This is a genomic window from Pseudomonas sp. NPDC087029, from assembly GCF_044745345.1.
Lineage (GTDB): Bacteria > Pseudomonadota > Gammaproteobacteria > Pseudomonadales > Pseudomonadaceae > Aquipseudomonas > Aquipseudomonas faucium.
In genome coordinates, this window is sequence record NZ_JBIVAB010000005.1 from 109,609 (window position 1) to 336,854 (window position 227,246).

198 protein-coding genes, 2 tRNA genes, 2 pseudogenes and 1 riboswitch (2 of these 203 only partly in view) are annotated in these 227,246 nt (G+C 64.7%); of the genes and pseudogenes, 117 read left to right on the top strand and 85 right to left on the bottom strand.

Features of this window, described 5'->3' with window-relative positions; genetic code table 11:
• The 6 genes in view from ppk2 to ACIPG5_RS11150 are tightly spaced (at most 40 nt apart) and all read left to right on the top strand, a layout consistent with a single transcriptional unit that may run on beyond the window.
• Positions 1-436, top strand: the 3' portion of a protein-coding gene (gene ppk2, locus ACIPG5_RS11125; RefSeq protein WP_176512182.1) for a polyphosphate kinase 2. 383 nt of this gene lie to the left of the window's left edge; the window shows 436 of its 819 coding nt (coding positions 384-819); its start codon lies off the left edge, out of view; its stop codon occupies positions 434-436.
• Positions 437-467: 31 nt separating this feature from the next.
• Complete coding sequence (locus tag ACIPG5_RS11130) at positions 468-1,664, top strand: monovalent cation:proton antiporter-2 (CPA2) family protein (protein WP_236236464.1); 1,197 nt, start codon at positions 468-470, stop codon at positions 1,662-1,664.
• A 40-nt stretch (positions 1,665-1,704) separates the two neighbouring features.
• Positions 1,705-2,802: an AI-2E family transporter gene (locus ACIPG5_RS11135; protein WP_176512180.1), complete on the top strand. Its 1,098-nt coding sequence runs from the start codon at positions 1,705-1,707 to the stop codon at positions 2,800-2,802.
• Positions 2,799-4,316, top strand: a complete 1,518-nt coding sequence (locus ACIPG5_RS11140) for an efflux transporter outer membrane subunit (protein ID WP_401374960.1) — start codon at positions 2,799-2,801, stop codon at positions 4,314-4,316. Before ACIPG5_RS11135 ends, ACIPG5_RS11140 begins: the two co-directional genes overlap by 4 nt.
• Positions 4,313-5,416: an HlyD family secretion protein gene (locus tag ACIPG5_RS11145; RefSeq protein ID WP_401374963.1), complete on the top strand. Its 1,104-nt coding sequence runs from the start codon at positions 4,313-4,315 to the stop codon at positions 5,414-5,416. The genes ACIPG5_RS11140 and ACIPG5_RS11145 overlap by 4 nt, the downstream gene beginning before the upstream one ends.
• Positions 5,406-6,416 carry a DUF2955 domain-containing protein gene (locus tag ACIPG5_RS11150; protein WP_401374966.1) on the top strand — a complete coding sequence of 337 codons (1,011 nt, stop codon included), beginning with the start codon at positions 5,406-5,408 and terminating at the stop codon, positions 6,414-6,416. Before ACIPG5_RS11145 ends, ACIPG5_RS11150 begins: the two co-directional genes overlap by 11 nt.
• A gap of 103 nt (positions 6,417-6,519) precedes the next feature.
• On the opposite strand, the gene ACIPG5_RS11155 is transcribed toward ACIPG5_RS11150, so the two are convergent.
• From ACIPG5_RS11155 to ACIPG5_RS11210, 12 genes are all read right to left on the bottom strand, one after another.
• Complete coding sequence (locus ACIPG5_RS11155; protein WP_176512176.1) at positions 6,520-8,241, bottom strand: SulP family inorganic anion transporter; 1,722 nt, start codon at positions 8,239-8,241, stop codon at positions 6,520-6,522.
• 193 nt (positions 8,242-8,434) lie between these two features.
• Complete coding sequence (gene ychF, locus ACIPG5_RS11160; protein ID WP_203648000.1) at positions 8,435-9,535, bottom strand: redox-regulated ATPase YchF; 1,101 nt, start codon at positions 9,533-9,535, stop codon at positions 8,435-8,437.
• A gap of 22 nt (positions 9,536-9,557) precedes the next feature.
• Complete coding sequence (gene pth, locus ACIPG5_RS11165; RefSeq protein WP_176512175.1) at positions 9,558-10,142, bottom strand: aminoacyl-tRNA hydrolase; 585 nt, start codon at positions 10,140-10,142, stop codon at positions 9,558-9,560.
• Positions 10,143-10,221: 79 nt separating this feature from the next.
• A complete protein-coding gene (locus tag ACIPG5_RS11170) occupies positions 10,222-10,818 on the bottom strand; it encodes a 50S ribosomal protein L25/general stress protein Ctc (RefSeq protein ID WP_176512174.1) in 597 nt (198 codons plus the stop codon).
• 118 nt (positions 10,819-10,936) lie between these two features.
• Positions 10,937-11,878 carry a ribose-phosphate pyrophosphokinase gene (locus ACIPG5_RS11175; RefSeq protein ID WP_003247410.1) on the bottom strand — a complete coding sequence of 314 codons (942 nt, stop codon included), beginning with the start codon at positions 11,876-11,878 and terminating at the stop codon, positions 10,937-10,939.
• 48 nt (positions 11,879-11,926) lie between these two features.
• Positions 11,927-12,001, bottom strand: a tRNA-Gln gene (locus ACIPG5_RS11180).
• 19 nt (positions 12,002-12,020) lie between these two features.
• Positions 12,021-12,881 (bottom strand): 4-(cytidine 5'-diphospho)-2-C-methyl-D-erythritol kinase, encoded by an 861-nt coding sequence (gene ispE, locus ACIPG5_RS11185; RefSeq protein WP_176512173.1) that lies wholly within the window; start codon positions 12,879-12,881, stop codon positions 12,021-12,023.
• 3 nt (positions 12,882-12,884) lie between these two features.
• Entirely contained in the window at positions 12,885-13,502 is a 618-nt protein-coding gene (gene lolB, locus ACIPG5_RS11190) for a lipoprotein insertase outer membrane protein LolB (RefSeq protein WP_176512172.1), read from the bottom strand.
• Positions 13,503-13,506: 4 nt separating this feature from the next.
• Positions 13,507-15,228, bottom strand: a complete 1,722-nt coding sequence (locus ACIPG5_RS11195) for a tetratricopeptide repeat protein (protein WP_401374971.1) — start codon at positions 15,226-15,228, stop codon at positions 13,507-13,509.
• Between the two features lie 1,387 nt (positions 15,229-16,615).
• The gene (locus ACIPG5_RS11200) at positions 16,616-16,894 is read right to left on the bottom strand and encodes a hypothetical protein (RefSeq protein ID WP_401374973.1); all 279 of its coding nucleotides are present in this window, start codon (positions 16,892-16,894) and stop codon (positions 16,616-16,618) included.
• A 552-nt stretch (positions 16,895-17,446) separates the two neighbouring features.
• Positions 17,447-18,424 carry a hypothetical protein gene (locus ACIPG5_RS11205; protein WP_401374976.1) on the bottom strand — a complete coding sequence of 326 codons (978 nt, stop codon included), beginning with the start codon at positions 18,422-18,424 and terminating at the stop codon, positions 17,447-17,449.
• Positions 18,425-18,434: 10 nt separating this feature from the next.
• Positions 18,435-18,923: an Hcp family type VI secretion system effector gene (locus ACIPG5_RS11210; protein ID WP_401374979.1), complete on the bottom strand. Its 489-nt coding sequence runs from the start codon at positions 18,921-18,923 to the stop codon at positions 18,435-18,437.
• Between the two features lie 446 nt (positions 18,924-19,369).
• Between ACIPG5_RS11210 and hemA the strand changes: the two genes are divergently transcribed.
• Genes hemA through murI form a run of 5 tightly spaced genes read left to right on the top strand, consistent with a single transcriptional unit; the run spans position 19,370 to position 24,095 of the window.
• Positions 19,370-20,647, top strand: coding sequence for a glutamyl-tRNA reductase (gene hemA, locus ACIPG5_RS11215; RefSeq protein WP_176512170.1), 1,278 nt, complete (start codon positions 19,370-19,372; stop codon positions 20,645-20,647).
• On the top strand, positions 20,644-21,726 hold the full coding sequence (gene prfA / locus ACIPG5_RS11220) for a peptide chain release factor 1 (protein WP_176512169.1): 1,083 nt from the start codon (positions 20,644-20,646) through the stop codon (positions 21,724-21,726). Before hemA ends, prfA begins: the two co-directional genes overlap by 4 nt.
• Complete coding sequence (prmC, locus tag ACIPG5_RS11225; RefSeq protein WP_286914220.1) at positions 21,726-22,556, top strand: peptide chain release factor N(5)-glutamine methyltransferase; 831 nt, start codon at positions 21,726-21,728, stop codon at positions 22,554-22,556. The genes prfA and prmC overlap by 1 nt, the downstream gene beginning before the upstream one ends.
• Entirely contained in the window at positions 22,550-23,305 is a 756-nt protein-coding gene (locus tag ACIPG5_RS11230) for a molybdopterin-synthase adenylyltransferase MoeB (protein WP_176512167.1), read from the top strand. The genes prmC and ACIPG5_RS11230 overlap by 7 nt, the downstream gene beginning before the upstream one ends.
• The gene (gene murI, locus ACIPG5_RS11235) at positions 23,298-24,095 is read left to right on the top strand and encodes a glutamate racemase (RefSeq protein ID WP_176512166.1); all 798 of its coding nucleotides are present in this window, start codon (positions 23,298-23,300) and stop codon (positions 24,093-24,095) included. The genes ACIPG5_RS11230 and murI overlap by 8 nt, the downstream gene beginning before the upstream one ends.
• 2 nt (positions 24,096-24,097) lie before the next feature.
• Here murI and ACIPG5_RS11240 read toward each other — a convergent pair whose 3' ends face one another.
• From ACIPG5_RS11240 to ACIPG5_RS11260, 5 genes are all read right to left on the bottom strand, one after another.
• Positions 24,098-24,796 carry an SDR family oxidoreductase gene (locus ACIPG5_RS11240; protein WP_236237880.1) on the bottom strand — a complete coding sequence of 233 codons (699 nt, stop codon included), beginning with the start codon at positions 24,794-24,796 and terminating at the stop codon, positions 24,098-24,100.
• The gene (gene phrB / locus ACIPG5_RS11245; RefSeq protein WP_401374985.1) at positions 24,793-26,235 is read right to left on the bottom strand and encodes a deoxyribodipyrimidine photo-lyase; all 1,443 of its coding nucleotides are present in this window, start codon (positions 26,233-26,235) and stop codon (positions 24,793-24,795) included. Before phrB ends, ACIPG5_RS11240 begins: the two co-directional genes overlap by 4 nt.
• A 2-nt stretch (positions 26,236-26,237) precedes the next feature.
• Positions 26,238-27,125 carry a MerR family transcriptional regulator gene (locus ACIPG5_RS11250; RefSeq protein WP_176512163.1) on the bottom strand — a complete coding sequence of 296 codons (888 nt, stop codon included), beginning with the start codon at positions 27,123-27,125 and terminating at the stop codon, positions 26,238-26,240.
• Positions 27,115-28,083 carry a YbgA family protein gene (locus ACIPG5_RS11255; protein WP_401374988.1) on the bottom strand — a complete coding sequence of 323 codons (969 nt, stop codon included), beginning with the start codon at positions 28,081-28,083 and terminating at the stop codon, positions 27,115-27,117. The genes ACIPG5_RS11250 and ACIPG5_RS11255 overlap by 11 nt, the downstream gene beginning before the upstream one ends.
• Before the next feature lie 109 nt (positions 28,084-28,192).
• Positions 28,193-29,179: an NAD(P)/FAD-dependent oxidoreductase gene (locus ACIPG5_RS11260; RefSeq protein WP_176512161.1), complete on the bottom strand. Its 987-nt coding sequence runs from the start codon at positions 29,177-29,179 to the stop codon at positions 28,193-28,195.
• A gap of 186 nt (positions 29,180-29,365) precedes the next feature.
• On the opposite strand from ACIPG5_RS11260, the gene ACIPG5_RS11265 reads away from it, so the two are divergent.
• Both ACIPG5_RS11265 and hemH read left to right on the top strand, forming a co-directional pair.
• Positions 29,366-30,271: a TIGR01777 family oxidoreductase gene (locus ACIPG5_RS11265; RefSeq protein ID WP_401374990.1), complete on the top strand. Its 906-nt coding sequence runs from the start codon at positions 29,366-29,368 to the stop codon at positions 30,269-30,271.
• Positions 30,272-30,284: 13 nt separating this feature from the next.
• Entirely contained in the window at positions 30,285-31,298 is a 1,014-nt protein-coding gene (hemH, locus tag ACIPG5_RS11270) for a ferrochelatase (protein ID WP_401374993.1), read from the top strand.
• Between the two features lie 130 nt (positions 31,299-31,428).
• Here hemH and ACIPG5_RS11275 read toward each other — a convergent pair whose 3' ends face one another.
• On the bottom strand, positions 31,429-32,703 hold the full coding sequence (locus tag ACIPG5_RS11275; RefSeq protein WP_236237875.1) for a uracil-xanthine permease family protein: 1,275 nt from the start codon (positions 32,701-32,703) through the stop codon (positions 31,429-31,431).
• 2 nt (positions 32,704-32,705) lie between these two features.
• Entirely contained in the window at positions 32,706-33,344 is a 639-nt protein-coding gene (gene upp / locus ACIPG5_RS11280; RefSeq protein WP_176516791.1) for a uracil phosphoribosyltransferase, read from the bottom strand.
• 161 nt (positions 33,345-33,505) lie between these two features.
• Between upp and ACIPG5_RS11285 the strand changes: the two genes are divergently transcribed.
• From ACIPG5_RS11285 to ACIPG5_RS11300, 4 genes are all read left to right on the top strand, one after another.
• Entirely contained in the window at positions 33,506-34,063 is a 558-nt protein-coding gene (locus ACIPG5_RS11285) for a hypoxanthine-guanine phosphoribosyltransferase (RefSeq protein ID WP_176516792.1), read from the top strand.
• A gap of 2 nt (positions 34,064-34,065) precedes the next feature.
• On the top strand, positions 34,066-34,539 hold the full coding sequence (locus ACIPG5_RS11290; protein WP_176516793.1) for a WbuC family cupin fold metalloprotein: 474 nt from the start codon (positions 34,066-34,068) through the stop codon (positions 34,537-34,539).
• Positions 34,540-34,591: 52 nt separating this feature from the next.
• Positions 34,592-35,062: a hypothetical protein gene (locus ACIPG5_RS11295; RefSeq protein WP_176516794.1), complete on the top strand. Its 471-nt coding sequence runs from the start codon at positions 34,592-34,594 to the stop codon at positions 35,060-35,062.
• Positions 35,063-35,130: 68 nt separating this feature from the next.
• Positions 35,131-35,421 carry a PA4642 family protein gene (locus ACIPG5_RS11300; protein ID WP_176516795.1) on the top strand — a complete coding sequence of 97 codons (291 nt, stop codon included), beginning with the start codon at positions 35,131-35,133 and terminating at the stop codon, positions 35,419-35,421.
• A gap of 63 nt (positions 35,422-35,484) precedes the next feature.
• On the opposite strand, the gene mqo is transcribed toward ACIPG5_RS11300, so the two are convergent.
• Both mqo and ACIPG5_RS11310 read right to left on the bottom strand, forming a co-directional pair.
• On the bottom strand, positions 35,485-36,990 hold the full coding sequence (mqo, locus tag ACIPG5_RS11305) for a malate dehydrogenase (quinone) (RefSeq protein WP_176516797.1): 1,506 nt from the start codon (positions 36,988-36,990) through the stop codon (positions 35,485-35,487).
• Between the two features lie 603 nt (positions 36,991-37,593).
• The gene (locus ACIPG5_RS11310) at positions 37,594-37,827 is read right to left on the bottom strand and encodes a hypothetical protein (protein ID WP_176516799.1); all 234 of its coding nucleotides are present in this window, start codon (positions 37,825-37,827) and stop codon (positions 37,594-37,596) included.
• A gap of 145 nt (positions 37,828-37,972) precedes the next feature.
• Here ACIPG5_RS11310 and ACIPG5_RS11315 point away from each other — a divergent pair, with 145 nt between their 5' ends.
• Positions 37,973-38,557, top strand: coding sequence for a YajG family lipoprotein (locus tag ACIPG5_RS11315; protein WP_176516801.1), 585 nt, complete (start codon positions 37,973-37,975; stop codon positions 38,555-38,557).
• Between the two features lie 71 nt (positions 38,558-38,628).
• Here the strand turns inward: ACIPG5_RS11315 and ACIPG5_RS11320 are convergent, their stop codons facing one another.
• A complete protein-coding gene (locus tag ACIPG5_RS11320) occupies positions 38,629-38,835 on the bottom strand; it encodes a hypothetical protein (protein ID WP_176516802.1) in 207 nt (68 codons plus the stop codon).
• A gap of 160 nt (positions 38,836-38,995) precedes the next feature.
• Between ACIPG5_RS11320 and ACIPG5_RS11325 the strand changes: the two genes are divergently transcribed.
• On the top strand, positions 38,996-39,256 hold the full coding sequence (locus ACIPG5_RS11325) for a hypothetical protein (RefSeq protein WP_401375001.1): 261 nt from the start codon (positions 38,996-38,998) through the stop codon (positions 39,254-39,256).
• A gap of 116 nt (positions 39,257-39,372) precedes the next feature.
• On the opposite strand, the gene ACIPG5_RS11330 is transcribed toward ACIPG5_RS11325, so the two are convergent.
• Positions 39,373-40,542 carry a 1-acyl-sn-glycerol-3-phosphate acyltransferase gene (locus ACIPG5_RS11330; RefSeq protein ID WP_236237871.1) on the bottom strand — a complete coding sequence of 390 codons (1,170 nt, stop codon included), beginning with the start codon at positions 40,540-40,542 and terminating at the stop codon, positions 39,373-39,375.
• A 122-nt stretch (positions 40,543-40,664) separates the two neighbouring features.
• On the opposite strand from ACIPG5_RS11330, the gene ACIPG5_RS11335 reads away from it, so the two are divergent.
• The 4 genes from ACIPG5_RS11335 (at position 40,665) to ACIPG5_RS11350 (ending at position 42,660) form a co-directional block, all read left to right on the top strand.
• Positions 40,665-40,850, top strand: a complete 186-nt coding sequence (locus ACIPG5_RS11335; protein WP_401375004.1) for a CPXCG motif-containing cysteine-rich protein — start codon at positions 40,665-40,667, stop codon at positions 40,848-40,850.
• Positions 40,850-41,110, top strand: a complete 261-nt coding sequence (locus ACIPG5_RS11340) for a putative signal transducing protein (protein WP_176516809.1) — start codon at positions 40,850-40,852, stop codon at positions 41,108-41,110. Before ACIPG5_RS11335 ends, ACIPG5_RS11340 begins: the two co-directional genes overlap by 1 nt.
• A 15-nt stretch (positions 41,111-41,125) precedes the next feature.
• Positions 41,126-41,746, top strand: coding sequence for an SOS response-associated peptidase (locus ACIPG5_RS11345; RefSeq protein ID WP_401375007.1), 621 nt, complete (start codon positions 41,126-41,128; stop codon positions 41,744-41,746).
• A 98-nt stretch (positions 41,747-41,844) separates the two neighbouring features.
• Positions 41,845-42,660, top strand: a complete 816-nt coding sequence (locus tag ACIPG5_RS11350; protein ID WP_176516811.1) for a M48 family metallopeptidase — start codon at positions 41,845-41,847, stop codon at positions 42,658-42,660.
• Between the two features lie 112 nt (positions 42,661-42,772).
• On the opposite strand, the gene ACIPG5_RS11355 is transcribed toward ACIPG5_RS11350, so the two are convergent.
• From ACIPG5_RS11355 to ACIPG5_RS11365, 3 genes are all read right to left on the bottom strand, one after another.
• A complete protein-coding gene (locus tag ACIPG5_RS11355) occupies positions 42,773-43,354 on the bottom strand; it encodes a TMEM165/GDT1 family protein (RefSeq protein ID WP_176516900.1) in 582 nt (193 codons plus the stop codon).
• Positions 43,355-43,445: 91 nt separating this feature from the next.
• Positions 43,446-43,565, bottom strand: a riboswitch (yybP-ykoY riboswitch).
• 39 nt (positions 43,566-43,604) lie between these two features.
• On the bottom strand, positions 43,605-44,603 hold the full coding sequence (locus ACIPG5_RS11360) for a class I SAM-dependent methyltransferase (RefSeq protein WP_176516812.1): 999 nt from the start codon (positions 44,601-44,603) through the stop codon (positions 43,605-43,607).
• Positions 44,604-44,656: 53 nt separating this feature from the next.
• The gene (locus ACIPG5_RS11365; RefSeq protein WP_314614581.1) at positions 44,657-45,622 is read right to left on the bottom strand and encodes a 2-hydroxyacid dehydrogenase; all 966 of its coding nucleotides are present in this window, start codon (positions 45,620-45,622) and stop codon (positions 44,657-44,659) included.
• Between the two features lie 159 nt (positions 45,623-45,781).
• On the opposite strand from ACIPG5_RS11365, the gene ACIPG5_RS11370 reads away from it, so the two are divergent.
• The 10 genes from ACIPG5_RS11370 to ACIPG5_RS11415 all read left to right on the top strand — a co-directional run bounded on the left by ACIPG5_RS11370 (position 45,782) and on the right by ACIPG5_RS11415 (position 58,707).
• A complete protein-coding gene (locus tag ACIPG5_RS11370; protein WP_236237866.1) occupies positions 45,782-47,464 on the top strand; it encodes a fatty acid--CoA ligase in 1,683 nt (560 codons plus the stop codon).
• 331 nt (positions 47,465-47,795) lie between these two features.
• Positions 47,796-49,682: a DUF1302 domain-containing protein gene (locus tag ACIPG5_RS11375; RefSeq protein ID WP_401375012.1), complete on the top strand. Its 1,887-nt coding sequence runs from the start codon at positions 47,796-47,798 to the stop codon at positions 49,680-49,682.
• A 25-nt stretch (positions 49,683-49,707) separates the two neighbouring features.
• On the top strand, positions 49,708-51,072 hold the full coding sequence (locus ACIPG5_RS11380; protein WP_176516817.1) for a DUF1329 domain-containing protein: 1,365 nt from the start codon (positions 49,708-49,710) through the stop codon (positions 51,070-51,072).
• Positions 51,073-51,321: 249 nt separating this feature from the next.
• Positions 51,322-54,039, top strand: a complete 2,718-nt coding sequence (locus ACIPG5_RS11385; RefSeq protein WP_401375015.1) for a LuxR C-terminal-related transcriptional regulator — start codon at positions 51,322-51,324, stop codon at positions 54,037-54,039.
• A 113-nt stretch (positions 54,040-54,152) separates the two neighbouring features.
• Positions 54,153-55,760: a tetratricopeptide repeat-containing response regulator gene (locus ACIPG5_RS11390; protein WP_286914196.1), complete on the top strand. Its 1,608-nt coding sequence runs from the start codon at positions 54,153-54,155 to the stop codon at positions 55,758-55,760.
• Positions 55,757-56,449 carry a sensor histidine kinase KdpD gene (locus ACIPG5_RS11395; RefSeq protein WP_236237861.1) on the top strand — a complete coding sequence of 231 codons (693 nt, stop codon included), beginning with the start codon at positions 55,757-55,759 and terminating at the stop codon, positions 56,447-56,449. The genes ACIPG5_RS11390 and ACIPG5_RS11395 overlap by 4 nt, the downstream gene beginning before the upstream one ends.
• 149 nt (positions 56,450-56,598) lie before the next feature.
• On the top strand, positions 56,599-56,877 hold the full coding sequence (locus tag ACIPG5_RS11400; RefSeq protein ID WP_176516825.1) for an AbrB/MazE/SpoVT family DNA-binding domain-containing protein: 279 nt from the start codon (positions 56,599-56,601) through the stop codon (positions 56,875-56,877).
• Positions 56,874-57,221 (top strand): type II toxin-antitoxin system ChpB family toxin, encoded by a 348-nt coding sequence (locus ACIPG5_RS11405; RefSeq protein ID WP_401375020.1) that lies wholly within the window; start codon positions 56,874-56,876, stop codon positions 57,219-57,221. The genes ACIPG5_RS11400 and ACIPG5_RS11405 overlap by 4 nt, the downstream gene beginning before the upstream one ends.
• 9 nt (positions 57,222-57,230) lie before the next feature.
• Positions 57,231-57,875, top strand: a complete 645-nt coding sequence (locus tag ACIPG5_RS11410; RefSeq protein WP_176516829.1) for an MBL fold metallo-hydrolase — start codon at positions 57,231-57,233, stop codon at positions 57,873-57,875.
• Positions 57,876-57,984: 109 nt separating this feature from the next.
• Complete coding sequence (locus ACIPG5_RS11415) at positions 57,985-58,707, top strand: OmpA family protein (protein ID WP_176516831.1); 723 nt, start codon at positions 57,985-57,987, stop codon at positions 58,705-58,707.
• 37 nt (positions 58,708-58,744) lie between these two features.
• On the opposite strand, the gene pta is transcribed toward ACIPG5_RS11415, so the two are convergent.
• A complete protein-coding gene (gene pta / locus ACIPG5_RS11420; protein ID WP_176516833.1) occupies positions 58,745-60,832 on the bottom strand; it encodes a phosphate acetyltransferase in 2,088 nt (695 codons plus the stop codon).
• Between the two features lie 29 nt (positions 60,833-60,861).
• On the bottom strand, positions 60,862-61,149 hold the full coding sequence (locus ACIPG5_RS11425; RefSeq protein WP_236193512.1) for a DUF3565 domain-containing protein: 288 nt from the start codon (positions 61,147-61,149) through the stop codon (positions 60,862-60,864).
• A 13-nt stretch (positions 61,150-61,162) separates the two neighbouring features.
• Here ACIPG5_RS11425 and ACIPG5_RS11430 point away from each other — a divergent pair, with 13 nt between their 5' ends.
• The 3 genes from ACIPG5_RS11430 (at position 61,163) to ACIPG5_RS11440 (ending at position 63,539) form a co-directional block, all read left to right on the top strand.
• Complete coding sequence (locus ACIPG5_RS11430) at positions 61,163-61,648, top strand: peptidylprolyl isomerase (protein WP_400639050.1); 486 nt, start codon at positions 61,163-61,165, stop codon at positions 61,646-61,648.
• Between the two features lie 145 nt (positions 61,649-61,793).
• The gene (locus tag ACIPG5_RS11435; protein WP_176516837.1) at positions 61,794-62,276 is read left to right on the top strand and encodes a glutathione peroxidase; all 483 of its coding nucleotides are present in this window, start codon (positions 61,794-61,796) and stop codon (positions 62,274-62,276) included.
• A 159-nt stretch (positions 62,277-62,435) separates the two neighbouring features.
• A complete protein-coding gene (locus ACIPG5_RS11440) occupies positions 62,436-63,539 on the top strand; it encodes an NADH:flavin oxidoreductase (RefSeq protein WP_401375026.1) in 1,104 nt (367 codons plus the stop codon).
• On the opposite strand, the gene ACIPG5_RS11445 is transcribed toward ACIPG5_RS11440, so the two are convergent.
• Positions 63,508-64,722, bottom strand: a complete 1,215-nt coding sequence (locus ACIPG5_RS11445; RefSeq protein ID WP_401375029.1) for a glycosyltransferase family 4 protein — start codon at positions 64,720-64,722, stop codon at positions 63,508-63,510. The genes ACIPG5_RS11440 and ACIPG5_RS11445 overlap by 32 nt on opposite strands.
• Positions 64,723-64,900: 178 nt before the next feature.
• Between ACIPG5_RS11445 and ACIPG5_RS11450 the strand changes: the two genes are divergently transcribed.
• Complete coding sequence (locus ACIPG5_RS11450; RefSeq protein WP_176516843.1) at positions 64,901-66,217, top strand: PAS domain-containing methyl-accepting chemotaxis protein; 1,317 nt, start codon at positions 64,901-64,903, stop codon at positions 66,215-66,217.
• Between the two features lie 51 nt (positions 66,218-66,268).
• Here the strand turns inward: ACIPG5_RS11450 and ACIPG5_RS11455 are convergent, their stop codons facing one another.
• Positions 66,269-66,733, bottom strand: a complete 465-nt coding sequence (locus tag ACIPG5_RS11455) for a hypothetical protein (protein WP_401375031.1) — start codon at positions 66,731-66,733, stop codon at positions 66,269-66,271.
• Positions 66,734-66,837: 104 nt separating this feature from the next.
• Positions 66,838-67,566, bottom strand: coding sequence for a sulfate transporter CysZ (gene cysZ, locus ACIPG5_RS11460; RefSeq protein ID WP_176516847.1), 729 nt, complete (start codon positions 67,564-67,566; stop codon positions 66,838-66,840).
• A 333-nt stretch (positions 67,567-67,899) separates the two neighbouring features.
• Here cysZ and trxB point away from each other — a divergent pair, with 333 nt between their 5' ends.
• Entirely contained in the window at positions 67,900-68,862 is a 963-nt protein-coding gene (trxB, locus tag ACIPG5_RS11465) for a thioredoxin-disulfide reductase (protein WP_401375035.1), read from the top strand.
• 66 nt (positions 68,863-68,928) lie between these two features.
• Here trxB and nadC read toward each other — a convergent pair whose 3' ends face one another.
• Positions 68,929-69,777 carry a carboxylating nicotinate-nucleotide diphosphorylase gene (gene nadC, locus ACIPG5_RS11470; protein WP_236237763.1) on the bottom strand — a complete coding sequence of 283 codons (849 nt, stop codon included), beginning with the start codon at positions 69,775-69,777 and terminating at the stop codon, positions 68,929-68,931.
• Positions 69,778-70,018: 241 nt separating this feature from the next.
• Between nadC and ACIPG5_RS11475 the strand changes: the two genes are divergently transcribed.
• The 5 genes and pseudogenes from ACIPG5_RS11475 to ACIPG5_RS11495 all read left to right on the top strand — a co-directional run bounded on the left by ACIPG5_RS11475 (position 70,019) and on the right by ACIPG5_RS11495 (position 75,801).
• The gene (locus ACIPG5_RS11475) at positions 70,019-72,175 is read left to right on the top strand and encodes a DUF1631 domain-containing protein (protein WP_401375038.1); all 2,157 of its coding nucleotides are present in this window, start codon (positions 70,019-70,021) and stop codon (positions 72,173-72,175) included.
• 99 nt (positions 72,176-72,274) lie between these two features.
• On the top strand, positions 72,275-72,847 hold the full coding sequence (gene ampD / locus ACIPG5_RS11480; RefSeq protein ID WP_176516855.1) for a 1,6-anhydro-N-acetylmuramyl-L-alanine amidase AmpD: 573 nt from the start codon (positions 72,275-72,277) through the stop codon (positions 72,845-72,847).
• On the top strand, positions 72,844-73,674 hold the full coding sequence (ampE, locus tag ACIPG5_RS11485; protein WP_401375040.1) for a regulatory signaling modulator protein AmpE: 831 nt from the start codon (positions 72,844-72,846) through the stop codon (positions 73,672-73,674). The genes ampD and ampE overlap by 4 nt, the downstream gene beginning before the upstream one ends.
• 1,065 nt (positions 73,675-74,739) lie before the next feature.
• Positions 74,740-74,943, top strand: a pseudogene (locus tag ACIPG5_RS11490) (HAMP domain-containing protein); the annotation flags it as partial.
• Between the two features lie 153 nt (positions 74,944-75,096).
• Positions 75,097-75,801: a methyl-accepting chemotaxis protein gene (locus ACIPG5_RS11495; RefSeq protein WP_401375208.1), complete on the top strand. Its 705-nt coding sequence runs from the start codon at positions 75,097-75,099 to the stop codon at positions 75,799-75,801.
• 61 nt (positions 75,802-75,862) lie between these two features.
• Here ACIPG5_RS11495 and ACIPG5_RS11500 read toward each other — a convergent pair whose 3' ends face one another.
• Together ACIPG5_RS11500 and cra are read right to left on the bottom strand one after the other, a co-directional pair.
• Complete coding sequence (locus ACIPG5_RS11500; protein ID WP_314614611.1) at positions 75,863-76,639, bottom strand: TatD family hydrolase; 777 nt, start codon at positions 76,637-76,639, stop codon at positions 75,863-75,865.
• Between the two features lie 2 nt (positions 76,640-76,641).
• On the bottom strand, positions 76,642-77,637 hold the full coding sequence (gene cra, locus ACIPG5_RS11505) for a catabolite repressor/activator (RefSeq protein WP_401375043.1): 996 nt from the start codon (positions 77,635-77,637) through the stop codon (positions 76,642-76,644).
• 293 nt (positions 77,638-77,930) lie between these two features.
• Here cra and ptsP point away from each other — a divergent pair, with 293 nt between their 5' ends.
• The 3 genes from ptsP to ACIPG5_RS11520 are packed head-to-tail and all read left to right on the top strand — an operon-like array spanning position 77,931 to position 83,455.
• Positions 77,931-80,783: a phosphoenolpyruvate--protein phosphotransferase gene (ptsP, locus tag ACIPG5_RS11510; protein WP_401375045.1), complete on the top strand. Its 2,853-nt coding sequence runs from the start codon at positions 77,931-77,933 to the stop codon at positions 80,781-80,783.
• On the top strand, positions 80,784-81,731 hold the full coding sequence (gene pfkB / locus ACIPG5_RS11515) for a 1-phosphofructokinase (protein WP_401375048.1): 948 nt from the start codon (positions 80,784-80,786) through the stop codon (positions 81,729-81,731).
• Positions 81,728-83,455, top strand: coding sequence for a PTS fructose-like transporter subunit IIB (locus ACIPG5_RS11520; RefSeq protein ID WP_401375050.1), 1,728 nt, complete (start codon positions 81,728-81,730; stop codon positions 83,453-83,455). Before pfkB ends, ACIPG5_RS11520 begins: the two co-directional genes overlap by 4 nt.
• Before the next feature lie 108 nt (positions 83,456-83,563).
• Here the strand turns inward: ACIPG5_RS11520 and ACIPG5_RS11525 are convergent, their stop codons facing one another.
• Positions 83,564-83,785: a DUF3820 family protein gene (locus ACIPG5_RS11525; RefSeq protein ID WP_176516870.1), complete on the bottom strand. Its 222-nt coding sequence runs from the start codon at positions 83,783-83,785 to the stop codon at positions 83,564-83,566.
• 199 nt (positions 83,786-83,984) lie between these two features.
• Here ACIPG5_RS11525 and ACIPG5_RS11530 point away from each other — a divergent pair, with 199 nt between their 5' ends.
• Positions 83,985-84,461, top strand: a complete 477-nt coding sequence (locus ACIPG5_RS11530) for a PA2169 family four-helix-bundle protein (protein ID WP_176516871.1) — start codon at positions 83,985-83,987, stop codon at positions 84,459-84,461.
• Here the strand turns inward: ACIPG5_RS11530 and ACIPG5_RS11535 are convergent.
• The 15 genes from ACIPG5_RS11535 to norR all read right to left on the bottom strand — a co-directional run bounded on the left by ACIPG5_RS11535 (position 84,458) and on the right by norR (position 117,652).
• Complete coding sequence (locus ACIPG5_RS11535) at positions 84,458-85,954, bottom strand: sensor domain-containing diguanylate cyclase (protein ID WP_401375053.1); 1,497 nt, start codon at positions 85,952-85,954, stop codon at positions 84,458-84,460. The genes ACIPG5_RS11530 and ACIPG5_RS11535 overlap by 4 nt on opposite strands.
• A 121-nt stretch (positions 85,955-86,075) precedes the next feature.
• Positions 86,076-87,410 (bottom strand): OprD family porin, encoded by a 1,335-nt coding sequence (locus ACIPG5_RS11540; protein WP_286913718.1) that lies wholly within the window; start codon positions 87,408-87,410, stop codon positions 86,076-86,078.
• A gap of 205 nt (positions 87,411-87,615) precedes the next feature.
• Positions 87,616-87,837, bottom strand: a complete 222-nt coding sequence (locus ACIPG5_RS11545) for a hypothetical protein (RefSeq protein ID WP_176516902.1) — start codon at positions 87,835-87,837, stop codon at positions 87,616-87,618.
• A 132-nt stretch (positions 87,838-87,969) separates the two neighbouring features.
• Positions 87,970-89,382 carry a heavy metal sensor histidine kinase gene (locus tag ACIPG5_RS11550; RefSeq protein ID WP_401375057.1) on the bottom strand — a complete coding sequence of 471 codons (1,413 nt, stop codon included), beginning with the start codon at positions 89,380-89,382 and terminating at the stop codon, positions 87,970-87,972.
• Positions 89,357-90,031 (bottom strand): heavy metal response regulator transcription factor, encoded by a 675-nt coding sequence (locus tag ACIPG5_RS11555; RefSeq protein ID WP_176516880.1) that lies wholly within the window; start codon positions 90,029-90,031, stop codon positions 89,357-89,359. Before ACIPG5_RS11555 ends, ACIPG5_RS11550 begins: the two co-directional genes overlap by 26 nt.
• 9 nt (positions 90,032-90,040) lie before the next feature.
• A complete protein-coding gene (locus tag ACIPG5_RS11560; protein ID WP_401375059.1) occupies positions 90,041-93,133 on the bottom strand; it encodes a multidrug efflux RND transporter permease subunit in 3,093 nt (1,030 codons plus the stop codon).
• Positions 93,130-94,293: an efflux RND transporter periplasmic adaptor subunit gene (locus ACIPG5_RS11565; RefSeq protein WP_401375061.1), complete on the bottom strand. Its 1,164-nt coding sequence runs from the start codon at positions 94,291-94,293 to the stop codon at positions 93,130-93,132. Before ACIPG5_RS11565 ends, ACIPG5_RS11560 begins: the two co-directional genes overlap by 4 nt.
• Positions 94,294-94,532: 239 nt before the next feature.
• A complete protein-coding gene (locus tag ACIPG5_RS11570) occupies positions 94,533-95,267 on the bottom strand; it encodes a YkgJ family cysteine cluster protein (RefSeq protein WP_401375063.1) in 735 nt (244 codons plus the stop codon).
• The gene (locus ACIPG5_RS11575; RefSeq protein ID WP_176516888.1) at positions 95,264-95,575 is read right to left on the bottom strand and encodes a hypothetical protein; all 312 of its coding nucleotides are present in this window, start codon (positions 95,573-95,575) and stop codon (positions 95,264-95,266) included. The genes ACIPG5_RS11570 and ACIPG5_RS11575 overlap by 4 nt, the downstream gene beginning before the upstream one ends.
• 100 nt (positions 95,576-95,675) lie before the next feature.
• On the bottom strand, positions 95,676-96,575 hold the full coding sequence (locus ACIPG5_RS11580; RefSeq protein ID WP_176516890.1) for a chemotaxis protein: 900 nt from the start codon (positions 96,573-96,575) through the stop codon (positions 95,676-95,678).
• Positions 96,576-96,749: 174 nt separating this feature from the next.
• The gene (locus tag ACIPG5_RS11585; protein ID WP_176516892.1) at positions 96,750-97,934 is read right to left on the bottom strand and encodes an HlyD family type I secretion periplasmic adaptor subunit; all 1,185 of its coding nucleotides are present in this window, start codon (positions 97,932-97,934) and stop codon (positions 96,750-96,752) included.
• Positions 97,931-100,099 carry a type I secretion system permease/ATPase gene (locus tag ACIPG5_RS11590; RefSeq protein ID WP_176516894.1) on the bottom strand — a complete coding sequence of 723 codons (2,169 nt, stop codon included), beginning with the start codon at positions 100,097-100,099 and terminating at the stop codon, positions 97,931-97,933. The genes ACIPG5_RS11585 and ACIPG5_RS11590 overlap by 4 nt, the downstream gene beginning before the upstream one ends.
• Positions 100,096-101,529 carry a TolC family outer membrane protein gene (locus ACIPG5_RS11595; RefSeq protein WP_401375068.1) on the bottom strand — a complete coding sequence of 478 codons (1,434 nt, stop codon included), beginning with the start codon at positions 101,527-101,529 and terminating at the stop codon, positions 100,096-100,098. Before ACIPG5_RS11595 ends, ACIPG5_RS11590 begins: the two co-directional genes overlap by 4 nt.
• A gap of 64 nt (positions 101,530-101,593) precedes the next feature.
• Positions 101,594-115,909 carry a BapA/Bap/LapF family large adhesin gene (locus ACIPG5_RS11600; RefSeq protein ID WP_401375070.1) on the bottom strand — a complete coding sequence of 4,772 codons (14,316 nt, stop codon included), beginning with the start codon at positions 115,907-115,909 and terminating at the stop codon, positions 101,594-101,596.
• 189 nt (positions 115,910-116,098) lie between these two features.
• Positions 116,099-117,652 carry a nitric oxide reductase transcriptional regulator NorR gene (gene norR, locus ACIPG5_RS11605; RefSeq protein WP_401375073.1) on the bottom strand — a complete coding sequence of 518 codons (1,554 nt, stop codon included), beginning with the start codon at positions 117,650-117,652 and terminating at the stop codon, positions 116,099-116,101.
• Positions 117,653-117,805: 153 nt separating this feature from the next.
• Here norR and hmpA point away from each other — a divergent pair, with 153 nt between their 5' ends.
• The 13 genes from hmpA to ACIPG5_RS11670 all read left to right on the top strand — a co-directional run bounded on the left by hmpA (position 117,806) and on the right by ACIPG5_RS11670 (position 130,016).
• The gene (hmpA, locus tag ACIPG5_RS11610; protein WP_401375076.1) at positions 117,806-118,984 is read left to right on the top strand and encodes an NO-inducible flavohemoprotein; all 1,179 of its coding nucleotides are present in this window, start codon (positions 117,806-117,808) and stop codon (positions 118,982-118,984) included.
• Positions 118,985-119,381: 397 nt separating this feature from the next.
• The gene (locus ACIPG5_RS11615) at positions 119,382-119,888 is read left to right on the top strand and encodes a disulfide bond formation protein B (RefSeq protein WP_176515285.1); all 507 of its coding nucleotides are present in this window, start codon (positions 119,382-119,384) and stop codon (positions 119,886-119,888) included.
• 558 nt (positions 119,889-120,446) lie between these two features.
• Positions 120,447-121,391 carry a ubiquinol oxidase subunit II gene (cyoA, locus tag ACIPG5_RS11620; protein ID WP_176515286.1) on the top strand — a complete coding sequence of 315 codons (945 nt, stop codon included), beginning with the start codon at positions 120,447-120,449 and terminating at the stop codon, positions 121,389-121,391.
• Between the two features lie 3 nt (positions 121,392-121,394).
• A complete protein-coding gene (cyoB, locus tag ACIPG5_RS11625; protein ID WP_176515288.1) occupies positions 121,395-123,413 on the top strand; it encodes a cytochrome o ubiquinol oxidase subunit I in 2,019 nt (672 codons plus the stop codon).
• A 3-nt stretch (positions 123,414-123,416) separates the two neighbouring features.
• Positions 123,417-124,040 (top strand): cytochrome o ubiquinol oxidase subunit III, encoded by a 624-nt coding sequence (gene cyoC / locus ACIPG5_RS11630; RefSeq protein WP_176515290.1) that lies wholly within the window; start codon positions 123,417-123,419, stop codon positions 124,038-124,040.
• Entirely contained in the window at positions 124,040-124,372 is a 333-nt protein-coding gene (cyoD, locus tag ACIPG5_RS11635; RefSeq protein ID WP_176515292.1) for a cytochrome o ubiquinol oxidase subunit IV, read from the top strand. The genes cyoC and cyoD overlap by 1 nt, the downstream gene beginning before the upstream one ends.
• 11 nt (positions 124,373-124,383) lie before the next feature.
• Positions 124,384-125,271: a heme o synthase gene (cyoE, locus tag ACIPG5_RS11640; RefSeq protein WP_176515294.1), complete on the top strand. Its 888-nt coding sequence runs from the start codon at positions 124,384-124,386 to the stop codon at positions 125,269-125,271.
• A gap of 135 nt (positions 125,272-125,406) precedes the next feature.
• A complete protein-coding gene (locus tag ACIPG5_RS11645; RefSeq protein WP_401375080.1) occupies positions 125,407-126,534 on the top strand; it encodes a hypothetical protein in 1,128 nt (375 codons plus the stop codon).
• A 170-nt stretch (positions 126,535-126,704) separates the two neighbouring features.
• Positions 126,705-127,913: an alanine transaminase gene (gene alaC, locus ACIPG5_RS11650; RefSeq protein ID WP_176515297.1), complete on the top strand. Its 1,209-nt coding sequence runs from the start codon at positions 126,705-126,707 to the stop codon at positions 127,911-127,913.
• Positions 127,914-128,066: 153 nt separating this feature from the next.
• Positions 128,067-128,450 carry a YkgJ family cysteine cluster protein gene (locus ACIPG5_RS11655; RefSeq protein WP_016393961.1) on the top strand — a complete coding sequence of 128 codons (384 nt, stop codon included), beginning with the start codon at positions 128,067-128,069 and terminating at the stop codon, positions 128,448-128,450.
• A gap of 68 nt (positions 128,451-128,518) precedes the next feature.
• Positions 128,519-129,082 (top strand): GNAT family N-acetyltransferase, encoded by a 564-nt coding sequence (locus ACIPG5_RS11660; RefSeq protein ID WP_176515299.1) that lies wholly within the window; start codon positions 128,519-128,521, stop codon positions 129,080-129,082.
• Positions 129,079-129,618, top strand: a complete 540-nt coding sequence (locus ACIPG5_RS11665; protein ID WP_176515301.1) for a hypothetical protein — start codon at positions 129,079-129,081, stop codon at positions 129,616-129,618. The genes ACIPG5_RS11660 and ACIPG5_RS11665 overlap by 4 nt, the downstream gene beginning before the upstream one ends.
• An 11-nt stretch (positions 129,619-129,629) precedes the next feature.
• On the top strand, positions 129,630-130,016 hold the full coding sequence (locus ACIPG5_RS11670) for a lysozyme inhibitor LprI family protein (protein ID WP_176515303.1): 387 nt from the start codon (positions 129,630-129,632) through the stop codon (positions 130,014-130,016).
• Between the two features lie 120 nt (positions 130,017-130,136).
• On the opposite strand, the gene mnmH is transcribed toward ACIPG5_RS11670, so the two are convergent.
• Positions 130,137-131,234, bottom strand: coding sequence for a tRNA 2-selenouridine(34) synthase MnmH (mnmH, locus tag ACIPG5_RS11675; RefSeq protein WP_286913776.1), 1,098 nt, complete (start codon positions 131,232-131,234; stop codon positions 130,137-130,139).
• The gene (selD, locus tag ACIPG5_RS11680) at positions 131,234-132,268 is read right to left on the bottom strand and encodes a selenide, water dikinase SelD (protein WP_176515305.1); all 1,035 of its coding nucleotides are present in this window, start codon (positions 132,266-132,268) and stop codon (positions 131,234-131,236) included. The genes mnmH and selD overlap by 1 nt, the downstream gene beginning before the upstream one ends.
• Positions 132,269-132,391: 123 nt before the next feature.
• On the opposite strand from selD, the gene ACIPG5_RS11685 reads away from it, so the two are divergent.
• The 4 genes from ACIPG5_RS11685 to phnE are packed head-to-tail and all read left to right on the top strand — an operon-like array spanning position 132,392 to position 135,622.
• Entirely contained in the window at positions 132,392-133,246 is an 855-nt protein-coding gene (locus ACIPG5_RS11685; RefSeq protein WP_176515306.1) for a putative selenate ABC transporter substrate-binding protein, read from the top strand.
• Positions 133,243-134,037 (top strand): phosphonate ABC transporter ATP-binding protein, encoded by a 795-nt coding sequence (locus ACIPG5_RS11690; protein WP_401375087.1) that lies wholly within the window; start codon positions 133,243-133,245, stop codon positions 134,035-134,037. Before ACIPG5_RS11685 ends, ACIPG5_RS11690 begins: the two co-directional genes overlap by 4 nt.
• Positions 134,031-134,858 carry a PhnE/PtxC family ABC transporter permease gene (locus tag ACIPG5_RS11695; RefSeq protein WP_401375089.1) on the top strand — a complete coding sequence of 276 codons (828 nt, stop codon included), beginning with the start codon at positions 134,031-134,033 and terminating at the stop codon, positions 134,856-134,858. The genes ACIPG5_RS11690 and ACIPG5_RS11695 overlap by 7 nt, the downstream gene beginning before the upstream one ends.
• The gene (gene phnE, locus ACIPG5_RS11700) at positions 134,855-135,622 is read left to right on the top strand and encodes a phosphonate ABC transporter, permease protein PhnE (RefSeq protein WP_176515309.1); all 768 of its coding nucleotides are present in this window, start codon (positions 134,855-134,857) and stop codon (positions 135,620-135,622) included. Before ACIPG5_RS11695 ends, phnE begins: the two co-directional genes overlap by 4 nt.
• Here phnE and ACIPG5_RS11705 read toward each other — a convergent pair.
• On the bottom strand, positions 135,607-136,518 hold the full coding sequence (locus ACIPG5_RS11705; protein ID WP_401375091.1) for a bestrophin family protein: 912 nt from the start codon (positions 136,516-136,518) through the stop codon (positions 135,607-135,609). The genes phnE and ACIPG5_RS11705 overlap by 16 nt on opposite strands.
• 225 nt (positions 136,519-136,743) lie before the next feature.
• Between ACIPG5_RS11705 and ACIPG5_RS11710 the strand changes: the two genes are divergently transcribed.
• Entirely contained in the window at positions 136,744-137,037 is a 294-nt protein-coding gene (locus tag ACIPG5_RS11710; RefSeq protein WP_176515419.1) for a type II toxin-antitoxin system RelE/ParE family toxin, read from the top strand.
• Positions 137,034-137,330: an addiction module antidote protein gene (locus ACIPG5_RS11715; protein ID WP_176515313.1), complete on the top strand. Its 297-nt coding sequence runs from the start codon at positions 137,034-137,036 to the stop codon at positions 137,328-137,330. Before ACIPG5_RS11710 ends, ACIPG5_RS11715 begins: the two co-directional genes overlap by 4 nt.
• A 19-nt stretch (positions 137,331-137,349) precedes the next feature.
• On the opposite strand, the gene ACIPG5_RS11720 is transcribed toward ACIPG5_RS11715, so the two are convergent.
• From ACIPG5_RS11720 to ACIPG5_RS11745, 6 genes and pseudogenes are all read right to left on the bottom strand, one after another.
• Positions 137,350-137,997, bottom strand: a complete 648-nt coding sequence (locus tag ACIPG5_RS11720) for a trypsin-like peptidase domain-containing protein (RefSeq protein ID WP_401375212.1) — start codon at positions 137,995-137,997, stop codon at positions 137,350-137,352.
• 527 nt (positions 137,998-138,524) lie between these two features.
• The gene (locus ACIPG5_RS11725) at positions 138,525-140,699 is read right to left on the bottom strand and encodes a hypothetical protein (protein ID WP_401375094.1); all 2,175 of its coding nucleotides are present in this window, start codon (positions 140,697-140,699) and stop codon (positions 138,525-138,527) included.
• Between the two features lie 137 nt (positions 140,700-140,836).
• Positions 140,837-141,154, bottom strand: a pseudogene (locus tag ACIPG5_RS11730) (tail assembly protein); the annotation flags it as partial.
• Entirely contained in the window at positions 141,091-141,588 is a 498-nt protein-coding gene (locus ACIPG5_RS11735) for a DUF6387 family protein (RefSeq protein WP_401375097.1), read from the bottom strand. The pseudogene ACIPG5_RS11730 and the gene ACIPG5_RS11735, both read right to left, overlap by 64 nt.
• A gap of 21 nt (positions 141,589-141,609) precedes the next feature.
• Positions 141,610-142,818 (bottom strand): tyrosine-type recombinase/integrase, encoded by a 1,209-nt coding sequence (locus ACIPG5_RS11740; protein WP_401375099.1) that lies wholly within the window; start codon positions 142,816-142,818, stop codon positions 141,610-141,612.
• A 207-nt stretch (positions 142,819-143,025) separates the two neighbouring features.
• Positions 143,026-143,110: transfer RNA gene (locus ACIPG5_RS11745), tRNA-Leu, on the bottom strand.
• A 108-nt stretch (positions 143,111-143,218) separates the two neighbouring features.
• Here ACIPG5_RS11745 and queA point away from each other — a divergent pair.
• From queA to ACIPG5_RS11775, 6 genes are all read left to right on the top strand, one after another.
• Entirely contained in the window at positions 143,219-144,268 is a 1,050-nt protein-coding gene (gene queA / locus ACIPG5_RS11750) for a tRNA preQ1(34) S-adenosylmethionine ribosyltransferase-isomerase QueA (RefSeq protein WP_176515316.1), read from the top strand.
• Between the two features lie 14 nt (positions 144,269-144,282).
• Entirely contained in the window at positions 144,283-145,398 is a 1,116-nt protein-coding gene (gene tgt, locus ACIPG5_RS11755) for a tRNA guanosine(34) transglycosylase Tgt (RefSeq protein ID WP_176515421.1), read from the top strand.
• Between the two features lie 43 nt (positions 145,399-145,441).
• Positions 145,442-145,777: a preprotein translocase subunit YajC gene (yajC, locus tag ACIPG5_RS11760; RefSeq protein ID WP_008092587.1), complete on the top strand. Its 336-nt coding sequence runs from the start codon at positions 145,442-145,444 to the stop codon at positions 145,775-145,777.
• Positions 145,778-145,840: 63 nt separating this feature from the next.
• Positions 145,841-147,703: a protein translocase subunit SecD gene (secD, locus tag ACIPG5_RS11765; protein ID WP_176515318.1), complete on the top strand. Its 1,863-nt coding sequence runs from the start codon at positions 145,841-145,843 to the stop codon at positions 147,701-147,703.
• A gap of 10 nt (positions 147,704-147,713) precedes the next feature.
• Positions 147,714-148,622: a protein translocase subunit SecF gene (secF, locus tag ACIPG5_RS11770; protein ID WP_176515320.1), complete on the top strand. Its 909-nt coding sequence runs from the start codon at positions 147,714-147,716 to the stop codon at positions 148,620-148,622.
• Between the two features lie 120 nt (positions 148,623-148,742).
• Positions 148,743-149,285 (top strand): glycine zipper 2TM domain-containing protein, encoded by a 543-nt coding sequence (locus ACIPG5_RS11775; RefSeq protein WP_401375102.1) that lies wholly within the window; start codon positions 148,743-148,745, stop codon positions 149,283-149,285.
• Between the two features lie 109 nt (positions 149,286-149,394).
• Here the strand turns inward: ACIPG5_RS11775 and suhB are convergent, their stop codons facing one another.
• The gene (gene suhB, locus ACIPG5_RS11780; protein WP_152956689.1) at positions 149,395-150,213 is read right to left on the bottom strand and encodes an inositol-phosphate phosphatase; all 819 of its coding nucleotides are present in this window, start codon (positions 150,211-150,213) and stop codon (positions 149,395-149,397) included.
• Between the two features lie 151 nt (positions 150,214-150,364).
• On the opposite strand from suhB, the gene trmJ reads away from it, so the two are divergent.
• From trmJ to ACIPG5_RS11885, 21 genes are all read left to right on the top strand, one after another.
• On the top strand, positions 150,365-151,120 hold the full coding sequence (trmJ, locus tag ACIPG5_RS11785) for a tRNA (cytosine(32)/uridine(32)-2'-O)-methyltransferase TrmJ (protein WP_401375105.1): 756 nt from the start codon (positions 150,365-150,367) through the stop codon (positions 151,118-151,120).
• A 3-nt stretch (positions 151,121-151,123) separates the two neighbouring features.
• Positions 151,124-151,909: a serine O-acetyltransferase gene (gene cysE, locus ACIPG5_RS11790; RefSeq protein WP_286912804.1), complete on the top strand. Its 786-nt coding sequence runs from the start codon at positions 151,124-151,126 to the stop codon at positions 151,907-151,909.
• Positions 151,910-152,089: 180 nt separating this feature from the next.
• Complete coding sequence (gene iscR / locus ACIPG5_RS11795) at positions 152,090-152,581, top strand: Fe-S cluster assembly transcriptional regulator IscR (RefSeq protein WP_043196984.1); 492 nt, start codon at positions 152,090-152,092, stop codon at positions 152,579-152,581.
• A gap of 53 nt (positions 152,582-152,634) precedes the next feature.
• Positions 152,635-153,849, top strand: a complete 1,215-nt coding sequence (locus ACIPG5_RS11800) for an IscS subfamily cysteine desulfurase (protein WP_176515330.1) — start codon at positions 152,635-152,637, stop codon at positions 153,847-153,849.
• 46 nt (positions 153,850-153,895) lie between these two features.
• Positions 153,896-154,282, top strand: coding sequence for a Fe-S cluster assembly scaffold IscU (iscU, locus tag ACIPG5_RS11805; RefSeq protein WP_007929523.1), 387 nt, complete (start codon positions 153,896-153,898; stop codon positions 154,280-154,282).
• Positions 154,283-154,317: 35 nt separating this feature from the next.
• Positions 154,318-154,641: an iron-sulfur cluster assembly protein IscA gene (gene iscA, locus ACIPG5_RS11810; protein ID WP_023630636.1), complete on the top strand. Its 324-nt coding sequence runs from the start codon at positions 154,318-154,320 to the stop codon at positions 154,639-154,641.
• An 8-nt stretch (positions 154,642-154,649) separates the two neighbouring features.
• Positions 154,650-155,171 carry a co-chaperone HscB gene (gene hscB, locus ACIPG5_RS11815; RefSeq protein WP_401375110.1) on the top strand — a complete coding sequence of 174 codons (522 nt, stop codon included), beginning with the start codon at positions 154,650-154,652 and terminating at the stop codon, positions 155,169-155,171.
• Positions 155,172-155,213: 42 nt separating this feature from the next.
• Positions 155,214-157,076, top strand: a complete 1,863-nt coding sequence (gene hscA / locus ACIPG5_RS11820; RefSeq protein ID WP_176515335.1) for a Fe-S protein assembly chaperone HscA — start codon at positions 155,214-155,216, stop codon at positions 157,074-157,076.
• A 3-nt stretch (positions 157,077-157,079) separates the two neighbouring features.
• A complete protein-coding gene (gene fdx, locus ACIPG5_RS11825; RefSeq protein WP_021781772.1) occupies positions 157,080-157,421 on the top strand; it encodes an ISC system 2Fe-2S type ferredoxin in 342 nt (113 codons plus the stop codon).
• A 10-nt stretch (positions 157,422-157,431) separates the two neighbouring features.
• Positions 157,432-157,632, top strand: coding sequence for a Fe-S cluster assembly protein IscX (gene iscX / locus ACIPG5_RS11830; RefSeq protein WP_176515337.1), 201 nt, complete (start codon positions 157,432-157,434; stop codon positions 157,630-157,632).
• Positions 157,633-157,721: 89 nt separating this feature from the next.
• On the top strand, positions 157,722-158,147 hold the full coding sequence (gene ndk, locus ACIPG5_RS11835; protein WP_008092560.1) for a nucleoside-diphosphate kinase: 426 nt from the start codon (positions 157,722-157,724) through the stop codon (positions 158,145-158,147).
• A 28-nt stretch (positions 158,148-158,175) separates the two neighbouring features.
• Positions 158,176-159,321, top strand: a complete 1,146-nt coding sequence (gene rlmN / locus ACIPG5_RS11840; protein WP_401375114.1) for a 23S rRNA (adenine(2503)-C(2))-methyltransferase RlmN — start codon at positions 158,176-158,178, stop codon at positions 159,319-159,321.
• A gap of 12 nt (positions 159,322-159,333) precedes the next feature.
• A complete protein-coding gene (pilW, locus tag ACIPG5_RS11845; protein ID WP_236237363.1) occupies positions 159,334-160,095 on the top strand; it encodes a type IV pilus biogenesis/stability protein PilW in 762 nt (253 codons plus the stop codon).
• On the top strand, positions 160,092-161,102 hold the full coding sequence (locus tag ACIPG5_RS11850) for a RodZ domain-containing protein (protein WP_401375117.1): 1,011 nt from the start codon (positions 160,092-160,094) through the stop codon (positions 161,100-161,102). Before pilW ends, ACIPG5_RS11850 begins: the two co-directional genes overlap by 4 nt.
• A 3-nt stretch (positions 161,103-161,105) precedes the next feature.
• Positions 161,106-162,215 (top strand): flavodoxin-dependent (E)-4-hydroxy-3-methylbut-2-enyl-diphosphate synthase, encoded by a 1,110-nt coding sequence (gene ispG, locus ACIPG5_RS11855; protein WP_008092556.1) that lies wholly within the window; start codon positions 161,106-161,108, stop codon positions 162,213-162,215.
• Positions 162,216-162,239: 24 nt separating this feature from the next.
• Positions 162,240-163,529, top strand: coding sequence for a histidine--tRNA ligase (gene hisS, locus ACIPG5_RS11860; protein ID WP_176515344.1), 1,290 nt, complete (start codon positions 162,240-162,242; stop codon positions 163,527-163,529).
• A gap of 39 nt (positions 163,530-163,568) precedes the next feature.
• Positions 163,569-164,210 carry a tetratricopeptide repeat protein gene (locus tag ACIPG5_RS11865; protein ID WP_176515346.1) on the top strand — a complete coding sequence of 214 codons (642 nt, stop codon included), beginning with the start codon at positions 163,569-163,571 and terminating at the stop codon, positions 164,208-164,210.
• 1 nt (position 164,211) lies between these two features.
• Entirely contained in the window at positions 164,212-165,354 is a 1,143-nt protein-coding gene (gene bamB, locus ACIPG5_RS11870; RefSeq protein ID WP_176515348.1) for an outer membrane protein assembly factor BamB, read from the top strand.
• Positions 165,355-165,471: 117 nt separating this feature from the next.
• The gene (der, locus tag ACIPG5_RS11875) at positions 165,472-166,935 is read left to right on the top strand and encodes a ribosome biogenesis GTPase Der (RefSeq protein ID WP_176515350.1); all 1,464 of its coding nucleotides are present in this window, start codon (positions 165,472-165,474) and stop codon (positions 166,933-166,935) included.
• A 141-nt stretch (positions 166,936-167,076) separates the two neighbouring features.
• A complete protein-coding gene (locus ACIPG5_RS11880) occupies positions 167,077-168,225 on the top strand; it encodes a pyridoxal phosphate-dependent aminotransferase (protein ID WP_401375123.1) in 1,149 nt (382 codons plus the stop codon).
• Positions 168,213-169,004 (top strand): amidohydrolase, encoded by a 792-nt coding sequence (locus ACIPG5_RS11885; RefSeq protein WP_176515354.1) that lies wholly within the window; start codon positions 168,213-168,215, stop codon positions 169,002-169,004. Before ACIPG5_RS11880 ends, ACIPG5_RS11885 begins: the two co-directional genes overlap by 13 nt.
• A gap of 132 nt (positions 169,005-169,136) precedes the next feature.
• Here ACIPG5_RS11885 and ACIPG5_RS11890 read toward each other — a convergent pair whose 3' ends face one another.
• Together ACIPG5_RS11890 and ACIPG5_RS11895 are read right to left on the bottom strand one after the other, a co-directional pair.
• Entirely contained in the window at positions 169,137-171,692 is a 2,556-nt protein-coding gene (locus ACIPG5_RS11890) for a PepSY domain-containing protein (protein WP_401375126.1), read from the bottom strand.
• 102 nt (positions 171,693-171,794) lie between these two features.
• On the bottom strand, positions 171,795-174,098 hold the full coding sequence (locus tag ACIPG5_RS11895) for a TonB-dependent siderophore receptor (protein ID WP_176515358.1): 2,304 nt from the start codon (positions 174,096-174,098) through the stop codon (positions 171,795-171,797).
• A gap of 221 nt (positions 174,099-174,319) precedes the next feature.
• On the opposite strand from ACIPG5_RS11895, the gene ACIPG5_RS11900 reads away from it, so the two are divergent.
• Positions 174,320-175,000: a Fe2+-dependent dioxygenase gene (locus tag ACIPG5_RS11900; protein WP_401375129.1), complete on the top strand. Its 681-nt coding sequence runs from the start codon at positions 174,320-174,322 to the stop codon at positions 174,998-175,000.
• A 3-nt stretch (positions 175,001-175,003) separates the two neighbouring features.
• Positions 175,004-175,753, top strand: a complete 750-nt coding sequence (locus ACIPG5_RS11905; RefSeq protein WP_401375132.1) for a tetratricopeptide repeat protein — start codon at positions 175,004-175,006, stop codon at positions 175,751-175,753.
• A gap of 145 nt (positions 175,754-175,898) precedes the next feature.
• Here the strand turns inward: ACIPG5_RS11905 and ACIPG5_RS11910 are convergent, their stop codons facing one another.
• Positions 175,899-177,062, bottom strand: coding sequence for a type III PLP-dependent enzyme (locus tag ACIPG5_RS11910; RefSeq protein WP_025337787.1), 1,164 nt, complete (start codon positions 177,060-177,062; stop codon positions 175,899-175,901).
• Between the two features lie 505 nt (positions 177,063-177,567).
• Here ACIPG5_RS11910 and ACIPG5_RS11915 point away from each other — a divergent pair.
• The 6 genes from ACIPG5_RS11915 to ACIPG5_RS11940 all read left to right on the top strand — a co-directional run bounded on the left by ACIPG5_RS11915 (position 177,568) and on the right by ACIPG5_RS11940 (position 184,968).
• A complete protein-coding gene (locus ACIPG5_RS11915) occupies positions 177,568-178,050 on the top strand; it encodes a sigma-70 family RNA polymerase sigma factor (RefSeq protein WP_401375135.1) in 483 nt (160 codons plus the stop codon).
• 20 nt (positions 178,051-178,070) lie between these two features.
• A complete protein-coding gene (locus tag ACIPG5_RS11920; RefSeq protein WP_401375138.1) occupies positions 178,071-179,033 on the top strand; it encodes a FecR family protein in 963 nt (320 codons plus the stop codon).
• A 107-nt stretch (positions 179,034-179,140) separates the two neighbouring features.
• Entirely contained in the window at positions 179,141-181,570 is a 2,430-nt protein-coding gene (locus ACIPG5_RS11925) for a TonB-dependent siderophore receptor (RefSeq protein WP_314617488.1), read from the top strand.
• A 180-nt stretch (positions 181,571-181,750) separates the two neighbouring features.
• Entirely contained in the window at positions 181,751-183,658 is a 1,908-nt protein-coding gene (locus ACIPG5_RS11930; protein WP_401375141.1) for a PAAR domain-containing protein, read from the top strand.
• Entirely contained in the window at positions 183,651-184,304 is a 654-nt protein-coding gene (locus ACIPG5_RS11935; RefSeq protein ID WP_401375144.1) for a DUF2931 family protein, read from the top strand. Before ACIPG5_RS11930 ends, ACIPG5_RS11935 begins: the two co-directional genes overlap by 8 nt.
• Positions 184,291-184,968, top strand: coding sequence for a DUF2931 family protein (locus ACIPG5_RS11940; protein WP_401375146.1), 678 nt, complete (start codon positions 184,291-184,293; stop codon positions 184,966-184,968). Before ACIPG5_RS11935 ends, ACIPG5_RS11940 begins: the two co-directional genes overlap by 14 nt.
• 146 nt (positions 184,969-185,114) lie before the next feature.
• Here ACIPG5_RS11940 and ACIPG5_RS11945 read toward each other — a convergent pair whose 3' ends face one another.
• The 4 genes from ACIPG5_RS11945 to ACIPG5_RS11960 are packed head-to-tail and all read right to left on the bottom strand — an operon-like array spanning position 185,115 to position 188,557.
• Positions 185,115-186,272 (bottom strand): betaine/proline/choline family ABC transporter ATP-binding protein, encoded by a 1,158-nt coding sequence (locus ACIPG5_RS11945; protein WP_236237371.1) that lies wholly within the window; start codon positions 186,270-186,272, stop codon positions 185,115-185,117.
• Positions 186,269-186,922 carry an ABC transporter permease gene (locus ACIPG5_RS11950; RefSeq protein WP_176515377.1) on the bottom strand — a complete coding sequence of 218 codons (654 nt, stop codon included), beginning with the start codon at positions 186,920-186,922 and terminating at the stop codon, positions 186,269-186,271. Before ACIPG5_RS11950 ends, ACIPG5_RS11945 begins: the two co-directional genes overlap by 4 nt.
• On the bottom strand, positions 186,919-187,830 hold the full coding sequence (locus ACIPG5_RS11955; RefSeq protein WP_176515379.1) for a glycine betaine ABC transporter substrate-binding protein: 912 nt from the start codon (positions 187,828-187,830) through the stop codon (positions 186,919-186,921). The genes ACIPG5_RS11950 and ACIPG5_RS11955 overlap by 4 nt, the downstream gene beginning before the upstream one ends.
• Before the next feature lie 13 nt (positions 187,831-187,843).
• On the bottom strand, positions 187,844-188,557 hold the full coding sequence (locus ACIPG5_RS11960; protein ID WP_176515381.1) for an ABC transporter permease: 714 nt from the start codon (positions 188,555-188,557) through the stop codon (positions 187,844-187,846).
• A gap of 433 nt (positions 188,558-188,990) precedes the next feature.
• Between ACIPG5_RS11960 and ACIPG5_RS11965 the strand changes: the two genes are divergently transcribed.
• From ACIPG5_RS11965 to ACIPG5_RS11975, 3 genes are all read left to right on the top strand, one after another.
• Positions 188,991-189,326 (top strand): type II toxin-antitoxin system RelE/ParE family toxin, encoded by a 336-nt coding sequence (locus tag ACIPG5_RS11965; protein WP_236193538.1) that lies wholly within the window; start codon positions 188,991-188,993, stop codon positions 189,324-189,326.
• The gene (locus ACIPG5_RS11970) at positions 189,271-189,639 is read left to right on the top strand and encodes a helix-turn-helix domain-containing protein (protein ID WP_371871966.1); all 369 of its coding nucleotides are present in this window, start codon (positions 189,271-189,273) and stop codon (positions 189,637-189,639) included. Before ACIPG5_RS11965 ends, ACIPG5_RS11970 begins: the two co-directional genes overlap by 56 nt.
• A gap of 111 nt (positions 189,640-189,750) precedes the next feature.
• Positions 189,751-191,334 carry a peptide chain release factor 3 gene (locus ACIPG5_RS11975; RefSeq protein ID WP_176515385.1) on the top strand — a complete coding sequence of 528 codons (1,584 nt, stop codon included), beginning with the start codon at positions 189,751-189,753 and terminating at the stop codon, positions 191,332-191,334.
• 113 nt (positions 191,335-191,447) lie between these two features.
• Here ACIPG5_RS11975 and ACIPG5_RS11980 read toward each other — a convergent pair whose 3' ends face one another.
• From ACIPG5_RS11980 to ACIPG5_RS11995, 4 genes are all read right to left on the bottom strand, one after another.
• The gene (locus ACIPG5_RS11980; protein ID WP_401375155.1) at positions 191,448-192,527 is read right to left on the bottom strand and encodes a polyamine ABC transporter substrate-binding protein; all 1,080 of its coding nucleotides are present in this window, start codon (positions 192,525-192,527) and stop codon (positions 191,448-191,450) included.
• Between the two features lie 52 nt (positions 192,528-192,579).
• Positions 192,580-192,921 carry a cupin domain-containing protein gene (locus ACIPG5_RS11985; RefSeq protein WP_176515389.1) on the bottom strand — a complete coding sequence of 114 codons (342 nt, stop codon included), beginning with the start codon at positions 192,919-192,921 and terminating at the stop codon, positions 192,580-192,582.
• A gap of 32 nt (positions 192,922-192,953) precedes the next feature.
• Positions 192,954-194,360: an FAD-binding oxidoreductase gene (locus ACIPG5_RS11990; RefSeq protein ID WP_176515391.1), complete on the bottom strand. Its 1,407-nt coding sequence runs from the start codon at positions 194,358-194,360 to the stop codon at positions 192,954-192,956.
• Positions 194,361-194,424: 64 nt separating this feature from the next.
• Positions 194,425-195,234 (bottom strand): helix-turn-helix domain-containing protein, encoded by an 810-nt coding sequence (locus tag ACIPG5_RS11995; protein WP_401375158.1) that lies wholly within the window; start codon positions 195,232-195,234, stop codon positions 194,425-194,427.
• 230 nt (positions 195,235-195,464) lie between these two features.
• On the opposite strand from ACIPG5_RS11995, the gene ACIPG5_RS12000 reads away from it, so the two are divergent.
• Positions 195,465-196,352, top strand: a complete 888-nt coding sequence (locus ACIPG5_RS12000) for a hypothetical protein (RefSeq protein WP_401375161.1) — start codon at positions 195,465-195,467, stop codon at positions 196,350-196,352.
• A 213-nt stretch (positions 196,353-196,565) separates the two neighbouring features.
• Here the strand turns inward: ACIPG5_RS12000 and ACIPG5_RS12005 are convergent, their stop codons facing one another.
• The 8 genes from ACIPG5_RS12005 to ACIPG5_RS12040 form a co-directional block, all read right to left on the bottom strand.
• The gene (locus tag ACIPG5_RS12005) at positions 196,566-197,534 is read right to left on the bottom strand and encodes a peptide ABC transporter ATP-binding protein (RefSeq protein ID WP_176515397.1); all 969 of its coding nucleotides are present in this window, start codon (positions 197,532-197,534) and stop codon (positions 196,566-196,568) included.
• Positions 197,534-198,502, bottom strand: a complete 969-nt coding sequence (locus tag ACIPG5_RS12010) for an ABC transporter ATP-binding protein (RefSeq protein ID WP_176515400.1) — start codon at positions 198,500-198,502, stop codon at positions 197,534-197,536. Before ACIPG5_RS12010 ends, ACIPG5_RS12005 begins: the two co-directional genes overlap by 1 nt.
• Before the next feature lie 10 nt (positions 198,503-198,512).
• On the bottom strand, positions 198,513-199,439 hold the full coding sequence (locus ACIPG5_RS12015) for an ABC transporter permease subunit (RefSeq protein WP_286914491.1): 927 nt from the start codon (positions 199,437-199,439) through the stop codon (positions 198,513-198,515).
• A 10-nt stretch (positions 199,440-199,449) separates the two neighbouring features.
• Positions 199,450-200,460: an ABC transporter permease subunit gene (locus ACIPG5_RS12020; protein WP_016391137.1), complete on the bottom strand. Its 1,011-nt coding sequence runs from the start codon at positions 200,458-200,460 to the stop codon at positions 199,450-199,452.
• A 76-nt stretch (positions 200,461-200,536) separates the two neighbouring features.
• Positions 200,537-202,132, bottom strand: coding sequence for an ABC transporter substrate-binding protein (locus ACIPG5_RS12025; protein ID WP_401375166.1), 1,596 nt, complete (start codon positions 202,130-202,132; stop codon positions 200,537-200,539).
• A gap of 73 nt (positions 202,133-202,205) precedes the next feature.
• Entirely contained in the window at positions 202,206-203,585 is a 1,380-nt protein-coding gene (locus ACIPG5_RS12030; protein WP_401375169.1) for an OprD family porin, read from the bottom strand.
• A 274-nt stretch (positions 203,586-203,859) separates the two neighbouring features.
• On the bottom strand, positions 203,860-205,485 hold the full coding sequence (locus ACIPG5_RS12035; RefSeq protein ID WP_401375172.1) for an ABC transporter substrate-binding protein: 1,626 nt from the start codon (positions 205,483-205,485) through the stop codon (positions 203,860-203,862).
• Between the two features lie 366 nt (positions 205,486-205,851).
• The gene (locus tag ACIPG5_RS12040) at positions 205,852-206,568 is read right to left on the bottom strand and encodes an SIMPL domain-containing protein (protein WP_401375175.1); all 717 of its coding nucleotides are present in this window, start codon (positions 206,566-206,568) and stop codon (positions 205,852-205,854) included.
• Positions 206,569-206,770: 202 nt separating this feature from the next.
• Here ACIPG5_RS12040 and ACIPG5_RS12045 point away from each other — a divergent pair, with 202 nt between their 5' ends.
• From ACIPG5_RS12045 to ACIPG5_RS12060, 4 genes are all read left to right on the top strand, one after another.
• Positions 206,771-208,027, top strand: a complete 1,257-nt coding sequence (locus ACIPG5_RS12045; protein ID WP_286914497.1) for an ATP-binding protein — start codon at positions 206,771-206,773, stop codon at positions 208,025-208,027.
• Positions 208,027-208,587, top strand: coding sequence for a response regulator transcription factor (locus ACIPG5_RS12050; RefSeq protein ID WP_016391130.1), 561 nt, complete (start codon positions 208,027-208,029; stop codon positions 208,585-208,587). Before ACIPG5_RS12045 ends, ACIPG5_RS12050 begins: the two co-directional genes overlap by 1 nt.
• Positions 208,588-208,778: 191 nt before the next feature.
• Complete coding sequence (locus tag ACIPG5_RS12055) at positions 208,779-209,720, top strand: AEC family transporter (protein ID WP_401375179.1); 942 nt, start codon at positions 208,779-208,781, stop codon at positions 209,718-209,720.
• A 54-nt stretch (positions 209,721-209,774) separates the two neighbouring features.
• Positions 209,775-211,136, top strand: a complete 1,362-nt coding sequence (locus ACIPG5_RS12060; protein WP_401375182.1) for an amino acid permease — start codon at positions 209,775-209,777, stop codon at positions 211,134-211,136.
• A gap of 111 nt (positions 211,137-211,247) precedes the next feature.
• On the opposite strand, the gene ACIPG5_RS12065 is transcribed toward ACIPG5_RS12060, so the two are convergent.
• The 6 genes from ACIPG5_RS12065 to gatC form a co-directional block, all read right to left on the bottom strand.
• Positions 211,248-211,619 carry a carboxymuconolactone decarboxylase family protein gene (locus ACIPG5_RS12065; RefSeq protein WP_236193540.1) on the bottom strand — a complete coding sequence of 124 codons (372 nt, stop codon included), beginning with the start codon at positions 211,617-211,619 and terminating at the stop codon, positions 211,248-211,250.
• Between the two features lie 10 nt (positions 211,620-211,629).
• Positions 211,630-212,673 carry a calcium/sodium antiporter gene (locus ACIPG5_RS12070; protein WP_286914501.1) on the bottom strand — a complete coding sequence of 348 codons (1,044 nt, stop codon included), beginning with the start codon at positions 212,671-212,673 and terminating at the stop codon, positions 211,630-211,632.
• Between the two features lie 61 nt (positions 212,674-212,734).
• Positions 212,735-213,109: a septal ring lytic transglycosylase RlpA family protein gene (locus ACIPG5_RS12075; protein ID WP_176517454.1), complete on the bottom strand. Its 375-nt coding sequence runs from the start codon at positions 213,107-213,109 to the stop codon at positions 212,735-212,737.
• A gap of 130 nt (positions 213,110-213,239) precedes the next feature.
• Positions 213,240-214,685, bottom strand: coding sequence for an Asp-tRNA(Asn)/Glu-tRNA(Gln) amidotransferase subunit GatB (gene gatB / locus ACIPG5_RS12080; protein ID WP_176517453.1), 1,446 nt, complete (start codon positions 214,683-214,685; stop codon positions 213,240-213,242).
• A gap of 11 nt (positions 214,686-214,696) precedes the next feature.
• Positions 214,697-216,148 carry an Asp-tRNA(Asn)/Glu-tRNA(Gln) amidotransferase subunit GatA gene (gene gatA / locus ACIPG5_RS12085; RefSeq protein ID WP_176517452.1) on the bottom strand — a complete coding sequence of 484 codons (1,452 nt, stop codon included), beginning with the start codon at positions 216,146-216,148 and terminating at the stop codon, positions 214,697-214,699.
• Positions 216,149-216,163: 15 nt separating this feature from the next.
• Positions 216,164-216,451 carry an Asp-tRNA(Asn)/Glu-tRNA(Gln) amidotransferase subunit GatC gene (gene gatC, locus ACIPG5_RS12090; protein WP_176517451.1) on the bottom strand — a complete coding sequence of 96 codons (288 nt, stop codon included), beginning with the start codon at positions 216,449-216,451 and terminating at the stop codon, positions 216,164-216,166.
• 204 nt (positions 216,452-216,655) lie between these two features.
• On the opposite strand from gatC, the gene mreB reads away from it, so the two are divergent.
• The 8 genes from mreB to tldD all read left to right on the top strand — a co-directional run.
• A complete protein-coding gene (gene mreB, locus ACIPG5_RS12095; protein ID WP_003255163.1) occupies positions 216,656-217,693 on the top strand; it encodes a rod shape-determining protein MreB in 1,038 nt (345 codons plus the stop codon).
• Between the two features lie 162 nt (positions 217,694-217,855).
• Positions 217,856-218,887 (top strand): rod shape-determining protein MreC, encoded by a 1,032-nt coding sequence (gene mreC, locus ACIPG5_RS12100; protein ID WP_401375216.1) that lies wholly within the window; start codon positions 217,856-217,858, stop codon positions 218,885-218,887.
• The gene (gene mreD, locus ACIPG5_RS12105) at positions 218,887-219,375 is read left to right on the top strand and encodes a rod shape-determining protein MreD (protein ID WP_176517450.1); all 489 of its coding nucleotides are present in this window, start codon (positions 218,887-218,889) and stop codon (positions 219,373-219,375) included. Before mreC ends, mreD begins: the two co-directional genes overlap by 1 nt.
• Positions 219,376-219,408: 33 nt before the next feature.
• Positions 219,409-220,005 (top strand): Maf family protein, encoded by a 597-nt coding sequence (locus tag ACIPG5_RS12110; protein ID WP_401375189.1) that lies wholly within the window; start codon positions 219,409-219,411, stop codon positions 220,003-220,005.
• A gap of 70 nt (positions 220,006-220,075) precedes the next feature.
• Positions 220,076-221,533, top strand: coding sequence for a ribonuclease G (gene rng, locus ACIPG5_RS12115; protein WP_176517448.1), 1,458 nt, complete (start codon positions 220,076-220,078; stop codon positions 221,531-221,533).
• Between the two features lie 82 nt (positions 221,534-221,615).
• Complete coding sequence (locus ACIPG5_RS12120) at positions 221,616-225,431, top strand: YhdP family protein (protein WP_401375193.1); 3,816 nt, start codon at positions 221,616-221,618, stop codon at positions 225,429-225,431.
• Between the two features lie 14 nt (positions 225,432-225,445).
• Positions 225,446-226,297, top strand: a complete 852-nt coding sequence (locus tag ACIPG5_RS12125; RefSeq protein ID WP_401375196.1) for a carbon-nitrogen hydrolase family protein — start codon at positions 225,446-225,448, stop codon at positions 226,295-226,297.
• 2 nt (positions 226,298-226,299) lie between these two features.
• On the top strand, positions 226,300-227,246 hold the 5' portion of the coding sequence (gene tldD / locus ACIPG5_RS12130) for a metalloprotease TldD (protein ID WP_401375199.1). The gene runs 493 nt beyond the window's last position; only the first 947 of its 1,440 coding nucleotides appear in the window; it begins with the start codon at positions 226,300-226,302; its stop codon lies beyond the right edge, outside the window.

The window sequence follows — 227,246 nt, forward strand, 5'->3', positions numbered from 1 at the left end:
AGAGCAGGCCGACAAGTTTCTGGCCGTGGTGCCGCTGCTGGAAAAACTGATGGTCGAGTCGGGGATCATCCTCATCAAGTACTGGCTGGAAGTCAGCCCCGAGGAGCAGACCCGCCGCCTGCAGGACCGTATCAATGACGGGCGCAAGCTGTGGAAGCTGTCGCCCATGGACCTCAAGTCGTACAGCCGCTGGGACGATTACACCCGCGCCCGTGACGCGATGTTCGCCGCCTCCGATTCCTCCTGGGCGCCCTGGTTCATGGCCCATTCCGATGACAAGCGGCGCGCCCGGCTGAACATCATCAGCCACCTGCTGACACGCGTGCCCTACAAGGACATCACCCGCGAGCAGGTGGTCAAGCTGCCCAAGCGCGGCAAGATCGGCAAGTACAAGTCGGTGCCCTATCCCTTCAAAGTGATCGAAGAGCGCTTCTGATTCCCACCTGATGCTCCAGGGGGGCTGATCGATGCCGCACGATGGCAGCCTGCTACAGGCGACAGTCGTTTTCCTGTTGGCCGTGGTGCTTCTGGTACCGCTGGCGCAACGCTTGAAAATGGGCGCAGTGCCCGGCTACCTGCTGGCCGGCATTCTGATTGGGCCTTCGGTCCTTGGCTTGCTGGGCAACCCGGACAACGTCGCCCGCCTCTCGGAAATGGGCGTGGTCATGCTGTTGTTCGTGATCGGCCTGGAGCTCTCGCCCCGCCGCTTGTGGACCATGCGCCGGGCGTTGTTCGGCATCGGCTCGCTGCAGGTGGGGCTGACGGCCGTGGTGCTGGGCGCGCTGGCGTACTGGCTGTTCGGCCAGTCGAAGGCGGCGGCGATCGTGCTGGGCGTGGGCCTGGCGCTGTCGTCCACCGCCTTCGGCCTGCAAGTGCTGGCCGAGCGCAAGGACTTGGGCAAGCCGCACGGCCGACTGGCCGTGGCCATCCTGCTGTTCCAGGACATCGCCGCGATCCCGCTGATTGCCGTGGTGCCGCTGCTCGGCGGTGGCGCCAGCGTGGCCGACGAACGCAACTGGCCGATGCTGGCGGTTGCCGCTGGCATTGGCGTGGTGATCATCACGGGCCGCTACCTGCTGACGCCAGTGTTCAAATGGACCGTCGGCTCCGGGCTGCCCGAGCTGTCCACTGCCACTGCATTGCTGGTGGTGCTGGGCACCGCCTGGGTGATGGAGCATGTCGGGGTGTCCATGGCCCTGGGCGCCTTCCTGGCCGGCGTGCTGATGGCCGAATCGCCTTTTCGCCATGAGCTGGAAACCCAGATCGAACCGCTCAAGGGCTTGCTGCTGGGGCTGTTCTTCGTCGGCGTGGGCATGAGCGCCGACCTGCGCCTGCTGTTCTCCATGCCCCTGGCGGTGCTCGGGCTGACCCTGCTGCTGGTCAGCGTGAAGATGCCGCTGTTGTTCGCCCTGGGGCGCTCTGCCGGCGGGCTGAACCGGCCGCAGGCGCTGTGCCTGGGCGTGGTGCTGGCATCGGGCGGTGAATTCGCCTTCGTGGTGTTCAAGCTGGCGCTCGATCATCAGGTGCTGACGCGGCAGGTGCACGACCTGCTGGTGCTCGCCATCACCCTGTCGATGGCCGTGGTGCCGGTGGTGATGCTGGCCCTGGCGCGTCAATTGCGGGACGGCCCTGACCCCCAGGGTGCACCCGGAACGGGCGAATGAATGGCGCCACATGGCGCCCTGTATGTCTGGAGATTCAACCATGCAACAAGGATTCAAGCTGGACAGCGCGCTGTCGCGGGGCCTGCTCGATGTGCTGATCAAGGCTGGGTTGGTTGCCACGTTGGTGATCTTCTCCTTCCAGGTGTTCCAGCCATTTCTCGAGCTGATGCTGTGGGCGGTGATCCTGGCGGTCACGCTGTACCCCTTGCAGCAGCGCATCAAGAACGGCACCGGGCTCAAGGACGGTTACGCGGCGACCCTGGTAGTGCTGCTGGTGCTGGTGGTGCTGCTGGTGCCGATCTACCTGGTGGTGGTGTCCATCGGCGAATCGGTGGACAGCCTGGTGACCCTGCTCAAGAGCGGCGCCTGGAGCGTGCCGACGCCGCCCGACTCGGTGGCCAGCTGGCCGTTGATCGGGCCGAAGCTGCATGCCTTCTGGCTGTCGGCCTCGCAGAGCCTGGCGCCGATCATGAACAACCTGATGCCCTATCTGAAGGGCGCGGGGCTGACGGTGCTCGGCGCTGCAGCCAGCGCGGGCGCAGCCTTTTTGCTGTTCATCGGGGCGATCATCATCTCCGGGGTGATCATGGCCTTCGGCGCCCGTGGCGAGATCGCCTCGCAACGCATTGCCATGCGCGTTTCCGGTGAGGAGCGCGGCAAGCCGCTGGCCAAGTTGTGCACCGCGACCATTCGCGCGGTGGCCCAGGGGGTAATCGGCATCGCCTTCATCCAGATGCTGCTGATCGGCGTCGGCTTCGTGGTCAAGGGCGTGCCCGGGGCCGGGATGCTGGCCATCGCCGTGCTCATGCTGGGGATTGCCCAGGCGCCGGCGACCTTGGTCACGCTGCCGGTGATCCTGTATGTGTTTCATGCCGAAGGCTTCACCGCCGCGACCATCTTCTTCGCCATCTACACCTTCGTCGCCGGCCTTGCCGACAACGTGCTCAAGCCGATGCTGCTGGGGCGCGGGGTGGATGTGCCGATGCCGGTGGTGCTGATCGGGGCGTTGGGCGGCATGGTGGTCAAGGGCATCATCGGCCTGTTCATCGGCCCGGTGATTCTCGGCGTGACCTACGTGCTGTTCTGGCAGTGGGTGGCGCTGCAGGTACCGGAAACCCCAGCCGAGCCGGGCGCGTGAGGCATCGCGGCACCTGGCCTGCTGCGTGCCATGCCGTCAGCCTGTTCGCCCTGCTGGCCGGCTGCACCCAGGTCGGCCCGGATTTCCAGCCGCCGCAGGACCCTTGGCTGGCGAGCTGGAACACGCCACTGCTGGACCAGGCCGGGCGGCCCGCCGCGGCGCCAGACCTGCAGCAGTGGTGGGCGGTGTTCGCCGACCCTACCCTGGATGCACTGATCGCCGAAGCCGACGCCCACAACAGCAACCTGCGGGTTGCCGGCCTGCGCATCGCCGAGGCCCGCGCGCAGCTGGCCATCGTGCAGACCGGGCGTTATCCACAGCTGCAGCAGCTGCGTGCGCAAAGCCTGTACCTCAAGCAGAACCAGTCGGGTACCGCCAGCGCCCGCGACTCGGTGTTCTGGCAGTCCAGCGCGGGCTTCGACATCGGCTGGGAAATCGACTTCTGGGGGCGCTTCAGCCGCGCCATCGAGAGCGCCGACGCGGCCTACTTCGCCTCCCAGGCCAACTACGCCGATGCCATGGTGCTGCTGCGTGCCCAGGTGGCCGATACCTACTTCGCCGTGCGCACCACCGAAGCGCGCCTGGCGATTGCCGTGGAGAACGCCAGGCGCCAGGCGCGTAGCCTGGAAATCACCGAACGGCTGTTCCGCCACGGCGAGAACGACGAGCTGGACTGGCAGCAGGCGCGCACCCAGTACCTGGCCACCCAGGCCACCATCCCCGAGTTCGAGAACCAGCTCAATGCCCTGCATAACGTGCTCTGCTCGCTGCTCGGCCGCCCGCCTGGGCCGCTGCCGGAGCTGCAGGCGCGGCACGGCCAGTTGCCGCTGCCCGACCGCGCCGTGCTGCAGGACGTACCCGCCAACCTGCTGCTGCGCCGCCCGGATGTGCGCGCCGCCGAGCAGGCAGTGGCGGCGCAGTCGGCCCTGGTCGGGGTCGCCGAAGCGGACCTTTATCCACAGATCAGCCTGCTCGGCAGCATCGGCTGGAGCTTCGCCTCGGCCAGCCACCTGCCCAACAGCTTCGACGTGGCGGCCGGGCCGAGCCTGATCTGGAACCCGTTCGACTACGGCCGGCGCAAGAACGCCGTGCGCGTGGAGGATGCGCGCCTGCAGCAACTGCTCGAGCTGTACCACCAGGGCGTGCGCGAAGCGGCGCGCGAGGCCGACGATGCCGCCAGCGGCCTGGTGCGCTCGCTGCAGAGTGCAACCATCCGCCAGGATGCTTCGCAGGCGGCGCAGCGCTCGTTGAACCTGGCCAGCTCGCAATACCGCGAAGGCTTCGCCGACTTCCAGCGCGTGCTCGATGCCCAGCAACTGTTGCTGCAGCAGCAGGATGGCTACCTGGTCAGCCGCGGCAATGCGGTGAGCAGCCTGGTGAATTTGTACAAGGCGCTGGGCGGCGGCTGGGATACCCGCCACGCGCCCATCGACCCCGCAACGCGTCAGCAGATGCAACAACGTACCGACTGGGGCGATCTGCTCGACGCCCCTGAACAGGGTGGAAGCCAATGAGCGACAACAAGCAAACGCCCCCCGCACACGCCCCAGCCCCGGACCGCGGCATGCGCTGGGTGCTGTTGGTCATCGTCGTGAGCCTGGTCTGGTACCTGCTCGCCGACCGCTTCACACCCTATACCCAGCAGGCCCGCCTGCAGGCCTACGTGGTGCCGGTGGCGGCCGAGGTCGCCGGGGCGGTCACGCGCGTGGCGGTGGGCAACAACCAGGAGGTGCAGCGCGGCGACGTGTTGTTCGAACTGGACCAGGAGCAGTACCGTATCGCCCTGGCGCGCGCCGAGGCCGACCTCGATACCGTGCGCCGGCAGATCGGTGCCAACACCGCCGGCATCGATTCGGCCCAGGCGGCGCTGCTGGCGGCCCAGGCCAACGAGCGCAAGGCGCGCCAGGATGCCGAGCGGCTCAAGCGGCTGATCGAGGAAGACCCGGGCACGGTGTCGGTGCGCCGCCTGGAAGGCGCCCAGGCCACCCGCGACCAGGCCATCAGCAAGGTGGCATCGGCCCGCGCCGAAGTGGCCCGGGCGCGTGAACAGCAAGGCGGTGGCGAGGCCGACAACGCACAGCTGCGCAGCGCGGCGGCCACTGTCGAAAAGGCCCGGCTGGACCTTGCCCGCACCGTGGTGCGTGCTGAAGCCAACGGGCTGATCACCGACCTGCGTACCGACGTCGGCCACTACGTGGGCGCCGGCACGCCGATGATGACCCTGATCGCCATCCATGACGTGTGGATCAGTGCCGACATGACCGAGAACAACCTGGGCCGGCTGCGCCCGGGGGTGCCGGTGCTGGTGGTGCTCGATTCGATGCCGGGCCAAGTGCTGAAAGGGCGGGTGCGCAGCATCGGCTATGGCGTGAGCGTCGGCCAGAGCACGCCACCGGGCAGCTTGCCGACGGTGCAGAACAGCCGCGAGTGGTTGCGCTCGGCGCAGCGCTTCCCGGTGATCGTCGAACTCGACCGCGAGCAGTTGCAGGACCGCTCCGGCCTGCGCGTGGGCGGCCAGGCAGAAATCATGGCATTGCCCGGCGAGGGCAACCCGCTGAACCTGCTGGGCCGGCTGTTCATGTGGCTGATGAGCTGGCTGGCCTATGCCTATTGAGCTGCGCCGCCTGCGAGCGCTGCGCCTGGCCTGGGGCGTGGCGCTGTGCCTGGCGGCGAGCTTCGGCCTGGGGTTGCCGATGCCGATCCTGGCGCCGGTGTTCGCGCTGTTGCTGCTGGCCATGCGCAGCCAGCCGCTGCCCTTGCGCGCTGCACCGCTGCTGGCCGTACTGGTGCTGCTCGCTTGCGGCAGCGGCCTGTTGCTGATTCCGCTGCTGCGCCACGCGCCGGTGAGTGGGGTGCTGCTGGTCGGCGTCGGCGTGTTCCTGGTGCTGCGCTATGCGCTCAAGGGGGGCAATGGCCTGCTGGCCAACCTGCTGGTGATCGGCCTGACCATGATCGCTGCAGCCGGCACCGGCGATTTCACCCTGGCTTTGTCGGTGGTCGAGGCGTTGGCCAAGGGCATGTTGCTGGCGGTACTCGGGAGCGCAGTTGCCCACGTGCTGTTTCCCGAGCCCCGCGATGCGCCTGCACAGCCGTCGCCGCCGTCGCTTGCCAGCGCGGATGTGAGCTGGGTCGCCCTGCGCGCCACGCTGATCGTCATGCCGGCGTTTCTGCTGGCGCTGATTGCGCCTGACCCGTTCATGCCGCTGATCATGAAGTCGGTGAGCCTGGGCCAGCAGGCCGAGGAAACCCGCGCCCGCCACGCCAGCCGCGAGCTGATTGGCTCGACCTTGCTGGCCGGGGTGCTGGCGATACTGATGTGGGGGGCGTTGAGTGTGTTCGTGCACCTGTGGATGTTTTTCCTCTGGGTGCTGCTGTTCACCTTGTGGCAGGCGCGGCGGCTGTACCGGGTGGTGGCGACCCGGCATAGCCCGGGTTACTGGGTGAGTTGCCTGACGACGATGCTGATATTGCTGGGGCAATCGGTGCAGGACAGTGCGGGGGGGCAGGATGTGTACCGGGCCTTTGCCGTGCGCATGGCGTTGTTTCTTGCGGTGTCGGTGTATGCCAGTGCCATGGTGAGCTGGATCGATCGGCGCAGGGTGCGGGCTGTTTAGTTGCCCGTTCCGGCCCTATCGCCGGCAAGCCGGCTCCCACAGGTATAGCGCCTTGCTCACCTGTGGGAGCCGGCTTGCCGGCGATAGGGCCGGGACTGCCAACCTAGGGCTTCCAGTCCACCCCGGCCTCTTCCAGATAAGCATCCACAGCAGCCCCGACAGTGGGGTGGAACGCGGTCTCGCCCATGTGCTGAAACAACCCGAACCGCTTCATCTTGTCCTTCACCGGGTCTTTCATCTCGGCAAACTGCAGCTCCACCCCGCGTGCCTCCAGCGCCCGGTCCAGCTCGGCGAGCATGTCGGCGGAGGTGACGTCGATGCTGGTTACAGGCTCCGCCGCGATCACCAACCGTTGCACCGGGGTAGGGGACTCATCCACGGCGCCCAGCACCGTGTTCTGAAACTGCTCGGCATTGGCAAAGAACAGCGGCGCATCCCAGCGCAGCAGCACGAACCCCGGGATGCGCCGCGCCTGTGGATAACGTTGCACGTCATGGTAACCGCGGGTGCCGTCGACCCGCCCGAGCACGGCGTAATGCGGGCGCCAGCCGTCCCAGAGAAACTCGATCACCGAGATCGCCACGGCAATGCAGATGCCGGGGATGGCACCGAACACCGCAACCCCGACGAAGCAGGTGAACGACAGCCAGAATTCCCATTGCTGCATGCGGAAGATGCGCTTGAGGTCGGCAAACTCGAACAGCCCCAGCGCCGCGGCAATCACCACGGCGGCCAGTGCGCTGGTGGGCAGGTGCTGCATCAGGTTGGGTGCCACCAGCAGCAGCAGGGTGACCGCCAGCGCACCGATGATGCCGGTGAGCTGGGTTTTCGAGCCCGCCGCTTCCGCCACCGGTGTACGCGACGAACTGCTGCTGATGGGGATGCCCTGGAACAGGCCGGCAGCCAGGTTCGCCACGCCCAGGCCGAACATCTCCTGGTTCGGATCGACCGGGGTCTTCAGCCGCGCCGCGTAGGTGCGTGACAGCACGCTGGTGTCGGCGAACGACACCAGGGCCACGGCGATGCCGCCCAGCAGCACCTCCACCAGGTCGATGTCGGTCACCCAGGGCAAGACCAGGCTCGGCAGCCCCTGCGGCAGTTGGCCGAGCACTTTCACGCCGAGCTGGTCGAGCTTGAACAGGCTCACCGCCAACGTCGCCAGCACCACGGCGATCAGGATGCCTGGCAGGCGCTTGAACGGCTTGAGCAACAGGATCAGCGCGAGGCACCCGGCGCCAATGGCAAAACTCGGCCAGTGCCCTTTCCCAGCCAACAACGCCTGGGCCAGGTGCCAGAGGTCGCGAAGCGGCCCTTGGCTGTCGACGGAAAGGCCGAACAGCTTGGGCAGCTGGCTGATCAGCACGGTCAGGGCGATGCCATTCATGTAGCCATAGCGGATCGGTTTGGACAGCAATTCGGTGATGAAGCCCAGGCGCAGCAACCCGGCGATCACGCAGAAGGCGCCGGCCACCAGGGCCATCATGCTGGCGATGGCGATCGCTCGCTGCGGGTCGCTGGCCGCGTATTGCACCACCACGGCCAGGATCGGCGCAGCCAATGCCGAGTCCGGGCCGAGCACGAGGATGCGGCTGGGGCCGAACAGGGCGTAGGCCAGCAGCGGGATGATGGTGGCGTAGAGGCCATAGATGCCGGGAACCCCGGACGCTTCGGCGTAGGCGATGCCCACGGGCACCAGCATGGTGGTCAGCACAAGGCCTGCGGCGATGTCCTTGGGCAGCCAGGCCAGCTGGTAATGCATGAGGGTGGCCAGGCCGGGTAACCAGCGTTGCCAGTCGAAGCGGGGGCGGGGTGGGGTTTGAGGCATGGTCGAGGCTCCGGGAAGAGGCGCATCAACCGCGCTGGGCTCTTCCGAGAGTCAGCTTAGTGTACGGAGGGCGGAAACGGCGGCGCCCCCTTCGCCGGCAAGCCGGCTCCCACAGGTTGGTCACTGTTCTCGAGGACAGTGCCATTGCTGTGGAAGCCGGCTTGCCGGCGAAGGGGGCGCCGCGGGTGTTGCGTTATACGTTGAAGCGGAAGTGCATCACATCGCCGTCCTTGACGATGTAGTCCTTGCCTTCCAGGCGCCATTTGCCGGCTTCCTTGGCACCGCCTTCACCCTTGAACTGGATGAAGTCGTCATAGGCCACCACTTCGGCGCGGATGAAGCCTTTTTCGAAGTCGGTGTGGATCACACCAGCGGCCTGCGGCGCGGTAGCGCCGACGCGCACGGTCCAGGCACGCACTTCCTGCACGCCGGCAGTGAAGTAGGTCTGCAGGTTCAGCAGCTCGTAACCGGCGCGGATCACGCGGTTCAGGCCAGGCTCTTCCAGGCCCAGGGCCTCGAGGAACATGTCCTTTTCCTCGCCGTCGTCGAGCTCGGCGATTTCGGCTTCGATCTTGTTGCACACCGGCACCACCACCGCGCCTTCTTCCTCGGCGATGGCCTTGACCACGTCCAGGTGCGGGTTGTTGTCGAAGCCGTCTTCGGCAACGTTGGCGATGTACATCACAGGCTTGCTGGTCAGCAGGTGGAAGCCACGGATGACGGCCTTCTCGTCGTCAGCCATGTTCTTCATCAGGCTGCGCGCCGGCTTGCCTTCGGTGAAGTGCGGGATCAGTTTTTCCAGGATGGCCTTCTGCGCCAGGGCGTCCTTGTCGCCGCCCTTGGCGTTGCGGGCAACCTTCTGCAGTTGCTTCTCGCAGCTGTCGAGGTCGGCGAAGATCAGCTCCAGGTCGATGATCTCGATGTCGCGCTTGGGGTCGACGCTGTTGGAAACGTGAATCACGTTCTCGTCTTCGAAGCAGCGCACCACGTGGGCGATGGCGTCGGTCTCGCGGATGTTGGCGAGGAACTTGTTGCCCAGGCCTTCACCCTTCGAAGCACCGGCCACCAGGCCTGCGATGTCGACGAACTCCATGGTGGTCGGCAGGATGCGGTTGGGCTTGACGATTTCCGCCAGCGCCGCCAGGCGCGCGTCGGGCATCGGCACGATGCCGCTGTTCGGCTCGATGGTGCAGAAAGGGAAGTTCTCCGCCGCGATGCCAGACTTGGTCAGGGCGTTGAACAGGGTGGACTTGCCGACGTTGGGCAGGCCGACGATGCCGCAATTGAAACCCATGGGTATTCCCCTCTCTAGGAAATCAGGCCTTCTGGCTGTGCAGCTCGCGCATCGCCTTGGCGAAATCGCCGGCGAGCACATCCGGCAGCACGCCGAGGGCAAAATCGATGCTGGCGTCGAGCTTCTCCTGCTCGGCGCGCGGCGCGCGGCCCAGGACGAAGTTGGAGACCAGTTTGGCGTCGCCCGGGTGGCCAATGCCAAGCCGCAGGCGGTGGAAGTCGTTCTGGTTGCCGAGCTGCGCGATGATGTCGCGCAGGCCGTTGTGCCCACCATGGCCACCGCCGCGCTTGAGCTTGGCGACGCCTGGAGGCAGGTCGAGTTCGTCATGCGCCACCAGGATCGCTTCCGGCTTGATGCGGAAGAAATTGGCCAAGGCCGCCACGGACTGGCCGCTACGGTTCATGTAGGTGGTGGGGATGAGCAGACGAACGTCGTTGCCCTGATGGCTGAATTTAGCCGTCAGGCCGAAATACTTGCGGTCAGCGGTCAAGCAGACGCGCTGGGCGCTGGCAATGCGTTCAACGAAAAGAGCCCCTGCGTTATGCCGGGTCTGTTCGTATTCGGGGCCGGGGTTACCCAGGCCAACGATCAACTGGATGGCGGTCACGTCAGGGGCTCTTCCTTGGAGTTGGTGGGTTACAGGGCGCGCGGCACTGTAACCCGATCAACACCGGCGCGCGAGTGGATTACTCAGCGGCGCCTGCTTCAGCTTCTGGTGCAACGCGTGGAGCGTGAACGTTGGCAACAGCTTTGTCATCACCGTGGGCCAGAGCGACGAACTCTACGCCTTTCGGAGCTTTCAGGTCCGACAGGTGGATGATGGTGCCGATTTCAGCCTTGGCCAGGTCAACTTCGATGAACTCTGGCAGGTCTTTGGCTTCGCAGGAAACTTCGATCTCGGAAACGACGTGGGAGATCTCGCCGCCTTTCTTGACCGGCGCTTCTTCGCCGACGAAGTGAACCGGAACCTTGGCGGTCAGCTTCTGGCCAGCAACGACGCGAACGAAGTCGGCGTGCATGATGAAGCCTTTGGCCGGGTGGCGCTGCATGGCCTTGACCACGACGTTCTGCTTGGTGCCGTCGACGTTCAGTTCGATCACGTGGCTGAAGGCAGCTTCGTTTTCGAACAGCTTGGCGATTTCCTTGGCCACGATGGTCAGGGATTGGGCTTCTTTATCGCCACCGTATACAACGGCCGGGATGTTCAGCGAGTGACGCAGGCGGCGGCTCGCACCTTTCCCCAGGTCAGTACGCGCTTGGGCGTTCAGAGTGAAATCAGTCATTTTGTTTCTCCAAAATAGCCCCCCGAGGGCGTTTGCGACCAGCGCCAACGGGGATGGCAAAAAAGCCCCGCCCCAACGAATGCTGGGGCGGGGCGCTTCACATCAACACGGGTTCCGCTTAGCGGAACATCGCGCTGATCGATTCTTCGTTGCTGATGCGGCGTACCGCTTCAGCGACAACCGGTGCGATATCCAGCTGGCGGATACGGTCACAGGCTTGAGCAGCGGCGGACAGCGGAACGGTGTTGGTCACCACCAGCTCGTCCAGTACCGACTTCTCGATGTTCTCGATCGCGCGGCCCGACAGGACAGGGTGCGTGCAATAGGCGTAAACCTTGGCAGCGCCGTGTTCTTTCAGGGCCTTGGCCGCGTGGCACAGGGTGCCGGCGGTGTCGACCATGTCGTCTACCAGGATGCAAGTGCGCCCTTCGACGTCGCCGATGATGTGCATGACCTCGGAGTGGTTAGCCTTTTCACGGCGTTTGTCGATGATACCCAGATCGACACCCAGGGACTTGGCGACGGCACGTGCGCGCACGACACCACCGATGTCCGGGGAAACGATCATCAGGTTCTCGAAACGCTGGTCTTCGATATCGTCAACCAGTACGGGCGAGCCGTAGATGTTGTCGACGGGGATATCGAAGAAGCCTTGGATCTGGTCAGCGTGCAGATCGACGGTGAGTACACGGTCGATACCGACGACAGTGAGCATGTCAGCGACGACTTTGGCGCTGATGGCTACACGTGCCGAACGCGGACGGCGGTCCTGGCGGGCATATCCGAAGTAAGGAATCACGGCGGTGATTCGGGATGCTGAGGAGCGGCGGAAGGCATCGGCCATCACTACCAGTTCCATCAGGTTATCGTTGGTCGGGGCACAGGTCGGCTGAATAATGAAGACGTCTTTACCGCGGACATTTTCATTGATCTCAGTGCTGATCTCGCCGTCGGAGAATTTACCGACAGAGACGTCACCGAGAGGGATATGCAGCTGACGTACGACACGCCGAGCCAGATCGGGGTTAGCGTTCCCCGTAAAGACCATCATCTTGGACACGCGCAGTACCTGAAGGCTGAGGGTATACCTGGATGAGTATAAGGAAAATGGCAGGGGCGGCTGGATTCGAACCAACGCATGGCAGGATCAAAACCTGCTGCCTTACCGCTTGGCGACGCCCCTGTATCTGTTGCTGCGAGCGCTAGGCACTCGACTTCTTGACCAGACTTTGCAGCTTGCGATGCAACATCGAAACATTGCTTCCTTTCGCCACAAACCCTGTTTGGGTCACTGAAAGAAGGGCCAGAACTTTATCAGCTTCGGCTTTGCTTGGGAAGGCCCCAAACACACAACTTCCAGTTCCGGTAAGCCGAGCATCTGTGAATTTACCCAATGAATTCAACGCATTGCGAACTTCTGGGTAACTCTGCTCTACCACCGGTTGGCAGTCATTTCGACTGTTTCCCTCGGGAACGGGGCGCATCTTAAGGGGGAGGGAATCACGTGTCAACTGCGGATGTGAAAAAATTTCTACTGTGCTGACAGACACTTGCGGCACCAGCACGACATACCAGGGCTCGTGCGGGTCGACCGGGGTGAGTTGCTCGCCCACGCCCTGGGCGAAGGCGGCGTGGCCGCGCACGAATACCGGCACGTCGGCACCCAGCGTCAGGCCCAGCGCTGCCAGGCGATCTTCGTCCCAATCCAGTTGCCACAGGTGCGCCAGTGCCAGCAGGGTAGTGGCGGCATCCGAGCTGCCGCCGCCGATGCCGCCGCCCATGGGCAATACCTTGTTCAGCCAGATGTCGGCGCCCAAGCGCGTGCCGGACTGTTCCTGCAACTTGCGCGCGGCGCGCACGATCAGGTTGCTGTCGTGGGGCACCGCCGCGATTTCGGTGTGCAGGTGAATGACGCCATCGTCACGCACGGCGAAGGTCAGCTCGTCGCCGTGGTCGAGGAACTGGAACACGGTTTCCAGCTCGTGGTAGCCGTCGGGGCGGCGGCCGATGATGTGCAGCCACAGATTCAGCTTGGCCGGGGCGGGCAGGGTAAGTTCGTGCATGGCTCAGTGCCCCAGCTGGCGAGGTTGCCAGTCCTTGACCACCAGGGTCACGTCCAGGTCCTTGCCGTGCAGCTTCAGGCGCTCGGGCAGCCAGTAGCCGTTCTGCTCGGTGTAGCTCAGGTACTGCACCTGCCAGCCATCCTGCTCGAGGCTGGCCAGGCGGCTGTCGCCGTCCAGGGTCAGCTTGCTCTTGCTGTCGGGGGCGGGCAGGCCGCGGACCCACCAGACCAGGTGCGACACCGGCAGTTGCCAGCCGAGCTGTTCTTCCAGCAGCGCCTCGGGGCTGGTGGCTTCGAAGCGGCCCTGGTTGGCCACTTCCAGCACCACGCCGCCGGGGCGGCCGGTCAGGCGTGCGGCGCCACGGCCGAGCGGGCCGGCCAGGCGAATGTCGTAGTAGTCCTGGCGTTGCAGCCAGAACAAGGTGCCGCTGCCGGAGTCGCGCGGGGCGCGGATGCCGACCTTGCCGTTGATCTGCCAGCCGTCGAGGCTGCTCAACTGCTCTTTATGGGCACGCCACTGCTGTGGGTCGCCGTGGCCCTGCAGGGCTTCGCGGCTACCGAAGCCGGCACAGCCGGCCAGCAGGGCAATCAGGGTGAAGGTGATGCAATGGCGCAAGAACATGGCGTTAAAGGGTCTCGGATCCGGTCAGGCGCAATACCGTCTTGCGCAGGATAGGGCTGTCTGGCTGGGCCTCGAAGGCCTTGGCCCAGACCTGGCGGGCTTCGCGGCGCTTGCCGTTGGCCCAGAGGACTTCGCCCAGGTGGGCGGCCACTTCATGGTCGGGGAAGCGCTCCAGCGCCTGGCGCAGGTAGCGTTCGGCTTCGTCGAGGTTGCCCAGGCGATAGGCGACCCAGCCGAGGCTGTCGAGCACGGCGGGGTCGTCCGGGGTGAGCTGGTGGGCCTTGTCGATCAGCGCCTTGGCTTCGGCATAGCGGGTGGTGCGGTCTGCCAGGGTGTAGCCCAGGGCGTTCAGGGCCATGGCGTTTTCCGGCTCGCGGGCGATGATGGCGCGCAGGTCTTTCTCCATCTGCGGCAGGTCGTCACGCTTTTCGGCCAGCATGGCGCGGGTGTAGAGCAGGTTGAGGTCGTCCGGGTAGTGCTGCAGGGCTTGCTGCAGCACCTGGTTGGCCTGGGCGTCCTTGTTGTTGTTGCTGTAGCTCTCCGACTCGATCAGGTAGAGCTGGACGGCGATCTCCGGCTGCGCTTCGCGGGCAGCGGCGAGCTGACGCGAGGCTTCGGTGCCGCGGCCGTTGGCGATGAGGATGTCGGCCTGGCGCAATTGCGCCGGCAGGTAATCGGGGCCGGGGCCGACCAGGGCATATTCGCGCAGGGCGCCCGCCGGGTCGTGGCGTTCCTCGGCGATACGGCCCAGGTTCAGGTGCGCGGCATCGACGTTGCTGTCGCGTTCGATCAGCTCGCGCAGGTGGCTCTCGGCCTCGTCCCAGTCCTTGTTCTCCAGGCACACCAGGGCCAGGGAGTAACGCAGCTCGTCGTCATCGGGGTATTCCTGCACCAGGCTGATGAACTCGGCCTTGGCGTCGGCCATGCGGTCCTGTTCGACCAAGGTGCGCGCGTAGGTCAGGCGCAGGCGCTTGTCGTCGGGGTTGTCGCGGATCGCCCCGCGCAGCAGCGGCAGTGCCTCGGAGCCGCGGTCCAGGGCCTGGAGCAGGCGGGCGCGGAGCAGGATCGGGGCGATTTCGCCATCATTCGATGGGTGTGCTTCGAGCAGCTCCAGGGCCTCTTCGGCCTTGCCGTCTTGGTTCAACAGCAAGGCTTTGCCGAACACCAGTTGGCTGTTGTCCGGGTATTTGACCAGCAGGCGGTCGAAGCTTTGCATCAGGCCGTCGCGGGTGCTCTGGTCGGTTTCGGCGGCCGACAGGGCGAGGAAGTCGAAGTGGGTGTCGCCTTGGCCCTGCAGCACCTTCTCCATATAGGTCATGGAGTCGTCGTAGCGGCCGGCGCGCGCCAGCTGGATGGCGGCGGCGCGCTGGGCGTCGAGGTTCTGCGGGTCGTTGCGGGCCCAGACCAGGGCATTGTCCAGCGCCGGCTCATCGGCGCCGAGGTACTCGGCGATGCGGTAGGCGCGCTCGGACACGCCGGGGTCCTGGGTCTTGGCGGCCTGGTCGGTGTAGTTGGCCAGGGCGATGTCGAAACGGTTGCGCTGCCCGGCAAGCTCGGCGACCAGCAGGCTGTACAGCGTGTCTTGCGTGAACGACCCATACACCACGGGCTTTTGCGCCTCGCCTTTGCCGGCCTCGGCGACGGGAGGCTCGGCACTTTTCGGGGCCAGGCTCTGGCAGCCCTGGAGCAGGGCGAAGGCAAGCAGCAATGCGTAAGGTCTGTTCATATAAGGAGGCTTAGAAGACTTACCGGCGGTCGGAGCATGATGACACAAGCGCGGGGGCAAACCCACCTGCGAAGGTCGTGGTTTACAGCGCGGGGCTGTAAGGCTCGGACCATGCTGGGGGGTGGAGGTTCTGAGGATTTGGCCGAAGAGGGGAGGCCAGAGAGTGAGGTTGGCAGGCTTTGTTAAGGCGAGCGTGCAATTGCCCATGCTTGGCCCGCTCGCCTCTTTTCACTAATGCATTAGCCTCGTTCGAAATACCTTGTGAGACCTTCGAGAATTATCAACGATAGAATAGATAGCATCAGGGTGTACCAGAAAAACAGGAGCAGGCGTTTGGTTCTCGGGGGAATGCTTTGGATGTCAGTGGGGTCCGCCAAGTTACGGCGTATGTAAAAGTTTGGCGTTGATAGCATGCCGGCGATCATGCAGAGTCTCATGCACTTGCCAAGCATACCTGCCGGGGAATATAGCGAGCGGTTTCCTTGTACGAACTTGCAGTTGGTTAGCTGGGACTCAATGGTTTCAATGTGTCGGCATGCGATGCAGGAAAGCGCAGCAAGGCTAATCAATAGCGAGGCCAATGTCAGGAATGAAATGATCATCCACAGTGCACTTGTCATTTTTCAACAGCCTCGTACAAGAATTCTCCAAGCCTTGTCGCCTTTCCCTTGGCGGTCTCAGGTTCTGAGGGATTGCTCGACGTCGTAAGCCTTATACAGCGCCTTTTTGCCGGGGTGGTGATAATGCGCTGGGGTACAAGAAGCTCGTAACATATTCGATTAATTCAGAGTGAAATACAAAGTGGCTCGAAAGCAGGCTAACGCAAGCAGCAATGTACACAGGATGTACCAAGTTGCGATAAGGGGTTTCTTTAGGCGGGGTGGCATGTTTTGGAAGTCATTCAGATCAATTAATCCTCGCCGAGCGCACAGGTTGGGTGCAATTAGCGAGAAAGAAATCATACCAATGCGCATCAGCTTTCCGAGTATGCCTGTAGCTGAGTAGGCTAATTTGTTATCGCGAACCATTTTGCAATTGGAGAGTGATGACTCAATTTCATCAAGATGGCGAAGCGCGATATAGGTGATTGCACACATGGTTCCTCCTAATGGTGCAATTATTAAGAAGCCGATCACCGCGGTTAGTTCTCGAGTCATTCTATGAATTTCTCATAAAGGTAGTCAGCCATTACCTCAAATCCCATACCGCCCGCTTCGCCTCCTGCCATGCCCCCTATCGCGCCACCCACCACGCCACACGCGAGCACGCCAACCCCGCCGCTAGGTATACCCAAAACAACGCTGCAACCAAACATTGCAGCTGCCCCTGCGACATAACCGCCGGCGCTGCCGCCTGCCAGGCTACCTACCAGTGAACTACTTTCAACCTACTTTGCTCTTCTGCATTCATCCTCTCGTCCAGAGGAGCATGCGTGTTGAATTTCCATTCCTGTAGCTGAAATATCAAGCGCAATGCCGATGTAGGTGCCTCTTTTGACAAGTGTGGCGGCCTTGGCGACTCCTGCTACCTTATCGGCATACCCAGCAATTTCCCCTGTATGCAGGTAGCGCTTAGTGGAAATGGCCACCGCCCTTTTGATCGACCCTCTATTTCGCAGCCCTGCCCCGAAGGCCGCAATCTTGCTCAATTGTTCATCCAGCTTCATGAACAGCGCCGCGCGCCTTGCATGATTACACAAGCGCGGGGGCAGACCCACCTGCGAAGGTCGTGGTTTACAGCAATCAGGTGCAAGGGGCGGACAGCAGGAGTGGGCGATAGGTTCGGTTTCAATCTCGGGGCTTATGCCTGGGGTTGAGAGTTGGTTTTCAAAGGCCTTGATGATGGTCGGCAAAATAGAGGCATGCTCTAAATAATAAAAGGGCGAAAAAGAGTGCTAAACACACAACGACGAGTCTGCTAAGAGACTTCTTCGTATGGCTGGGTACTTGGTTTACTTCCCTAATGTCCACGAGGCCTTTGCGTGCGTAGGCTTTAGGGAAGGCCAGTATTAGAGAAATTGTGCCGAATCGAAAAACTTTCCCGATAAAGCCAAGCTCGGCGTATATTTTTTTATTATCGCTGATGAGTTTGCAGTTGGTTAACTGTGACTCAAGTTTTTCTGTCAGGCGATGGGCTAGATAAAGTGTCATGGACATAGATATGAATATTGCGGTGAGGAGTATGAAGAATGCCGCTCCCAATATGTCATGCGCTGGGGTCAATTGATCACCCGCTCATAAAATAAATCACCCATGAATTCTCCTCCACTGCTTCCGAGCTCCCCGCCTAGCATCCCCCCAAAGGTGCCGCCCGCTACACCACAAGCGATCATCCCAAGTCCACCTGATGCGATTCCCAGAACCACGCCGCAAGCGGCTACGCCCAAGAGGTTGCCAGCATATGCGCCAATCACGCCTCCACCCACGCTGCCTGCCAATGAACTGATCTCCACAATTTTAGCTTTTCGGCATTCTTCCTCTCTCCCTTCTGTACAGGCCTTATTGATTGATAGACCTGTACTCGCTACCTCCAGTGCAATGCCAATGTAGGTACCTTTTTTTATCAGTTTGGCAGCCTTGCTCACGCCAGCAACCTTGTCCGCATACCCTGCAATCTCCTGCGAATTCAGGTAACGCTTCGTGGAGATCGCCAGCGCCCTTTTGATCGACCCTCTATTTCGCAGCCCTGCCCCGAAGGCTGCCATCTTGCTCAATTGTTCATCCAGCTTCATGAACAGCGCCGCGCGCTTTGCATAAAACGAGTCGCGCGCCTTGAGTGTGCCGGAGCCGAGATACTCCTTATGCAGCTTTTCAATCTCCAGCAACGTGCCCTGAATGGCGTTCAGGTACCTGCTCCAGCCATCACTGACGACGCCCGCGCCCATTGAGGCGTGGGCGAGCAGGCTCTTGAGCAGTTCGAAATTCTCTAGAAAGAATTGGTCCGCGCCCTGGCCGCTGCGCATCAAACCCATGTGCGTGACGGAGGCCTTGGACATCAGAAAGGCCTCATGGCTGGTACACGAGGGCGTTGACCAATCCCCCATGATGACCAGTTCGCCGCTTTTGACCACGGTGTTGTAGATATGCGAATTCAACACATCGAACTTGCTGGCAGCATGCCCGGTCAGGGCAAGGCCGGCCTTGAGCGTGTGGTAGTTCTGCATCCTGGGGTTGATGTACGCGCGGGCTTGGGTCATGGCGTTTTCCTCACGCGTATGTCTTGTTGCCGATGCGGTCCCAGCCGCCGGCGATGTTGCCGCCGCCGGAGCCGTCGATGCGTTTCTGCTGGGTATAGGTGGTCTTGATCCTGCCGTAATCAAGTTGCACCACTTCTATCGGCACGCCATCGGCAGCGCTTTGGGTGTAGTCCGCAATGATCACTTCTTCGAGGATGATTTCGTAATACTTGAGTTTGTCGCCGCCAGCCCGGCAAAGTGCGAGTTTGACTTCCTTGAGATGTTGCCCCGCACAACTGGCTTCCATCAGTTTGCAACTGGCGCTGTCGAGAAACTTGGTGAAGGTGAAATGGCTGACGGCGGTGCGGCCTGAGGTGGCACCACCGGCGGAACTTGCCGTAGCAGAAGTGCTTTGGCTGACACCGAACTGATAGCCGTCAACTTCGATCCATTTGGTGTATTTGTCATCCAGTGCTTCGCCTGGGATGCCGTCGATTTTCAAATAGGCGTCAAAAGCCATGCTTACCGCTCCTTGGCAATCATTGAATATGAAGGTTTATGGGCTGGCGGGAGGTTGAACCCGGTCAGTGAGCGGCAAGGCTAGGCATCGAATGGGAATGGGGCAATAGCTGGGGCTTTGTTTCAGAAATGGACTACAAGCTAATGGATAAAATCGCGATGCATGTGTCGAAAGTTTTCATTGCACGGCTGATTTTGTAGGAAATATTCCCTCGCTCGACGCGGATCATGTGGGAGCTGGCTTGCCAGCGATCACTGGCGAAGCCGGTGCCAGGGACCGTGGTGCTCGCATCGCCGGCAAGCCGGCTCCCACAGGATGAAGGGGGCCGAAGGGGTGATGCTGGCACCGCCCAGGCAGGTGCTATCAGCCCAATAGCGAACGGTGGTTGTTCTAAAACCTGCGAAAGAGGACAATTATCGGCTTCCCGTCACAACCAGCGACCTTGCATGGCCTTTCTTGCACTTGGTATCAACCATAAGACTGCCTCGGTAGACGTACGCGAGCGCGTGGCGTTTACCCCAGAGCAGCTGGTCGACGCCCTGCAGCAGCTCTGCCGACTGACCGCCAGCCGTGAGGCGGCGATCCTGTCCACCTGCAACCGCAGCGAGCTCTATATAGAGCAGGACCACCTGTCTTCCGACGCTGTGCTCAAGTGGCTGGCCGAATACCACCGGCTGAGCCTGGACGAGCTGCGCGCCAGTGCCTACGTCCACGAGGAGCACGACGCCGTCAGGCACATGATGCGGGTGGCTTCGGGCCTCGACTCGCTGGTGCTCGGCGAGCCGCAGATCCTCGGCCAGATGAAATCGGCCTATGCCGTCGCGCGTGAGGCCGGCACCATCGGCCCGCTGCTCGGGCGCCTGTTCCAGGCCACCTTCAGCGCCGCCAAGCAGGTGCGCACCGACACCGCGATCGGCGAAAACCCGGTGTCGGTGGCCTTCGCTGCGGTGAGCCTGGCCAAGCAGATCTTCAGCGACCTGGGCCGCAGCCAGGCGCTGCTGATCGGGGCCGGCGAAACCATCACCCTGGTTGCCCGCCACCTGCATGAGCAGGGCGTGCGCCGCATCGTCGTGGCCAACCGCACCCTGGAGCGGGCCAGCACCCTCGCCGAGCAGTTCGGTGCCCATGCCGTGCTGCTGGCCGATATTCCCCAGGAACTGGCCCACAGCGACATCGTCATCAGCTCCACCGCCAGCCAGTTGCCGATCCTCGGCAAGGGCGCCGTGGAAAGCGCGCTGAAGCAGCGCCGGCACAAGCCGATCTTCATGGTCGATATCGCCGTGCCGCGCGACATCGAGCCGGAAGTCGGCGAGCTCGACGACGTCTACCTGTACACCGTCGATGACCTGCACGAAGTGGTCGCGGAAAACCTCAAGAGCCGCCAGGGCGCGGCCCAGGCTGCCGAAGAGCTGGTGTCGGTAGGCGCCGAGGACTTCATGGCGCGCCTGCGCGAGCTGGCCGCGGTGGACGTGCTGCGCGCCTACCGCCAGCAAAGCGAGCGCCTGCGCGACGAAGAACTGCAAAAGGCCCAGCGCCTGCTGGCCAACGGCGGCAACCCCGAAGACGTACTGGCCCAACTGGCCCGGGGGCTGACCAACAAACTCCTGCATGCGCCCAGCGTGCAACTGAAAAAGCTCTCGGCCGAGGGCCGCCTCGATGCGCTGGCCATGGCCCAGGAACTCTTTGCCCTCAACGAGGGCTCGACGGACAAATCCCCGCAATGAAAGCGTCGCTGCTGAACAAACTGGACACGCTCCAGGACCGCTTCGAGGAACTCACCGCGCTGCTTGGTGACGCCGAAGTCATATCCGACCAGACGCGCTTTCGCGCCTATTCGCGCGAATACGCCGAAGTAGAGCCGGTGATCGGCGCCTACCAAGCCTGGCGCAAGGTGCAGGACGACCTCGAGGGCGCCCAGGCGCTGCTCAAGGACGCCGACCCCGACCTGCGCGAAATGGCCGTGGACGAGGTGCGCGAAGCCAAGGAACAGCTGCTTGGCCTGGAGTCGCAGCTGCAGCGCATGCTGCTGCCCAAGGACCCTAACGACGGGCGCAACGTGTTCCTGGAAATCCGCGCCGGCACCGGTGGCGACGAGGCGGCGATCTTCTCGGGCGACCTGTTCCGCATGTATTCGCGCTACGCCGAGCGGCGTGGCTGGCGCCTGGAGATTCTTTCGGAGAACGAAGGCGAGCACGGCGGCTACAAAGAGATCATTGCCCGCGTCGAAGGCGACAGCGTGTACGGCAAGCTCAAGTTCGAGTCTGGCGCGCACCGTGTGCAACGGGTGCCGGAAACCGAATCCCAGGGCCGCATCCACACCTCGGCCTGCACCGTGGCGGTGCTGCCCGAGCCTGACGAACAAGTGGCCATCGAGATCAACCCGGCCGACCTGCGCGTGGACACCTACCGCGCCTCCGGTGCCGGCGGCCAGCACGTCAACAAGACCGACTCGGCGATCCGCATCACCCACTTGCCTACCGGCATCGTGGTCGAGTGCCAGGAAGAGCGTTCGCAGCACAAGAACCGTGCGCGCGCCATGTCCTGGCTGTCGGCCAAGCTCAACGACATGCAGACCAGCGCCGCGCAGAACGCCATCGCCAGCGAGCGCAAGCTGCTGGTGGGGTCGGGTGACCGCTCCGAGCGCATCCGCACCTACAACTACCCACAGGGCCGGGTCACCGACCACCGCATCAACCTGACCCTGTACTCCCTCGACGACATCCTCGCCGGGGGCGTGGACGCCGTGATCGAACCTTTGCTGGCCGAATACCAGGCCGACCAACTGGCCGCCCTGGGGGACTGATGACCATCATTGCCAGCTTGCTGCGCAACGCGCAGTTGCCAGACTCGCCGACCGAGCGCCTGGATGCCGAACTGCTGCTGGCCGCTGCCATTGGCAAGTCGCGCAGCTACCTGCACACCTGGCCCGAGCGCATCGTCAGCAGTGAAGATGCCGACACCTACGCCGGCTACCTGGCGCGCCGCCGCGGCGGCGAGCCTGTGGCCTACATCCTCGGGCAGCAGGGCTTCTGGAAGCTCGACCTGGAGGTGGCGCCGCACACGCTGATTCCGCGCCCCGACACCGAATTGCTGGTGGAAACGGCGCTCGAGCTGCAGCCGGCGGCCCCCGCGCGGGTGCTCGACCTTGGCACTGGCACCGGAGCCATCGCCCTGGCCCTGGCCAGCGAATGCCCGGCCTGGCAGGTCACGGCCGTGGACCGGGTGGACGAGGCGGTGGCCCTGGCCGAGCGCAATCGTCAGCGCCTGGGCCTTGGCAATGTGCAGGTGCTGGCCAGCCACTGGTTCGGCAACCTGGCCGGCCAGCGCTTCGACATGATCCTGAGCAACCCGCCCTACATCGCCGCCGAAGACCCGCACCTGGTCGCTGGCGATGTGCGCTTCGAGCCCAGCAGCGCGCTGGTCGCCGGGGCCGACGGCCTGGACGACCTGCGGCTGATCGTCAGCCAGGCGCCAGGTTACCTGTTGCCAGGGGGCTGGCTGCTGCTCGAACATGGTTACGACCAGGCCTCGGCGGTGCGCGAACTGCTGGCCGGGCAAGGTTTCATCGAGGTTGCCAGCCGCACCGACCTTGGCGGCCATGAACGTATTTCCTTGGGGCGTCTGCCATGTTGAGCGATCAGGAACTGTTGCGTTACAGCCGGCAGATTCTGCTGGCACAGGTCGATATCGACGGCCAACTGCGGCTCAAGCGCAGCAAGGCGCTGATCGTCGGGCTGGGCGGGCTCGGCTCGCCGGTGGCGCTGTACCTGGCCGCGGCGGGTGTGGGTGAACTGCACCTGGCCGACTTCGACACCGTCGACCTGACCAACCTGCAGCGCCAGGTCATGCATGACAGCGACAGCGTGGGCATGAGCAAGGTGGACTCGGCGCTGCAGCGCCTGCAGGCGATCAACCCCGAGATCAGCCTGGTGGCCCACCGCCAGGCGCTGGATGAAGATTCCCTGGCCGCCGCCGTGGCGGCGGTGGACCTGGTGCTCGACTGCTCCGACAACTTCGCCACCCGCGAGGCGGTCAACGCCGCCTGTTTCGCCAAGGGCAAGCCGCTGGTCAGCGGCGCGGCGATTCGCCTGGAAGGGCAGTTGTCGGTGTTCGACCCACGGCGTGACTACAGCCCTTGCTACCACTGCCTGTATGGCCATGGCAGCGAAGCCGAGCTGACCTGCAGCGAGGCAGGGGTGATCGGCCCGCTGGTCGGCCTGGTCGGCAGCCTGCAGGCGCTGGAGGCGATGAAGTTGCTGGCCGGTTTTGGCGAGCCGCTGGTGGGCCGGCTGCTGCTGATCGATGCCCTCGGCACCCGCCTGCGCGAGCTGCGGGTCAAGCGCGACCCGGCCTGCGCCGTGTGCGGGCAGCGCGATGCTTGAGCGCTCGGCGCCGGTCGGCGTGATGGACTCGGGGGTCGGCGGCTTGTCGGTACTGGCCGAGATCCAGCGCCTGCTGCCCAACGAATCGCTACGCTACGTGGCCGATTGCGGCCATGTGCCCTATGGCGAGAAATCCCCGGAGTACATCCGCGAGCGTTGCCGGCGCATTGCCGAATTCTTCCGCGCCCAGGGGGCCAAGGCCCTGGTGTTGGCCTGCAACACGGCGACAGTGGCGGCGGCGGCCGACCTGCGTGAGCGCTACCCCGACTGGCCGCTGGTGTGCATGGAGCCTGCCGTCAAGCCGGCTGCCGCTGCCACCCGTACTGGCGTAGTCGGGGTACTGGCCACCACCGGCACCCTGCAAAGCGCCAAGTTTGCAGCGTTGCTCGACCGTTTCGCCAGTGATGTGCAGGTGGTCACCCAGCCCTGCCCAGGGCTGGTCGAGTTGATCGAGACGGGCGACCTGGACAGCGCGCCGTTGCGCCAGCTGCTGCAAGGCTATGTGCAGCCGTTGCTGGCCGCCGGTTGCGACACGCTGATCCTCGGCTGCACGCACTACCCCTTCCTGCGCCCGCTGCTGGCGACCATGGTGCCCGCCGATGTGGCGATCATCGACACCGGTGCGGCCGTGGCGCGCCAGCTGCAACGCCTGCTGGCCGCCCGCGACCTGCTGGCCGAAGGGCCCGCGCAGCCGGCGGCGTTCTGGAGCAGTGCCGAGCCTCGGTCGCTGAGCAGCGTCCTGCCTGTGCTGTGGCATGAAGCGAGCCCGGTGCAGCGCTTCGAGCAATAGCATCAGCGTGACAGTGGCCACAAGGCACTCAAGTCGAGTACCTCCAGCACCAGTTCAGGTTCACGCAGCGGCAAGCGCCGCAGCAATTCCTCTGCGGCACTCTGTGGCGTCCAGGCATCGGGGGCGGCCTGGGCGGAGGTCACCGGGGTCTTGAGTGACTGTGGCGCCACCACCGTCAGGTCGATCCCCAATTCCTCAAGCTCATCACGTTCCTCGCGCAGCCACTGGGGCATGTTGTTCCAGCCTGCGCTTACCTGGGTGGGTGAATGCAGCTGCAACGCCGAATAGCGGTTGAAGATGGCCATCACTTGCGGTGAATCGCCCTTGGCCAGCAACGGCAGGACCTTGCTCAGGCAATGTTCACCGGCCAGTTGGTTGCTGCTGACGATGGTCTCGAACAGCTCGCTGTCGGCTACATCGTCGGCCAGGTAATCACTGGTGCCGGCATTGATGATCAGGCTGTCCAGCGTGCCCCAGGCATGGCACAGCTGCTGGCAGGCGCTGGCCGCCTGCTCCTCATCGTGCAACTGCCAGGGCAGGCGCAGCAGCTTGCTGCCGTGGCGCGAGGCCAAGGCATCCAGTGCTTCGCCGTCCTTGCCGCTGGCGGCAACCCGGTGGCCCAGTTCGAGCAATCGCTCGACCAAGGCCAAACCCAGCCCGTTGGTTGCTCCCGTGACCCAGAACGTTCGCGAGTTATTCAATATGCTGCCCTCTGCTCCTGCCGGCGTGGAAGGCTTTTGAACGCCTCCAGTGCACGCTGACGACTACTTCCGAGATCGACGATTGGACTGTAATAGCTATTGATAGACAACAGATCCGCCGATTTCACCGGCTGATGAATAGTTTTGTTATCGCAAAGGCTCAATTCTGGTAACCATTGGCGGATAAAGCGCCCTTGTGGGTCGAAGCGCTGTGACTGGGAAATGGGGTTGAACAGCCGGAAATAGGGCACGGCGTCGGTGCCGGTGGAGGCGCTCCACTGCCAGCCGCCATTGTTGGCAGCCAGGTCACCGTCGATCAGGTGGCGCATGAAGTGGCGCTCGCCCAGGCGCCAGTCGATCAGCAGGTTCTTGCTGAGGAACATGGCCACCACCATGCGCAGGCGGTTGTGCATCCAGCCGGTATGCAGCAGTTGGCGCATGGCGGCGTCGATCAGCGGGAAACCGGTGCGCCCCTCTTTCCAGGCTTGCAGGTCGTCGGGGGCATCGCGCCAGGGCAGGGCCTCGGTGTGGGCGCGGAAGGCGCGATGCCGTGACACCTGTGGATAACCGCTGAGGATGTGCTTGTAGAACTCACGCCAAAGCAGCTCGTTGATCCAGGTCTGGATGCCGCTGCTGCCGCTGTCGAATTCGCCCCGGTTGCTGGCCAGGGCCGCATGCAGGCATTGCCGGGGCGATATCACGCCGGCGGCCAGGTAAGCCGAGAGCTGGCTGGTGCCGGGTTCGGCGGGCAGGTCGCGCAGGTGCTGGTAGTCCTCCACGGTTTCGTCGAGAAACCGCGTCAGCCGCGCTTGCGCTTGTGCTTCGCCGGCAGGCCAGTGGTCGCTGAGGGTGCGGGGTGGCTTTTCGAAACCGTCGATATGTTGCGGGATCGGGTCGCTGGCGATGTCCAGCGGCGCTTGTGCTTTCACCCGCGGGGCCAGTGCCGGGAGGCTGCGGTGCAGGTGCTCGAGGCAGGCTTTCTTGAACTGGCCGAACACCTGGAAGTAGTCGCCCGCACGGGTCAGCAGGGTGCCGGGGCGAAACAGCAGCTGGTCCAGGTAGCTGTGGGCCTGGATGCCGGCTGCCTGCAGGTGCTTGCGGGTAGCCTGGTCGCGCCGCTGCTCGTTGATGCCGTATTCATCGTTCCAGTGCACCGCCTCGATGGCGTGCTGGCGGCAAACCTCGAGCACGCTGGCGGCGGCTTCATCCCAGGTGTCGATCTTGCGGATCAGCAGCGGGATGTTGAGCGCGTCCAGCGAGTGGCGCAGGTCGCGCAGGTTGCGCAGCCAGAAGTCGACCTTGCACGGCGCATCATCATGGGCCTGCCACTGGCCCGGGCTGGCCAGCCACAGGGCCACTACCGAGCCTCGCTCGGCGGCGGCGCTCAGGGCGGTGTTGTCGTCGATGCGCAGGTCAGTGCGCAACCAGATCAATTGCATGGTCAAGTCATCTCGGCAGGCGGGTGTTCAGGGTGTTGCAGCAAACGCAATGCTGCCTGTGGACTGTCGAACAGGTACAGATGGGAAAGTTCGAAAGATTGCAGTTGTGCGCGATGAAGGGACACCGTGGCGCCCCCAAGCAATTTCACGCAGGTAATGCCCTGCAGCGTGCGTTGCAGGGCTTTGGCATCGATTCGCGGCCCCAGGTGCAGCAGCAGCGCTCGCGGTTGCAATACGCTGACCGCGCGCTGCAGCAGTGCACCGCTGACTGGCTGCTCCAGCACTTCGACCGGGATGCCATTGCTGGTCAGCAGCCAGGCGCACAGCCACAGGCCAGGGTCGAAGGGCTGCCCGGCGTCTTCGGCGAGCAGTACCGCAGGCCCCTGCAGCAGCAGGTTGTCGTGGTAAACGCGGGCGCCCAGCTTGCTGCGTAGCCAGGTGTGGAAGAACACCTGCTCGAGCTGGGCATTGAAATAGCTGCGCCAGCGCAGTGCCAGGCTGTCCAGCAACGGCAGCAGCAGCTGTTCGCACAAGGTGATGGCAGGGTAGAGCGCCATGGCCTGGTTCAATTGCTGGTCGAGGGCGCGCTGGGAAAGGTTGGCAATGGCCTCGATCAGCTGTGCCTGGCGCGCCTGCCAGTCGCCCTGGGGGGCAACGGCGGCGGGCTTGTCGAGCAGGTCGCGGACCTGGCCCACCGATGCACCGCGCTGCAGCCAGGCGAGGATCGCTTTCACCCGCTCGACCTGCTCGCTTGGGTACAAGCGATGGCCCTTGGCGGTGCGCTGCGGTTTGAGCAGGCCATAGCGCCGCTCCCAGGCACGCAGGGTTACCGGGTTCACGCCGGTGAGGCGGGCCAGTTCACCGATCGGCAGAAGTTCGTCAGACCGCATTGCGCAGCCCCAGGGTGTCGGGGTGTGGTTGCAGGTAGGCCTGCTCTTGCAGGTAAGGGTCGGGGTGTTTGCGCAGGTGGTGCTTGAGCAAGGTCAGCGGCACCACCAGGGGTACGACCCCTTGCTGGTACTGGTCGATGATGTGCTGCAGTTCGGCTTTGTCCTGCTGCGTCAGTGCGTGCTTGAAGTAGCCACTCAAGTGCTGCAGTACGTTGCCATGGGTGCCTCGGCTGGCGCATCGGCGCAGGGCCTGCATCAGCTGGCTGAAGTAACGTGGCCCGATTACCTGCGGGTCGTCATCGCGGCTCATGCTGCCGAGCAGGCGGCCAAGCTGGCGATAGGCGTGCGGGTTGTTGGCCATCAGCAGGTACTTGTAGCGTGAGTGGAAGCGCACCAGGGCGCCGCGGCTCAGGCCCTGGGCCAGCAGATGCTGCCAGTCGGCATAGGCATACACGCGGCTGATGAAGTTCTCCCGCAGCACCGGGTCGTGCAGGCGGCCTTCTTCTTCCACTGGCAGGTCCGGGCGCAGGGCGCAGAACGCCGCCGCGTAGGCGCCTGTTCCGCCCTGGGGGGCGGGGTGGCCGTTGTCCTGGTAGACCTTGACCCGTTCCAGGCCGCAGGAGGGGGATTTCTGCATGAAGATGTAGCCGCAGATGTCATCCAGCTCGCTGGCCATCTGCTCGCCGTACTGGCGCAGCGGCGCGGTCACGTTCATCTCGGGGTTGCGCGTGCCGACCACGGCGGGGTGCTCGGGGTCGCCGACCAGGCGTATCGGGTCGCGCGGTATGCCCAGGCCAATCGCGACTTCCGGGCAGACCGGCACCCAGTCGAAGTGCGCCTGCAGTTGCTCGCGGCACAGGTCGGAGCTTTTGTGCCCGCCGTTGTAGCGCACGCTGTGCCCTGTCAGGCAGGCGCTGATGGCGATGCGAGGCTTGGGGGTGGCGGCGATGTCGGGCATGGCAATCTCCGGAATAAACTTGTACATGTGGTTCGGCGTGTACAAGTTTATTCCAGCATAGCCACAAACTTATGCAAGTAGTATTTATTGTATAGCTTTCCAGTACAGGCTATTCGAGGTGCTCCAGCAGCCGCCGTGCGGCTTCCTGGCCGCTGAGCCAGGCGCCCTCGACGCGGCCGGACAAGCACCAGTCGCCGCAGGCGTACAGCCCCTGGTCGGCATCGGCCAGCGCGCCCCATTCATGGTTGCCGGCGGGCCGTGCATAGAGCCAGCGATGGGCCAGGGCGAAGCTCGGTGCGGGAACCACGCAGCCGACCAGCTCGGCGAATTCGCCCCAGAGCTGTTCGATCACTTCTTCCTTGGCCAGGTCGATGTGCTGTTTGCTCCAGTCCGAGGTGGCATGCAGCACCCAGGTGTCCAGCTGTGCGTCGCGGCCGGGCTTGCTGCGGTTGCGGGCGAGCCAGTCGAGCGGGTTGTCCTGCACGAAGCAGCCTTGCATCGGCGTGTCCAACGGGGTCTGGAAGGCCAGGGCGACGGCCCAGGTCGGCTCCATCACAACGCCTGCGGCCACTGCCGCGAGCTTGGGTGTGGCGGCCAGCAATGGCGTGGCCTGAGGCGCGGGCACGGCAATCACCACGCGGCTGTAAGGGCCATGGCTGCAGCCTTCGGTGTCTTGCAGGTGCCAGTACTGTTTGCCGCGAAACACTTCGGCGATGCGGCAGCCGAAGTTCACCGTCACGTCCTTGAGCAGGCCGCGGGTGATCGCACTCATGCGCGGCACGCCGACCCAGCGGGTCTGTTCGTCGGGGGAGGGGGTGAGTTCGCCGTCGCGGTAGTTGTACAGCTGAGGCTTCCATTGCTCGGCCCAGCCCGCTTCCACCCAGTGCTGCACCTGTTCGACGAAACGCCGGTCGCGGGCGGTGAAGTACTGTGCGCCAAGGTCGAGGGCACCGGCTTCGCTGCGCTTGCTGGCCATGCGCCCGCCACTGCCGTGGCCTTTGTCGAACAAGTGTACGGACTGCCCGGCCTTTTGCAGGGCCTGGGCTGCGGAAAGGCCGGCGATACCGGCACCGATGATGGCAATAGGTACTGTCATGATGGCCTCTTCGAACCTTGCTGTACGCAGACTACGCTGTCAGGCAAACCTGTACAATGCACAATGTTTGTATAAGGTTATTCCGCTTATAGGGCAGGGTGGCCTATGTTTATCCGAGAGCGTTTGGTTAAAAAAGTGCCTTGTTGTTAAAAATAGACCATCGCCGCACTCTGCGAGGACACAGCCATGCATATATTGCTGACAGGTGGTACCGGCTTGATCGGCCAGCACCTGTGCCAGTTCTGGCTCGGCCAGGGCCATCGGATCAGTGTCTGGAGCCGCCGCCCTGATCAGGTACCACGCCTGTGCGGCAGGGGCGTGCGCGGTATTGCCCAGTTGCAGGAGCTGGCGGCGGACGACCCGGTGGACGCCATCGTCAATCTGGCCGGTGCGCCGATTGCCGACCGGCCGTGGACGGCGGGCCGGCGCCAGTTGCTGTGGGCCAGCCGCATCACCCTTACCGAGCAGTTGCTGGCCTGGTTGCAAAGCCGCGAGCAGCGCCCTGAGGTGTTGATATCCGGCTCTGCCGTGGGTTGGTACGGCGATGGCGGTGAACGGGAGCTGACCGAGGCTTCGCAACCGGTGCGCGAAGATTTCGCCAGCCAGCTGTGCATCGCCTGGGAAGAAACCGCCCAGCGTGCGCAGCGCTTCGGGGTTCGCGTGGTGCTGGTGCGTACCGGGCTGGTACTGGCCAGCGACGGCGGCTTTTTGTCGCGCCTGCGCCTGCCGTTCAAGCTGGGGCTGGGCGGGCCTCTGGGCAATGGGCGGCAGTGGATGCCGTGGGTCCATATAGACGACCAGGTCGCCCTGATTGATTTTCTCTTGCAGCACAAGGACACCAGCGGTCCTTATAATGCCTGCGCGCCAGAGCCGGTGCGTAACCGCGAGTTCGCCAGGCGCCTGGGCCGAGCCTTGCATCGGCCGGCGTTCATGCCCATGCCTGGGTTGCTGCTCAAGGCCGGGCTTGGCGAGCTGTCGACCTTGCTGCTCGGCGGCCAGCGGGCGCGCCCGGTGCGCCTGCTGGCAGCGGGCTTCACCTTCCGCTTCAACGATCTGCAATCGGCCCTGGACAATCTGTCCGGCCGCCTCTGACATAGGACGCTGCATGACCGATCACGCCCTGCTGCTGGTCAACCTGGGTTCCCCGGCCTCCACTTCGGTGGCCGATGTGCGCCGTTACCTCAACCAGTTCCTGATGGACCCCTACGTGATCGACCTGCCCTGGCCGGTGCGGCGGCTGCTGGTGTCGCTGATCCTGATCAAGCGCCCGGAACAGTCCGCCCATGCCTACGCCTCGATCTGGTGGGACGAAGGCTCGCCGCTGGTGGTGCTGACCCGCCGGTTGCAGGCGGCGATGGTCGAGCACTGGCCCCATGGCCCGGTGGAAGTTGCCATGCGCTATGGCCAGCCGGCGCTGCCGGACGTGCTCGCGCGCCTGGCTGCTCAGGGGGTGCGCAAGGTCACCCTGGCGCCGCTTTATCCACAGTTCGCCGACAGCACCGTGACCACGGTGGTGGAGCAGGCCAGGCAGGCGATTGCCGCCGGCCAGCTGCCGCTTGAGATGCGTGTGCTGCAGCCGTTCTACGATCACCCGGCATACATCGAGGCGCTGGCCGCCAGTGCCAGGCCGCACCTGCAACAGGACTACGATCACCTGCTGCTGAGCTTCCATGGCCTGCCGGAGCGGCACCTGAAAAAGCTCGACCCCACCGGCAAGCACGATTTCCAGGCGGCAGACTGCTGCGCGGGCGCCAGCGCCGAGATGCGTGCGGTGTGCTACCGCGGCCAGTGCCTGGCCACGGCCAAGGCCTTTGCGGCGAAGATGGGCATTGCCGATGGCAAGTGGTCGGTGTCGTTCCAGTCGCGGTTGGGGCGGGCCAAGTGGATCGAGCCGTATACCGAGACGCGCCTGGATGAATTGGCCAAGGCTGGGGTGAAGAAGCTGCTGGTGATGTGCCCGGCGTTCGTGGCCGACTGCATCGAGACGCTCGAAGAGATCGGCGATCGGGGCAAGGAGCAGTTCATCGAGGCGGGGGGCGAGGAGTTGGTGCTGGTGCCTTGCCTGAATGATCACCCGGAGTGGGTGAAGGTGCTGGCGGGGATGTGCGAGAAGGCCTGATTTTACCGCTGGTTGGCCTGGCCCTATCGCCGGCAAGCCGGCTCCCACAGGGGGAAAGGTACAGAACCTGTGGGAGCCGGCTTGCCGGCGATAGGGCCATCACAACCCCCGCGCGCGCGAGGTCAATTCCTCAAGGCAACTGATCATCCAGCTTCTTGTGCTTCCAGCTGTCGTTGCCCGGCAGGATCAGGTTCAGCGCAATGGCCACGATGGCGCACAGGGCGATACCTTTCAGGCCCCAGTCGTCCGGGCCGTCGCCGCTGCCGATCAGCACGCCGCCGATACCGAACACCAGCGTCACCGAAACGATCACCAGGTTGCGCGCCTCGGCCAGGTCGACCTTGTGGCGGATCATGGTGTTCATGCCCACCGCCGCGATCGAACCGAACAGCAGGCAGAGGATGCCGCCCATCACCGGGACCGGAATGCTCTGCAACAGCGCACCGAACTTGCCGATGAAGGCCAGGGTGATGGCGAAGATCGCCGCCCAGGTCATGATTTTCGGGTTGTAGTTCTTGGTCAGCATCACCGCGCCGGTCACTTCGGCATAGGTGGTGTTGGGCGGGCCGCCGAACAGGCCGGCTGCCGTGGTCGCCAGGCCGTCACCCAGCAGGGTGCGATGCAGCCCCGGCTTTTTCAGGTAGTCACGACCGGTGACGCTGCCCACCGCGATGACCCCGCCGATGTGCTCGATCGCCGGTGCCAGGGCAACCGGGACGATGAACAAGATGGCCTGCCAGTTGAACGCTGGCGCGGTGAAGTTGGGCAGCTCCAGCCAAGGCGCGGCAGCGATCTTGGCGGTGTCGACCACGCCGAAGGCGAACGACAGGGCAAAGCCGACCAGCACGCCGGAAATGATCGGCACCAGGCGGAAGATGCCTTTGCCGAAGACCGCGACGACCAGGGTGGTGAGCAGCGCCGGCATGGAGATCAGCATGGCGGTCTTGTACGGCATCAGCACCGCACCATCCCCGCCCTTGCCCATCGCCATGTTGGCGGCGATCGGCGCCATGGCCAGGCCGATGGAGATGATCACCGGGCCGATGACAACCGGAGGCAGCATGCGGTCGATGAACCCGGTGCCCTTGATCTTCACCATCAGGCCCATGAAGGTGTACACGAAACCTGCAGCCATCACGCCGCCCATGGTCTCGGCCAGGCCGAACTGGCCCTTGGCGAGGATGATCGGAGTGATGAAGGCGAAGCTCGATGCCAGGAACACCGGCACCTGACGGCCGGTGACCAGCTGGAACAGCAGGGTGCCGATACCGGCGGTGAACAGCGCCACGTTCGGATCGAGGCCGGTGATCAGCGGCATCAGCACCAGCGCGCCAAATGCCACGAAGAGCATCTGCGCGCCCGAAACGACCTGGCGCCAGAGCGGGTCGTTGAAGCCGTCCTGCATGGTCAGGCGTCCTTCTGCTTGGTGCCGAAGATCTTGTCACCGGCATCGCCCAGGCCCGGCACGATGTAGCCGTGCTCGTTCAGGCGCTGATCGATCGAGGCGGTGTAGATGCGCACGTCCGGGTGGGCTTTTTCCACCATGGCGATGCCTTCGGGTGCCGCGACCAGGACCATGGCGCGGATTTCCTTGCAGCCGGCCTTCTTCAGCAGGTCGATGGTGGCGACCATCGAGTTGCCGGTGGCCAGCATCGGGTCGATGATCAGCGCCAGGCGCTGGTTGATGTCCGGCGCGAGCTTTTCCAGGTAGGTGTGCGCTTCGAGGGTTTCTTCGTTACGCGCAACGCCGACGGCACTGACCTTGGCGCCCGGGATCAGGCTGAGCACGCCGTCGAGCATGCCGATACCGGCGCGCAGGATCGGCACCACGGTAATCTTCTTGCCGGCGATTTTTTCCACCTGAACCTTGCCACACCAGCCATCGATCTCGTAGCTTTCGAGGGGCAGGTCCTGGGTGGCTTCGTAGGTCAGAAGAGCGCCGACTTCCTGGGCGAGTTCGCGAAAATTCTTGGTGCTGATGTCGGCACGGCGCATGAGGCCGAGCTTGTGGCGGATCAGCGGATGGCGGATCTCACGAGTGGGCATAGAGGGCTCCGAAAGGCGGGCAAAAAAACCGCGCTAGGTTAATCTATTCAGCCTTTGCTGTCGTGCAGTCCTTTTGCACGTTAGTCCATAAATGCTTGATCTGTGACGAGCGGATGCGTACCTTTGCCCGCTTTTCCAAAATGCACCCCCCGGAGAGCGCCATGTCCGCTGATCTCGAGCACATCCGTCAAGTCATGCGCGAGGCAGACTGCCTGTACAACGAAGCCGAAGTGGAAGCGGCCATCGCCAAAGTCGGCGAGCAGATCTGCAAGGACCTGCACGACAAGAACCCGGTGGTGTTCTGCGTGATGAACGGCGGCCTGATCTTCGCCGGCAAACTGCTGACCCACCTGCAGTTCCCGCTGGAAGCCTCGTACCTGCACGCCACCCGCTACCGCAACCAGACCAGCGGCGGCGAGCTGTTCTGGAAGGCCAAGCCTGAAGTGTCGTTCATCGACCGCGACGTGCTGATCGTCGACGACATCCTCGACGAAGGCCACACCCTCAGCGCCATCATCGAGTTCTGCAAGCACGCCGGTGCCCGCTCGGTGCACACTGCCGTGCTGATCGACAAGGACCACGACCGCAAGGCCAGCCCTGACCTGAAAGCCACCTATGTAGGCCTGTCCTGCGTGGACCGCTATATCTTTGGTTATGGCATGGACTATAAAGCTTACTGGCGCAACGCAAACGGCATCTTCGCCGTCAAGGGAATGTAATCATGAATCAGCCCGCCTTCATCGACCAATCGCTGTTTGCCGGGCTGGCGCTGAAAGCCGCCGATGCCCCGCGTGGGCGGCATCACCACAATTTCCACGAGATGGATGACCCTTGCCACCGCCTGGCGGTTGGCTTGCAGCCGTCCACCTACATCCCGCCGCACCGGCACCTGAGCGACGACAAGGCAGAGACCCTGCTGGCGCTCAAGGGCCGCCTGGGCCTGCTGGTGTTCGACGAGCTGGGCAACGTCACCGGCAAGCGCCTGCTCGAGGCGGGTGGCGAGTGCCTGGGGGTCGACCTGCCGCCCGGGATCTACCATGGGCTGGTGGTGCTGGAGGCAGACAGCGTGCTGTTCGAATGCAAGGCCGGCCCGTATCGCCAGTTGGGAGAGGGCGAGCATGCCCATTGGGCGCCCCGTGAAGGTGAGCCCGGTGTGGCCGACTATCACGCCTGGATGATCGCCCAGTTCGATTGATTGCGCCCTTGGGGCGCGTGCTAGAGTGCGCCTTCATGCCAAGGAGCCTCACATGCGCGCGATTCTTCCCCTGCTGCTGGCGGTGAGCCTGCCGCTCGCCGCCGCCCCCCTGCACAGCCAATTCCTCCCGCCCGATGACCAGGCCCTGCGCCAGCAAGCGCCCACCGCCCAGCAACTGTTGCAAGTGACCGATTATTCGGTAGTGGTCGGTGCCCAGCGCCAGTCCGACCAGCAGCCTATCCCGATCACCGCCTCGCTGCAGATGCGCCTCAAGGGCAAGCCGCTGAGCAAGGGCGCCACCATCGGCCAGGTGCTGCTGACCTTCGATGGCGAAGCGGGCAAGAGCTTGAAGAAGCCGGTCTATGACGAAAAATCCCGTACCTTGAACCTCAATTACCCGGCCAGCGATTACCGGGTGATCATGGACCTGCTGCGCAACGAGACCGTGTACGTGCAGTTCCTCACCTATGCCAACGGCCATGTCTGGGCCGACCTGCACACCGGCACCGTACGTACGCGTTGAGGCGCGCGGCCTGTGGGGGGTAAACTGCCGGCCTTCGAAATCCCGTGATGGTCCAGTTGGAGCCGGCAATGCGCAAAGACAAGAAGCAGGTGATTGGTGACGAGATCAGCGATGACTACGTCAAGACGTTCCTCCAGTTCGAGCCGGCCGATGGCGTGACCTCGCCGTCGCTGCACAAGCTGGTCAAGGCCTACCGTGGCCTGCGCGTGGATGACTTCGAGCGGTTCGTCGGCTTCTTCGTCGAGGCCGGCTATGACCTCGATGGCAAGGACGAGCACGGCAAGACCTTCGTCGAGCAGATCGCCGACCAGCGCAATGCGCCTGAGTATGTCGAGATCATCGCCAAGGCCCGTGGCTGACCCGGCGCCGAGGCAGCAGGCACAAAAAAACGCCCCGAGGGGCGTTTTTTCGTTTCAGCCGGTTCAGGCGTAATGCTTGGCCGGGCTGTCTTCCACCAGCTCCAGTGCCGCATCGTTCTCGGCGCTGATCTTGTGGTACAGGGCTGCATCGGTCGCCAGGACCTTCTCGCGGGCCGGGAAGATTTCCTTGAGCTTGGCAGCCCAGGCACCCTTGGCCTGCTCGGGGAAGCAGCGCTCGATCAGCTCGAGCATGATCGACACGGTCACCGACGCGCCCGGCGAAGCGCCGAGCAGTGCCGCCAGGCTGCCGTCCTGGGCCGAGACCAGCTCGGTGCCGAACTGCAGGATGCCGCCTTTCTTCGGGTCTTTCTTGATGATCTGCACGCGCTGGCCGGCCACTTCCAGGCGCCAGTCTTCTGCCTTGGCCTCTGGGTAGAAGCGACGCAGGGATTCCAGGCGCTGCTCCATCGACTGCATCACTTCGCTGACCAGGTACTTGGTCAGGTCCATGTTGTCGCGGGCCACGGCCAGCATCGGGCCGATGTTGCCCATGCGTACCGACAGCGGCAGGTCCATCAGCGAACCGTGCTTGAGGAACTTGGTGGTGAAGCCTGCGTACGGGCCGAACAGCAGCGAAGTCTTGCCGTCCACCACGCGGGTGTCCAGGTGCGGCACCGACATCGGCGGTGCGCCGACCGCGGCCTGGCTGTAGACCTTGGCCTGGTGCTGCTTGACGATTTCCGGGTTGTCGCAACGCAGCCACTGGCCGCTGACCGGGAAGCCGCCGAAGCCTTTGCTCTCCGGGATGCCCGACAGTTGCAGCAGCGGCAGGGCCGCGCCACCGGCGCCGAGGAACACGAAGCGGGCGTCGACTTCGCGGCTGCCGCCGCTGTTGACGTCCTTGATGCTGACGGTCCAGCCGCTGCCGTTACGGCGCAGGCCGACGACCTTCTTGCTGTACTTGACCTGCGCATCGGCAGAGTCGCCCAGCAGCTTGAGCAGCTTGTTGGTCAGGGCGCCGAAGTTGACGTCGGTGCCTTTGGTCACGCGGGTGGCGGCGATGTGCTGGTCGGCCGGGCGGCCGGGCATCATCAGCGGCATCCAGTCGTTCATCACGGCCTTGTCTTCGGTGTATTCCATCTCGGCGAAGGCGTGATGCTGCTTGAGCATCTCGAAACGCTTCTTGAGGAAGGCCACACCCTTGTCACCTTCGACGTAGCTCAGGTGCGGGACAGGGTTGATGAAGGCACGCGCCGAGCCGAAGTTGCCTTTCTTGCTCAGGTAGGCCCAGAACTGGCGCGAGACCTCGAACTGGGTGTTGATGTGCACCGCCTTCTTGATGTCGATGCTGCCATCGGCAGCCTGCGGCGTGTAGTTCAGCTCGCACAGGCCGGCGTGGCCGGTACCTGCGTTGTTCCAGGGGTTGGAGCTTTCCGCGGCCCCGGAGTCCATCGCCTCGACGACCTCAAGCTTCAGGGTCGGGTCAAGCTCCTTGAGCAGTACGGCCAGGGTGGCACTCATGATGCCCGCGCCTACCAGTACTACATCAACCGATTCGTTCTGCGCCATTTAACGCGTCTCCACAATCTACAGCTACCTAATTGACAGCATAGGACCCCAGGGTCGCCAGGATCGCCATGTCCGACTCTTCGCAGTTCTTGCAACTTCCGCGGACACCGCCAATCAGTCTTTGGGTTCAGGTATTGAACGCCGTTTGCCACGGGTGCGGCAATTCGACTTATGGTCAAGGTGTCGTGCGTGCGCTATGGAACGGCCTCAATCACCCATTGGGAATGAGCGTTTTAGCCGCCTGTTCAGGGCTGTTCGGGACACATCTGCCGCTTTTGCACATGCCAGACTGTTCATTGCTCGCCACACTCTCGTGAAGTTGTGAAAAACCGTTTTTTCACGCTCTTTTGGAGACGTGAACCTCAAAAGGGGACTGCGCGATGGCAACCCACAGGTTCATGCAGTGCGAAGGGCCGGAAAAGCAGGCACGACAGCCGTTGCAAGACCTGAGTGGAAGGCTCTCTGTGGGCTGGGGCGGTGAAGGTGCCGGGGTCAAGCGGCAGGTGCGGGGCCCGATCAGGAGACGTCCTTATAATCGGGGGGAGATTATAGCGATGTCGCGGGCAGAAAGGTCGTTATTCGTGGTTTTTATTGCAGCGTTTGTCAGGCTGGCAGGCTGCGCTGCTGCCAGCGGCGGTTTGCATGGCTGCAAACCCGCGCTTCGGCGGGCAGCTCGCGGCCCAGCCAGGCCAGGTGGATTTCGCCGATCTGCACCCAGCCACTGCCCCCTGGCGGCTGGCGGCATTGCTTGAATGCAAGGCACTTGCCCTGGTCGTCGAGGCGGGCATAGCAGTTGTCGCGCGGGCGTTGGAAGAGCAAGGTCCAAAACGAGGCCATGGCAGCGAGTCCTGTGCATTAGGGCTTGGCGCAAGGATAACGTTGCCGCCATGAAACGATTGTGACAGGGGTGCCGGGCCGATGACTGGTCAGCCCTCGGCTAGGTATACTGTGGGCCTTTGCCGCATTTTCTGGAGAAACGCGCATGTTGCAACGTCTGTTGTTCGGTTTGATCGCCGTGGCCAGCCTCAGCCTGGTCGGTTGTGCCCACAGCCCGCAACAACTCAGCCCGCAACCCAAGCTCAATGCCCAGCTCGCACCGGTCGGCCACGGCCAGCCGGTGGTGGTCAAGGTGGTCGATGGCCGGGCTTCGCAGTCGCTGGGCACCCGGGGTGGCATGTACCCTGAAACCAGCACCATCAGCGTCAACGGCAACGATGTGGTGCCCAAGCTTCAGGCCCAGGCCGAAGCTGCCGTGCGCCTGCTGGGCTTCACCCCGACGCCCAACGCCTACAACGCGCCACAGCTGACCGTGACCCTGGCCGAGCTCAAGTACCAGTCGCCCAAGGACAACCTGTACGTGACCGAGGCCACCATCGGTGCCACCTTCCGTGCCGACGTGGCCAATGCCAACCGCCGTTACAGCGGCCGCTACGGCGCTTCGCTGGACCAGCGCTTCGGCATGGCGCCGAACCAGGAAACCAACACCAAGCTGGTGGGTGATGTGCTCAGCGATGCGCTGACCCGCCTGTTCAAGGACCCGACCATCGGGCAGGTGCTGGGCGAGTAAGCCCGGCGCTGCACATCGAAAAGCCCGCTGCCTGGGTCCAGGCAGCGGGCTTTTTGTTTTCTACGCCTGCATCAAGCGGCTTCGATATGAAAATCCAGCACGCTGACGCCGGTGAGCATGTCCACTTCCGGCAGGTCATGGTGCACATGCCCGCCCAGGGCGCAGTAGACCAGCCACTGGCGGTCCTGGACATTGATCGCAAAACCGTCGATCAGCGCCTGCTGCTCATCGCTCTGGGCCACGAGATAGAGGCGGTCCTGGTTTTCGGCATGCAGCATGAACAAGCTCCGGTATCAGAAGAGGCCGACAGGGTGGCCTGTTCTGATGACGAGCATGTGACAGATGAAATTAAGTGACAGTTGGTCGCCACGGCCGGGCGCGCAGGGTGGACTTCGGTAGAATGCCGGCCTTCGCTGTCGTTCTGTCCGAGGTTGCGTGATGTCGTTGCAAGTGCTCTGGGGCTTTTTGTCCGCCCACCCGACCAAACTGATCAATCTGCTGGCGCTGTTGATGACCTGCCCGGGCGGCTTGCTGCTGCAGAGTGCGCGGCGGCGCGAGGCCGATGCCCGCGAGAGCCTGGCGGTGGAGGAGGGAGTGGTGGATGCGTTCGACCAGCGCGTGCCGCGCTACTTCTACATCCTTGGGTTCTCTTGCTTGGCCTTGGCCTTGATGCTGTCTTGGTTCAGTACCTGGGTCTGATATTTTGGGGCCGCTTTGCGGCCCTTTCGCGACACAAGGCCGCTCCTACAAGGGTTACGCGTTACCTGTAGGAGCGGCCTTGTGTCGCGAAAGGGCTGCAAAGCAGCCCCAAAGCCTCAGGCCACCGGCGCCTGCTGCCTGACCTGATACTGGTTGCGCACCGGGGTCGCATACTGCAGCACCAGGTACGGCCGCTGCTCCTCGGGGCAGGCATCCAGGCGGCGTTGCCATTCTTCCTTGGCCTTGGCCAGCTCCTCGGCCGGGAACACCTGCTCGGCGCTCGGCACCTGCAGTGCCTCGTCCTTCTCGCTCCACATCGCATAAGCCAGGTAGTGCACCGGGAACAGCCGGTAGCCGCCGAGGATCTGCCGATCGATTTCCTGGGCCAGCTGCTTGGTGTCTTCGTAGTAGTCGGTGACTGGCGCGGCAAAGTTGATGTGCACGCGGCCCTTGTAGCCGGTAATGCCCTTGGCGATGCTGTTGTCGTCCTCGCCCGGGGCCTTCTTGTAGGTGCCGGTGGTGGCGCGGATGTACAGCTCGCGTGCCTTGGCCTGGTCGCAAGGGTCGTATTCGTAGCTGATCGACACCGGTATCAGGTTCAGGCCCTGGATCACGCTGCCGAACGGCTCGTCCTTGCGGCTCATGTGGAACATCTTGAGGATCGCCGAATCGGTGCGGTCGTCGCCGTCCTTGGCCCGCCCTTCGGCCTGGGCGATCCAGATCGAGGTGCCGTCGTTGCGGATCGAATGGTTGATGTAGGCCGACAGCAGCTGGTAGGCGGCAAGCTTTTCCCGCCGCCCGGTGATCGAGCGGTGGACGATGAAGCTCTTGTTCAGGCGCATCATGTCGCTGACGAACGGCTTTTGCAGCAGGTTGTCGCCGATGGCGATGCGCGGCGTGGGCAGGCCTGCGTGGTACACCGCGTAGTTGACGAAGGCCGGGTCCATGACGATGTCGCGGTGGTTGGCCAGAAACAGGTAGGCCGTGCCCGACTTGAGCTGCTCGACGCCGGAGTAGGTGACGCCGTCGGTGGCGCGCTCGATGGTCTGGTCGACGTAGTACTCGACCTTGTCCTGCAGCGTGGACACGCAGCTGACGCCGGCGAATTCCTTGCGCAGGCGCCGGGCGATCAGCGGCTTGAGCAACCAGCCGAGGGCGCCAGCGGCGCGCGGGAAGCGGAAGTGGGTGAGGATATCGAGAAATGCCGGGTCGCTGAGCAGGCGTGCCAGAACGGCAGGGACCTCAGCGTCGTCGTACGGTCGGATGGCATCGAATTCGCCCATCATGCTCTCTTGTTGGAAACGGCTAGGGTAATAAGGTAGGGGTGGGGCCCGAAAAACGGCTCGGACACACGCAGGCCCTGTAAACAGACCGGCAATTATACGCACAAGTCACCGCGGAGGCCGCGATGCTGGAAACCGACTTCTATGATTGCCCCTATTGTGGCGAACGGGTAGAGACCACCGTCGACCTTTGCGCTGGCGATCAGGTCTACACCGAAGATTGTCAGGTTTGTTGCCAGCCCGTGGTGTTCATCCTGCAGGTGCATGGTGACGAATGGATGCTCGAAGTCAGACGCGAGGACGATGCTTGATGCAACGGATCTACGAACCGGAAAACCTGCTGGAGGCCGAGATGCTGGTCGGCATGCTGGCCAGCGAGGGGGTCGAGGTGCACCTGGTCGGTCGTGACCTGATGGGCGGCGTCGGCGAGCTGCCGATGCAGGGTTTGCTGGGCCTGGCGGTGCCCAATGAGCAGGCCGGTTACGCACGGCAGCTGATCGATGCGTACAATGGCGCCCAGCCGCTTGCCGGCGACGAACCGGAGAGTTATCCCGGTACCTTGATCTGCTAGGTTTCGAATTCGCCCATGTGTGGACGCTACGCCCTGTTTCGCTGGCCCCAGGCGCTCGCCGGGTTGCCAGGTTTCCCTGCCGGCCAGCCGGCGCAGTGGAACATCTCGCCCGGTGGCTCGGTGCTGATCCAGCGCCAGCTCGACGGCCAGATGCAAGTGGCCATGGCGCGCTGGGGCCTGACGCCGGCCTGGCTTACCGACCTTTCCCGTACACCTGCCCACGCCCGTGCCGAGACCCTGGCGGAACAGCCGATGTTCCGTGAAGCGTTTCGCCAGCGGCGCTGCCTGATGCCGGCCAATGGTTTCTACGAGTGGCGTGGCACGGTGCGCAAGCGGCCTTACTGGTTGACGCCGGGGGAGGGCTCATCGCTTTATTTTGCTGCGGTGTGGGAGGCGTATCCGGTGCAGGATCAGGTGTGGTTGAGTTGCGCGGTGGTGACCCAGGCGGCGATGAACCAGCGCCGGCCGCTGATTCTCGATGAAGCCGGCCAGGCCGCGTGGCTGGACCCTGAAACGCCGCTGCCACGTTTGCACGAGTTGCTGGCCAGCCCCCCGGCTACGCTGCGCGAGCGAGCGCTGGCGAATTTCGTCAATGATCCCAAGCTGGATGCCCCGGAGTGCCTGACCCCGGCCTGATGGGCTGGCCGATGCAGCTGAAGAAATCTTCCCTGCGGCTATGGCAGGCCCAGGCGACTCGGCCTAGGATACGGCGCATGTAAAAAGGGAGTGTTTTCATGCGTAAGTCTTTTGTCGTCAGCCTGTTGAGTGCTGGCATCCTGCTGGCCGGCTGCCAGGCAGTGAATACCACCAGCGGCGGCGCTGTCGGCGTCGAGCGCAAGCAGTACATGTTCAGCATGCTGTCGACCGCTGAGGTCAACCAGATGTACGCCCAGTCGTACCAGCAGACCCTCGGCGAGGCGTCGAGCAAAGGCGTGCTGGACAAGTCCAGCAACGATGCCAAGCGCGTCCAGGCCATCGCCGACCGGCTGATCGCCCAGGCGCCGAAGTTCCGCCCGGATGCTGCGCAGTGGCAATGGGAAGTCAACGTGATCAAGAGCGACGAGCTCAACGCCAACTGCGGCCCCGGCGGCAAGATCATCGTCTACACCGGCCTGATCGATCAGCTCAAGCTGACCGATGCCGAGATCGCCGCCGTGGTCGGCCACGAAATTGCCCACGCCTTGCGCGAGCACAGCCGTGAAGCGATGTCCAAGGCCTATGGCGTGGAAATGGCGCGCCAGGGCGCCGGTGCGCTGTTTGGCCTCGGCCAGGACAGCATCGCCCTGGCAGACCAGGTGGTGAACTACGCCATGACCCTGCCCAACAGCCGCGCCAACGAGAACGAAGCCGACCTCATCGGCCTCGAGCTGTCGGCGCGTGCCGGCTATGACCCGAACGCCGCGATCACCCTGTGGAACAAGATGAGCAAGGCGTCCGAAGGTGCACCGCCCGAGTTCATGAGCACTCACCCTGCGTCGGCAAGCCGGATCGCCTCGCTGCAGGCAGCGATTCCCAAGGTGATGCCGTTGTACGAAGCGGCCAAGAAGTAAGTTCGCCTTGGGGCTGCCTTGCAGCCCATCGCCGGCAAGCCGGCTCCCACACCCAATACCCTGTGGGGGCCGGCTTGCCGGCGATGGGCCGCAGCACGGCGCCAAATTGCAGTTACCCCACCCAGCCACTGGTCTTCATCGCCGAGTACACGGCCACCACGGCCAGCACGATGAAGGCAGCTGCCGCCAGGCGGCGAATCAGTGTCAGCGGCAGTTTCTCCGCCGCGAAGTTACCCGCCAGCACCACCGGCACGTTGGCAATCAGCATGCCCAGGGTGGTACCGATGATGACCATGATCAGGTGCGGATACTGCGCCGCCAGCATCACCGTGGCGACCTGGGTCTTGTCGCCGATTTCCGCCAGGAAGAACGCGATCAGCGTGGTCAAAAACGGGCCGAAGCGGCGCGCCGGGTTCTCGTCGTCGTCCATCTTGTCCGGCACCAAGGTCCACAGCGCGGTGGCGGTGAAGCTCGCGGCAAGGATCCAGTGCAAGGTCGTCTCGGTGAAGAACCCGCTGACCCAGGCACCTACCGCGCCAGCGGCGGCATGGTTGGCCAGGGTCGCGGCGATGATGCCGGCGATGATCGGCCAGGGCTTGCGAAAACGGGCAGCGAGGATGAGCGCGAGCAATTGCGTCTTGTCGCCGATTTCGGCGAGGGCAACGATGGCGGTGGGGACCAACAGAGATTCCAGCATCAGGATTCCTACGGGGGCGGGTCGACACGGCTATGACACGTACAGCCTCCCCGCCCCGGGTAAGGTGTGCGTGTCATAGGTCTTGTCAAACCCTGGACCTGTCTGCGCAGATCGTGGGTCGCACGCGCCATGGCCTGTGGGCCAAGTGTGTTGACGCGTGCCGGGCGAGCAAGGCGCTCGCGGGAGACTACTCCCCTAGGACGGTGCGGATTCTGCCTAGGCGAAACGCTTTCGGCAAGCCCTGTTTCTATCCACGTGTGGCCCGGTAGATGCGAAAGCCATCGGCTTCGGCGCAGGTCTGGCAGTTGCCCAGGGCCCCTTCGATCAGCGGCTGGTAGCGCAGGAAGCTGTTCGCTACCAGGCGCATTTCGCCGCCTTTTCGCAGATGTTCGCCGGATTTTTTCAGCAGGTTTTCCGAAGCCTGATAATTGGTGTGCACGCCGGTATGGAACGGCGGGTTGCTCAGGATCAGGCTCAGGTCACGCGGTGCAGCGTCGATGCCATCGCCGCTGATGACCTCGCCTTGCAGCTGGTTGGCCGCCAAGGTCAGGCGGCTGGCGGCCACCGCGAAGGCGTCCACATCCAGCAGGGTGACCTGGCTTTGTGGATAGCGCCGCTTGACCGTTGCCCCAAGCACCCCGGCGCCGCAGCCAAAGTCCAGCACATGGCCGGCCGGCAGGTTGTCCAGGTGCTTGAGCAGCAGCGCGGTGCCGCGGTCGAGGCGGCCGTGGCTGAACACACCCGGCAGGCTGACGATTTGCAGCGGGCCGTCTTCCAGCTCGAGGGTGAAGTGCTCGGCCAGGCTTTCCAGCGGCTTGGCTTCAGGCGCCTGTTCCACGGTCACCTGCCACAGCTGGCAGTGGCGGGCGCTGTCGAGCTTGCGCGGCTTGCCGAATGCCTGCAGCTGCTTGGCCGCCCCTTCGATGCCGCCGCGCTTTTCGCCCACCAGGTAGAGTTCACGGCCCGCCAGGCGCGAGGCCAGGGCGTTGAGCAGGTAGGCCGCCAGCTCGCGCGACTTGGGCAGGAACAGCACGGCCGCCTCGAAAGCCACCGGCGGAGCCTCCACGCCATAGTGGCTGCGCCCGGCGAAGCGGCTGTCGAGCATGGCCTGATCGCCCGCGTGCCAGGTCCAGCCATGGGCCTTGGGCAACTGGCCGAGCAGGTCGTCGGCGGGGGCGCCGGCGAGCAGCAGCGGGCCCTGGAACAGGTCCGCCTGGCGGAGCAACACTTCACTGCGCGGGTCCATGGACGACGCCTCCTGAAAAAAGTGGCGCAGTGTAGCAGAGCCGGTCGCTGCGCTCAGCTGACCACGCGGCGCGGCTGGCCGGCGAAGAAGGCCTGGGCGTTCTCGCTGAGCTGGCCGACGATACGCTGGCGCGACTCCACCGCGCCCCAGGCGCTGTGCGGGGTGATGATCAGGCGCGGGATGCCTGCCGCCAGCAGCGGGTTGCCCTGGGTCGGCGGCTCGACGCTGAGCACGTCGGTGGCGGCGCCGCCCAGGTGGCCGTTGCGCAGGGCGTCTGCCAGCGCCTGTTCGTCGATCAGCCCGCCTCGCGCGGTGTTGACCACCAGCGCACCGGGCTTGAGCAAGGCCAGCTCGCGGGCGCCGAGCATGTGCCGGGTGTGCTCGTTGAGGGGGCAGTGCAAGGTCAGGGCATCCACCTGAGGCAGCAGTTCATCCAGCGCCAGGCGGTCGTCACGCGCCGGGCGGCCGGGGATCTGCCCGCTCAGCACGCGCATGCCGAAGGCCTCGGCCAGGCGCGCCACGGCGCCGCCCAGCTCACCATGGCCGAGCAGGCCGAGGGTCTTGCCCTCCAGCTCGATGATCGGGAAGTCCAGCAGGCAGAACTGGCTGGCCTTGGCCCATTGCCCGTCTGCCACGGCCTGGTTGTAGTCGCACAGGCGCGTGGCCAGTGCCAGCAGCAGGGCCAGGGTGTGCTGGGCCACCGAGGGCGTGCCGTAGCCTTGGCAGTTGCACACGGTGATGCCCTGGGCGCGTGCCGCGGCCATGTCGACGTTGTTGGTGCCGGTGGCGGCGACCAGGATCAGCTTGAGCTGAGGGTTGGCGGCCAGCGCCTGGGCGTCGAGCATGACTTTGTTGCTCACCACCGCGACCGCGCCCTGCAGCCGTTCGGCGACCTGGTCGGGGCGGGTTGCGGCGAACAGCTGCAGCTCGTCGAACTGAGCGTGCAGCGGGGACAGGTCGAGGTCCCCGAGGTCCAGGGACTGGTGGTCGAGAAACACGGCGCGACGCGGGCTGGGCATCGGTAAGGCTCCGGTGGCAATGGCAAAGAGGGGGCAACCCGCACAATGCCACTCATACCTTCTGCCGCCAAATCATTCCTTCGACTGATTTGGTCGTCACAATGGCGAACTACAGTTGTTCCCTGACTTGTCCGGCTCGCTTTTCAAGAAGGGATACCCATGCTGCAGACCCGCATCATCAAGCCCGCCGAGGGCGCCTATTCGTTCCCCCTGTTGATCAAGCGCCTGCTGATGTCCGGCAGCCGCTACGAAAAAACCCGCGAAATCGTCTACCGCGACCAGCTGCGGCTGACCTATCCACAACTGGGCGAGCGCATCGCGCGGCTTGCCAACGTGCTGACCGAGGCCGGGGTCAAGGCCGGTGACACCGTGGCGGTGATGGACTGGGACAGCCACCGCTACCTGGAATGCATGTTCGCCATCCCGATGATCGGCGCCGTGGTGCACACCATCAACGTGCGCCTGTCTCCCGAGCAGATCCTCTACACCATGAACCACGCCGAAGACCGCGTGGTGCTGGTCAACAGCGATTTCGTCGGGCTGTACCAGGCCATCGCCGGGCAGCTGACCACGGTCGACAAGACCCTGCTGCTGACCGACGGCCCGAGCAAGACCGCCGAGCTGCCCAACCTGGTGGGCGAGTACGAGCAGCTGCTCGCCGCCGCCAGCCCGCAGTACGACTTCCCGGATTTCGACGAGAACTCGGTGGCCACCACCTTCTACACCACCGGCACCACCGGCAACCCCAAGGGCGTGTACTTCACCCATCGCCAGCTGGTGCTGCACACCCTCGCCGAGGCCTCGGTCACCGGCAGCATCGACAGCGTGCGCCTGCTGGGCAGCAACGACGTCTACATGCCGATCACGCCGATGTTCCACGTGCATGCCTGGGGCATCCCCTATGCCGCCACCATGCTGGGCATGAAGCAGGTCTACCCCGGGCGATACGAGCCAGACATGCTGATCAAGCTGTGGCGCGAAGAGAAGGTCACCTTCTCCCACTGCGTGCCGACCATCCTGCAGATGCTGCTCAACTGCCCGAGCTCGCAAGGCCAGGACTTCGGCGGCTGGAAGATCATCATCGGCGGCAGCGCGCTCAACCGTTCGCTGTACCAGGCCGCGCTGGCCCGTGGCATCCAGCTGACGGCGGCCTACGGCATGTCCGAAACCTGCCCGTTGATCTCGGCCGCGCACCTCAACGATGAGCTGCAGGCAGGCAGCGAGGACGAGCGCGTCAGCTACCGGATCAAGGCCGGTGTGCCGGTGCCGCTGGTGGAGGCCGCGATCGTCGATGGCGAAGGCAACTTCCTGCCCGCCGATGGCGAGACCCAGGGCGAGCTGGTGCTGCGCGCGCCCTGGCTGACCATGGGCTACTTCAAGGAGCCGGAAAAGAGCGAGGAGCTGTGGCAGGGCGGCTGGCTGCACACCGGTGACGTCGCCACGCTGGACGGCATGGGCTACATCGATATCCGCGACCGCATCAAGGATGTGATCAAGACCGGTGGCGAGTGGATTTCCTCCCTCGACCTCGAAGACCTGATCAGCCGCCACCCCGCCGTGCGCGAAGTGGCCGTGGTCGGGGTGGCCGACCCGCAGTGGGGCGAGCGGCCGTTCGCCCTGCTGGTGGCGCGTGACGGCCAGGTCATCGATGCCAGGACGCTCAAGGATCACCTCAAGCCGTTCGTCGAGGAAGGGCACATCAACAAGTGGGCAATTCCCAGCCAGATCGCCGTTGTTACTGAAATTCCCAAGACCAGTGTCGGCAAGCTCGACAAGAAGCGCATCCGCCAGGACATCGTCCAGTGGCAGGCCAGCAACAGCGCCTTCCTGTCGACCGTATGAGCCTGCGGCGGGTCGCGTGCGTCATAACGCGACCCGCACGCTAGAGCGGCTGGTGCCTTGCCAAACGAGAAATTTACGCCATGCTTGAGCGTTGCCAATGCCCAGCCTGGATAACTTCAGGATGAAATGGCGCCGCAGCGCGCAAATCACACTTTAGAGGGATCAAGCACCTGTGCCTGCTGGCTATAGTCGGGGCCAGGGGATTTTCAGGAATGGGGGAGGGCGACACGCGCAACACGTGTCGCTGCGGGTGCAAGCCCGCATACCGGTCGCTCGGGCCGTTCTTGAAAGGACTCACTGCCATAACAAAAAAGTACATGGAGTAGCGTCGATGACATCTGCAAACACGTTCTGGCGCCGGGCCAAGCTGCCTTTGGCCGTCAGCCTTGCTTCCACGCTCGCAAGTCCTGCTTTTGCGGTCAGTTTCAACATCGGTGAAATCGAGGGCCAGTTCGACTCGTCGCTTTCCGTCGGGGCCAGCTGGTCGACCGCCAACCCGAACAAGAACCTGATCGGCGTCAACAATGGCGGCAAGGGCCTGTCGCAAACCTCTGACGATGGCCACCTCAACTTCAAGAAGGGCGAAACCTTCTCGAAGATCTTCAAGGGCATCCATGACCTTGAGCTCAAGTACGGCGACACCGGCGTGTTCGTGCGTGGCAAGTACTGGTACGACTTCGAGCTCAAGGATGAAAGCCGCCCGTTCAAGGACATCAGCGACTCCGGCCGCAAGGAAGGCGCCAAGTCCTCCGGCGCCCAGCTGCTCGACGCCTTCGTCTACCACAACTATTCCATCGGCGATCAGCCAGGCTCGGTGCGCCTGGGCAAGCAGGTGGTGAACTGGGGTGAAAGTACCTTCATCGGCGGCGGCATCAACTCGATCAACCCGATCGACGTGGCCGCCTTCCGCCGCCCCGGCGCCGAGATCAAGGAAGGCCTGATCCCGGTCAACATGTTCTACATCTCGCAGAGCCTCACCGACAACCTGTCGGCCGAAGCCTTCTACCAGATCGAGTGGGACCAGACCGTCGTCGACAACTGCGGCACCTTCTTCTCCCAGCCCGACATCATCGCCGATGGCTGCACCGACAACCTGCGCGTGCTCAACAGCAGCCGTACCGTGCCGGCAGCGGCCCAGCAGTTCCTCGCCAGCCGCGGCGTGAACATCAACGAAGAAGGCGTGATGGTGGCCCGTGGCGCCGACCGCGATGCCCGCGACAGCGGCCAGTTCGGCGTGGCCATGCGCTACATGTTCGAACCGCTGGACACCGAGTTCGGTGCCTACTTCATGAACTACCACAGCCGCGCGCCGATCTTCAGCGCCACCGGCGCCTCGCCATCGGTGTTCGCCGGCCTCAGCCAGCTGCCGCCGCAGCTGCGGGCACTGGCGCCGCTGATCGTGGCCGGCAACTCGAAGTACTTCGTCGAGTACCCCGAGGATATCCGCCTGTATGGCCTGAGCTTCTCCACCACCTTGCCCACCGGCACCGCGTGGAGCGGTGAACTCAGCTACCGGCCGAACGCGCCGGTGCAGTTGAACACCACCGACATCCTGTTCGCCGGCGTGCGGCCGATTGGCGGTGCACTGGCCAACGCATCGCTGCTCAACGGCACGCCAGGTCAGGACCTGCACGGCTATAACCGCAAGGAAATCACCCAGTTCCAGACCACCCTGACGCACTTCTTCGACCAGGTGATGGGCGCCAGCCGCATGACCGTGGTCGGTGAACTGGGCGTCACCCATGTCGGTGGCCTGGAGAACGCCCACGAAACCCGCTATGGCCGTGACCCGGTGTTCGGCCCCGGCCCGCTGCCCGCCACCGGCGGTGCCGATACCTGCCAGGCGCTCAATGCCAGCACCATCGCTGGTGCTGGCCCAGGGGCCTCGACCACCAACCTGAACCGCAAGTGCGAAAACGACGGCTACACCACCAGCACCTCCTGGGGTTACCGCGCGCGGGTCATCTGGGACTACAACGACGTGTTCGCCGGCATCAACCTCAAGCCGAACGTGGCCTGGTCGCATGACGTGTCCGGTTACTCGCCAGGTCCAGGCGGCAACTTCGAGGAAGGCCGCAAGGCGGTCAGCCTTGGCCTGGACGCGGAGTACCTGAACACCTACACCGCCAGCCTGTCGTACACCAACTTCTTCGACGGCAAGTACAGCACCGTGGATGATCGCGACTTCGTCGCCCTCAGCTTCGGCGTGAACTTCTAAGCACACAGATCCAGGACGACACGACATGAACAAGACCAGAAGTCTGCTGCAAGCCGGTGTGCTGGGCCTGTCCCTGCTGGCGACCGGCGTCATGGCTGCGGTTTCCGCTGACGAAGCGGCCAAGCTGGGCACTACCCTGACTCCGATGGGCGCGGAAAAGGCCGGTAACGCCGATGGCTCCATCGGCCCGTGGCAGCCACTGTCCAAGACCGCGGGCAGCGTCGACGCCAAGGGCTTCCTTGCCGACCCTTATGGCAGCGAAAAACCGCTGTTCACCATCACCGCGCAGAACGTCGAGCAGTACAAGGACAAGCTGTCGCCGGGCCAGGTGGCGATGTTCAAACGCTACCCGGACACCTACAGGATCCCGGTGTACAAGACTCACCGTGGCGCCACCGTGCCTGACGATGTGTTCGCCGCCATCAAGAAGAACGCCACCAGCACCACCCTGGTCGAGGGCGGCAACGGCCTGAACAACTTCCAGACCGCCGTGCCGTTCCCGATCCCCAAAAGTGGCCTGGAGGTGATCTGGAACCACATCACCCGCTACCGTGGCGGCAGCGTCAGCCGTCTGGTGACCCAGGCAACGCCACAAGTGAACGGCACCTTCAACCCGGTGTACTTCTCCGACCAGTTCGTGTTCCGCGACAAGATGAAGGATTACGACCCGAACAACCCGGGCAACATCCTCTTCTACTTCAAGCAGGAAGTGACCGCGCCGGCGCGCCTGGCCGGTACCGTGCTGCTGGTGTACGAGACCCTCGACCAGGTCAAGGAGCCACGCCAGGCGTGGATCTACAACGCCGGCCAGCGCCGGGTGCGCAAGGCGCCGCAGGTGTCTTACGACGGCCCGGGTACCGCTGCCGATGGCCTGCGTACCTCGGACAACCTGGACATGTTCAACGGTGCGCCAGACCGCTACGACTGGAAGCTCGAAGGCAAGAAGGAGCTGTACATCGCCTCCAACGCCTACAAGCTCGACGACCCGAAGCTCAAGTACACCGACATCATCAAGGCCGGCCACATCAACCAGGACCTGACCCGTTACGAGCTGCGCCGGGTATGGCATGTGGTCGCGACGCTCAAGCCGAGCCAGCGGCATATCTACGCCAAGCGTGACTTCTATATCGACGAGGACACCTGGCAAGCCGCGGTGATCGACCAGTATGACGGGCGCAACCAGCTGTGGCGCGTTTCCGAGGCGCATTCCCAGGACTACTACAACGTGCAGGTGCCGTGGTACACCCTGGAGGCCATCTACGACCTGCAATCGGGCCGTTACCTGGCCCTGGGCATGAAGAACGAAGAGAAGCGCTCCTACGACTTCGGCTTCAGTGCCAGCAAGGCCGACTTCCAGCCTGCCGCGCTGCGCCAGACCGGTATTCGTTGAAGCACTAACCCCCTCCGTGTGATCTCCCAGAACGCCCCGGCTTGCCGGGGCGTTTCTGTTCAGCCTGGGCAATCACTGCGCTGAATACCCCGTCAAACCCTTGTGGCAGCCGCTGTCCATCAGCCATGTTGCGTTTTGTCGCAGTCTTTTCCTGGGTAATGGCGCCCATTGTCTTCAAATGCGCTGCGTTACCGGCTAGTCTCGCAACAATCCGTACCGCCGTTGTCTTCCAATCATAACGAGCCGGCCATGACAGATCTGTCCCGTACGCATGGATTCGCCAGCCAGGCCATGGGCCTGCTGGACGGGCGTTTCTTCCGGCCGCCATTACCGGAAGGCCACGTCGCGCGTGCGCGCTTGTGCCAGCGCCTGCACGCGGGCCTTGCCGGGCGCCTGCTGCTGGTCAACGCCCCGGCGGGGTTCGGCAAAAGCTCCCTGGCCATCGAGTTCTGCGAGGCCTTGCCCGCCCACTGGCGCAGCCTGTGGCTCGGCCTGAGCCAGCGCGATGCCGACCCTGGCCGCTTCCTCGAGCGCCTGCTCGAAGGCCTGCAACAGTACTGCCCGGCCCTGGGCGGGCAGGCCATGGGCCTGCTGAAGATGCGCCAGCGCCATCAGCCCTTCGCCTTCGAGGAGTGGATCGACGGCCTGCTCGACGAGCTGGGGCTCTACCTGCAGGCCGATACGCCCTTGCTGCTGGTACTGGACGACTATCACCTGGCCCAGGGGGCGGTGCTCGACCGCTGCCTGCAGTTTTTCCTCAACCACCTGCCAAGCGGCCTGGTGTTGCTCATTACCAGCCGCCAGCGCCCGGACTGGCACCTGGCGCGGCTGCGCCTGTCGCGGCAACTGACCGAACTCAACGAACAGGACCTGCGCCTGACCGCCGATGAGGCGCTGGCCGTCATCGGCTGCCAGCCGACCGGGTTGCGCGGCCAGGCCCTGGACAACCTGATCCAGCGCAGCGACGGCTGGGTGGCCGGGCTGCGCTTCTGGCAACTGGCCGCCAGCGAAAGCGGCGACGAGCATGCCTTGCCCCAGGCGCTGCACGGGGGCGAGGGGCTGATTCGCGACTACCTGCTCGAAGAAGTCATCGACATCCTGCCGCAGGACGTGCAGGCCTTTCTGTTCGACACCGCGTGCCAGGAGCGTTTCTGCGCGGAACTCTGCGATGCCCTGCGCGAGCGCCATGACAGCGCCGTGATCCTGCGTTTCTTGCAGGCGCACCAGGTATTTCTGGTGCCGCTCGACGAGCATGGCCAGTGGTACCGTTATCACCACCTGTTCTCCGACCTGCTGCGCAGCCGCCAGTCCAGCGAGCCGCTGGCCCGCCTGCACCTGCGTGCCTGCCGCTGGTTCCAGGCCCAGGGCCTGCTCGACGAAGCCGTGGAGCAGGCCTTGCGCGCCGGCCATCTGGACGTTGCCGCCAACCTGGTGCAGAGCCTTTCGGAGGAGCAACTGCTGGCCGAGCAGAACGTCGGCATGCTGCTGCGCTGGAAGATGGACCTGCCCGACAGCCTGCTGATCAGCACCCCGCGGCTGATCGTGCTGTACAGCTGGGCCCTGGGTCTGGCTTGCCAGCTGGATGCCGCAGAAGAACTGGCGAGCAACCTCAGCCGCTTCCTGCCCGCGCCTTCGGCCACGGCGCAGAAGTCGATGCTGGCGCAGTGGCTGGCATTGAGCGGGGTCATCGCCCGTGGCCGTGGTGATCGTCAGCGCACCCTGGCCTATTGCAGCGAAGCGCTGCAGAGCCTGCCGTGCAAGCGCTATGGGCAACGGCTAGTGTGCCTGTCGACGCTGTCGAACCTGGCCATCGCCGATGCCGACTACTGGCGTGCGCGGGGCTGGAACCGCGAAGCGCTCGAGCTGGCGCAGCGGGTCGGCAACCCATTGTTCGAGGCCCTGGCGCACTACGACCGCGCCCGCGTGCTGCATGCCCGGGGCGAGGTGCTGCGGGCACTGGATGAGGTGAGCCAGGGGTTGCAGCGTCTGCAGGGGTTGCCGGCGCAGCGCCTGTATGCCGTGCGTGCGCGCTTGACCTTGTACGAAGGCTACCTGCTGGTATCGCGCCTGCAGCCGGCCCAGGGGCGTGCGCGCCTGCGGGCCGGGCTGGGCGAGGCGCGTGCCTGTCGCGACATCAGCGTGCTCATCGGCCACTGTGTGATCGCCGCGCTCGATGGCCGCGAGGGCCACTATGCCGAGGCGTTCGCCGAGCTGGCCGAGGCCGAGCGGCTGATGCACATCTGGGACGTGCCGCCGATTTTCTACCTGGCCATGATTACCCTGGTCAAATGCGAGCTGTGGCTGGCCCAGGGGCGTACCGACCTTGCCGAGTCGTGGTTGCTGCGCCTGGGGCAGACCTATGGCGGCGAGCATCCGGCGGCGGCGCCGGAGTTCCACCCCTTGCTGCCCTTGCACATCGAGTTGCAGCAGGCACTGCTCGAGCGGGTACAGGGGCGCAGCGACGAGGCCGAGGTACGCTTGTGTGCCCTGGTCGAGCGTGGCCAGGCCACGGGCGGCATGTTGCTGGCCTTGAGCGCGGCGTGCCAGTGGATGCTCCTGTTGCTGGCCGACGGGCGCGAGGGCGAGGCTGCCGGGCAACTGCCAATGGCCTTGGCAGCAGCCCGTGGTGGGGTGTTGCTGCCGTTCCAGCGGTTGATCGAACTGCATCCGGCATGGCTGCGAGAGCAGCTGCTTGCGCAGCCGGCTTGCCAGGTTCAGGCCAAGCTGCTGGCGCACCTGCCCGAGCTTGCCATGCCCGCCGCGGGTGCTGGCGAAGCGCTGAGCGGCCGTGAGCTGGCAGTGCTGGAGCTGATTGCCCAGGGCTGTTCCAACCAGCAGATCAGCGAGCGGTTGTTCATTTCCCTGCACACCGTCAAGACCCACGCCAGCCACATCAACAGCAAGCTGGGCGTGGAGCGTCGAACCCAGGCGGTGGCCCGGGCCAAGTCGCTGGGCCTGCTGGCCTGAGGCTATCGTTCAGCGTTGCGTGCAGTACCCTCATATTTCCCGACCAGCGGCCGATACAGGATTCGGCGGTATAGGCATCGCCGCACTCCCATCCTCCAACACAGGTCGAGTTGATGCTGCAGTACGGGCAAAAGAGCTTTCTGATCGTCGACGACTTCACCGACTTCCGCACCTCGACACGTTCCATGCTGCGCGAGCTGGGCGTGCGTGACGTGGACACTGCCGACAGCGGTGAGCAAGCCCTGCGCATGTGCGGGCAGAAGCGTTACGACTTCATTCTCCAGGACTTCCACCTGGGTGACGGCAAGAAGAACGGCCAGCAGGTGCTCGAGGACATGATCCTCGACAAGCTGATCAGCCATGAGTGCGTGTTCATCATGGTCACCGCCGAAAGCAGCCAGGCGATCGTGCTCAGCGCCCTCGAGCATGAGCCGGACGCCTACCTGACCAAGCCGTTCAACCGCGTCGGCCTGGCCCAGCGCCTGGACAAGCTGACCCAGCGCAAGACCTTGCTCAAGCCGATTCTCCAGGCCCTGGACCGCGGCCGCCCGGCCGAGGTGCTGGCGGCCTGTGCCGAGCTGTGCAAGAAAGACCCGCGCTTCGCGCCGCTGTGCTTGCGCTACCGGGCCGATGCCTTGCGTGCGCTGAACCGCTTCGAGGAGCTGGAGAAGTTTCTCAAGACCATCCTCGCCAGCCGCCCGCAGCCTTGGGTGTATGCCGCGCTGGGCAGCCTGATGCACAAGCGCGGCCAGCACGCCCAGGCCCAGGGGGTGTACGAGCAGGCGCTCAAGGCCTTCCCGATCATGCCCGGCCTGTACGACGGCATGGCCGATGTGCTGGTCGCCCAGGGCGACACCAAGCGTGCGCAGAACATGCTCGAAGAAGCGGTGCGCCTGTCGCCGCTGGCAGTGCGCCGCCAGGCCACGCTGGGCAAGCTGGCGCTGGACAACGAAGATTTCGAGAGCGCTTCCAAGGCGTTTCGCCATGCGGTCAACCAGGGCCAGAGCTCGCGCTACAAGGACGCTGAAAGCAACCTTGGGCTGGTCCAGGCGCTGATGAACAAGAACGCCGGTTTCGGCCTGGACGCGCGTACCCGCGTCGAGATCAACACCGTGCTCAGCGAAGTGGCCAAGGACAACGCCGACGACCAGGGCCTGCAGGTGCGTGCGCGCTTGATGAAAGCTGCCAGCCTGCAGCAGGCCGGCGATGCCGAAACGGCCGCCAAGCTCACCGAGCAGGCCATTGCCCGGCTGGACAAGATGGACCAGTTCTTCTCGGTCGAGGCGGCCTTGACCGTGGCCAGGCAGTTGCAGTCACTGGGCCAGGAAAGCGCCGGCAGCACCATCCTCAAAGGCTGCGTGGAAACCTACGGCGACGACCCCAAGGTGATGCAGAGCGTGGCCAAGCTGACCGACGACCCGAGCGTGCTCGGCGCGGTCACCGAGGCGGTCGACCTCAACCGCCAGGGGGTGCGCAGCTACCAGGCCGGGCAGCTCAACGAAGCGTTGCAGATGTTCCGCAAGGCCCTGTCGCTGCAGCCGAAGAACATCAGCATCGCGCTCAACACCGCCCAGGCACTGCTGCGCATCGGCGGTGAAGCCACGCCGCCGGCCATCCTCCAGGAGTGCCGCGCCTGCCTGACCAGCGTGGCCGGTATTCCCGCCAGCGACAGCCGCTACGACCGCTATCGCAAATTGCACATCAAGGTGTTCGGCGCATGAGCCAGGACAATCAGGGGCTGGATTTTTCCACGGTGATCGCCTCCACCGTGCACGACCTGAAAAACTCGCTGTCAGCGCTGATCCAGTCCCACGATCAGTGGCTGGCGCGCCTGCCCGAAGAGCTGCGCGGCGGTACCGAGCAAGGCGTGATCGAGCACGAGTTCCGCCACCTCAACGGCATGCTGGTACAGCTGCTAGGGTTGTACAAGCTGGGCGTCAACCAGCTGCCGATCTGCCCGGACTACCACGAGCTGGATGACTTCATCGAAGCTCAGCTGGCGGCCCACCAGCAAGTGCTGGAGCACAACGACATCCTGGCTACCTGGCGCATCGACAGCGACAACCCGCTGGGCTTCTTCGACCGCGAGCTGGTGGCCTCGGTGATCGCCAACGTGGTCACCAATGCCACGCGCTATGCCGGGCATGCGTTGTTGATCAGCATTGGCGAAGAAAACGATCACCTGGTCATCAGCGTCAACGACGACGGCCCCGGTTACCCGGCGCGCATGCTCGAGCGACAGCAGGATTACGTGCAGGGCATCGAGGCGCAGGGCGGCAGCACCGGGCTTGGGCTGTACTTTGCGGCGCGCATCGCGGCGTTGCATGAGCGTGACGGGGTGCGTGGGCGGATCGAGATTTCCAATGGCGGGACGCTTGGGGGTGGGTTGTTCAAGTTGTATTTGCCTTGAACGCCGACTGAGCATTTGTAGGCCGTTTCCCAAGACTTCGTGTGGAAGCTCTCGCTGGTGAGATCCAGGCTTTTTTTGCTGCTGGGCGAGCGAAACTGTAGATACGCCGTTTCTACATTTCACTTGCAATCACTTGGAGGGTTTCTACTATGTATCTACCTTGGGAGATACTCATGCAGATCAAAATTCAGCAATGGGGCAACAGCGCCGCCATTCGCCTGCCGTCGACAGTGCTCAAACAGATGCGCCTCGGTGTCGGCTCTACCCTGAGCCTGGACACTGCAGGCGAAACGCTGGTGCTCAAACCCGTCAGGCCCAAGCCCAAATACACCCTCGAAGAGCTGATGGCGCAATGTGACCTGAACGCGCCGGAGCCCGAGGACATGGCCGGCTGGAACGCCATGCCTCCAGTGGGGCGTGAAGTGTGAGGCGGGTCGGGTTCGGCAGAGGCGATATCGTGCGCGTCAATCTCGACCCTACGCTCGGCCGGGAGCAGCAGGGCAGTGGGCGCCCGGCGTTGGTGATATCGCCGGCGGCCTTCAATGCCTCGGGCCTTGCCGTGATCGTACCCATATCCCAAGGCGCGGACTTCGCCAGGCATGCCGGATTTGCCGTTACCCTCAGCGGCGCGGGCACGCAGACTCAAGGGGTGATGCTCTGCAACCATCTTCGCACGGTCGACCTTGAAGCCCGAGGCGCCAAACGCATCGAGTCGGTTCCTGAGGGGGTGATCCTCGACGCGCTGGCTCGCATTCAAACGCTATTCGATTGATTGACGCTCATGGAAAACACACCGCTAGCCCTCATCCGCGAAACCTTCCCCGTCGGCCCCCTGCAGTGCAACTGCACGCTGATCGGCGACCCGCTCACGCGCAAGGCCATCGTCGTCGACCCGGGCGGCGATCCGGAGAAGATCCTCGCCCGCCTGCAGGCCCACGGCCTGACCCTGGTGAGCATCATCCACACCCACGCGCACTTCGATCACTTCCTCGCGTCCGGCAAGCTCAAGGAACTCACCGGCGCCACCTTGCACCTGCACAAGGCTGACCAGGCGCTGTGGGACAACCTGGAAATGCAATGCCAGATGTTCGGCGTGCCCTACACGCCAGTGCCGCCGCCAGACCGCTGGCTGGGTGACGACGAGGAGCTGGCCTGTGGCTGCGGCGTCGCCTTGCACACGCCGGGGCACACCCCGGGCTCAATGAGCTTCTGGTTCGCCGACGCCAAGCTGCTGATCGCCGGTGACACCTTGTTCCGCCGGGGCATTGGCCGCACCGATTTGTGGGGTGGCGACCAACGGGCTATCGTTCGGTCGATCAAGGAGCGGCTGTATCGCCTGGATGAAGACGCGATCGTGGTCACCGGCCACGGCCCCGATACCCGCTTGGGTGACGAGATGCGCGAGAACCCGTTCGTGCGGGCATGAATCCGTATGAACATGTTTTTATGGAATTAATTCGCCTTCATGTGATCCAAGGCTGGCATCGATCCATCTGCGATCTGCCGCACAACTGAATTTTTGTAGGAGCTTGTCCATGTTCACCATGCGTCGTCTGATTATCGTCGCAACCGCTGCAGCCTTGATGACCGGCTGCGCGAGCCAGAACCCTTATGACAGCCAAGGTCAGGCACAAGGCGGCTCCACAGGGATGAGCAAGACCGCCAAGTACGGCGGCCTGGGCGCACTGGCCGGCGCCATCGCCGGTGCTGCCATCGACCACAACAACCGCGGCAAGGGTGCACTGATCGGCGCCGCCGCAGTGGGCGCCGCGGCCGCAGGCTATGGCTACTACGCCGACAAGCAGGAAGCCGAGCTGCGCGCGCAGATGGCCAACACCGGCGTCGAAGTGCAGCGCCAGGGCGACCAGATCAAGCTGATCATGCCGGGCAACATCACCTTCGCCACCGACTCGGCGAACATCGCCCCAAGCTTCTACTCGCCGCTGAACAACCTGGCGAACTCGTTCAAGCAGTTCAACCAGAACACCATCGAAGTGGTTGGCTTCACCGACAGCACCGGCAGCCGCCAGCACAACATGGACCTGTCCCAGCGCCGTGCCCAGGCGGTCAGCAGCTACCTGACCTCGCAGGGTGTCGATGCTTCGCGCGTCTCGGTACGTGGCATGGGCCCGGACCAGCCGATCGCCAGCAACGCCGACGCCAATGGCCGGGCGCAGAACCGCCGCGTCGAGGTCAACCTGAAGCCGATCCCTGGCGCTCAGTACGACCAGCAAGGGCAGGTACAGCAGTACCCCTGACCGAACCCAATGGGGCCGCATCGCGGCCCCATTGCTTTTACTGCCGGGTGCTGGCCTGAATCGCGGTCAGGGCGATGGTATGCACGATATCGTCCACCTGCGCCCCTCTGGGCAAGTCGTTCACCGGCTTGCGCAAGCCCTGCAGCATCGGCCCCAGGCTGACCCCGTCGGTGCTGCGCTGCACTGCCTTGTGGGTGGTGTTGCCGGTATTCAGGTCGGGGAACACGAACACCGTCGCACGCCCGGCTACCGGGCTTTGCGGCGCCAGCTGGCGGGCAATGTCCGGGTTGGCGGCAGCGTCGTACTGCAGCGGCCCGTCGATCAGCAGGCCCTGGTCCGTGGTTTGCGCCAGGCGCGTGGCTTCGCGCACCTTCTCCACTTCCTCGTCGCTTGCCGAGTCGCTTGAGTAACTGATCATCGCCACCCGCGGCGCAATGCCGAAGGCGAGTGCCGATTCGGCGCTCTGCCGGGCGATTTCCGCCAGCTCGTCGGCACTGGGGTGCGGGTTCATCACGCAGTCGCCGTACACCAGCACCTGCTCGGGGAACAGCATGAAGTACACCGACGACACCAGGCTGGCGCCCGGTGCGGTCTTGATCAGCTGCAGGGCAGGGCGAATGGTATTGGCGGTGGAGTGCACCAGGCCCGAGACCAGCCCGTCGACCTCATCCAGTGCCAGCATCATGGTGCCGATCACCACCGGGTCCTCGAGCTGCTGTTCGGCCATGGGCGCGTTGAGGTTCTTGCTCTTGCGCAACTCGACCATCGGTTCCACGTAGCGCCCGCGAATCAGCTCCGGGTCGAGCACCTCAAGGTCGGCCGGCAGGGTGATGCCCTGGGCCCGGGCCACCGCCTCGACTTCCTCGGGCTTGGCCAGCAGCACGCAGCGGGCGATGCCGCGCGCCTGGCAGATCGCCGCAGCCTGCACCAGCAAAGGCTCGGCCCCTTCGGGCAGGACGATGCGCTTGTTGGCCTGCTGGGCGCGCTGGATCAACTGATAGCGGAACACCGCCGGCGACAGGCGCAGCTCGCGCGGGGTGCCGCAACGCTGGTGCAGCCAGGCGGCATCGAGGTGGCTGGCGACGAAATCGGTGATGAACTCGGCGCGCTCGCGGTCATCCACCGGAATTTCCCGGTTCAGCGAATTGAGCTGGTTGGCGGTGTCGTAAGAGCCGGTGCTGACCGACAGGATCGGCAGCCCCGCCTGCAGGGCGCCACGGCACAAACCCAGAATGCGCGCATCGGGCTTGCTGTCGCTGGTCAGCAGCAGGCCGGCCAGCGGCACGCCGTTGATCGCCGCCAGGCTCACGGCGAGGATGATGTCGTCGCGGTCGCCCGGGGTGACCACCAGGGTGCCTGGGGTGAGCAGCGGCACGGTATTGGCCACGGTGCGTGCGCAGATGATGATCTTGTTCATGCGGCGCTGCTCGTAGTCGCCGGCATTGAGCACCTGGGCACCGAGCAGTTCGGCCACATCGCGGGTGCGCGGGGCGTTCAGCTCGGGCTGGTAGGGGATGCAGCCGAGCAGGCGGAAGTCGTTGCCGCGCAGCAGCGGCGAATGCTCGCGCAGGCGCGTGGCGAAGTCGGCCATGCTTTCGTCGGTGCGCACCTTGTTGAGGATCACGCCGAGCACTTTCGGGTCACGCGGGCCACCGAACAGCTGGGCCTGCAGCTCGACGCGCCCGGACAGCTCGCTGAGCACTTCGTTTTCCGGTGCCGACACCAGGATCACCTCGGCATCCAGGCTCTTGGCCAGGTGCAGGTTGACCCGCGCCGCGTAGCTGGCATGGCGCGTGGGCACCATGCCTTCGACCACCACCACGTCGTTGCCGACGCAGGCTTGCTGGTAGAGGCGGATGATCGCTTCGAGCAGTTCGTCGAGCTGGCCATCGCCGAGCATGCGCTCGACCTGGGCCAGGCTCAGGGGCATGGGCGGCTTGATGCCGTGGGTGCGGGCGACCAGCTCGGTGGAGCGCTCCGGGCCGGTGTCGCCAGGGTGCGGCTGGGCAATCGGCTTGAAGAAGCCGACCTTCAGCCCGGCGCGCTCCAGGGTGCGCACCAGGCCCAGGCTGATGGAGGTCAGGCCGACACCAAAGTCGGTCGGCGCGATGAAAAATGTCTGCATGTGCTTCTCGAAATAAGCGTTGCAAGGAATCAACGGCCAAGGGTAGCGCTATCGGCCCCCTGTGCACACCAGCCACAGGCGAAAGCCTGGCCGATGCGCTGCGCGCGTTGCGCCGGGTCGAGCACCCACGGGCGTGCCTGCCACGGCGGCTGGTGGCGCAGGTGCTGGGTGTGGCCGCAGGACAGCTCGACCACCCAGTGGCCCTCTTGGTCCTGGTGGAAGCCGGTGATCCGACTGGTGGGTCGCCCCTCGTCCGAGGTGCGTTCGCAATCAGGCGATGCCTTGGTTACACTTGTGCGTTCTACATTCTTATGCAAAAGGTCTTACCCCATGCTGATCGCCGCCAACAAGGCTGTCTCCATCGACTATACCCTGACCAACGACGCCGGGGAGGTGATTGACAGCTCCTCCGGCGGTGCGCCGCTGGTATACCTGCACGGTGCCGCCAACATCATCCCGGGCCTGGAAAAGGCGCTGGAAGGCAAGCAAGCCGGTGACGAACTGGAAGTTGCCATCGAGCCGGAAGAGGCTTACGGCGAATACCTGGCCGAGCTGGTCAGCACCCTGAACCGCAGCCTGTTCGAAGGTGTCGACGAGCTGGAAGTCGGCATGCAGTTCCACGCCTCGGCGCCGGACGGCCAGATGCAGATCGTCACCATCCGCGACATCGACGGCGACGACGTCACCGTTGACGGCAACCACCCACTGGCTGGCCAGCGCCTGAACTTCAAGGTCAAGGTCATCGACGTGCGTGATGCCAGCGAAGAAGAAATCGCTCACCGCCACATCCATGGCGAAGGTGGCCATCACCACTGATTTTCTGCGCTAAGCTCAGAAAGTCGCCAGGCGCTCGGACAAGCCGGCTTGCCTCCCCCAGGGAGGTGCACGGCTTGGGTGAGCGCCTTTTTAGTGGGCGCGATTCGCCCTTGCGGCAACCGGGAACCTGAGAGGGGATTTCAACATGAGTGCATTCCACGACCTGACATTGAAGGCGCTGAATGGCCAGGACCTGCCCCTGGCACCGTTCAAGGGCCAGGTGGTGCTGGTGGTCAATGTCGCCTCCAAGTGTGGCCTGACGCCGCAATACGCCTCGCTGGAGAAACTCCAGCAGCAGTTCAAGGGCAAGGGCTTCAATGTGCTGGGCCTGCCCTGCAACCAGTTCGCTGGCCAGGAGCCTGGCAGCGAAAAGGACATCCAGGAATTCTGCAGCCTCAATTACGGGGTGAGCTTCCCGCTGGGCGCCAAGCTCGAGGTCAACGGGCCGCAGCGCCATGCGCTGTACCGCTTGCTGGCAGGCGAGGGGGCGGAATTCCCGGGGGACATCAGCTGGAACTTCGAGAAGTTTCTGGTAGGCAAGGATGGGCGGGTGCTGGCGCGCTTTGCCCCGCGCACTGCGCCGGATGACCCGACGGTGGTGCAGGCCATCGAGAAGGCCCTGGGCTGAGCATCCGGGGCCGCTTCGCGCCCCAGTCGCCGGCAAGCCGGCTCCCACACGGAGCCGGCTTGCCGGCGATACAGCAGAATCACTCAAATCAATGATGCTGGGCTCAGCCACCCGCTGCCCCTAACCTCAGGCGCATTTCCTCCCCAGACGGAAGCGCCCATGTCCACCAATCCGCTGTTCCAGCCCTTCACCCTCGGCGCACTCCAGCTGCCGACCCGCGTCGTCATGGCGCCGATGACCCGTACCTTCTGCCCCGGTGGCGTGCCCCACGCAGGCGTGGTCGATTACTACCGCCGCCGCGCCGCTGCCGGCGTGGGCCTGATCATCACCGAAGGCACCACGGTCGCGCACAAGGCCGCCAACGGTTACCCCAATGTCCCGCGCTTCCACGGCGAAGATGCCCTGGCCGGCTGGAAGCAGGTGGTCGACGCGGTGCATGCCGAAGGCGGGCGCATCGTGCCGCAGCTGTGGCATGTGGGCGCGGTGCGCCGCCTGGGCACCGAGCCGGACGCCAGCGTGCCGGGCTACGGGCCGAGCGAAAAGGTCAAGGACGGCCAGGTCATGGTGCACGGCATGAGCCACGACGATATCCGCGAAGTGATCGCCGCGTTCGCCCAGGCCGCCCGCGATGCCCAGGCCATCGGCATGGACGGCGTGGAAATCCACGGCGCCCATGGCTACCTGATCGACCAGTTCTTCTGGGCGGCCAGCAACCGCCGCGACGATGAATACGGCGGCGACCTGGCCGGCCGCTCGCGCTTCGCCATCGAGCTGATCCAGGCGGTGCGGGCGGCGGTAGGGCCGGACTTCCCGATCATCTTGCGCTTCTCGCAATGGAAGCAGCAGGACTACAGCGCCCGCCTGGTGGAAACCCCTGAACAGCTGGCTGCGTTCCTCAAGCCGCTGGCCGACGCGGGTGTGGATATCTTCCACTGCTCCACCCGGCGCTTCTGGGAGCCGGAGTTCGAGGGTTCGCCATTGAACCTGGCCGGCTGGACCCGCCAGTTGACCGGCAAGCCAACCATCACCGTGGGCAGCGTGGGCCTGGATGGCGAATTCCTGCAGTTCATGGTCGACACCGACAAGGTGGCCAAGCCGGCCAGCCTGGAAGGCCTGTTGCGCCGCCTGGGCGATGAGGAGTTCGACCTGGTGGCCGTTGGCCGGGCCTTGCTGGTGGACGCCGAATGGGCGCAGAAGGTGCGCCAGGGCCGCGAGGCCGACGTGCTGCCGTTCAGCCGCGAGGCGCTGGCGACCCTGGCTTGATGGCCAGCGCAGGGTCTGCCACCTGGTTGCCGGTAGGCAGCGCGTGGCAGGCATTGCTCAGGTGCATTTCGAACTGCTCGACGATCGCCGGCCAGCCCTGGCGGCTGGCGTGCTGGCGCGCGTTCAGGCGCACCCGGCGCAAGGTTTCGCCTTCTTCGAGCAACCAGCAGGCCGCATCGATGAAGGCGGCCTGGTCGCCCGGCATGGCCAGGGCACCGCTGTGGCCATGGCGGATATGCTGGGCGGCGGCGGCTTCGTCGTAGGCGACCACCGCCAGGCCTGAGGCCATGGCTTCGAGCACCACGTTGCCGAAGGTTTCGGTCAGGCTCGGGAACAGGAACAGGTCGCCACTGGCGTAATGCTCAGCCAGTGCCTCACCCCGCTGCACACCACAGAAAATCGCCTCTGGCAGTTGCTGCTCGAGGGCCGCGCGTTGCGGCCCGTCACCCACCACGATCAAGCGCATGCGCTGCTGTGGATAACTTTTCTGCAGTGCCGCCAGGCACGGGCGCAGCAGCGCCAGGTTCTTCTCCGCAGCCAGCCGCCCGACATGCACCACGGCAATGTCATCCGCGCCCAGCCCCCAGGCTTCGCGCAGCGCCTGGCTGCGCCGCGCCGGGCTGAACAGGCAGGCATCGACGCCGCGGGCCATCAGGGCCAGGCGCTCGAAGCCGCGCCGTTCCAGCTCCAGGCGTTGGCTGGCACTGGGCACCAGCGTGGCGGCGGTGCGCCGGTGGAACCAGCGCAAGTAGTGGGTGAGCAGCCGCGCCAGCAGCCCCAGGCCATATTGGCCGGAATACTGTGGGAAGTTGGTGTGGAAACCGCTGACCACCGCCACCCCCAGGCGCCTTGCTGCGCGCAGCGCGCTGAGCCCCAGCGGGCCTTCGGTGGCGATGTACAGCACATCCGGGCGCTGCTTGCGCCAGCGTCGCAGCAAACTGTGCATCGACACCTCGCCCCACTGCAGGCCGGGGTAGCCGGGCAGCGCCCAGCCACGGCAAAGCAACAGCTGCTGGTCGTTATCCACAGGCGCCTCGCCCGCCTGGCGCGGCCGCACGATTTCCACGTGATGGCCACGCTGGCGCAGCCCCTCGCTGAGGCGGCCAAGGGTATTGGCCACCCCATTGATCTCGGGTGGGAAGGTCTCGCTGACCAGGGTGATGCGTAGGGCAGGTGTATTCATGACAAAAAGTTTCCGCCGGCTGCATTGCGCCCAAGTGACAGCCATGTGACGGGCAGATGACGCCTGCTTTCCGGCAGTTTCAGCGGTGTGAATATTTCCTTTCAAGCCGCTCAAGAAGTGCCGCCAGGCAGCCGATGAAGATGCATTCGATCAGGTGATGCGCTCCGGGAGAGCGGTAATGTTCAACAGCAAGCTCAAGAAAGAAATCCAGCAACTGCGTGAAGACCTGTGGTCCGTGGAACAGGTCAAGAGCAGCCTGGACAGCGAAATGCTGGTGCTGCAGCTCGATCCGCAGGGGCGTATCGAGGAGGTCAACGGCAATTTCGAGAAAGAGATGCTGTACCGTGCCGAGCAGCTGATCGGGCGCAACATCGAAGACATCGTGCCCGCGCACGTGAAGAAGCTCGACTTCTACCAGCGCATGAAAAGCGCCATCACCCGTGGCGAGCACCTCAATGGCGCGTTTCGCCTGCTGCGCGGCAATGGCGAAGAGGCCTGGCTGCGCTCGATCCTGCAACCGGTGAAAACCAGTGACGGGCGCATCAAGCACTTTTCCATGCACTCCAGCGACCTGACTCGCACCATCGAAACCTCGCGCGAGCACGAGAGCCTGATCAAGGCGCTGATGCGCTCCACCGCGGTGATCGAGTTCAACCTCGAAGGCCAGGTGCTGACTGCCAACGAGCGCTTCCTGCAGTCGGTGGGCTACAGCCTGGAGCAGGTGCGCGGCAAGCACCACCGCCTATTCTGCGAACCGGAAGAAGCCAATTCGATGGCCTACCAGGCGTTCTGGGACAAGCTGCGCCGCGGCGAGTACGTGGCCGACCGTTTCAAGCGCGTCGATGCCCATGGCCGCACGGTGTGGCTGGAAGCGTCCTACAACCCGATCTTCGATGCCCATGATGTGCTGTACAAGGTGGTCAAGTTCGCCACCGTCATCACCGACCAGGTCAACCAGGAACAGGCCGTGGCCCAGGCGGCCGACATCGCCTACACCACCTCGCTGGAAACCGACGACAGCGCGCGCAAGGCCACCGATGTGGTGACCCAGACCGTCGAAGTGATGCGCGGCCTGGAAGGTTCGATGCAGGACGCCGCCGAAGGCATCCAGGCGCTGGACAAGCAGTCGAAAGTGATTGGCGCGATCATCAAGACCATCAGCGACATCGCCGGCCAGACCAACCTGCTGGCGCTCAACGCCGCCATCGAGGCCGCCCGCGCCGGCGAGCAGGGCCGTGGCTTTGCCGTGGTCGCCGACGAAGTGCGCCAGCTGGCGTCTCGCACCAGCAGCGCCACCGAAGAAATCGCCAAGGTGGTGCAGCAGAACGAGCAGCTGGCCCAGGCCGCGGTGGACATCATCGACACCAGCAAGCGCCAGGCCGAACAAGGGCTGGCGCTGGCGGCGGATACTGGTGGGGTGATCGTCGAGATCCAGGAAGGGGCGAAGAAGGTGGTGGATGCGGTGGGGCAGTTTTCCAATCAGTTGAATCACTGACCGGCCATCGAAGAGGGGCAAGGTCATCAAGGCTGACCTTGCCCGGGCGTATCAGGCGATCGGCGGCATTTGCAGCATTGCCTCGAAGGCCGCTTCGACGGCATTCCAGAAGGCGCCATCGCTGTCTTCATTGGCGTCCTGGCTGTCTGGGTCCTGATAGGCGAATGGCTCAGGTTTGTTCAACTCCCCCGTGATCAGCGCCCAGGTCAGGTAGATCGCCACCGGAAACTGTTCATCGTCAGCGAGAATCAGATTGGCCTGGGCACCGCCGAGGCCTCGCTCCGAGAGCGCTTGGTCGAGGGCATGGAAGGCTTTGATCTGAACCTTGTCGAAGGCCTCATGTTGTTCGCTGGTCATGTCCTGGGCATCGAGCGTCAGCGCGGCCAATGGGCCTTGCGGGTCAATGGGGCCCTTGGGCTCATCAGGCTCGCTGACCGCCTCGGGTTCTTCTGGCAACTCTGCAACTGCCTCTTCAACTTCTGCTTCTGGAAGTACCTTGTCGTCGTCTTCAATCATCTGTGCAACCTCCTGATGGCGAACGCTCTATTGCGTTCAGAGGCGATTGAAACCGGCGCCATGGCGTTGGGTGATGTAACTATCTACCCAATGAAACGGAGTTATCACGTGCGTTCCCGCACCCAGAACAACGTAGCCCCGGCGACCGCTGCCGGCATCATCAGCACGTTCACCCCCGGAATCATCAGCGCCAGGTAGGTGATACCGCCAAAGCCCAGGGACTGCCAGCGCTTGCTGCGCAGCCAGGCGAGCATGTCCTGCCAGCTCATCTTGTTGTTGTCTGCCGGGTAGTCGATGTACTGGATGGCCATCATCCACACCCCGAACATCAGCCACAGCGGCGCGGCGATCACATTGACCACGGGGATGAACGACAGGATGAACAGGCCGATGGCCCGCGGCAGGAAGTAGCCGAGCTTGCGCATCTCGCGGCTGAGGGTGCGCGGCACCATGGCTGCCAGCTCGGCCCAGCTGAAGGCCGGGAAGTTGTCCTGGCCACGCACCACCACCTCGACTTTTTCCGCCAAGAAGCCGTTGAACGGCGCGGCGATGACGTTGGCCACCAGGGTGAAGGTGAAGAACACCATCAGCACCAGCAAGGCGACGAACAGCGGCCAGAGGATATAGCTGAGAAAGCTCAGCCAGCTGGGCAGGGTCGGCATCAGGGCGTCGAGCCACAGGCTGAACTGGTGCCCGGCGAAGTACACCAGGCCGCCGAACAGCAGCAGGTTGATCGCCAGCGGCAGCAGCACGAACAACCGCAGACCGGGGCTGAGCACCAGTTTCAGGCCTTCGCGCAGGTACTGGGGGCCAGAGAGGACAGGGGCTTGCATCGACACGCTCCGAACAGAAGGGAAAACGCGCTGACCTTACCGAGTTTGCCGCGCCGACGAAAGGCAGGTGATCATGAAGAAACCACCTGTAACAAATGCCATAGAGCAGTTTTACCCTGATGAAATCCGTGTATAGAGGATGCCTATGAGGTGGATTGTCGAAGGATATTTCCTTAATCTCTGCCACCTCGCTACAGTGCGCTCAACTTTCCGCTTTCTGGGCCTGCGCGTTGTAGCCTTCCCCAAGTGCTGCGTGGGCCCTTTTTAAATTTCCTGCTGGCGCACCCGGTATCCCGATGCCGGCCTCTGCGGCCCGCTCGACAGGAGTTCGACATGTCTGAAGTACGTCATTCGCGCGTCATCATCCTCGGTTCCGGCCCTGCCGGTTACAGCGCCGCGGTCTATGCTGCCCGCGCCAACCTCAAGCCGCTGCTGATCACCGGCATGCAGGCAGGCGGCCAGCTGACCACCACCACCGAAGTCGACAACTGGCCGGGCGACCCCCATGGCCTGACCGGCCCGGCACTGATGCAGCGCATGCAGGAACACGCCGAGCGTTTCGAGACCGAGATCGTCTTCGACCACATCAACGCCGTCGACCTGGCCAACAAGCCCTACACCCTGCAGGGTGACAGCGGCAGCTACACCTGCGACGCGCTGATCATCGCCACCGGCGCCAGCGCCCGCTACCTGGGCCTGCCATCGGAAGAAGCGTTCATGGGCAAGGGCGTTTCCGCCTGCGCCACCTGCGACGGTTTCTTCTACCGCAACAAGCCGGTGGCCGTGGTCGGCGGCGGCAACACTGCCGTGGAAGAGGCGCTGTACCTGGCCAACATCGCCAGCAAAGTGACCCTGGTGCACCGCCGCGATAGCTTCCGCGCCGAGAAGATCCTGGTCGACAAGCTGCACGCCCGTGTGGCCGAAGGCAAGATCGAGCTCAAGCTCAATGCCACCCTGGACGAAGTGCTGGGTGACAACATGGGCGTGACCGGTGCGCGCCTGAAGAACAACGACGGCAGCAGCGACGAAATCAAGGTCGACGGCGTGTTCATCGCCATTGGCCACACCCCGAACACCTCGCTGTTCGAAGGCCAGCTGACCCTGAAGGACGGCTACCTGGTAGTCAACGGCGGCCGTGAAGGCAACGCCACCGCCACCAACGTCGAAGGCGTGTTCGCCGCAGGTGACGTGGCTGACCACGTTTACCGTCAGGCCATCACCTCGGCAGGCGCCGGCTGCATGGCGGCGCTGGATGTGGAGCGCTACCTGGACGGCCTGGCCAACGCCTCGTTCTGATCCAAGCCCCATGAAAAAACCGGCCCTCTGGCCGGTTTTTTCATGCGTGGATTCTGCCGTGCCCGTTCAAAGGCTCAAGCGCATCGACAGGTCCACTGCCTTCACATCCTTGGTCATGGCACCAATGGAGATGTAGTCCACACCGGTCTCGGCAATCACCCGCAGGGTGCTCTCGGTCACCCCGCCACTGGCTTCGAGCTTGGCCTTGCCCGCCGTGATGCGCACTGCCTCGCGCATTTCATCCAGGCTCAGCTCATCGAGCATGATGATGTCGGCCCCGGCAGCCAGCGCCTGGCGCAGTTCGTCCAGGCTTTCCACCTCGATTTCCACCGGCTTGCCCGGCGCGATGCGGTGCGCTGCGGTCACGGCCTCGGCCACGCCACCGCTGGCGGCGATGTGGTTTTCCTTGATCAGGAAGGCATCGAACAGGCCGATGCGGTGGTTGTCGCAACCGCCGCAGGTGACTGCGTACTTCTGCGCCAGGCGCAGGCCTGGCAGGGTCTTGCGGGTGTCGAGCAGGCGCACCTGGGTGCCGTCCACCATGTCGGCTAGAAACCGCGCCCGGGTGGCCACGCCCGACAACATCTGCAGGAAGTTCAGCGCACTGCGCTCGCCGCTGAGCAGCGAGCGGGCCGGCCCTTCGAGGTGGAACAGCGCCTGGTTGGCGCGGGCGCGGTCGCCGTCGGCCACCTGCCAATGCACCGCCACCCGCGGGTCGAGCTGGCGGAACACCGCATCGACCCAGGCAGTGCCGGCAATCACGCAGTCTTCGCGGGTAATGATGGTGGCCTTGGCCAGGCGCTCGGCGGGGATCAGCTGCGCGGTGATGTCGCCACTGCCAATGTCCTCCAGCAGCGCGCGGCGCACGTTGGCTTCGATCTCGGCGGTCAGGTCGGCAAGGCGTAGGTTCGGCATGGTCGGCTCCACAAGCAAGATGCCGGCGATTATAGGGCAGGGGGCCGGCGTGTACAGCGGCCTTGCCACTGACCTTTGGTCAGGCCGTCTGAGCATTTGCGGCAAATGCAGGTCTTTAACCCCGCCTACCAAGTGGTGCTGGCAGCTGTCAGCTTTTTTACCGATAATGGCGCCTACTATTTGGCGTCATAGCTTTGACGATGCTTCGCCCCATCGCACATTACCCAGCAAGGAGTTCGGGATGCAGAAAGAAGGCAAGGTGGTGCCCTTGGCGGCCGCCATCGATCGAGGGGCACGCACGCCTCTGCCTTGCCTTCCGGTGCTGCTCCTGCAGGTGCGCGACAAGGCTGCCCTGCAATTGCGCCAGGGCCTGCAAGCCTTGTTCGACAACGCCGACGACACCCTCTTCGAGATGGCCGACAAGGCGCTCGACCGCTACGACCAGAACCTCTACTTCGAAGCCATGCGCGACCTGCGCCTGAAGCGCAAGAGCATCGAGCGCGGCTTTCTCGACACCTTCTACGACACCTTCGCACGTATCGGCCAGGCCGACCCGCTGGGCGAAGCCGACAGCCTGGGCAACAAGGCGCAACGCGAACGTGAAGCGGCCGTCGAAGGCATGGTCGCGCGCGTGCTGTCGCGTGACGGGCTGGCCCTCGAGCAACTGGGCCTGCGCTTGCAGAGCCTGCTCGAGCGGCCCTTCGGCGAGCGCCGCAATCCGCTGGGGCCTGCCGCGCTGTGCGGCTACTTTCTCGATGCCGGGCGCAACCTGGGCGTTGGCCTGCGGGTCAAGCTGATCCTGCTCAAGCTGTTCGAGCGTTATGTGCTGCGCGACATCGACGTGCTGTATGGCGAGGCCAACCAGTTGCTGGCCGCCGCCGGCGTGCTGCCCGAACTCAAGCCGGCGCCGCGCCGGCGTGCCGACGACCGGCGCCTGGGCACGCGGCGCATTGCCGCCGATCTGCCGGCCGACGAGGCCATCGGCGCAGACAGCGCCGGGCAGGCCTTCATCGCCTCGATGCAGGTGCTCCTGGCGCCGACACGCGGGCGCATCGCGCCGCGCCTGCAAGCCCATGCCAGCGCCCAGCCGATCAATACCGCCGACCTCCTGCGCCTGCTCTCGCACCTGCAGCGCTACGTGCCTGCCACGCTTGAAGAGGATGATTTCGAGCTGGGCCAGCAGCTCGAGCAGTTGCTGCTGCGGGTCAGCGTGCGCAGCGGCACGCGCCGGCGCATCGCTGGCGCCGATGAAGACATGATCAACCTGGTCGGCCTGCTGTTCGAGTACATCCAGGCCGACGACAACCTGCCGCCGAGCCTGCGCACGCTGCTCGGCCGCCTGCACATTCCGCTGCTCAAGGTGGCGCTGGTCGACCACGGCCTGTTCAGCCGCGCCAGCCACCCGGCGCGGCGCCTGCTCAACGAGATCGCCGCCGTGGCGATCGGCTGGGACACCGCTGGCGAAGGCCTGCGCGACAGCCTGCACGTGCGCGTCGAGCGCATCGTCCAGCGCCTGCTCGATGACGGCTCGCAAGCCCCGGCACTGTTCGCCGAGCTGCTGGAAGACTTCCTTGCCTTCAGCCACGACGAGCGCCGGCGCAACGAACTGCTCGAACAACGCACCCGCGATGCCGAAGAAGGCCGCGCCCGCACCTTGCAGGCCCGCCAGCAGGTGCAGCAGGCGCTCAACCAGCGCCTGCACGGGCGTGTGCTGCCCCAGGCGGTAGTGCAGATGCTGGTGCAGGCCTGGAGCCAGGTGTTGCTGCTGGCCCTGCTCAAGCAGGGCGAAGCCTCCCAGGAGTGGCGCAACGCCCTGGCGACCATGGATACGCTGCTCGCCAGCATCACCCCGCACCCCGAGCCCCAGGCCCTGCTGCAACAGGTGCCCGGCCTGCTCAAGGCGCTGCGCGAAGGCCTGGCCGGGGTGGCGCTGGATTCGGCGGCCACGCGCGAATTCTTCCTGCAACTGGAGCAACTGCACCTGCGTGCGTGCGCGCCTTCGCCCTGGCCGGCGGGCGATGCCGAGCCTGCATTGGCAGAGGTGCGGGTGGCCGAGGAAATCGTCCTGGCCATCGCCGAGGAGCCAGCCTGCGCGCCGCTGCGCCCGCTCGACGAACAGGCCGCGCAATCGCGCATGGTGCGGCGCCTGCGTATCGGCGCCTGGGTCGAGGTGCTGGATGATGACGAGCCGCTGCGCTGCAAGCTGGTGGCCCGCATCGACAGCAGCGACCGCCTGGTATTCGCCAACCGCACCGGCATGAAGGTGCGCGAATGGAATAGCGCCGGCCTGGCCCAGGCCCTGCGCCTGGGTGAAGTGCGCCTGCTGGATGACGGGCTGCTGTTCGAACGGGCGCTGGAGGCCGTGCTCGATGGCCTGCGCCAGCAGCAGGTGCACTGAAGGCTGGTAGCCCACCGGCATTACAATGATTCACATGCAAAGCGTCGCCTGCGCAGGGCATACTGCCGTTCTGTACCGGCGCTTTTCAGGATCTGCCCCATGCTATTGGACCGTGCCACTGGCTGGTTTCACGGAAACGGAATCACCCACTGCCCCTCGCCGAACTTCAATGCGCGCCCCGAAGGCGAAGCGATCTCTCTGCTGGTGATCCACAACATCAGCCTGCCGCCCGCCTGCTTCGGCAGCGGCAAGGTCCAGGAATTCTTCCAGAACCGCCTCGACCCCGACGAACATCCCTACTTTGCCAGCATCAGCCACCTGACGGTTTCGGCGCACCTGTTCGTCGAGCGCGACGGCGGCGTCACCCAGTTCGTGTCGCTGCTCGAACGTGCCTGGCATGCCGGGGTCTCACGCTTCGACGGGCGCGAGGGCTGCAACGACTTTTCCATCGGCATCGAGCTCGAAGGCACCGATGACCTGCCCTACACCGATGCCCAGTACGCCGTGCTGGCGCAACTGACGCAGCACATCCAGGCGGCCTGGCCGGCCATCGACCAGCGCCGCATCCAGGGCCACAGCGACATCGCCCCGGTGCGCAAGACCGACCCCGGCCCGGCATTCGATTGGCCGCGCTACCGCGCCGCCGTGACGGACAACGAGGACAAGGCATGAGTTTTCTGGTGTTGATGCTGGCGCTGTGGGTCGAGAAGTTCTCGGCCCTGCGCCATCAGGTGCAACGCGATGGCTTCTTCCTGGGTGAGCTGGTGCGTCTGGAGCGCAGCGGCAAGGTGCACCCCTGGTGGACCCTGGCCATTCTGGTGCTGGCCCCGGTGGCGCTGCTGGCATTGCTGCTGCACGTGCTCGACCCGGTTGCCTATGGCTTGCTGGCCCTGCCGGTGCACCTGCTGGTGCTGATCTACAGCCTCGGCCGTGGCGACTTCAAGGCCTCGCTCGGGCCGTTTCGCGATGCCTGGCGGCGCGGTGACGAGCAGGGCGCGCTGCACGTGGCCGAGCGCGACCTGGGGCTGGCGGCCGACGAGCCGCACAGCTTGCTGGTGCGGGTACAGGGCAACCTCTTGTGGCAGGCCTACCAGGGCTTTTTCGCGGTGATCTTCTGGTACTTCGTGCTGGGCCCGGGCGCTGCACTGGCCTACCGCCTGCTGGCGCTGACCGCCGAGCACAGCGGCCAACCGGCGCTCAAGGCCCGCGCCGAACAGCTGCGCCATGTGCTGGACTGGCTGCCGGTGCGGGTGCTGGCCCTGAGCTTCGCCCTGGTGGGCAACTTCCTGGCGGTCACCCGGGTCATGCTGCACGAGCTGCTCAACTGGCACATCAGCGCCGCGCACCTGGTGGTCAGGGTCGGGCGAATTGCCGACGACATTCCCGAGCAGGAAGACAGCCAGCGCGGCCTGGGCCGGCTGGACAGCCTGTGGGACCTGCTGCTGCGCTGCGCCGTGCTGTGGTACGCCGGCTTTGCCTTGTGGACGGTACTGGTCTGAGCCCTCCCGCGAGGGGCGCTTAACCTTAAGTTACAAACCTCCGGTTCGAACTGCGCTATACAGGGTGGCCTAGTGCTACCCCTTGTAGAACAACAAGAATCCTTGGAGGTGCTCGTGAAGCGTTCGCTCTACCCGGCCATTGCACTGATGAACCGGCTGAGCTTCGGCCAGAAGTTCAGCCTTGTCAGCGTCCTGTTCTTCCTGCCCATGCTTGGCACCAGCACCTACCTGGTCCTCGATGCCTATCGGCAATTTCAGTTCACCCGCGCCGAACTGCAGGGCATCGGCCCGCTGAGCAGCAGCCTGGCCCTGCGCGGCGACCTGGAAACCCTCGGCAACCTGGTGCAGATCAATGTGGTGCTCGGCCAGTCCGGCCAGGCTGTCGACCTGGAATTGCGCATCGCGGCCCTGCAGGACAAGGTCCAGGCACAGCTTGCCGCGTTGAAGGGCGGCGAGGCCGTGCCGCAGGCCAAGCTCGAAGAACTGGCGGGCGCATTCGTCGCCGCACGCAGCGAAACCTCCCTGCTGAGCAAGGCGGCGCTGTTCGACAAGCTGCTGGCCCAGGCCCAGGTATTGAGCAGGCAGGTCGCCAACCAGTCGGGGCTGAGCCAGGACAGCCAGGCCTCGGTGCGCCAGTTGAGCGAGTTGATTGGCGTGGCAACGGCGCAAGTCACCCAGAGCCTGGGCGAGGGGCGTGCGCTGGGGGCTGCGGCGTTGGGCCGGGGGTTCATCGACTCCTCCGGCAGTGCCCGTTTCGAAGATCTGCTGCAACGCCTGGAGCGCCTGGCCGTGGATTACGCCATGCGCGTGGACGACGCGCTGGCCGCCGACCCGGCCGCCAAGGCTGCCCTGGGCACCGCGGCGCAGGCCAGCGAGGCGACCGTCAAGCAAGCGGCGGCCTTGTTCGAGGACCGCGTGGTGGTGGCTGAAACCCTGGATGCGCCCTGGCCCGCCTTCTACCAGCAGGTGAGCGAGCTGATGGCCCAGACCTACCGCCTCAATGAGGCAGTGGTTGGCCATCTGCAGGGGCAACTGCAACAGCGCCTGGGCGAGCAGCGCTGGCGCATGATTGCCCTGGTCACGCTGCTGGCGGGTGTGTTTGCCCTGATCGTCTACCTCTACAGCGGCTTCTACGTCTCCACCCGAGCCACCCTGCGCAAGCTGGGCGGGGCCATGGGCAAGGTGGCGGCGGGGGACATGACGGTCAGTTTCCACGCCCACAGCCGTGATGAACTGGGCGAGCTGGGCCGGGATTTCAGTGAAGCGGTGCAGCGTATCCGCGGCCTGATCGACCAGGTCGGCCGCACCGTGGTGGCGGTCGAGGAGCAGGCCGGCCAGGTGCTGGCGGTGTCGACGCGCAGCAACCAGGCGGTCAGCGGCCAGCGTGAGCAGATCGAGCAGGTGGCCACGGCGATGAACCAGATGAGCGCCACGGCCCAGGAAGTGGCGCGCAGCGCGGCGCTGGCCGCCGACGGCGCGCAGCAGGTCAACCATGAAAGCGCCAATGGCCGCAGCCTGGTGGAAAGCCAGCAGGGCAGCATTGGCCGCCTGGCCGGTGAAATCGACCAGACCGTGCTGGCGATCAACCAGCTGGCCGCCGACAGCCAGGCGATCGGCCAGGTGCTGGAGGTGATCCGCAGCATTGCCGAGCAAACCAACCTGTTGGCCCTCAATGCCGCGATCGAGGCAGCCAGGGCGGGTGAACAGGGCCGTGGCTTTGCCGTGGTCGCCGACGAGGTACGCACCCTGGCCCGGCGGACCCAGGACTCGACGGCGCAGATCGCGCAGATGATCCAGCGCCTGCAGGAGGGGGTTAGTGCCGCTGTGCGGGCGATGGGCAGCAGCCATCAGATGGCGGCGGCAACGGTGGATGAAGCGCGCCAGGTGCAGCAGGCGCTGGGCAACATCCTGGGGGCGGTGGGGGGGATCGTCGAGCAGAACCAGCAGATTGCGGCGGCGGTCGAGCAGCAGACGGCGGTGGCCCATGATATCGACCGCAACATCGTGGCGATCAACCGGGCGGCCCAGGACACCACCCAGGGCGCCTGCCAGACCGAGGATGCCAGCCGGGCGCTGTCGCAGCAGGTGGTGGAATTGAAGCGGATGATCGGGGCGTTCAAGGTCTAGGCGGGGGCAGTTGCGGCCCTATCGCCGGCAAGCCGGCTCCTACAGGGTCAGGTGGGAGCCTCTACCAACCAAACAGCTCACAGGCATTCTTGCTGCTGGCTTCAGCCAGGGCCTCTACTTCGACCCCCATCAACTCGGCCAACGCCCCGGCAATTTCCGGCAAATGCTCCGGGCTGTTGCGCTGCCCGGCAAACATCGCCGGGGCCATGTCCGGCGAGTCGGTCTCCAGCACCACGCTCTCAAGCGGCAGGCGCGCCAGGGTCTTGCGCAACCGCAGCGCCTGCGGCCAGGTCGCCGCGCCGCCCAGCCCTAGCCGAAAGCCCAGCTTGATGTACTCGCGGGCCTCTTCGTAACTGCCGGCAAAGGCATGGATGACCCCCGCCCGCGCCGGCTTGTAACGCTTGAGCGTGGCGATCACCTGGGCATGGCTGCGGCGTACATGCAGCAGCGCCGGCAAAGCAAAGTCGCAGGCCATCTGCAACTGCGCCTCGAACAGCGCCTGCTGGCGCTGCTTGTCGAGGTCTTCGAGGTAGTAGTCCAGGCCGAACTCGCCCACGGCACACAGCCGCGGGTCGCCGTGCAGGCGCTCCAGCCATTGGCGCAGTTGCACCAGGTGCTCGGGACGATGCTGCTCCAGGTACACCGGGTGCAAGCCCAGCGCCGCCTGTACGCTCGGCTCGGCGCAGGCCAGGTCCCACACGCGCTGGAAATTGGCCTCATGCACCCCCAGCACCACCATTCGCTGCACCCCGCGCGCCGCCGCGTTGGCCAAGAGGCGCGGGCGGTCGGCGTCGAAGTCGGGGAAGTCCAGGTGGGTGTGGGTGTCGATCAGGCGCATGTTCAGCCTGCAGCGATGCGTTGCTTGAAGGTGCGGCCAATGGCGTGCACGCCGGGCTCGTAGCGTTTTTCCTCGATCGCGGCCAGGGCCAGCTCCAGTGCGGTGGCGGCGATCAGGCCATGCTGCTGGGCCATGGCGTTGACCGGCAGCGGCAGGAAGTCGAGCAGCTGGTTGTCGCCGAAGGTGCCCAGTTGCAGCTGGCGCGAATCGGCAGGGCGCGCCTGCAGGGTGTCGAACACCCCTTGCAGCAGCACGTAGGAGGTGGTCACCAGGGCATCCGGCAGCCCGCCTAGCTCGTCGATCAGTTGCTGCATCAGGCGCTGGCCGCATTCGCGGCTGAACGCTTCGCCCTGGTAGCGCCGCACGTCACCGGCAAACCCTTGCAGGGCCTCGTCGAAACCACCGGCGCGGGCCTGGCTGACCGACAGCTCCGGGCGTGCGCCGATCAGGGCGATGCTGCGTGGGGCGGTGGCGAGCAAGCTGTCGGCCAGCTGGCGGCTGGCATCGCGGTCGTCGCTGATGACCGAGCAGAAGTGCGCTGGGTCCAGGCGCCGGTCGATGGCGATCACTGGCAGGCCTTTGTCCTGCAGTTCGCGGTAGCTGTCGTCTTCGGGCGGCAGGCAGCTGGCAACGAACAGCGCATCGCAGCGCCGGGCGCGGAACAGTTGCTGCAATTGGCGCTCGCTGTCTGGCTGGTCGTCACTGCTGGCAATCAGCAACTGGTAGCCACGGGCGCGGGCGCCCTGTTCCAGCTGCTTGGCGATGCGGGCGTAGCTGGGGTTCTCCAGATCCGGGAGAATGAAGCCCAGGGTGCGGGTGTGCCGGCTGCGCAGGCCAGCGGCCTGCGGGTTGGGCGTGAAGCCGTGGGCCTCGACCACCGCGCGCACGCGCTCGACAGTGCTGTTGCTGATGCGCTGCTGTTCAGCCTTGCCATTGATGACGTAACTGGCAGTGGTCACGGACACACCGGCCAGACGGGCGATATCGCTGAGTTTCACCGAATTTTCCTTGTTATTACCGGGGCTGATCGTGGGACAGGACCGAGTAGTTTGACCCGGCCAGGCTGCCACGCGCAGACGACCATTGTCGCAATTGTCCGACAGGATGGGGCTTTTTCCCCGGAAGATTATCGAGTAACGTGTCCGCTTGGTCAGGTTAAACGTTTCAGCTAAAAATTTTCTGCCGCCGCTGCCGTTCATGCGCAGCCGTTGAACTGGCTGAAATCGCGAATTTCACAACAATACCTCAGTACCCGGCATTTATCGCCAAGGGGCTGCAAAAGGAGAAGGTCATGCTCGAGCTCGCCAAAGAGCAGATAGCCATGGGCCAGACGGCTGTCGACAAAGCCGAGGCCCTGCGCCTGCTGGCGCAGCGGCTGGTGGCCGACGGCCTGGTCGCCGACGGCTATCTGCAAGGCCTGCAAGCCCGCGAGGCGCAGGGGTCCACCTTCCTTGGCCAGGGCATCGCCATCCCCCACGGCACCCCGCAGACCCGCGACCTGGTGTTCGCCACCGGGGTACGCCTGCTGCAGTTCCCCGAGGGCGTCGACTGGGGTGACGGCCAGCGGGTGTACCTGGCCATCGGCATCGCCGCCCGCTCCGACGAGCACCTGCGCCTGCTGCAACTGCTCACCCGCGCCCTGGGCGAAACCGACCTGGCCGAAGCCTTGCGCCGGGCAAGCTCCGCCGAGGCGTTGCTCAAGCTGCTGCAAAGCGCACCGCAGGAACTGGCCCTGGACGCGCAGCTGGTCGGCCTGAACCTGCCCGCCGAGGACTTCGACGAACTGGCCTGGCGCGGCGCACGCCTGCTGCAACGCGCCGGTTGCGTCGACAGCGGCTTTGCCGCCGTGCTCCAGCAGGCCGAGCCGCTGCCCCTGGGCGAGGGCCTGTGGTGGTTGCACAGCGAGCGCCAGGTACGCCAGCCGGGCCTGGCCTTCGTCACCCCGCAGCAGCCGCTGCGCTACCGCGACCAGCCGCTGAACGGGCTGTTCTGCCTGGCCAGCCTCGGCGCTGCGCATCAGGCGCTGCTCGAGCGCCTGTGCGAAGTGCTGATCGAAGGCCGCGGGCAGACGCTGTACCAGGCCACCAGCAGCCGCGCCGTGCTCGAAGTGCTGGGCGGCGAGGCGCCGGCTGACTGGCCCAGTGCGCGCATCGCCCTGGCCAACCCCCACGGCCTGCATGCCCGCCCGGCGAAGATCCTGGCGCAACTGGCCAAGGGCTTCGAGGGCGAGATTCGCCTGCGCCTGGTGGACAGCGCGCAGCCGGCGGTGTCGGTCAAGAGCCTGAGCAAGCTGCTCAGCCTGGGGGCCAGGCGCGGGCAAGTGCTGGAGCTGAGCGCCGAGCCGTCCATCGCCAGCGATGCCTTGCCGGCGCTGCTGGCGGCCATCGAGCAAGGTTTGGGCGAGGAGGTCGAGCCACTGCCGGCCACCGCCAGCCCAGCAGCGCCGCTGCCGGCCGAAGCCCTGCAGGCCCCGGCCGCAGGCAGCCGCATCCAGGCGGTAGGCGCGGCACCGGGCATTGCCAGCGGGCCGGCGCATGTCTGCGTGGAACGTGAAATCGACTACCCCCTGCGCGGCGAATCGCCCACGCAGGAGCGGCACAAGCTGCAGCAGGCCATGGCCGTGGTCGGTAGCGACCTGCAAGCGCTGGTGCTGCGCAGCGACAAGGCCATTGGCGAGATCTTCGTCACCCACCAGGAAATGCTCGCCGACCCGGCCCTGACCGACGATGTCGAGCTGCGCCTGGCCCAGGGCGAGAGCGCGCCGGCGGCATGGATGGCAGTGATCGAGGCGGCCGCGCGCCAGCAGGAGGCGTTGCATGATGCGTTGCTGGCCGAGCGTGCCGCCGACCTGCGTGATGTCGGCCGTCGCGTGCTGGCGCAGCTGTGTGGCGTGCAGGCCCAGGCCGAGCCCGAGCAACCTTATGTGCTGGTGATGGCCGAGGTAGGCCCTTCCGATGTGGCCCGGCTGGACCCGGCGCGGGTCGCCGGCATCGTCACCGCCCATGGCGGCGCCACGGCCCACAGCGCGATCGTCGCCCGGGCCCTGGGCATTCCGGCGGTGGTCGGCGCGGGCGCGGCGGTGCTGCAGCTTGCAGCCGGCACCCCGCTGCTGCTCGATGGCCAGCGCGGAACGCTCAGCGTGGCGCCGCCGGCCGCTGAATTGCAACGTGCGCTGGCCGAACGCGACCAGCGTGAGCAACGCCTGCAAGCCGCCTGGGCCGAGCGCCACGCGCCGGCCGTCACCCGCGACGGCCACGCCGTCGAAGTGTTCGCCAACATCGGCCAGAGCAGCGGCATCGACAAGGTGGTGGAGCAGGGCGCCGAAGGTGTTGGCCTGCTGCGCACCGAACTGTTGTTCATGGCCCACCCCCAGGCGCCGGATGTGGCCACCCAGGAGGCCGAGTACCGCCGCGTGCTCGATGGCCTGGGCGGGCGGCCGCTGGTGGTGCGCACCCTCGATGTGGGCGGTGACAAACCCTTGCCCTATTGGCCGATCGCCGCCGAGGACAACCCGTTCCTCGGCGTGCGTGGGGTACGCCTGACCCTGCAGCGGCCGCAGATCATGGAAGACCAGTTGCGCGCCCTGCTGCGCGCCGCCGACCAGCGCCCGCTGCGGATCATGTTCCCCATGGTCGGCCAGGTGCATGAGTGGCGCGAGGCGCGGGCGATGGTCGAACGCCTGCGCGTGGAAACCCCGGTCGCCGACCTGCAACTGGGCATCATGGTCGAGGTGCCGTCCGCGGCGTTGCTGGCGCCACAGCTTGCGCGCGAGGTGGACTTCTTCAGCATCGGCACCAACGACCTGACCCAGTACACCCTGGCCATCGACCGTGGCCACCCGAGCCTTTCGGCCCAGGCCGACGGCCTGCACCCGGCGGTGCTGAGCCTGATCGACATGACCGTGCGCGCCGCCCATGCCCAGGGCAAGTGGGTGGGCGTGTGCGGCGAGCTGGCCGCCGACCCGCAGGCGGTGGCGGTGCTGCTGGGGCTGGAGGTGGACGAGTTGAGCGTGGCGGCGCGCAGCATTGCCGAAGTCAAGGCACTGGTACGCCAGGCCGATCACCAGACGGCCCGCGCCCTGGCGCGCGAGGCCCTGCAACAAGACAGCGCCGCGGCGGTTCGCGCGCTGGTGGAGCGTTATTGAATGGCCAAGATCCTGACCCTGACCCTGAACCCGGCCCTGGACATCACCGTCAGCCTCGACACCCTGCGCCCCGGGCTGGTCAACCGCGCCCACGAGCAGCAGACCCATGCTGCCGGCAAGGGCCTGAACGTGGCCCAGGTACTGGCCGACCTGGGGCACAGCGTGACCGTCGGTGGTTTCCTTGGCCAGGGCAACCTGCAGCCATTCGAGGCGTTGATCGAGCAGCGCGGGTTCGTCGACTGCTTCGTCCGCGTGCCGGGCGAAACCCGCAGCAACCTCAAGCTGGTGGAGGCCGATGGCCGCGTCACCGATATCAATGGGCAAGGCCCGCAGGTCGATGACGCTGCCTGCGCAGCGCTGCTGCGGCGCTTGCAAGCGATGGCGCCGGGGCATGACGCGGTGGTGGTGGCCGGCAGCCTGCCGCGCGGCATCAGCCCCGAGTGGTTCCGCCTGTTGCTCGAGCAACTGAAGGCGCTGGGCCTGAAAGTTGCCCTGGACAGCAGCGGCGAAGCGCTGCGCGCCGGCCTGCAGAGCGCGCCGTGGCTGGTCAAGCCGAACACCGAAGAGCTGGGCGAGGTACTGGGCCTGACCGTGAGCAGCGACGCCGAACAGCGCGCCGCGGCCGAGCGGCTGCTGGCCAGTGGCGTGGAGCATGTGGTGGTGTCGGCGGGCGAGCAGGGGGTCAGCTGGTTTGCCGCAGGCCAGGCGCTGCACGCGCGGCCGCCGCAGGTGCGCGTGGCCAGTACCGTGGGCGCCGGCGATTCGCTGGTGGCGGGCATGGTCCACGGCCTGCTGTTGGGCGAACCCGCCGCTCAGACCCTGCGCCGTGCCACCGCCATCGCTGCCCTGGCGGTGACCCAGGTCGGCTTCGGCATTGCCGACCCGCACCACCTGGCGCGGCTGCAAGGCGCCGTGCAACTGACAGAACAACAAGAGGGTTGCCGATGAACATTGCCATTGTCACCGCCTGCCCCAACGGCCAGGTGTCCAGCGTGCTCAGTGCACGCCTGCTGGCCGCCGCCGCCCAGCGCCGCGGCTGGAAAACCTGCGTTGAAGTGGTGGATGCCGAGCATCCCGAGCGCCAGCTCAGCGCCGCGCAGATTGCCGAGGCCGACTGGGTGCTGGTGGTCAGCACCGGCCAGATCGACCTGGGCCGCTTCAGCGGCAAGCGCGTGTACCAGAGCACGCCGGCCGAAGCGCTGGCCGACCGCGAAGGGTTTCTCGATCGCGCGGCAGTCAATGCGCAAGTGCTCGCCGGCGCGCCCACCACCGCACAACCGGCGGCGGCCGTGCGCCTGGTCGCCGTCACCGCCTGCCCGACCGGCGTGGCGCACACCTTCATGGCCGCCGAGGCCCTGCAACAGGCCGCGCAACAGCTGGGCTATGCACTGACCGTGGAAACCCAAGGCTCGGTCGGTGCGCGCAACCCACTCTCGGCCCAGGCCATCGCCGAGGCCGACGTGGTGCTGCTGGCCGCCGATATCGAAGTGCCCACTGCCCGCTTCGCCGGCAAGCGCATCTACCGCTGCGGCACCGGCATCGCGCTCAAGCAGGCGCGGGCAACCCTGGACAAGGCGCTGGCCGAAGCCCAGGTGGAAAGCGCAGGCGATGCCGCGCCGGCTGCGGCCAAGGCCGAGAAGGCTGGGGTCTACAAGCACCTGCTCACCGGCGTGTCGTTCATGCTGCCGATGGTGGTGGCCGGCGGCCTGCTGATCGCCTTGTCATTCGTGTTCGGTATCGAGGCCTACAAGGAGCCAGGCACCTTGCCCGCCGCGCTGATGCAGATTGGCGGCGAGGCGGCGTTCAAGCTGATGGTGCCGCTGCTGGCGGGCTATATCGCCTGGTCCATCGCCGACCGCCCGGGCCTGGCGCCGGGCATGATCGGCGGCTTGCTGGCGAGCACCCTGGGCGCCGGTTTCATCGGCGGCATCGTCGCCGGTTTTCTCGCCGGCTACAGCGCCAAGGCGATCGCCCGCTGGGCGCGCCTGCCCAGCAGCCTCGACGCGCTCAAGCCGATTCTGATCATTCCGCTGCTGGCCAGCCTGTTCACCGGCCTGGTGATGATCTACGTGGTCGGCCAGCCGGTGGCGGCGATGCTCGAAGGGCTTACGCACTTTCTCGACAGCATGGGCACCACCAACGCCATTCTGCTCGGCCTGCTGCTGGGCGGCATGATGTGCGTCGACCTGGGCGGGCCGATCAACAAGGCGGCCTATGCCTTCTCGGTGGGGCTGCTGGCGTCGTCGAGCTATGCGCCGATGGCGGCGACCATGGCCGCCGGCATGGTGCCGCCGATCGGCCTGGGCATCGCCACCTTCCTGGCCCGGCGCAAGTTCGCCCAGAGCGAGCGCGAGGCGGGCAAGGCGGCGTTGGCGCTGGGCTTGTGCTTCATCTCGGAGGGGGCGATTCCGTTCGCGGCCAAGGACCCATTGCGGGTGATCCCGGCGAGCATTGCCGGCGGGGCGTTGACCGGGGCGCTGTCGATGTACTTTGGCTGCAAGCTGATGGCGCCGCATGGTGGGTTGTTCGTGTTGCTGATACCCAATGCGATCAACCACGCGTTGCTGTACCTGCTGGCGATCGTGGCGGGGAGCTTGCTGACGGCGGTGGTGTATGCCGTGATCAAGAAGAGCGAGCGGGTGGAGCTGGCAGTGGCGCCGGTGAAGGGTTGAGGGCCTCATCGCCGGCAAGCCGGCTCCCACAGGTACAGCACAGGCTTCAAGGCCTGTGTTTACCCTGTGGGAGCCGGCTTGCCGGCGATAGGGCCAGAACTGGCCCCCTCATTTGCGATGCTTCTGCCGCAATGGCACCAGCAAATCCCCCAGGCCGTTATGGTCGACCTCGTGCATCAACGCCAGCAACCCACCCAGTTCCCCCGCCGGAAAGCCCTTGCGCGCAAACCAGGCCAGGTAGTCACCCGGCAGGTCGGCAATGATCCGCCCCTGGTATTTGCCAAAAGGCATCGTGCGCGTGACCAGCAGTTCGAGGGTTTCCGGTTTCATGGGTAAGGCCTGCAGGGAAAGTGCGCCGACCATACTGCAATCTGCACGAGCGCCCAAGCGGCAATCATGCATAACGCCGTTTCGCTCACGCTTGTCATTTATGACAACTAATTGATTTTTATAGATTTTATTTTTGCGCGAGGCTTGGCACGAAGGCTGCTCCTGATTACATGACTATCACCTGCCAAGGAGTTAAACCATGAGCAACCCCAACAAAGACGTGATCGACGTACTCAACGACCTGATCGAGTACAGCAAGGACGGCGAAAAGGGTTTCAAGACTTCGGCCGATGATGTGAAGAACCCGGAACTCAAGGCCTTCTTCGTGCAGCGCGCCGGCGAATGCTCCAGTGCCGCCGCCGAGCTGCAAAGCGAAGTGCGCCGCCTGGGCGGTGACCCGGAAACCTCCACCAGCATCAGCGGCGACATGCACCGCGGCTGGGTCAACCTCAAGTCGATGGTCACCGGCAAGGACGAAGAAGCGGTGCTCAACGAAGTGGAGCGCGGCGAGGACCACGCCCTCAAGGCCTACAAGGAAGCCCGCGAGAAGCTGGTCAAGCTGGGCCGCGCTGCCAGCGACCAGAGCTACGCACTGGTCGAGAAGCAACTGCAAGGCGTGCAACGCAACCACGACCAGGTCAAGGCGCTGCGCAACGCTGCCCGCGCCCGCTCCTAAGCGGCTGGCCCCTCTACTCGGTTGCGGCCTTTGGCCTTGGCCCGGTAGAGGGCTTCGTCCGCATCACCCAGCACCCGTGTCAGGTCGTGCTGGGTGCCGGGGATGAACACGCCGATGCCGATGCTGACCGTCACCGCACGGGCATCATCGGCAAACGGCGCCAAGCCTTCCACGCTGGCGCGAATGCGCTCTGCGAGCAACAGCGCACCCGGCAGCTCGGTCTCCGGCAAGATCACCTGAAACTCCTCCCCCCCGTAGCGCGCCGCCAGGTCGGCAGGCCGGCGCAGGCACTGTTCGATGGCCTTGGCCACCTCGCGCAGCGCATGGTCGCCACCGGCATGCCCATGGCGCTGGTTGAACGCCTTGAAATGATCCACATCCACCATCATCACCGCCAGCGGCTTGCGGTTGCGCTGGGCGCGTGCCCATTCCAGGCGCAGCACCTGGTCCAGCCGGCGGCGGTTGGCAAGGCCGGTGAGGCTGTCGGTGGCGGCCAGGGTCGCCAGGCTCTGTTCGGCTTCGTGACGGCGCTGTAGCTCGCGGCCCAGCAGCAAGGTCAGCCAGAGGATGCCCACGCACAGTACGCCGGTGGCCACGCTGACCAGTATCGCGGTGCGCCGCCACGACTCGAACACCTCGTCGGCCGAGTGCACCACCATCACGATCAGCGGCAGGTCGGCCACCCGGGCGAAGGTGAACATGCGCTGGTCCCCGGTGGTGCTCGAACGTGCCGTGAAGCTGCCGCTGCGCTCGCCGAGCATGCGCTTGAAGTTGGGCCGCTCACGGTAGTTGCTGCCGATCAGCGGGTCGTCTGGCCGGGTAGGTTGCCGGGCGAGCAGCTGGCCATTGGCGTTGAACAGGTTGATGCTGCTGTCGTCGCCGATATCCAGGCGCTGGAACAGTTCGTTGAAATAGGAAAGGCGCAAGGCGCCTGCGGCCAAGCCTGCGAACTCGCCGTTGGGGCCGGAAATGCGCCGGCTGAAGCTGATGCACCAGTCCAGGTCGCCCAGCCGCGCCTTGAACGGCGGGCCCACCAGCAAACCGAGGTTGGGGTCGTTCAGGTGCGCCTTGAACACGCCGGTGTCGGCGAAGTTGGCCTGGCGCGGCACGATGCTGGTGGAGTCGCCCACCACATTGCCGGCCTTGTCCAGCCACAGCACATCGCCGCGCTTCTTGTCGACGAAGGCTTCGTTGAACAGCAGGCGTTGGCGCAGCGCACTGGGGATCTCGGGCAGCTCCTTGCGGTTGACCGCCCAGATCAGGCCCTGCAGGGACTGATCGTAGAGTTCGGCATTGCGCAGGATGTCGCTTTCGATCAGTTGCACGATGTTGTTCGAGGCGCGGATGGCCGATTGCTCGACGCTGTCACGCTCGCGGGCCAGCAGGTAGCTGACGATGGCCACGATCGCGAGCACGGCAAGGCAACTGCCCAGGTTGAGGATCAGCTCGGGGTGCGACCTGTAGAGTGCGAGACGCGGTAATCGAGTGGGCATGCGCGCTACTGCTGAGGCAGGGCCATTTGCGGCGGCGACATTCTAGGGGTGCAGGGATTGTCGAACAAGATTTGTCCGACGGAATCGTGCGTGGGAGCGGGCGAACCCGCTCCCGCAAGGGTCAGAAGATGTTCACCGGATAATCGACGATCACCCGCAGTTCGTCGTTGTCGCTGTTGCTGTCGATCGACGCATAGCCCTGGCTGCCGCGGTGGGTGGCATAGCGCACCAATACCGACAAGTCCTTGAAGTCGCCTTCCTGGAACACGTATTTCACGTCCAGGTCGCGCTCCCAGTGCATGGCGTTCTTGCCATCGGCGCGGTAGTAGTCGTAGTGGCTGGTATCGCGGCTGGCCTTGGTCAGGTCCGCCTCGCCGCGCGAGTACGACACGGTGGTGCTCAGGCCTGGGATGCCGACGCCGGCGAAGTTGTAGCCGTACTGCAGCTTCCACGAACGCTCGTTCGGGGCGTTGAAGTCCGAGTACATGCGCGAGTTGTCCAGGTACACGCTGTCGCCCAGGTTGATGTAGTCGAACGGCGTGTTGCCGTTGACCCGCTGGTAGGCGGCGGTGACGCTGTGGTAACCGGCGTTGACCGTGAAGTGCAGGCTGTAGGTGTTGTTGTCGATCTTGCCCAGCAGCGCCTGGCCGGTGTCCTGGGTGTGGTAGAAGTGCACGCCCGGGTTCAGGCTGACCAGGTCGTTGACCACGTAGGTGTAGTCGAAGTCGGCGTAGTACTGGTTCCAGATGTCCTTCAGCTCAGCGGCGTAAAGGTTGGCGGTGATGTTCTCGGTGCCGCTCCAGGACGCGCCGGCCCAGTTCAGGTGCTTGCTCTTGTCGTGTTCGTCCAGCGCACCGTAGTAGGTGTCGATGCGGCGGTGGCCGCTCTGGTTGTACGGGTGGGTGAAGCTGACCTGGCCGCCTTCGAGCAGCAGCCCGTCGATGCTGGTATTGGTCAGGCTCACGCCGCGGAAGGTCTGCGGCAGCATGCGGGTTTCACCGCCGGCGATCACCGGGTTGGTGAGGAACAGGTCACCGGCCTTGAGCTCGGTGTCGAACGCCTTGAGCTTGACCGCAGCGCCGGCCGTGGAGAACGAGTGCGGGGCGGCGCCCAGTTCACCGTCGTCCTTGTAGTGCGACGGCAGGATGCTGGTGCCGGCATGGCCGCCACCGCCGTCGAGCTTCAGGCCCAGCATGGCATGGGCGTCGAGGCCGAAACCCACCACCCCAGGGGTGTAGCCGGACTCGAAACGGGCGACTGCGCCCTGGCCCCACTCGCGCTTGTCGCGCACGCCACTGTTGAGGTTGTTGCGGTTGAAGTAGGCATTACGCAAATGCAGGTTGAACGTCGAGCCTTCGATAAAGCCATCAGCCTTGTCTTCATCTGCCTGGGCGGCGAACGGCATCGTTGCAGTCAATGCAATGAACAACGGGGTAAAACGAAACGCGGAAGGCACCGGTACTAGCTCCTTTGGTCGGGCGGTGGGGCAGTTTTTATTTTTTGAATGTGCAACTTTCTTGTTAGAGACGTAACAACCGGGCTGATCGTTAAAGCACATAAAAAAAGCCGCTGATTGGCAGCGGCTTTAAAAGGCTAACATATCGGCACCGGTGGTGCCCATGGCGTAGCCGAGGGAAATCTGGAGCAGCGGCGAACAGCAATCAGCTGTCCGCGTTGGCATCGCTTTGAACTTTGGAAGCGGTCTGTTCCGAGGCTTTTACGGCGTCTGCCTGGTGGGCGACAGCTTCGCGGGCATCTTGGTGAACAGCGGCAAGCTCAGCATTACGGGCGACGAAGGCCGGCGACTCTTCAGCCATGGCCAGGGGCGACAACAACAGGGAAGACAGAACGAAAACGCTGGCAATACCCATACTGTTGGACATTTTGAAACTACCTTCTTGCGGTGCAAGTGCTAATGAGGACAGGGCTAAAGTTAGTCGTTTAATGGCCCTGGAAACAGCGTCCGTGGTGATAAGCACTGTTGCGCAAAAGGTAACGATCGTCTGGAAAAGCAATTAGACTTTCGCCCCAAACCCGCGTGTTTGAGCGCTTGGCAGGCGAATGCCAAAGGTGTTGGCGCCGGCTTCGCTCTGCACGAAAACATCGCCCCCATGCATCAGCGCAATGGCTTTGACGATGGCCAGGCCCAAGCCATGGTTGCCGCCGCCACTGTTGCTGCGCGCCGCATCCACCCGGTAGAAACGCTCGAACAGCAGCGGCAGGTGGGCATCGTCGATGGCCGGCCCCGGGTTGCTCACGGCGATGCTGGCCTGTTGCGCCCCGGCATCGATATGCACGCGGATCACCTGGTTGGGCGCGGTGTGTTGCACGGCATTGTTCAGCAGGTTGATCAGCGCCCGGCGCAGCTGGGCTTTTTCGATCGGCGCCTGGGCGTCGCCGCTGACCGACACGCTGACCTGGGCGTCTTCGAGGATGTAGTCCAGGTAGTCGAGGGTGGTGGCGACTTCCTCGGCCAGTGACACCTGGGTCAGGGCGGTGGCCTTGCTGCCCTGGTCGGCGCTGGCGAGGAACAGCATGTCGTTGATGATGCTGCGCAGCCGCTCGAGCTCTTCGAGGTTCGATTGCAGCACTTCGAAGTAATGCTCGGCGCTGCGCCCGCGGGTGAGCGCGACCTGGGTCTGGCCGATCAGGTTGGTCAGCGGCGAGCGCAATTCGTGGGCGACGTCGGCGTTGAACGCCTCCAGCCGCGAATAGGCCTGGCTGACCCGGTCGAGGGCGGCGTTGAAGGCGCCGGCGAACTGCGCCAGCTCCGGCGCCAGGTCGTGGGTTTGCAGGCGGCCGTCCAGGCGCGGCGGGGCCAGCGCCTGGGCTTCGTTGGACAACGCCAGCAGCGGGCGCAGGCCGATCCGGGCGACCCAGTACCCCAGCACCGAGGCCAGCAGCACACCCAGCACCGCCAGCCCGACGATGGCCACCAGCAAGCTGTGCTGCGCCTGCCAGAAGGTTTCCGTGTCGATGCCGATCAGAAAGCGCAGCGGCGGGCGCTCGGCCACGGCCGGCAGTTCGCTGACCAGCACCTTGTACGGGTAGGGGCGCTCGGGCAGGCGCAGGTCGCGCATGCCTTGCGGGCCTTCGGCGAATGCGCGCACCAGCTCGCTGGGGTGGCCGTATTCGAAGGCCGGGTTGCTGCTCACCACCCAGAAGCGGATGCGTTTGTCTTCCTCGCTGAGCAGGTTGAGCTTGTTGCTGATCTTGGCCCAGTGCTCGGGCGTGCCGAAGCGGTTGAGGGTGGATTCGAGCACGCTGTAGCGCGCATCGAGCTCGGCCGCCGGCAGCAGGTCGAGGCTGCGGTCGACCTGGCGATACAGCGCCGAGCCGATCAGCACGAACACGCCCAGCGCCACCAGGATGAACAACGCCGACAGGCGCAGGGCGATGGAGTTAACCGGCACGGTTTTCCAGGACATAGCCCATGCCTCGGATGGTGTGCAGCAGCTTGTTGTCGAATGGCCCGTCGAGCTTGGCGCGCAGGCGTTTGATGGCGACCTCGACGACATTCGCGTCGCTGTCGAAGTTGATGTCCCAGACCAGCTCGGCGATGGCGGTCTTGGACAGGATCTCGCCCTGGCGCCGGGCCAGCACGCTGAGCAGCGAGAACTCCTTGGCGGTCAGGTCCAGGCGGGTGCCGGCGCGGCTGGCCTTGCGCGCCATGAGGTCGATCCACAGGTCGCCAACCTGCACCTGCAGCGGCTCGTGGCTGCTGCTGCGGCGGGTCAGGGCCTGCAGGCGGGCAACCAGCTCGAGGAACGAGAACGGCTTGCCCAGGTAGTCGTCGGCACCTTCGCGCAGGCCATGGATGCGGTCTTCGACGCGCTCGCGGGCGGTGAGCATGATCACCGGCGTCTGCTTGCGCGCGCGCAGGGCGCGCAGCACGCCGTAGCCATCCAGGCCCGGCAGCATCACGTCGAGCACGATCACTGCGTAGTCGCCTTCAAGGGCCATGTGCAGCCCGTCGATGCCGTCGCGTGCAAGGTCGACGGTGAAGCCTTGCTCGCTCAGGCCGCGATGCAGGTAGTCGGCGGTTTTTTCTTCGTCTTCGATGATCAGCACACGCATGGTCTTGTCTCAGCTGGCACTTGGCGCGGCCGCAGCGGCCGCCTGGCGGCGATGGAACAGGCGCTCCAGGGCCAAGTATATGACCGGGGTGGTGAACAGCGTCAGCGCCTGGCTCACCAACAGGCCGCCGACCACGGCGATGCCCAGCGGCTGGCGCAGTTCGGCGCCGGTGCCGAAGCCGAACATCAGCGGCACCGCGCCGAGCAGCGCGGCCAGGGTGGTCATGATGATCGGGCGAAAGCGCACCAGGCACGCCTGGCGGATCGCCTGCTCGGGTGTCATGCCCTGGTGGCGCTGGGCTTCGAGGGCGAAGTCGATGAGCAGGATGCCGTTCTTCTTGACGATGCCGATCAGCAGCACCACGCCGATCAGGCCCATGATGCTGAAGTCCTGCCCGCTGGCCCAGAGCAGGATGATCGCGCCCAGGCCCGCCGAGGGCAGCGTCGAGATGATGGTCAGCGGGTGGACGAAGCTTTCGTACAGCACGCCGAGGATGATGTACACCGCCACCAGCGCGGCGAGGATCAGGTACGGCTGGCTCGACAGCGAGCTCTGGAAGGCCTGGGCGGCGCCCTGGAAGTTGCCGGCGATGGAGTCGGGCATGCCCAGTTCGCGCTGGGTGCGTTCGAGGATCTGCACCGCATCGCCCAGGGCCACGCCGGGCGCCAGGTTGAACGACAGGTTGGCGGCCGGGAACAGGCCGTCGTGGCTGATCGACAGCGGCCCGGTGCTGGGCGCTGCCACGTGGGCCAGGGCCGACAACGGCACCATCTCGTTGGTCAGCGGCGAGCGCAGGTAGAAGAAGTTGAGGCTTTCGGCCTTGCCGCGCTGGCGCGCATCGAGCTCGAGAATCACCTTGTACTGGTTGGTCTCGGTCTGGAATTCGCTGATCTGCCGCTGGCCGAAGGCGTCGTACAGCGCCTGGTCGACGTCGGTGGTGGTCAGGCCGAAGCGCGCTGCGGCCTGGCGGTCGATGTCGATGCGCGTGACGCTGGCGCCCAGTTGCAGGTCGTTGGACAGGTCGCGAAACGCCGGGTTTTCCTTCAGGCGCTCGGTCAGGCGCTGGGTCCACAGGTTCAGGGCCACGCCGTCGTTGCTCTTGAGCACGTACTGGTACTGGGTGCGCGATGGCCCGGAGCTGAGGTTGATGTCCTGGCCGGCGCGCAGGTACAGGACGATGCCGGGTACCTGGGCGAGTTTCGGGCGAATGCGGTCGATCCACTCGCTGGCCGACACGTCGCGCTCGCCGCGGGGCTTGAGCGAGATCCAGAAGCGGCCATTGGCGATGGTCTGGTTGCTGCCGGTGACCCCGACCGAGTGCGAATAGGCGCGCACGGCCGGGTCATCACCGATGATCTTCGCCACCGCCAGGTGTTTTTCGATCATCGAGGGGTAGGAAACGTCTGCCGCCGCCTCGGTGGTGCCGAGGATGAAGCCGGTGTCCTGCAGCGGGAAGAAGCCCTTGGGGATGCCGATATAGCCGGCCACCGCCAGCGCCAGGGTGATGCCGAACACACCGAGGGTCAGGCGCCGGTGGGCCAGGGCGCGGTCCAGGCCCTTTTCGTACCAGCCCAGCAGGCGCGCACCGAAACTGCCGCCGTGCTCGCTGGGCGGGCGGCGCATGAACAGGGCGGCGAGGGTCGGCGCCAGGGTCAGCGACACCACCACCGAGATCAGGATGGTGGCCGTCGCGGTCAGGGCGAACTCCTTGAACAGGCGCCCGACCACACCGCCCATGAACAGCAGCGGAATGAACGCGGCGATCAGCGAGAAGCTGATCGACACCACGGTGAAGCCGATCTCGCCGGCGCCCTTGAGCGCCGCCGTGCGGCTGTCGTCGCCGGCCTCCAGGTGACGGTGGATGTTCTCCACCACGACGATGGCGTCATCGACCACGAAGCCCACGGCGATGACGATGGCCACCAGGGTCAGGTTGTTGAGGCTGAAGCCCAGCACGTACATCAGCGCGCAGCTGGCGATCAGCGACACCCCGAGCACGCTGGAGACGATGAAGGTGGCCGACCACTGGCGCAGGAACAGCGCCATCACCCCGATCACCAGCGCCACGGCGATCATCAGCGTCAGTTCCACTTCATGCAGCGATGCGCGGATGGTCTGGGTGCGGTCCTGCAGCACCGACACCTCGACCGAGGCCGGCAGCATCTCCTGCAGCCGGGGCAGGGCGTCGAGCACCCGGTCCACGGTGTCGACGATGTTGGCCCCCGGCTGGCGGAAGATCACCAGGTTCAGCCCCGGCTGGTCGCCGGACCAGGCCTTGACGTAGGCGTTCTCGGCGCCGTTGATCACCTTGGCCACGTCGGCCAGGTGCACTGGCGCGCCATTGCGGTAGCTGACGATCAGCTTGGCGTAGTCCTCGGGGTGGAACAGCTGGTCGTTGGCGGCGATGGTCGACACGCTGTGCTCGCCATACAGCGCGCCCTTGGCCAGGTTCAGGCTGGTTTGCTGGATGGCCAGGCGCACGTCGGCCAGGGTCAGGCCGATGGCCGCGAGTTTCTCCGGCTGCGCCTGCACCCGGATCGCCGGGCGCAGCTGCCCGGTGATGTTGATCAGGCCGACCCCGTCGATCTGGCTGAGCTGGCGGGCCAGCAGGGTTTCGGCGTAGTCGCTGAGCTCGTTGCCGGGCATCTGCGCGGAGCTGACGGTGAGGATCAGCACCGGGCTGTCGGCCGGGTTGACCTTGCGCCAGGTCGGCGGGCTCGGCAGGTCCTGGGGCAGGCGCGCGGTGGCGGTGTTGATCGCCGCCTGCACTTCCTGGGCGGCGGTGTCGATGTTCTTGTCCAGGGTGAACTGCAGGATCAGCGTGGTCGAGCCCAGGGCGCTGCTGCTGGTCATCTGGGTCATGCCGGGGATGGCGCTGAACTGCACTTCCAGCGGCGTTGCCACCGACGAGGCCATGGTCTCGGGGCTGGCACCGGGCAACTGGGCGGTGACCTGGATGGTCGGGAAATCGGCCTCGGGCAGCGGCGCCACCGGCAGGCGGGGGAAGGCGATGGCACCCAGCAGCACCAGGGCGAAGGTCAGCAGCAGGGTGGCGATGGGGTGGTCGATGCACCAGGCCGAGACGCCATTGCGGGTGTTCATGGCTGGCTCCTGCGGTCGGCCATCTCGGCCGGTGCCGGGGCGTCTGGGGTGATCTCGACGCGGGCGCCGGGCTTGAGCCGCGACTGGCCGTCGAGCACCAGGCGGTCACCGGCCTTGACCCCGGCGACGATGTTCAGCGTGCTGTCCTGGTACAGCACCTTGACCGGCACGCTGGTGACCTTGTCGCCCTCCACGCGGTAGACGAAGTGGCCATCGATGCTGCGCTGCACCACCGGCGGCGGCACCACCAGGGCGTTTTCGTCGAGCGCCGTGCGCAGGCGCACGGTGACCAGCTGGCCCGGCCACAGGCGGCCGTCCTTGTTGTCGAACTCGGCCTTCACCCGCACCGTGCCGGTGTTGGCGGAAATCTGGTTGTCGATCAGTGCCAGGCGGCCTTCGCCCAGCAGGCTGCGCTCGCCGTCGGCGTCCATGTAGGCCTCGACATGCGCAGGTGTTGGCGCCTTGAGCAGGGTTTGCAAGGTCGGCAGCATTTGTTGCGGCAGGGAGAATTCCACGGCGATCGGGTCGATCTGGGTCACGCTGAACAGGCCCTGGGCATCGCTGGTGCGCACCAGGTTGCCGGGGTCGACGTTGCGGATGCCGACGCGGCCTGTAACTGGCGAGTGGATCTGCGTGTAGGAAAGCTGCACCTGGGCGTTGGCAATGGCCGCCTGGTTGCCCTTGACCGTGGCCTGCAGCTGGTTGACCAGCGCCTGTTGCTGGTCGAGGGTCTGCTTGGACACGCCGTCATCGGTGCTCAGCAGCTTGTAGCGCTTGAGGTCGACCCCGGCCACCTGGATCTGTGCCTGGCTCTGGCCGAGCTGGGCGCGGGCCTGGTCGAGCGAGGCGCTGATGCTGCGATCGTCGAGGGTGGCGAGCAGGTCGCCTTCCTTGACCCATTGGCCTTCCTTGACCAGCACCTGGGTCAGGATGCCCTCGACCTGCGGGCGCACCTCGACGCTGTGCAGCGACAGCACCGAGCCGATGGCACTGGCATAGCGCGGCACGTCCTGCTGGGCGACGCTGACCACGCGGACCGGGATGGCGGTTTGCGCGCGGCTGGCAGGCGCTTCGTGCCGTTGGCCGTACCAGATGCCCAATGCGGCCAGGGCGAGCAGTGCCGTGGTGGCCAGGAGGAGAGAGCGGGAAGGACGTCGCATCGGCGCGGGCACCTTGGCCAAGAGGGGGGGGGGATGGTTGTCTGTACTGAAGCTTATAGCCCCTGAACCGGGTCGGCAGCGTGACGGCTGGCTGACAGCGCTGACAGTTTCGCAGGGTGGGGTGTCAGCACCGGCCCTATCGCCGGCAAGCCGGCTCCCACAGGTACAGCGCAGTTCTCGACATCTGCGGCATTACCTGTGGGAGCCGGCTTGCCGGCGATAGGGCCGGTACTGACTACCTAGAACCCAATGAAGGCGTAGTACACCGGTGTTTCGCTGGTGGTCTGCAGGCCCAGCGCATGCAACTCCGCTGCCAAACCTCCATCGCTCACATGCAAGGTCCACGCTGCACCGTCGGCCACCGCCACCTGCTGCAACGCCGCCGCGAACGCCGCCATCTCTGGCAAATAAGCGGTAAATCCATTGCCCTTGAGCGCACTGCAGGTCATCCCCAACGCCTGGCACACCGCCACTTTGGCCGCGATATCGTCACGGTCGGCCTGGCGCGAGGCCTGCACCAGGGCGGCCAGCTGCGCGTCGACCGGCTGCGTGCCGTGGATCAGCTCAGGGCCTTGTTCCCAGGCTTCGGGCGGGCAGTCCTTGTTCTCGGGCCGCAGTGGAATGTGCGGGTTGATTTCCACCGGGTAGATACGGCAGACCAGCGGCCGGGTTTCATAGATGGTGCACAGGTCGTTGTCATCGAGGTTGCGGCAACGCCCGGGGTTGAACGCGGCGAAGGTCACCGCCACGCGCACCTCGCCCGCACCGCAAGGCACCGGGTGCGAACGGCGCAGCACATGCTCGCGCTGGTCGGCCGGCATGCCCGGGCCATCGGCCACGAACGCTTCGATCAACACCACCACCTGGCCGCCGGCGGCTGCCCACTGGCGCGACTCGGCCAGGGTCAGCGGCACGTGGTGGCCGGTGCAGCACTTGCCGCAGCCGGTACAGGCAAAACGCAGGTTTTCGTTCACTTGGCGTCAGGGTTCCATTCGCTGACGAAGGCGCGTTGCTGGCGGCGGTCGTACAGGCACAGCTCGGTGCCGGTGCGCTGCTGCATGTGCTTCTGTGGGTAGACGCCTTCGACCAGCAGGGCACTGAAGCCGACCTGGTCATCGAATTCGGCCGGCTTGCCACGAGCGTGGGCATCCTTGAACTGGCTGGCGGCCAGGCAGGCTTTGAGCATCTGCTGGCGCTGCTCGTTCCAGGCCTGGCTGGTGGAGGCCTGGGCAATGCCGCTGAACAGTGCGCAAGCGATCAGGAGGGAGCTGTAGGACTTCATGACGCGGTTCCGACGAATGATCCGAGGGGCGCGAATTATGCCCGAGTCATCCCCGGCCGTGGGCCGAGGAGTTTGTCGCTGAATATAACAACACGGTTGTTCAGCGCTCGGCAAACACCACGGTGCGCGCGGCGACCACCAGGCAGTCGGTGAGCTCGGGCGAGGAGAACTTGGTGAGGATGGCATTGGCCCCGGCCAGGCGGGCCTTCTCGCCGCTCATCACGCTGTCCAGCGAGGTGTGCAGGAGGATGTACAGGTGCTGGAAGTCCGGCGTCTCGCGCAGGGTGCGGGTGAAGGCGTAGCCATCCATTTCCGACATTTCGATGTCGGAGACGATGATGTTGATCTCCTGCGCGGTGCCTTGCAGCTCCAGCAGCACGTTGATCGCATCCTTGGCACTGCGCGCGGTGTGGCACTCGATGCCGAGGTTGCGCAGGGTGTGCACCGACTGCTGCAGGGCCACCTGGCTGTCGTCCACCACCAGGATATTGGCGGCAGCCAGCAGGCTGGCGTCTTCCTCGCCGAGTTCGCCAGGGTGCGCCACGGGCTGGGGCGGGGCGATGGCGTGGATGACTTTCTCGATGTCCAGCACCTGCACCAGGTTGTCGTCCACCCGGGTCACACCGGTGATGTACGAGCGGTTGCCCGAGCCAAAGGGCGGCGGTTTGATGTCGGTGCTCAGGCAGTGGACGATGCGGCTCACCGCCTGCACGTGCAGGCCTTGGCGCGAGCGGCTGATCTCGGTGACGATCAGGCAGCCGCCGTCGGGGTCGGCCAGCGGGCGTTCGCCGATGGCGCGTGACAGGTCGATCACCGACAGCGAGTTGCCGCGCAGGGTGGCCACGCCTTTCACATGCGGGTGCGATTCGGGCAGCTTGGTCAATGGCGGGCAGGGGATGATCTCGCTGACCTTGAGCAGGTTGATTGCCATCAGCTTGCCGCTGCGCAGGGTGAACAGCAGCAGCGACAGCGAGTCCGCGCGAGCGTTTTGCGTGGCCATGGGGACCTTCGTGGTGGGAAACAGGGGATAACGGGTTATCGGCCTGTTTGCCTGGGGCTTTAGCGTGGTCGAGCCGTTGAGGGCCCTATCGCCGGCAAGCCGGCTCCCACAGGTACCGAGCACACCCCAATCCCTGTGGGAGCCGGCTTGCCGGCGATGGCCGCGCAGCGGCCCTCAGCGCTCGCGCAGGGCCTCGCGGGCGCGGTTCAGCGGTTTGATCAGGTAATCGAGGATGGTCTTCTCGCCGGTGCGGATATCCACCGTGGCAATCATCCCCGGGACGATGGCAAAGCGCTTGCCGGCCTTGTTCTGCAGGCTGTCCTGCTCGGTGCGGATGAACACCCGATAATAGTAGATTTCCGGTTTCACCTCATCTTGCAGGGTGTCGGGCGATATCCCCACCACCTTGCCGTCCAGCCCGCCATACACCGAGTAGTCATAGGCACTGATCTTCACCTTGGCCGCCTGGTCGGGGTGGATGAAGGCGATGTCCCGTGGCGCGATGCGGGTTTCGATCAGCAGCCGCTCGTCCATCGGCACGATCTTCATCACCTGCCCACCGGGCTGCACCACGCCGCCCAAGGTGTTGACCTCGATGTCCTTGACGATGCCGCGCACCGGCGAGCGCAAGGTCAGGCGCGACAGCGAATCGCTGCGCCCGCGGATCACCTCCGACAGGCTGTCGGCCTCGGCGCTGGCCTTGGCCAGCTCTTCGCGGGCGCGCACCAGGTAGTCGGAGCGGGCTTCGTTGGCCTTGAGCTCCAGCTCCGAGCGCTGGCGGTTCAGGCGGATCACCTCGACCCGGCTGGAAGCGCCCATCTTGGCCAGGTTTTCGGTGATCTTCAGTTCGCTGCGCACCAGCCGCAGCGAGTCCTCGATGCCTGCCAGGGTCTGCTCCAGGCCGCGCCTGCGGGTTTCGTAGAGGGCGGTTTCGGCGTCGATCAGCTCGGGGGAATCCCGCAGGCTCTCGGGGAAACTCAGCGGCTTGCCGGTGACCTCGGCGCGCAGCCGCGCCACGCTGGCCTTGGCCGCGCGGTACTTGGCCTCGCTCTCGCCGACACTGGAGGCGGTCTTGGTCGGGTCGAGCTGGGCCAGCACCTGGCCGCGCTCGACCAAATCGCCCTCGGCCACGTTCATCTCGGCGACGATGCCGCCCTCGAACGACTGGATCACCTGCTCGCGCGAGCTGGGGATCACCTTGCCGGTGCCGGTGGACACCTCGGTCACCTCGAACCAGGCGGCCCAGCCGAGGAACGCCGCGAGCATCAGCGCGCAGAGCAGGATGACCCGCCCGGCGCGCAGCACCGCCTGGTCATCCTGGCCGTCCAGGTAGGACGCGGGGAGTTCGTGGTTGCTCATGCCTGGCCTCCTTGCAGTTTTGCCAGGGCGGCTTCGCGGCTGTCGTCGATGACGATGCGCCCGCCATCCAGCACGATGATCCGATCGACCCGCTGCAGCACGCTCAAGCGGTGGGTGGCGATCACCAGGGTACGGCCTTGGCAGAAGCGGTCGAGGTTGTCGAGCAGCTTGCGTTCGGTCATGTCGTCAAGCGAGGCGGTGGGCTCGTCCAGCAGCAATACCTGCGGCTGGCGCACCAGCAGGCGTGACAGCACCAGGGCCTGGCGCTGCCCGCCCGACAGGCCTATGCCACCTTCGAGGATCAGGTGGTCCAGGCCCTTGGGCAGGCGCCGGACGAAGTCCAGCGCGCCGGTGGCGGCCAGCGCTGCTACCAGCTCCTGGTCGCTGGCCTGGCCGGCGCCGAGGGTGAGGTTTTCCCGCAGGGTGCCGTGGAACAGCCGTGCGTACTGGGGCAGCAGGCCGACGTCGCGGCGCAGGTCGGCCGGGTCGAGGTGGGCCAGGGCAATGCCATCGAGGGTGACTTCGCCTTCGACCAGGTCCATGGCCCCGCCCAGGGCCTGCAGCAAGGTCGACTTGCCGGCGCCGTTGCGCCCCAGCACGGCGATGCGTTCGCCCGGCTGGATGTCGAGCTGGCCGATGTTCAGCACCGGTGGCGCTTCGGCGTCGTAGCGGAAGTTGGCCTGGCGCAGGCTGTACTCGCCGCGGATGGCCGGCAGGTGCACGCGGGCTTCGCCCTCGGGGTGGTCGACCGGCGACTGCATCAGCTTGTCCAGGCCCTGCAGCGCCACCTTGGCCTGCTGCCAGCGGGTCAGCACATGGGTGAGCTGGGCCAGCGGCGCCATCATTCGCGACGACAGCATCGAGGCGGCCACCAGGCTACCGGTGGTGAGGTCGCCGGCGATCACCATGGGCGCACCGATGACGATCACCACGGCGAACACCGCGCCCTGTACGTTCTGGGTCCAGGTCACCAGGCCGTTGGTCAGGGTGCGCAGGCGCAGGTTGGTGTGGGCGCAGGCGGCGTTGTACTGGTTCCACTGCCGCTCGAAACGCGCTTCGGCCTGCAGCGCCTTGATCTCGTCCAGGCCCTGGATGCTTTCCACCAGCATGGCATTGCGCAGCGACGACTCGCGCATCGAGGCGTTGGCCAGGCGCGCCAGCCGGCGTTGCGCGAGCAGCCCCGGCAGCACCATCGCCAGCAGTGCCACCAGCGGGATCAGCACCAGCACCCCGCCAATCAGCCAGAACACGAACAGGAACAGCAGGAAGAACGGCAGGTCGGCCAGGGCCGTGGCGGTGCTGGAGGTGATCAGGTCGCGGATCGACTCCAGCTCGCGCAACTGTGAGATGAACGAGCCGGTGGATTTCGGCCGCGCCGAGTTGCGCAGGCGCAGGGCATGGCCGTAGACCAGGTCCGACACACGCAGGTCGGCGCGCTTGCCGAGCAGGTCGGTGACCTTCAGGCGCAGCAGGCGCATGCTGAAATCGAACACCAGCGCCAGCACCACGCCGCCGAACAGCACATACAAGGTGGGCAGCGATTCGGCCGGGATCACCCGGTCGTACACCTGCATGGAAAACAGCACGCCCGCCAGGGCCAGCACGTTGGCCACCAGCGAGGCGACCATCACCTGGCCGTAAGGGCGCAGGTCGCGCAGCACGATGCGGGCGAACCAGTGGCGGTCGTAGGGGGCGGTGTAGTCGTCGGTGCGCACATCGCGCAGCGGCCGCGCCGGGCGCATCAAGGCCACCCGGTTGATACGCCCTTCGAGTGCCGAGCGGGGCAGGCGCGAGGTCAGCCGCTGGTCGCCGGCGAACACCACGGCCAGCTCGTTTTCCTCGGTCACCGCTTCGACCACGGCCAGCTGCCCGTCGTCGAGCTCCAGCACCAGCGGCGTGCGCCATTGCTTCAGGGCCTTGGCGTCGAAGCGCACGAAGCGCAGCGCCAGGCCCGCCTGGCGCGCCATGTGGCGCAGGATCTCGTCCAGCGGGCGGGCATCTTCCACGGCCGCCAGGCGAATGCGCTGGGGCGAGACGTCGAGGCGGTAGTGATGGGCGACCTGCAGCATCACTTCGAGCCACGGCCCGAGGTCGGGCCGGTGGGCCACCGCCTGTTCGGGGGGCTGCTGCTGACTGGCCTGGCTCAGATTGACGGTATCGTTCATGGCTCGATTTCCACCCCTTGCAGGTTGCGCCCTTCCAGGCCCAGGGCGCTGCGCAGGGCGCCCGTGTTGTACAGGCAGTCGACATCCAGGCGCAGCAGGTCGGAGCGCGTGCCGGCGAGTTCGAAGCGTGACTGGTAGATTTCCTGCTCGGCGTTGAGCAGGTCGAGCAGCGGCCGCGTGCCCAGGTCCAGGTACTGCCGGCCGTAGAGCATGCGCGCCTCCTGGATGCTGACCTGGCGCGCTTCCAGCGAATTGAGCCGGCGGCCCAGCCCGGAGGTCTGCGCCATGGCTTCGGCCAGGCCGCGGCGGGCCTGCAGGCGGGCGGCGTCTTCGGCCGAGTCGGCTGCGGTCAGCGCATAGCCTGCGGCGCGGCTGCGGGCACTGATGGCGCCGCCCTGGTAGATCGGCACTTCCAGGTTCAGGTAGATGCCCGCCTGGGTGCGGTCGAGGCTGCGGTTGTCGCGGTCGTAGTCGTTGTCCAGGTAATGGTTGACCTGCGGTTGCAGCGACAGGGTCGGGTAGGCCTCGGCCTTGGCCTGGGCCAGCTCCGCCTTGGACTGCGCGCGCAGGGCCAGGGCCATGAGCACCGCGGGCAGGCGGTCGTCGCCGGCGCCTGGACGCTTGCAGGCCTGGTTCAGCTCGGGCGGGGTTTGTTCGGCCAGGGCCGGTGGCGACACGCGCCCCAGCAGCGCGGCGAGGATCGAGCGCCAGCGCTGGTACTGCGCCTGGTATTCCTCCAGGGTGGCCCGGGCGCCTTCCACCCGCGATTCGGCCTGGACCACATCGGAGCGGGTGCTGGCGCCCATGTCGCTGCGCTGGCGGGCCATGCCGGCGATGTCGTCGACGCCGCGGATCTGATCGCGGGCGATGACCATCAGCTGCTCGTAGCGGCGGGTTTCGATCCAGGCGTAGGCGGTGTCACGCGCCAGGTCGTCGACCACCAGCAGGATGTTGGCCTGGGCCCGGGCAGCGGCGGCGTGGGCGGCGTCGACGGCGCTGTCGACCTTGCCGAAATCGTAGAGCATCTGTTTGAGCGAGAGGTTCAGCGCCTGGCTGTTGCGATCACCGCCGTAGCCGGTGTCGTAACCGGTGCGGATGCCGCCGGAAATCTGCGGGTAGTAACCGGCCTTGGCAACGTTGATGCCTTCGCCCTGCTTGTACAGGTTGCCGATGGCCTCGGCGATGCTCGGGTGCCACTGCGCGGCGGCCAGCACCGCCTCGGCCAGCCCCAGCCGGTCGCCCGGGCTGGCAGCAAGGCCGGACGGCGGGCGGGCAGGGATGGCGTCGGGGGCATCGCGCAACAGCGATGGGCCGATGCTGCGCAGTGCGGGGTCTATGTCATCGGCTGCCAGGGCAACCGGGTGCAGGTTCAGTACCAGGAGCCCGAAGGCTCCCGTCATCAGTGGAGACAGCAGACTGCGTCGCTTCACGAAATTCCCTTACTGCCTGTTCGTCCTTGCCGCCGGGCGTGGCGCCCGGCGGGTTACTGCGGCCTCAGACGACATGGATGCCGTTTTGTACCCACAGGTGGTGGCTTGGGTCCTCCTGGGCCGTGTATTGGTTATAGTCGATGCCGTCGGCCACCTGGTTGCCGGTAAGCGCCCAGTTGTCCGTGAGGTGCACCGAGTCCTTGTCATCGCCCTTGATGATCAGCGTGTCCTTGCCGGTTTCGGTGATGGCCACCACGTCCGCCAGGTTGAGGGTCAGCGCGACCGAGCTGGTGTCGTTGAGGTCGATGACTTCGATGTTGTGCACCCGCCCGACCAGGTTGCCCAGGTCGATGCTGGTATCGCCGCCGCCCCACAGCAGGGTATCGGTGCCGGTGCCGCCGTCGACGCTGGCGAACTGCTGGTCGACCACCACCAGGGTGTCGTCGCCGGCCCCGCCTTGCAGGGTGATGTGGCCACCCTGGCTGCCCACCAGGTGGTCGTTGCCGTCGGTACCGGCGATGACGTCGCTGGCTGCGGCCGCTGCAGCCAGGGCCACGCCGTCGTCGAGGCTGTCGGCGAGCATCGAGGTGGTGGCGGTGAAGCCGGCCGCGTTGTCCAGGTTGATGGTCAGGGTGGCGGTGTCGCTGGTGCCGTTGGGGTGGGTCAGCTCATAGGTGAAGGTGTCGTGCTGGCCGACCACCGCCGAGGTGAGCCCACTGTTGAGGGTGTAGGTGTAGCTGCCGTCGGCATGCACCAGCAGCGAGCCATAGGTGCCAGCCACGGTGATGCCGTTGTAGCCCGGGATGGCGTAGGTGTTGCCGGCCACCAGCACGCTCAGCACGGTGAGCGACGAGCCGAGGTTGTCGGCCCCGTTGGGGTCGGTGATCAGGTTGCCACTGACGGCGGTGTAGTTGCTGACCACGAACTCGGTGAGGTGCGTGGTGGTGGTGTTGAGGCTGGTGGTGATCGAGCTGAGCAGCCCGATACCGCTGGCGCTGACGCGCACCTGGTAGCTGCCGGCGCCCTGGCCGGTGAAGGTGTAGCCAGCGCCACCGCCGAGCAGGGTCAGCAGCGAGCTGCCCGGTACCGACTGCACCAGCACGTACTGGCCGCTGGCGTTGAGCTTGTACAGGGCGATGGTGGTACTGCCGAGCAGGGTCAGCAGGTTGGTGGAGTTGACCACCACTTGCAGGTCGGCGCTGGTGTTGGCGGCGACCGTGGTGTCGTAGTTGGCCTGGCGCCCGCCGATCAGCGGCAGGCTGAGCGTACCCAGTGTGCTGCTGCTGCTGTCGACCCGGTTGGCCAGGGTGATGTGGGTGCTGTCGACATCGTTGACCGCATCCACCACCGTGGCCGGCGCGCCGAGGTTGTTGCTGTTCCAGATTTCCGTGGCTTGCGGGCTGTCGATGCGCACATAGAGGGTTGCGCTATCGGACAGGCCGTTGCTGTGCACCAGCTGGTAGCTGAACACATCCACCTTGCCGACACTCGATGGCGTGCCGTTGGGGGTATAGGTGTAGGTGCCGTCGGCGCGGATCACCAGGGTGCCGTACAGGCCTTGCACTTCGGTGGCGCTGCCGGCGTTGACGTAGCTGCCGTTCTTCAATACCTGCAGCACGGCGCCGTTGTCCGGCCCACGGGAGTCGGTGCTGCCATCCACGCCAGGGTCGCTGATGACGTTGCCGGTCAGCGGCGTGCCGGTGCCGGTGAACTGCGTCAGGCTGGTGGTATCGATGTCCAGCGTGGTGGTGACGTTGGTCACCAGGCCAATGCCGCCGCTGCCGACGGTGAGGCGGTAGTCGCCGGCCTGCAGCACGCCGATATCGACGCGGATGCCCTGGCCCAGCGGCAGCAGGATCAGGTCCAGCAGGCCCTGGCTGTTGCCGGTGGCCAGGGTCACCCAGACGCCGGCGGCATTTTTCACCTGCAAGGTGAAGGTGGCGTTATTGAGCAGCGCCAGGGCGCTGTTGGTGGTCAGGGTCAGGGTCGGGTCCACTGTGGTGCCGGCACCCACCGTCCAGGTGTAGGTCTTGGTGAAGCCGGACAGCAAGGTGGTGAAGCTGTCGTTGTAGGTCTGATGGCCGACCACCGGCGCCAGGTTGACCGTGGCGGTGGCCAGGTTGTCGCTGGCGATCACCGGCAGGTTGGCATCGACGTCGGGCGCGGTGATGTTGACGTTGCCGGAGACGTTGTTGCGTGGGTCGGTGAGGGTGATCGACAGCACCTGGCCGTTGTCCTGGGCTGGGCTCAGGGTCACGGTGAAGGTGCCGTTGCCCTGCACGGTCGCGGTCTGCAGCACGGTGCCGCTGGCGCTGCGCACGGTGACGGTGGCACCCGGCTCGCCGGTGCCGGTGAGGGTGCTGCCGTCGGCGCTGATCACCAGGTTGCCGGCGACTGCAGGCGGGGTGAGGTCGGGTGCGGTCAGGGCCGTGCCGGTCGAGACGTTCCCCGCACCGTCGGTGAGGGTGACGCTCAGCGCCTGGTTGTCGATCTGCGCCGCGGCCAGGCTGACCACGAACAGGCCGTTGCTGCCCACGATGGCGGTACCGAGCACGGTGCCGGCACTGTTGCGCACGGTGACCGTGCTGCCGATCTGGCCGGAGCCGGTCACGGTGGTACCGTTGGCGTTGATCGCTGCCACGGGGGCGGCGGGCGGTGTGGTGTCCGGCGCGGTGATGGAGACGCTGCCGGACTTGTTGCCAGTGGCGTCGGCCTGGAGCACGGTGAGCAATTGGCCATCGTTCTGCGGGCTGCTGAGGGTGATGCTGAAGCTGCCGTTGGCTTGCACCACGGCAGTGCCGAGCGAGCCACCCGGGCCGGTCACGGTGACGGTCGCGCCCGGCTCGCCAGTACCGGTCAGTATGGCGCCGCCGCCGGTGAGGATGAGGTTGCTCGGCGGGGTCGGTGCCTGCACATCCGGTGCGGTGAAGCTGGTGCTGCCGGACACGTTCTGCGCGGCATCTGCCTGGCTCACGCTTAGCACCTGGCCGTTGAGCTGGGCGCTGTTGAGGTTGATGCTGAACGCCCCTGCGCCGTTGACCAGGCCAGTGCCGAGCACGTTGCCGGAGGCATCGCGCACGGTGACAGTCGCGCCGGCCTCACCGGTACCGCTGAGCAGCAGGCCGTTGGCCGACAGCGCAGTAACCAGTGGGTTGAGGGGCGGCGTGGTGTCGGTCGCGGTGACGAACACCGGCTGCGACTCACCACCGAGCAGCGATACGGCAGTCACGGTCAAGTGTTGCCCGTTGAGCTGGGCGCTGTTGAGGGTCAACGAGAAGCCGCCGTTGATGAGGTTTGCCAGGCCAGTGCCAAGCAGGTTGCCGCCAGCATCGTAGACGCGGATCGACGCGCCAGCGGCGGCAGTACCGGTCAGGGTCAGGCCGTTGGCGGCCAGCAGCACATTGATCGGTGGCTCCGGTGGCGGCACCAGTGGCGTGACATAGCTGGCCACCGCCGAGGTGTTGCTGGCGGCATCGGTCTGGGTAACGGCCAGGGTCGCAGCCGAGCCCGGTGACGGTTGCAGGCTGATCGAGAAATTGCCGCCGCCGTCGACGCGGCCGGTGCCAATCACTGCGCCGCCGAAGCTGACCGTCACGGTCGCGCCCACTTCGCCACGCCCGGTGAGGGTGTCATAGGTATTGCTGATGGCAAGGTTGGTGACGGCGGCGGGCGGGGAGGTGTCGATGGTCTGGTATTCGGCTGGCAGCGAGATATTGCCTGCCGTGTCGGTGGAAATCACCGTCAGCAGCTGGCCGTTGTTCTGCGCCGGGCTCAGTACGACGTTGAACTCACCTTCTGCTCCTACCGTGACGCTACCGACTACGGCGCCGGCAGGGTTGCGCACGGTGATGACGGTGCCCGCTTCTGCCGTGCCGCTGAGCAACGTGCCATTGCCGGTCAGGGTGAGGTTGCCGGGTGCTACCGGCGGGGTCAGGTCGGGCGCGGTCAGTTGCAGCGGCAGGGAAGGGTTGCCGGTGGCATCCTGGGCAATCACGGTCAGCACTTGGCCGTTGATCTGCGGCGTGCTGAGGTGAATCACCAAGGTGCCGTTGGCATCGACCACACCTTGGCCGACCAGGTCGCCCTGATTGTTCATCACGGTGACGCGAGTGCCGGCTTCGCCAGTGCCGACAAGCTGCGTGCCGCTGGCATTGAGCGAGGCAACCACGGCCGCCGGTGGGGTGATATCGACCGCCGTGATGGTGCTGATCGTCGAGACGTTGCCACTGGCGTCGGTCAGGCTCACTTGCAGCAGTTCGCCATTGAGCTTCGGTGTGTTGAGGTTGACGACGAAGGTGCCATTGGCGCCAACCGTGGCGGTGCCGACTTCCACGGCGCCGAGGTAGACACGCACGGTGCTGCCGGCCTCGCCGGTACCGCTGAGCTGGTCGCCGCCAGCGTTCAGGTGCAGCCCCACTGCCGCGGCAGGCGGCGTCAGGTCCGGGGCATCGACCGTGACCGGCAGGCTGATGTTGCCGGGTGGGTCGGCCTGCTGCACCGACAGCACCTGCTGGTTGATCTGCGGCGGCGTCAGCTGGACGCTGAAGCTGCCATCGGCGAGCACCACAGTAGTGCCCAGTACCGCGCCTGCGGCATTGGTCACGGTGACGGTCGCACCCACTTCACCGCGCCCGGTGACCACGCTGCCATCGGCGTTGATCGCCACATTGGTGAGCAGGGCCGGCGGGGTGAAGTCTGGGGTCTGCAAGGTTGCTACGGCCGACACGTTGCCGGCCGCGTCGGTCTGGGTAAAGCTCAGGATCTCGGCGTTGCCCAGTGCCGGGCTGAGGATGATGGTGAAGTGGCCGCTGGCATCGACCAGCGCCGTGCCGATCGGGTTGCCGGCTGGATCGCGCACGGTCACCAGCGCGCCCACTTCGCCGCGGCCGGTGAGGGTAGCGCCGTCGCTGGAAATCGCCAGCGCCGTTACGGCGGCGGGTGGCGTGGTGTCTGCCGCGGTGATCGGGCTTGGCAGCGACTGGTTGCCGGCGGCGTCGGTCAACACCACCTGCACTTGCTGGCCGTTGGCCTGGGGCGAGCCGAGGCTGACCTGGAAGGTGCCGTCGCCACGGACCACCGCCGTGCCCAGCACGCTGCCATCGGCGGCCAGCACTTTCACCGTGCTGCCGGCTTCGCCGGTGCCGTTGAGCAGGCTGCCGCCGGCACTGAAGGCAAGGTTGGCGGCGGGTGCGGGTGGCACGTGGTCAGGGGCGATGAGGCTGATGCTGTTCGACTCGTTGCCCGCGGCGTCCGTCTGGCTGGCGCTGAGCCGCTCGCCGTTGATCTGCGGGGTGCTCAAGGTGATGCTGAAGTTGCCGTTGGCATCGACCACGGCGGTGCCCAGGTCGGCCCCGCCTTCACCGATCACGGTGACGGTGGCGCCCGCTTCGCCGCGCCCGCTGAGGGTCAGGCCGTCGCTGCCCAGCACCAGGTTGGTGAGCGGTTGCGGTGGGGTGATGTCCGGTGCCTGCAAGGTGGCCGGCAGCGAGGCGCTGCCGTCAGGGCCGGTGGCACTGACGGAGAGCACTTCGCCGTTGGCCTGGGCGCTGCCGAGGGTGACGCTGAAGGTGCCGCCGTTACCGACCGGCGCCGTGCCCAGCAACACGCCGCCAGGGCCATAGACACTCACCGTGCTGCCCGGCGCCGCGCTGCCGGTGACCACCAGGCCGTTGGCCGACAGCACCAGATTGTCAGGGGCATCCGGCGCCAGGTTGCCGGGCGCGGTGACCGATTGCGGCGGCGACACGTTCTGGGCCGCATCGGTCTGGGTCACGCTGAGGTTTTCACCGGCAGACGCGGCCGGCGAGAGGTTGACGCTGAAGCGGCCATCGCTGCCGACCGTGGCGGTGCCCAGGGAGCTGCCATCGGGCGCGCGCACGGTGACCGTGGCACCGGCTTCACCGGTACCGGTCAGGGTCGTGCCATTGGCCGCCACGGCCAGGTTGGCGACTGCGGCGGGCGGGGTGGTGTCGGCAGCGGTGTAGGGTGCGCTGGCCGATACGTTGCCGGCGGCATCGGTGGCGGTCACCTGCAAGGTCTGGCCGTTGGTCTGGGCACTGTTGAGGGTGACCTGGAAGGTGCCGTTGGCGTTGGCCACGGCGCTGCCCAGCAGGTTGCCTGCGGCGTCGCGCACGTTGACCGTGCTGCCCGCTTCGGCCTGGCCGCTCAGTTGCAGGCCGCTGCCGGCCAGGGCCAGCGCGGTTGGCGCGGCCGGTGGGGTGAGGTCCGGCGCGGTGACGGCGACGGCGGCCGAGGTGTTGTTGCCCGCGTCGGTCTGGGTCACGCTCAGGTGCTGGGCATTGAGCTGGGCACTGGTGAGGGTGAGGGTGAAGCTGCCGTTGGCGGCCACCAGGCCGGTGCCGATGATGGTGCCGTCCGGGCCGCGTACGGTCACGGTGGCACCGGCTTCGCCCAGGCCGGTCATGGTCAGGCCGTTGTTGTTGAGCGCCACGTTGGTCAGCGCCGCTGGCGGCGTCAGGTCCGGGGTGCTCAGGGTGAAGGCAGGCGAGGTGTTGCCGGCGGCGTCCACCTGGCTCACGCCAATTGCCTGGCCGCTGTTCTGTGGTGGGTCGAAGCTCACCGTGAAGCGCCCGTCGGCGCCCACACTGGCGCTGCCGACCACATTGCCGGCGGCATCGCGCACTTGCACGGTGGCGCCCACTTCGCCGCTGCCGGACAACTGCTTGCCATCGGCGCTGAGGGCAACGTCGCTGACCGCTGCCGGAGGCGTGCGGTCGGGAGTCGCCACGCTGGCCGGGCCGGAGGTGTTGCCGGCGGCATCGGTCAGGGTGACTTGCAGCGCGCTGCCAGTAGTTTGTGCATTGGGCAGGGTGATCTGGAACTGGCCGCTCTGGTTGACCGTGCCGGTGGCCAGGATCGCGCCGCTGGCATCGCGGATGGTGACCGTAGCGCCGGCTTCACCCTGGCCGCTGACCACGGTGGCGGCGTTGTTCAGGCTAAGGCCTGTGGCCGCGTTTGGCGCTTGCAGGTCGAACGCCTGCTGGGTTGCGGCGAGCGAGACGTTGCCGGCCGCGTCGGCCTGGGTCACGGTGAGGGTCTGGCCATTGGCCTGCGGGGGCACCAGGCTGACGCTGAACAGCCCGTTACTGCCCACGGTCGCGGTCCCCAGCACAGTGCCCTGGGCATCCACCACACGCACGGTGGCGCCTACTTCGCCATGGCCGGTGAGGGTGCTGCCGACGCGGTCGATGGTCAGCTGGGTCGGTGCGTCTGGTGCGGTGGTGTCCGCTGCCACCACGGTGGCGGGCACCGAGGGCTTGCCGCTCAGCGCGTCGCGGGCGGTGACCTGCAGGGTTTGCGCGTTGAGCTGGGCGTTGCTGAAGAACACGCGGAAGAAGCCATCGCTGCCGACCACGGCGGTACCCAGCGTGGTGCCACCAGAGGTCACGGTGATCAGCGAGCCCACGGTACCTTCGCCAGTGAGCAGGAAGCCGTCGGCACTGATCTGCAGGTCGCTTGGCGTGGCCACTTCGTTGCCAGCAGGGCCGTTGAGATCGGTAGAGGAGTCCAGGCCGGCCTTATCGGTGACCACGACCTGCACGGTATCGCTGGTGACCAGCGGCGGATCGACGGCGATCACGAAGGTGCCGTCCGGGCCTACCGTGGCAGTGCCCAGCACGACGCCGCCCTTCTCCACGGTGACGGTGCTACCGGGCTCGGCGGTGCCGCCGACGGTCTTGCCATCTGCACTCACGGTGAGGTTGCTGGCAGGGGCAGGTGGGGTGGTGTCGGGGGCATTGATAGTTGTGGTGGTGTCGTTACCGGCGGCATCCGAAACCACCACGGTGACGCTCTGGCCATTGGTGAGTGGCGGCGTCAGCGTCACGCTGAAGCTGCCATCGGCGTCCACCGGTACATCGGCGGTGGTGCCATTGGGGCTGGTGATGGTCACCGTGCTTGCACCCGGTGCGCTGCCGCTGACGGTGGTGCCGTCCGGGCTGACGGTCACATCCACCAGGGCCGGCGGTGTGTGATCGGGGGCAGTGGCTTGGCCAGCGGTGGAAACATTGTTGGCCGCATCGGTCAGGGTGACCTGCAGTTGCTGGCCATCCACCTGTGCAGGCGCCAGTGTCACGGTGAAGTTGCCACCGGCAGGGACCACCACGGTGCCCAGCAAATCGCCATTGGCATTGCGCACCTGCACGGTCGAGCCGACTTCTCCGGTACCGTGCAGCTGGGTGCCATCGGCGCTGACCTGCAGGCCGGTCGGGGTGGTGGGCGCGGTGGTGTCGGCGGCGGTGATGGTGGCGGATGGCGAGTTGTTGCCAGCGGCATCCTGGAGTACCACCGACAGCGCTTGGCCGTTGGCCTGGGCCGGCGTCAGGGTAATGCTGAAGGTGCCGTCCGGATCGACCGTGCCGCTTCCCAGCACTTGCCCGGCGGCGTTGCGAACGGTCACCGTGGCGCCGGCTTCACCCTGGCCGCCGAGCACTGAGCCGCCAGCGCTCAGGGCCAGGTCATGGGCAATTTCGGGGGCCTGCAGGTCGTTGGCGCTCAGGGTGCCGGCACCGGAGAGGTTGCCGGCGGCGTCTGCCTGGGTAACCGACAAGGTCTGGCCGTTCAACTGCGCAGGGGTGAGGGTGACGTGGAAGCTGCCATCGGCCGCCACCACGGCAGTGCCCAGCAGCACGCCGCCGGTGCCGGTGACTTGCACCCGGGCGCCGGGTTCGCCGCTACCGGAAACGACCGTGCCATCGGCCGACAGGCTCAGGCCGCCAGGGGTGCCGGGCGCCACGCTGTCCGGCGCGGTCAGCGCGGTAGACGCAGAGACGTTGCCGGTAGGGTCTTTCTGTTCAACGGTCAATGCCTGGCCGTTGGTCTGTGGCGTAGCGAGGGTAACGCTGAAGCTGCCGTCGCCTGCGACCTGCGCCGTGCCCAGCACGCTGCCGTCCGGGCCGCGCACGGTGACGGTGGCGTTCGGCTCGCCGGTGCCGGTGACGGTGGTGCCGCTGGCATTGATGAGTGGATCGACCACGGCTTGCGGCGGGGTGCTGTCCGGCGCCGTGAAGCTGACCGGGCCGGCGCTGTTGCCGAGGCTGTCGGTGGCATCCACGCTCAGGCTTTCGCCATTGCGCTGGGGTTGGTTGAGGGTCACGTCGAAGCGCCCGTCGGCGCCCACCACGGCGGTGCCCAGCACGCTGCCATCGGCAGCGCGCACGGTGATGGTCGAGCCCACCTGGCCAACGCCTGTGAGGTGCAGGCCGGCCGTGTCGATGGCCAGCGCCGAGGGTTGCAGCGGGCCGTCCAGGTCGGGGGCGGTGAGGTTGGCGGTGGAGCTGTTGCCGGCGCCGTCGGTGAGGACAATGTCCAGCACCTGGCCGTCGGTCTGCGGCGTCGTCAGGGTGAGGGTGAATACGCCGTTGGCGCCGACCACGGCGACGCCCAGGAAGTCGCCCTGGGCATTGCTGACGTGCACGGTGGCGCCGGGTTCGCCGCGGCCGGTGAGGGTTACCCCATCGGCGGCAAGCTGCAGGTTGGTGGCGGCATTGGGCGGGGTGATGTCGGGCGCCGTGGTCGGGGTCGGCAACGAGGTGCTGCCGCCGACGATGGCGACTACATCGAGCACTTCGCCGTTGGCCTGGGGTGGGTTGAGCACGATGCTGAAGCGGCCATCGGCGCCCGCCTGGACGCTGCCCAGCAGGTTGCCGGCGGCATCGTGTACTTCTACCAGGCTGTTGGCCGGGGCGCTGCCGCTGATGCTGGAGCCGTTGGCGGCCACGGTGAGGTCGGCAGGGCTTTGCGGCAGCGGGGTGAGCGGCACGATGACGCTGGCGCCCACGGAGCTGTTGCCAGCGGCGTCGGTTTGCACCAGGACCAGGACCTCACCGGCGCTGACGGGGCCATCGAGGTCGATGTGGAAGGTGCCGTTGGCGTTTACCGTGCCGGTGCCGAGGAGGTTGCCGTCGGCATCGCGCACTTCGACCTTGGCCCCCGCTTCGCCACGGCCGGCAAGCGCCACGCTGCCGGCCCCGACCAGCACATCGGTGACCAGCCCTGGCGGGGTGATGTCCGGGGCGGTATAGCTCAGCGGCACCGAGCTGTTGCCCGCCGCATCGATCACGCGGATGTCCAGGATCTCGCCATTGGCCTGGGCCGGGTTGAGGGTGAGGCTGAAGGTGCCGTCTGCGGCAACGATGGCGCTGCCGATCAGGGTGCCGTTGGCGTCACGTACCTCGACACGGGCGTTGCCTTCGGCGTTGCCCGCCAAGGTGAGGCCGTCGGTCAGGCTGAGGCCGCTGGGTTGGCCAGGGGCTATCAGGTCCGGGGCGGTCAGCGGGCTGGGGAGCGAGACATTGCCGGCGGCGTCGGTCAGGGTCACTTGCAGCGACGAGCCATTCACCACCGGGGCAGTCAGTTGCAGGTTGAAGCTGCCATCTGCCTGCACGGTGCCGGTGCCTATCACCTGGCCCTGGTCGTCGAGCACCTTGACCGTGGCGCCGATTTCGCCCCGGCCCGACACGGTACGGCCATCGGCGCTGATCACCAGGTTGCTGGCCGGCGCAGGCGGGGTGGTGTCGCCACCGCCAGCGTCGATGTCCGGCGCGGTGACGTTGCCGGCCGTGGAGGTATTGCCGGCGCCATCGGTAGCGGTCACCTGCAACTGCTCGCCATCGACCTGCGGCGGGGTGAGGGTAATGCTGAAGGCGCCATTGGCGCCCACTACGGTACTGCCCAGCACGGTGGTGCCGTCGGCAGCCAGCACGCGCACGGTGCTGCCCGGCTCGGCACGGCCACTGACCACGCTGCCGTCGGCGCTGACGGTGAGGTCGGCCGGGGCGGCGGGGGCGGTGATGTCGGGTGCGGACACCGGCACCGGCAGCGAGGTGGCGTTGCCTTCGACCGCGACCACATCGAGCAGTTGGCCGTTGGCTTGCGCCGGGTTCAGCGCAACGGTGAAGGTGCCGTCGGCACCCACTACGATGCTGCCGACCACGTTGCCGCTGGCATCATGCACTTCGACCCGGCTGCCGACCGGGGCATTGCCGCTGATGCTGCTGCCGTCAGCGGCGATCACCAGGTTGCTCGGGCTGTCGGGGGTTGCCGCCAGCGGCACCTGGAAGTCCAGCACGGAGGAGCTGTTGCCGGCGCTGTCGATCTGCACCAGGTCCAGTTGCGCGCCCGGCTGCACGGCCGGGTCGAGGTTGATCAGGAAGGTGCCGTTGGCCGCGACCACGCCACTGCCGATCAGGTTGCCATCGGCATCGCGCACCTCGACCGTGGCACCGGCTTCGCCACGGCCGGCCAGCTGCAGGCCGCCGCTGCCGACCACGATATTGCTGACCAGGCCCGGCGCGGTGATGTCCGGGGCTTGGAAGTCGAGCGCGGCAGAGCGGTTGCCGGCGGCATCGACCAGGCGGATGTCGAGGGTTTCGCCATTGGCCTGGGCGGGGGTGAGGGTGAGGGTGAAGGTTCCGTCGGCACCGACCTGGCCGGTGCCGATCAGGGCGCCATTGGCATCATGCACCTGCACGGTTGCGCCGGGCTCGCCACGGCCGCTGAGGGTGATCCCGTCGACCAGTGCCAGGTCGCTCGGTTGCGCAGGCGGCTGCAGGTCGCTGGAGGTCACCGGAGCGGGCGGCGACATGTTGCCGGCCGCATCGACGAGCACCACCTGCAAGGTGCTGCCGTCGTTCACCGGCGGGGCAAGGGTGAGCTGGAAGGTGCCGTCGGCGCCCACTGTGCCGGTGGCGATCAGGTTGCCGCCGGCATCGCGCACCTGCACGGTGCTGCCCACTTCGCCGCGGCCGCTGAGTTGCGCGCCAGCCAAGCCGATCACCAAATTGCTGGCGGCATCGGGCGGGGTGGTGCCGCCGCCGTCGATGTCCGGCGCCGTGACGTTGCCGGCCGTGGAGATATTGCCGGCGGGGTCGGTGGCGGTCACTTGCAGGTGTTCGCCGTCGACCTGCGGCGGCGTCAGGGTGATGCTGAAGGCGCCGCTGGCACCTACCACCGCGCTACCGAGCACGGTGGTGCCATCGGCGGCGAGAATGCGCACGGTGCTGCCCGGTTCGGCGCGGCCGCTGACGACGCTGCCATCGGCGCTGATGGTCAGCTCGGCGGGGGTGGCCGGGGCGGTGATGTCCGGTGCGGACACCGGCACCGGCAGCGACGAGGCATTGCCTTCGACCGCGATCACGTCGAGCACCTGGCCATTGGCTTGCGGCGGTACCAGGGCAACGGTGAAGGTGCCATCGGCGCCCACCACGATGGTGCCCACCAGGGTACCGTTGGCGTCGTGCACTTCCACCCGGCTACCGGCCGGGGCAGTGCCGCTGATGCTGCTGCCGTCGCCGGCGATGACCAGGTTGCTCGGGCTGTCGGGGGTTGCCGTCAGCGGCACCTGGTAGTCCAGCACGGGGGAGCTGTTGCCGGCGCTGTCGATCTGGACCAGGTCCAGTTGCGCGCCCGGCTGCACGGCCGGGTCGAGGTCGATCAGGAAGGTGCCGTTGGCACCGACCACGCCACTGCCGATCAGGTTGCCGTTGGCATCGCGCACCTCGACGGTGGCGCCGGCTTCGCCACGGCCGGCCAGTTGCAGGCCGCCGCTGCCGACCACGATATTGCTGACCAGGCCCGGCGGGGTGATGTCCGGGGCTTGGAATTCAAGTACGGCGGAGCGGTTGCCGGCGGCATCCACCAGGCGAATGTCGAGGGTTTCGCCGTTGGCCTGGGCGGGGTTGAGGGTGAGGCTGAAGGTGCCGTCGGCAGCGACCTGGCCAGTGCCGATCAAGGTGCCATTGGCATCGCGCACTTGCACGGTCGAGCCCGGCTCGCCATGGCCGGTGAGGGTGATGCCACCGGCCAGTGCCAGGTCGGTCGGTTGCGCGGGCGGCTGCAGGTCGCTCGACGTAATCGGGGTGGGCGGCGACACGTTGCCTGCCGCATCGACGAGCACTACCTGCAGCGTGCTGCCGTTGTTCACAGGTGGAGCAAGGGTGAGCTGGAACGTGCCGTCGGCACCGACCGTGCCGGTGGCAATCACGTTGCCGGCGGCGTCGCGTACCTGCACCGTGCTGCCGGCTTCGCCGCGCCCGCTCAGTTGTGCACCGGCCAGGCCGAGCACCAGGTTGCTGGGGGCATCGGGGGGCGTGGTGTCGCCACCGTCGACATCTGGGGCGGTGACGTTGCCTGGCACCGAGGTATTGCCGGCAGCGTCGGTTGCGGTCACTTGCAGCTGTTCGCCGCTGACCTGAGGCGGGTCGAGGGTGACGCTGAACTCACCGTTTGCGCCCGCCACGGCGGTGCCCAGCACGGTGGTGCCGTCGGCAGCGATGATGCGCACGGTGCTGCCAGGTTCGGCGCGCCCGGTGAGCACGCGACCATCGGCGCTGACCGCAAGGCCGGTCGGCGCATCGGGCGCGGTGGTATCGGGAGGGTTGCCGATCCCGTCATCCGGTGCGTTGACCCCTGCTGGCGCCGAGGTGTTGCCGGCGGGGTCCTGGGCGGTGACCTGCAGCGCCTGGCCATCGGTCTGGGGTGGCTGCAAGGTGACGCTGAAGGTGCCGTCGGCGCCGGCAACGCCGGTGCCCAGCAGCGTGCCGTCGGGGCCGCGCACTTGCACGCTGGCGCCGGGTTCGGTGCGCCCGGTGAGGGTGGTGCCTTGCGGGTTGATCGTCAGGTCACTGGGCGGTTGTGGTGGTGTGGTGTCCGGCGCAGTGATGACGCCCACCTGCGAGCTGTTGCCGGCGCCATCGGTGAGGGTGACGCCAAGGTTTTCGCCATTGAGCTGGGGCGTGCTCAACGGCACGTTGAAGGTGCCATCGGCACCCACCGTGCCGGTGCCGATCACATTGCCCGCTGCATCGCGCACCGTGACCGTGGAGCCTGCTTCGCCGCGCCCGGTGATGCGCAGGCCATCGGCTGAAACCAGCAGGTCGATGGCGCTGGCCGGCGGCGAGGTATCGCCAGAGCCACCGCCACCGCCACCACCGCTGTGGTCGGCCGCCGCGGCCGCACCGCCGACGCCAAGCAGGCTGAGGCCGGCAATGGCCCAGGTGGGCGTGGCACTGCCGGCGACACCGATACCGGCCACCAGCTCATCGAGCGAGGACACTTCGTCGAAGGTGAAACCGGTGAAGGCGGTGGCGTCATAGTTGGCGTGCCACAGGGTGCCGTCTTCGCCGACGAACACCATGTCGCTGCCCACGCCCGCCTGGTCCACGGCGAAGAAGTTGCCGACGGTGATTTTTTCCCCGGACTTGAGCGTGACGATCAGGTCCTGGCCATGCCGGGTGACGGTAGCCACCTGGTCGGGGGCCACCGGCATCTGCACGACACCTGGGCTTTTCAGTGTGATGTTGCCCCAGGCGCTCTGGGTGGCGACGGCGGATTGCTTGTCGGCGACGACGATGTTGTCCATGGATGCTCCCTGCTGGTGTGCGGTACGGATCGCTTCTGCGACCCCGGCTGGCGCACCCTGCCCTGCGAGTGGGGCTGGGTGCGCGCAGCTTGGCCGTGTAACGGCCCTGCTACCGGTGTTTAGGGAGATATAGCAGCCCGGTGGGAAGCAACCAGAGGCTTTATGGGTTAATCCTTTGGTACGAAAGTACTAGCGAAGGCCCAGGCGCCGGGCCAGGCGGCTGAGGTTGGCGCGGTCCAGGCCCAGCTCGCGGGCGGCGGCTGCCCAGTTGTCCTGATGACGCTGCAGGCAGGCGTCGATCACCTGGCGCTGGTAGGCGTCGACGACTTCGCGCAGGCCGCCTTCGGGCAGGGTGGGCGGCGCTGCGGCGAGGGCGGGGGAGGGCGGCGCCGTCAAGGCGGGGGCGGCGCGCAGGTCGAGGTCGCTGGCCTCCAGGGTGAGGATGCGCGGGCGCTGCGGGTGTTGGCCCATGGCCTTGAGCGCCGAACGGCCGATCAGGTGTTCCAGCTCGCGCACGTTGCCGGGCCAGTCGTAGGCCAGCAGCGCGGCCTGGGCTTCGCTGCTCAGGCGCAGGCTGTTGAGCCCCAGGCGCGATCGGTTCTGTTCGAGGAAATAGCCGGCCAATAGCAACACGTCACGCCCACGTTCGCGCAAGGGCGGCACCTGCAGCGGGTACACGCTCAGGCGGTGGTAGAAGTCGGCGCGGTAGTTGCCGCTGCGCACTTCCGCGGCCAGGTCGCGGTTGGTGGCGGCGATCAGGCGCACGTCGACCCGGTGCTCGCGGTCCGAGCCAAGGCGCTGCAGCTGCCCGCTCTGCAACACGCGCAGCAGCTTGGCCTGCACGGTCAGCGACAGCTCGCCCACTTCATCGAGAAACAGCGTGCCGCCGTTGGCCAGTTCGAACTTGCCCCGGCGCTCGCCATGGGCGCCGGTGAAGGCGCCACGCACATGGCCGAACAGCTCGCTCTCGACCAGGGTGTCGGGCAGGGCGGCGCAGTTGAGGCTGACCAGGGGCTTGTCGGCGCGGCTGCTGGCCTGGTGCAGGGCCTGGGCGACCAGCTCCTTGCCCACGCCGGTTTCGCCGGTGATCAGCACGGTCAGGTCGCTGCCGCCGACCAGGCGGATTTCTTCCACCAGCTGCTTGTGCGCCTTGCTCTGGCCGATCAGCTCGCGGTCCTGGCCGCTGGCCTGGCGGTAGATCTCGGCGCGGTGGTGTTCGTCCTCGGCGCGCAGGGCCAGGTGTTCGATGCGCTCGGCCACGGTCACGGTGGCAGCGGCCAGGCTGGCGAAGGCCTGCAGGGCATCCAGCTCCATGCTCTGGAACTGGCCGGGGGTGAGGGCGTCGAGGGTCACCAGGCCCCAGGGGCGCTCATCGACCATCAGCGGGCAGCCCATGCAGTCGTGCACTTCGAGGTCGGCATCGGGGGCGTTGACCAGGCCGTCGTAGGGGTCGGGCAGCTCGGAGTCGCTGGCAAAGCGAGTGGGCTCCGGGCGGCTGAGCAAAATCTGGAAGCGCGGGTGCTCGCTGACCTTGAAGCGCCGGCCCAGGGTGTCGGGCGACAAACCGTCGACCGCCAGCGGCACCAGCCATTCGCCGTCCAGGCGCAGCAACGCGGCGGCGTCGCACGGCAGCAGGCCGCGCATGGCCTGCAGCAGGCGCCGGTAGCGCTCCTGGTCGGGCAGGTCGCGGGAAAGGTCGCTGACCAGGGGCAGCAGTGCGGTGAGCAAGGGCTTTGCGGTCATAAAGACTCCTGTTGGTCGTTATGACTATACATCCGTCTTGGTCGTTTTGACATGGTTAGCGTCAAGCCCCTGATTTTGCTGGAGTAAAAAGTTGGCACGATTGCTGAATTGCTTACTGCAACTTTTCAAGCCTCAGGTTCAGGAGTCGTGCAAATGCTCAATGCCGAACAACGTGCAATCATCAAGGCCACCGTCCCCCTGCTGGAAACGGGCGGCGAAACCCTGACCACCCACTTCTACAAGAAGATGCTCGACGAGTACCCCGAGGTACGCCCGCTGTTCAACCAGGCCCACCAGGCCAGCGGTGACCAGCCACGGGCGCTGGCCAACGGCGTGCTGATGTACGCGCGCCACATCGACCAGCTGGAGCAGTTGGGCGGCCTGGTCGGGCAGATCATCAACAAGCATGTGGCCTTGCAGATTCTGCCGGAGCATTACCCGATCGTCGGTAGCTGCCTGTTACGCGCCATCGAAGAAGTGCTCGGCAAGGAAATCGCCACCCCCGAGGTCATCGCTGCGTGGGGGGCTGCCTACGGCCAGCTGGCCGACATCCTCATCGGCGCCGAGGAAGGCCTCTATAAACAGAAGGAAGAAGCGGCCGGTGGCTGGCGCGGTACCCGTGAGTTCCGCCTGGTACGCCGCGAGCAGGAAAGCAGCGAGATCGTTTCCTTCTATTTTGCCCCGGTCGACGGTAAACCGGTGCTCAAGGCCGAGCCTGGCCAGTACATCGGCTTGCAGCTGTTCATCGACGGTGCCGAGCAGCGTCGCAACTATTCGCTGTCGGCGCTCTGCGATGGCCAGCAGTACCGCATCAGCGTCAAGCGCGAGGTGGGTGGCAAGGTTTCCAATTACCTGCATGACCAGCTGATGGTCGGCGAAACGCTGCAGCTGTTCCCGCCTTCCGGTGACTTCACCCTGGCCGCCAGCGACAAGCCGCTGGTGCTGATCAGTGGCGGGGTGGGGGTCACGCCGACCCTTGCCATGCTCGAGGCGGCGCTGCAGACCGAGCGGCCGGTGCACTTCATTCACTGTGCCCGCAATGGTTCGGTGCATGCGTTCCGCGATTGGATCGATGGGTTGGCCGCGCGTCATCCTCAGCTCACGCGCTTTTATTGCTATGCCGAAGACGAGGGCGCGGGTGATGCCCATGCGGTGGGCCTGCTGAGCCAGGAGCTGCTGGGCGAGTGGTTGCCGGGCGAGCGTGACGTGGATGCGTACTTCCTGGGGCCGAAGGGGTTCATGGCGGCGATCAAGCGGCAACTGAAGGCGCTTGGGGTGCCTGAGGCGCAAAGCCGTTACGAGTTCTTCGGGCCGGCGGCTGCTCTGGAATGATGGAGTGACGGTACCGGCCCTATCGCCGGCAAGCCGGCTCCCACACGAGGCATGGCGTCATGCCAGTGGGCGCCGGCTTGCCGGCGATGGGGCCGGTACCTGCGCCTTCTATATATAAGGAAAGATGAACCGCAACGGCCATCTTTCACCTTTAATCCTCCTTTAATCACTGTATCCTTCACTCCCGGGTGTCGAGGGGCTTGCTCCTGCGCGGCACCTGGGCAGCCGTTTTTTTACCGGCCGACGTTGAACCGACGTCGCCGCAGCCGGTCTGAAGCCAGCTCCGGATAGCTCAGCTGCGTGCCGCCGCCTCGACACGCAACGAGGTTCTGCCTGCGTGTAGACTTGCGCCAGGCAGGCAAAGCACGCTGCCCTCTATCCATCGAAGGAATCGGCAATGAACGAACAAACATCGCGCCTGAATCGGGAACGGCGCTTTCTGGTGCTGCTGGGGCTGATCTGCGTGGCCATGCTCGGCGGCGCGTTGTACATGCAGGTGGTGCTGGGCGAAGCACCATGCCCGCTGTGTATCCTGCAGCGCTATGCCTTGCTGTTCATCGCGATCTTCGCCTTCATCGCCGCGGCGATGCCCGGCAAGCGCAGCCTGACCTTCTTCGAGTGCCTGGTGGTATTGAGCGCAATTGGCGGAATCGTTGCGGCTGGCAACCATGTGTATATACTCGCCAACCCCATGGTCAGTTGCGGCATCGACACCCTGCAGCCGATCGTCGATGACCTGCCCCTGGCCAAGCTCTGGCCACTGGCATTCCAGGTCGACGGCTTCTGCAGCACGCCATACCCGCCGCTGCTCGGCCTGTCCCTGGCGCAATGGGCTCTGCTGGCGTTCGTGCTGACGGCCATCCTGGTACCGCTCGGCATCTATCGCAACCGCCGCCAGCGTTAGACGTTAGTCCCGATTTCAGTGGGGGCTTTTGCACCCACAGAGAAGAGGGAAAAGTCCCCTCCCGCTTGATCCAGATCAATCACGAAGCCTTGCGGCATGCGGCTTTGAGGGCTAGCAAGCGGGGTGCGACAAACTGTCGCGAAGTTGATTTCCCACCCTTGATTGTTACGCATTCTGTAAAAGACTGTTGCTCAATAAGTCATAGTCAAGGGTTGGCGACCTCACTACAATCGCCCCCAATTTCCGTTCGGCACTGCTTGCGAGTCGCAGGATTGAAGGAAGCCCCAGCGCTTTCTTTTGCTGACTTCGTCAAGTTTCGCCCAGCGGCGATACCGGGCGGATACCCCTCCGCGTTTTCCCGCACCAAATGGACTTGGTCTGAAGTACAGGCCTGTTGCCTACGAAACCATAAGCACCGCTAACCCGCTTGAGCCAAGGTCCTGCAGTCAGACCCCAGGCAGGAGCGAGTACGGGCGTGAATTGCCTCACTTGGCAGGACGAAGTGTTGGCCACCAAAACACAAATTGCATTGAAGCAAGCTGATCTAGAGGTCGTGAGATGAGTAAAAAGCGTTACCCCAGACTGTTTGGCATATTGCCCTTTTTAGGCATGCTTTTACTCAGTGGGTGCAACTGGACCCTGCTCGACCCGAAAGGTCAGGTCGGCATTGAGCAAAAGAACCTCATCCTCATCGCTACCGGCCTGATGCTGCTGGTGGTGATCCCGGTCATCATCATGACCGTGGCGTTCGCCTGGAAGTACCGTGCTTCCAACAAGGCGGCCACCTACACCCCCGACTGGTCGCACTCGACCAAGATCGAGGCCGCGGTGTGGATCATCCCGATCATCATCATCATCGCCCTGGGTTATGTCACCTACCACTCCACCCACAAGCTGGACCCATACCGTCCACTGGACTCGGACGTCAAGCCGATCCAGATCGACGTGGTCGCACTGGACTGGAAGTGGCTGTTCATCTACCCGGAGCAGGGCATCGCGACGGTCAACAAGATCAACTTCCCGGCTAACACCCCGGTCAACTTCCGCGTCACTTCCGACGCCGTGATGAACTCGTTCTTCATCCCGGGCCTGGGCGGCCAGATCTACGCCATGGCCGGCATGACCACCAAGCTGCACCTGATCGCCAACGAAAACGGCGAGTTCGACGGTATCAGCGCCAACTACAGCGGCGCTGGCTTCACCGGCATGAAATTCAAGGCTACTGCAACTTCCCAGGAAGACTTCGACAAGTGGGTCGCCGAGGTCAAGCAGTCGCCGTTGAAACTGGGCGAGGCCGAGTACCAAGCACTGGCCAAACCTAGCGAATACAACCCAGTCGCGCTGTACAGCGAGGCACCAGCAGAGCTGTTCCAGTCGATCGTCGACAAGTACGAAGGCATGAACCGCGGCAAGCCGGTCCACGAAGAAGCAGGCAGCAAAGATCTGGCCACTACCAAGGGTGTGGAATCGAGTATGCAACCAGCTGCCGGGGCAGAGGAGTAAGAGATGTTCGGTAAATTAAGCCTGGAGGCGATACCCTATCACGAGCCGATAGTCATGGTGACGCTTGCCATGATCGCGCTCGGTGGTATCGCTGTCGTCGGTCTAATCACCTATTTCCGCAAGTGGACCTACTTGTGGACCGAGTGGCTGACCACGGTCGACCACAAGAAAATCGGGGTGATGTACATCATCGTCGCGATGATCATGCTGCTGCGCGGCTTTGCCGACGCCATCATGATGCGTACACAGCTTGCAGCTGCTACCGGCGGCTCCGAAGGCTACCTGCCGCCTGAACACTATGACCAGATCTTCACCGCTCACGGTGTGATCATGATCATCTTCATGGCGATGCCGTTCTTCACCGGCCTGATGAACCTGGCGGTTCCTCTGCAGATCGGTGCACGTGACGTTGCCTTCCCGTTCCTGAACTCCCTGAGCTTCTACCTGCTGCTGGCAGGCGTGCTGCTGGTCAACATCTCCCTGGGCGTCGGCGAATTCGCCAAGACCGGTTGGGTTGCCTATCCGCCGCTCGCGGGTATCCAGTACAGCCCTGGGGTGGGTGTCGACTACTACATCTGGGCGCTACAGCTATCCGGATTGGGTACGACGCTTACTGGCGTGAACTTCCTCGTCACCGTGATGAAGATGCGCGCACCTGGCATGAAACTGATGGACATGCCGATCTTCACCTGGACCTGCACCTGGGCCAACGTCCTGATCGTCGCTTCCTTCCCGATCCTGACCGCCGCACTCGCACTGCTGACCGTTGACCGTTATCTGGACTTCCACATCTTCACCAACGAGCTTGGTGGGAACCCGATGATGTACGTCAACCTGTTCTGGGCGTGGGGCCACCCTGAGGTCTACATCCTGATCCTGCCGGCCTTCGGCGTGTTCTCGGAAGTGACTTCGACCTTCTCCGGCAAGCGTCTGTTCGGCCACCACTCGATGATCTACGCATCGGGCGCGATCGCCATCCTGGGCTTCGCGGTCTGGCTGCACCACTTCTTCACCATGGGTGCCGGCGCCAGCGTCAACACCTTCTTCGGCCTGGCGACGATGCTGATCTCCATTCCGACCGGTGTGAAGCTGTTCAACTGGCTGTTCACCATGTACCAGGGCCGTGTGCGCTTCACCGCACCGATGATGTGGACCCTGGGCTTCATGATCACCTTCTCCATCGGTGGCATGACCGGCGTTCTGCTGGCTGTTCCAGGTGCTGACTTCGTCCTGCACAACAGCCTGTTCGTAATTGCTCACTTCCACAACGTGATCATCGGTGGTGCGGTGTTCGGCTACATCGCCGGCTTCGCCTTCTGGTTCCCGAAAGCCTTCGGCTTCACCCTGAACGAGAAGTGGGGCAAAGCTGCCTTCTGGTTCTGGATCTCGGGCTTCTACGTTGCGTTCATGCCGCTGTACGCCCTGGGCTTCATGGGCATGACCCGTCGTCTGAACCACTCCGACAACCCACTGTGGGAACCCTACCTGTACGTTGCCGTCGTCGGCGCCGTGCTGATCCTGTTCGGTATCGCTTGCCAGCTGATCCAGCTCTACGTTTCGGTCCGCGACCGCAACCAGAACCTGGACGTGACCGGCGACCCATGGGGCGGCCGTACCCTGGAATGGTCGACTTCCTCGCCACCTCCGTTCTACAACTTCGCTCACATGCCTGAGCAGGTTGGCCTGGACGCATGGCACGAAACCAAGGAATCGGGCAACGCCTACAAGCCAGCGAAGAAGTTCGACGCGATCCACATGCCGAGCAACACCTCTACCGGTTTGTTCATGGGTATGTTCCTGACCGTCTTCGGCTTTGCCTTCATCTGGCACATCTGGTGGCTGGTCGGCGCAAGCCTGCTGGCAACCATCGCGGTCTTCGTTCGCCACGCTGCGCGTGACGACCAGGGCTACATGGTTCCGGCCGAAGAAGTGGCGCGCATCGAAGGCGAGCGCATGAAAGCGCTGGCCAAAGCAGGTGCTCTGCCTGCCGGCGCACGTGTCGAATCGTTTGAGCGGGTGTAATCAATGTCCAGTCAAGTAATGCACGGTGCTGCTCATGGTCACGACCATGGGCATGACGACCACCACCACGACTCGGGCCAGATGACCGTACTCGGTTTCTGGCTGTACCTGATGACCGACTGCATCCTGTTTGCGTCGCTCTTCGCCACCTACGCGGTGCTGTCCGGCAGTTTTGCCGGCGGCCCGTCGGGTCACGACATCTTCCAGCTCGACTTCGTGCTGGTTGAAACCGCGTTCCTGCTGCTGTCCTCGATCACCTTCGGCTTCGCCATGCTGAAGATGTTCGCCGGCAACAAGGCAGGCGTACTGGGCTGGTTGGCTGTGACCTTCCTGTTCGGTGCTGGCTTCATCGCGATGGAAATCTATGAATTCCATCACCTGATCGTCGAAGGCTTCGGCCCGCAGCGCAGCGGCTTCCTGTCGGGCTTCTTCGCCCTGGTAGGTACCCACGGCCTGCACGTGACCGCCGGCCTGATCTGGATGGCGATCATGATGTACCAGATCAACAAGCACGGCATCACGCCGACCGCCAAGACCCGCATGAGCTGCCTGAGCCTGTTCTGGCACTTCCTGGACGTGGTCTGGATCTGCGTATTCACCGTCGTCTACCTGCTGGGGGTTCTGTAATGGCTAACGCACACGACACTCATCACGAAGGTAACCACGGCAGCGTCAAGTCCTACATGGTCGGCTTCGTACTGTCGATCATCCTGACTGCGATCCCGTTCGGCCTGGTGATGTTCCCAAGCCTGCCGAAGAACCTGACCGTCCTGGTCGTGGTGGCCATGGCCGTCATCCAGGTGGTAGTGCACCTCGTGTACTTCCTGCACATGGACCGCTCGAAAGAGCAGCGTTCCAACGTGTCGACGTTCCTGTTCACCACTTTGGTAATTGCACTGCTGGTCGGCCTGTCGCTGTGGATCATGTTCAGCATCCACTACGAAATGCTGGCCAAGTGAGGTAAGACTGCATGTCCGTTAAGCACTTTATCCAAATCACCAAACCGGGGATCATTTTCGGTAACGTGCTTTCCGTGGCAGGCGGTTTCTTCCTTGCCGCGAAGGGCCATGTGGACTTCGCCCTGTTCCTGGCGGTGGTGGTAGGTACGTCCCTGGTGGTTGCGTCCGGTTGCGTGTTCAACAACTGCATCGACCGTGACATCGACCAGAAGATGGAACGCACCAAGAACCGCGTCATGGTTCAGGGCGGCATGTCGCTGCCCCTCGCGCTGGTCTACGCCACCCTTCTCGGGGTGGCAGGCTTCAGCCTGCTGTATGTCCAGGCCAACCCGCTGTCGGCGTTCTGCGCAGCGGTAGGCTTCATCGTCTACGTCGGTTTCTACAGCCTCTGGCTGAAGCGCAAATCGGTGCACGGCACCTTGGTCGGCAGCCTGTCCGGTGCCATGCCTCCGGTGATCGGCTACTGCGCCGTGAGCAACAGCTTCGACCTGGCTGCAGTGACCCTGCTGGTGATGTTCAGCCTGTGGCAGATGCCGCACAGCTTCGCCATCGCGATCTTCCGCTTCAAGGATTACAGCGCTGCCAACATTCCGGTCCTGCCGGTGGCGCGCGGCATCCTCGCGGCGAAGAAGCAGATCGTGCTGTACGTGCTGGCCTTCGTGCTCGCCACCCTGATGCTCACCCTCGGCGGTTACGCCGGCCTCGGCTACCTGGCCGTGGCAGCTGCCATGGGCCTGTACTGGCTGTACATGGCCTGGGGCGGCTACAAGGCCGAGGACGACAGCAAGTGGGCGCGCAAGGTGTTCGGTTTCTCCATCCTCACCGTCACTGCCCTGAGCGTGATGATGTCGGTGGACAGCCAGACTGCCGCGGACGTGCTGATGACGTACGCGCGCTGATACAGCCGCCTGTTACAGGAAAAACCCCGGCCCATGTGCCGGGGTTTTTTTATGCCTGCGGTTCGTGCTTCCCGCTGAACCGGCTGCCGGCCCTGGCGCTAGCCTGCGCAACCCAACCCTTCGAGGACTGCAGGCATGAGTGTGTTCAACGTGTACTTCTGTGGCACCGGCGCCACCGCCGGCGATGTCAGCAACCGTGACTACTGGAATGGCGAGCTGGTTTCGGTGCTGGCCTTCAACGACCAGGGCCGGGAGCTGGCCCACAAGATCGTGGTGGATGGCCCCGGCAGCGGCAATCTTCAGGATGACAACCTGTTCGTCGACGACAACGACCATGGCGCGGCGATGGGCGCGTTGCTGGGCAGCGGCTGGCAGGAGAACGTTCAGCATGCGTTACAGGTCATCAAGGGCCAGAGCCTGTGGCAGCGAGGCCGGCGCACCCAGGCCGAATACCAGCGGCTCAAGGACGCCGGGGTGCCGATTGCCGATGCCAAGGGCACCGGCAACTGGTTTCGCGAGCGCTACGACTATGGTGCGCGCGAGGTCACCCCGCAGGCGTTGCAGGAGCAGATCATCAAGCAGTTTCGCAACCCGCTGCTGCCGGAGCAGGTCAACCTGATCGGCTGGAGCCGCGGTGGCATCAGCTGCCACATGCTGGCCAATGCCATGGCGCAGGACCAAGCCCTGCGGCACATCCCGGTGAACATCCTGGCCATCGACCCGGTGCCGGGGGTGCTGAACGTGCAGAAGGAGCGCGTCGCGCTGGCGGGCAACGTCAAGGAGTATGTCGCTTTCTATGCCCGCGATGAGCGCTCCCGAGGTTTTGCCTGCGTGGTGCCGGAGGTGGCGGCGGGCACGCACATGAGCATCTACCCGATACCAGGGCGCCACGCCACGCTGGTGGGCAATGCCTCGCCGACGGGGGAGGGCTGCGGTGAGGCCTGCAAGGCGCCTGGGCTGATCGTGCGGCATCTGGCCGAGGTTTGCCTGACGCGGTGGGGCGTCAGCCTCGACAAGCGCCTGCAGCTCGATGACAAGCAGCTGATGGCTCACCACCAGGCGCTGCGCGCTGACGAGGCGCTGTACCTGGGCATGCGCAGCAAGTCCTACACCTATTTGAGCGAAGGGCAAGGCAGCGAGCGCAAGGTCCATCATGGCCTCGAGAGCAAGGCGTTCAGCCAGGTGGCTGGAGGTCACATGGACCCGTGCGAGGGCTTGGGTTTGCAGCGGTGGGACGTAAACACGTACAAAGCGCTGCGTTGAGGCTGTTTACCGAAAATCCTGAAGATTCGACTCAATGGTCTGAAAAGGTATAAGTAAACAGGAAAATTTCCTTTGCATATAAACTGCGGCGGCATTATCTTCTGATTCGGCCGCCGCAGCGGCCAGCGTCGCTCGGACGGTTCCGGGCGCTTACGTCAGTAGAGAAAACCATGGCAAACCCAGGTTCACCGCGCCGCTTCGCGCGCATCGATCGTCTCCCGCCCTACGTCTTCAACATCACTGCCGAGCTCAAGATGGCTGCCCGCCGCCGTGGCGAGGACATCATCGACCTGAGCATGGGCAACCCCGACGGCGCCACGCCCCCGCACATCGTCGAGAAGCTGGTGCAGGTCGCCCAGCGTGAAGACACCCATGGCTATTCCACCTCGCGCGGCATCCCGCGCCTGCGCCGGGCCATTTCCAACTGGTACAAGGAGCGCTACGAGGTCGACATCGACCCGGAAAGCGAAGCCATCGTCACCATTGGCTCCAAGGAAGGCCTGGCGCACCTGATGCTCGCCACCCTCGACCAAGGCGACACCGTGCTGGTGCCCAACCCCAGCTACCCGATCCACATCTACGGCGCAGTGATTGCCGGTGCCCAGGTGCGCTCCGTGCCGCTGGTGCCTGGCGTCGACTTCTTCAACGAACTGGAGCGGGCGATCCGCGAGTCGATCCCCAAGCCGAAGATGATGATCCTCGGTTTCCCGTCCAACCCGACCGCCCAGTGCGTCGAGCTGGATTTCTTCGAGCGCGTGGTGGCCCTGGCCAAGCAGTACGATGTGCTGGTGGTGCATGACCTGGCCTACGCCGACATCGTCTACGACGGCTGGAAAGCCCCCTCGATCATGCAGGTGCCCGGCGCCAAGGACATCGCGGTGGAGTTCTTCACCCTGTCCAAGAGCTACAACATGGCCGGCTGGCGGATCGGCTTCATGGTCGGCAACCCCGAGCTGGTCAGCGCCCTGGCGCGGATCAAGAGCTACCACGACTACGGCACCTTCACCCCGCTGCAGGTGGCGGCCATCGCGGCGCTCGAAGGCGACCAGCAATGCGTGCGCGACATCGCCGAGCAGTACCGCCAGCGCCGCAACCTGCTGGTCAAGGGGCTGCACGAGCTGGGCTGGATGGTGGAAAACCCCAAGGCGTCGATGTACGTGTGGGCCAAGATCCCGGAGCAGTATGCCCACCTGGGCTCGCTGGAGTTTGCCAAGAAGCTGTTGGCCGAGGCCAAGGTCTGCGTGTCGCCGGGTATCGGTTTTGGCGACTATGGCGACGACCATGTACGCTTCGCCCTGATCGAAAACCAGGACCGTATTCGCCAGGCGATTCGCGGCATCCGGCAGATGTTCCGGGCTGACGGCCTGGTTCGCAAGTAACGCCAAGTCAGGGGTCGCGCAGCGGCCCCTGATGCTGTCGGATCGACGGCGAACTATTTTTCTTCGCCCCTCTTCTCAGCCGACCTGGCTTCGATTACAAATGGCGCCGCGGGCATCGCCCCGATAACAACAACCTTCCCCCCCCGTGCCATCATGTCCGAATACAACCCTTGCCTTGACTGCGGCGCCTGCTGCGGGTATTTCCGTGTGTCCTTCTTCTGGGGCGAATGCCAGTCTGCCGGCGGCCTCGTGCCTGACGACCTGGTGGTGCAGATCAACCCGACCCGGGTGGCGATGATCGGCACCGACGCCAAACCCTGCCGCTGCGTGAGCCTGCAGGGCGAGATCGGCAAAGAGGTGGCGTGCACCATCTACGCCAACCGTTCCAGCCCATGCCGGGAGTTCGAGGCGTCGTGGGAGGGTGGGGTGCACAACCCCAGCTGCGACGATGCGCGGGCGGCCTATGGCCTGCCACCTTTGACCCCGCCGGGGGCCAACGAGCCGCATTGGCCGGATGACGGGGCCGAGGTGGCCTGATCGGGCTGCTCGAAGGGGGCACATGACGGTAGACTGTCCGCTTCCCAGCAATGGACAGGAGATCCGGCGTGACCCCACCCCGCAGTTTCCCCAGCGACCTCTGCCTCGACAGCCCGCGGCTGCAGCTTCGGCCCATGCGCCATGCCGACGCCGCGCAATGGCTGGCGATCATGGCCGACCCCGAGGTCATGCGCTATTGGCACCACGCGCCCTGGCACAACCTGGCCGAGGCCGAAAGCGCCCTGGCCGCCGACCGTGAGGCCTACGCCAACGGCGACCAGCTCAAGCTGGGCATGTACCGCCGTGACAATGGCGAGCTGATCGGCATGGTCCAGCTGTTCAACATCGACGACGTCTCGCGCCGCGGCGAGATCGGCTATTGCCTGGCCAGTGCGGTGCAGGGCCGGGGCTACATGGACGAAGCGCTGACCTGCTTCATCGACTACCTCGCCCACACCTTGCACATGCGGCGCCTGGAAGGCGAGATCGACCCACGCAACCAGGGTTCGGCGCGCACCCTCGAACGCCAGGGCTTCGTGCTTGAAGGCACCCTGCGCGCGCGCTGGTGCGTGGCCGGCGAATTGTCCGATTCGGGCCTCTATGGCTTGCTGCTCGAGCCGCCTGTGGCATGACGGCGTACTACCTGGCCTGCACCCTCGCCCTGTATCTGCTTGCCCTGTGCTTCGACGGCGCGCTGATGAGTGCCGGCGGGCACATGCCGGCCTTGCAGATGCTGCTGTACGGGCCATGGGGCGTGCCGTTCGGGCTGTTCCAATGGTTCGCCAACCCGCTGCTGGCCCTGGCCATCCTTGCCCATCGGCGTTTTCGGCGCCTGGCGCTGGTGGCCGGGCTGGCGGCGTTGTACCTGGCGGCCAGCAGCTTTGGCATCGAGCGGCTGCCGGATAACATCAGCTATGCGTTCCAGGAGCGCACCGGCTTTGGTGCAGGCTTCTACCTGTGGCTGGCGTCCATGGCGGTGTTCTGCGCAGGGCAGGCCTGGCATTGCTGGAAGGCGCGCAGCCGCGCCGAGATGCCGGGGTGGCACTGGCTGGATGTGGCGTTGATCGCCGCGCTGGCGGTCACTCTGTATGCCGCCACGCAGATGCCGTCGCTGCGCTTCGAGCCGGGCAAGGTGCTGATGCCGCCGCAGCAGTTGCAAGCGTTCTAGGGAGAATGGTCATGAACAAGCAGTATCTGATGGGGCTGGCCCTGGCCACGTGCACGTCACTGGCGCTGGCTGATGACAACTCGCCGGCCTATGTCCAGTGCATGGACAAGGCGTCCAGCACGGTTGCCATGAGCGGGTGCATCCAGGCCGAGACCCAGCTGCAGGATGGGCGGCTGAACCGCGTCTACAAGCAGTTGATGGGCAGGCTGGATAGCACGCGGCAGAAGAGCCTGCGTGAGGTGCAGCGCCAATGGGTCGGCTATCGGGATGCCAACTGCAGGTTCCATGTGCAGGCCAGTGGCGGCACCCTGGCTCAGCTGGAAGGTGGCATGTGCGTGCTGGACATGACCCGGGAGCGGGCGGCGGAGCTGGAGCGGGTGCTCAGCCCCGGGCAGTGATGCTTTGCGGGTTGGCCCTATCGCCGGCAAGCCGGCTCCCACAGGTACAGTGCAGGCCTTGAGCTGTGCGCTATCCCTGTGGGAGCCGGCTTGCCGGCGATTAGGGCCGCACAGCGGCCCTCAGCGATTACGCGCCTTGAGGTACTCGCGCACTTCCAGCGCATCGCCGGCAAACTCGATCCGCTCAGCCTTGGCATCGCGCTGGTAGGCATACATCGGGTCGTAGTATTCCTTCAGCAACCCCTCGATCCAGCCCCTGTGCAAGTCCACCGCACCGCTGCGCGCCTGTTCTTCCAGGGCCTGGCGCAGCAGTTCGTGCAAGCGCTGGAAGCGCTCGCCACCCAGCCGCTTGTGGATATTGGCCATGCTTTGCAACAGGCGCTCGGCATACAGCCGGCGGCCATCCTGCTCGCCATGCACGGCGATGAACTCGGCGCACAGGTTGGTCACGTAGTCGCGCAGGATGCGTTCCACACGGTTTTCGAAGCTGTCTTCCAGCCACACCAGCGGGTAGCGCTGCATGCCCTGGTACAGCCCCAGAGGCACCGCGCAGCTGCCGACGATGCGCCCTTCATCCTCGAGCACGAACTGTTCGATGCCGCGGGCGCGCTTTTTCAGCACGTCGATCGCCAGCTTGTTCTCGAAGTCGATCTGCGCCGGCTGCGCGGTGGCGCGCTTGCCGAAGCTGGAGCCGCGGTGGTTGGCATGGCCTTCGAGGTCGATGACGTTGTTCAGCTGGTGCAGCACATCGGTCTTGCCGGTGCCGGTCAGGCCGCCCACCAGCACGAAATCGCACTGCTCGACCGCCTGCTGCGTGGTCTCCAGCAGGAAGGTGCGCAGCGCCTTGTAGCCGCCCTTGATGCGCGGGTAGGCGATGCCGGCCTCATCGCGCAGCCATTGCTGGACGATCAGCGAGCGCAGGCCGCCGCGCGCGCAGTACAGGTAGCCGTTGGGGTGCGCCTTGGCGAAACTGGCCCAGGCATGCAGGCGCTCGTGCTTGGTGGCGCCGCTGACCAGCTGGTGGCCGAGGGTGATGGCGGCGGCCTGGCCTTGCTGCTTGTAGCAGGTACCGACCTTGTGCCGCTCCTGGTCGGTCATCAGCGGCAGGTTGACGGCGCCGGGGAAGGCGCCTTTGACGAACTCGATGGGCGCGCGCATGTCCATCAGCGGCGCGTCATCGAGGAACAGCTGGCGAAAGTCGGTGCAGTCGGGGCGCATCAGCTCACCTCGACCGCGTGGCTCTGTCGCTCCACCAGCTTGCCGATCGGTGCCAGTTGCAGGCCCAGTTCGCCCGCCAGGGCGAGAAACTCGGCTTCACCTTCAGGGCTCACGGCAACCAGCAGGCCACCGCTGGTCTGCGGGTCGCACAGCAGGTGCTTCTGCTCGTCGCTCAACTGGCCGATCTTGTGGCCGTAGCTTTCGAAGTTGCGCAGTGTGCCACCTGGGATGCAGCCCTCGGCCAGGTAATGCTCGACGCTTGGCAGGCGCGGCACCGCGGCGTAGTCCAGCAGCGCGGTCAGGCCGCTGCCTTCGGCCAGTTCGACCAGGTGGCCGAGCAGGCCGAAGCCGGTCACGTCGGTCATCGCCTTGACCCCATCGAGCTTGCCAAAGCGGCTGCCCGGGGTATTGAGCGTGCACATCCAGTCGCGGGCCAGGCCCTGGTCCTGCTCGCGCAGCTTGGCCTTTTTCTCGGCGGTGGTGAGGATGCCGATGCCCAGGGGCTTGGTCAGGTACAGGCGGCAACCGGCGGTGGCGGTGTCGTTGCGCTTGAGGTGGCGTTTGCTGACCACGCCGGTCACGGCCAGGCCGAAGATCGGCTCGGGGGCGTCGATGGAATGGCCGCCGGCCAGGGGGATGCCGGCCTCGGCGCAGACGGCGCGGCCACCGCGGATGACTTCGCGGGCCACCTCGGGCGGCAGCACGTTGACCGGCCAGCCGAGGATGGCGATGGCCATCAGCGGGTCGCCGCCCATGGCATAGATGTCGCTGATGGCGTTGGTCGCGGCGATGCGGCCGAAGTCATACGGGTCGTCGACGATGGGCATGAAGAAATCGGTGGTGGACACCACGCCGCGCTCGTCATCCAGGGCGTAGACCGCAGCGTCGTCGCGCGAGGCATTGCCGACCCAGAGTTTCGGGTCCAGGGCCTGGGCGCCGCTCTCGGCCAGGATCACATCCAGCACCTTGGGGGAAATCTTGCATCCGCAGCCGGCACCATGGCTGTACTGGGTCAGGCGAATCGGCTCGCTCATACGCACCTCAGGGATCAAATTGTTGCGCGATTGTAGCAAAGCTGGCCTTTGCGCCTGCGGCTCTTATACTTCCCACGTCGGCAGGTTGCCGCAACTTTCTCGCTACCGATCCGGAGAACCCCCATGCTCAAACGCCCCCTGGCGCTCGCCGCCGGCCTCGTGCTGTCCTGCTGTGCCGTTGTCGCCCAGGCCGCTGATACCTTGCGGGTCAGTGCCATCCCCGACGAGGCGCCGACCGAACTGCTGCGCAAGTTCAAGCCATTGGGCGAGTACCTGTCCAAGCAGCTGGGCATGGAAGTCAAGTTCGTACCGGTGGCCGATTACCCGGCCGTGGTCGAATCGCTGGCCAGCGACCGCCTGGACCTGGCCTGGCTGGGTGGCTTCACCTTCGTCCAGGTGCACCTGAAAGACCCGACCGCCACGCCGCTGGTGCAGCGTGAGCAGGACGCCCAGTTCACCTCCAAGTTCATCACCGCCAACCCGGACGTGAAGAGCCTGGCCGACCTCAAGGGCAAGTCGTTCGCCTTCGGTTCGATCTCATCCACCTCCGGCAGCCTGATGCCGCGCTACTTCATGCTCAAGGAAAACGACATCAAGCCCGAGAGCTACTTCAGCCGCGTGGCCTATTCCGGCGCCCATGACGCCACCGTGGCCTGGGTGCAGGCGGGCAAGGTCGATGGCGGCGTGCTCAATGCCAGCGTCTGGCAGAAGCTGGTCGATGCCGGCAAGGTCGACACCAGCAAGGTCAAGGTCTTCGCCACCACCCCGGCCTACTACGACTACAACTGGACCGTGCGCGGCAACATGGACCCGGCGCTCAAGGAGAAGATCAAGCAAGCCTTCCTCGACCTCGACCCGGCCAACCCCGAGCACAAGGCGATTCTCGACCTGCAGGCGGCCAGCCGCTTCATCGAGACCAAGCCGGAGAACTACCAGGGCACCGAGCAAGCGGCACGTGAGGCTGGCCTGCTCAAGTGACCATTCATGTACACGGCGCCGGCCTGCGCCATGGCCAGGTCCGCGCGCTCGATGCGGTGAGCCTGCGTATCGACAGAGGTGAGCGGGTGGCGATCATCGGCCCCTCGGGGGCTGGCAAGTCCAGCCTGCTGCACCTGATGGCCACGGCTGTGCAGCCCAGCAGCGGGCATTTGGAACTGTTCGGCGAGCAGCCCTGGGCGCTGCCTGCCGGCGCCCGTCAGCGCTTGCGGGCGAGGATAGGCCTGGTGCACCAGGCCCCGCCCTTGCCACCGCGCCAGCGGGTGGTGACGGCGGTGCTGGCCGGCCGGCTGGGGCAGTGGGGCACGCTGCGTGGCCTGTTCAACCTGATCTACCCCACCGATGTGCCGGGTGCGCGCCGAGTGCTGGCGGAGCTGGGCCTGGCCGACAAGCTGTTCGTCCAGTGCGGGCAGTTGTCGGGTGGCCAGCTGCAACGGGTCGGCATCGCCCGGGCGATGTACCAGCGCCCCGAGGTGCTGCTGACCGACGAGCCGGTCTCGGCCATGGACCCGGTGCTGGCCGAACACAGCCTGGCGCTGCTCAACCGCCATGCCCAGGCCAATGGCGTCACCCTGGTCGCTAGCCTGCATGCGGTCGAACTGGCCCTGGCCCACTTCCCGCGGGTGATTGGCATTCGTGAGGGCCGGGTGATGTTCGATTGTGCGGCTGGCGCGGTGAGCGAGCAGATGCTCGATGCCCTTTACGCCAACGAGCATCTGGCTTCGCCGGTAGTCCAGGGGCCGACCCTGAGCGTGCAGATCCCCCGATGCTGAAGGCCGATAGCCGCGACCCGGCGCTACTGCCGCGGTTGCTGATCACAGTGCTTGCCCTGGCCGTGTTGTGGCCCGGCTTGCAATTGAGCGAACTGAACCCTGGGGTATTGCTGCAGGCGGAAAACCGTCAGCAGATCGCCAGCTTCACCCGTGCCTTCTGGCCTCCGGCCCATGACGCCGAGTTTCTCGAACTGCTGTACACCTCCACCTTGCAGACCCTCGCCGTAGCTACGGCGGGCATGGCCTTGGCGCTGCTGCTGGCTGTGCCGACCAGCCTTTTGGCCAGCCGTGCCTTGTCGCTGCGGGCGGCATCGCGAGGCGGCCGTGCCGGTGGGGTATCGCGCCTGCTGCGGATGCCGGTGCGCGGTTTGCTGATCTTTCTGCGCAGCGTGCCGGAAATCGTCTGGGCACTGCTGTTCGTCCGCGCCGTGGGCCTGGGGCCGACGGCAGGCGTGCTGGCCATCGCCATCACCTACAGCGGCATGCTCGGCAAGGTCTATGCGGAAATCTACGAATCGGTCGACCAGCGCCCCGCGCACGCCCTGTTGCAGGCCGGCAGTGGGCGCTTGGCGGCGTTTTGCTACGGCATCCTGCCCGGTGCAGTGGCGGAGCTGGTGTCGTACACCGTGTATCGCTGGGAGTGCGCGGTGCGGGCGTCGGTGGTGATGGGCTTTGTCGGCGCGGGTGGGCTGGGGCAGCAGATCGATCTGTCGATGCGCATGTTTGCCGGCGGTGAGGTGGCGAGCATGCTGCTGGCCTTCTTCGCCCTGGTGCTGCTGGCTGACCTGCTGAGCCGCTTCCTGCGCGGGAGGCTGGCATGAATCGGTTGGTCAATCTGCTGGTCGTCGGTGCCATCGTTGCGGCGGTGGTTGCCTCGTTCGGATATCTGCAACTGGACCTGCACGCGCTGGTGGGTGATGGCGGCCTGGGGCAGATGGGCGAGTATGCTCGGCGCTTCCTGCACCCGGACTTATCCACAGAGCATTTGCGTGCGGTGGGGCATGGCGCGCTGGAAACCCTGGCCATGTCAGGGCTGGGAACGTTGCTGGCGATGGTGCTGGGCATGCTCCTGGCGTTGCCGGCAGCCGGACGCTTCGGCTGGCCGCTGCAGTCGGTGGCACGCTTGCTGCTCAATGCCTTGCGCGCCATCCCAGAGCTGGTGTGGGCGGCGCTGACGGTGCTGGCTGCGGGCTTGGGGCCCAATGCCGGCACCCTGGCCCTGGCGCTGCACACGGCAGGGGTGTTGGGGCGGTTGTTCGCCGAGGCGCTGGAGAATGCGCCGGCCGAGCCGGCTGCGGCGATCCGCCTGCAGGGGGGCGGGCAGGTGGCGGCGTTCTGCTTCGGCACCTTGCCCAACCTATGGCCGCAATTGCTGGCCTATAGCTTGTATCGCTGGGAGAACAACATCCGCATGGCCAGCGTGCTGGGCTTTGTCGGCGCTGGCGGGCTGGGGCAGATGCTCTATACCACCCTGAGCCTGTTCCAGGAGGCGCAGGCCAGTACGGTGATCCTGGCGATGCTTTTGCTGGTGCTTCTGGTGGATGCCTTCAGTGATGTGCTGCGCCAGCGCTATGTGCGCGCTTGAGCGCTGGGCTGCATCAGCTCCGCGCATTGCGCCTCGCGCTGCATCGACTCCAGGTTGCGCTCGATGGTCTCGCAGATGCTGTCCATCTGGATCTGATGCTCGCTGAAGCGAAACGGGCTCTGCAAGTCGGTGCCGATGCGCTCGATCGCCAGCAGCATGAACCCGACCACCGTCGATGCCAGTGGCGTGAACCACTCCAGCGACTCGACCAGCCCCACCGGCACGATCAGGCAGAACAGCGTGATGAACAGCCGCGGAAAGTACACGTAAGGGTAGGGCAGCGGCGTGTTGGCGATCCGCTCCATGCCGCCCTGGGCATTGGACAGGTCCACCAGCGTCGACTCCAGCCGCGCCAGGCGAATGCTGTCCAGGCGCCCGGCCTGGTATTCGCGTGCCAGCAGGGCCGCCGAGCCGCCGAGAATGTCGTTGGCAAAATTGTTCGAACGGTTGCGCCGCTCGAATTCGGCCGGCGGAATGAACGCCATCAGCTCATCCGGGCAAGGCTCGCCCTTGAGGTGTGCGGCCAGGCAGTTGACGTAGGCGATATGCCGGCGCAGCAGCGTGGCCTTGACCGGGTTGAGCCCGTCCTGCGGGTCGTCGATCAGCGTCAGTGTCTGCCGGGCGAAGCTGCGCGAGCTGTTCACCAGCGCCCCCCATAACGTGCGCGCTTCCCACCAGCGGTTGTAGGCGCTGCTGTTGCGAAAGCTCACCAGCACCACCAGCGCCGAACCCAGCAGGGTCAGCGGAATCAGCGGCAGGGTGAACTTGCTGTTGAAGAACAGCATGAAATCGATGGTGACCAGCACGTCCCAGATCAGCAGCCAGAACAGCGACCAGCCGATGTAGCCGAAGGTCTTCACCACCAGGCGGTACTTGCGGGCGATGATGTCTTTCACGCGGGAGACCTCGATGCAGGGGCAATGGAGGTTCCGACGTCGTGGGGTTGAGAAGGTTCGGCGGTGGATGTTGCAAGAGATTTTGTCGGCAGCTTGGCGTGGAAAAAGCTTACGTCGATAAGAGATGCGGGCGAGTTTCTACCGCGGGGGAACATCGTCAGAGTGGAAGCACTTCCAAATCTTGAAAATTCGTATCCATGTGGATACGATTGGGGTGTCCACATGATGTGTGTCATTGAGCAAACCGAGTGTTTCGCCCGCTGGTTGGCTTGCTTGAAAGATCTCAGGGCCAGATTGGCTGTAGGCCGTAGGATCGAGCGAGCGGCGATGGGGAATCTCGGTGATTTCAAAGCACTTGGGGGAGGTCTCAGTGAACTTCGCGTTGACGTTGCAGCTGGGTACCGGGTCTATTTCACACGCAGGGAAAACCGGTTGATTGTGTTGCTTGTCGGAGGCGACAAGTCCTCTCAGGTGGCCGACATCCTGAAGGCCAGAAAGCTGGCGAAGGAGCTCGAATGAACGAAAAACTCATTCCTTTTGACATGGCAACATTGCTCGATAGCGAGGAAGCTATAAGCGAGTACCTAAGCCAGGTTTTGATTGATGGCGATACGGATGAAATCATCCGCGCGCTCGGTCATATCGCACGGGCGCGTGGAATGTCGCAGATTGCAGCCCAGAGTGGTTTGGGTAGAGAGAGCCTTTACAAGGCCCTCACGCCGGGAGCAAAACCGCGTTTTGATACTGTACTGAAGGTCATACGCGCGCTCGGCATCGATCTATGCGCCCAGCCTCACATGGTTTCGCGCTGATGCTTCAGCGCACCCCAGATCAGGGCTTGGCCGCGACCGCCACATATCCCTTGACCGCAGCCGGCGCGCCATTTGGCCTGGTCTTGTGCGCCAGGCACTGGAAGCGTCGCCATTCCTTGTCGATCTCGCTGTACGACATGAACACGCTGACGCGCGCCTTGTCGGCAAGATCAGGCCGGTTGCGGCTGTCGATCTCATTCTTGGGGATGAACGCCACGTTGATGCCGACGACCTTGCCGTCCTCGGCAAACAGCGGCCCACCGGACATGCCCTTGACCATCGGCCCGTCATGCACCGAGTAGAAGACGCTGCCAGGCGTGCCTTCCAGGCGCACCAGCGAATCCAGGGTCCGGCCCTTGCCCTGCACCGGCATCATCAGGCTGTTGAAGCCGACCGCGGTCACCGATTCACCCGGTATGTACTGGCGCCAATGCGGCACCTGGGTGGCCTTGTGCTTGAAGAACACCACGTCACCGAGGCCCTCATGGACCACGTTGCGCAGGAAAGGCGTGTGTTTGGCAGTTACGGCGTAGTCCTCGTTCCACTGGATGGCGCTGGCCATCAACAGCATCGGCAGCGGGGCGCCGGAGGTGACTACGAAAGCCTGGTCGTAGACAGGGTCCGAGACATAAGCGGTCGGCATTCCATTGCACCCACTCAGCAGCATCATTGCTGCCAGACAGGGCGCGGTCGATTTCATGGTCGGTACAAGGTTGATAAATTGGGGGTGCAAATATGGCGAAGAGCCATTACGCCGGCAATACTTTATGTGTATACCCGACGAGTGACATCTTAAGTAGTAGGTCTGCTGATGGCCAATAGATTGCGGCCATGGCGCGAGGGCGCGGGGTCGTAGCGGTGGCGTCAAGCAAGCAGCCGCATGGCGAGGCGTAAACGCAGGCACAAAAAAACCGACCATAAGGTCGGTTTTTTCTGGATTTGGTGCCCGAGGGAGACTCGAAATGACCGTTTATACCCAGATATTGCTGGTGCTAACGGAGTAATATTGAAAATATACTCACTTTTCTACTCACAATTTTGCGAGTAAGAGGTCGCGCAATCCCTAATCCATTTCAACCGCGGTGGGCTGATGCGTTTTGCAGCTATCTCGGATGCTCTCCGCCAGGATGATCGAATCGCTGTAGGGCACTCCTAATTTTTAGGGCTTATGCCGCAGAAATCCAACTTCTGGCATCAAGTATTTTTAAAAAGTTGTCCTCCAAAATACAAAGCATCATAAGAGCTATGCTTTTTTGAAAGCCTCACGCACATAAAACCTTGTTTGACACGGTGCATGGATCCGTAATTACCAAGCATATTTAAGGCTGCCTCCCTGCGCTTAGTTAGATCAACCTTAGGGCTGATATGCATGGCGCAGACAACAAAGCCTCCGAATAGGTTATCCACATGCATGCCCAAGGATGGGAAGTCGCTTAAAGTCGGCTTCTCTAAAAAAGCCTTCTTCATTGCTGATTCAAAGGATTTTTGCTCGTCAAAGGGAATGTCCAGAATGTGCAGACCAGCAACAAAGTATGCGGGGCTATCCCGCCCTTTCATCGTTAATAGCACGGATTTGAAGTGCTTTGAGTTTTTTAGTGGACAGTTTTCTGAAAGTCTATATGTCCCGTCATCTTGTTGTAGGTCGTGTGTGTCGTAAGAGGCTCCTAGAAGCATCATGGTCTGACCTATTTCGGGAAGGTCGATAAAGCCGGTGCGCAGGTAGAGGGAGAATATATCCATTTCGTCACCTATGATTTGATGCTTCTGGCATATCATAAAGCGGCGAGTGAGATAGTGGAGTTTATAGATTTCTTCTTTTAGAGACTTAAATACCAGGCCAAGCTCGGATAAGATTATGCACGGGGCTGGGTTGTCCTCTGCGTCTATTATCCTCATGTCCTTTAGAAGCTGAGGGGAATTCATGAAAGGACCTACCTGTTCGACAGATACACTAAATCTTGAAACTGTATTAATTTGACTGGGGTCGAGACTAAGGATTACTTTTCCTTTTTCGTCTTCAATATGCACAGGCTTTTCTGAGTTTTTGATGTGTTCAGCCAGTGCAGCGCCTTGTTTGGTTGATTTACCCCAAGTCTTTTTCAAGAATTGTTGCATTGCTCCTGGGGCTCCTGCACGAACGCGCTCCGTAATGAGAGCCCCTTTTGCCTCGAATATTAAGACATGACTGCCAATTAAAATGATTAGATCTGACTCTAATCTTTCTTCCTTATTTCTGTGCCAATATCCAGATAATGCTTGCTTTCCGGAAGGAAATGCTTCTTTGAGCATTCTGCTAGCTTCTTGTTCTGCGAACCATCCACGAATTTTTTCGATTCGTTTTTTTGCTTCTGCTGAATCGTCTAACAACTTAAGTAATACTGAAAATGGTTGGCTCAGGAGTGTGAGTAGGCTGTACAGATGATACCCTTGAGTAGAGCTTACAAAAGGTTGAGATGATATCGGATTTGCTCGAGATAGGCTTTCGAGGCTACCTGGCTTGGCAATGCTCTTCACGCTTATCTTGTCAAGAATCTTCCTCACAGGAAGGCCACTTTTTTCTGTGTTTTCGATCCATGCTTCATCGAGTAAGAACATAGTTTTTACAGCGTAATCCTCCATGAGGTTGATCAGTAGGGATCGGAGATTGTCGATATCAAGCTCCCTAGTTAGGTCTTCAGGGCTGCTTTCTAATAGTGTCTCAATTTTAGTAATTTCGTTTCTTAGCTTGGTCTCGTTCCAAGTGTGAAGAAGTCTAAAATTCTGGAAATAGGTGTTAAATCTTCCCCATATAATTGATCGTATTACAACTAAAAGTCTGCCCGCGCTTGAGAAGCTACCGTCTCGTAGGTATCTATTATCATACTCGGATGTAATGGTTGTTATTAGTCGATCAAAGAACTCATCCCCGTAAGGGTTTCGGTAGTAGGCCATATGCGACGCGGCTAACTGATCAAGCCACGACCGCTCTGCGCGATCACCTGAGTGGGAGTTTACGTAGTTCTGACTAAGCAAATCTAACCAAAATGTGCTTAATCGGTCTCGGGGTATCGGGTACTTAGTGTTCGAGCTTTCGGAGCTTAAAAGAAGCGCTTGGAGGAATTCCAAGTCAGACGGCTCAGGGTATTTTGTTCGATGGCCGTTTGTTATAACGCATTTTTTCAAAGTATATAGTGCGGTCACGCCAAGCAAATCGTGCAGCTCGTAGCTGCTAGTCTCCCTGATAAAATCATTTACCTGAGCTAATACCTTTGATTGCGTGGATGGATCGGTCAAGGCCGCCTGCCAATCCGGCACCAATTGATGAGGAATACCGTCAACGGACAAAAATGCTACGTCGTCATTGCTTTTTACTATTTGCGGTTTGTGCATAAGCTTCCCTGCTGAGTTCAAGCTCTGGTGTGATTATCAATACGGCGCGACCTGGCACGCCGACGAGGTATCCTCAGATTTGAGGACACCTTCAAATACTCCGGATTCGGGGTGTTTACAAGTGACTTCGGCTCACATCAAGCCTTGTCCTGCGCCTCGATCGATGCAGAGATGATGGCCCCGCCCCAGCGGCGTTCACCGATGCAGATCGGTACCGGTAGACCGCTGGCTGTGGTGTTCTTGGCACTCCCAAAGGCGTAGCTCGGCAGGTTCTCAGGGGCGCCGCTTTGCGACAGCCCGGTTGCCTGGGGGCTGAGCATTTGAATCACGCCGCCAGCGACCAACGCGATACCTGGTCCGTAGGTTGCGCCTCCGGTGAACGGCCCCGCAATCAGCAAGGCGATTCCAACGATCGTCTGCAACAGTCCGGCACGCTTGCTGCCATGTCCCATAGGGTTAAGGTTGAACTGTCTGCTTCTCCATCTTCAACCGAAAATTGATCAGATATTTTTTGGCGCAGCATGTCGTAAAGCGTGAGCGGCTTTATGGCTCGTTGATCAGCAAGGTCGTCATTGGAAATAGAGCGGCGTGCTGCATCCCAATAGAAGTTACCAGGCAGGTAGCAATCGAGAGGATTGTCGCGAACTTGATTGAGAACGTCCACCATGTCGAGAATGTACATAGCCTCCGTAGAGCCTGATTTTCTCAGCTCTCGAAGCTTTGGTATAACCGCTAAATAATCAAGTTTGAGCATGGGCAGTATAGGGAACATGGTTGATCGTAACTGAATGTGAAACAACCAATCTTTTGCCGAAAACTCAGATGTCGCCTTGTAGTTGTTCAAGTCGAACCAGGTCGGTAAATCTTTTACGGTGTCAATCTTAGCCATGTCTGATGCCTTGTCTGAAGGTTAGGCTGATCGGCCTATGCAGATAATGTTTCCATTCGCGCACAGTGCGTCGATCGCGTCAGCCCACGCCTGCATCATCACGCGGCGTTGATCTAGGTAGTGTGCATGGTTGTAGGTGTCGCGGATCGAGTCTTGATCGCCATGGGCCAGTTGCCGCTCGATCCAGTCGCGGTTGTAGCCTCGGGTGTTCAAGCTGGTACTCAGCAGATGGCGGAAACCGTGGCCAGTCTGGCGCCCCTCGTAACCCATTGAGGAAAGTGCCTTGTTCACCGTGTTCTCGCTCATTGGCCTGGCGCGGTTGTTGCGCCCAGGGAAGGCGAGGGGGTAGGTGCCGGTCAGTTCATGCAGTGCACGCAGCAGAACCACGGCCTGACGTGGGAGCGGGACGATGTGGGGGCGTCGCGCCTTCATCCGTGCTGCCGGGATCGTCCAGGTAGCTGACTCCAAGTCGAACTCGTCCCAGGGCGCCAGTCGCAGCTCACCGGGCCGCACTGCTGTCAGCAGTAGCAGGCGAATGGCGATCTTGCTGGTGATATCGCACTGGGCCGCGTCCAGTTTCTCCAGTAGATCGGGCAGTTCGCCTTCTGATACATGCGGATGGTGGCGAGTGCGTGGGGCGTGCGCGGCTACCACGTCCAGATCGGTGGCGGGGTTACCGGGTACCACGCCCTTGGCCGAGCCGAAACGGAATATCTGGCTCAGCCACTGGCGGACCTTGCGGGCGACGTTGAATGCTTCGCGCCGCTCGATCTTGCGCACCAGGTCAACCAGCTCAGGGCGTTGCACCTCGGCAGCGGGCCGTTTGCCAATCACCGGGAATATGTCCGACTCCAGATACTGCAGAGCTTTCGATGCGGTGGCTGGCGCCCATCGTGGCTGGTTGTAGTCGTACCATTCCCGTGCTAGCACTTCGAGCGTCAGGACCTGGGCAGCGGCAGCGGCCTTTTCCTGCTGTTTATGCGCGCTTGGGTCTATGTCCTGTGCCAGCAACTTTCGCGCGGCATCCCGGCGCTCGCGTGCCTGGGCAAGTGTGACGGCGGGGTAGGCGCCCAGGCCCAGCATCTTGGCCTTGCCTTCGAATCGGTAGCGAAGGCGCCAGAGCTTCCCGCCAGCGGTCGTCACCTCAAGGCATAAGCCTTGGGCGTCAGCGAGGCGATAGAGCTTGTCGCGGGGTTTGGCGGTGCGGATGGCGGTATCTGTGAGCGCCACGGCTATTCCCTTGCAGTCCCGAACCGCGCTGGATTGCGATCGGTGTGTGAGTAGGATTCTGGACCGAACTCGTCCTACTCACAAATCTACTCACATACTTTAGGGCTTATAAGGGAATCACTGGGAACGATAGGCACAAAAAAACCGGCTCAGTGGCCGGTTTCTCTGGTGTTCCGGGTCTGGTAGGGACCGCTTGGAACTATATGATGGTGCCCCGAGGGAGACTCGAACTCCCACTCCTTTCGAAAACGGATTTTGAATCCGCCGCGTCTACCAATTCCGCCATCAGGGCGTGTGGCGCGCAGTATAGAGAGGTGCCTCTGGTCGGTCAATCGGCTTTCATGGTCAATTTTCACGCATTGGGCTAAACTTCCCGGCCCTGCCGAACCCGAACATCATCATGCGCGTCGCCGATTTTTCCTTCGAACTCCCCGATTCCCTGATCGCCCGCCACCCACTGGCCGAGCGCCATGGCAGCCGACTGCTGGTCCTCGATGGGCCGAGCGGCGCGCTGGCGCACAAGCAGTTCACCGACCTGCTCGACTTCCTGCGCCCCGGCGACCTGATGGTGTTCAACAACACCCGGGTGATCCCGGCGCGGCTGTTTGGCCAGAAAGCCTCCGGCGGCAAGCTGGAAGTGCTGGTCGAGCGCGTGCTCGACAGCCATCGCGTGCTTGCCCATGTGCGCGCCAGCAAGGCGCCCAAGGAGGGTGCGCTGATCCTCATCGACGGCGGTGGCGAGGCCGAAATGGTCGCGCGCCACGAGACGCTGTTCGAGCTGCGCTTCACCGAAGAAGTGCTGCCACTGCTCGAGCGCGTCGGCCACATGCCGCTGCCGCCCTACATCGACCGCCCCGACGAGGGCGCCGACCGTGAGCGCTACCAGACCGTCTACGCCGAGCGCGCAGGCGCGGTGGCTGCGCCCACTGCCGGCCTGCACTTCGACGAGGCGCTGCTCGAGAAGATCGCCGCCAAGGGCGTGGAGCGCGCCTTCGTCACCCTGCATGTGGGCGCCGGCACCTTCCAGCCGGTGCGGGTCGACAAGATCGAAGACCACCACATGCACAAGGAATGGCTCGAAGTGAGCCAGGAGGTGGTCGATGCCATCGCCGCCTGCCGCGCCCGTGGCGGCCGGGTGATCGCGGTCGGCACCACCAGCGTGCGCTCGCTGGAGAGCGCGGCGCGCGATGGCGTGCTCAAGGCGTTCAGTGGCGACACCGACATCTTCATCTACCCGGGCCGGCCGTTTCACGTGGTCGATGCCCTGGTCACCAACTTCCACCTGCCGGAGTCCACGCTGCTGATGCTGGTCTCGGCCTTCGCCGGTTACCCCGAAACCATGGCTGCCTACGCGGCGGCGGTGGCAAACGGTTACCGCTTCTTCAGTTACGGTGATGCCATGTTCATCACCCGCAATCCGGCGCCGCGCGGCCCCGAGGATCAAGCATGAGTCGCACCTGTCGAATGTCCTTCGAACTGCTGGCCACCGACGGCAAGGCCCGTCGTGGCCGCCTGACCTTCCCCCGTGGCACGGTAGAGACCCCGGCGTTCATGCCGGTGGGCACCTATGGCACGGTCAAGGGCATGCTGCCGCGTGACATCGAGGCCATCGGTGCCGAGATCATTCTCGGCAACACCTTCCACCTGTGGCTGCGCCCGGGCACCGAGGTGATCAAGAAGCACAACGGCCTGCACGATTTCATGCAGTGGAAAGGCCCGATCCTGACCGACTCCGGTGGCTTCCAGGTGTTCAGCCTGGGCGCCATGCGCAAGATCAAGGAAGAGGGCGTGACCTTTGCCTCGCCGGTGGACGGCTCCAAGGTGTTCATGGGCCCGGAAGAGTCCATGCAGGTGCAGCGCGACCTGGGTTCGGACATCGTGATGATCTTCGACGAGTGCACGCCGTACCCGGCCGAGCACGACGTGGCGCGCACCTCCATGGAGCTGTCGCTGCGCTGGGCCCAGCGCTCGAAGAATGCCCACGGCGACAGCTCCGCGGCGCTGTTCGGCATCGTCCAGGGCGGCATGTACCAGGACCTGCGCATGCGTTCGCTGGAAGCGCTGGTCAACATCGACTTCGACGGCCTGGCGATCGGCGGCCTGTCGGTGGGCGAGCCCAAGCACGAGATGATCAAGGTGCTGGACTACCTGCCCGCGCAGATGCCCGCTGACAAACCTCGTTACCTTATGGGGGTAGGCAAACCGGAAGATCTCGTTGAGGGTGTGCGCCGCGGCGTCGACATGTTCGACTGCGTGATGCCTACGCGCAACGCGCGCAACGGCCACCTGTTCGTCGATACAGGGGTGATCAAGATCCGCAACGCGTTCCATCGCCATGATGATTCGCCGCTGGATCCGACCTGTGACTGCTACACCTGCAGCAACTTCTCCCGCGCTTATCTGCATCACCTGGACAAGTGTGGCGAAATGCTGAGCAGCATGCTGAATACCATCCACAACTTGCGCCATTACCAGCGCTTGATGGCCGGTTTACGCGAGGCTATTCAACAGGGTAAATTGGCCGCCTTTGTCGACGCCTTCTACGCCAAGCGCGGGCTGCCTGTGCCGCCTTTGGACTGACTGTTCGCATCCATTATTAGAAAATTTACATTAGGAGTGCCCAATGAGCTTCTTGATCCCCGCCGCCTACGCGGACGCAGCAGCACCCGCCGCCGGCCCAGCCGGTACCGGCTTCGAGTGGATTTTCCTGGTCGGTTTCCTGGTCATCTTCTACCTGATGATCTGGCGCCCGCAGGCCAAGCGTGCCAAAGAGCAGAAAAACCTGCTGAGCAACTTGCAAAAAGGTGACGAAGTTGTCACCAACGGCGGCATCGCCGGCAAGATCGTCAAGGTTTCCGACGATTTCGTGGTTCTGGAAGTGTCCGACACCGTCGAGCTGAAGTTCCAGAAGGGCGCCATTGCCGCGACCCTGCCAAAAGGTACGCTCAAGGCTATCTGAGTTACCGGTTTTTCTTTCCAGTCGGGGCGCGCAACGCGCCCCGCGTCTTGAACGGGCGGCGTGATGCTGAACAAATACCCTCTGTGGAAATACGCACTGATCGTGTTGGTACTGGCGATCGGTTTTATTTATTCCGCTCCCAACCTCTACCCGGATGACCCTGCGGTGCAGATCAGCGGTGCCAGCTCGGCGCTGCATGTGAGCCAGGCCGAACTCGATCGCGTCACCAAGGCGCTGAGCGATGCCGGTATCACCGTCAAGGGCGCGAGCCTGGGCGAGAAGGGCAGCGGGCTGGTACGCCTGACCAACCAGGAAGACCAGCTGCCAGCCAAGGATGTAGTGCGCAAGGCACTGGGCGATGATTACGTCGTGGCCCTGAACCTGGCACAGACCACTCCGCAATGGCTGCGCAACCTGGGTGCAAGCCCGATGAAGCTGGGCCTGGACCTGTCCGGTGGTGTGCACTTCCTGCTGGAAGTGGACATGGACAAGGCCATGAGCGCCCGCATGAAAGTCTACGAAGGCGAGGTCAAGACCTTGCTGCGCAAAGAGCGCATCCGCTACCGCAGCCTGCCTCAGCAGGATGGCGGCATCATGCTGGGCTTCGCTGACGATGCTACCCGCGAACAGGCACGTGCCCTGATCCGCAAGAATTTCAATGATTTCGACCTGACCACCACCGAGCGCAACGATGTCGCCGTGCTGCGTCTGGCGCTGACCCAGGCGAAAGTCGCCGAGATCCGCGAATACTCGATCAAGCAGAACCTCACCACCGTGCGCAACCGGGTCAACGAGCTGGGCGTGGCCGAGCCGCTGGTTCAGCGCCAGGGCGCCAACCGCATCGTGGTCGAGCTGCCAGGCGTGCAGGACACTGCCGAGGCCAAGCGTATCCTCGGCAAGACCGCCAACCTGGAGTTCCGCTTCGGTGCCGAGCCAGGCGCGTCCAAGGCGACCACCGAGGTCTTCGAGTTCCGTGAGGGCGGCCGTTCCGCCCCGGTCGAGCGTGGCCTGATCATCACCGGTGACCAGGTCACCGACGCCCAGGCCAGCTTCGACGAGCACGGTCGCCCGCAAGTGAACATCCGCCTGGATGGCCATGGCGGCGAGCTGATGAGCCGCGCCACGCGCAGCAACGTCGGGCGCAGCATGGCGGTGATCTTCATCGAGCAGAAGCCGGTCACCCGCTACGTCAAGCAGACCGTCGACGGCGTCGAGAAGGAAGTGCCGGTTCAGAGCTTCCAGGAAGAGAAGAAGATCATCAGCCTGGCGACCATCCAGTCGCCGCTGGGCAGCCAGTTCCGCATCACCGGCCTGAACGGCCAGGGCGAATCGTCTGAACTGGCCCTGCTGCTGCGTGCCGGTGGCCTGGCCGCGCCGATGTACTTCGCCGAAGAACGTACCATCGGCCCAAGCCTGGGTGCCGACAACATCACCAAGGGTGTCGATGCGTCGCTGTGGGGCATGCTGTTCGTCTCGCTGTTCATCATCGCCATCTACCGCGGCTTCGGCGTGATCGCCACCGTGGCCCTGGCCGGCAACATGGTGCTGCTGCTGGCACTGATGTCGCTGTTGGGCGCGACCCTGACCCTGCCGGGTATCGCCGGTATCGTGCTGACCATGGGTATGGCGGTGGACGCCAACGTGCTGATCTTCTCGCGTATCCGCGAGGAGCTCAAAGCCGGCATGTCGGTGCAGCGTGCCATTCACGAAGGTTTCAACCGCGCCTACACCGCGATCATCGACGCCAACCTGACCAGCCTGCTGGTCGGCGGCATCCTGTTCGCCATGGGCACCGGCCCGGTCAAGGGCTTTGCGGTTACCATGTCCCTCGGGATTTTCACCTCGATGTTCACCGCCGTCATGGTGACCCGTGCAATGGTCAACCTGACCTGCGGCGGGCGTGACATCAAGAAGCTGTGGGTTTGAGGGAGCTGCGATGAAAACCATCAATTTCATGGGCGTGCGCAATGTCGCGTTCGCCATTACCGTGCTCCTCACCGTGCTGGCGCTGTTCAGCTGGTGGCATAAAGGCCTCAACTTCGGCCTGGACTTCACCGGCGGTACGCTGATCGAGCTGACCTACGAGCGCCCGGCCGACCTGCAGACCGTGCGCAGCGAGTTGGTCAACTCCGGCTTCCATGAGGCCGTGGTGCAGAGCTTCGGCGCCACCACCGACCTGCTGGTGCGCATGCCGGGCGATGACCCGCAGCTGGGCAACAAGGTCGCTGCAGCCTTGCAGAAGATCGGCGGTGACAACCCGGCAACGCTCAAGCGCGTCGAGTTCGTCGGCCCGCAGGTGGGTGAAGAGCTGCGCGACCAGGGCGGCCTCGGCATGCTGCTGGCGCTGGGCGGCATCCTCATCTACCTGGCCTTCCGCTTCCAGTGGAAGTTCGCGGTCGGCGCCATCGTGTCGCTGATCCACGACGTGGTGGTGACCCTGGGTATCCTGTCGTTCTTCCAGATCACCTTCGACCTGACGGTGCTGGCGGCGGTGCTGGCGATCATCGGCTACTCGCTCAACGACACCATCGTCGTGTTCGACCGGGTGCGTGAGAACTTCCGTGTGATGCGCAAGGCGTCGCTGATCGAGAACATCAACGTCTCGACCACCCAGACCCTGCTGCGCACCATCGCCACCTCGGTTTCGACCTTGCTGGCGATTGCCGCGTTGCTGTTCTTCGGCGGTGACAACCTGTTCGGCTTCTCCCTGGCACTGTTCATCGGTGTCATGGCCGGTACCTACTCGTCGATCTACATCGCCAACGTGGTGCTGATCTGGCTGAACCTGAACAGCGAAGACCTGATCCCGCCTGCCAAGAACGAGGGTGTGGATGAGCGTCCATAAGGGCTGACTCCACGCCGTTCGGCGGTCAAAAAGGCGCGAGTGTTGAACTCGCGCCTTTTTTTTTGCTCCAAGGCAGGGAGAAGGCGGGCTGAGCCCCGCGGGTACGATCAGGAGGTTCAAGTGAACAAATCAATGCTGGTGGGTGCGGTACTGGGTGCTGTCGGTGTAACTGCCGGAGGTGCTGTGGCGACCTACAGCTTGGTGAACAAAGGGCCTGAATACGCCCAGGTCACCGACGTGCAGCCAATCAAGCAGCAGGTGAAGACACCGCGCGAGGTCTGCAAGGATGTCGCCGTGACCCGTCAGGCGCCGGTCAAGGACCAGCACCAGATCGCCGGTACCGTGGTGGGCGCCCTCGCTGGCGGCCTGCTGGGCAACCAGATCGGCGGCGGCACCGGCAAGAAGATCGCCACCGTGGCCGGTGCGGTCGGTGGTGGCTATGCGGGCAACAAGGTGCAGGAAGGCATGCAGCAGCGTGACACCTACACCACCACGCAAACCCGCTGCAACACGGTCAATGACATCAGCGAGAAAGTGGTGGGCTACAACGTCACCTATTCCATTGGTGACCAGGTCGGCCGCGTGAAAATGGATCGTGAGCCGGGTTCGACCATTCCGCTGGACAAGAATGGCAAGCTGATCCTCAGCGAAGCTGGGCAGTGATTTGTACCGGCCTCATCGCGGTTTCATCCGCGATGAGGTCAGCACATGAAATCGCAGGCACAAAAAAAGCACCCCAAGAGGTGCTTTTTTTTGTGCCTGCAATCTGCGCTTAGCGCTTCATGTGCTCGGGCAGGTGCGGCTGGATAGCGGTCAGCACGGCCTTGAAGCACTTGATGTTGCCCGCGACGATGTGGCCCTTGTCGAGGAAGTCGTGGCCACCGTTGAAGTCGCTCACCAGGCCACCCGCTTCCTGGATCAGCAGCACGCCTGCAGCCATGTCCCACTCGGACAGGCCCGACTCCCAGAAGGCGTCGAAACGGCCGGCGGCGACGTAGGCCAGGTCCAGGCTGGCGGAACCGGCGCGGCGGATGCCGGCGGTCTGGCCAGTCAGGGCGCGGAACATGCCCAGGTAGTTGTCCATGTCGGCCATCTGGTTGTCACGGAACGGGAAACCGGTGCCCAGCAGGGCGCCGTCCAGGCTGGTGCGCGAGCTGACGCGCAGGCGACGGCCATTGAGCTGGGCGCCACGGCCACGGCTGGCGGTGAATTCTTCCTGGCGTACCGGGTCGACGATCACGGCGTGCTCGAGGCGGCCGCGGTATTTGCAGGCGATGCTGACAGCGAAGTGGGGGATGCCGCGCAGGAAGTTGGTGGTGCCGTCCAGCGGATCGATGATCCACAGGTAGTCCTTGCCTTCTTCGCCGGTGCCCGCGTGCAGGCCAGTCTCTTCACCCTGGATGGAGTGGTTCGGGTACGCCTTGCGCAGGGCGTTGACGATGCTCTGTTCGGCGGCGCGATCAACCTCGGAGACGTAGTCCTTGGCCTCTTTCTCGTCGACCTTGATGGTATCCAGGCGTTCGATGGAGCGGAAGATCAGTTCACTGGCGCTGCGAGCGGCGCGCAGGGCGATATTCAGCATAGGCTGCATGGGCGGGTCACCTGGAGATGTTAAAGAAGAAAGCCGAACATTCTAGCAGAAAATTTTGGCGGCAGAAGTGTCACATTTGCTTTCATGGCGTTACGCTGGTCGGTTCTGTAAGATCCAAACCCTCAAAACCCGCATCTGTGAGCACAACACCTTGCTGCAAAATATTCGTGTTGTTCTGGTCAATACCAGCCACCCCGGCAACATCGGCGGCGCTGCGCGTGCCATGAAAAACATGGGCTTGTCGCGCCTGGTGCTGGTGCAGCCCAAAGAGTTCCCGGCCGCTGACGCCAGCGCGCGCGCCTCCGGCGCCGACGACGTGCTGGCCAATGCCCAGGTGGTCGACAGCCTGGAAGACGCGCTGGTCGGCTGCAGCCTGGTGATGGGCACCAGCGCCCGTGAGCGCAGCATCCCCTGGCCGCTGATCGACCCCCGCGAATGCGGGGCCAAGGCCGTGACGCACGGCGCCGGCGGCGAAGAGATCGCCCTGGTGTTCGGCCGCGAGCACGCCGGGCTGACCAACGAAGAACTGCAGCGATGTCACTTCCACGTGCACATTCCCTCGAACCCCGGCTTCAGTTCGCTGAATCTGGCTGCCGCCGTCCAGGTGCTCTCCTATGAGGTGCGCATGGCCTGGCTGGCAGTCGAAGGCTCGGCGCCGCAAGCGGAGAAGGTCGACGCCAGCGAGCTGGCGACCATGGATGAAATGGAGCTGTTCTATGAACACCTGGAAAAAACCCTGGTGGACATCGGCTTCCTTGATCCCGAGAAGCCCAAGCACCTGATGGCGCGCCTGCGCCGGCTGTATGGGCGTAGCTCGGTCGAGCGTCCGGAAATGAGCATTTTGCGCGGCATCCTCACCGAGACCCAGAAGGTCGCACGGGGCGATGCGCATAAAAGGAAGGACTGACAGATGTTCGAACGTCTGCGTGAAGATATCCAGAGCGTTTTCCACCGCGACCCGGCGGCGCGCAACGCCTTCGAGGTGCTGACCTGCTACCCCGGCATGCACGCGATCTGGCTGCACCGCCTGGGCAATGCCCTGTGGAAGCGCGACTTCAAATGGCTGGCGCGCCTGGTGTCCAACTTCGGGCGCTGGATGACCGGCATCGAGATCCACCCCGGCGCCACCATCGGCCGGCGCTTCTTCATTGACCATGGCATGGGCATCGTCATCGGCGAAACCGCCGAGATCGGCGACGATGTCACGCTGTACCAGGGCGTGACCCTGGGTGGCACCAGCTGGAACAAGGGCAAGCGCCACCCGACCCTGGAGAACGGCGTGGTGGTCGGCGCCGGCGCCAAGGTGCTGGGGCCGTTCACCGTCGGTGCCGGGGCCAAGATCGGCTCCAACGCGGTGGTCACCAAGGCGGTGCCGGCCGGCGCCACTGCGGTGGGCATCCCGGGGCGGATCATCGTCAAGAGCGAAGACGGCGAGCTCGAGGCCAGGCGCAAGGCCATGGCCGAGAAGATCGGCTTCGATGCCTATGGCGTCAGCGGCGACATGCCCGACCCGGTGGCCCGGGCCATTGGCCAGATGCTCGACCACCTGCAGGCAGTGGACGAGCGCCTGGAGGGCATGTGCGGGGCCCTGACCAAGATGGGCAGTGACTACTGTGCCAAGGAGTTGCCGGCACTGCCGGAAGACGACTTCAGCGAAGCGGCGCCGGCGGCCCAGCGCGACACTCAGTCGCATTGAAAACGCCCCGCTGAACCTGCGCTGACATATGGGGCGTGTGCTCACGCCCCTTTGCTGCTACAATCGCGCCCGCCTCCCAGATGCCAAACCCGACTAAAGCAGTAGGTCTAATAGTTGACTTAAATGCTCGGGAATCGCATACTCGCACACATCCTGTAACTCCCGTGGTACCCATTAGCCATGCGACTGACTACCAAAGGCCGATACGCCGTGACTGCCATGCTTGACCTGGCGTTGCACGCGCAGCATGGGCCGGTGTCTTTGGCCGACATTTCCGAGCGCCAGGGCATTTCCCTCTCTTATCTGGAGCAGCTGTTCGCCAAGCTGCGCCGCAGCAGCCTGGTCTCCAGTGTGCGCGGCCCGGGTGGTGGCTATCAGCTGTCGCGCGGCATGGAAACCATCCAGGTGGCCCAGGTCATCGACGCGGTCAACGAATCGGTCGATGCCACCCGTTGCCAGGGCCTCGGGGATTGCCATGCCGGTGACACCTGCCTGACCCACCACCTGTGGTGCGACCTCAGCCAGCAGATCCATGAATTTCTCAGCGGCATCAGCCTGGCCGACCTCGTCAAGCGCCGTGAGGTGCAGGAAGTCGCCCAGCGCCAGGACCTGCGTCGTGTCGCAGGCCGTACTGCCCAGCTGGACAAGATTGAGACGTCCGCCGTCGACTGACCCTTTGTCAACTGTGACGACGAGCGACGCCACCGCCTGATAGGAGATACTCAATGAAGTTGCCGATCTACCTCGATTACTCCGCGACCACCCCGGTCGATCCCCGCGTCGCCCAGAAGATGGCCGACTGCCTGCTGGTCGATGGAAACTTCGGTAACCCGGCCTCGCGTTCCCACGTGTTTGGCTGGAAGGCCGAAGAAGCGGTCGAGAACGGCCGTCGCCAGGTGGCCGAGCTGATCAACGCCGACCCGCGCGAGATCGTCTGGACCAGTGGTGCCACCGAGTCCGACAACCTCGCCCTGAAAGGCGTTGCGCACTTCTATCAGACCAAGGGCAAGCACATCATCACCTCCAAGATCGAGCACAAGGCGGTCCTGGATACCGCTCGCCAGCTCGAGCGAGAAGGTTTCGAAGTCACCTACCTCGAGCCAGGCGAAGACGGCATCGTCACCCCGGCCCAGGTCGAGGCTGCGCTGCGCGACGACACCATCCTGGTCTCGCTGATGCACGTGAACAACGAAGTCGGCTCGATCAACGACATCGCCGCCATCGGTGAACTGACCCGCTCGCGCGGCGTGCTGTTCCACGTCGATGCCGCGCAGTCGGCCGGCAAGGTCGAAATCGACCTGCAAAAGCTGAAGGTCGACCTGATGTCGTTCTCGGCGCACAAGGTCTATGGCCCCAAAGGCATCGGCGCGCTGTACGTCAGCCGCAAGCCGCGTGTGCGCCTGGAAGCGATCATCCACGGCGGTGGCCATGAGCGCGGCATGCGTTCGGGCACCCTGCCGACCCACCAGATCGTCGGCATGGGCGAAGCCTTCGCCATTGCCAAGCAGGAAATGGCCGCCGAAAACGTGCGCATCAAGGCCCTGAGCGACCGCTTCTTCAAGCAGGTCTCGGACCTCGAGGAGCTGTACGTCAACGGCAGCAGCACCGCCCGCGTGCCGCACAACCTGAACCTGAGCTTCAACTACGTCGAAGGCGAGTCGCTGCTGATGTCGCTCAAGGACATCGCCGTATCGTCCGGTTCGGCCTGCACCTCCGCCTCGCTCGAGCCGTCGTATGTACTGCGCGCGCTGGGCCGTAACGACGAGCTGGCGCACAGCTCGATTCGCTTCTCCTTCGGCCGCTTCACCACCGAAGAAGAAGTCGACTACGCCGCGCAGAAAGTCTGCGAGGCGGTGAACAAACTGCGTGAGTTGTCGCCGCTGTGGGACATGTACAAAGACGGCGTCGATATCTCCAAGATCGAGTGGGCCGCCCACTAAGCAGTCGCCGGCAAGAGCGGCTCCCTGATGAGGAAGGAATTGCACCATGGCATACAGTGAAAAGGTCATCGACCACTACGAAAACCCACGCAACGTCGGCAAGATGAATGCCGAGGACCCGGATGTCGGTACCGGCATGGTCGGCGCCCCAGCGTGCGGTGACGTGATGCGTCTGCAGATCAAGGTCAACGAGCAAGGCATCATCGAAGATGCCAAGTTCAAGACCTACGGCTGCGGTTCGGCCATCGCCTCCAGCTCCCTCGCCACCGAGTGGATGAAGGGCAAGACCCTGGACGAAGCCGAAACCATCAAGAACACCCAGCTGGCGGAAGAACTGGCGCTCCCGCCGGTGAAGATCCACTGCTCGGTACTCGCCGAGGATGCCATCAAGGCAGCCGTTCGCGACTACAAGCAGAAGAAAGGCTTGATCTAAGCCGCCCGTTGCAAGGTAAGAGTCAAGGAGTTCCGATGGCTATCAGCATGACAGAAGCCGCCGCCAACCACATTCGCCGCTCCCTCGACGGGCGCGGCAAGGGTGAGGGCATTCGCCTGGGCGTGCGCACCACCGGCTGCTCGGGCCTGGCCTACGTGCTGGAGTTCGTTGACGAACTCGCCGCCGAAGACCAGGTGTTCGAGAACCACGGCGTCAAGGTGATCATCGATCCCAAGAGCCTGGTATACCTCGACGGCACCGAGCTGGACTTCGTCAAGGAAGGGTTGAACGAAGGCTTCAAGTTCAACAACCCCAACGTACGCGGTGAGTGTGGCTGCGGCGAAAGCTTCAACGTCTGAGGCTGGCTGTGGGTACTCCTTGTCATTTCGCTCTGTTTGATCTCCAGCCGTGCTTCCGCCTGGACCTCGACAAGCTGGCCACGCGCTATCGCGAGCTGGCCCGCGAGGTCCATCCGGACCGCTTTGCCGACGCCTCCGAGCGTGAGCAGCGGGTAGCCCTGGAGAAGTCCGCGGCCCTCAACGACGCCTACCAGACCCTGCGCAGTGCGCCGCGCCGTGCCCGCTACCTGCTGGCCATTGGCGGCCACGAAGTGCCCCAGGAAGTCACGGTCCATGACCCGGACTTCCTGTTGCAGCAGATGCAGTGGCGCGAAGAGCTCGAAGAGTTGCAGGACGAAGCCGACCTCGACGGTGTCGCCGTGTTCAAGAAGCGCCTGAAGGCTGCCCAGAACACGCTGAACGAGGATTTCGCCGCCTGCTGGGATGTGCCTGCCGAGCGTGAACAGGCCGAGCGCCTGATGCGCCGCATGCAGTTCCTCGACAAGCTCGCCCAAGAAGTGCGCCAACTGGAAGAGCGCCTCGACGATTAACCCGGCGCCGCCCGTGATGACGCCTAAGGTAATTAGATAAGCATGGCCCTACTGCAGATCGCCGAACCCGGTCAAAGCCCTCAGCCGCACCAGCGCCGCCTGGCGGTGGGGATCGACCTGGGCACCACCAATTCTCTGGTCGCTGCCGTGCGCAGCGGTCGCAGCGAGCCCCTGCCCGATGCGCAGGGTAACGTCATTCTGCCTTCGGCAGTGCGCTACCTGGCTGGCCGCTGCGAAGTCGGCCTGGCCGCGCGCGAGGCGGCGTCCAGTGACCCATTGAACACCGTGCTGTCGGTCAAGCGCCTGATGGGGCGCGGCCTGGCCGACGTCAAGCAGCTCGGCGAGCAGCTGCCGTACCGCTTCGTGGGTGGCGAGTCGCACATGCCGTTCATCGACACGGTGCAGGGCCCGAAGAGCCCGGTGGAAGTGTCTGCCGACATTCTCAAGGTGTTGCGCGAGCGCGCCGAGCAGACCCTGGGTGGCGAACTGGTGGGGGCGGTGATCACCGTGCCGGCCTATTTCGACGATGCCCAGCGCCAGGCGACCAAGGATGCGGCCAAGCTGGCCGGCCTGAACGTGCTGCGCCTGCTCAACGAGCCGACTGCCGCTGCCGTGGCCTATGGCCTGGACCAGAATGCCGAAGGCCTGGTGGCCATCTATGACCTGGGTGGCGGAACCTTCGATATCTCGATCCTGCGCCTGACTGCCGGTGTGTTCGAAGTACTGGCCACCGGCGGCGATACCGCCCTGGGCGGCGACGACTTCGACCATGCCATCGCCGGCTGGATCATCGAGCAGGCGGGCCTGTCCGCCGACCTCGACCCGGCTACCCAGCGCCAGTTGCTGCAAGCCGCCTGCGCCGCCAAGGAAGCCCTGACCGACGCCGACGTGGTCAGTGTCAGCCATGGCGCCTGGCAGGGCGAGCTCAGCCGCGCCGCCTTCGACGCGATGATCGAGCCGATGATCGCCCGCAGCCTCAAGGCCTGCCGCCGCGCCGTGCGCGACAGCGGCGTTGAGCTCGAAGAGGTGGCTGCCGTGGTGATGGTCGGTGGTTCGACCCGCGTGCCGCGTGTGCGCGAGGCTGTCGGCACGCTGTTCGGCCGCACCCCGCTGACCTCGATCGACCCGGACCAGGTGGTGGCCATCGGCGCCGCGATCCAGGCCGATACCCTGGCCGGCAACCGCCGCGAAGGTGGCGAGCTGCTGCTGCTCGATGTCATCCCGCTGTCCCTGGGCCTTGAGACCATGGGCGGGCTGATGGAGAAGGTGATTCCGCGCAACACCACCATTCCAGTGGCCCGCGCCCAGGAGTTCACCACTTACAAAGATGGCCAGTCGGCCATGATGATCCACGTGCTGCAGGGCGAGCGCGAGCTGATCAGCGACTGCCGCTCCCTGGCACGCTTCGAACTGCGCGGCATCCCGGCCATGGTTGCTGGTGCGGCGAAGATCCGCGTGACTTTCCAGGTCGATGCCGACGGCCTGCTCAGCGTTGCTGCCCGCGAACTGGGTTCGGGCGTGGAAGCCAGCATCCAGGTCAAGCCGTCCTACGGCCTGACCGATGGCGAGATCGCGCGCATGCTCAAGGATTCCTTCGAGCACGCAGGTACCGACAAGCAAGCTCGCCAGTTGCGTGAGCACCAGGTCGACGGCGAGCGCCTGCTCGAAGCGGTACAGGGCGCCCTGGACGCCGATGGTGAGCGCCTGCTCAGCAGTGAAGAGCGCCAAGCCATCGAATTCCAGATGCAAGAACTACGTGATTTGCTGGCCGGCACCGATGGCCCAGCCATCGAGCAACAGACCAAGCGTCTGTCGCAGGTGACCGATGCATTTGCCGCCCGTCGCCTTGATTCGACGGTCAAAGCCGCACTGGCCGGGCGCAACCTGAATGAGATCGAGGAGTAACCGATGCCGCTGGTGACATTCCTGCCGCACGAAAAGTTCTGCCCAGAGGGGTTGACCGTGGAAGTCGAGCCCGGGACCAACATCCTGGAACTGGCCCACGACCATCACATCGAGATGGAGAGCGCCTGCGGTGGCGTCAAGGCCTGTACCACCTGCCACTGCATCGTGCGCAAGGGTTTCGACTCCCTTGAAGAAGCCGACGAGCTGGAAGAGGACATGCTGGACAAGGCCTGGGGCCTGGAGGCTCAATCGCGCCTCGGCTGCCAGGTGGTGGTCGCCGATGAAGACCTGACCATCGAGATCCCCAAGTATTCGCTCAATCACGCTGCCGAAGCGCCGCACTGAGGTTTGCCGCATGAGCTTGAAATGGATTGATGTACTTGAGATCGCCATCCAGCTTGCGGAAAACAAGCCGGAAGTCGATCCTCGTTATGTAAATTTCGTCGATCTGCACCGCTGGGTGCTGGCCTTGCCAGAATTCAGCGACGATCCGTCACGTGGCGGTGAGAAAGTGCTGGAGGCCATCCAGGCGGCCTGGATTGATGAAGCCGACTAAGCGTGACGCTGCAGGTTAGGCAATCCCCTGGAACCCGCGTATAATTCGCGGGTTTAATTTTTCGCAACACTCATATTCTGGAGTTTTCCATGGCTGTTCAACGTACTTTCTCGATCATCAAGCCTGACGCCGTTGCCAAGAACGTGATCGGCAAGATCACCACTCGCTTCGAAGAAGCCGGCCTGAAAATCGTCGCCTCGAAAATCAAGCAACTGTCCAAGGCCGAAGCCGAAGGCTTCTACGCCGAGCACAGCGCTCGTGGCTTCTTCGGTGACCTGGTTGCCTTCATGACTTCCGGCCCGGTCGTCGTTCAGGTTCTGGAAGGCGAAAACGCCATCGCTCTGAACCGCGAGCTGATGGGCGCTACCAACCCTAAAGAAGCTGCTGCCGGCACCATCCGTGCTGACTTCGCCGAGTCGATCGACGCCAACGCCGTTCACGGTTCGGACTCCGAAGCTGCTGCTGCTCGCGAAATCGCTTACTTCTTCGCTGCTACCGAGGTAACCACTCGCTAAGCGAAAGCTTAAGGGTGAAGGTGAATCCATGACGACATCTACCGGCAAAATCAACCTGTTGGGGCTGACCCTGCAGGAAATGGAACAGTTCTTCGACTCGATCGGGGAGAAGCGCTTTCGCGCTGGCCAGGTGATGAAGTGGATTCACCATTTTGGCGTCGACGATTTCGCCGCCATGACCAATGTCGGCAAGGTCCTGCGTGAAAAGCTCGAGGCCGTTGCCGAGATTCGGGGCCCGGAAGTGGTCAGCGAAGACATTTCCGCTGACGGTACCCGCAAGTGGGTGGTCCGCGTTGCCTCCGGCAGCTGCGTCGAGACCGTCTACATCCCCACCGACGACCGCGGCACGCTCTGCGTCTCGTCGCAAGCCGGCTGCGCCCTGGACTGCAGTTTCTGCTCCACCGGCAAGCAAGGCTTCAACAGCAACCTCACCGCCGCCGAAGTGATCGGCCAGGTGTGGCTTGCCAACAAATCCTTCGGGACTGTCCCGGCCAAGATCGATCGCGCGATTACCAACGTGGTCATGATGGGCATGGGCGAGCCCCTGCTGAATTTCGACAATGTCATCGCCGCCATGAAGATCATGATGGAAGATCTCGGCTATGGCATTTCCAAGCGTCGCGTCACCCTGTCCACCTCGGGCGTGGTGCCGATGATCGACGAACTGGCCAAGCACATCGACGTGTCGCTGGCCCTGTCGCTGCACGCTCCGAACGACGAACTGCGTAACCAGCTGGTACCGATCAACAAGAAGTACCCGCTGAAGATGCTGCTGGAATCGTGCATGGGCTACATGTCGACCCTGGGTGGCAAGCGCGTGCTGACCATCGAGTACACCCTGCTCAAGGACGTCAACGACCAGCCCGAGCACGCCGCGCAGATGATCGAACTGCTGCGTGACGTGCCGTGCAAGATCAACCTGATCCCGTTCAACCCGTTCCCCCATTCGGGTTACGAGCGGCCTAGCAACAATGCTATCCGCCGCTTCCAGGACCTGCTGCACCACGGTGGCTTCAATGTCACCACCCGTACCACCCGCGGCGAAGACATCGACGCCGCCTGTGGTCAGCTGGTCGGCCAGGTCAACGACCGTACCCGCCGCAGCGAACGCTACATCGCAGTGCGCCAGCTCTCCGCAGACGCTGAGCCTTCAGACAACGCCGTGCGTCACTGAGGCCGGCCTGCCATGAGCCTGCGCGCCGCGCTGTCGATCCTCGCGCTTATGCTGCTGGCCGGCTGCGTGTCGGGCGGCGCGAGCGACCCCCTGGCCTCGCGCCAGGGCAGGGCAGAGGCGGGGCGGGCCTACGTGCAGCTCGGGCTGGGCTATTTGCAACAAGGTTTGACCGAACAGGCCAAGGCTCCTTTGGGCAAGGCGCTGGCCCTGGATGCCAGTGACGCCGATGCTCACGCGGCCCTGGCGCTGGTGTTCCAGGCCGAAGGCGAGGCCGCACTGGCCGAAGCCCAGTTCAAGCAGGCGCTTGCAGCGCGCCCCGGCGATACGCGAATTCGCAACAACTACGGCAGTTTCCTATATGCTCAGCAACGTTTTGCCGAAGCCGAGCAGATGTTTCGCCTGGCCAGCGCCGATAGCCTGTATCCTGAGCGCTCCCGGGTGTACGAGAACCTTGGCCTGACGGCGCTGAAGCTGGAAAATCGCGACCAGGCACACGCTTACCTGACCAAGGCCCTGCAGCTCAATCAGCGGCAGCCCAGGGCGTTGCTGGAAATGGCTGAGTTGTCCTACGAAAACAGGCATTATGTGCCGTCCCGGGACTACTACGATCGTTTCAGCCAGTTGAGCGATCACAGCGCCCGCAGCCTGCTGCTGGGCAGCCGTCTTGCTCGGGTGTTCGACGAGCAGGGCACACTGGCCGAGCTGGGCCAGCAATTACAACGACTTTATCCCGGTACGCCGGAATATCAGCAATACCTGTCGGAGCAACGATGAAAGCCGCGCATCCCGAAGTAGCAGCAGCGACTGGCCAGAACCCCGGTGAGCTGTTGCGCCAGGCCCGCGAGAAACGGGAGTGGTCGCAAGCCGAGGTGGCCCGCAAGCTCAACCTCACCATCAGTTCGCTGAACCATGTGGAAACCGGCGCCTTCGACAAGCTGCCAGGGCATACCTTCGCCCGTGGCTACATCCGCGCCTACGCCAAGCTCATGGACCTGGACCAGGCGCCCCTGGTCGAGGCCTTCGACCAGTACACCGGTACCCATGCCAAGGGCAGCGAAGTGCATTCGCTGGGCCGCATCGAAGAGCCGGTGCGCCTGTCGCACAACATCCTGCGTGGCGTCAGCCTGTTGCTGCTGGTCGCCGTGGTGGGTGGCAGCTTCATCTGGTGGCAGGACCAGGGCAGCCTGCGTGGCAAGGACCTGGCCAAGATCGCCCTGGAACACGTAGAAGTCGAGAGCGCCGACGGCACCACCCAGATCCACCCGCTGGACGAGCCTGAAGACCAGGCCGTCACCGCCAGCCAGCAGGCTGAGAGCGCACCGCTGCCCCTGGAGCAGGCCCCGGCCGAACCGGCTGGCCAGCCCGCCAGCGAAGCGGCGCCTGCCACCACTGCGCCGGCACCCGCTCAGCAAACCGCTGCAACACCGGCACCGGCCGTGCCCGCCACCCCTGCAACGCCAGCCACGCCAGCCGCCCCAGTGGCGCCGGTGGCCAGCGTGCCGGCAGTGGCCGCCGCCGAGCCCGCCACAGTACCGGCCGGCAGCGCCAAGGTCGCCATCCAGTTCGTCGCCGACTGCTGGACCCAGGTCACCGATGGCAACGGCAAGGTGCTGTTCAGCGCCATCAAGCGCAAGGGCGACAACCTGGAGCTGACCGGCAAGCCGCCGTTCGCGGTGCGCCTGGGCTTTGCCCGTGGCGCCCAGGTCAGCTACAACGGCCAGCCCGTCGATGTTGCCCCGTTCACCAGTGGCGAGACCGCTCGCCTGAAGTTGGGACAATAAGTCATGCACGGCGAATCTCCGATCAAACGTCGCGAATCCCGCAAAATCTGGGTCGGCAATGTGCCGGTGGGTGGTGATGCTCCCATCGCGGTGCAGAGCATGACCAACACCGACACCAACGACGTCGCCGCCACCGTGGCGCAGATCCAGCGCCTGGTCGATGCCGGCGTCGACATCGTGCGCGTCTCGGTACCTGACATGGACGCCGCCGAGGCGTTCGGCAAGATCAAGCAACTGGTCAGCGTGCCGCTGGTCGCCGACATCCATTTCGACTACAAGATCGCCTTGCGCGTGGCCGAACTGGGCGTCGATTGCCTGCGCATCAACCCGGGCAACATCGGCCGTGAAGACCGTGTGCGCGCGGTGGTCGATGCCGCCCGCGACCGCGGCATCCCGATCCGCATCGGCGTCAACGCCGGCTCCCTGGAAAAGGACCTGCAGAAGAAGTACGGCGAGCCGACCCCGGCCGCGCTGGTCGAGTCTGCCCTGCGTCACGTGGAGCACCTGGACCGCCTGGACTTCCAGGACTTCAAGGTCAGCGTCAAGGCCTCCGATGTGTTCATGGCCGTCGAGGCCTACCGCCTGCTGGCCAAGCAGATCATCCAGCCGCTGCACCTGGGCATCACCGAAGCCGGTGGCCTGCGTTCGGGCACGGTGAAATCCGCCGTCGGCCTCGGTATGCTGCTGGCCGAAGGCATTGGCGATACCATCCGCATCTCGCTGGCGGCCGACCCGGTCGAAGAAGTGAAGGTCGGCTACGACATCCTCAAGTCCCTGCACCTGCGTTCGCGTGGCATCAACTTCATCGCCTGCCCGAGCTGCTCGCGGCAGAACTTCGATGTGGTCAAGACCATGAACGAGCTGGAAGGGCGCCTGGAAGACCTGCTGGTGCCGCTGGACGTGGCGGTGATCGGTTGCGTGGTCAACGGCCCGGGTGAAGCCAAGGAGGCCCACGTGGGGCTGACCGGCGGCACGCCGAACCTGATCTACATCGACGGCAAGCCTGCGCAGAAGCTGACCAATGACAACCTGGTCGATGAGCTGGAAAAACTCATCCGCCAGAAAGCGGCCGAAAAGGTCGAGGCTGACGCGGCGCTGATCGCCCGCAGCTGACACACAGATTCGTAAGGACTTTTCGTGAGCAAATCGCTGCAAGCCATCCGTGGCATGAACGACATCCTGCCAGAGCAGTCGCCGCTGTGGCGCTACTTCGAAGGCACCGTCGCCGGCCTGCTGGACACCTATGGGTACAGCCAGATCCGCACGCCGATCGTCGAGTTCACCGAGCTGTTCAAGCGCTCCATTGGTGAAGTCACCGACATCGTCGAAAAAGAGATGTACACCTTCGAGGACCGCAACGGCGATTCGCTGACCCTGCGCCCCGAAGGCACCGCCGCTTGCGTGCGTGCCGTGCTCGAGCATGGCATCACCGGCAACGGCCAGGTGCAGAAGCTCTGGTACATCGGCCAGATGTTCCGCCACGAGCGCCCGCAGAAGGGCCGCTACCGCCAGTTCCACCAGATCGGCGTCGAAGTGTTCAACCTCGACGGCCCGGACATCGACGCCGAGCTGATCATGCTGACCTGGCGCCTGTGGGGCCTGCTGGGCATCCAGGACGCGGTCAAGCTCGAGCTCAACAGCCTGGGCACCAGCGAAGCGCGTGCCCGCTACCGTGACGCGCTGGTCGAATTCCTCTCGGCGCGCCTGGAGCAGCTCGACGAAGACAGCCAGCGCCGCCTCAAGAGCAACCCGCTGCGCATCCTCGACAGCAAGGACCAGGGCACCCAGGCGGTGCTGGTCGGCGCGCCGAAGCTGGAAGACTACCTGGACGAGGATTCGCGCGTGCACTTCGAGGGCCTCAAGGCACGCCTCGACGCCGCCGGTATTCCGTTCGTGATCAACACCAAGCTGGTGCGTGGCCTGGACTACTACAGCAAGACCGTATTCGAATGGGTCACCGACAAGCTCGGCGCCCAGGGCACGGTCTGCGCCGGTGGCCGTTACGATGGCCTGGTCGAGCAGATGGGCGGCAAGCCGACCACCGGCGTTGGCTTCGCCATGGGCATCGAGCGCCTGATCCTGCTGCTGGAGACCCTCGGCAAGGTGCCGGAGTCGATCAATCGCCAGATCGACGTCTACCTGTGCGCCTTCGGCGAGCAGGCGGAACTGGCTGGCCTGCGCCTGTCCGAAGGCCTGCGCGATCGCCTGCCGGGCTTGCGCCTGGCGGTCAACGCCGGCGGCGGCAGCTTCAAGAGCCAGTTCAAGAAAGCCGACAAGAGCGGGGCACTGTTCGCCCTGATTCTTGGCGACGACGAGCTGGCCAAGCAAGAGATCGGCGTGAAGCCCCTGCGTGGTCAGGGCGAACAACAGAACATTGCCTGGGATGCTCTGGCTGAGCACCTGGAAACCGCGATCGCACAGGCGTAACGCGGTTCAACAAGCGAATAGGCGAAAAGGAGTATTGGGGTGTCGAGTACCGATGATGATGACCTGGCAACGGTCAAGGACTGGTGGAACCGCAACGGCAAGCCGCTGCTGACCGGCGCGCTGCTGGCCGGCGTGGTGGTGCTGGGCTGGAACACCTGGCACAAGTACCAGAACAACCAGTCGCAAGGCGCCTCGCAGCTGTACCAGGCCCTGCTGGAAACCAGCCTGACCCCGAGCGGCCAGCCTGACGCGACCAAGGTCGCGGAACTGTCCGGCAAGCTCAAGAGCGAGTTCGGCGGTACGGCCTATGCCCAGTACGGCAGCCTGTTCGTGGCCAAGGTCGCGGTCGAGAGCGGCAAGCTCGACGACGCCGCTGCCGAGCTCAAGGCCGTGCTGGACAAGCCGGCCGACGTGACCCTGGGCGAAATCGCACGTCAGCGCCTGGCGCGCGTGCTGGCCGCCCAGAACAAGGCCGAAGATGCCCTGAAACTGCTCGACGGCGACGCCGACAAGGCGTTCCTGGCCAGCCGTGAAGAATTGAAGGGCGACCTGCTGGTGCAGCTGGGCCGCGCCGACGATGCCCACGGTGCATACGAAAAAGCCAAGGCTGCGCTGTCGGATGACGCTGCGGTCGGTGGCCTGCAACTGAAGCTGGATGATCTGGCCAAAGGGGACGCGTGACGTGATCGGTTGGAAACAAGCAGCAGTGCTGACCCTGGCCGTTCTGGCCGCAGGTTGCAGCAGCAACAGCAAGAAGGAACTGCCTCCGGCCGAGCTGACCAAGTTCACCGAAGAAGTGGTGCTGAAGAAGCAGTGGAGCCGTTCGATCGGTGACGGCCAGGGCGAAACCTACAACACCCTGGTACCGGCCATCGAGAACGACCGTATCTACGCCTCCGACGTCAACGGCGAAGTCTTCGCCCTCGACCGCATCACCGGTGACGTGGTGTGGAAGAAGGACCTGGACAAGCCGGTTTCCGGCGCGGTCGGTGTCGGCTATGGCCTGGTCATGCTCGGCACCCTCAAGGGTGAGGTGATCGCCCTGGACTCCAGCACCGGTGAAGAGCGCTGGAAAGCGCGCGTCACCAGCGAAGTGCTGGCGCCGCCTGCCAACAACGGTGACGTTGTGGTGGTGCAGACCCAGGACGACCGCCTGATCGGCCTGGATGCCGCCACTGGCGACCGCCGCTGGATCTACGAGAACACCCCGGCCGTGCTGACCCTGCGTGGCACCGGTGCACCGATTGCCACCAACCGCCTGGCCGTCGCCGGCCTGTCCACCGGCAAGGTGGTGGCAGTGGACATCAACAACGGCGTGCCGGTGTGGGAAAGCCGCGTGGCCATCCCGCAAGGCCGTTCCGAGCTGGACCGCGTGGTCGATATCGACGGCGGCCTGCTGCTGTCCGGTGGTACCCTGTACGTCAGCACCTACCAGGGCCGGGTCGCCGGCCTGGACCTGGAAAGCGGCCGCGTGCTGTGGCAGCGTGATGCCTCCAGCTACGTGGGTGTCGCCCAGGGCTTTGGCAACGTCTACGTCAGCGAAGCCTCGGGCACTGTGCAGAGCGTCGACGAACGCTCCTCCAGCGCCCTGTGGAGCAACGACTCGATGGCACGCCGCCAGTTGACCGCGCCGGAGGTGTACTCCAGCTATGTGGCAGTGGGTGATTTCGAGGGTTACCTGCACCTGCTCAGCCAGGTCGATGGCCGCTTCGTCGGCCGTGAACGTATCGACAGCGATGGCCTGCGTGCCCGGCCCCTGGTGGTCGGCGACACCATCTACGTCTTTGGCAACAGCGGCAAGCTCGAGGCACTGACCATCCGCTGAAGCTATGCTCAAGACCGCTAAGGGTCTTGAGTTGCGGCGTAGGACACGCCGCCCTAACTCCGGCCGCTGCCTTGCAGCGGCCTTTGCATTTTCAAGAATTCAAGAGTGGAGAGCCGCATGGTTCCCGTAATCGCCCTGGTGGGCCGGCCGAACGTCGGCAAATCCACCATGTTCAACCGCCTGACCAAGACCCGCGATGCCATCGTCGGTGACCTGTCGGGCCTGACCCGTGACCGCCAGTATGGTGATGCCAGCTGGCAGGGTCGTTCCTACATCCTGATCGACACCGGTGGTATCACCGGTGACGAAGTGGGCATGGACGAGAAGATGGCCGAGCAGTCGCTGATGGCCATCGAAGAAGCCGACTACGTGCTGTTCCTGGTCGATGCCCGCGCCGGCATGACCGCCGCCGACCAGATGATTGCCGAGCACCTGCGCAAGCGCAACAAGTCGGCCATCCTGGTCGCCAACAAGATCGACAACATCGACGCCGACGTCGCCCGCGCCGAGTTCTCGCCGCTGGGCATGGGCAACGCCATTCCGGTGGCAGGCTCGCAGGGCCGCGGCATCAACCAGCTGATGGAGTCGGTACTGGGCCATATCCCTCGCGATGCCGAGGAAGAAGCCCTGGACCAGGACGTCGCCGAAGGCGAGGAAGCGGTGCGCATCCCGGGCCCGAGCGAAAAGGATGGCATCAAGATCGCCATCATCGGCCGCCCCAACGTCGGCAAGTCGACCCTGGTCAACCGCATGCTCGGCGAAGAGCGCGTGGTGGTCTACGACCAGCCGGGCACCACCCGCGACAGTATCTACATCCCGTTCGAGCGCGATGACGAGAAGTACACCTTCATCGACACCGCCGGCGTGCGCAAGCGCGGCAAGATCCACGAGGAAGTCGAAAAGTTCTCGGTGGTGAAGACCTTGCAGGCGATCAAGGACGCCAACGTGGTGATCTTCGTCATGGACGCCCGCGAAGGTGTGGTCGACCACGACCTCAACCTGCTGGGCTTCGCCCTCGAAGCCGGCCGTGCCATCGTCATCGCCCTGAACAAGTGGGATGGCATGGAGCCGGGTGAGCGCGACTACGTGAAGACCGAGCTGGAGCGCCGGCTGTTCTTCGTCGACTTCGCCGACATCCACTTCATTTCGGCGCTGCACGGCACCGGCGTGGGCCACCTGTACAAGTCGGTGCAGGCCGCGTTCAAGTCGGCGGTCACCCGCTGGCCGACCAGCCGCCTGACGCAGATCCTCGAAGATGCGGTCAGCGAACACCAGCCGCCGCTGGTCAACGGCCGTCGCATCAAGCTGCGCTATGCCCACCTCGGTGGTGCCAACCCGCCGCTGATCGTGATCCACGGCAACCAGACCGAGAAGATCCCCAAGTCGTACTCGCGCTACCTGGAAAACACCTACCGTCGCGTGCTCAAGCTGGTCGGTACGCCGATCCGCATCGAGTACAAGGGTGGCGAAAACCCTTACGAGGGCAAGAAGAACACCCTCACCGACCGCCAGGTCAACAAGAAGCGCCGCTTGATGTCGCACCACAAGAAGGCCGAGAAGAAGCGCCGCGACAAGCGCTGACCTTGGCATGGGGCCGCCAAGCGGCCCCAGCTTCCTTGACCCACCGCAATCCCCCTATTGTTTCAACCTTTTTCCTGACTGCTTGATCCGCTATGCTCGGTCTCTACCCCGTGCCGGACAAACCCCAGGAAAGAGGGCTCCATGATCCGCAGCAAACTGCCGAATGTCGGCACGACCATCTTCACCACCATGTCCCAGCTTGCCGTGCAAACCGGCGCGCTCAACCTCTCCCAGGGTTTCCCCGACTTCAATGGCCCGCAGGCTTTGCTCGATGCGGTCGGCCGCCATGTGGCCGCCGGGCATAACCAGTACGCGCCAATGACCGGCCTGCCGGCCCTGCGCCAGCAGGTGTCGGCGAAGGTCGAGCGGCTGTATGGCGCCAAGGTCGATGCCGACCAGGAAGTGACCATCACCCCCGGTGCCACCGAGGCGATCTTCTGCGCCATCCAGGCGGTCATCCATGCCGGCGACGAAGTGATCGTCTTCGACCCCTGCTACGACAGCTACGAGCCCTCGGTGGAGCTGGCCGGTGGCCGTTGCGTGCACGTGCAGCTGCGCGACGGCGATTTTCGCATCGACTGGCAGAAGTTCAGCGAGGCCCTGAGCCCGCGCACGCGCATGGTCATCCTCAATTCGCCGCACAACCCCAGCGGCGCGCTGATCAGCCGTGACGACCTCGACCAGCTGGCGCGGCTGATCGCCGAGCGCGACATCTACCTGATCAGCGACGAGGTCTACGAGCACCTGGTCTTCGATGGCGTGCAGCACGCCAGCGTGCTGGCCCACGCCGAGCTCTACGCCCGCGCCTTCGTGGTCAGCTCGTTCGGCAAGACCTACCACGTGACCGGCTGGAAAACCGGCTACGTGATCGCCCCACCGGCCTTGAGCGCGGAACTGCGCAAGGTGCACCAGTACGTCAACTTCTGCGGCGTCACGCCGCTGCAGTGCGCGCTGGCCGATTTCATGGCCGAACACCCGCAGCACCTCGATGAGCTGCCGGGCTTCTACCAGGCCAAGCGCGACCTGTTCTGCGACCTGCTCGCAGGCTCGCGTTTCAGTTTCACCCGTACCGCCGGTACCTACTTCCAGCTGGTGGACTACTCGCAGATCCGCCCGGACCTGAACGACGTCGACATGGCCCTGTGGCTGACCCGCGAGCACGGCGTGGCGACCATTCCGGTGTCGGTGTTCTACCAGCAACCCATCCCCGAGCAACGCCTGGTGCGCCTGTGCTTTGCCAAACGTGAGGAGACGCTGCGCCAGGCAGCGGAAAAACTATGCGCGATCTGAGTGCACTGCCCAACCTGAAAATCGCCCTGATCCAGACCACCCTGGCCTGGCATGACCGCGAGGCCAACTACGCGCACTTCGAGGTGCTGCTGGAGCAGGCCGGCGACGTCGACCTGGTGATCCTGCCGGAGATGTTCACCACCGGTTTTTCCATGGAGTCGGAGCGCCTGGCCGAGCCCGAGAACGGCCCGACCTACAAATGGCTCAAGGCCCAGGCCAAGCGGATCGATGCGGTGATCACCGGCAGCGTGATCGTCCAGGCCGCCGACGGCAGCCACCGCAACCGCCTGCTGTGGGCGCGCCCGGACGGCGAGATCCTGCACTACGACAAACGCCACCTGTTCCGCATGGCCGGCGAGCACAAGCACTACACCCCGGGCGAGCGCCAGGTGCAGTTCGAGATCAAAGGCTGGCGCGTGCGCCCGCTGATTTGCTACGACCTGCGCTTCCCGGTGTGGAGCCGTGATGCCCAGGACACCGACCTGCTGCTGTACACCGCCAACTGGCCAGCGGCGCGGCGCCAGCACTGGAACCGCCTGCTGCCGGCGCGGGGCATCGAGAACCTGTGCTATGTGGCGGCGGTGAACCGGGTGGGCACCGATGGCAAGGGCTTTGCCTATTCCGGCGACAGCCAGGTGCTGGACTTCCAGGGTGAGAGCCTGCTCAGCGCCGGCGAGGCGGACGGTGTGTTCACGGCGGTGCTGAGCGCGGCGGAGCTGGCGGCGTATCGCACCCGCTTCCCGGCCAACCTGGATGCCGATACCTTCGAGCTGCACTGAGCGCTGATGTGTAGGAGCGGCCTTGTGTCGCGAAAGGGCCGCAGAGCGGCCCCAAGATCAGGTGGTACCACAGAGATTGCTGGGGCCGCTTAGCGGCCCTTTCGCGACACAAGGCCGCTCCTACAAGTTCGATCAGTACACATCCCGGCGATACCGCCCATCTTCGATCAGCTGCTCGACCGCTTCATCCCCAAGCATGCCCTTGAGCGCCGCATCCACCCCCGCCGCCATCCCTTGCAGGCTGCCGCAGACATACACACAGGCACCCTCGGCAACCCAGCGCTTGAACACCTCGGCCTGTTGCAGCAACACATCCTGCACATACACCTTCTCGGCCTGATCCCGCGAAAACGCCAGGTCCAGCCGCGCCAGGTCGCCGTTTTGCAGCCAGCCCTGCAGCTCATCGCCACACAGCAGGTCATGCGCCCGGTTGCGCTCGCCGAACAGCAGCCAGTTGCGCTGCTCGCCGGCGCTGATCCGCGCCTTGAGCAAGCTGCGCAGCCCCGCAAGGCCGGTGCCGTTGCCGATCAGGATCAGCGGCGCCGCCACCTCCGGCAAGTGGAACGCGCTGTTGCGGCGCAGGCGCAGGCTCAGCGTGCCGCCAAGCGGCAGGTATTCGGTCAGCCAGCCAGAACCCAGGCCCAGGTTGCCGTCGCTGTGACGCTCCTGGCGCACGATCAGCTCCAGCACGCCATCGCGGGCGATCGAGGCGATGGAGTATTCACGGCTGCCGATCGGCACCAGCGCATCCACCAGCGCTTGCGGGTGCAAGCCGATCAGGTGGTCACGGCGGGTGGGTAACTGGCGGCCGGCCAGGGCCTGGGCGAGGGTTTCCTGCAGGCCGTCGAGCTGCACCAGGGTGCTGGCATCCAGCGCCATGCCGCTGAGGAAGGTTTCGATCCGTGGCTGGCCATTGAGCGGCAGGATGTCGACCAGGTCACCGGCTTGCCAGCTGGCAGCTTGCTGGGCGCGCAGCCCGAGCAGGTACACCGGTTGGCCCTGGCTGCCTGGGTTGAGCAGCTCGCGGCGCTCCAGGCTCCAGTTGCCGTAGCTGGGCGCCTGCCAGGCGGCGACCGGCTGCGCGCCGGTCAGCTGTGCCAGCGATTGCTGCCACTGCTGCAGGGCCGAAGGGTCGGCATTGTCGACTTCCACCGGGCTGAATGCGCTGCTGGCGCCGCGTTCGCCCAGCCACGCCTGCAGGCGCCGGGCGAAACCGCAGAAGTGCGGGTACTGGCGGTCGCCCAGGGCCAGCACGGCGTAGCTGAGCTCGTTCAGCGCCCAGGGCTGGCCCAGCACCTTGCGCTCGAAGGCGCGTGCGCTGTCGGGCGCCTCGCCGTCGCCGAAGGTGCTGACCACGAACAGCGCGCGGCGTGCCTTGCGCAAATCATCCTCGCCCAGCTCGGCCAGGGCACGCACTTGCACCGGCAGGCCGGCGGCCTGCAATTGCCCGGCGCTCTGCCAGGCCAGTTGCTCGGCAAAACCACTTTGGCTGGCGAAGCCGATCAGCCAGCTACCGGCGCCGGCATCGGTGTTGGCGACGTTGCCACGGGCGGCCCGCACCTGGCGCTTCTTGCGCCGGCGGTCGAGGTACAGCAACCAGCCGGTGACGAAGAACAGCGGCATGGTCAGGCTGGCGAGCGTGACGATGATGCGCCCCGGCAGGCCGAAGTACTCGCCGACATGCAGGGCGTAGACGCTCTGCAGCAGCTGCGCCTTGAACGACTTGTCGAGGTAGCGGTCATGGCTTTTCACCTGGCCGGTAGCCGGGTCGAGCACCAGGGTATTGAAGGCGCGCGGGTGCGCGGCGCTGTCTTGCAGGTAGAACAGGTTGGCCGGCTGGCCGCCCGCGGGTGGCAAGCGCAGGTTGTAGGTGGCAAGGCTCGGGCCTGCTGCGGCCTTGAGGTTGGCCCAGATGGCGTCGTAGTCGACTACCAGCGGCGCTGCGTTCTTGTCGACCTTCTGCGGTCCGTGGCGGCCACGGCCTTCGCCGCGTTTTTGCTGCTGCCCGGCGGCAGGCGCATCACCCAGCAGGCGGTTCAGGCCTTCGCGGTACCACTCGTAGGACCAGAACAGCCCGGTCAGGGCGAACAGCAGGTAGAACAGCAGGCACCAGGTGCCGAACACCGCGTGCAGGTCCCAATTGAAGGCGCGGCCTTTCTTGGCCCAGTCCAGGGTCAACCAGGTGCGCCAGTTCAGCGCCTTGCGCGGCCAGCGCAGGTACAGCCCGGACAGGCAGAAGAAGATCAGCATCAAGGTGCAGGCGCCGGTGATCTGCCGGCCGGTGTCGCCCATGGCCAGGAAGCGGTGCAGCTCGAGCATAAGGTTGAAGAAACCTTGCCCGGCCACTTCGCCCTTGAGTTCGCCGGTGTACGGGTCGGCATAGCGCAATGCGCCACGCCGCTCGCCTGGGGCAGGGGTGAAGAAGATGCGCGCGGCATTGCCTTCGCGAACATCGACCCACAGCATCGAGATCTTGTCGCCTTGCTCGGCCTCGACCCGGCGCACCAGCTCGGCCGGCGGCAGCACGCCCTCTGCGCGCACCTCGACCTTCAGCACGTCGGCGTTGAACGCGCGCAGCAGTTCTTCCTGGAACGAGTACAGCGCCCCGGTAATGCCCATCAAGGCCAGCACCAGCCCAGCGGTGATGCCAAAGAACCAGTGCAATTGGAACAGCGTCTTCTTCACCACATCGATCACCTTGTGTTGCTGGGGCCTGTTGCGCGGGGTGCATTATGCCTTGGTACGCAAAAGCCCCGCTCATGGGAATGAACGGGGCTTGGGGGTGCTGCTTTAGAAGTGGACTGCGGTGGTCAGCAGGGTGGTCCGCCCGGCCGCCTGGTTGGCGAAGTGGGTGGAGAATGCCTTGTCGTAGTACACCTCGTTGGTCAGGTTCTGCACGTTCAGCTGCAGGTCGACGTTCTTGGTCAGCTTGTAGGCGGCCATGGCGTCGTAGCGCACGTAGCTGTCGACCATGGTGGTGTTGGCCACGCTGCCATACACGTCATCCACGTAGAACGCGCCGCCACCGATGGTCAGCTTCGGCGTGACCGAGTAGGTGGTCCATAGGCTGGCGCTGTTGTTCGGGGTGTTCGGCAGCTGGTTGCCGTCGTTGACCTTGCCCAATGCGCCGCCATCGATCTGGCGCGCTTCCATGTAGGTGTAGCCGGCGAACACTTGCCACTTGTCGGTCAGCTTGCCGCTGGCCGACAGCTCGATGCCCTGCACGCGGGTTTCGCCGACGTTTTCGTAGGTGGTGGTGTCGACCTGGACGCGGGCGTTTTCCTTCTCGGTGCGGAACAACGCGGCGGCCAGGGACAGGCGCTGGTCGAGCAGGTCCCACTTGGTGCCGATTTCGTAGTTGGTGGTTTCTTCCGGCTCCATGTCGCTGTTCAGCAGGTTGCCACCGCGGTCGGTAGTGTTGCCCAGCGGGTTGCCTTCCATGCCTTCGCCCAGCAGCGCGCCCGGTGGCGTCGCGGAAGTAGCGTAGGAGACGTAGATGCTGCCGTTCTCGGCCGGTTTCCACACCAGGCCCAGCTGGCCGGTGACGAACTCGCTGGTGTCCTTGCCCTTGGAGGCGACACCCTTGGTGTTCACCACGGTGGCGCCGGAGGCATCGTAGCCACGGTACTGGGTGTCGAAGTGGTCGTAGCGCAGGCCCATGTTCAGCAGCCAGTCCGGCGACAGCTCGAGGGTGTCGAACACGTAGATGGCGCGGGTGTTGCTCTTGGTGTCGGTGCCGGCGTAGTTGCGCGAGATCGCGCCGTTCCACGGGTCGTCCGGATTCGGGTTGCCCAGCGAGGTGCAGTTGTAGCCGCTGTTGGCGCCGATCAAGCTCGGGTTGCACGTCGTGGCGGTCGAGCCATGGGTGTTGGTGTCGACGTTGTACGTCGAACGCTTGCTTTCTTCACGGCTCAGCTCGATGCCGGTGGAGAAGCTGTTCTTGAACCCGCCCAGGTAGAAGTCGCCGAACAGGTCGGTCTGGTTGGTGGTGGTGGCGGTGTTGCCCACGCGGGTGTTGGCGCGGCGCCAGACGCTGCCATTGTTGACGTTGCCCTTGCTGTCGTCGGGCTGGGTCAGGATGTAGTCCTGCATGCTGTTGCCGTGGCGCAGGGTGTTCTTGATGGTCAGCGAGTCGGTCAGGTCGTGCTCGATGGCGAAGGTGGCGATGTCGACGCGGCTCTTGCGGAAGTCGCGGCCGGTCAGGCCATAGAAGTTGTCGCTGTCGCCGCCGTCGTCGGGCTTGCTCGGGTGCGCCGAGGTGCGTGCGCCGCTGCCGGCCGTCGGGATGCTGTACGGGATGCCGGAATCGGGCAGGTCGTCGCTTTCCAGGTGGTAGTAGTCGAGGTTGACGCGGGTCGGCGTGCCGAGGCCGAAGGCCAGGGACGGGGCGATACCCCAGCGGTCGTAGTTGACCTTGTCACGGCCGGCGACGTTGCTGTCGTGGGTCATCAGGTTGAGGCGGCCAGCCACGGTGTCGCTGAACTGGTAGTTGCCATCGAAGGTGTAGCGCTGGGTCTGGTCGCTGCCCCAGGTCCAGGCGCCGTCCAGCGAGTTGCCCAGGTGGGCGCGCTTGCTCACCAGGTTGATGGTGCCGCCGGCGGCGCCACGGCCACCGATGGCCGAGTTCGGGCCCTTGGCCACTTCCACCGATTCGATGGCGAAGATTTCGCGGGTTTGCGCGCCGGTGTCGCGCACGCCGTCCAGGTAGGTGTCACCCTGGGCATCGAAGCCGCGGATGAACGGGCGGTCGCCTTGCGGGTTGCCGCCTTCGCCGGCACCGAAGGTGATGCCTGGCACGGTGCGCAGGGCATCCTGCAGGGTCAGGGCGTTGGTGTCCTTGATCACTTGCTGCGGGATCACGGTGATCGAGCGCGGGGTGTCCACCAGTGGTGCGGTGTACTTCTGCGAGGAAGCCTTCTCGACCTTGTAGTCGGTGCTGGCTTGTTCAGCCTTGCCGTTGACGCTGGTGGCGTCGAGGGTGATGGCGCTGCTGGCGGCAGGGTCGGCGGCATAGACGCTGGATGCGCTAAGGGCGACGCCGATGGCGGACACGATCAGGCGTGGTGAACTGACTGCAGATGGTACGTTTCGCATTGTTATGGACCTTCCCCAAGGTGTGAAGGCCGCGGATCATAGTGTAAGCGATTGTAACTAGCAATTGAGAGTCGTTACCATTCGCTAGGAATTTACAATCTTTACAAATTCGCTTTACGGTTTACTTGAGCTGAAACGTCTTAAGCGGCGAAAGGGCTTGTGCGGCGTAAAAGTGAATCAATATCATTGGCGCCTTTACACTTTCTGACGGTGCCGTCGCCATGCTGCTTCACATTCCCGGTTTGTTCGACCGCGACGAGCTCGCGCGTATTCGCGAGGCCCTGGAGCAAGCCGACTGGGCAGACGGCAAGGTCACCGCCGGCTACCAGTCGGCCAAGGCCAAGCACAACCTGCAGTTGCCGGAGGGCCATGCGCTGGCCAAGGAAATCGGCAGCGCGCTGATCGACCGGCTGTGGCAGACGCCACGCTTCATGTCGGCAGCGCTGCCGCACAAGGTGTTCCCGCCGCTGATCAACTGCTACCGCGAAGGGGGCAACTTCGGCTTCCATATCGACAACGCCCTGCGCCAGCCCAAGGGCAGCCCGGAGCGGGTGCGCACCGACCTGTCCTCGACCTTGTTCCTCAGCGAGCCGGACAGCTACGACGGCGGCGAACTGGTGATCCAGGACACTTATGGCACGCAGCAAATCAAGCTGGCTGCCGGCGACCTGGTGCTGTACCCCGGCACCAGCCTGCACAAGGTCAACCCGGTGACCCGCGGCGTGCGTTATGCCGCGTTCTTCTGGACCCAGAGCCTGGTGCGCGAGGACAGCCAGCGGGCGCTGCTGTTCGAGATGGACAATGCCATCCAGCAACTGACTGCCGATGTGCCGGAGCACCCCTCGCTGCTGCAGCTGACCGGCACCTACCATAACCTGCTGCGCCGCTGGGCCGAGGTCTGAGACGTGTCCTATCAGTTGCGGCGTGAAGACGTGGTGGATGTGGCCGGCCTCAAGGCCATGCTCGAACACAGCCCCGGCCAGGCGGCCCAGGCGATCCTGGCGGCGGCCGGGGAGGGCGTGGTCGAGGCGCAACTGCTGCTTGGGCAGATCCTGCTCGATGGGCGTGGCATCGAAGCCGATGAGGCGGTGGCCCGGCGCTGGTTCGGCATCGCCGCCCAGGGCGGCAGTGCCATGGCCCACAACATGCTCGGCCGTTGCCTGGAGCATGCCTGGGGCGGCGCTCAGGACTGGTCGCAGGCGGCCATCCATTATGCGCGTGCGGCCGATGCCGGCCTGGACTGGGGCCTTTACAACCTGGGCAACCTGCTGGCCACCGGGCGTGGTGTGCCGGCCAACCAGGCCCAGGCCTTGCTCTGCTACGAGAAGGCCGCGCAGATGGGCCATGCCAAGTCGATGAACCTGTATGGGCGGTACCTGGAGCAGGGCATCGCCACTGCGCCGAGCCCTGTGAGGGCGGTGCGCTGGTATCGGCGCTCGGCCGAGGCGGGGGATTTTCGCGGGATGTTCAGCCTGGCGCTGGTGCTGGTCGAGCGTGGGGAAATGGCCGACGCGGGGGCTTGGCTGGAGCGGGCGCGGGTCGAGGGGAATCTGAATTTCCTGCGCAGTGCGTTGGTGACGTTGCAGGGGGCAGGGCCGATGTTGATGGCCTTTGCGGCGCGGTATGCCGAAGAGTTGGAAGCACGCGGAATTTGAGCTTGCCTGTACCGGCCCTATCGCCGGCAAGCCGGCTCCCACAGGCTCTCTACTGAACCTGTAAGCAGTGGGGAGCGGGCTTGCCCCGCGAAGAGGGCGGCACTGATACACACATGAAAACGGGGCCTTGCGGCCCCGTCGTGCATTACAGGTAGTACGCCTTCAGCGGCGGGAAACCGTTGAACTCCACGGCGCTGTAGCTGGTGGTGTAGGCACCGGTCGAGAGCCAGTACAGGCGGTCACCGATCGCCAGGTTCAGCGGCAGGCCGTACTTGTAGTTCTCGTACATGATGTCGGCGCTGTCGCAGGTCGGGCCGGCGATCACCACTTCTTCGGCCTCGCCTTTCTTCTCGGTCCAGATCGGGAACTTGATGGCTTCGTCCATGGTTTCGATCAGGCCGGAGAACTTGCCCACGTCGGTGTAGATCCAGCGCTCCACCGCGGTGCGCGACTTGCGCGCCACCAGCACCACTTCGCTGACCAGGATGCCGGCGTTGGCGATCAGCGAACGGCCAGGCTCGAGGATGATTTCCGGCAGGTCGTCACCGAAGTCTTCCTTGAGGAAGCGGATGATCTCTTCGGCGTAGGTTTCCAGGCTATTGGTGCGGGTGATGTAGTTGGCCGGGAAGCCGCCACCCATGTTGATCAGCTTGAGCTCGATGCCGTCTTCTTCCTTCAGGCGCTCGAAGATCACCTTGACCTTGGCGATGGCCGCGTCCCACACGCTGATGTCGCGCTGCTGCGAGCCTACGTGGAAGGAAATGCCGTAAGGCACCAGGCCCAGGTCGCGGGCGAGGATCAGCAGGTCCATGGCCATGTCGGTCTGGCAGCCGAACTTGCGCGACAGCGGCCAGTCGGCGGTGGTGGAGCCTTCGGTGAGGATGCGCACGTAGACCTTGGAGCCCGGCGCGGCCTTGGCGATGTTGCGCAGGTCCGCTTCCGAGTCGGTGGCATACAGGCGCACGCCCTTCTCGTAGAAGTAGCGGATGTCCTTGGACTTCTTGATGGTGTTGCCGTAGCTGATGCGGTCGGCGCTGACGCCGCGGCCCAGTACCTTGTCCAGCTCGTAGATCGAGGCGATGTCGAAGCTCGAGCCTTTCTCCTTGAGCAGGTCGATGATCTCCACGGCCGGGTTGGCCTTGACCGCGTAGTAGACCTTGGCGAATTCGAACCCGGCGCGCAGGTCGTCATAGGCCTGGCTGATCATCTGGGTGTCGATGAGTACGAACGGGGTTTCCTGCTTGTCGGCGAACGCCTTCATTTTCTGGAAGGTGTCACGCGCGAAATAGTCTTCGACCTGGATCGACATGCTCAGGGACTCCATGGGCAAACTGAAAAGATAAGTGGCTGCAAACTGAACGTCCTCCGTATCCCCACTTTGGTTCGCCTACTCAGTACTTGAGCCGGATGGATCGTTTCCAGCATGGACGTTCGGCGCGCACTTTAGGGCGTGAACCCAGCAAGATCAACAGGCAATCCGGCCGCGTTCGTCGTGGATCTGGGCCCTATCGTTTGAATAACCGACTCGTGTGACCGGTAGATGTTCCCCGCGATGTTTCAAGCGTAAAAAATTGTGGAATAGACCGCTTGGCCTCTTCGCGGGACAAGCCCGCTCCTACAGGGATCTGCTTTTTCCGTGGGCGCGGGCTTGCCCCGCGAAGGGGCCACAGGTGTTCATATTTATGGCCACCAAAACTGGCACTTTGGTGCATGAAATTTCCCTTAAATTTTTTGTTACCGATCGGCGGAATTGCCGCAATTGATGAGAAACATTACTATTCGCACCCTCATCCGCCTCCCTGACGACCGAGACCGTGTCTGGACACAAAGGCTTCCTCGACCACTACCATGAGCTGATCGGCACCTGGACGCGCAAGCTGCGCAGTCGGCAGCAGGCCGAGGACCTCACCCATGACGCCTTTGTGCGGGTACTGGAAAACCCGCGCGAGCAGGTCGAGCAGCCGCGCGCCTACCTGCACCAGACGGCGCGCAATATCGCCGTGGACGGTTTCCGCCGTGAGGACCGGCGCCAGGCCTTGGAACTGGAGGCCTTCGACGAGGCCGCCAGCAGCAGCGACCCGGAAGCCTACGTGCATGCCCTGGAGCTGGCCGAAAGTGTCGAGCGGGCGCTGGCCGAGCTGCCGCTCAACTGCCGGCGGGTGTTCATCTGGCAGAAGATCGAGGGCCTGACCCAGGCCGAGATCGCCGAGCGCATGGGTTTGACCAAGAACATGGTCGAAAAGTATATGATCCGCACGCTCCGACATCTGCGTGAGCACCTGGATGTGTCGGCATGATGAGTCAGGAGACCTTGCCCATGAAACAGCACGCTATCGATAGCGTCCGCGAGCAGGCGGCCGAATGGTTCGCCCGCGTGCAGGATGCGCCGCGTGATGCCGGGCTGCAGGCGCGGCTCGAGGCCTGGCTGGCGGCTGACCCTGTGCATCGGCAGGAGTACCAGCAGCTCGCGCGGCTGTGGCAGGCCACTGACTTCATCCCGCGCCAGCGCCTCGAAGCGCTGTGCCAACCCGAGCCGGTGCGCCAGTTGCCTCGCCGGCGGCTGCTGCACCAGGCGCTGGCGGCCGGCGTGGCGGTGGTGGCCCTGGGGCTGGGCTGGGGCGGCTGGCAGTATCAGCAGCTCAATCATCAGGCCGCCTTGCACACCGCCTTCGGCGAGCGCCGCCAGGTGCAACTGCCGGACGGCTCGCACCTGGAACTCAATGGCGCCACCGAGCTGCAGGTCGACTTCAGCCCGGGCCGGCGGCATATCGTGCTGCGCGCGGGCGAAGCGATGTTCAGCGTTGCCCATGACAGCAGCCGGCCGTTCGTGGTCGACACCGCCCAGGGCAGCGTGACGGTCACAGGCACCCGCTTCGATGTGCGCCAGGACCCGGCCGCCACCCGCGTGGCCGTCGAGCAAGGCTCGGTGCGCGTGCAGGGCAAGGGCAGTGCGCTGGCGCAACTGGGGGCCGGGCAAGGCGCGCACATCGACGAGCACGGCAACGTCGCCGCCCCCTACGCCGTCAATGCCGCTTCGCTGACCGCCTGGCGCCAGGGCAAGCTGGTGTTCGACAACGCCACCTTGGCCGAGGTGGTGGCCGAGGCCTCGCGTTACCGCGCCCAGCCGCTGCGGGTCGCGCCGGGCAAGGTGGCGCAGATGCGCCTGTCCAGCACCTTCAGCATCGACGACACCGACGCCCTGTTGCGCGCCTTGCCGAGCATCCTGCCGGTGGCCATCAAGGCCCATGAAGATGGTTCGCGAGAAATAATCGCGAAATAGATTCAGGTTTTTTTCCGCTCGTTCGTCTTCCCCGCCAGCTGCAACTGCCAAGCATTTACATTTGCATGCGATTGGCGTTATCCCGACCTTCAGGATGTTTTGACGACGTGAACAACAACAAGCCTTTCCCGCGCTTCCGCGCCCTGGCGCTGGCCCTTGCGGTCAGCGCCGTGGCCGTCAACAGCCAGGCCGCGCAGGCCGGCGCCGCCATCCAGATCCAGGCGCAACCCTTGGCCTCGGCGCTGAGCCAGCTGGGCCAGCAGACCAACCTGCAGCTGTTCTTCAGCCCGGAGCTGGTGGCTGGCAAGCAGGCGCCGGCGGTGTCCGGCCAGCTGACGCCGGTAGAGGCGTTGCAGCAGTTGCTGCAGGGCAGCGGGCTGACCTACGAGATGTCCCAGGACACCGTGGTGGTCAAGCCGCTGCCGAGCACGGTCGACCTGGGTAGCGGCAGCCTGGAGCTGGCGCCCACCGACATCAAGGTGGTCGGTGACTGGCTGGGCGATGCCGACCAGGCCGTGGTGCAGAACCACCCCGGTGCGCGTACCGTGGTGCGTCGCGAGGCGATGGTGGAAGAGGGCGCGATGAACGTGCGCGATGTGCTGCGCGGCATCCCCGGGGTGCAGGTGCAGGACTCCAACGGCACCGGCGGCAGCGACCTGTCGCTCAACGTCGGCGTGCGCGGCCTGACCTCGCGCCTGTCGCCGCGCTCGACGGTGCTGATCGATGGCGTGCCGGCGGCCTTCGCCCCCTATGGCCAGCCGCAGCTGTCGATGGCGCCGATCTCCTCGGGCAACCTGGACAGCATCGACGTGGTGCGTGGCGCAGGTTCGGTGCGCTATGGCCCGCAGAACGTCGGTGGGGTCATCAACTTCGTCACCCGCGCCATCCCCGAGAAGCCCTCGGCAGAGTTGTCCACCACCCTGGAGACGTCCCAGCATGGCGGCTGGAAGCACACCGAATCGGCCTTCGTCGGCGGCACCGCCGACAACGGCATGGGCGTGGCCTTGTTGTACACCGGGGTGAACGGCAACGGTTACCGTGAAAGCAACAACGGCAACGACATCGACGACGTCATCCTCAAGACCCACTGGGCGCCCACCGACGTCGACGAGTTCTGGCTCAACTTCCACTACTACGATGGCCGCGCCGACATGCCCGGCGGCCTGACCCAGGCGCAATACGACAGCAACCCGTACCAGTCGCTGCGCGACTACGACTACTTCGCCGGGCGGCGCAAGGACGTGTCGTTCAAGTGGCAGCGCCAGCTCGACGAAGCCACCCAGTTCGAAGTGCTGACCTACTACACCGACAGCTTCCGCGGCAGCGCCATCGCCTCGCGTGACATGAAGACGTTGTCGTCGTACCCGCGCAACTACCACACCTTCGCCATCGAGCCACGGGTGTCGCGGATCTTCTTCACCGGCCCCGCCACCCAGGAAGTCAGCGTTGGCTACCGTTACCTGAAGGAAGCCATGCGCGAGCAGTCGACCCGCCTGGCCCTGATCGACAACGTGCCGACGCCGACCCCGACCTCCGATGGCCACGTGTTCCAGGACCGCAGCGGCGGCACCGAGGCCAGCGCCTACTACATCGATGACAAGATCGATATCGGCAACTGGACCATCACCCCGGGCATTCGCTTCGAGCACATCAACACCGACTGGCGCGACCGCCCGGTGCTGGACGCCAACAACCGCCCGGTGCCGGAGAAGAACCGCAGCATCACCAGCAACGAGCCGCTGCCGGCGCTGAGCGTGATGTACCACATCTCCGACGCCTGGAAACTGTTCGCCAACTACGAGACCTCGTTCGGCAGCCTGCAGTACTTCCAGCTGGGCCAGGGTGGTACCGGCAACAGCACGGCCAATGGCCTGGAGCCGGAAAAGGCCAAGACCTACGAAATCGGTACGCGCTATGACAACGGCGGCTTCGCCGGCGAGCTGACGGCGTTCTACATCGACTTCGACGACGAGTTGCAGTACATCAGCAACGATGTGGGCTGGACCAACCTGGGCGCGACCAAGCACCAGGGTATCGAGGCCTCGGCGCGCTATGACCTGGAGGGCCTGGATCCGCGTCTGGCGGGCCTGTCGGTCAATGGCGGCTACACCTATACCCGCGCCACCTACGAAGGTGACATCCCCGGCTTCAAGGGCCGTGACCTGCCGTTCTACTCGCGCCAGGTGGCCACCGCCGGCGTGCGCTACCAGGTCAACCGCTGGACCTGGAACCTGGATGCCTTCGCCCAATCCAAGCAGCGCGCACCCGGCACCGGGATCAACGCCGATGGCAGCTTCAACGGCGACTACATCACCGAGCCGAGCGCTGACGGGCAGTATGGCGATATTCCGGGTTACGTGACCTGGCATGCCCGTGGGGGGTATGACTTCGGGCCGAAGCTGTCGAACCTGAAAGTGGCGGCGGGGGTGAAGAACCTGTTCGACAAGCAGTACTTCACCCGCTCCAGCGACAACAACGCCGGCATTTATGTGGGTGAGCCGCGCACCTTCTATGTGCAGGCCAGTGTAGGGTTCTGATTCGCGATTTCCGGGGCCGCTTCGCGGCCCTTTCCGATCGGTTCGGTGCCCTGCGCCGGATGCTTAGAAGTTTCCTACAACGCTCTAGGACGCGTCCTATTTACCTGTGAAGTACCACCCCTCGACCCTTGCGGTTCGGTACCGGGTGACCCAACCCCTCTGCGGGTGGGCCGGTAATCCATGACCAACAACGCCTGCGCACTTTGCGTTTGCGGGCGGTTCGTAGAGAGGGATTCAGTGGCTATAGGGCATTTCATTCGTCAGGGCGACCAGACCACCTGTGGTGGCGTAGTACTGGAAGCCGACCCCCAGGTCATGATGTTCGGCATTGCCCATGCACGCCAGGGGGATCGGGTTTCCTGTGGCAAGGATGGCAAGGTCTATCGGATCGTGGGTGGCGTCTGGTACATACGCAGTCACGGTGCTCTGGTGGCAGGTACGCTGGACAGTTTCAGCGGTTGCCCTTGCCGTGCTCGGCTGTTGCCGTCGTTGCTCAACGCCACCTACCAGTCAAGGCGCGCTCCCAGTGCCGCAGCCTCTTCTCCCGGCGTCGTCGCTACAGCGCCGCACCCGGTGGCGCCAGCGGATGGTGCGGCCGAACCGACTTTCTACAGCCTGCCGGAAGAAGAGGAAGAAGAGGAGGAACTGCTCGAGGAGACGGGCATCGTGCTGCACCTGGGCCTGTTCTTCGACGGTACCGGGAACAACCAGGCCAACAGTGCCGCTACCGAAGGTTGCCATGCGTCCGGCCTGGGCATGGCGCAGCAGGTCGCCGAGGATATTCGCCAGTACTGCGCCGCTTACGGCTATGACGGACAAGGCAACGGGCCCGACAACAGTTACGGCAATGGCGTTAGTAACGTTGCACGCCTGCATGACCTGTACCCCGACCAGAGCGAGGAGCGACTGCTGCCCGAGGCCGACCAAGCCTATCTCAAGGTGTATCTTGAAGGCATAGGCACCCGCAGCGGCCTGGCCGACTCTCTCTACAGTCAAGGCACCGGCAAGGGAAGCACGGGGGTGGTGGCACGGGTTGAGCAGATGCCGGACCTGGTCATGAAGCAGCTGCGTAGATTCGCTTCGGCGAATCCGCAGGTGAAGGTTCGCCGGATCGAAGTCGACCTGTTCGGCTTCAGTCGAGGCGCGGCGGCGGCGCGGCATTGTGCCAATGACCTGCTCAAGGGGCCGGGCAGCTTGCTGGCTCGCGCCATCCCTGTTGGAACGCCTGGGTTCGTTGAATCCTTCGCCTGGCGTCATCGCAGCGACTTCACCCTCAACTTCATCGGCCTATTCGACACTGTGGCCGGTATCGTCTCGCCGGGTCATGGCGATTTCAGCCCGCACAATGCCGACAACCCCGGGCTCGACCTGCGCCTTGCGCCAGGTGTGGCACGCCAGGTCATCCACCTGGTGGCGCGTGACGAGTATCGCCACAACTTCTCGCTGACCCAGGCCGAGCAGGATATCGAGCTTCCCGGCTGTCATTCGGACATCGGCGGCGGCTACCAGCCCTGGATGCGCGAAAAGCTGCTGTTGAGCAAGCCGGACAGCAGCGTCGAAGTCGCCTCCCTCGCCAACGCGCGCAGCGCCGCCTTTTCGCGTACCCGCCAGCGTTTCCATGAAGAAGCGAACCACTGGCTGACCTACGTGCCACCTGCCGGTCTGGACATCGCCACCTGGTCAGTACCCGTTCAGCAGCGGGGACGAGACAGCGTGGCTGAAAAACGTGTGTATACCGCAATTACCGGTGAACGAGAGGTGCGCGGCGAACTTTCTTTGGTTTACCTGCGCATCATGCGCGAATTGGCGGTACGTGCGGGGGTGGCGTTCGATCCTATCGATCCGGATGACAACCGGACAGCTTTGCCAGCAGAGCTCCAGCCCATTGCCGCCAAGCTCCAGGCCTTTGCCCTGCGCCAGGCTTACATGCCGTTGACCCCCGAAGAGAATGCTCTGTTACGGCGTCGCTACATCCACCTTTCGGCGAACTGGAATGCGGCCAAAGGCTGGAACGACAGTGGGTTGGACGTGGTGTTCATCAATCGCCCAGCTACGGGAATGCGGCGTAAGGAACACCCCAATGAATAGGCTGGAGGCGTTGCTGTCATTGGGGCTGCTGCTCTGCTTGAGCGGCTGTACCCATGGCGTCCACCGGCTGCCTTACGATTCGTGGCGGCTGGGATTGTTCGCACCCAACTACATGGAAGTGTGGATCGAGAGCGCCGATGCGGTGGACGTGCAGGAGCGCGTCTTTCGCCGTGCGATGAGCGGGATTGCTGCGATCAGCACCCCCAAGAACCTCAAGGGCAATCCACGCGGCTGGCCGAAGGAGCCTGGTTCGGGTGCGGGTAAGCAGGTCCTGGGTGCCGACCTGCCTCGGTTGCTCTACGTGCGCTGGCAGTCGTTGGTCGAGCCGCAGACCTATGAGGCCTATATCGTGATACCCGAGGCGAGTCGGCAGGCGATGCTCGTGGGTGAAAAGGCCTATTGCATCTTTGACGGAAAATGGATCACGGACTATCGCGACATGCTGAGTATCGGCCTGGCCCCGGGCGGCGTGGCTCGGGTGTGGCTCATGGGGGCTTGCTTGCCCGCACTCGATGTCGCACGGGTGCAGGGCACAGTGGTGAAGATTGGTCCCTATGACGGTACGTCGAATGGGCGGCACAGGCCGTTGTCCGACACATCCAAGGCCTACATCGAGCGCTACGGAATTCCCTATGGTTCGTGGTGATGCAGTGAGCAAGTGCTTGCGGACGTTGCTGTCATTGGGGCTGCTGCTCTGCTTGAGCGGCTGTACCCATGGCGTCCACCGGCTGCCGTACGATTCGTGGTGGTTGGGGCTGTTCGCACCCAACTACATGGAAGTGTGGATCGAGAGCGCCGATGCGGTGGACGTGCAGGAGCGCGTGTTCCGCCGCGCGATGAGCGGGATTGCCGCGATCAATACCCCCAAGAACTTCCAGGGCGATCCGCGGGGCTGGCCGAACGAGCCTGGTGCGGGAAAAGGCAAGCAGGTCCTGGGTGCCGACCTGCCTCGGTTGCTCTACGTGCGCTGGCAGTCGTTGGTCGAGCCGCAGACCTATGAGGCCTATATCGTGATACCCGAGGCGAGTCGGCAGGCGATGCTCGTGGGTGAAAAGGCCTATTGCATCTTTGACGGAAAATGGATCACGGACTATCGCGACATGCTGAGTATCGGCCTGGCCCCGGGCGGCGTGGCTCGGGTGTGGCTCATGGGGGCCTGCTTGCCCGCACTCGATGTCGCACGGGTGCAGGGCAGGATCGTGAAAAAGGGGCCGGATGGCGGGCAGAGTGATGGTCAATACGCCTTGCCCCTGGAACCCGAGTCCAAGGCCTACATCGAGCGCTACGGAATTCCCTATGGTTCGTGGTGAGTTTCGGATCTTCTCTGTGAAGGCCAGCGTAGGGATCTGATAAGGCGTCGCATGCATCGCGGGTAAACCCGCTCCTACAGGTCTTGCGCAGATCCTGTGGGAGCGGGCTTGCCCCGCGATTGGGGGCGCAAAGCGCCCCCAGCGCTCTAGGAAACCGCCGCCTCGGCCGGCGACACGATGCTGGTCTTGCCGCCCCGCGATCGCCCCGAACTCAGGTAGGCCGCAATCGACTCCTGGGTCACCTCGCCAAGGAACACCTGCTCGGCATCCAGCACCGGCAGCCACGCCCGGTTGAACTCGTACATGCGCGACAACAGGATGCGCAGGTGCTCATCGTGCGACGCCGTGGCATTGAACTGGCGCAGGAAGTCCCCGCAAGTGCCTTGCTGGCGGTGCATGTCACGCCGGCGCACATAGCCCAGCGCCTTGTTCTGCCCATCGGTTACCACCACGTAGCGCCGGTCGTGCTCGTCCAGCAGCTCCAGGGCATCGCCCACCGGCGTCTCCGGGCTCACCGATGGCGCGTTGTCCGCGGCATCTTCGGCGCGCACCAGCAGCAGGCGCTTGAGGGTGCTGTCCTGGCCGACGAAGTTGCTGACGAAATCATCCACCGGGTGCGCCAGCAGGGTGTCCGGGTGGTCCAGCTGCAGCAGCTTGCCGGCGCGGAAGATGGCGATCTTGTCGCCCAGCTTGATCGCTTCGTCGATGTCGTGGCTGACCATGATCACGGTCTTGTTCAGCGCCCGCTGCATCTCGAAGAACTCGTTCTGGATCATCTCGCGGTTGATCGGGTCGACCGCGCCGAACGGCTCGTCCATCAGCAGCACTGGCGCCTCGGCGGCGAGCGCGCGGATCACGCCGATACGCTGCTGCTGGCCACCGGACAGCTCGCGTGGGTAGCGCTGCAGGTACTGCTTGGGTTCGAGCTTGATCATGCTCATCAGCTCGCGGGCGCGGTCGTGGCAGCGCTGCTTGTCCCAGCCCAGCAGGCGCGGGACCACGGTGATGTTCTCCTCGATGGTCATGTTGGGGAACAGGCCGATCTGCTGGATCACGTAGCCGATGTGGCGGCGCAGGGTCACCTCGTCCAGGCCGCTGGTGTCTTCGCCGTTGATGAACACCTGGCCGGAGGTGGGCGTGATCAGGCGGTTGATCATCTTCAGCGTGGTGCTCTTGCCGCAGCCCGAGGGGCCGAGGAACACGCAAATTTCGCCTTCGTTGACGGTCAGGCTGACCGCGTCCACGGCTTTGACGTCCTTGCCGTTGACGTTGAAGGTCTTGCTGAGGTTCTTGAGTTCGATCATGAGCGCAGTCCTTCTGGAGTCAGGGCACGTTGCAGGGTTTGCAGGAGCAGGTCGGCGATGATCGCCAGCAGGCTGACCAGCACGGCGCCGACCAGCAGCATCGACATGTCGCTGCGGCTGATGGAAGTGAGGATGAGCACGCCCAGGCCACCGGCACCAATGGTGGCGGCGATGGTCATGACGCCGATGTTCATGACCACGGCGGTCCGCACACCGGCGAGGATCACCGGCACCGCGATGGGCAGCTCGACCATGCGCAGGCGCTGGCCGAAGGTCATGCCGATGCCGCGCGCGGCTTCACGGATGCCGGGCTCGACGTTGGTCAGCGCGAGGTAGGTGTTGCGCAGGATCGGCAGCAGCGAATAAAGGAACACCGCGGTGATCGCCGGCAGCGGCCCAAGGCCCTGGCCGAACTTGGAGTAGAACGGCAGCAGCAGGCCGAACAGGGCGATCGAGGGGATGGTCAGCAATACCGTGGCGCTGGCCTGCAGGGGGCCGGCCAGGGCGGGGAAGCGGGTCATGAGGATGCCCAGCGGCACGCCGAAGAGGATCGCCAGGCCCACGGCGATGCCGACCAGCATGATGTGCTGCCAGGTCAGTTGCAGCACCAGGGCCCAGTCCAGGTGGGTGAAGGCGTCGAGCAGATTCATGGCTGTACCTCGCTCAGCGGGTGGTCACGCAGGAACGCGGCGGCGACGCTGGTCGGGCTCTGGTGCTCGACGTCGACCTTGGCGTTGAGCTGGCGCATGGTTTCGTCATCGAGCTGCTCGGCCAGCGGCTTGAGCAGGGCGACCAGTTGCGGGTGGGCGTCGAGCACGGCCTGGCGCACCACCGGGGCGGCGGTGTAGTCCGGGAAGTAGTGCTTGTCGTCTTCGAGCAACTTGAGGTTGAAGGCGTTCAGGCGCCCGTCGGTGGTGTACACCAGGCCGGCGAACACCTGGTTATTGCTCATGGCGGTGTAGACCAGGCCGGCATCCATCTGGCGGATGTTGGCGCGGCCCACTTGCAGGTCGTACATCTCCTTGAGGCCGACCAGGCCGTCGGGGCGGTTGGCGAACTCGGTGTCCAGCGCGATCAGGTGGTTGCGCTGGCTTTCGTCACGCAGCACCTGGTTCAGGTCGCTGATCGAGTTGACCTGTGGATACGCCTCGGCCACCTGCTTGGGCAGGCCCAGGGCGTAGGTGTTGCTGAACTTCGACGGGGTCAGCCAGATCAGGCCTTTCTTGGCATCCAGTTGCTTGACCCGGGCGTAGGTGGCCTCGGCATTGGGCATGCGTTCGTCGATGTGGTTGTACGACACCAGCGACACCCCGGTGTATTCCCACATCAGGTCGAGCTGGCCGGTTTCCTGGGCCTGGCGCGCCAGGCTGCTGCCCAGGCCGCCGGTAACACGCACCTCGAAGCCATTGGCGCGCAGGTACTGGGCGGTGATTTCGGCGAGCACGGTCTGTTCGGTGAACACCCGCGCGCCGACGCGGATCAGCGGTTTTTCCGCTGCCTGGGCAACACCTGCGAACAGCAGGGCCGCGCCCAGGAGCAAGGCGATTGTCTTCTTCATACGTTCCCTCTTGTCAGTGGGCCAGGCCGCGTTCCAGCCAGCGTCTGCTGGAGAAACTCACCAGCGCATCGAGCAGCAGGGCCAGCAGCGCCGTGCAGGCGGCGCCCAGCAGCAGCTGTGGCTGGTTGTTCAGGGCGATGCCGGGGAAGATCAGGCTGCCCAGGCTGTTGGCGCCGATCAGGAACGCCAGCGGCGCGGTGCCGACATTGAGTGCCAGGGCCACCCGCACACCGCCGACGATGATCGGCACGGCATTGGGCAACTCCACCTGCCAGAGCTGCTGGCGCGGGGTCATGCCGATGCCGGTGGCGGCTTCCTTGAGCGAGGCGGGGACGTTTTTCAGGCCTTCGTAGGTGTTGCGCACGATCGGCAGGAGGGAGGCGAGGAACAGCGCGAAGATCGCGGGCCCGGCGCCGATGCCCAGGATACTCAGGGCGATGGCCAGAACGGCCAGGGGGGGAATGGTGTTGCCAACGTTGAAGAACTGCATGAAGCGCTCGGCTTTGTCGACCCGGTGCGGTCGACTCAAGGCAATGCCAGCGGGGATGCCCACGGCCAACGCCGCCGCCATCGAAGCCAGCACCAGAACCAGGTGCGCTTGCAGGTAGAACCCAAGATCGTCGCGATAATGCGCGATCGTGTCGATGCCGATCCAGTGGACCAGCAGGGCCAGGATGACGAGCACGGCGGCCCATCCCAACAGCCCTTTTCCGTAGCGTGTAGCCACAGGCGGACTCCTTGTGTTGTCGGCGAGCACACTCTTTTTTTGGCCGGCCATACCTGGCAGCGAGTGGTGTGTTCGCGAGTAGCAGCGTGAAGCAACCGAAGGCTGCGATCAGGCCATGAGCCGAACCCCGTCGGGCCCGAAAATGCTGATGAAACCATTCCCCAAGCGAAGCGGGTTGCAGGGGAGTGGACGTCTCCGAGGGCGTAAAGGTTCCCATCTGAGGCGGCATTTGGCCAGTGTTAATCACTGGGGGCAGCGATTTTTCCTACGGAAAAACAATGCAAAACCTACTTAATGGCGTTGTATTACCTGCTATTGAGCCGCCAGGCCGAAGGGCAATATTTCTCCTGGAATTCACTGAATATTCACTTGATGGAATATTCCTCCGGAGGTATTTTTTGCCGTGTGGTCTATAGGGATGTGCTTGGAGTTCATGGTCGAGTTTGAGCAATTGGCCGAGGAGGTACAGGATGAACTGCTGTCCCAGCTTCATCTGCTTGAGCGCCGGGGGCCTGCTTTGGGGAGACCGCGCGTGGATACCTTGAATGGTTCGAAGCATTCGAACATGAAAGAGCTGCGTTTTAGTGCTGATGGCGGTGTCTGGCGAGTCGCGTTCGCTTTCGACAGGGCACGTTGTGCACTGCTGCTAGTGGCTGGTGATAAAGCGGGCATGAGTGAACGTAGGTTTTATCGGAGTTTGATCGAGCGCGCCGATGAGCGCTTTGATCGGCATCTGTCCAGAGGTCGAGAACATGTACAAGACACTTGATGATGTGATGGGCGAGCTTTCACCTGAGCGCAGAGCGAAAGTCGAAAAGCGCGGCCGCGAACTTATCCGCGAAGAAATGACGCTCCAGGCGCTGCGCAAGCAGCTTGAGATCACTCAGGAAGGGATGGCGGAGCGTCTCGACGTGCGCCAGGGGAACGTCTCGAAAGTTGAAAATCGCAGCGATATGTTGATTTCAACCCTGCGCACTTATCTGGAGGCGATGGGCGGTAGGCTGGAGTTGGTAGCGCATTTGCCTGGGCGCGCACCGGTCACCCTCGAGGGGTTTACAGAGGATCCGGTTTCACGCGCCTGATTTCATCGGGCGGCGATAATGCGCAACACGTTCGGCGGTGCGCATTTTGGCCTCGCGCGCGACTTCAGGTATGATACTGCCCCTTTTCGATCCCCAGTCAGGCGATTTCCCATGACCAACCAGGCCGCCGAAGTCGCGAAGCGCCGCACTTTCGCAATCATTTCCCACCCCGACGCCGGTAAGACCACCATCACCGAGAAGCTGCTGCTGATGGGCAAGGCCATTGCCGTCGCCGGTACCGTGAAGTCGCGCAAGTCCGACCGCCACGCCACCTCCGACTGGATGGAAATGGAGAAGCAGCGCGGCATCTCCATCACCACCTCGGTGATGCAGTTCCCGTACCGCGAGCACATGATCAACCTGCTCGATACCCCCGGCCACGAAGACTTCTCCGAAGACACCTACCGCACCCTGACCGCGGTGGACTCGGCGCTGATGGTGCTCGACGGCGGTAAGGGTGTAGAGCCGCGGACCATCGCCCTGATGGACGTCTGCCGCCTGCGCGACACACCCATCGTCAGCTTCATCAACAAACTCGACCGTGACATCCGCGACCCGATCGAACTGCTCGACGAAATCGAAGCGGTACTGAAGATCAAGGCCGCGCCGATCACCTGGCCGATCGGTTGCTACCGCGACTTCAAGGGCGTGTATCACCTGACCGGCGACTACATCGTGGTCTACACCCCGGGCCACGGCCACGAGCGCACCGAAGCCAAGATCATCCAGAACCTGGACTCGGACGAAGCCCGCGCGCACCTGGGCGACCAGTACGATTCGTTCGTCGAGCAGCTCGAGCTGGTGCAGGGCGCCTGCCACGAGTTCAACCAGGAAGAGTTCATCAATGGCCAGCTGACCCCGGTGTTCTTCGGTACTGCCCTTGGCAACTTCGGTGTCGACCACGTGCTCGACGCCGTCGTCGACTGGGCGCCACGCCCGCTCGGCCGCGTGGCCCACGAGCGCACCGTGGAGCCGGTCGAGGAGAAGTTCACCGGCTTCGTGTTCAAGATCCAGGCGAACATGGACCCCAAGCACCGCGACCGTATCGCCTTCATGCGCATCTGCTCGGGCAAGTACGAAAAGGGCATGAAGATGCGCCACGTGCGCATCAACAAGGACCTGCGCGTGGGCGATGCGCTGACCTTCTTCTCCTCCGAGCGTGAGCAGCTGGAAGAGGCCTATGCCGGCGACATCATCGGCCTGCACAACCACGGCACCATCCAGATCGGCGACACCTTCACCGAAGGCGAGGCGCTGGGCTTCACCGGTATCCCGCACTTCGCCCCGGAGCTGTTCCGCCGCGTGCGCCTGAAGGACCCGCTGAAATCCAAGCAGCTGCGCCAGGGCCTGCAGCAGCTGGCCGAAGAGGGCGCCACCCAGGTGTTCTTCCCCGAGCGCAGCAACGACATCATCCTCGGTGCGGTGGGTGTGCTGCAGTTCGACGTGGTCGCCAGCCGCCTGAAGGAAGAGTACAAGGTCGAGTGCGCCTACGAGCCGATCACCGTGTGGTCGGCGCGCTGGATTGCCTGCGATGACAAGAAGAAGCTCGAGGAATTCCAGAACAAGGCCATGGAGAACCTGGCCATCGACGGCGGTGGGCACCTGACCTACCTGGCGCCGACCCGGGTCAACCTGGCGTTGATGGAAGAGCGCTGGCCGGACATCAAGTTCCGCGCGACCCGCGAGCATCACTGATTGCAGGGGAGGGCTTTGCCCTCCTTTCGCGACACAAGGCCGCTCCTACAGGCATCGCATGACGCCTGTAGGAGCGGCCTTGTGTCGCGAAAGGGCCGCGCAGCGGCCCCGTATCAGTTCCCTGCCTTGATACTGGTCCAGATTCGCGTCCGAATGCGGTCGATCTTGGCCGGCATCGCCTCCAGCGCATACAGCTTGCCCATCACCTCGTCGCTCGGGTAGATCATGCTGTTGCCCTTCATCGCCGGGTCCACCAGGGCGTCAGCCTTGAGGTTGCCGTTGGCGTACTGCACGTGGTTGCTGATGTTGGCCATCACCTGCGGCTGCAGCAGGTAGTTCATGTAGGCGTAGCCCGCCTTTTCGTCCGGCGCATCGGCCGGCATGGCGACCATGTCGAACCACATCGGCGCGCCTTCCTTGGGTATCGAATAGCCCACCTTCACCCCGTTCTTCGCCTCGTCTGCGCGGTTCTTCGCCTGCAGCACGTCACCCGAGAAGCCCACCACCACGCAGATATCGCCATTGGCCAGGTCGCCGGTGTACTTGGATGAGTGGAAGTAGCTGATGTACGGCCGCACCTTCATCAGCAAGTCCTTGGCCTTTTCGTAGTCCTTCGGGTCCTGGCTGTGGTGCGGCAGGCCCAGGTAGTGCAGGGCGATCGGCAGCAGCTCGGGACCGTTGTCGAGCACCGCGACGCCGCAGCTTTTCAGCTTGCTCATGTACTCGGGCTTGAAGATCAGGTCCCAGGAATCGACCGGCGCGTTGTCGCCCAGCACCGCCTTGACCTTGTCGATGTTGTAGCCGATGCCGGTGCTGCCCCACAGGTACGGGAAGCCATACTGGTTGCCCGGGTCGTTGACCTCCAGCGCCTTGAGCAGCACCGGGTTGAGGTTCTGCCAGTTGGGCAGCTGCGACTTGTCGAGCTTCTTCAGGGCCTTGCCCTGGATCTGCCGGGCCATGAAGTGGTTGGACGGAAACACCACGTCGTAGCCGGAGTTGCCGGTCATCAGCTTGCCGTCGAGGGTCTCGTTGCTGTCGTACACGTCGTAGGTCGGGACAATGCCGGTGGCTTGCTGGAAGTTCTTCAGGGTGTCGGGGGCGACATAGCTGGACCAGTTGTAGATCTTCACCGTGTCGGCGGCGCTGGCCACGCTGGCGGCCAGCATCAGGGGAGCGAGAAGGAGGGTGCGCATGTCGGGTTTACCTTGCTTTGTCTGTTGTTATCGAAGGCAGGCGATCAGCGGATCAGAAAATCAGAACGTAGGTCTTGCGCACGGTCTCCTGGATGTCCCAGATGCCGGTGCTGTTGGCCGGTAGCATCAGTGCGTCTCCGGCTTCTATGTGCAAGGTCTGCCCACCGTCGGGGGTGAAGGTGCAGCGGCCCTTGATGAAATGGCAGAACTCCTGTTGCACGATCTGCCGCCGCCAGCGGCCGGGGGTGCACTCCCAGATGCCGGTTTCGACGCCGTCGCTGCGCTCCACGCAGGTGACCGAGGCCACTGATACGGGCTCGCCGAGGGGGACGGCTACCGGGTTGGCGCTGTCCAGCACGGCGCTGTCGGTGTGTTTGAACTGGGTGATGCTCATTGCAGGTGGGTCCTGTGCAGATGAAAGGGAAGTCAGTGCATGAAGCCTTCCATGAAGTCCGCGAGCGAGCTGGCCAGGCGCCGCCTCCAGGGCGCACTGGCGGGGTTGGCGAGGGTCCGGTCCTCGTGGACGAAACTCTGGATGATGGCGTTGTAGCCCAGCCAGCGGCAGGGCTCGGGCGGCCAGCCGGCCAGGCTCGACAAGGGGCGGTTGTCGAGCACCCAGGGCTGGGCGGTCAGTTCGTTGCGCTGGTTGAGGATCAGCGCGGCCAGGGTGCGGCCCCCCAGGTTGGTGGCGCCGACGCCTTCGCCGCCGTAACCGCCGGACAGCGCGATACCGCGCTGGCGGTCGCACAGCATGTGCGGGCGGAAACGCCGCGCCATGCCCAGGTTGCCGCCCCAGGTATGGGTGATGCGCACGTGCTTGAGCTGCGGGAACAGTTCGCTGAACAGGTAGCGGCGCAGCTCCACTTCGGCCTCGGTGAGGTTGAAGTCCTCGCGCAGGCGGCCGCCGAAGCGATAGCCGCCGCGCGCGCCGAACACCAGGCGGTTGTCGGCGCTGCGCTGGCCATAGGTGACCTGGCGGCTGTTCTCGCTGAAGGCCTGGCCCTGGGCCAGGCCGATCTCCTGCCAGGTCGACTCGGGCAAGGGTTCGGTGGCCACCAGCAGGCTCTGCACCGGCAGCTGGTGCTTGCCCAGCGGCGGCAGGCTGGCGGCGTAGCCTTCGACGGCAGGCACCATCCATTGGCAGCGGATGCGTGCCAGCGGCGTGCGCACTTCGCCGGGCTGCCAGTCGATGGCCGGGGTGTTTTCGTAGATCGGCACGCCCAGCGCTTCTACTGCCCGGGCCAGGCCGCGCACCAGCTTGGCTGGCTGGATGGTCGCGGTGTGCGGGCTGTAGATGGCGCCGTAGGCATTGCTCACGCGCAACTGCGCGGCCAACTGTTCGGGGCCGAGCCAGCGGTAGTCTTCTTCGCGCATGCCCTGGCGGTACAGGTCGTCGAGGTAGGCGCGCAGGGTGCGCTCCTGTTCCGGGTAGCGGGCGGCGCAGTACAGCACGCCACCTTTGCGAAAATCGCAATCGATGCCCTCGCGCTGCAGCACGCCGTGGACTTCGTCGGGGATGCCCTGCAGCAGGTCGATGCTGGCGCGCCGTTGCTGCGGCGACAAGCTGGCCAGCAGGCGGTCTTCGCCGAGCAGGTTGCCCATCAGCCAGCCGCCGTTGCGCCCGGAGGCGCCGAAGCCGGCGATGTTGGCTTCGAGCACGGCGATGTTCAGGTGCGGCGCCTGGCGCTTGAGGTAGTAGGCGGTCCACAGGCCGGTGTAGCCGGCGCCGATGATGCACACGTCCAGGTCCAGGTCTTCGCGCAGGGCCGGGCGGGCGCACAGGGGCTCGTCGAGCTGGTCCATCCACAGGCTTAGCGTGCGCAGGGGTTGCATCGGGTTCGGCTCCACATCCGTCTTGGTCTGTGGGCGATGCTAGTGGGCTTGGCGCTTGGCTGTCCTACGTGCGTGCACGCAGGGAATTTTGCTTGAGGTAGGCCTTGGGCGTGAGCCCGGTGTGCGCGCGAAAGCACTTGTAGAAGGCCGACAGCGAGTTGAAACCGGCGCTGAAGGCCAGGTCGTCGATCGAGGCCGCGTGGCTGCCCTGGCCAAGGCTGGCCATCAGATGTTGCAGGCGCGCCTGGTTGACGTAGCGGTAGAAGCTCTGGCCGAGCACCTGGTTGAGCAGGTAGGAGATCTGGTTGCGGCTGTAGCCGCTGGCCTCGGCCACCTGTTGCAGGTCCAGCTCCGGGTCCAGGTAGGGGCGCTGGCGCTGAAAGTAGTGCTCCAGGTCCTGGGCCATGGTCGACAGTTGCCGCGGCGACAGGCCCAGGCGGCTGGTGGCCGGGCGCGGTCCGCTTCGCGCCAGGCCCTGGCTGTTCTGCCGAACCAGCGTGGCGTATTCGTTGACCCGCCAGATCAGCCCGTCCCTGACCGTAATCGCTTCGCTGGACTGGAACGCCACCAGGCCTTCGCCGCCCTGCACGGTGACCTGGTACTGGATGAACGCGGTGCAGCCATCGACGCGGATGCGGTCGCTGTGGACGATGTCTTCGCCGGCTTCGTGGGGCAGGCAGGCGCGCACGTAGTCGCGCAGCTCGCGGTAGCCGAGCACGCGGTTCTGGAAGAAGTCGTGGTACTGGATGTCGGGGTGATAGAGCGCGATCACGCCGTCGAGGTCGCGATGCTTCCAGCACAGGTGGTAGCGCAGGACCGTTTCGGCAGTGATCGGCGTTTGTTCGGGGCCGTCGGGGAGGGTGTTCGAGCTCATGTGCAGATAGTGCCGAGGGGCGCGAACGGAGGCAAGCCAGTGCCGGGCTGCTGGCATTGCATAAACCCTGAGGCATTTGCGGCAAACCGGGTGTTTTGCACGACAAGAAAAAAGGAAGCCAGGCTAACCCATTGAATTTCATGGAAGTCATCTTTTGACACATTTGGCACAGCCCCTGCACCTACCTCTACGCGACTGGTCCTGTTGCTCACAACAAAGGCGAAAATCCCATGATCCCCTCTGCCGATTACCCCTATGCCGATGCTCAGTCACGCTCAGGCGTGTCCTGGGCGGCCATCTTTGCCGGTGCCGCTGCGGCGGCTTCCCTTTCCCTGATCCTGGTGGTGCTGGGGGCGGGTCTTGGCTTTGCCGCGACTTCGCCCTGGGCCAATGAAGGTGCCAGCGCCAAGGCGCTGGGCATCTCGACGATCATCTGGCTGCTGTTGACCCAGATCATCGCGTCCGGCCTGGGTGGCTACATTGCCGGGCGGTTGCGGGTGAAGTGGGCCAACCTGCATGGCGATGAAGTGTACTTTCGCGACACCGCCCACGGCTTCCTTGCCTGGGCAGTGGCCACGCTGGTGGCGGCCATGTTGATCGTCAGCACTGCCGGCGGTATCGCCAGCGCCGGTATGCAGGCCGGGGCCAGCGCTGTTGGCGCCGCCGCCAGCATGGCGCCCAAGCCTGACCCCAATGGCTATTTCGTCGACAGCCTGTTCCGTGGCGACGGCCCGGCGCCGGTCAGCGAGGATGCCGCCAACGGTATCGCCGCGCGGATCATCGCCAAATCCATCACCCAGGGCACGCTCGCCGAGGGCGACCGCACTTACCTGGCGCAACTGGTGGCGCAACGCACGCGTCTGACTCAGCCCGAGGCCGAGGCCCGCGTGGACCAGGTGTTCGCGCAAGTGCAGCAAGCCAAGGTGCAGGCACAGCAGGCAGCCGATACCGCAGCCAAGGTGGCGGCGTGGACTGCGCTGTGGACCTTTGTTGCGCTGCTTTGCGGGGCCTTCTTCGCCAGCCTGGCGGCGCTGTTCGGCGGCCGTCGTCGTGACCGTGTGCTGTGGGTAGAAGCTGAAGGGGTGGATTACACCGCGCGTCGTACCGTTCAACGTTGAGGAAGGAGAAACGTCATGCGCTCATTACTGCTGTGGATGCTTGGGGTACCGATTCCGGTGATCATCCTGATCGCGATATTCATGCATTGAGATTGTCGGGGCCGCTTTGCGGCCCTTTCGCGACACAAGGCCGCTCCTACAGGAATAGGCGATCCCCTGTAGGAGCGGCCTTGTGTCGCGAAAGGGCTGCAAAGCAGCCCCCGCTATCTACCTCTACAAAAACTGCTCTGCATAATGACAGGCCACCTGCCGACTCCCCACCTGCCGAAACGCCGGCACTTCCTTGCCACAGCGCTCCGTCGCATACGGGCAGCGCTTGTGAAACGCACAGCCATCCGGCGGGTTCAGCGGGTTGGGCAATTCCCCGGCAATGCGAATCTTCGGCTTCAGCGGGTCCGGGTGAATCGCCGGCGTCGCCGACAGCAACGCCTGCGTATACGGATGCAGCGGCTTCTCGTAGATATCCGCCTTCGGCCCCATCTCCGCCGGCCGCCCCAGGTACATCACCAGCACCTGGTCGGCCACATGGCGCACCACCGCCAGGTTGTGCGAGATGAACACATAGGCGGTGTTGAATTCCTTTTGCAGGTCCATGAACAGGTTCAGCACCTGGGCCTGGATCGACACGTCCAACGCTGATGTCGGCTCGTCGGCCACCAGCACCTTCGGTTGCAGCATCATCGCCCGGGCCAGGGCGATGCGCTGGCGCTGGCCGCCGGAGAACATGTGCGGATAACGCTGGTAGTGCTCGGGGCGCAGGCCGACCTGCTCCATCATCTTCTGCACTTTTTCGCGCCGTTCGGCCTTGCTCAGCGAGGTATTGATCAGCAGCGGCTCGGCCAGCTGGTCGCCGATCTTCTGCCTTGGGTTGAGCGAAGCGTATGGGCTCTGGAACACCATCTGCACATCGCGGCGCAGTTGCTTGCGCGCCTGCTTGCTGGCGCCGGTGACCTCGGTGCCGGCAATTTGCAGCGAGCCCGATGAAGGCTCTTCGATCAGCGTCAGGGCACGCGCCAGGGTCGACTTGCCGCAGCCGGACTCACCGACCACGGCCAGGGTCTTGCCCGCCTCCAGCTCGAACGACACGCCATTGAGTGCACGCACCAGCGCATGGCCCTTGAACAGGCCGCGGGATACCTCGTAATGCCGGGTCAGCTCCCGCGCAGTGAGAACGACGGCCATCACGCCACCTCCTGGTTCAGCGGATAGAAGCAACGCACCAGGCTATGGGCCTGGGGTTCGAGGGCCGGGCGCTGGCGCCGGCAGTTGTCCTGCACATACGGGCAGCGCGGCGACAGCAGGCAACCCGCGGGGCGGTCGTAGCGGCCGGGCACGATGCCGGGCAGGGTGGCCAGGCGTTCGGCGCCCAGGCTGTGCTCGGGGATCGCCGCCAGCAGCGCTTCGCTGTAGGGGTGGGCGGGTACCTCGAACAGCGCCGGCACCTGCCCCACTTCCACTGCCTGGCCGGCATACATCACGCACACGCGCCTGGCGGTTTCGGCGACCACGGCCAGGTCATGGGTGATCAGGATGAGCGCCATGTTGCGCTCCTTCTGCAGGTTCACCAGCAGCTCCATGATCTGCGCCTGGATGGTCACGTCGAGCGCGGTGGTCGGTTCGTCGGCGATCAGCAGCTTGGGCTCGCCGGCAATCGCCATGGCGATTGCCACGCGCTGGCTCATGCCGCCCGAGAGCTGGTGCGGGTAGGCGTCCAGGCGGCTTTCGGCGGCCGGGATCTCGACCTTTTTCAGCAGCTCCAGAGCGCGCTGGCGTGCGGCCTTGCCCTTCAGGCCCAGGTGCTGGCGCAGCACTTCCTCGATCTGGAAGCCTACGGTGTAGCTTGGGTTGAGCGCGGTCATCGGGTCCTGGAAGACCATGGCGATGTCCTTGCCCACCACCTTGCGCCGCTGGCGGCCGCTGAGCTTGAGCATGTCGGTGCCATCGAAGCTCAGGGTATCGGCGGTGATGCGCCCGGGGGCGTCGATCAGGCCCATCAGGGCCATCATGGTCACCGACTTGCCCGAGCCGGACTCGCCGACGATGGCCAGGATCTCGCCGGCATCCACCGCCAGGTCCAGGCCATCCACCACCGGCACGGCATTGGCGTCGCCGAAGCGCACGTTCAGGTTGTTGATCTGCAACAGTGACATGGCGCTCTCCTCAGGCGGCGTTCTTGAGTTTCGGGTCCAGCGCATCGCGCAGGCCGTCGCCCATCAGGTTGATGGCCAGCACACTCAGCAGGATCGTCAGCCCAGGCAGGCTCACCACCCACCAGGCGCGTTCGATGTAGTCCCGCGCCGAGGCCAGCATGGTGCCCCACTCCGGGGTCGGCGGCTGCACGCCAAGGCCCAGGAAACCCAGTGCGGCAGCATCGAGGATGGCCGAGGAGAAGCTCAGGGTGGCCTGCACGATCAGCGGCGCCATGCAGTTGGGCAGCACGGTGACGAACATCAGCCGCGGCAGGCCGGCACCGGCCAGGCGGGCGGCGGTGACGTAGTCGCGGTTGAGCTCGCCCATCACCGCGGCGCGGGTCAGGCGCACGTAGGAGGGCAGCGAGACGATGGCGATGGCGATCACCGTGTTGATCAGGCCTGGGCCGAGGATGGCGACGATCGCCACGGCCAGCAGCAACGACGGCAGGGCCAGCATCACGTCCATCAGGCGCATGATCGAAGGGCCGAGGATGTGTGGGAAGAAGCCGGCCAGCAGGCCCAGGAGGATGCCGGGAATCATCGACATCACCACCGAGGACAGGCCGATCAGCAGCGACAGCCGCGCGCCCTGGATCAGCCGCGAGAGCAGGTCGCGGCCCAGCTCGTCGGTGCCGAGGATGAACTGCCAGTTGCCGCCTTCGAGCCACACCGGCGGCGTGAGCAGGAAGTCGCGGTACTGCTCGCTGGGGTCATGCGGGGCGACCCACGGCGCGAACAGCGCGCAGAACACCACCAGGCACATGAAGGCCAGGCCCATCACCGCGCCCTTGTTGCGCGAGAAGGCGTGCCAGAATTCCTTGTACGGCGAGGGGTAGAGCAGGCTCTGGTCCACCGGGGTGGCCGGCGCCACGGATTTTGCAATCGGGCTAGTCATGACGGGGGCCTCAGCGCTGATGACGGATGCGTGGGTTGGCCAGGCCGTAGAGGATGTCCACGACGAAGTTGACCAGGATCACCAGGCAGGCGATCAACAGGATGCCGTTCTGGACCACGGGGTAGTCACGGGCACCGATGGCTTCGATCAGCCACTTGCCGATGCCCGGCCAGGAAAAGATGGTTTCGGTGAGCACCGCACCGGCCAGCAGCGTGCCGACCTGCAGGCCGAACACCGTCAGCACCGGGATCAGCGCGTTGCGCAGGCCGTGCACGAACACCACGCGGGCCGGCGACAGGCCCTTGGCGCGGGCGGTGCGGATGTAGTCCTCGCGCAGCACCTCGAGCATCGACGAGCGGGTCATGCGGGCAATCACCGCCAGCGGGATGGTGCCGAGCACGATGGCCGGCAGGATCAGGTGCATCACCGCGTCCTTGAACGCGCCCTCTTCGTCGCTGAGCAGGGTGTCGATGAGCATGAAGCCGGTTTTCGGCTCGATGTCGTAGAGCAGGTCGATGCGCCCGGAAACCGGGGTCCAGCCCAGGCTCACCGAGAAGAACATGATCAGGATCAGGCCCCACCAGAAGATCGGCATGGAATAGCCCGCCAGCGAGATGCCCATCACCCCATGGTCGAACAGCGAGCCACGCTTGAGGGCCGCGATTACCCCGGCCAGCAGGCCGACGGTGCCGGCGAACAGCAAGGCGGCGAACGACAGCTCCAGGGTGGCCGGGAACAGGGTGAGGAACTCGGTCCACACGCTCTCGCGGGTGCGCAGCGATTCTCCCAGATCACCCTGGGCCAGCTTGCCCACGTAGTCCAGGTACTGGACCGGCAGCGGCTTGTTCAGGCCCAGGCGCTCCATGGCCTGGGCGTGCATTTCGGGGTCGACCCTGCGTTCGCCCATCATCACTTCCACCGGGTCGCCGGGGATCAGGCGTATGAGCGCGAAGGTCAGCAAGGTGATGCCGAAGAAGGTCGGTATCAGCAAGCCCAGGCGCCGGGCAATAAAACTCAACATTGTCGGGGTTACCTCATCGGCCGTTGTACGGCGGTGCCGCCGGTGCCCGTGTGGGTTGCCGGCGATCGTTGTTGTTCTACTTCACCTTGGTGGTGGCGAAGTTGTTGTTGGTCAGAGGGTTGATCACGTAACCCTCCACGTTCTCACGCATGGCAGTGAACATCTTCGGATGGGCCATGCTGATCCAGGGCTGGTCGTCATCGTACACCTTCAATGCCTCGGCATAGAGCCTTGCGCGTTGGTCGTTGTCGATCACTTCGCGGGCGCGGGTGATCAGCTCCTGGAATTTCGAGTTGCACCAGCGGGCGTAGTTCTCGCCGTTTTTGGCGGCTTCGCAACTGAGCAAAGGGCTGAGGAAATTGTCCGGGTCGCCGTTGTCGCCGGCCCAGCCGGTGGACACCAGGTCGGCCTCGCCTTTCTTGGCCCGGCGCAGCATTTCGGCCCACTCCATCACGCGGATATCCAGTGTCAGGCCGACCTGCTTGAGGTCGGCCTGGAGCATTTCTGCCGACAGGCGCGGGTTGGGGTTGGTCGGGCCGCCGCCGTTGCGGGTGAACAAGGTGATGACCGTGCCTGGCGGCACGCCGGCATCCTTGAGCAGTTGGCGGGCCTTGTCCAGGTCGCGGGGCGGGTTCCGGTTCTCGGTGTTGTAGCCGATCATCGTCGGCGGGTAGGGGTTCACCCCGACCAGCGCGTTGCCCTTGCCGAACAACTGGTCGACGTGGGTCTGGCGGTCGAAGGCCATGTTGATGGCTTTGCGCACGCGCACATCGCTCAGGTACTTGTGCTGGGTGTTCATGGCGATATAGCCGGTGACCAGGGCTTCGATCTCGGCCACCTTGAGCCTGGGGTCGGCCTTGATCGAGGGCACGTCGTCAGGTTTGGGGTACAGCGCTACCTGGCACTCGTTGGCGCGCAGCTTCTGCAGGCGCACGTTGCTGTCGGTGGCGATGGCGAAGATCAGCGCATCGCTGGGCGGCTTGCCGCGAAAGTAGTCCGGGTTGGGCTTGAAGCGGACCTGGGCGTCCTTGTTGTAGCGCTGGAAGATGAACGGGCCGGTGCCGATTGGTTTGCTGTTGAGCTCGCCGGTCTTGCCGGCCTTGAGCAGCTGGTCGCCGTATTCGGCCGAGTAGATCGAGGTGAAGCCCATGGCCATGTCCCGCAGGAAGGGCGCTTCAGGGCGCGTCAGGGTAATGACCACGGTGTGCTCGTCGGTCTTCGTCACCGACTTGAGCAGCTGCTTGAAGGCCATGCTCTCGAAGTACGGGTAGCCGACGCTGGTCTTGTCGTGCCAGGGGTGGCCCGGGTCGAGCTGGCGATTCAGGCTCCACAGCACATCGTCGGCGTTGAACTCGCGGGTTGGGGTGAAGTAGTCGGTGGTGTGGAACTTCACCCCTTGGCGCAGGTGAAAGGTGTAGCTCAGGCCGTCTGGCGAGATGTCCCAGCGTTCGGCCAGGGCCGGCTGGATATCGGTGGTGCCGGGCTTGAAGTCGACCAGGCGGTTGAACACCGTTTCGGCCGAGGCGTCGAAGGTGACCGCCGTGGTGTACTGAACCACGTCGAAGCCTTCCGGGCTGGCTTCGGTGCACACCACCAGGGGCTTGGCGGCCAGTTGCCCGGCGCTGGTGATGAAGATCGCGGCCAGGGCCGCGCGCAGTGCTAGCGATGTCATGGAACCTCCCTGCATGCTTTGATTCCAGCGTAGCCGCCACGGCCCGGATGCAAGCGGGCCGTGGCGCAAACGGTCAGAGGATGTTGAATGGAATGGTGGTGACGATGCGCAGCTCGTCCAGGCTGCCATCGGCCTGGGCTTTGCTGGCCCGGTGCGCGGTGTAGGTGGCGCGGATGCTGGTGTCCTTCAGCGGCCCGCTCTGCACCGCGTAGCTGGTGCCGATGCCCCACTCGTAGTGGGTTTCGCCGTCCATGCCTTTGACGTCGTAGGCGCTGCCCCGGTAATGGGTGCCATCGATGCCCCAGCCGCGGGCGTTGTACAGGTTGAACTTGAGCCCCGGCACGCCGTAGGGCGCCATGTTCAATACATAGGCAAGCTGCAGGGATTTCTCGTTGGGGCCGTTGAAGTCCGACAGCAGCGAGTTGGCCAGGTAGATGCCGTTGGTTTCGTGCAGGTAGTCGAAGTACTCGTTGCCGTTGACCTGCTGCCAGGATGCCGTGAGGGTGTGCGCCTGGTGGGTCAGGCCGAGCGACAGGCTGTAGGTGTCGTTGTCGATCTTGCCCATCTTCTGGCTGCCGGCGTCCACGCTCTTGTAGTAGTTCAGGCCGGTGGTCAGGCTCAGCGCCGCGCTGTCGCCGAGCACGTGGTTGGCGCCGAAGTAGTACTGGTTCCAGAAATCGTCGACCTTGCTGGCGTAGAGGCTGGTGGTCAGGCTCTTGAGCGGCTGGTAGTTGACCCCGGCGGTGCTGGCGCGGTCGGTTTCCACGCCGGTGGCGCCGTATTCGCTGCGAAACTTGCTCAGGCTCTGCTCGCTGCGCGGCGAGACGCGATCGAAGGTGCCCACATCGAACGACAGGTTGTCGAACTCGGCGCTGTGCAGGAATGCACCCTGGAAGCTGGAGGGCAGGGCGCGGTTGCCGATGTAGGCGATCATCGGCGTGTCCACCGATTGCCGGCCGACGGTCAGGGTGGTGTTGGATACCCGCGCCTTGAGGTTGGCCAGGCCCATCTTGCTCCACTGGCCGACAGGGTCGCCGTCGCTGTGGGTGAGGGTGCGGTTGTTCGGCCCGGCGACGGCGGCGCGGCCCTGCTCCAGGGCGATGGCGTTGTAGCCGGCGGCCTCGACGGCGAAGCCCACGGTGCCCTGGGTGAAGCCTGAGCTGTAGTTGAGGATGGTGCCTTGCACCCAGTTGTCGCGGCTGTGGGTGTCGTGGCGGCTGCCGTCGCCCTTGGAGTACTTCCACAGCGGTGCGCGGGTGGCGCGTTCGCGGGCGTACCAGTTGCGGGTGCTGCCGGACAGGCTCTGGCCCTCGACGAAGCCTTGGGCCTGGCCTTGTTCGCTGGTGGCTTTGAGGCTGAACGGGACGTAGGCCTGGCTCTGGGTATCGGCCTGGGCCGTGGCGCAATAGGCGCTGACGGCCAGGGCCAGTGCGGTGAGAGTGAAAAGTCTCAAGTTAAAGCTCCCTTTCTGTTCTTTTAGTTATTGCCTGGCCTTGTGGGCCGGGTGGTTCGCTGCGGTGTTGCCAGGGTTGCCACGGGATCGCCGGGCAGAATTGAGGTGTTGTGTTGGGCGTGCCGGCCCTAGCGCCGGCCAGCCGCCTCCCACAGGCAGTCCTCCCGCAATGCTTGAGGTGCCTGGGGTGAATGGCGGCAACAGGGACCCATCCCCGGCGCGGGTAGCGCCGAGGTGGGTGTGGCTTAAGGGAGTGGGCGAGGGTGGCCCGGTGCTATTTTTCCACGCTGACGCCGTAGAACGCGTTCAATGCGAATGGACTGATCTTGAAGTCCTTCACATTGGCTCTCATCGGCTGGTACACGGTGGAGTGGGCGATCGGGGTGATCGGCACCTGTTCCTTGAGGATGTGCTGGGCCTTCTGGTACAGCTCGGTGCGCTTGGCCTGGTCGGAGGTGGCCTTGGCCTGCTTGATCAGGTCGTCGTAGGGCTTGTAGCACCACTTGGAGAAGTTGTTGCCGTCGACGGCATCGCAGCCGTACAGGGTGCCCAGCCAGTTGTCCGGGTCACCGTTGTCGCCGCTCCAGCCAATCAGCATGGCGCCCTGTTCGCCGCCTTTGGAGCGCTTGATGTATTCGCCCCATTCGTAGCTGACGATCTTGGCCTTGATGCCGATCTTGGCCCAGTCCGATTGCAGCATCTCGGCCATCAGCTTGGCGTTGGGGTTGTAGGGGCGCTGCACGGGCATGGCCCACAGGGTGATCTCGGTGCCTTCCTTGACCCCGGCTTTCTTCAGCAGCTCTTTGGCTTTTTCCGGGTCGAAGGGGGCGTCCTTGATGCTGGTGTCGTAGGACCACTGGGTCGGCGGCATGCCATTGACGGCGAGCTGGCCGGCGCCCTGGTACACCGATTCGATGATCTTCTTCTTGTCGACGGCCATGTCCAGCGCCTGGCGCACTTCAAGCTTGGCCATCGGGTTGGGCTCGTTGCTGCCCTTGATCTTGTCCATCACGTTGTAGGCGATGTAGCCGAGGTTGAAGCCGGCCTGCTGGGGCATCTGCAGGTTCTTGTCGGCCTTGAGCGGCTCGATGTCGGCCGGTCGCGGGAACAGGGTCACCTGGCATTCGTTCTTCTTCAGCTTCTGCATGCGCACCGAGGCGTCGGTGGTGATGGCGAAGATCAGGTTGTCGATCTTCACGTCTTCGGGCTTCCAGTAGTCCTTGTTGCCCTTGAAGCGGATCTGCGCGTCCTTCTGGTACTTGCTGAACACGAACGGCCCGGTGCCGATCGGCTTCTGGTTGATGTCGGCGGCCTTGCCATCCTTGAGCAGCTGGCCTGCGTACTCGGCCGACTGGATCGAGGCGAAGCTCATCGCCAGGTTCTGGATGAACGCGGCGTCCACTTCGTTGAGGGTGAACTTGACCGTTTTATCGTCGAGCTTCTCCACCTTGGCGATGTTCTTGTCCATGCCCATGTCGGTGAAGTAGGGGAATTCGGTGGGGTAGGCCTTACGGAAGGGGTGGTTCTTGTCGAGCATGCGCTCGAAGGTGAACAGCACGTCGTCGGCGTTGAATGGGCGGCTGGGCTTGAAGTAGTCGGTGGTGTGGAACTTCACCCCTTCACGCAGGTGGAAGGTGTAGGTCTTGCCGTCGCTGGACACATCCCAGGACGTTGCCAGGCCCGGGATAACCGCGGTGCCGCCGCGTTCGAACTGGGTCAGGCGGTTGAACACGGTCTCGGCCGAGGCGTCGAAGTCGGTTCCGGTGGTGTATTGCCCCGGGTCGAAGCCCGCCGGGCTGCCTTCGGAGCAGAACACCAGGTTGGACGCGGCGTGGGCCAGGGGGGCGCCAGCGAACAGGCCTGCGCCGAGCAGGAACGGAATGACTGCGTGTTTGAGCATGGTGGCCTCATTGTTGTCATTTTTGGTTTGAGGTGGCCTCGTGAGCCGACCTGGCGATACTTATGCAGGGGCTATTCCCAATGCAACACTCAGAAGGATAGTTGGCGTCAGAAAAGTAGTACGAGCGTACATGGATGTCGCATCGGTATAACTTTCGACGAAGTTGAACGTTTGCGTTGGCAAAATGATGGCTTTTTGCGGGATATTTCGAGGCGGGGGTTTGCGTGGGATGCACCGTTGCAGTGCGTAGGAAAATTCCAAAAGCTTTGTAGTCAGTGCTGGCAAGCCAGCGCCCACGGTGAGCGATGTACTGCTCCTGTGGGAGCCGGCTTGCCGGCGATCGGGCCGCCAGGCGGCCCGCTCAGGTCAAGGCATCTGCACTTCGATCAAACCATCGGCATTCATGCTGACTTCACTGGTACCCGCTTCGATGTCCGGCGCTGGCGCCGCTTCATCGGCGGCCATGGCTTTCATGGCCATCGGCGCGCTGCGCAGGTACGGCCGTGGGTAGCCGCTGCTGTTGAGGTTCAGGCTGACAACCTTGTAGCCCTTGCCGCCCAAAGCCTCGGTGGCCAGCTGGGCGCGGGCCTTGAAGGCATCCACCGCATCCTTGAGCAGGGCGTCTTCGCTGGCCTTGCGGGTAGTGGGGGCGATGGAGAAGTCCATGCCGCCCATTTTCAGGTCGTTGAGCAGCTCGGCAGTGAGCTGGGACAGGGCCGGGAAGTCGGCACCTTCCAGGCGCAGCTCGGCGCGCTCGCGCCAGCCGGTGATCTTCTGGCCCTTGCTGTCGTAGATCGGGTAGCTGTTGCGGCTGCCCTGGCTGATCTTCACGTCCTTGGCCTGGCGTGCCTGCTGCACGGCCTTGTTCATGGTCTCGGTGATCTGCTTGGCGAGCTTGCCGGGGTCGTTGTTCTGCGCTTCGCTGTACAGCGTCACGACCATCAGGTCGCGCGGCACTTCCTTGCTGACTTCGGCGCGCAGCGATACCTGGTTGTAGCGCGGCTCATCGGCTGCCAGCGCAGGCAGGCTGGCGAGCATGCCGCAAGACAGGATCAGGGCCGCGCTGCGACGTGGGATTTGCATGGGATACTCCTTGGCAATAAAAGGCGTGGGGTCTGGCCATCCATTCCACGCATGACCCATCAGACCGAAACCAGTGTAGTGGGTTCAAAAGTGCCATCATGAACCTGTGTCAAAGTGTGGCGGTTTGCCGCATCGCTGCAGTGAGGGGCCTGGCTTCGGTATACTCCAGCCGATTTTTCTGGAGCACTCATCAGGAGAGCTCATGCTCGCCGCCGTACAACCGCTGTCTGCAACTCGCCAGAACCTCTGGCGCCTGACCGTCATCCGCGTGCTGGTCCTGGCCGCCCAGGCCGGCTCCGTGGGCGTGGCCTACTGGACCGAACTGCTGCCGCTGCCGTGGCTGTCGCTGGCCGCCACCCTGGCGCTGTCGTCCTTGCTGTGCGCCTTCACGGCGCTGCGCCTGCGCCTGTCGTTGCCGGTCACCGAACTCGAATACGCCCTGCAACTGGCCTGCGACCTGCTGATCCACAGTGCCCTGCTTTATTACTCCGGCGGCTCGACCAACCCGTTCGTGTCCTACTACCTGGTGCCGCTGGCGATTGCCGCGGTGACCTTGCCCTGGCTGTATTCGCTGATTCTTTCCGGCATCGCCCTGACCCTCTACAGCCTGTTGCTGGTGCAGTTCTACCCGCTCGAAGGGCTGCCGATGGCGCGCGACAAGATGCAGGTCTACGGCATGTGGCTGAGCATTGCCCTGGCCGCCGCAGTGATCACCTTCTTCGCCGCGCGCATGGCCGAGGAGCTGCGCCGCCAGGAGCAACTGCGTTCGGAGCGCCGCGAAGAAAGCCTGCGCGACGAACAGCTGCTGGCCGTGGCCACCCAGGCCGCCGGTGCAGCCCACGAGCTGGGTACGCCGCTGGCGACCATGAGCGTGCTGCTCAACGAAATGCGCCAGGACCACCCCGATCCGCTGCTGCAGGAAGACCTGCAGATCCTTCAGGACCAGGTCAAGCTGTGCAAGGAAACCCTGCAGCAACTGGTGCGCGCCGCCGAGGCCAACCGCCGCCTGGCGATCGTCGAGCAGGACGTCACCGCCTGGCTCGATGAGGCGCTCAACCGCTGGCACCTGATGCGCCCGGAGGCCAGCTACCGCTTCCAGCGCCTGCGCGACGGCCAGGTGCCGCGCCTGACGCCGCCGCCCGACCTGACTCAGGCGCTGCTCAACCTGCTGAACAATGCCGCCGATGCCTGCCCCGATGACCTGGAAGTGCGCCTGGACTGGGACGCCCACGACATCGTCATCAGCATCCGTGACCATGGCCCCGGCGTGCCGCCGGCCATCGCCGAAGCAATCGGCAAACCCTTCATTACCACCAAGGGCAAAGGCTTCGGCCTGGGCCTGTTCTTGAGCAAGGCCAGCGTGACCCGTGCGGGCGGTTCGGTGAAACTCTATAGTCATGAACAGGGTGGCACCCTGACCGAATTGCGCCTGCCCCATGGCAAGCGAGGAGATGAATGATGAGCGAAGAAAACCAGGTCGAAGGCGAAGAGCTGCCGCACCTGCTGCTGGTGGATGACGATGCCACTTTCACCCGAGTGATGGCCCGGGCCATGAGCCGCCGCGGTTTCCGCGTGAGCACGGCGAGCTCCGCCGAGGAGGGGCTGATCCTGGCCCAGCAGGACCTGCCGGACTACGCCACGCTGGACTTGAAGATGGAAGGTGACTCGGGCCTGGTGCTGCTGCCCAAGCTGCTGGAGCTGGACCCGGAAATGCGCGTGGTGATCCTGACCGGTTACTCGAGCATTGCCACCGCGGTCGAGGCGGTCAAGCGTGGCGCCTGCAACTACCTGTGCAAGCCGGCGGACGCTGACGATGTGCTGGCGGCGTTGCTCTCCGAGCACACCGACCTGGATACCCTGGTGCCGGAAAACCCGATGTCGGTGGACCGCCTGCAGTGGGAACACATCCAGCGGGTGCTGAACGAGCACGAGGGCAATATCTCTGCCACCGCGCGGGCGCTGGGCATGCACCGCCGGACCTTGCAGCGCAAGCTGCAGAAGCGCCCGGTTCGGCGCTGAAATCGGCGTCGCCTTCATCGCCGGCAAGCCGGCTCCCACACAGATCATCGCTGTCCTTGTGGGAGCCGGCTTGCCGGCGATGGGGCCGGTACAGACCGAAATCGCTTTAAATTGCAGCCGATCCCGCAACTCCTGACGCGTTGACGTATCATTAGCCCCCCTGACGGCAACCCTCCCAGGATCGCTTGCGCATGCTCGCCCTTCTCATCCAGACGCTGAACATCACGGCGCCCGTCTTCGCCATGCTGTTCATGGGCGTACTGCTCAAACGCATCAACCTGATCGACGACAACTTCAACCGAGTCGCCTCCAAGCTGGTGTTCAACGTGTGCATGCCGGCGCTGCTGTTCCTCGGCATCTATCACGCCGACCTGGCCAGCGCGGTCAAACCCGGCGTGATCTTCTATTTCATCGCCGTGACCCTGCTCGGTTTCGCAGCCGCCTGGGGCCTGGCCATCTGGCGTTGCCCCGAGGCTGACCGGGGCATCTACACCCAAGGTGCGTTTCGCGGCAACAACGGCGTGATCGGCCTGGCCCTGGCCGCCAGCCTGTACGGCGACTACGGTATCTCCCTGGGCGCGGTGCTCGCTGGCCTGGTGATCCTCATGTACAACTCGCTGTCGGCGGTGGTGCTGGCGGTGTACAGCCCGGATCTGAAGTCCGACCCGTGGAGCATCTGCAAGAGCATCCTCAGCAACCCATTGATCATCAGCGTGCTGGTGGCCACGCCCATGGCCTACGGCCAGGTGCCGCTGCCCAACTGGCTGCTCACCTCGGGCGACTACCTGGCGCAGATGACCTTGCCGCTGGCGCTGATCTGCATTGGTGGCACCCTGTCGCTGGCGGCGCTGCGCGACAGTGGCAAGCTGGCCATCGATGCCAGCCTGGTGAAGATGGTCTGGCTGCCGCTGGTTGGCACCCTCGGCGCCTGGCTCTGCGGTTTTCGCGGGGCCGAGCTGGGCATCCTGTTCCTCTACATCGGCAGCCCGACCGCGGCGGCCAGCTACGTGATGGCGCGCGCCGCCAATGGCAACCACGAGCTGGCGGCGTCGATCATCGTGATAACTACGCTAATGGCGGCGATCACCACCAATATTGGCATTTTCATCTTGCAGTGGGGCGGATGGATCTAGATCCTTCACTGCAACAACACAACAACATCGCCTCACTGAGCTAAAGGACACTTCATGCAAGACCAGAGCACGCCCGAGCGCTTGCAGCGCGGGCTGAAGAATCGCCATATCCAGCTGATCGCGCTGGGCGGGGCCATCGGCACCGGGTTGTTCCTGGGCATCGCCCAGACCATCCAGCTGGCCGGCCCCTCCGTTTTGCTGGGCTATGCCGTGGCTGGCCTGATGGCCTTCCTGATCATGCGCCAGCTTGGCGAGATGGTGGTCGAGGAGCCGGTCGCCGGCAGCTTCAGCCACTTCGCCCACCAGTACTGGAGCGAGTTCGCAGGCTTCGTCTCGGGCTGGAACTACTGGGTGGTGTACGTGCTGGTCGGCATGGCCGAGCTCACGGCCGTGGGCATCTACGTGCAGTACTGGGGGCCGGAATTCCCCACCTGGGCCACGGCGGCGATCTTCTTCGTGGTGATCAACCTCATCAACCTGACCCAGGTGAAGGTCTACGGCGAGATGGAGTTCTGGTTCGCCCTGGTCAAGGTGGTGGCCATCGTCAGCATGATCGGCTTCGGTGCCTGGCTGCTGGGCAGCGGCCATGGCGGCCCGGATGCCAGCGTGGCCAACCTGTGGCAGTACGGCGGGTTCTTCCCCAATGGCGTCACCGGCCTGGTGATGGCCCTGGCGGTGATCATGTTCTCCTTCGGCGGCCTGGAGCTGGTGGGCATCACCGCTGCCGAGGCGGACAACCCGCGCCACAGCATCCCCAAGGCCACCAACCAGGTGGTGTACCGCATCCTGATCTTCTACATCGGTGCCCTGGCGGTGCTGCTGTCGCTGTACCCCTGGCAGAAGGTGGTGCAGGGTGGCAGCCCGTTCGTGATGATCTTCCACGAGCTGGACAGCGACCTGGTGGCGACCATCCTCAACGTCGTGGTGCTGACCGCCGCGCTGTCGGTGTACAACAGCTGCGTGTACGCCAACAGCCGCATGCTGTTCGGCCTGGCCAGCCAGGGCGATGCGCCGCGCCAGCTGCTCAAGGTCAGCCGCAGCGGTGTGCCGCTGACGGCATTGGGCGTGTCGGCATTCGCCACGGGCATGTGCGTGCTGATCAACTACCTGATGCCGGGTGAGGCGTTCGGCCTGTTGATGGCGCTGGCGGTGTCGGCGCTGGTGATCAACTGGGCGAGCATCAGCATTACCCACCTGAAGTTCCGCAAGGCCAAGCTGGCGGCGGGTATCAAGCCGTTCTACCAGAGCTGGGGGCACCCGTTCACCAACTACCTGTGCCTGGCGTTCATCGTGCTGATTCTGGTGGTGATGTACCTGACCCCGCCGATTCGCATCTCGGTGATGCTGATTCCGGGGTGGATTGCCGTGCTTTACGTCGCCTTCCGCCTGAAGAAAGCTCGGCAGGCCAAGGGCTGAGTCTTTTCCGGCCCTATCGCCGGCAAGCCGGCTCCCACAGGGATCAGCAGCGCTGCGGTCAACGTGGGAGCCGGCTTGCCGGCGATAAGGCCAGTACTGGCCACCGATCGTTCAAGCCTGGTAACTGTCGATCACTTCCTGCGCGGCCCTGAACGCATCGATCGCCGCCGGCACCCCCGCATACACGGCGCAATGCAGTAGCGCCTCGCGAATCTCCTCCACCGTACAGCCATTGTTCAACGCACCGCGCACATGGCCCTTGAGCTCTTGCGGGCACTTGAGTGCCGTCAGCGTGGCCAGGGTGATCAGGCTGCGGGTTTTCAGCGGCAGGCCCTCACGCGCCCAGACACTGCCCCAGGCGTGCTGGTTGACGAAGTCCTGCAGCGGTTGGGTGAACTCGGTGGCGTTGCCCAGGGCGCGGTCGACGAATGCGTCGCCCATGACCTGGCGGCGAATCTGTTCGCCAGTGTTGTTTTCAGCCATGTTGTTTTCCTTAGTGTTGGCGGCGCCAGGCGCGCACCGTGGTGAACAGCAACACCACGCCGAGCACTGGCAGGACATAGAACAGCATCAACCGCTCCAGGCGGCCGGCCAGCGGCATGCCCATGGTAAAGGCCGCCACGTGCAGGCCGTAGGCCAGGTACAGGCACAGGAACACCAGCCCTTCGGCGCGGGTGATGCGGTAGCCGGAGTAGAACACCGGCAGGCTCAGGGCGGCGACGCCGAGCATCACCGGCAGGTCGAAGCCCAGGGCATTGGGGGAAATGGTCAGCGTCTCGGGAGTGATCAGCGCGGTCAGGCCCAGCACCCCCAGCAGGTTGAACAGGTTGCTGCCGATCACCGTGCCCACGGCGATTTCCCGCTCGCCGCGCAGGGCGGCGATCAGCGCCGCGGCGAGTTCGGGCATCGAGGTACAGACCGCGACCACGGTCAGGCCGATGATGCGCTCGGACAGGCCCAGGTCGGTCGCCACTTCCACCGCGGCTTCGAGCAGCAGGTGGCCGGCCAGGCTCAGCAAGCCGAGGCCGCACAGCACCTGCAGCAGGGTGCCGGACCAGAAGCGTGCCGGGCTGCTGCTGAGCGGGCGCGGGGCGGGGTAGGTGCGGGCGTAGTGGCGCGACTGGTGCCAGAGCATGCCCAGGTAGCCCAGCAGGCCCAGCAACAACAGCAAGCCCTCCAGCCGGCCCAGGTGGCCGTTGGCGGCCAGGGCGTAGACCAGCGCGCTGGCAAGGATCATCAGCGGGATGTCCAGGCGCACCAGTTGGCGTGAGACCCGCAGCGGGATGATCAGCGCCGCCAGGCCGAGGATCACCAGCACGTTGAAGATGTTGCTGCCGATCACGCTGCCCACGGCCACGTCGGGCGCGCCCTGGTAGGCCGCCTGCAGGCTCACGGTCAGTTGCGGCGCGGTACTGCCGAACGCCACCAGGCTCAGGCCGATGATCAGCGGCCGCACATGCAGGCGCAGGGCCAGGCGCAGGGCGGCGCGCACCATCAGTTCGGCGCCGGCCACCAGCAACAGCAGGGCCAGGCCCAGTTGCAGGAGGCTGAAGGTGGGGAGGGTGGCCAGGTCGAAAATGGTCGGGGCTCCAGTGGTGTCAGTCGCTCAGACCTTGTACCCGGACGCGCGCCGTTCCGCTACGGAGCATGCCGATTTTTTCTGCGGCTGCGCGTGACAGGTCGATCAGCCGGCCACGCGTGTGCGGGCCGCGGTCGTTGATGCGCACGACCACGCTGCGTTGGTTGGCAAGGTTGGTGACCAGCACGCGGCTGCCAAAGGGCAGGCTGCGGTGGGCGGCGGTCAGGCCGTGCTGGTTGAAGGCTTCGCCGCTGGCGGTGCGTTTGCCGTGGTGGCGCGAGCCGTAATAGGAGGCGGTACCGGTTTCGTTGTAACCGCGGGGGTCGATGTCGTGGCTGGCGCAGCCGGCCAGGAAGGAGAACAGGGCCAGGGTGCCGAGGGATCGTTTTAGCAAGGTGATGCTCCGGTGCTGCTGTTGGGGCTGCTGTGCGGCCCATCGCGGATGAATCCGCTCCTACAGGTGTGTGTTTGTAGGAGCAGATTCATCCGCGATCGAGGGCAAAGCCCTCGCCGCGTTTTTCAGCTCACCCTTCGAGCTTGGCCTTGAGCAATTGGTTCACCTGCCCCGGGTTGGCCTTGCCTTTGGACGCCTTCATCGCCTGGCCGACGAAGAAGCCGAACATCTTGCCCCGCTTGGCCTCGTCGGCGGCGCGGTACTGTTCGACCTGCTCGGCATTGGCGGCGAGCATCTCGTCGAGCATCTTGTCGATCGCACCGGTGTCGGTGACCTGCTTGAGGCCACGGCTTTCGATGATGCTGTCGGCATCGCCTTCACCGGCGGCCATGGCCTCGAACACGGTCTTGGCGATCTTGCCGCTGATGGTGTTGTCGCGAATGCGCTGCAACATGCCACCCAGCTGCGCGGCGGTTACCGGCGCCTGGTCGATCTCGATGCCCAGCTTGTTGAGCAGGCTGCCCAGCTCGACCATCACCCAGTTGGCCGCAAGCTTGGCATCGCCACCGATCTTCACCACCTCTTCGAAGTAGTCCGCCTGCTCGCGGCTGGAGGCCAGCACGTTGGCGTCGTAGGCCGACAGGCCGTACTGGCTCTGGAAGCGCTCGACTTTTTGCGGCGGCAGCTCCGGCAGGCCGGCGCGGATGGTTTCGAGGAAGCTGTCCTCGATGACCACCGGCAGCAGGTCCGGGTCGGGGAAGTAACGGTAGTCGTTGGCTTCCTCCTTGCTGCGCATGGAGCGGGTCTCGTCCTTGTTCGGGTCGTACAGGCGGGTTTCCTGGACCACCTTGCCGCCGTCCTCGATCAGCTCGATCTGGCGCTGGATCTCGCTGTTGATGGCGCGCTCGATGAAGCGGAACGAGTTGACGTTCTTGATCTCGCAGCGGGTGCCGAACTCGGCCTGGCCTTTCGGGCGGATCGAGACGTTGCAGTCGCAACGCAGCGAGCCTTCGGCCATGTTGCCGTCGCAGATGCCCAGGTAGCGCACCAGGGCGTGGATCGCCTTGACGTAGGCCACGGCTTCCTTGGCGCTGCGCATGTCCGGCTCGGAGACGATTTCCAGCAGCGGCGTGCCGGCGCGGTTCAGGTCGATGCCGGTGGAGCCGCTGAAGTCTTCGTGCAGGCTCTTGCCGGCGTCTTCTTCAAGGTGCGCGCGGGTCACGCCGATGCGTTTGATGGTGCCGTCTTCCAGGGCGATGTCCAGGTGGCCCTTGCCGACGATCGGCAGGTCCATCTGGCTGATCTGGTAGCCCTTGGGCAGGTCCGGGTAGAAGTAGTTCTTGCGCGCGAACACGTTGCGCTTGCCGATCTCGGCGTCGATCGCCAGGCCGAACATGCAGGCCATGCGCACGGCTTCCTGGTTCAGCACCGGCAGTACGCCGGGCATGCCCAGGTCAACCAGGCTGGCCTGGGTGTTCGGCTCGGAGCCGAAGGTGGTGGCGCTGCCGGAGAAGATCTTCGACTGGGTGGCCAGCTGGGTGTGAATTTCCAGCCCGATCACAACTTCCCATTGCATGTGTGAATTCCTCAGAAGCCGTTGGGGGCGCGGGTGTGCCAGTCGGTGACTTGCTGGTAGCGGTGCGCGACGTTGAGCAGGCGGCCTTCCTGGAAGTACGGGGCCAGCAGCTGCACGCCGACCGGCAGGCCATCGACGAAGCCGGCTGGCATCGACAGGCCCGGCAGGCCCGCCAGGTTGGCGGTGATGGTGTAGACGTCTTCAAGGTAGGCGGCGACCGGGTCGCTGCTCTTGGCGCCAAGCTTCCAGGCCGGGTTCGGCGTGGTCGGGCCGAGGATCAGGTCGACGCCCTCGAAGGCGGCCATGAAGTCGTTCTTGATCAGGCGGCGAATCTGCTGCGCCTTGACGTAGTAGGCATCGTAGTAGCCGGCCGACAGGGCGTAGGTGCCGACCATGATGCGCCGCTGCACTTCGGCACCGAAGCCTTCGCCACGGGAGCGCTTGTACAGGTCGGTGAGGTCCTTGGGCTCTTCGCAGCGGTAGCCGAAGCGCACGCCGTCGAAACGCGACAGGTTGGAGGAGGCTTCTGCCGGCGCGATCACGTAGTACGCCGGGATGGCGTGCTGCATGTTCGGCAGGCTGATTTCCTTGACCACCGCGCCGAGCTTTTCCAGCTCCTTGACGCTGGCCTGCACCCGTTCGGCGATGCGCGGGTCGAGGCCGGCGCCGAAGTATTCCTTCGGCAGGCCGATGCGCAGGCCCTGCAGCGAGGCGTTGAGGTTGGCGCTGTAGTCCGGCACCGGCTCGTCGATGCTGGTGGAGTCCTTGGTGTCGAAGCCGGCCATGCCTTGCAGCAGCAGCGCGCAGTCTTCGGCAGTGCGGGCCAGCGGGCCGCCCTGGTCGAGGCTCGAGGCGTAGGCGATCATGCCCCAGCGCGAAACACGACCGTACGTCGGTTTCAGGCCGGTGAGGTTGGTCAGCGCAGCCGGCTGGCGGATCGAGCCGCCGGTGTCGGTGCCGGTGGTGGCCGGCAGCAGGCGCGCGGCCACGGCCGCGGCGGAGCCACCGGACGAGCCGCCAGGCACGTGCTCGAGGTTCCACGGGTTCTTCACCGCGCCGTAGTGGCTGGATTCGTTGGCCGAACCCATGGCGAACTCGTCCATGTTGGTCTTGCCCAGGGTGACCATGCCGGCTTCGGCCAGCTTGGCAACCACGGTGGCATCATACGGCGCCTTGAAGTTGTCGAGCATCTTCGAGCCGCAGCTGGTGCGCACGCCCTGGGTGCAGAACAGGTCCTTGTGGGCGATGGGGGCACCCAGCAGCGCGCCGGCTTCGCCAGCGGCGCGACGGGCGTCGGCGGCACGGGCCTGGCCCAGGGCCAGCTCCTCGGTGACGCTGATGAAGCTGTTGAGTTGCGGGTCGAGCTGCTTGATGCGCGCCAGCAGCGCGCCGGTCAGCTCTTCGGAGGAAAACGACTTGTCGGCGAGTCCGCGGGCGATCTCGGCCAGGGTCAATTGATGCATGGCAGGCTCTATCCCTTACTCGATGACTTTCGGAACCAGGTACAGACCGCTTTCGGTCGAGGGTGCGATGGCCTGGTAGGCCTCGCGCTGGTTGCTTTCGGTGACCTGGTCCGGACGCAGGCGCTGGCTGGCCTCCAGCGGGTGGGCCAGGGGCTCGATGCCGGTGGTGTCGACCGCTTGCATCTGGTCGACCAGGCCGAGAATGCTGTTCAGGGCGTCGGTAATGCGTGGCAGTTCGCCTTCATTCAGGCCCAGGCGGGCCAGATGGGCGATCTTTTCCACGTCGCAGCGTTCAAGCGCCATGGGAATCTCCAGGGGAAACAAAGAACGGAAAAGGGTCCGCGATGAGGAACATGTCAGCTTTCTGGCGGTCATACGGCCGCGATCATCGGCTGGCATGCTCGGAAAAACGACCAATTTAACATATTGGCTCCTTGCCCAAAATCCCTGCCATTGTTAGAGTTTGCCGCACTTTTTTACCCACGCTTTCCCCAGGGTCACTTTCCCATGTTCAAGAAACTGCGTGGCATGTTTTCCAGCGATCTGTCCATCGACCTGGGTACTGCCAACACCCTTATTTACGTGCGTGAGCGCGGTATCGTCCTGAATGAGCCCTCGGTTGTTGCCATCCGTACCCACGGCAACCAGAAAAGCGTCGTGGCCGTCGGTACCGAAGCCAAGCGCATGCTGGGCCGCACGCCTGGCAACATTGCTGCCATTCGTCCGATGAAGGACGGCGTCATCGCCGACTTCAGCGTTTGTGAAAAAATGTTGCAGTACTTCATCAACAAGGTTCACGAAAACAGCTTCCTGCAGCCCAGCCCTCGCGTGCTGATCTGCGTGCCGTGCAAGTCGACCCAGGTAGAGCGCCGCGCCATTCGCGAGTCGGCCCTGGGTGCCGGTGCCCGTGAAGTGTTCCTGATCGAAGAACCGATGGCCGCTGCCATCGGTGCCGGCCTGCCGGTCGAGGAAGCGCGTGGCTCGATGGTCGTCGACATCGGCGGTGGTACCACCGAAATCGCCCTGATCTCGCTCAACGGCGTGGTCTACGCCGAGTCCGTGCGTGTGGGCGGCGACCGTTTCGACGAAGCCATCGTCACCTACGTGCGCCGCAACTACGGCAGCCTGATCGGCGAATCCACCGCCGAGCGCATCAAGCAGGAAATCGGCACCGCCTACCCAGGCGGCGAAGTGCGCGAAGTCGACGTGCGCGGCCGTAACCTGGCCGAGGGCGTACCACGCGCCTTCACCCTGAACTCCAACGAAGTGCTCGAAGCGCTGCAGGAGTCGCTGGCGACCATCGTTCAGGCGGTCAAGAGCGCCCTGGAGCAATCGCCGCCGGAGCTGGCCTCCGACATCGCCGAGCGCGGCCTGGTGCTGACCGGTGGTGGCGCGCTGCTGCGCGACCTGGACAAGCTGCTGGCCCAGGAAACCGGCCTGCCGGTGATCGTTGCCGAGGACCCGCTGACCTGCGTCGCCCGTGGCGGCGGTCGCGCCCTGGAAATGATGGACAAGCACGCGATGGACCTGCTCTCGAGCGAGTGATCTGCGCCGCTTTCCAGTGCCCGGTTTACAGGTAGCACGCGCAGTGCTACCTGTATGCGCTGGGCTGGCGTCCTTCCGGGCGTCGTTTCCGTCAACCCGCAACCAGGCTGGTGCGTTGTCCCATGTCCAATGACCTCCTGAGTCGTCCACGAGGAACGGCCCATTAAACCGCTTTTCTCCAAGGGCCCCTCGCTGGGCGTTCGCCTGCTCGTTCTGGTAGTCATGTCGGTCGCGTTGATGGTTGTCGACGCGCGCTTCGACGTGCTCAAGCCCGTGCGCAGCCAGATGGGCCTGGTGCTGATGGAGTCGTACTGGATCACCGACCTGCCGCAACGTGCGTGGCAAGGTGTGGCCGGCCAGTTCGGCAGCCGTACCGAACTGATCGCCGAGAACGAAAAGCTCAAGACCGAAGCCCTGCTGCTGCAGGGGCGCCTGCAGAAGCTGGCGGCCCTGACCGAGCAGAACGTGCGCCTGCGCGAGTTGCTCAACTCTTCGGCGCTGGTCAATGAAAAGGTCGAAGTGGCCGAGCTGATCGGTGTCGACCCCAACCCGTTCACCCACCGCATCCTGATCAACAAGGGCGAGCGCGACGGCGTGTTCCTCGGCCAGCCGGTGCTCGATGCCCGCGGCCTGATGGGCCAGGTGGTCGAGCTGATGCCGTACACCTCGCGGGTGCTGCTGCTCACCGACACCACCCATAGCATCCCGGTGCAGGTCAACCGCAACGGCCTGCGCGCCATCGCCAGCGGTACCGGCAACCCGGAACGCCTGGAGCTGCGCCATGTGGCGGACACCGCCGACATCAAGGAAGGCGACCTGCTGGTGAGCTCCGGCATGGGCCAGCGCTTCCCGGCCGGCTACCCGGTGGCCACGGTCAACGAAGTGATCCACGACTCCGGCCAGCCTTTCGCCATCGTTCGCGCCATTCCCACCGCCGCGCTCAACCGCAGCCGCTACATGCTGCTGGTGTTCAGCGACCGGCGCACGCCGGAGCAGCGCGCCACCGAAGCGGCGATTGCCCAGGAAGAAGCTGACCGCAAGGGCGCGACGAACCCGGCCCAGCCAGCCGCCAATGGCGATCAGGCCGCGCCGGCCAGTACCCCGGCCCCCGCTGCCGGGGCACCTGCTCCCGCCGCTGCGCCCGCCAGCCCGGCGCCGGCGCCCGCGGCACCTGCTCACCCACGGAGGCAATGATGGCCAAGTCGCGCCGTAACCACGGTTGGGTCATCTGGCTGACGTTCGCCATCGGCCTGCTGCTCAGCGTTTCCCCCATGCCGCAGTTCCTCGAAGTGTTCCGGCCCATGTGGCTGGCGCTGCTGGTGTCGTTCTGGACCCTCATGGTGCCGAACAAGGTGGGCATGACCACCGCGTTCGTGCTCGGCCTGGCCGAGGATGTGCTGTATGGCACGCTGCTGGGGCAGAACGCCCTGATCCTGACCCTGATCACCTTCCTGGTGCTGTCCCTGCAGCAGCGCCTGCGCATGTTCCCGATGTGGCAGCAGAGCCTGGTGATCCTGGTGATCTTCGGCATCGCCCAGCTGATCCAGCTGTGGCTCAGCGCGCTCACCGGCAACCGCCTGCCGACCCTGGCGCTGGTCTGGTCGGCGGTCATCAGCGCCTTGCTCTGGCCCTGGATCAGTTTCGCCCTGCGCGACCTGCGCCGGCGCTTGCATATCAACTGACGGCGCTGGCGCCACTGACAGGGAGATGTCTGCATGAACCCGCTTTACCTGGCCTCCGGCTCCCCCCGTCGGCGTGAACTGCTGACCCAGATCGGCGTGCCGTTCACCCCTGTCAGTGCCCCCATCGATGAAACCCCGCTGCCCGGCGAAAGCGCCGAGGCCTACGTCGAGCGCCTGGCCGTGGCCAAGGCCGAGGCCGGCCTTGCCAGCCTGGGCGCCCCGGCGCTAACGCTTGGCGCAGACACGGCGGTGGTGCTCGATGGTCGTATTCTCGGCAAGCCGGAAAACCGCGAACATGCCCTGGCCATGCTGGCCGAGCTGTCTGGCCGCGCGCATCAGGTGCTGACCGCCGTCGCAGTGAGCGATGGCCAGCGCTGCCAGAGCCTGTGTGTCGCCAGCAACGTGCGCTTTCGCCCCATCAGCCCTGCAGAAGCCGAACGCTACTGGGCCAGTGGCGAGCCGGCGGACAAGGCCGGCGGCTATGCCATCCAGGGCCTGGGGGCGGTATTCGTCACCGGGCTTGAAGGAAGCTATTCGGCGGTGGTCGGCCTGCCCTTGAGTGAAACGGCCGAACTGCTCGGCCAATTCGGTATCGCCTGCTGGCAGGTACCGGCGCTTTGCCAGAGGTAATAGAAACCAGCGGTGGCCAGCCTGGCACGCGCGATCCATCATTAGCGAAGACCTTTGACGAGAGCCTGCCATGAGTGAAGAGATCCTGATCAACATCACCCCGATGGAATCACGTGTGGCGGTGGTGGAAAACGGGGTGCTGCAGGAAGTGCACGTCGAGCGCACCCTGCGCCGCGGCATCGTCGGCAATATCTACAAAGGCAAGGTGGTGCGCGTGCTGCCGGGCATGCAGGCGGCGTTCGTCGACATTGGCCTCGAGCGCGCGGCGTTCATCCATGCCTCGGAAATTTCCCAGCGCGAAGGCTCGGCGGTGGAGACCATCACTGCCCTGGTGCATGAGGGCCAGGCGCTGGTGGTGCAGGTCACCAAGGACCCGATCGGCACCAAGGGCGCACGCCTGACCACCCAGCTGTCGATTCCCTCGCGCTACCTGGTGTACATGCCGCGCAGCAGCCATGTCGGTATTTCCCTGAAGATCGAAGATGAAGCCGAGCGCGAGCGCCTCAAGCAGGTGGTCAGCGACTGCATCAACAACGAGAACATCAAGGACGCCGGTGGTTTCATCCTGCGCACCGCCGCCGAAGGCGCGCGTGCCGAAGAGATCCTCCAGGACATCCGCTACCTGCGCCGCCTGTGGGAGCAGATCGGCAGCCAGATCCAGACCTGCGGCGCACCCACCGTCATCTACGAAGACCTGGGCCTGGCCCTGCGTACCCTGCGCGACCTGGTCAACCCGAAAATCGAGAAAATCCGCATCGACTCGCGGGAAACCTTCCAGAAAACCACGCAGTTCGTCGGCGAATTGATGCCGGAGATTGCCGACCGTCTGGAACATTACCCCGGCGAGCGCCCAATTTTTGACTTGTATGGGGTCGAGGACGAAATCCAGCGCGCCCTGGAGCGCAAGGTGCCGCTCAAGTCGGGTGGCTACCTGGTGGTCGACCCGGCCGAGGCGATGACCACCATCGACGTCAACACCGGCGCCTTCGTTGGCCATCGCAACCTTGAAGAGACCATCTTCAAGACCAACCTCGAAGCGGCCACCGCCATTGCCCGGCAACTGCGCCTGCGCAACATCGGCGGCATCATCATCATCGACTTCATCGACATGGAAGACGAAGAGCATCAGCGCCAGGTGCTGCGCACCCTGGAAAAGCAGCTCGAACGCGACCATGCCAAGACCAACATCATCGGCATCACCGAGCTGGGCCTGGTGCAGATGACCCGCAAGCGCACCCGCGAAAGCCTCGAACAGGTGCTGTGCGAGCCCTGCGTCGCCTGCCAGGGCCGCGGCAAGCTGAAGACCCCGGAAACCATCTGTTACGAAATCTTCCGCGAGATCCTCCGCGAAGCCCGCGCCTACCAGGCAGAGGGCTACCGGGTGCTGGCCAACCAGAAGGTGGTGGACCGCCTGCTCGATGAAGAATCGGGCAACGTGGCCGAGCTTGAAACCTTCATCGGTCGAACCATTCGCTTCCAGGTCGAGTCGATGTACTCGCAGGAACAATACGATGTGGTGCTGCTCTGAGGCTTTCTGACGCACGCCACATGATGGCCGGGCTGGCAAAAGCGGTACCAGCAGCCATCATGGATAAACGAATCGGAGGGCCATGGCCATGGGACGTCTGACCCGCGTTCTTGTCGCCTTGACCCGCTGGGGCCTGGGTATCTGCGCCCTGTTGGCGGTGCTGGTGGCGTTGTACGTCAGCCTAGGGCGCGAGTTGGTGCCGCTGGTGGCCGAATACCGCGCCGACGTCGAGGCCAAGGCCGAACAGGCCTTGGGCCTGCCGGTGCATGTGGGCGCCCTGGAAGGCCGCTGGAGTGGCCTGGCCCCGGTGCTCAGCGTGCGTGACCTGCAACTGGGCGACGGCGCCTCGGCCTTGCGCCTCGATGAGGTCAAGCTGGTGCCCGACCTGTGGGCCAGCCTGACTTCGCGCGAGGTGCGCCTGGCGCATATCCAGCTCGCTGGCCTGCAACTGATCCTGCGTGAAGACGAGCAGGGCGCCTGGGCCCTCGAAGGCTTGCCGAAGAAAGACGACGCGCCACTGGACCCGGCCGAGCTGCTCGAGCGCCTGCGCCAGCTGGGGCGCATCGATGTGTTCGACAGCCAGGTAACGCTGCAGCCCTGGCAGCGCGACCCGCTGACCCTCACCTATGTAAGCCTCGGCCTCAAGGCCGGCGCCTCGCGCCAGGCCCTGGACCTGCGTGCGACACTGCCCGACGGCCAGCCCCTGGCGGTCAACCTGCGCAGCCGGGCCACGGCCAGCAATTGGCGTGACGGCGAGGCCCAGGTTTACCTGAGCCTGCCGCAGAGCGACTGGGCGAGCTGGCTGCCGCCGCGCCTGCTTGGCCAGTGGCAGGCCCAGGCGCTGCGTGCCGGTGGCGAATTCTGGGTTGACTGGAGCAAAGGCCAACTGCAACAGGCCGTGGTGCGCCTCAACGCGCCCCAGCTGCGCGGTGCCTACACCGGGCGCAAGGCCGTGACCCTGGATAACCTGGCGCTGTCGGCGTGGTTCCAGCGCCAGGCGCAAGGTTTCGATGTGGTCGTCGATTCGCTGGCCACCAACATCGGCAAGACCCGTTGGGAGTCTCACCTGCAGCTGCGCCAGCGGCCAGGCGCCGAACCTGCGGCTGAAAGCTGGCAGGTGCAGGCTGACCGCCTCGACCTGACCCCACTGACCCCGCTGATCGATGCCCTGGCTCCGCTGCCGGAGAAACTCATTACCGTGGTCGATGCCTTGAAGGTCACAGGTGCCCTGCGCAATGTGCAACTCGAGGTGCGGCCCAAGGCCGAAGGCGACCAGCGCCTGCAGTTTGCGGCGAACCTGGAGAAGGTGGGCTTCGATGCCTATCACGGTGCGCCGGCCGCCGGCAATGTCAGCGGCAGCATCAGTGGTGACCTCGGGCATGGCGAACTGCGCCTGGATACCGATGCCTTCATGCTGCACCTGTACCCGATCTTCGCCAAACCCTGGCACTACGAGAAAGCCAATGCGCGCCTGACCTATGCCCTGGACAAGGACGGCTTCACCCTGATCGCTCCGTACCTGAAGGTGTTGGGCGAGGAGGGCAAGATCGCCGGCGATTTCCTGATTCGCCTGCTGTTCGCCGAAGGCACCGAGAGCTACATGGACCTGCGTGTGGGCCTGACCGAAGGCGACGGCCGCTACACCGCCAAGTACCTGCCCGAGGTGCTCAGCCCGGCACTCGACGAGTGGCTGCGCAGCGCCATCGTCAAAGGCAATGTCGACCAGGGCTACTTCCAGTACCAGGGCTCGCTCAACCATGGCGCGACGCCTGAGTCGCGCAGCATCAGCCTGTTCTTCAAGGTGCATGACGCGGCCTTGGACTTCCAGCCGGGCTGGCCCCAGGTGCAGCATGTCGATGGCGATGTGCTGATCGAGGACAGCGGTGTGCGCATCAAGGCCAGCAAGGGCCTGCTGCTCGATACCAAGGTCAGTGACGTCACCGTCAATATCCCCCACGTCGAGGGCAACGAGCACAGCCACCTGTTCCTCGACGGCCGCTTCGACGGCAGCCTCGGCGACGGCCTGAAGATTCTCAAAGAGGCGCCGATCGGCACGGGCGAGATCTTTGCCGGCTGGGAAGGCGAAGGGCCGCTCAAGGGCAAGGTCAAGCTCGACATCCCCCTGGCCCACGGCGAGCGGCCGAAAGTGCAGGTGGACTTCGCCACGTCCGACGCGCGCCTGAAGGTGGCGCCACCCACCTTGGAGCTGAGCCGCCTGAAGGGCGATTTCAGCTTCGATTTCGACAAGGGGCTCAGCGGCAAGAACATTGCCCTGCAGGCGTTCGGCAAGCCGGTGACCGCGCAGATCACCGCCGAAGGCCAGGGCGGGCAGATGCAGACTCGCATCAATGCCAACGGCCAGGTAGCGCTCAAGGCCCTGACCGAGTGGCTGCAGTTCAAGCAGGCGCTGCCCGCCTCGGGCGAGCTGCCCTACCAGTTGCAGGTCAACCTGGGCAGCCGTGACAACAGCCTGAGCGTCAATTCTTCGCTCAAGGGCCTGGCCATCGACCTGCCGGCCCCCTTCGGCAAGGCCGCGCAAGAAACCCGCAACACCCGTTTCGGCATGAACCTGCAAGGCCAGGAGCGGCGCTTCGATGCGGCCTACGACGACCTTGCCCGGTTTGCCTATGCCGCGCCGCCCGACAAGCTCGGCCAGGGCCGTGGCGAGTTGCTGCTGGGCGCCGGCACCGCGCAACTGCCCGCCAGCCAGGGCCTGCGCGTGCGCGGGCGGCTGGACAAACTGGACCTGGCGCCCTGGCAGGAGCAGGCATCGCGCCTGGCGGGCGACGACCCGGGCGGCAATGCCCGGCAGAACCTGCAGAGCGTCGACCTGAGCATCGGCCAGCTCAAAGCCTTTGGCATGGACCTGAACCAGGCAGTGGTGCGCCTGGCGCGCAGTGGCCCGGCCTGGGACCTGCGCCTGGACAGCAAGGAAGTGATCGGCAATGCCCGGTTGCCGGATGCCAAGGCCGCGCCGCTGACCGTGCGGCTGCAGACCTTACGCCTGCCTGCCGCCGACCCTGCACAGGCGCAAGCCGAGGAAGGCCCTGACCCGCTGGCCACATTCGACCCGCGCAAGGTGCCGGCGCTGGACCTGAGCATCGACAAGCTGTACCGCGGCAACGACCTGTTCGGCAGTGCAGCCCTGAAGCTGCGCCCGACCGCGCGCGGTGTGGCCGCGCAGGATGTCCAGCTGGACTTCAAGGGGCTGCAGGTCGACGGCGGCGGCGGCTGGGAGGGCACCCCCGGCGCCACCAGCAGCTGGTACAAAGGCCGCCTGAAAGGCAAGAACCTGGCCGATGTGCTCAAGGGCTGGGGCTTCGCCCCTACCGTGACCAGCCGCGATTTCCGCCTGGACGTGGATGGCCGCTGGCCCGGTTCGCCGGCCTGGGTCGGCCTGAAGCGCTTCTCGGGCAGCATGGATGCGGCGTTGAACAGCGGCCAGTTCGTCGAAGTGGAGGGCAGCGCCCAGGCCCTGCGCGTGTTCGGCCTGCTCAACTTCAACTCGATCGGCCGCCGGCTGCGCCTGGACTTCTCCGACCTGTTCGACAAGGGCCTGGCCTACGACCGGGTCAAAGGCTTGCTGGTGGCCAGCAACGGGGTCTACGTGACCCGCGAGCCGATCACCGTGACCGGGCCATCGAGCAATTTCGAGCTCGATGGCACCCTGGACATGGTTCGTGACCGAGTCGATGCCAACCTGCAGGTGACTCTGCCTGTGACCAACAACCTGCCCCTGGCAGCGCTGATCGTGGGCGCGCCGGCGGTCGGCGGGGCGCTGTTCCTGGTCGACCGGCTGATCGGCGACCGGGTATCGCGCTTTGCCAGCGTGCACTATCGCGTCGAAGGGCCGTGGAAAGAGCCTAGAATCACCTTTGTGAAACCCTTCAACAAGTAGTCCCGGGAGTGCCCATGAAGGCAGCGGTTATCCAGATGGTCAGCCAGGACGATGTGCTGGCCAACCTGCAGCGGGCGGGTGCTCTGCTTGAACAGGCGGCCTTCGGCGGCGCCCGGCTGGCGGTGCTGCCCGAGAACTTCGCGGCCATGGGCCGCAAGGACGCCGCCGCCATCGGCCGTGCCGAAGCCATGGGCGAGGGGCCGATACTGCCCTGGTTGAAACGCACCGCCCGCGACCTCAGATTATGGATAGTTGCCGGCACCTTGCCGTTGCCGCCCGAAGGTCGGCCCGAGGCCAAGGCCCATGCCTGCTCGTTGCTGATCGACGAACACGGTGAGGTGGCGGCGCGTTATGACAAGCTGCACCTGTTCGACGTCGATGTGGCCGACAACCGCGGCCGCTACCGTGAGTCCGACGACTACGCCCACGGCGCCCAGGTGGTGGTGGCCGATACGCCAGTCGGGCGCGTGGGGCTCAGCGTCTGCTACGACTTGCGCTTCCCCGAGCTGTACAGCGCCCTGCGCGGCGCCGGCGCGGAACTGATCACGGCACCTGCCGCGTTCACTGCGGTCACAGGGGCAGCGCACTGGGAAGTGCTGATTCGCGCCCGCGCCATCGAGACCCAGTGCTATGTGCTGGCGGCGGCCCAGGGCGGCACCCACCCCGGCCCGCGGGAAACCCACGGGCAAGCGGCGATCATCGACCCCTGGGGGCGGATCGTTGCCGAACAGGCGCGCGGCGAGGCGGTATTGATCGCCGCGCGCGACCCTGACGAACAAGCGTCCATACGGGCGCGCATGCCGGTGGTTTCGCACCGGCGCTTTTTCTCGCAGGACGCCTTGCGCCCTGCGCACACCTCGGAGTGACTATGAGCCAGATGTTATCCACCGTCAGCGAGCAGCTCCTGGCCCCAGGCGGACTGACCCTGGACAGCCTGCAGGCTGTGCTGGGCGAGTTGGCCGGCCCGGGCATCGACGCCGCCGACCTGTATTTCCAGGGCCAGATTTCGGAAACCTGGGCGCTGGAGGACGGCATCGTCAAGGAAGGCAGCTTCAACCTCGACCAGGGCGTGGGCGTGCGTGCCCAGTCGGGTGAAAAGACCGGTTTCGCCTACAGCAACGCGATCAACCTCGAGGCGCTGACCTCGGCGGCACGCGCTGCGCGTTCGATTTCCCGTGCGGGCCAGAACGGCAAGGTGCAGGCCTTCCGCAGCCAGGACGTGACGGCCCTGTATGCGCCCGATAACCCGCTGGATGTGCTCAGCCGCGCCGAGAAGGTCGAGCTGCTCAAGCGCGTGGACGCCGCCACCCGTGCGCTGGACCCGCGCATCCAGCAGGTCAGCGTGAGCATGGCCGGGGTCTGGGAGCGCATCCTGATTGCTGCCGCCGACGGCAGCCTGGCGGCCGATGTGCGGCCGCTGGTGCGTTTCAATGTCAGCGTCATCGTCGAGCAGAACGGCCGTCGCGAGCGCGGTGGGCAGGGCGGTGGCGGGCGTACCGACTACCGCTTCTTCACCGAAGAGAAGGTCATGGGTTACGCCCGCGAAGCGCTGCGCCAGGCGCTGGTGAACCTGGAAGCGATCCCGGCGCCGGCGGGCACCCTGCCAGTGGTGCTGGGTTCGGGCTGGTCGGGCGTGCTGCTGCACGAGGCCGTGGGCCATGGCCTGGAAGGTGACTTCAACCGCAAGGGCAGCTCGGCGTTCAGTGGCCGCCTGGGTGAGAAAGTGGCATCGAGCCTGTGCACCATCGTCGACGATGGCACCCTCGAAGGCCGCCGTGGTTCGCTGAGCGTGGACGACGAAGGTACCCCCACCGA

What these genes read in the sequence shown, in the direction of transcription:
- ACIPG5_RS11365 (WP_314614581.1), bottom strand. Translation starts at nt 45,622, where the DNA reads ATGCCCAGCCCGCGTCGCGCCGTGTTTCTCGACCACCAGTCCCTGGAC.
- ACIPG5_RS11345 (WP_401375007.1), top strand. Translation starts at nt 41,126, where the DNA reads ATGTGTGGACGCTACGCCCTGTTTCGCTGGCCCCAGGCGCTCGCCGGG.
- pilW (WP_236237363.1), top strand. Translation starts at nt 159,334, where the DNA reads ATGAGCCTGCGCGCCGCGCTGTCGATCCTCGCGCTTATGCTGCTGGCC.
- tgt (WP_176515421.1), top strand. Translation starts at nt 144,283, where the DNA reads ATGTCCTTCGAACTGCTGGCCACCGACGGCAAGGCCCGTCGTGGCCGC.
- selD (WP_176515305.1), bottom strand. Translation starts at nt 132,268, where the DNA reads ATGAGCGAGCCGATTCGCCTGACCCAGTACAGCCATGGTGCCGGCTGC.
- ACIPG5_RS11325 (WP_401375001.1), top strand. Translation starts at nt 38,996, where the DNA reads ATGTCGTTGCAAGTGCTCTGGGGCTTTTTGTCCGCCCACCCGACCAAA.
- ACIPG5_RS11645 (WP_401375080.1), top strand. Translation starts at nt 125,407, where the DNA reads ATGAGTGTGTTCAACGTGTACTTCTGTGGCACCGGCGCCACCGCCGGC.
- ACIPG5_RS11965 (WP_236193538.1), top strand. Translation starts at nt 188,991, where the DNA reads ATGGTCGAGTTTGAGCAATTGGCCGAGGAGGTACAGGATGAACTGCTG.
- iscU (WP_007929523.1), top strand. Translation starts at nt 153,896, where the DNA reads ATGGCATACAGTGAAAAGGTCATCGACCACTACGAAAACCCACGCAAC.
- mnmH (WP_286913776.1), bottom strand. Translation starts at nt 131,234, where the DNA reads ATGCGCCCCGACTGCACCGACTTTCGCCAGCTGTTCCTCGATGACGCG.
- ACIPG5_RS11545 (WP_176516902.1), bottom strand. Translation starts at nt 87,837, where the DNA reads ATGTCCAACAGTATGGGTATTGCCAGCGTTTTCGTTCTGTCTTCCCTG.
- ACIPG5_RS11735 (WP_401375097.1), bottom strand. Translation starts at nt 141,588, where the DNA reads ATGGCTAAGATTGACACCGTAAAAGATTTACCGACCTGGTTCGACTTG.
- ACIPG5_RS11530 (WP_176516871.1), top strand. Translation starts at nt 83,985, where the DNA reads ATGAGCAACCCCAACAAAGACGTGATCGACGTACTCAACGACCTGATC.
- iscX (WP_176515337.1), top strand. Translation starts at nt 157,432, where the DNA reads ATGAGCTTGAAATGGATTGATGTACTTGAGATCGCCATCCAGCTTGCG.
- ispE (WP_176512173.1), bottom strand. Translation starts at nt 12,881, where the DNA reads ATGCACGAACTTACCCTGCCCGCCCCGGCCAAGCTGAATCTGTGGCTG.
- ACIPG5_RS11910 (WP_025337787.1), bottom strand. Translation starts at nt 177,062, where the DNA reads ATGTCGATCCAGGTCGAAGACTATTTCGCGCGTGACACCTTCCAGAAA.
- phnE (WP_176515309.1), top strand. Translation starts at nt 134,855, where the DNA reads ATGAATCGGTTGGTCAATCTGCTGGTCGTCGGTGCCATCGTTGCGGCG.
- hemH (WP_401374993.1), top strand. Translation starts at nt 30,285, where the DNA reads ATGACCGATCACGCCCTGCTGCTGGTCAACCTGGGTTCCCCGGCCTCC.
- ACIPG5_RS12015 (WP_286914491.1), bottom strand. Translation starts at nt 199,439, where the DNA reads ATGACTAGCCCGATTGCAAAATCCGTGGCGCCGGCCACCCCGGTGGAC.
- ACIPG5_RS12045 (WP_286914497.1), top strand. Translation starts at nt 206,771, where the DNA reads ATGCTCGCCGCCGTACAACCGCTGTCTGCAACTCGCCAGAACCTCTGG.
- ACIPG5_RS11400 (WP_176516825.1), top strand. Translation starts at nt 56,599, where the DNA reads ATGTATCTACCTTGGGAGATACTCATGCAGATCAAAATTCAGCAATGG.
- secF (WP_176515320.1), top strand. Translation starts at nt 147,714, where the DNA reads ATGAAAACCATCAATTTCATGGGCGTGCGCAATGTCGCGTTCGCCATT.
- ACIPG5_RS11535 (WP_401375053.1), bottom strand. Translation starts at nt 85,954, where the DNA reads ATGCCCACTCGATTACCGCGTCTCGCACTCTACAGGTCGCACCCCGAG.
- ACIPG5_RS11575 (WP_176516888.1), bottom strand. Translation starts at nt 95,575, where the DNA reads ATGAAGTCCTACAGCTCCCTCCTGATCGCTTGCGCACTGTTCAGCGGC.
- gatC (WP_176517451.1), bottom strand. Translation starts at nt 216,451, where the DNA reads ATGGCGCTTGAACGCTGCGACGTGGAAAAGATCGCCCATCTGGCCCGC.
- ACIPG5_RS11415 (WP_176516831.1), top strand. Translation starts at nt 57,985, where the DNA reads ATGTTCACCATGCGTCGTCTGATTATCGTCGCAACCGCTGCAGCCTTG.
- ACIPG5_RS11520 (WP_401375050.1), top strand. Translation starts at nt 81,728, where the DNA reads ATGAACATTGCCATTGTCACCGCCTGCCCCAACGGCCAGGTGTCCAGC.
- ACIPG5_RS11695 (WP_401375089.1), top strand. Translation starts at nt 134,031, where the DNA reads ATGCTGAAGGCCGATAGCCGCGACCCGGCGCTACTGCCGCGGTTGCTG.
- ACIPG5_RS12005 (WP_176515397.1), bottom strand. Translation starts at nt 197,534, where the DNA reads ATGGCCGTCGTTCTCACTGCGCGGGAGCTGACCCGGCATTACGAGGTA.
- ACIPG5_RS11335 (WP_401375004.1), top strand. Translation starts at nt 40,665, where the DNA reads ATGCTGGAAACCGACTTCTATGATTGCCCCTATTGTGGCGAACGGGTA.
- ACIPG5_RS11495 (WP_401375208.1), top strand. Translation starts at nt 75,097, where the DNA reads ATGAGCGCCACGGCCCAGGAAGTGGCGCGCAGCGCGGCGCTGGCCGCC.
- ACIPG5_RS11920 (WP_401375138.1), top strand. Translation starts at nt 178,071, where the DNA reads ATGAAACAGCACGCTATCGATAGCGTCCGCGAGCAGGCGGCCGAATGG.
- ACIPG5_RS11590 (WP_176516894.1), bottom strand. Translation starts at nt 100,099, where the DNA reads ATGAACGATACCGTCAATCTGAGCCAGGCCAGTCAGCAGCAGCCCCCC.
- ACIPG5_RS12065 (WP_236193540.1), bottom strand. Translation starts at nt 211,619, where the DNA reads ATGGCTGAAAACAACACTGGCGAACAGATTCGCCGCCAGGTCATGGGC.
- ACIPG5_RS11310 (WP_176516799.1), bottom strand. Translation starts at nt 37,827, where the DNA reads ATGGCCTCGTTTTGGACCTTGCTCTTCCAACGCCCGCGCGACAACTGC.
- ampE (WP_401375040.1), top strand. Translation starts at nt 72,844, where the DNA reads ATGAGTTTTCTGGTGTTGATGCTGGCGCTGTGGGTCGAGAAGTTCTCG.
- ACIPG5_RS11380 (WP_176516817.1), top strand. Translation starts at nt 49,708, where the DNA reads ATGAACAAGACCAGAAGTCTGCTGCAAGCCGGTGTGCTGGGCCTGTCC.
- rlmN (WP_401375114.1), top strand. Translation starts at nt 158,176, where the DNA reads ATGACGACATCTACCGGCAAAATCAACCTGTTGGGGCTGACCCTGCAG.
- ACIPG5_RS11885 (WP_176515354.1), top strand. Translation starts at nt 168,213, where the DNA reads ATGCGCGATCTGAGTGCACTGCCCAACCTGAAAATCGCCCTGATCCAG.
- ACIPG5_RS11200 (WP_401374973.1), bottom strand. Translation starts at nt 16,894, where the DNA reads ATGAAGCTGGATGAACAATTGAGCAAGATTGCGGCCTTCGGGGCAGGG.
- ACIPG5_RS11500 (WP_314614611.1), bottom strand. Translation starts at nt 76,639, where the DNA reads ATGCGCCTGATCGACACCCACACCCACCTGGACTTCCCCGACTTCGAC.
- ACIPG5_RS11880 (WP_401375123.1), top strand. Translation starts at nt 167,077, where the DNA reads ATGATCCGCAGCAAACTGCCGAATGTCGGCACGACCATCTTCACCACC.
- ACIPG5_RS11150 (WP_401374966.1), top strand. Translation starts at nt 5,406, where the DNA reads ATGCCTATTGAGCTGCGCCGCCTGCGAGCGCTGCGCCTGGCCTGGGGC.
- queA (WP_176515316.1), top strand. Translation starts at nt 143,219, where the DNA reads ATGCGCGTCGCCGATTTTTCCTTCGAACTCCCCGATTCCCTGATCGCC.
- ACIPG5_RS11600 (WP_401375070.1), bottom strand. Translation starts at nt 115,909, where the DNA reads ATGGACAACATCGTCGTCGCCGACAAGCAATCCGCCGTCGCCACCCAG.
- ACIPG5_RS11170 (WP_176512174.1), bottom strand. Translation starts at nt 10,818, where the DNA reads ATGACTGATTTCACTCTGAACGCCCAAGCGCGTACTGACCTGGGGAAA.
- ACIPG5_RS11205 (WP_401374976.1), bottom strand. Translation starts at nt 18,424, where the DNA reads ATGACCCAAGCCCGCGCGTACATCAACCCCAGGATGCAGAACTACCAC.
- ACIPG5_RS11565 (WP_401375061.1), bottom strand. Translation starts at nt 94,293, where the DNA reads ATGCGACGTCCTTCCCGCTCTCTCCTCCTGGCCACCACGGCACTGCTC.
- ACIPG5_RS11455 (WP_401375031.1), bottom strand. Translation starts at nt 66,733, where the DNA reads ATGATTGAAGACGACGACAAGGTACTTCCAGAAGCAGAAGTTGAAGAG.
- pfkB (WP_401375048.1), top strand. Translation starts at nt 80,784, where the DNA reads ATGGCCAAGATCCTGACCCTGACCCTGAACCCGGCCCTGGACATCACC.
- ACIPG5_RS12120 (WP_401375193.1), top strand. Translation starts at nt 221,616, where the DNA reads ATGGCCATGGGACGTCTGACCCGCGTTCTTGTCGCCTTGACCCGCTGG.
- ACIPG5_RS12025 (WP_401375166.1), bottom strand. Translation starts at nt 202,132, where the DNA reads ATGACATCGCTAGCACTGCGCGCGGCCCTGGCCGCGATCTTCATCACC.
- ACIPG5_RS11985 (WP_176515389.1), bottom strand. Translation starts at nt 192,921, where the DNA reads ATGAGCATCACCCAGTTCAAACACACCGACAGCGCCGTGCTGGACAGC.
- ACIPG5_RS12035 (WP_401375172.1), bottom strand. Translation starts at nt 205,485, where the DNA reads ATGCTCAAACACGCAGTCATTCCGTTCCTGCTCGGCGCAGGCCTGTTC.
- ACIPG5_RS11395 (WP_236237861.1), top strand. Translation starts at nt 55,757, where the DNA reads ATGAGCCAGGACAATCAGGGGCTGGATTTTTCCACGGTGATCGCCTCC.
- ACIPG5_RS11195 (WP_401374971.1), bottom strand. Translation starts at nt 15,228, where the DNA reads ATGAACAGACCTTACGCATTGCTGCTTGCCTTCGCCCTGCTCCAGGGC.
- ACIPG5_RS11895 (WP_176515358.1), bottom strand. Translation starts at nt 174,098, where the DNA reads ATGCGAAACGTACCATCTGCAGTCAGTTCACCACGCCTGATCGTGTCC.
- prmC (WP_286914220.1), top strand. Translation starts at nt 21,726, where the DNA reads ATGACCATCATTGCCAGCTTGCTGCGCAACGCGCAGTTGCCAGACTCG.
- ACIPG5_RS11260 (WP_176512161.1), bottom strand. Translation starts at nt 29,179, where the DNA reads ATGACAGTACCTATTGCCATCATCGGTGCCGGTATCGCCGGCCTTTCC.
- ACIPG5_RS11130 (WP_236236464.1), top strand. Translation starts at nt 468, where the DNA reads ATGCCGCACGATGGCAGCCTGCTACAGGCGACAGTCGTTTTCCTGTTG.
- ACIPG5_RS11935 (WP_401375144.1), top strand. Translation starts at nt 183,651, where the DNA reads ATGAATAGGCTGGAGGCGTTGCTGTCATTGGGGCTGCTGCTCTGCTTG.
- ACIPG5_RS11300 (WP_176516795.1), top strand. Translation starts at nt 35,131, where the DNA reads ATGCGCAAAGACAAGAAGCAGGTGATTGGTGACGAGATCAGCGATGAC.
- nadC (WP_236237763.1), bottom strand. Translation starts at nt 69,777, where the DNA reads ATGCCGAACCTACGCCTTGCCGACCTGACCGCCGAGATCGAAGCCAAC.
- ACIPG5_RS11370 (WP_236237866.1), top strand. Translation starts at nt 45,782, where the DNA reads ATGCTGCAGACCCGCATCATCAAGCCCGCCGAGGGCGCCTATTCGTTC.
- ACIPG5_RS12055 (WP_401375179.1), top strand. Translation starts at nt 208,779, where the DNA reads ATGCTCGCCCTTCTCATCCAGACGCTGAACATCACGGCGCCCGTCTTC.
- ACIPG5_RS11720 (WP_401375212.1), bottom strand. Translation starts at nt 137,997, where the DNA reads ATGCTGCTGAGTGGGTGCAATGGAATGCCGACCGCTTATGTCTCGGAC.
- ACIPG5_RS11450 (WP_176516843.1), top strand. Translation starts at nt 64,901, where the DNA reads ATGTTCAACAGCAAGCTCAAGAAAGAAATCCAGCAACTGCGTGAAGAC.
- ACIPG5_RS11800 (WP_176515330.1), top strand. Translation starts at nt 152,635, where the DNA reads ATGAAGTTGCCGATCTACCTCGATTACTCCGCGACCACCCCGGTCGAT.
- ACIPG5_RS11995 (WP_401375158.1), bottom strand. Translation starts at nt 195,234, where the DNA reads ATGAGCTCGAACACCCTCCCCGACGGCCCCGAACAAACGCCGATCACT.
- ACIPG5_RS11435 (WP_176516837.1), top strand. Translation starts at nt 61,794, where the DNA reads ATGAGTGCATTCCACGACCTGACATTGAAGGCGCTGAATGGCCAGGAC.
- ACIPG5_RS12060 (WP_401375182.1), top strand. Translation starts at nt 209,775, where the DNA reads ATGCAAGACCAGAGCACGCCCGAGCGCTTGCAGCGCGGGCTGAAGAAT.
- ACIPG5_RS11290 (WP_176516793.1), top strand. Translation starts at nt 34,066, where the DNA reads ATGAATCAGCCCGCCTTCATCGACCAATCGCTGTTTGCCGGGCTGGCG.
- fdx (WP_021781772.1), top strand. Translation starts at nt 157,080, where the DNA reads ATGCCGCTGGTGACATTCCTGCCGCACGAAAAGTTCTGCCCAGAGGGG.
- ACIPG5_RS11940 (WP_401375146.1), top strand. Translation starts at nt 184,291, where the DNA reads ATGGTTCGTGGTGATGCAGTGAGCAAGTGCTTGCGGACGTTGCTGTCA.
- murI (WP_176512166.1), top strand. Translation starts at nt 23,298, where the DNA reads ATGCTTGAGCGCTCGGCGCCGGTCGGCGTGATGGACTCGGGGGTCGGC.
- yajC (WP_008092587.1), top strand. Translation starts at nt 145,442, where the DNA reads ATGAGCTTCTTGATCCCCGCCGCCTACGCGGACGCAGCAGCACCCGCC.
- ACIPG5_RS11285 (WP_176516792.1), top strand. Translation starts at nt 33,506, where the DNA reads ATGTCCGCTGATCTCGAGCACATCCGTCAAGTCATGCGCGAGGCAGAC.
- trxB (WP_401375035.1), top strand. Translation starts at nt 67,900, where the DNA reads ATGTCTGAAGTACGTCATTCGCGCGTCATCATCCTCGGTTCCGGCCCT.
- ACIPG5_RS11900 (WP_401375129.1), top strand. Translation starts at nt 174,320, where the DNA reads ATGCTGCTTCACATTCCCGGTTTGTTCGACCGCGACGAGCTCGCGCGT.
- ACIPG5_RS12040 (WP_401375175.1), bottom strand. Translation starts at nt 206,568, where the DNA reads ATGCAAATCCCACGTCGCAGCGCGGCCCTGATCCTGTCTTGCGGCATG.
- cyoC (WP_176515290.1), top strand. Translation starts at nt 123,417, where the DNA reads ATGTCCAGTCAAGTAATGCACGGTGCTGCTCATGGTCACGACCATGGG.
- cyoA (WP_176515286.1), top strand. Translation starts at nt 120,447, where the DNA reads ATGAGTAAAAAGCGTTACCCCAGACTGTTTGGCATATTGCCCTTTTTA.
- ychF (WP_203648000.1), bottom strand. Translation starts at nt 9,535, where the DNA reads ATGGGTTTCAATTGCGGCATCGTCGGCCTGCCCAACGTCGGCAAGTCC.
- pta (WP_176516833.1), bottom strand. Translation starts at nt 60,832, where the DNA reads ATGCAGACATTTTTCATCGCGCCGACCGACTTTGGTGTCGGCCTGACC.
- ACIPG5_RS12000 (WP_401375161.1), top strand. Translation starts at nt 195,465, where the DNA reads ATGATCCCCTCTGCCGATTACCCCTATGCCGATGCTCAGTCACGCTCA.
- ACIPG5_RS11375 (WP_401375012.1), top strand. Translation starts at nt 47,796, where the DNA reads ATGACATCTGCAAACACGTTCTGGCGCCGGGCCAAGCTGCCTTTGGCC.
- ACIPG5_RS11615 (WP_176515285.1), top strand. Translation starts at nt 119,382, where the DNA reads ATGAACGAACAAACATCGCGCCTGAATCGGGAACGGCGCTTTCTGGTG.
- ACIPG5_RS12125 (WP_401375196.1), top strand. Translation starts at nt 225,446, where the DNA reads ATGAAGGCAGCGGTTATCCAGATGGTCAGCCAGGACGATGTGCTGGCC.
- ACIPG5_RS11445 (WP_401375029.1), bottom strand. Translation starts at nt 64,722, where the DNA reads ATGAATACACCTGCCCTACGCATCACCCTGGTCAGCGAGACCTTCCCA.
- ndk (WP_008092560.1), top strand. Translation starts at nt 157,722, where the DNA reads ATGGCTGTTCAACGTACTTTCTCGATCATCAAGCCTGACGCCGTTGCC.
- ACIPG5_RS11580 (WP_176516890.1), bottom strand. Translation starts at nt 96,575, where the DNA reads ATGGCCACGCAAAACGCTCGCGCGGACTCGCTGTCGCTGCTGCTGTTC.
- ACIPG5_RS11430 (WP_400639050.1), top strand. Translation starts at nt 61,163, where the DNA reads ATGCTGATCGCCGCCAACAAGGCTGTCTCCATCGACTATACCCTGACC.
- gatA (WP_176517452.1), bottom strand. Translation starts at nt 216,148, where the DNA reads ATGCATCAATTGACCCTGGCCGAGATCGCCCGCGGACTCGCCGACAAG.
- hscA (WP_176515335.1), top strand. Translation starts at nt 155,214, where the DNA reads ATGGCCCTACTGCAGATCGCCGAACCCGGTCAAAGCCCTCAGCCGCAC.
- ACIPG5_RS12110 (WP_401375189.1), top strand. Translation starts at nt 219,409, where the DNA reads ATGAACCCGCTTTACCTGGCCTCCGGCTCCCCCCGTCGGCGTGAACTG.
- cysZ (WP_176516847.1), bottom strand. Translation starts at nt 67,566, where the DNA reads ATGCAAGCCCCTGTCCTCTCTGGCCCCCAGTACCTGCGCGAAGGCCTG.
- ACIPG5_RS11210 (WP_401374979.1), bottom strand. Translation starts at nt 18,923, where the DNA reads ATGGCTTTTGACGCCTATTTGAAAATCGACGGCATCCCAGGCGAAGCA.
- cyoB (WP_176515288.1), top strand. Translation starts at nt 121,395, where the DNA reads ATGTTCGGTAAATTAAGCCTGGAGGCGATACCCTATCACGAGCCGATA.
- ACIPG5_RS11945 (WP_236237371.1), bottom strand. Translation starts at nt 186,272, where the DNA reads ATGATCGAACTCAAGAACCTCAGCAAGACCTTCAACGTCAACGGCAAG.
- lolB (WP_176512172.1), bottom strand. Translation starts at nt 13,502, where the DNA reads ATGTTCTTGCGCCATTGCATCACCTTCACCCTGATTGCCCTGCTGGCC.
- ACIPG5_RS11340 (WP_176516809.1), top strand. Translation starts at nt 40,850, where the DNA reads ATGCAACGGATCTACGAACCGGAAAACCTGCTGGAGGCCGAGATGCTG.
- phrB (WP_401374985.1), bottom strand. Translation starts at nt 26,235, where the DNA reads ATGCAATTGATCTGGTTGCGCACTGACCTGCGCATCGACGACAACACC.
- ACIPG5_RS11725 (WP_401375094.1), bottom strand. Translation starts at nt 140,699, where the DNA reads ATGCACAAACCGCAAATAGTAAAAAGCAATGACGACGTAGCATTTTTG.
- norR (WP_401375073.1), bottom strand. Translation starts at nt 117,652, where the DNA reads ATGACCGCAAAGCCCTTGCTCACCGCACTGCTGCCCCTGGTCAGCGAC.
- ACIPG5_RS11655 (WP_016393961.1), top strand. Translation starts at nt 128,067, where the DNA reads ATGTCCGAATACAACCCTTGCCTTGACTGCGGCGCCTGCTGCGGGTAT.
- ACIPG5_RS11135 (WP_176512180.1), top strand. Translation starts at nt 1,705, where the DNA reads ATGCAACAAGGATTCAAGCTGGACAGCGCGCTGTCGCGGGGCCTGCTC.
- ACIPG5_RS11850 (WP_401375117.1), top strand. Translation starts at nt 160,092, where the DNA reads ATGAAAGCCGCGCATCCCGAAGTAGCAGCAGCGACTGGCCAGAACCCC.
- ACIPG5_RS12050 (WP_016391130.1), top strand. Translation starts at nt 208,027, where the DNA reads ATGAGCGAAGAAAACCAGGTCGAAGGCGAAGAGCTGCCGCACCTGCTG.
- ACIPG5_RS11930 (WP_401375141.1), top strand. Translation starts at nt 181,751, where the DNA reads ATGACCAACAACGCCTGCGCACTTTGCGTTTGCGGGCGGTTCGTAGAG.
- hemA (WP_176512170.1), top strand. Translation starts at nt 19,370, where the DNA reads ATGGCCTTTCTTGCACTTGGTATCAACCATAAGACTGCCTCGGTAGAC.
- ACIPG5_RS11715 (WP_176515313.1), top strand. Translation starts at nt 137,034, where the DNA reads ATGAACGAAAAACTCATTCCTTTTGACATGGCAACATTGCTCGATAGC.
- ACIPG5_RS11315 (WP_176516801.1), top strand. Translation starts at nt 37,973, where the DNA reads ATGTTGCAACGTCTGTTGTTCGGTTTGATCGCCGTGGCCAGCCTCAGC.
- ACIPG5_RS11330 (WP_236237871.1), bottom strand. Translation starts at nt 40,542, where the DNA reads ATGATGGGCGAATTCGATGCCATCCGACCGTACGACGACGCTGAGGTC.
- cyoE (WP_176515294.1), top strand. Translation starts at nt 124,384, where the DNA reads ATGTCCGTTAAGCACTTTATCCAAATCACCAAACCGGGGATCATTTTC.
- mreB (WP_003255163.1), top strand. Translation starts at nt 216,656, where the DNA reads ATGTTCAAGAAACTGCGTGGCATGTTTTCCAGCGATCTGTCCATCGAC.
- mreD (WP_176517450.1), top strand. Translation starts at nt 218,887, where the DNA reads ATGGCCAAGTCGCGCCGTAACCACGGTTGGGTCATCTGGCTGACGTTC.
- ACIPG5_RS11550 (WP_401375057.1), bottom strand. Translation starts at nt 89,382, where the DNA reads ATGTCCTGGAAAACCGTGCCGGTTAACTCCATCGCCCTGCGCCTGTCG.
- ACIPG5_RS11670 (WP_176515303.1), top strand. Translation starts at nt 129,630, where the DNA reads ATGAACAAGCAGTATCTGATGGGGCTGGCCCTGGCCACGTGCACGTCA.
- ACIPG5_RS11230 (WP_176512167.1), top strand. Translation starts at nt 22,550, where the DNA reads ATGTTGAGCGATCAGGAACTGTTGCGTTACAGCCGGCAGATTCTGCTG.
- secD (WP_176515318.1), top strand. Translation starts at nt 145,841, where the DNA reads ATGCTGAACAAATACCCTCTGTGGAAATACGCACTGATCGTGTTGGTA.
- ACIPG5_RS11145 (WP_401374963.1), top strand. Translation starts at nt 4,313, where the DNA reads ATGAGCGACAACAAGCAAACGCCCCCCGCACACGCCCCAGCCCCGGAC.
- ACIPG5_RS11950 (WP_176515377.1), bottom strand. Translation starts at nt 186,922, where the DNA reads ATGAATCTGCTCGACGCCTTCACCCACCTGGACTGGGCCCTGGTGCTG.
- ACIPG5_RS11970 (WP_371871966.1), top strand. Translation starts at nt 189,271, where the DNA reads ATGAGCGCTTTGATCGGCATCTGTCCAGAGGTCGAGAACATGTACAAG.
- ACIPG5_RS11975 (WP_176515385.1), top strand. Translation starts at nt 189,751, where the DNA reads ATGACCAACCAGGCCGCCGAAGTCGCGAAGCGCCGCACTTTCGCAATC.
- ACIPG5_RS11710 (WP_176515419.1), top strand. Translation starts at nt 136,744, where the DNA reads ATGTGTGTCATTGAGCAAACCGAGTGTTTCGCCCGCTGGTTGGCTTGC.
- ACIPG5_RS11990 (WP_176515391.1), bottom strand. Translation starts at nt 194,360, where the DNA reads ATGCAACCCCTGCGCACGCTAAGCCTGTGGATGGACCAGCTCGACGAG.
- ACIPG5_RS11265 (WP_401374990.1), top strand. Translation starts at nt 29,366, where the DNA reads ATGCATATATTGCTGACAGGTGGTACCGGCTTGATCGGCCAGCACCTG.
- ACIPG5_RS11255 (WP_401374988.1), bottom strand. Translation starts at nt 28,083, where the DNA reads ATGCCCGACATCGCCGCCACCCCCAAGCCTCGCATCGCCATCAGCGCC.
- mqo (WP_176516797.1), bottom strand. Translation starts at nt 36,990, where the DNA reads ATGGCGCAGAACGAATCGGTTGATGTAGTACTGGTAGGCGCGGGCATC.
- ACIPG5_RS12010 (WP_176515400.1), bottom strand. Translation starts at nt 198,502, where the DNA reads ATGTCACTGTTGCAGATCAACAACCTGAACGTGCGCTTCGGCGACGCC.
- alaC (WP_176515297.1), top strand. Translation starts at nt 126,705, where the DNA reads ATGGCAAACCCAGGTTCACCGCGCCGCTTCGCGCGCATCGATCGTCTC.
- ispG (WP_008092556.1), top strand. Translation starts at nt 161,106, where the DNA reads ATGCACGGCGAATCTCCGATCAAACGTCGCGAATCCCGCAAAATCTGG.
- ACIPG5_RS11360 (WP_176516812.1), bottom strand. Translation starts at nt 44,603, where the DNA reads ATGGACCCGCGCAGTGAAGTGTTGCTCCGCCAGGCGGACCTGTTCCAG.
- ACIPG5_RS12020 (WP_016391137.1), bottom strand. Translation starts at nt 200,460, where the DNA reads ATGTTGAGTTTTATTGCCCGGCGCCTGGGCTTGCTGATACCGACCTTC.
- ACIPG5_RS11665 (WP_176515301.1), top strand. Translation starts at nt 129,079, where the DNA reads ATGACGGCGTACTACCTGGCCTGCACCCTCGCCCTGTATCTGCTTGCC.
- gatB (WP_176517453.1), bottom strand. Translation starts at nt 214,685, where the DNA reads ATGCAATGGGAAGTTGTGATCGGGCTGGAAATTCACACCCAGCTGGCC.
- rng (WP_176517448.1), top strand. Translation starts at nt 220,076, where the DNA reads ATGAGTGAAGAGATCCTGATCAACATCACCCCGATGGAATCACGTGTG.
- iscR (WP_043196984.1), top strand. Translation starts at nt 152,090, where the DNA reads ATGCGACTGACTACCAAAGGCCGATACGCCGTGACTGCCATGCTTGAC.
- ACIPG5_RS11350 (WP_176516811.1), top strand. Translation starts at nt 41,845, where the DNA reads ATGCGTAAGTCTTTTGTCGTCAGCCTGTTGAGTGCTGGCATCCTGCTG.
- ACIPG5_RS11585 (WP_176516892.1), bottom strand. Translation starts at nt 97,934, where the DNA reads ATGAGCAACCACGAACTCCCCGCGTCCTACCTGGACGGCCAGGATGAC.
- ACIPG5_RS11440 (WP_401375026.1), top strand. Translation starts at nt 62,436, where the DNA reads ATGTCCACCAATCCGCTGTTCCAGCCCTTCACCCTCGGCGCACTCCAG.
- ACIPG5_RS11955 (WP_176515379.1), bottom strand. Translation starts at nt 187,830, where the DNA reads ATGAAGAAGACAATCGCCTTGCTCCTGGGCGCGGCCCTGCTGTTCGCA.
- ACIPG5_RS11155 (WP_176512176.1), bottom strand. Translation starts at nt 8,241, where the DNA reads ATGCCTCAAACCCCACCCCGCCCCCGCTTCGACTGGCAACGCTGGTTA.
- ACIPG5_RS11475 (WP_401375038.1), top strand. Translation starts at nt 70,019, where the DNA reads ATGCAGAAAGAAGGCAAGGTGGTGCCCTTGGCGGCCGCCATCGATCGA.
- ampD (WP_176516855.1), top strand. Translation starts at nt 72,275, where the DNA reads ATGCTATTGGACCGTGCCACTGGCTGGTTTCACGGAAACGGAATCACC.
- ptsP (WP_401375045.1), top strand. Translation starts at nt 77,931, where the DNA reads ATGCTCGAGCTCGCCAAAGAGCAGATAGCCATGGGCCAGACGGCTGTC.
- ACIPG5_RS11410 (WP_176516829.1), top strand. Translation starts at nt 57,231, where the DNA reads ATGGAAAACACACCGCTAGCCCTCATCCGCGAAACCTTCCCCGTCGGC.
- iscA (WP_023630636.1), top strand. Translation starts at nt 154,318, where the DNA reads ATGGCTATCAGCATGACAGAAGCCGCCGCCAACCACATTCGCCGCTCC.
- ACIPG5_RS11980 (WP_401375155.1), bottom strand. Translation starts at nt 192,527, where the DNA reads ATGCGCACCCTCCTTCTCGCTCCCCTGATGCTGGCCGCCAGCGTGGCC.
- suhB (WP_152956689.1), bottom strand. Translation starts at nt 150,213, where the DNA reads ATGCAGCCTATGCTGAATATCGCCCTGCGCGCCGCTCGCAGCGCCAGT.
- ACIPG5_RS11320 (WP_176516802.1), bottom strand. Translation starts at nt 38,835, where the DNA reads ATGCTGCATGCCGAAAACCAGGACCGCCTCTATCTCGTGGCCCAGAGC.
- hmpA (WP_401375076.1), top strand. Translation starts at nt 117,806, where the DNA reads ATGCTCAATGCCGAACAACGTGCAATCATCAAGGCCACCGTCCCCCTG.
- ACIPG5_RS11685 (WP_176515306.1), top strand. Translation starts at nt 132,392, where the DNA reads ATGCTCAAACGCCCCCTGGCGCTCGCCGCCGGCCTCGTGCTGTCCTGC.
- ACIPG5_RS11385 (WP_401375015.1), top strand. Translation starts at nt 51,322, where the DNA reads ATGACAGATCTGTCCCGTACGCATGGATTCGCCAGCCAGGCCATGGGC.
- cysE (WP_286912804.1), top strand. Translation starts at nt 151,124, where the DNA reads ATGTTCGAACGTCTGCGTGAAGATATCCAGAGCGTTTTCCACCGCGAC.
- ACIPG5_RS11390 (WP_286914196.1), top strand. Translation starts at nt 54,153, where the DNA reads ATGCTGCAGTACGGGCAAAAGAGCTTTCTGATCGTCGACGACTTCACC.
- ACIPG5_RS11275 (WP_236237875.1), bottom strand. Translation starts at nt 32,703, where the DNA reads ATGCAGGACGGCTTCAACGACCCGCTCTGGCGCCAGGTCGTTTCGGGC.
- ACIPG5_RS11525 (WP_176516870.1), bottom strand. Translation starts at nt 83,785, where the DNA reads ATGAAACCGGAAACCCTCGAACTGCTGGTCACGCGCACGATGCCTTTT.
- prfA (WP_176512169.1), top strand. Translation starts at nt 20,644, where the DNA reads ATGAAAGCGTCGCTGCTGAACAAACTGGACACGCTCCAGGACCGCTTC.
- der (WP_176515350.1), top strand. Translation starts at nt 165,472, where the DNA reads ATGGTTCCCGTAATCGCCCTGGTGGGCCGGCCGAACGTCGGCAAATCC.
- ACIPG5_RS11555 (WP_176516880.1), bottom strand. Translation starts at nt 90,031, where the DNA reads ATGCGTGTGCTGATCATCGAAGACGAAGAAAAAACCGCCGACTACCTG.
- ACIPG5_RS11560 (WP_401375059.1), bottom strand. Translation starts at nt 93,133, where the DNA reads ATGAACACCCGCAATGGCGTCTCGGCCTGGTGCATCGACCACCCCATC.
- upp (WP_176516791.1), bottom strand. Translation starts at nt 33,344, where the DNA reads ATGCCCACTCGTGAGATCCGCCATCCGCTGATCCGCCACAAGCTCGGC.
- ACIPG5_RS11295 (WP_176516794.1), top strand. Translation starts at nt 34,592, where the DNA reads ATGCGCGCGATTCTTCCCCTGCTGCTGGCGGTGAGCCTGCCGCTCGCC.
- cyoD (WP_176515292.1), top strand. Translation starts at nt 124,040, where the DNA reads ATGGCTAACGCACACGACACTCATCACGAAGGTAACCACGGCAGCGTC.
- ACIPG5_RS11250 (WP_176512163.1), bottom strand. Translation starts at nt 27,125, where the DNA reads ATGCGGTCTGACGAACTTCTGCCGATCGGTGAACTGGCCCGCCTCACC.